This window comes from Sulfolobus acidocaldarius SUSAZ (assembly GCA_000508305.1).
Taxonomy (GTDB): domain Archaea; phylum Thermoproteota; class Thermoprotei_A; order Sulfolobales; family Sulfolobaceae; genus Sulfolobus; species Sulfolobus acidocaldarius_A.
Genome location: CP006977.1, coordinates 1840659 through 2061920, shown reverse-complemented (window position 1 = coordinate 2061920; position 221262 = coordinate 1840659). Strand labels below are relative to the sequence as shown.

Genomic DNA, 221262 nt, shown 5'->3' with positions numbered 1-221262 from the left:
GGTTTTGCAGTATATTTCTTTTGTTTCTAGCGATAAAGTTCCCTATTTTCTCATAAATGTAATAATTTCATATTATACCATATTTTTTGTATGTGAAAAATCGAGTATATAATACCAACTTATCGTATTGTATAATTATTAGAGACACACAGTGTAAATTTCACCCGTTTCCATTGAACTTCAAGTAAATTGGCAGATATAGGTTTTGTATATAGGTGAAGAGGGAAAAGCGGTTGTAGATTTCGTGTTTCATTGAAATCAATTGAAATATACTGTGTGTATTTTAAGGTTAGGGAAAAAAATAAGACGAAACAAAAGAAATATACTCTAATTAGAAGGAATCCATTATTTGCACAAGTGTGTCAGTATATTCCTTTGTTCCTAGAGGTGTGATACCTAGGTATCTCGCTATGTCCTGGGTGACTTTCTTTTGTTTAATGGATTCATTAATAGCTTTCTCTATTAGTCTAGCTGCTTCGCTCCATCCCATAAAGTATAACATTAGTTCACATGATTTTATTATTCCTGTAGGATTTGCTACATTTTTGCCTGCATATTTTGGTGCTGTACCATGTATAGCTTCAAACATTCCTCCAGTATCTCCAATGTTGGCACCTCCTAGCATTCCTATATTTCCAATTAATGCTCCAGCAGCATCTGATATATAATCACCATTTACGTTAGGGGCAAGTATTATATCGTATTCATCAGGTCTAATGATTATTTGTTGAAGCATGTTATCCGCTATCCTATCATTAAGTATAACCTTTCCTTCTGAATTAACTCCCCGGTTAATTTCCTCCTCAGTCGCTATCTTATCTCTATATTCATTTAGTGCTACTTCATATGCCCATTCCCTAAAGGATCCTTCAGTGTATTTCATTACATTTCCTTTATGCATTACAGTGACTTTCTTTCTAGAGTTCTGAAGAGCGTAGTTTAATGCCAGTCTGGTAATTCTCTGGGTTTTGAACTTACTCATAACCTTTAGTCCTATTCCTGTATCATCTTCAATATCTACCTTTAATTCCTCTCTAAGGAATTTTCTTATTTTCTTTGCCTCTTCACTATCATAGGGAAATTCTATGCCCCTGTATAGGTCGTCTGTGTTTTCTCTAAATATAATCATATCTACCTTTTCTGGATGTTTAAGTGGGCTTTCTAGCCCTTCAATGTACTTAACTGGTCTTATGTTTGCGTAGAGGTCAAGCATTAATCTTATTGCGACATTTATGGACTTCCATCCTTTTCCTATGGGAGTTTCCAAAGGTCCCTTTAATACAACCCTATACTTTAATAACATGTCCTGCGTCTCTTTCGGGAACCTATCTCCTGTGATCTTGTTTGCTTTCTCTCCTGCATACACTTCTAACCATTTGATCTCTCTAGAACTTTTATAAGCTTTCTCTACAGCCTTATTCACTACTCTGATAGCTGAATTAGTAATTTCAGGTCCTATTCCATCTCCCTCTATATATAGAATTATTGGTTTATTTGATACTACCCATTTTCCCTTTTCAAACTTTATTGGCTCCCCATCTTGAGGTTCTTTGTACAACATGACCAATAGTTCAACGCATATCCTTTTAATCTTTTAGATGTAGTTTATCATGACTAATCCCTTATTTTTCAGTTTCAAAGTATGTATTAAGAAAACTCGATAAAGTTTATATAACCACGTTTTTACAACACATCAATGATATCCTATTTCCTAGTTTTGTTGATTATCTTATCGTCAGGTTTGGGCTTATACTTAGGTTACCCTGCTACCTATAGTCAAACAACTAACGCTTTACCGAGTTATGTTAGTGTCAGTATAGTGGTCCCGCCTAAAAACCTTGGGTTATTACAAATTTATATACAGCAACATAAAATCCTGAACGAAGATGAGTTATATTCACTATTTATACCGTCTAACGAGATCTCGCAGTTAGTAAATCTACTTAAGGACAACGGGATACAGCCCAACGTAACTCTCAATGTCATATCTTTTCAAGCATCCCCATATCTAGTTGAGAAATTGTTTAAAGGTCAATATATTATTACAAGATTCCTAGGCAAAACTGTCTACTATTTTATCGCAGGAAGTAGTATAGCTTCCGGTTTAGTAATATCTAGTAATATAACAAATGCGCTTGTTGAAAAACCCATGAATATGATAAATCTGACCCAGGAGCAGTTACAGGGCTATTCTATTAGTACGCCCAATGATATCAGAACAGCATATAATATTTCATATCTATTGGATAATGGTATAACAGGAAAGGGAGTAAATATAGGAGTTCTTGTATTTGATGGTAATCCGTATATACAGCAAGAACTTAGTACTTTTGACCAGTTATACAATATAACCTCTCCCCCATTTTTGGATATCGTCCCTATAGGTCCCTTTAACCCTAATGATGGTATACAATCAGGCTGGGCACTGGAAGCCTCATTAGATGTTGAGTATGTCCATTCCATAGCTCCCGGTGCAGGGATTGTGCTATATGTTGCAAATTCTAACCTACCCCTTCCTGAGATTTTAGCCAATATAGTTCAAGATAATCAAGTGGCAGTTCTCTCTCAAAGTTTTGGGATACCTGAAATTTACTTTCTAATGGGTGAACTTCCTCTTTCATATCTGCAGTCAATAATGTATGAATATTGGTTGGGTGAGGCTTTAGGGATAACCTTTGTGGCTTCAAGTGGAGATGCTGGAGCTACAGGATATAATTTCTATCTTAGTCCTATGGGATCCCAGTTGGTTCCAGCGTCAATTCCCTATGTGTTAGCTGTTGGTGGAACTAGTCTGTTTGCCTCTTATAACCAAACCTATCAGATAGCATGGAGTGGACAAAGTATTTTAGGTAGTAGTACAGGCGGATACAGCTCACTATTTCCATCACCATATTATCAGTCATTATCAGGTTTTAGGAAAGTCCCTGATGTGGCAGCATTAGCTGATCCCTATACCGGAGTTAAGGTTGTTTATGTAAACAATGAAACTGTAATTGTGGGCGGTACGTCTGTGGCATCTCCGATAGTATCTGGTATTATAGCGTTAACAGTTCAAGTAAAAGGTCGGCTAGGGTTCATAAATCCACTAATATACAATATATCTAACACTCCAGCATTAGGAAAGATTAGTTTTGGTTATAATGGTGGATATACTGCAAACTCCTCTAACAATCTGGTAACAGGTTTAGGCTACATAAACGCAGGATATTTCATTAAATTAATTAGTATACCAAAGTCATCTTTAGCTTTAGGTTTACAGAATTTCACTGCAGTCCCAGGAGAAAAAGTGAAGGTTGTAGCTCAATTAACAGGAGTTAGTGGGCAACAGATGCCTTTAGATATATATGCCAACGTATTTAACGGAACTAATATTGTCTCATCCATTACGTTATCTTATAACGGTAGCTATTATGTTGGATATTTCAATTATACCAGATCTGGAATATACGAGATTGTAGCAAACTATAATGGTCTTTATGGGTTCTCGTATATAATATATGGATATCAAGCTATATTTCTGTTCCCATTAGTTGCAGTTTATCCCATACCTGGAAACATTCCCGTAATAGCCTTGATAACATATCCTAACGGAACACCGATTTCCTCTGCAAAGGGCTTTTCACTGCAAGTCTATAATGAGAATCAGCTTACCGGACATTTAGCAAAGGCTTTTACAATTAACCTAGTAAATCAAAAAATTGTTAACACTTCGCAATTAGGTATAAAGGTTAACACAACGGAAAATTTACTGGAAGGATACCTCAACTTCTCAAGTTTTAATAATTTTGGAGGAGTCTGGGTTCTTGCTGTAAATAATGCTATTGGGCTAGATGAGTTTGTGTTAGGATTTTACGTAATTCCAATCTTATTGCCAAACACATTAGCTGAGCCTATCAGCACATATGTTGGGGGAAGTTTAACATTATATATTTATGAATTAGGCTTAGGGTATCCTAACATAACTGTTAATTTCATTAAGAATGGATTAACCTATTACAGCACTAATGTTAATGCAGTTCCAATATCATCCTCTTCCTATTATATCAGTAAAATACAAGTTCCTCTAAACCTCTCATCTGGATATTATACTGTAGAGGCTATAGCCAAGTATAGTAACGGGAGTTATAGTTCATTTGGAGTTGGTTATACACAAATATATATTACCAGTAACAGACTGAGCGTCTTAAGTTATGTTAATAATGTGGCTTTTGAAAACGAGACAATACAAGTAAAAGCTTTAATACAGAATAGCATAAATGACTCGAAGGTAACTCTAGGATCATTTTCTGCTATACTTACACCATCATACTCTATTGGTAACCCCTCTTCCGGTATATACTACATTGTACCTCTTCATTTTAACGGGAGCTACTGGATAGGTGATTTCACAATTCCATCCCAGAGTTCAGGTCTTCCCTATAGCTTGATATCTGGTTTATGGTATGTATATATAGTGGGTATATCTGATGATGGAAGTGTAGTTCCTGTGAATACTTCGGTTAACTACTCCACATTGGAGGCTTTTCCGAGTTCCAGTGGACTGGAGTTGACAGTAATGCCCTACGTTTATGTGAAATTCTTTAACGGTACTAACGCTGTAGGTCTATATATAGAAAATGCGTTCTTTAAGAACGAGCACGTTGTTCTCATGAATTCAGTAGTCAAGAATCTCACGGCTATAAACTCCTCTATAGTTCTGATAAATACTGAAGTATACAACCTTTCTCTTCTAAATTCCAAAGTGTTTACATATACAAATGTTAGCACATATCAGGGACAGAACTTAGTGACCTTTACCTCTGCTCCATTGAATAATGGCTCGCAGACCGGTATTTCGGCTTTGACTATTGAGGCGATAGCATCAATTATTTCACTAATTCCTTTGATTGTGCTACTAGTCCTCGAGAGAAATAAGAAGATTTAGTACCCTAAGAAAGTTAAAAGCTATAAAGAGTCTAGTTTTTTCATTTCACAATTTTCCCTTAGAAGGGCTAAGGCTTTAGTTAGAAGGTAAATGATATAAGTCTATGAGAGCAAATCTAATTATTATGTGGTATACTGGGAGTGGTGATAGTGGTAAAACTAGACTACCTTCAGGAGGCGAAGTATGGAAGGACGAGGACTTAGTTGTAGCTTTGGGGGATTTGGACGAGTTGAACTCCTCTTTAGGAGTTGTTATAAGTTTATATCCAGATATTAAAGAAGTATTGGAGACTGTACAGTCTGATATCTTTGAGCTTTCATCTGAAATTGCTGGATTTGAGATGAACTTTGACGAGGAAAAAGTGAAACATGTGGAAAAATTAATTAAAGAGTACTCCAAAACCTTAGAGCCTATAAAGAACTTTGTTCTTCCAGGTGGTCATATTGCCTCATCATCTCTTCATCTCTCAAGGGCTATCTGTAGGAGGGCAGAACGAAGTATAGTAAGGTTATTGAAGACTAACAGAGCTAAACAGATTCATGAAAAATACCTAAATAGACTCTCAACGTTGCTGTTTATATTAGCTCTTTATGTCAATAAGAAAACTAATAATCCAAACATTTTATGGAGAAAGTCTATTCCACATTAATCCCTATGCCCTTTTTTAGGGCAACCTTATATGCCATATATGCTGTTAAATTGTCTTCAGAGGCTATTCCTATGGTCTTGAATAATGATGGTCTTTTGACCTTCAAACCTCTATTGATTACCTCACCGATTTCAATAACCTTTTCCTTCCTTAGAACACCATTATTTATAGGCTGAATATAATCTCCTGTTTCATTCGCTACCGCCTCAACAGAATCCACCATATATGTCTCAATCTTTCTTATAGTGTCATCATCTATTTCCCTTGACTCAGGTGTATGGGCACCTATACTGGAGATGTGGAAATCGTCTCTCAAATATTTACCTAAAATCACGGGGGAGGATGAGGAAGTTGTGGAAAATATAACATCAGCTTCCTTTAGCACTTTTTCTAGTTCTACAGCCTCAGCACCGAATTCTTTAGCTAATAAATAATGATTCCTCCTTGCTGAAATCAACACCCTATCAACTCTAAAATAACTTAAGCCTAATTTTAGGTGGTAACGGGCTTCGGTACCAGCTCCTATTATACCTAAAGTTCCTATTGTTCTCGTGTTCATGGCTAGCTCCGCTGATAAAATACTCGCGGACGAAGTCCTAATTGCTGTAAGGACTAAACCATCCAGTATGGCTAATGTCTCTCCTGTATCTGGGGACATCAATATAACTACTCCTTGCACACTCGGTATATTTCTTTCCTTATTTGATGGTATTACGTTGACTATCTTTACTGCAAGAGAGAGATCAGTGTAAGAAGGCATGATTCCCCACCAGTTTCCCTTAACGTTCAGTACTTGTCTTTGCGGTTGCACTACTCTCCTTGCTGAATATAGTGAAAAAGCTTCTTTGACTGCATTTACAGCTGTTTCGACGTCAAGAATTTCCTCTAACTGAGTTTTATTCAGTACGAGCATTGTTGATACTTGATTGTTCTACGAATATATTAAATATTACCTCAAGTTTATTGGAAATCGTTTAGCGTAAGATAGGTAGTTTTATTTTTTCATTCAGCCATATGAATATCTAATGGAAGATTATTGGATTAAGATATTTGAGTCTGATCTTTACATTAACGAGATGCTGAAGATATGGGAAGAAGGAGAAAAGTGGGCTAAGTGGATAGATGAAGTAATTAAGAAATATAAGATTGATGCGAGAAATATTCTTGATGTACCTTGTGGAATTGGTAGAGTTAGTTACTATCTCACTAGATTGAACTACAACGTAAGCGGAATTGATATATCAGAAAAGATGATTAACACGGCGAAGGAGAGAGTTAAAAAAGGTAACTTTATCAAGGGAGACATGAGACATCTCTCAACTTTAATAAGAGATAAATTCGACATTATTCTAAATATTTTTAACAGTCTGGGTTATTATGAGGAGGAAGACGATTTAAGGATATTGAACGAATTCAGAGCAGTTTTAAAACAGGGTGGTCTACTTATTGTTAACTTGGAGAATAGGGACTATGCTATTTATAACAAACCAGAGGTAGTACACTCTTACGTTCCGCCCTATGTGATTATTGATAAAAATGATTTTGATCCTTTCTCCTCAAGGTTGAAAGTCACCAGGTCTTATTTAAAGGATGGAAAAGAGATAGAGAGAATAACATTTTCGCAGAGATTTTATAGTTTACATGAAATAGTTAGATTGTTAACAAAGTCTGGATTTGAAATACTGGAGGTTTTAAGTGGATATTCATGGAAGAGATTTGAAGTTACTGATCCACAAATGGCAATAATCGCAAAGCCAATTTGATTTCTAATTATATTTTATTGTTAATGCATAATCTCTTATTTGTCTTAATAATTAAGTCTAATTTCTAGAGATCGAGATATATCCTGAACTATCCTAATTTTACTGAACATATAGCATAAACAAAACAATCTATATCGAGAATTAACATGAGATATCTCAACAGTTTTTAAACACCTCCACGTTATTTCTCTAAATATTTTATAAATTTTCTAATAAGTTAATCATTATTGTAATTTATCATTATAATACGTTTATTAATCACTCTATATGTCAGTATTGTTCAAAAAGTTTATATTATATTAAACAGTAGTATATAGTATGATAAGGGTTCTCAAAGCTGCAATACTTGGTTCGACAGGATTGGTAGGTATAGAATACGTAAGGATGTTGACAAATCATCCATATATAAAAGTGGCATATCTAGCAGGTAAAGGTTCAGTAGGTAAGCCATATGGTGAAGTAGTAAGATGGCAGACAATTGGTCAAATTCCGAAAGAAGTTGCAAATATGGAGATAAAGCCAACTGATCCTAAGCTAATGAACGATATAGACTTAGTTTTTTCTCCATTACCTGCTGGAGCTGCAGGACCTGTAGAGGAGGAGTTTGCTAAACATGGGTTCAAAGTGATAAGTGACTCGCCAGATCACAGATTTGAGCCTGATATTCCATTATTAATACCAGAAATTAATCCTCATACAATAACATTAATAGACGAACAGAAAAAGAAAAGGGATTGGAAGGGGTTTATAGTTACAACACCATTATGTGCTGCGCAAGGAGTGCTTTTGCCTTTGGCACCAATTTATCAAAACTTCAAGGTAGATAGTGTTTTCATAACGACTATGCAAGCGGTATCAGGTGAAGGATATCCTGGCGTAGCCTCATTAGACATTATTGATAATATAAAGGTTCTTGGAGACAATTATGATAATAAGTTAATCAAAGAGGTACATAGAGTTCTATCAGAAACTAAGAGGAACGTGAATGATAGTGGTAATGATGTTACTCTCTCTGCTACAACACATAGGGTAGCCACTATTCACGGTCATTATGAGATAATTTATGTTACGTTTAAGGAAGATGTTAACGTGGAGAAAGTAAGGGAGGCTATGGATAACTTTAAGGGAGAACCGCAGAACTTAAAACTACCTACAGCTCCATCCAAGCCTATAATCCTAACTGATGAGGATTCGAGACCTCAAGTTTACTTTGATAGATGGGCTGGAGAAATTCCGGGTATGAGTGTGGTGGTTGGAAGACTTTCTCAAGTTAATAGGCGGGCTATAAGGTTTGCTTCCCTAATTCATAATACTGTCAGAGGAGCTGCAGGTGGGGGTATAATAGCAACAGAATTCCTGGTCGAGAAGGGTTATATGGAATAGTTTCGTCTTATATACCTCAAATCAAAGTAGTAATAATTTTTTATTGGATATATGAATCCTTTTATATGTTGATGAGCACATTCTTTTCTGATTTAATGAAGAAAGTGGCCAGGTCTGAGGTAGATAAGTGTTGGATTTTATAACACTAGCTGTTAATTCAGGTATTGATAGAGATTTAGTTATACAAGCATATAAGAGGATTAACGGAGGATATTACGTAAGTATCTCATATGCAAAATCACCAATTTTATATGAATTAGACTCATGGCCTAGGAAGTACGTCAGAAAGCCATTTTTGGCTTGGTTACAGAGATCACAACCTGAAATGATAGACAAGGTTATTTCCCTTTTTGTTACATTAGATGTTCATATACTTCACGCCGTTTCCTCGTCACTTACAGGTTTACCTTTAAACTCTAGGGTAATTTCGCAGGATATTGATAATGTATTTTCAGAGATAAAGAAGGAGGCTACATCATTAGGTTTAACTATCTATCCGGAAAAAGAAGACTTGGGAGTTAATTATAGTCTACTCAAGGACATGATTATCGATTTAGTAGATAAGAGGAAGGCAGAGATTAGCGTAGACATTAAGGACATATTGGAGGATATAGCATATGATAGTGAGTTCATGGAGAAATTAAAGAGTAGTAAGAGTTGGATTAAAACTGTTTCAAGGGGCAAGGCATTAAAGGCTATGATATTGGAAAATAAGTTTGATGAATTTGTGGAGTCTGAAAAGATAAAACTACTTTATCTTTTAGCTTCAAGATCCCTCTATTTTGATAGGTCGTTACTCTTGAATGGAATAAGTAATACACTAAATTCCATTAGAAACCCTGATCCTGAATTAACATCGCAACTAAATGAATTGGTGGATCAGATGAAAAAGAAATTATCATATTTCTAACATAATCTAACACATAATAAGTAATGACAAAAACCGGCAATTTTATTTAGAAAATAATCAGATTCAATCTATTAGATAAAACTGATTAGAAACATTTTGCGATTACCTTTTTAAACGATTATTTTTGATGAATTAAGTGTGGAGAAGAATAAACAACAAAAAACAAGGAAAAAGAGGGTAAGTAGAGAGAGTATAACAGCCTTTAAGAAAGAATTAAAGTCGCTTTCTATGGAACCGATATACGGTGAGTCCCTAAAGGATATACTGGCTAGGCTGACTTCTAAACTGGAAGAAGTAGCACTATCTTATGGGTACGAGATTGAATTTCCGGAGAGAGCTAAAAAGGAAGTTGAAGGAGATGTTTATTACTTCATTTATCCTATCAAAGTAAAGACAAAGCACGGAGAGAAAAGACTAACATTAGAAGTTGAATATATGCTTTATGAAGAAGGTAGATGGATGGGAATAATAACAGACGTGTTATAATTTTTGATCTGCAATTGTTTAAATTTTAGTTCCAGGTCGTAATATGCTACCGTGATCAACCTCCTTATCAGGTGATACTAAAGCACCTAACTTTTCAACTCTCCCTCTTATCACATTCGCTGGGTAGCTTGACATTATAACATTGGATCCTATCTTAGAATTACTCCCTACTATACTGTATGTAAGGTAACTCTTTGAACCTATTTCAGCTCCAGGTTGTATTGAAGAATGGACTATCTCACAGTATGCTCCTACTTTTGCACCTCTCTCCACTGAGCTGTAATCTCTTACAAGTGAAAAATTCCCTATGTATGCATTTTCGCCAATGTAAGCTGGTCCCTTAACAACAGCGTAATCATCTATAACCGCGTTATTATCGATTATAACTTTCTTTCCTATAATAGCTGTCTTGGATATCTCACTAGAACTTGATATAACAGTTTCGTGCTTGCTTAATAAAGCTTCTAAAGCACCGATAATATCTTCAGGGTAACCTATGTCAAACCAATCCCTACTCCATATAAAGTACTTTATCTTACTTTTACGTTGATTAAGGTAATCTATGAAATCCTCAAATGTCTCATTCTTTATTATGTATGCTCCTGCAAGGGCTAAAGTTGATCCCTCTTTCACTACTTCTAATCCCTCAGTGTTTATCTTTGCTAGTCCATAAGTTTGGATTCCTTTACTCACAGGTACTAGTGGTATAACTATCTCGGAACCTGAAACGGAAAACGCATTAACTAGATTCACGTAAAACTCTTCTGGTGCAACAATATCTCCAAAAGCTATTACTATATTATCGTCATCTGATTTTTCTAATCCATCCTTTATAGCTCCACTGATACCTTCCCTATGTTGATTTATTACCTCAAAGCTTATGTTTAGTTTTTCTAGTTCATCTTCAATTAACTTTTTACCTCGATCAGTAGTCACCACAACGAAATCATTTATTCCCGCTTTTTTCAAGCCTGAAATGGAATAGGAAAGAATCATTTTACCAAGTATATTAATGGTCTCCTTTTGTACTCTCTCAGTATATGGTAACAACCCTTCACCTTTGCCACCGGCAAGAATTATAGCTTGCATATGAGTAAATCTCATTACGGTTAAATAATGATAGTTGAAGCATTAGTTCCTCTCAAATTGACCTTATTTGGAGAGCATGCTGTAGTGTATGGAAGACCTGCTATAGCGTATACTATATCAGAATACTTGAAGATAAGAATTATAGAAAGTGAAAGGTTTTATGTCACATCGAATACTTTAGAACTCACTGGTGTCAAAGTAGATCTGCATGAATACAAAGTGGAAAACGAGAACGTGAAGAGAGTTTTAGCTTACATAACTGAGACTATAAATTACTTTGGTGCAGAGAAAAAAGTTAGTATTGATATTGAGTCACCAGTGGATCCATCTGTTGGGTTAGGCACTAGCGCAGGTGTAGTAGTAGGTATGGTCTCTGCTTACTCTACGCTTTTAGGTCACAAACTATCTAGAGAGCAAATAGCTAAAATATCTCATGAGATCGAGTTAAGGGTTCAAGGATTGGCTAGCATTATGGACACACATACAGAGACTTTTGGAGGGTTTATTCTGGTTAAGAAAGGGGGTAAGGAAGTTGAGAAATTAGATGCAAACATGAGCTTTTCCTCAGGCTATTTCAGGAGAATGGCAACTACTGCTGATATGTTAAAGAGAGTTAAAAAACTCAAGGAATCCAAACCCCAGTTATTTGAATCTGTATTAAATGTGATAGAGCAAGTCACCACTGAGGCAAAAAATGCAATTGTTAAGAACGATGAAGAAGAACTGGGAGAATTAATGTACATCAACCATGGTCTTCTGTTTTCAATAGGCATTACTGTCCCTGTAATAGATCAAATTGTCTCAACTGCAAGGATAGCAGGTGTTAAAGGGTGTAAGGTTAGCGGTGGTGGTGGAGGAGGAGCTGTGGTCTGTACTAAGAGTGAGCAAGCGGAATTTCTGATAAAAGCCATGGGAGGAAAACTGATAAACGCTAACCCTTCGTTCAATGGAGTTATGATAAAGTTAATTTAGTAGTTAGCATAGAGAAATTTTTGTGTGCGGAATAATTGGAATAGTATGCTCAAAGGAAGATAAGAAGATCGCTGACAAAGTTATCTCTGCATTAAAGAGACTGGAGTATAGAGGATATGACAGTGTAGGCGTTGCATCACTTGATAATAATAAGTTGGAGGTAAGGAAGGCTAAGGGAACTGTAGAGGAGGTCATTAGTAAGAAGAAAGTCAGTGAGATGTCTGGTTACATATTTTTAGGTCACACAAGGTGGGCAACCCATGGTCCTCCTACAGACTATAACGCTCATCCCCATGTAGACTGTTCAGGTAAGATAGCTGTAATCCATAACGGTACTATAAAGAATTATAAGGAATTGAGAGAAGAACTTCAGACACTAGGACATGTATTCAAAAGTGATACGGATACAGAAATAATTCCACATTTAATTGAGGAATTTATGAAAAGAGGTATGGATCCCTATAGTGCGTTTAGGAATTCAATTAAGGCTTTAGAGGGAAGTTATGCAGTTTTAGCTGTTATTCATGGAGAAAAGAGAATATTCTTTGCTAAGAGGGACAATCCGTTAGTTATTGGTCTCGGGGAGAAGGAAAATTATATAGCTAGTGACATTCCTGCTTTTCTCTCATACACAAAGAGGATTTTAGTTATCAAGGATGGAGAACTTGGTTTTATCACAACATCGAATGTCTTTATAGAAGACAAGGACGGTAATCCGGTGGATCTATCAGATAGAGTAAGGGTAGTTGATTGGGATGTGGAAACTGCCTCTAAAGAAGGATATCCACATTTTATGATTAAGGAAATACACGAATCACCGAAATCAATCAGAGATACAGTAGACAGTCTAATTTCTGATCTTGACTTAATAGACAAAATTATAGCAGAAATGAAGAGTTCAGGAAGGATTGTAGTAGTAGGCGCTGGTACGAGTTACCACGCAGGATTGTATTTTTCCCTCTTATTGAGTAGGGAAGGAATGAATAGTTCTCCGTTGATAGCCTCAGAATATTATAATTTCAAGGCTAAGAAGGATGACTTAATATTTGCTATTAGTCAGAGCGGAGAAACTTTGGATCTACTACAGGCAGTTAGAAAGTTTAAAGAGGAAGGAGCTAGGATAGTATCTCTAACTAATGTTATAGAAAGTGCTTTACCAAGAGAAAGCAATTACAAAATCTATATGAGAGCAGGTCCCGAAATAAGTGTAGCTGCAACGAAGACATTTATAACACAGCTGATTTCTCTCCTTTTCATACACGCTAGATTAAGAAGGGACAATACTAATAAATTTAGGAGTGCTGACGCAGAAGTTGAAAGAGTTATAACTAGTGTAGAAGGTTATGCAAAACTTATTGGTGAGGAATTATCAAAGAAGACCAGTATATACTATTTAGGTAGAGGAATGTCTTTACCATTAGCTATGGAAGGGGCACTAAAAATAAAGGAAGTCGCGTATGTTCATGCTGAGGCATATCCTGCGGGTGAGAGTAAACATGGTCCCATATCACTAGTGGACAAAGGTTTTCCAATTGTGGCAATAAACGATGGTGAAATCACTGATCTGCTTAGAAATAACGTTATAGAGATGAAAGCTAGAGGCGCTAAAGCCTATGTGATTAGTGTAAATAAGAAAATAAGTGAAAGCGATGTTGAAATATATTTGGACTCTATTCAGTTTCCTGCTCTATCGATTTCCGTTGTACTTCAGTTAATTGCATATTATGCCTCTGTAAGTAAAGGACTAAATCCAGATAAACCTAGAAATTTAGCTAAAACTGTTACTGTAGAGTAATGTTTTTCTTACTTCTCTTCGAGAGTTGTAATGGTAGTGTAGATGGCAACATTAATGGATCTCCCCTCTTAATCTCCTCATTTAACTCATCTATGGTGTAACTTCTCTGTTCATTCTTTTCCCTTAGCTTTATTGTTAAGGAACCTGTCTTAACTTCCCTCTCCCCGAGTAGAACTATGAAGGGTATCCACTCCTTTCCAGCTCTGGCTATTTTTGAGCCAAGGTTGTCATTTATGTCGTCAATATCTACTCTCGCTTTAATGTAGCTAGCTATCTTGAATGCGTCTTGTAGGTAATCACTTTTAACAGGCAAGATTCTGACTTGGATTGGGTTCATCCATAAAGGCAACATAGGTGGAGCCTTAGTACTAGCGTTATAGAGGAAATAGTAGGTTAGTAAATTAACATCTATCTCCATATAATCCTTAGTCCTGTTTGCTACAACATATGAGTTCTTCGAGTCCTCAAATTTTTCTATTATACCGTCTATCCCGTTTTTTATCCTTACCTTAATCTTTGGCTCCTCATTTACACAAGGTAATCTTCGTCCTTGAGTGGAAGAGTAAATTATCCTGAACTCTCCTTCCTCAGGAATTCCATCTCCTTCAGTTATAAAATTAGGTTTAAACAGCTTCTTTAAGTATTCAATGGTAGCATTTCTCATAAATACACTATGTGGAGAGCTTGGAAAGCCAAATTTTTCACAAACTTTTATCTCCTCGCTTTTCTCATAATCCTCTTCGTGTCTTATTCTCTTACTTAATTCGCTTAATGGATGACCGTAACAGTTAATGTAAAATTGCTTGTACCAACCAAAAGGTGCCCTACTCACTTCTATGGTGACTTTCTTTGTCTCCTCTTCTAGCTGTCTCAGTATTTTAACAGCTATGTCTGGTTTCTCTAGGTTATCAGATAAATGGGCATATGGGTAAATGATTATACTAGAAGCCTTTACGTCACTAAAGACCTTACCTATTTCTTTTGCTGCCCTTTCTACTATTTTCTCGTCATCACCTTTTTCAACTGTCGTGAAAGCCACTAACACGTTCTCCTTTTCTAATGAAGAAGTTGTCGGCTCCTCAGGTTCTCTTATTGCCTTGTCTTTTATTGAAAAAGAGAATTTTGAGGCGTGAATTAGAAGAATTATCATAGGTTAATCTCCTTACCGTTTTCCGGCACTTCTACATTAACACCTATCTTCTCCTTTATTTCATTTGCAAGTGCTGAACTGCTAGAGGGGTCTCCATGAACTAAGATAACCTTCTCTAATTTTTTAGAACTTTTAATCATCTCTAACAATTGGGATTTACCTGCATGGCTTGAGAAATCAAAGATCTGGAACCTCGCCTTGAGCATGGGGGAATATTCATCAAACTTTCCTGTCTCCAATAACCTTCTTCCAGGAGTGTTCTCAGCCTGATAACTCACTAAGAATACCCCATTTCTGGTACTTTCAGCTATCTTCTTAAAGTAGTAAACTGCTGGACCGCCCTTCAACATGCCTGCACTACTCACTATTGCACCTTCACCCTTTATTGCCTTGTTCCTATCATTCCACCCATTTACATAACGATAGAACTTATGTGCTCTCTTTAAAGCATCATAATTATTGATAAACTCAGGGTTCTGTATCATCAATTCGGTTATCTCCTTAACCATGCCGTCATAATAAACGGGGTAATCAAATTTCTTATCTGCCAATAGAGCCAAAATTTCTTGACTCCTTGCTAAACTAAATGACGGTACAAGCACAACCCCCCCTCCTTCAACTATCTCCCTAACAGAATTGTAAAACTCCTCCTCCACTTCTTCCCTCTTTGGGTGGTTGTATTTTCCATAAGTGCTCTCGATTACAAGCACGTCTGCATCTGATAGGAAGTTGAGATCTGCTGGACCTACTAACTTCGTGTTAATGAGATTTGTGTCTCCTGTGTAAACAATGTTATGTTTATCTGTTTTCACTTTGATCATGGAACTTCCCGGAATATGACCAGCGTTGCCGAGTTCCACCTTAAAAGTGTCTATCTCAAATTCCTTGTAATAGTTCACTGTCCTGAAATTATCCATTGTTCTCTTTACTTCCATCCATTCAAAGGGTAGTCTAGCACCAGAAAGTTTGAGAAAGTCCTTTAACATTAACTCCGTGATCAATTTGGTCATCATGGTTCCAAACACTGGATAACTGCCCGATATTTGATATAGGGGCAAAGACCCGACGTGATCAAGATGTGAATGTGAGACTACGAAACCTTTTACTCTATTTGGTGTTTCCTGCAGAGGGAGGTTAGGGTTATCGTTCTGATCAAAGTTTACACCGTAATCTAAAATTATGGCTGAGTCTCCTTTACTTACTTCAATGGCTGCCCTCCCTACCTCTCTTCCTCCGCCCAGTATCTTCACTGAATCCATAGGCATTAATTCAACCGCCAAACTATTAAGTTTGAGTTAAGTAATATATTATGTGCCAAAATTCAATCCTAAGCAGATGAAGGACTTAGAGAGAATGCTTGGGTTGAAAACCGAGCAATTAAATGCAGTAAAGGTTACAATAGAACTCCAGGATAAGATACTAGTTATAGATAACCCTGTAGTAGTTAAGATGTTAGCTCAAGGACAGGAAGTATTTAGTGTAATGGGGAGTGCCAGAGAAGAGAGTAAACAACAGCAAAAGGTTGAGATTAAAGAGGAGGACGTAAAGTTCATAATGGAGCAGACCGGTAAGAGTGAGAAGGAAGCTAGGGAAGCATTGGAGAAATCTAATGGAGATATAGCAAAAGCCATTCTTGCGTTAACTGAGGGAGAAAATAAGTAGTCTGTACCTTATTTATGTATTTAATATTTAGTTAGCATCTCTTTAATTTTCATTTATTTGACGGGGTTATTCTGTATAGAATTTTAAAATCTTCTGAAATGCAATCTAACTAGTTATCAAAATCCTCAAATGTAATTTGGTGGTTTAAAAATTCACTTAAGACTTCCTTAAGTTGGGCCCGCCGGGATTTGAACCCGGGACCACGGCGACCCGAACGCCGCATCCTAATCCTAGCTAGACCACGGGCCCCACTAATTTATTTTTCACATAATTAATAGATTTTTCTGTGGACTACATCATTGAATCGTTGGCAAAGAGGATTGTAGGAGATATTGGATTTAGTGATAATCCAGGTGCCTCAATGAGAAAATGGAGAGATATTTTTCATGTTTCTCAGGGGGAGTTGGCTAGATATCTAGGTATATCCCAATCAGTAATAGCCGATTACGAGAAGGGTCGAAGAAAACCCGGAGTTGAATTTGTTAAAAGGTTCGTTTTAGCTCTTGTTAATATAGATATTGAAAGAGGTTACAATGTAATAAATGAGTTAATTAAAGGTTACACCTTAATGCTTCCTTTCATAGACGATTTAGGAGATTATAATTCTCCTGTGTCTATAGACGACATTGTAATGGCTGTCGATGGTATATTACCCAACTCCTCAATCCCTGAGACCAGTGTCTTCGGTTGGTTAATCACAGATAGTATAAAGGCAATAACAAGCCTAAAGGGACTTGAATTTTATCAACTACTTAATTTCATGATAGGTAGAGTGGTAATTTTCACCAGTGTAAGTACTGGAAGATCACCGATGATCGCACTTAAAATTGCCCCTATTAAGCCATCTATAGTTGTTTTTCATAGACCCGTGAGAATTGATCCACTATCGCTGATGTTAGCCGAGAGAGATAACATAACCATAATAATATCTACGCTAAAGAACGTAGAGGATCTAAAGGAAAGAATAAGGAGGTTAAATAAATGAGGAGAGAATTTAGAGTGAACAAAGCTACTATTTTGGATAGAAACAGACCTCACTTAAATTAACATGATAAGCATCTTTTTATCCAAAGTACCAATAAATGACTTAGTGTGTTTTCCATTCTATAATAAACATGTATAGGGAAAATTGGAAATCTGAGATATACTAGGTAATAAACTTAATGAATTCTAAATAAAATTAAGAAACTGTATTTATACATTTTTTAAATTAGTAACTCTATTTACACATTCTGCAATACTAAATTATACCCTTTTATCGTGGAAAAGGTACATGTAGGTTTCAATATACACATTTATTAAATGTGGACCGGCCGGGATTTGAACCCGGGACCTCTTGGGTGCGAGCCAAGCACTCTTCCAGGCTGAGCTACCGGCCCATGAAATCTAATATGACTCCTACCCAATTTAATTTTTTCGTATTAGACGTATCCGATAATGCTGACCTCCTCCCCGCCCTAAAGGGCGAGGCTTTCATTCTTTTGTCATCTCTTGATTTTACCAACTTTTGAAGTTCTGAATAAGAACTCTTCCTCCTATCCTAGTGCTCAGTTGTAGAGACTTACTAAGGTTTGATTTTTGGGTAAGAAGTTAGTTCTAATTAACTGTATAATTTGTGTATTCACATGAGTAAAGGCTAAAAAAGGTTTCTCCTTTTTAGAGCTTTCTTATAATGTTTTTAAATTTTCATTCGAATGTGATAACTTGATGTTAATAGAAACTGCTGCTGAAGTATATTTGAAGGAAGGAGATGAGTTTTTAGGTTTGGGTGATTTGGTTCAGGCTTCTGAGAAGTATTATAAGGCTTCTGAGAAGGCAATAAAACTTCTAGCAATAAAGCATCAAATTCCTGTTCTCAAAGACGTTAGAAAGGTTGATAGGTGGAGGGCGGATTTACTCTTCTTAGCTGTAAAGCAACTTTCGTTATACTATAAAGATTTGAGTGACATCTGGAAATCCGCCTGGATACTTCATGTGGAAGGGTTTCATGAAACCAGATTAAATAAGCACCACGAAGTATTATTCTATGCTAATCACGTTAAAAAACTAAGTAGAATAATAGCTACTGATTAAACCACTAAATGTCTACAAAATTGTTCATTACTCACAACATACAAATTAAACCTATATGAATAGCTAAACCTGTCAAGTCCAATGTAAGACGTGTCAACGTCGAGCTCATATCTGAAGTTTAGTACACAAGTTAATCTGAGAAGGAAAACTTCTGAACATAAAAATAGAATCCGTAAAAAATTTTTAATTAATATCTGTTCTTTCTTCACCTTCTCATTATCAAGAGCACGACTGCTACAATTACAATTACTATTATTACCACTATTATTACTGGAATCAACGGAAATCCTGAACTTGTTGAAGGCGTTGTAGAACCACTTTGTGAAGTAGTAATGGTTGAAGTGGAAGTTGTTGTCGTCGGACTACTAGTTGTTGTACTGCTAGTTGTACTAGTTGTACTAGTTGTTGTACTAGTTCCAGTGGTTACAGGCAACTGATATGTGTAAAATTCTATCGTTGTTCTGTTGCTCACTCCATTATAGTTTGCAACTAATGTTAAATTATATGTTCCAGTGTTGGTAGGTTTGAATACTACAGAGTAGTTACCATTACCTAACGACTTAACTGTTACCATGTTACCATTGATATACGCATTTACTGAGATGTTGTTCATAACCATTCCGCTAACTTTTACAGTAAAGTTAAACTCTATTGTTGAACCAACTGTAATGTTCTTTGTCAACTCATAACCTGTTTTGGTTGAGACCAGTGAGGTTTGTGTGCCATTAACTAAAACTACTGATGGAGTAATGCTCACGACTATGGGCTTTAAGTATACTGTCAGTTCTCCCTGCTGTGTAACAGTGAATACTGTTGAATTTGATAAATAGCCATTTGCTTTAACATATATTTCCACTTGGGTACCCTGCGGTAATTGAAGAGTGGTTAAACCTGTTGAATTTGTCTGCAAAGTAGTGATAAGGGACTTGGTAGTTACGTTATACACATCTATTGTAGCCCCTTGAATAGGAGAACCGTTCACTGAGAGCACTTTAAGAGTAGTAGTAACCAAGCTAATCTTACTAGATGTGCTCAAGTTAAGTACTGCATTACCATAAGGTCCAGTGACTTTAACTATTCCACTACTGAACTGAGGTAATTTTAGTATTATTGAGCTGTTGGAATAGCTCCACTGAGTATTTGTACCATAGACTGAGAGGCTGTATGGGGTTCCTAAAATTACATAATTACCTCCTGAAGTGTTAGTAAGTATGTATGTCTGTTCTTTTCCGTTAGTCAATACAGTTACGTTGTATACATTCTGGAAAGAGAACGGATAGTTTATTTGTAGATAAGTATTTCCTGATATGTTCTCTACAAATGCGCTTATTCCTCCTTGTCCAACGTATTTGACTGGAGACGGTAATGAAGAAGGTATGCCATAACTCACATTAATAAGTACTATACCGTAGACGTAAGAGTTAGGAATTTCTGTACCGTTTACAAACCCTGCGAAGACAGAGTAGTAATATGCGTAGTAAAGCCCCTGAGATATATTCTGTGGTACTATGATCAACAGCTTATTAGCTGGGCTTGGAAAAACGTAAGAGGTCTCCCAGTAGTTATTTGCCAAGTTTGTTATGAAACCTTGAGAGATTAAGTTGAGGTTTTGGACTTGTGGCGAGTAGGAATAGAAGAGACTGTAAACCTCGCCAGGATTAGCGTTGATAGTAATTAAAGTCGGTGTGCTATTTAGGTACATTACTCCATTAACTGCGTTCTGAACAGCTGTGACATTTATATTAACTGTCTCGCTATTAGCAGAAATTGTGTGCAAACCGGTGCTTAGTTGAAGTGAAATTGGTTTGTACGAGTATGGTGGTAGAGTAACGGTTGTGTATAGGGAGGAATCTAAATAAACAGGAATGGTAGCTTGTGTACTCCTGCTATTTATAACATAAAAAGTAAATGTTGCTTGGTTGGATGTGGTGAAAAGTGGAATAGTGGGTGGAGAGGAGCCAAATGGATTGACTAGATTATTTGGTGCAATGTAAACTCCCGCGTTGGAGCTCGTTGTCTGATTGCCTGCGGTAATCTGTGAGGTTAACAGTAGTGTATTCAGTGATAAGGAGAGGAGTATTAGACTTAGAATGCATATGGTTTTTGGCGTTTTCATGTTGACACTACTGTAACAAATTGAGTAAATAAAATTTCTCCGATGACTACAGCAGTATATGAAATCATATACTTCAATATGATAGTGCATGTATTTATTTAGTAAAGAAAGAGAATATTACAGTCATTTACAAAATGACGAAAGCCTCGCCCTTTAGGGCGGGGAGTGGGTCAGTTTAACCTAGTTAGTCTTTAAAGTATAAAGCCAACTCTGATATAACGCTTATTAATAGAATTAATAACTAATTCAGAGTAGATTTAAGTTCATTTATATCTAGAGTTTAATAGATAAGATAGTGTATACAGCTGTATAAAAGAGTTTTTAAACCATTTTCGCTTAGGTGTTTCCTTGAAAGTGAAAAGTATGAATAAACTCGTAGGTCTTCTTGTATCCTCTCTATTCCTAGCTTCAATATTAATTGGAATAGCTCCAGCAATAACAACGACAGCACTAACCCCACCAGTATCTGCAGGCGGAATACAGGCATACTTATTAACAGGTAACGGAGCTCCAGCTCCTGGTCTAGTCTTGTTTGTAGTTAATGTATCTAACGTTAATGTTCAAAGTTCTAACGTAACTAATGTAATATCCACAGTAGTATCTAACATTCAAATAAATGCTAAAACAGTGAATGCTCAGACACAACAAACTACAGGCTCAGTAACGGTAAGATTCCCAACCAGTGGTTATAGTGCATATTATGATTCTGTAGATAAAGTAGTATTTGTTGTAGTTAGCTTCCTATATCCATATGCAACGAGCTCAGCAAATATAACATTAACCTATCTGTCTAAGTACTTACCAGGTTTAGCAACTACTCAACCAATTAATGAGGCTGGTACCCCAGCATCTTCAGTTATGTCCACTCCCTTTAGTACTTTAATTGACACTTCTACTGGTCAGCAAATTTCCGGAACCAATCCAGTCCTCACAAGTTATGAGAGTTATACGACATCCGCTACTCAAAATATGCAGGAAGGAGTTGTTTCAGGAACATTGACTCCATTTACATTAGGTGGTCAAAGCTTTAGTGGTTCTACAGTACCTATAATATTATACGCACCATTCATATTCTCTAACAGTCCCTATCAAGCTGGATTATATAACCCAATGCAAGTAAACGGTAACCTAGGTTCATTATCAAATCAAGCTTATGATCATCCTGTAATATGGGGAAGAGCTCTAATCAACACAACATTAATTGATACATATGCAAGTGGTGCAGTTCCATTCACATTCCAGCTAAACTACTCAGTTCCAGGTCCACTAACAATAAATATGGCCCAAATGGCATGGATAGCGTCTATAAACAACTTACCTTCAAGCTTTACCTACTTATCGTATAGTTTCTCTAACGGTTACTCTAGTTTCTTAGGTATAATATCTAGCAGCTCAACCCTAGCTATGGGTACATCAAGTATAAGTCCATCAGGCAATTTCACTATAAATGGCAATAAATTCTACGTATACTTACTAGTAGTAGGTAGTACAAACTCCACATCGACAGCAGTAGAATATGTTAGTAAATTAGTAGTAGAATATCCAAATTCAACAACCTTCTTACCACAAAATGTAATAGTCACCACAAGTAAAAATAACGCAACTTTACCAGTCTATGAGATTGGTGGTCCAGCGGGTACAACAATTACATTGTCAGGTAATTGGTACAGCACTCCTTATAATGTTCAAATAACCGTCGGCTCTGCCCCAACTCTAGTTAATTATGTATCTCAGATACAATTGAGAGCTGTTGCTTATGAAGGAATCAGTGCATCAACCACTCTAGCTCCTTATTATTCTACTGCTATATTAAGTACTCCCCCATCTGAGATTAATATATTTGGTTCTTCTGAAATAAATGCTCAAGGAAGCTTAGCTGCAAATTCTGCCTCCGCCAAAGTAAGCTTGTTAACTAATGCAACCTTGAACTATCAGAATATACCTCTACAACAGTATAGTTTTAACGGAATTATTGTGACTCCAGGCTACCCCGCAATAAATGGTACGACAGCTATGGCTTATTTGATAGGAGCCCTCTACAACAAGACTACTTCTAATTATGTGCTATCCTTTGCCGGTTCTCAAGAGCCTATGCAGGCCATAAATAATAATTTAATACAAGTTACTACATTGTCTCCATTTTATCTAACTTTAGGAGCCCCATCAGTTCCAGCAACAGAAACGGGTACGTCTCCATTGCAGCTAGAATTCTTCACTGTTCCATCTACATCTTACATAGCCTTAGTTGATTTTGGATTATGGGGTAATCTGACTAGCGTAACAGTCTCCGCTTATGATACTGTAAATAATAAAGTAAGTGTAAATCTAGGTTACTTCTATGGTGTTGTTATACCTCCAAGCATTTCGACAGCACCTTATAACTATCAGAACTTCATCTGTCCAAATAACTATGTTACTGTGACAATATATGATCCAGATGCAGTATTAGACCCATATCCATCTGGAAGCTTTACTACATCTTCGTTGCTATTAAAGTATGGTAATATGAATGTAACAGGTGCTATTATATTCCCAGGGAGTAGTGTATACAGTCCAACAGGTGTATTTGGTTACAGTAACTATGTGCAGGGTAGTCCAGTAACTACGTTCACTTATACTGCTCAATCTGGTCCATTCTCTCCTGTGGCATTAACAGGCAACTTCACCTATCTGGCTCAATATGCTGATAATAACCCAACTGACAATTACTACTTCATACAGACAGTTAATACAAGGCCTGTATTCAATGGTGGTCTATCAATTGTTGCATCTCCAGTTACTGCTTCATTACCATCATCTACTACAAGCCCTGGATTTATGTATTTACTGCCAAATGCATCTCAAGTACCATCGCCTTTACCAGGTATGGCAACGCCTAACTATAATTTGAATATATATATTACTTACAAAGTGGATGGTGCTGTTGTAGGTACTAATCTCCTTAATGGATTGTACATTGCATCTCAGAATACTCTAATATATGTAGTTCCAAACGCTAGCTTCGTAGGTTCAAGTATCAAATTAACATACACTACGACAGACTATGCTGTTTTACACTACTTCTACTCATCAAAGCAGTATGAAGTGTTTACAACAGTTAGTGTACCTAATGTAGCTGCCAGCTTATACTTCCCATCTCCCACAACTCCACTGTACCAGATAAGTGTACCATTGTACTTAAGCGAACCTTATTATGGTAGCCCATTACCAACGTATATAGGTATAGGCACAAATGGCACTGCATTATGGAATTCACCAAACTACGTCTTATTTGGTGCGTCTGCAGTTCAGCAGTACCTAGGTTTCATAAAGACTATATCAATAACATTGGGTAATGGTACTACTGTAGTTATACCTTTAACAACTAACAACATACAAACCTTATTCACTCAGTTAATTGGACAAGAATTGCAGGCATGTAATGGTACATTCCAGTTTGGAATAAGTATAAGTGGATTAGAGAAATTACTAAATCTAAATGTACAGCAGTTGAATAATAGTATATTGAATGTCACTTATCATGACTTCGTGACAGGTGAGACTTTAACAGCAACAACAAAGTTAGTAGCTTTGTCCACATTGAGTTTGGTGTCAAAAGGCTCTGGTGTAGTGCAGTTCTTATTGACTGCCTATCCGTATACAGGCAATATAACTTTCGCCCCACCATGGTTCATAGCTGAGAATGTTGCAAAGCAGCCCTTCCTAACTTATAGTGATTTACAATTTGCCAAGACGAATCCAAGTAACATATTATCATTAAGTACAGTGAATATAACTCTGGTTGGATTAGGTGGTGAAGCATCTGTTTACTATAATTCGATTAGTGGACAAACTGTAGTAACTAACATATATGGACAGACTGTTGCAACATTATCCGGAAACGTATTACCAACATTAACTGAATTAGCCGCAGGCAACGGTACATTTACTGGAAGCTTACAGTTTACTATAATTCCAAACAATACTGTTGTTCAAGTACCAAGTTCGTTAACTAAGACTTCGTTTGCGGTTTACACTAACGGTAGTTTAGCTATTGTTTTGAATGGTCAAGCATACTCACTAGGACCAGCTGGCTTATTCCTGTTACCATTTGTAACCTATACTGGATCAGCTATAGGTGCTAACGCTACTGCAATTATAACTGTATCTGATGGTGTCACAACTTCGACTACTCAAGTTCCAATAACTGCTGAGAACTTCACTCCAATTAGGTTAGCTCCATTCCAGGTTCCTGCTCAAGTTCCACTATCAAATGCTCCAAAGCTCAAGTATGAATATAATAGCTCTATAGTAATTACTCCACAGCAGCAAGTCGTAAAGATATATGTAACTAGCATATTACCATATCCACAGGAATTCCAGATACAGGCTTTCGTATATCCAGCATCTCAGTTTAATGTACAGACTGGAAGTCCAACTGCAGCACCAGTGTACTTCTCATACTCTGCTGTAAGAGCCTATCCCGCGTTAGGTATAGGTACTAGTGTACCAAACTTACTAGTGTATGTGCAGTTACAAGGAATATCTAACTTACCTGCTGGCAAATACGTTATAGTATTAAGCGCAGTACCATTTGCAGGCGGTCCAGTGCTATCTGAATACCCAGCACAGTTAATATTTACTAACGTAACATTAGCTGAATGATGGGAAAAATGTTTTTAAGTAAATCCTTTTTTAAATTTTTCTCAATTTATAACAGATCGGGTGTATGTGTATGAACAAGAGTTTGGCAATACTAACTCCCATTGTGTTATTGAGCTTAGTTTTAGCTCCAATAGCAATTTCAGCTGTAACTATAAATGGGATAACTTTTTACAGTCCTGTGCCGAACCAGACTTACAAATATGGACAGCAATTGGTGCTTAGCATACAGTCGCAACCTAATGCCTTAGTTACCCTTTACGTATATGACCCTAAGGGCAATGTAGTATACAATAACGTTTATCAAACTAACTCGAGTGGAGGTTTAACGACTACTATAGCAACTTTTGGATCTACTCCTGGATTTACTACCGTAGGGACTTATACCGTCAGCTTGTCCGTCCAGGGGACAACATCTGAGAGCGCATCTGTGAATGTGCAATATATACCATTAACCTCAACAATAACAGCTACAGTAGTAAATCAGGAAGGCTCCCCATTGGCTGGGGCAACTGTACAGCTTTACAATACAACAGCAGGTTCAAACACTTTAGTAGCTACTCAAACTACTAACTCTCAAGGTGTTGCTTCTTTCACTGTATTATCGTTCCCAGGAGTTACTCAGACATTTAAGTTGGTAGCTTCACTTCAGGGATATGCTACTGGTACTGCCTCAGTAAGTATAACTGGTCAGCAAAACGCTAGTGTAACAATTACACTTGTTCCTGCTGTGGTAACTATAGCTCCAATGTATGTGATACAGAATGGTACTGTAATTGGTAGTGGTCCTTCCTTATCTAATATTGTGACATATCAGGGTCTCCCAGCGTATATATTAGCTCAGGTATCCTTTGCGGGTCAGCCAGTTACAACTGCTTCAGTCTCAGCGCAGGTGTATTATCCTACGGGGACGCAGACAGTTACAGCTTCAGTAATTAGCTCTGGCAAGTATGCTGGTATGTATAACATAACAATTATGCCTCCCACAGAGTCTGTCCAGAACTATGTATTCCAGCTCTTAATAGTCGCTAACTATACAACTTCTTCAGGTCAAACATTATCTACAAATTATTTAATGAGCGTACAAGCTAATCAGAATCTTCAGGCTTTAGTGAATAAAGACATAAGTAGTTTAGTACAGAATATAACTAACTTGGAGAACACGGTAAGCAACTTACAGACTCAGATATCTACTCTTAACAGCTCTCTAAGCTCATTATCGCAAAGGATCACCAGTTTGCAAAACACCTTAGCCTCATTAAATTCAACTATAAGCTCCTTGAGTGGTACTGCTAGTTCACTAAGTAGTCAGTTAAATGCATTACAAGGTAAAATTAGTAGCTTAAATAGTAGTATAGCCAATTTGAGTGGCCAGTTGAACAGCCTACAGAATAAAGTAAATAGTTTAACACCATTAGTATACGGCGGTATTATAGCTGGTATAATAGGCTTGATAGTTGCAATAGTTGCGATAGTTTTGGTTTATAGGAAGATAAGTTAAAAAGATATTAATTTTTTTACGTACTACTTTTTTATTCTTTGTGATTTTCTCAAGTCATATATTTTTAGTTGAAAAATATTTCTGTCAGGTAAAAATCCACTTTCTATCATACAAGTAAGACTCTTACTAATTTCCTTTCTAATTCAAAAACAATATAGGTTATGATAGTAAACTATACTTTATGGATGAAAGAGACGAGATTTTAGTTAAGTTGAAAGAGGCAGTAGACAAGTTTGTGTCTAATGAGAAGTCTCACCAATTAATACCAGAGGTTAAGACTAATTTGGGTTACTCACTTTCAAATGCTAAGGACATAAATGATGTGGCAGCCATTCCTGGAAGACTTACAGTGGCATTTAATAGGGTAATCTATTGTTTACCTCCATCCTTTGGCGCTTCTGACCACATAGCGAGAGTGATACTGACTTCAATGAAATACGATAGAGAAAAGAGGAGTGCAATAAATCTAAAGTACTACCAAGAGATTGTAGATAATTTACCTAGGGATCAGGTTTTCATTTTTAACAGGAGAGAGGAACCTGCAGAACAGAAGACAAAGGAGAGAAAAACAATGAACTATATGGTTGAACTGGCTTATAATGCACTGAGGAAGATACCTAATTATATTGTTGACCTTGGCGATTTCGGTAAGGAGCCTGGAATTTTCGTAATCGACATTGATCCTATGAAAGTAGTAGAGAAGAGTCTAAAACTATTGGACTTCTTGAATAACTAAATTTAGACCTGGGTTACTGTTTTCTCTCCTTTACTTTTTATAGCTTCTTCCACTAGAGTCATGCATTTCTCAAGATCTGTAATAAGTTGGTTTAAAACTTTATCATCAATCTTTTTCCTGTTAATATGTACTGTTAGTCCAATATTAAATAACAAGTCAATAACTCTCCTCTTCAAAGGATCTCTTGTAAAGAGTGACTCTATCTCTATCTTAATTTCCTCAACTTTCTTTACTCCTTTATCTGTAAGGCTATATATCTTTTTACCGTCTCTCTCTTGTATTATTATGTATCCATCCCTTGCCAGACTCCTGAGTACAGGATAAATTGAGCCAGTACTAGGTCTGTAAAATCCTTCCGCTTTAGTTTCTATACTCTTTATGATCTCGTATAGATACATAGGTTTTTCAGCTAATGAACTTAAAACTAAGAGCCTTAGTGTTCCTCTTCTTACTCTATCTGATACTATCTTTTTCATACTCATATTTGATAATTTACCACTTTAGATTTAAAAACTGTCTTTTCAATTAAACGATATAAGTATCCTAAATTGAAATTAAATATTAAAAACAATTTTAGTCTTATCCTTTTAAGGTTACTCAATCGGGTAAAGAGTAAACATGTTTTCAGCTGTGGTCCTGAACTCACCTAATCGTTAGTGCTCGGCGTCATCATCAGAATAGGAGAGGTCTTCATCTTAATCTGACTCTTCCCACATCATCATCAGTACTAACCGTTTCGCTCATCACTCGCTCGGGTGGAACATCTTCATTTAGTTTAATTTTAATTTCTCTCATCTAAATATTTACTGATGCTATTAGATGAAATAATCGACGAGTTAAGGCATTCATTAAAAGGTAAAAAGGTTGTAAATAATTGCATTGGTGTGGCTTATACTTCAGTTATGTTGAGTGATGGCTCCTTAGGGATTTCCCATACCGTCACTGAAGGTGAAAACTCACTCTGCGGTGAAGTTTTTGGTAATGACGCAGTAAGCTTAGTGGAAAGCTTGAAGAACTCACCTATAGAGAGGTCAGTGTCTGTTGCAATATTAAACAGTGTGGGAAATATTGAGGGCTACGAGAATGGGGATCCTATAGATGTATTGGAAGGGAATAAGCTCTGTGTATTTGGTTACTCACCAGGAACAGTTACAAATAGGTTCGTATCCGTAACTATATACGACTTCTGGAATCCTCCCCAAAGATCCTTTGATAATGTTACAGTGAAGCCTTTCTCGTCATTTACCTCAGAGACATGCGACAGTACGGTAATATTTGGTTCAGCTCTTGTAGTGGGGAATATTGAGAAGATTTTAGCCTCTATATCAACTGATCATCTCATCTTAAGTGGTATATCATCTGTCTACGCCCCTATTACCCTAAAGAAATACGGATTTGATTATATCGGAAAAGTGATTGCTGTGGACAAGATAAAGGCACTAAGAGTAGTGTGTGAAGGAGGATTAGCAAAGCATCTCTCTAGATTTACTAAGAAAGTTTATGTGAAGTTATAGGGCTTTAATTAGAGTTGTCTTGTATTCACTGAGAACTTGAAACTACTTATAGTTCACTCTGCACTTCATCAATTTTTACGCACTTTCCCTTATATACTACAGCATTCTTATCTTCACAGTTAATTTCTTTCACAACCTCAACTCTAATATCATCCTTGATTTCCTCTCTGCTCTTTATTAACTCATTAATCTTCAAGTAAGCTATAGCGACTCTTGGAATTACTCTAATGTCGTTTCCGCCTATTGTATAACTTGCCTCCATAGCCTTCTTTGCTTCTAAAAGGTAAGTTTCATCATTGTTCAGTGACCAAAGCTGAGAGAGAAATATTGCTGTTTCTGAATTGGATATTGGTTCATAAAATTCCTCTTTGGTTACCTCATCTAATGGCTTTACGTCTCTAAACCCTAAATCACCTCTTAAATTGTCTTTAATGTAAGTGTAAACTTTCATAGCCAAGTCAAGGTACTTTTGATCCCAAGTCTTCTTATATACTCTCAGTAGAGCCTGTCCTACTAATGCCTGATCTATGAGTAGCCCATTTACTTCTTTTCTTATACTTCTGTAAACACTCCCGTCACTGTTTATTCTCTCAAGTAGCTTTGATATCACATCGTCGTTGAATAGACCAAGTATTGTTGATATTGCTAAAGTTGATGTGTAGTAATGCTCTACGTCAGGTTTCTTTCCAGTTAAAACATACTCTGCAAATGGGTCTAATGGTAAGGCTCTTTCCAGTACTTTCTCATACTCTTTGTGGATTTTAGCGTAAAACCTTAGAAACTGTGCTCCCCTAAAGTCTAACTGACCGCCGTCTAATGCGTAGTTGACCACCTCATAGAAATCAGCAGTGTTAATTTCTCTTGTTGAGGAAATTTTATCGATTTTGAATCCCTTTATTTTGTTTCTGTTGTCATAGATCTCTCTTAACTTAGCTTGTATGTAGTCAATGTTTTCTGACTCTATAATTCCTATAAGTTCACCACTTGTATTTATTATACCTATTGAGGGTACAATTCCCCTACTGAATCTAACTGTGTAAAAGAGATATTCATTTGCATTTGCCCTTAAAAAATAATATTTCTGAGAGATCGTCGATTTCAAAATTTTATTATATAAATCCTCACAGTTTGCACAGTTTTCAGTATCAAAGAAGAATGCGATAAGTTTATCATAAAATTTGGCATCACTAATCATATTCTTTTGTATCATAAGTACCTTAATGTCCGTCTTACTTTAATGTCTTTTCGTTCTATCTTAATAGCTATGTGAAGGGGGTGACATTGTATAAAATAAAAAATTTATAATTCTATACGTAACACCACATTATATTATCTTATTAAATTCATGGCATATTCTAGTTTTCTAATCATACCCTTGAATCCATTGTAAAGTATACAACTCCTTAATTTTACTAACTGTAAATATCTTTGACACTCTCTAGTATCTTAAGTGTTTAATGCTTGGTAAGCTTTTCCAGTGGTAATATTTCCTACCCTCCTTTTTACGACAGGAATATCAGGATTTTTAGGTCAGGAAGTTCACAATTTATCTTTCATTAAGATCCGTTAATTTTAACCCTTCTACTCTAACTCTAAATCCAGTAACCTATGTTATAAACTAAGCCGTTACATTTGTCTTCAAACTTTTTATGACTTTCATATGTTTTCTTCGAGAGCCTGCTATCCCCAATAAGTTAGTTATTATAATTTATAGATGTTTATGCGTCAAATAGATTATTGGACTTAACTTTTTGGTAAAACTTTTATTACTCTGGGAGAAAGTTCCATTATGAGCAGACCTCAGACCAAATGGAGCTGTGGATTGTGTGGAAAGCCGATTTATTGGGACGAACTATTTACCTTTATGTCAAACAAGGCAGTTGTTCATTATACGTGCTTTAAGGAAAAAGCTTCTAGCACTAGTAAAGTAGATAAAGATGTAATGAAGGTGATTCTAGATTCTCTTGAAGACGAGCTTAATAAGATAGTTGTATATAAGCAAAGGCTATCTAAGGTTAATGATGAGGAGGTAAAGAAAGTTCTTGATCAGACAGAGAAAGATGCAGAGAAGAATGCCGCTTTATTTACGAGACTTGTAGAGAAGATGAGTAATGTTTTAGGCTGAAATTATAGAGTCATTTTTTAAATATTTACAAAATGATGAAAGCCTCGCCTTTTAAGGCGGGGAGGAAGTCAGCTATAATACTAATAAGTGAATCTCTTTGCATAATTCCACACTGAAAACATCAAGCCATTTTATTTTGTAAGTACAATTATATATTAAATGAAAATTAAGCTTGTGTCATATTCAAAAGATGGAGAGAGGGTTGTAGCAATAGCAGCTAAGATGAGTAGATCTCGTAAAGGATGGGACTACCACGAGAAGGAGATGACTGATGATGAGATCGAGACGTGGATTAGAGACTCCATTATACATGGCTATTGGTCGGTGTTAGAGCACTCTGTCTACACATTCTCTATTGAAGAGATATCGCGTGTTGCTTCTCATCAACTAGTTAGGCACAGGGTTGCCTCTTACACTCAGATGTCTCACCGTTTTGCTAAGCCTGTGGACAAGTACTATAAGCCCATCACTCCACCAAGCACAGAGAAGAGGGGGAAAGAAGTAATGGACAGGGCTTACCAAGATGCTTATAACTACTTTTACCAACTCCTGGAGAAAGGCGTACCAGAAGAAGACGCTAGGTATGTATTACCCAACGGAGTGAATACTAACATTGTGGTCACAATGAACGCTCGCGAGTTATATAATTTCTTTGGGTTAAGGCTTTGTAGTAGGGCACAGTGGGAGATAAGGGCTATAGCATGGAAAATGCTAGATGAGGCCAAGAGAGTGCATCCTCGCCTCTTTAAATATGCTGGACCAAATTGCATAATCCACGAAAACTTCATAAGAGAGAACCCCATCACTTTGGAGGATATAGATAACACTATTTTCATCTCTCAGAGGTGTATAGAGGGAGTAACAAGAGAGGGTATACCGAAATGTGTGAAGAATGCAAGAAGTATACTTGTTAGTGAAGATAGGGTAGTTATGGGCAAATAATACTAAACAGATTTATTATGCTTTTTTTATTAAACTATTTTTTGTAATAAACATTAATCGTGCGTAGTTTTAGTTTATTAGTCTTTTGGGATTGAAACTATATTAACATTTCCGTCTAATAATTTATATTCTGGTCAATAGAATCCGTAAATAAATTGTCATTTTCACCGCAGAATATTCCAATTTTTCCATTCTAATTATCATTAGGAAACTATTTTAGGATAGTGTTATGAATAGTACTTATGGCTCTCACTCAAGCAATTCTAGCATTTGGACTTCCATCAGTATTACTATTTGTAGTAGGGTATGGGACTTACAGAATACTGTATATTGCATTACAGGGACAATATAATCCTGTGAAGGTCAGCAGATTCGAGGCAGGAAATATACCATTTGGTGAGGGAAGATTATGGTTCCCTCTACAATACTATGGATATCTTCTCATTTACACATCCATTGAGCCAATAGTTGTTATATTATTTTCATTAGCTCAAGCGTATTACTATACCTCAACAACACTTTTCACTAATCTTTTAATTATAACATTAGTCTCTATAGCATTACTTTATCCTGTCTTGTATTATGCTGTAAAGCAGATTAATGTAATTCAGTACTGGATAGTGAGGAGGTGAATGGGATGAGTGCTCCTAATGATAATCTTATAAAAATCATACAAGATCTGAATTCTAAATTTAAGGTAAATGGAAAGGTGGAAGGGACGAATAGGGCTACAATTATAGTTGATAAGTCACAGATATTTGAAATGGCAAATTATCTTAAGCAGGTAGGATTTGACCATGTTAAGGCTGTAACAGGTATAGATTATCCTGAGACAGAGGAATTTGAAGTAGTATATCATATTTCGTCCTATTCAGATCTGGCGTTGGCAAAAGTTATTGTAGCTTTGAGGGAGAAGACAAGTTATAAGGATCCTGTATTTCCGTCTCTCTTCAAGGTATGGGAGAGTGTTTGGACTGGAGAGAGAGAAACGTATGAGATGTTAGGCATTGTGTTTGAGGGTCATCCTGAATTACGGAGAATGTTTTTAGATGAAGATTTTGATGGTGTATATCCCTTGAGGAAGAGTTATAAATTAAAACAGGAGGGTGTCTTTGTTGACAAGCCAGCTTGAACCATCTTTTGGAGTAGAAATCATCCCCATAGAAGGAGAGTTAAATGTTGGTCCTCAGCATCCTGGATCAGGGCATATGAGGATTTACGTGAAACTCAATGGTGATATAATTGAAGATGTTGACTTAGATGTGGGATATGTCCACAGGTCCGTGGAAAAGCTAAGTGAAGTCAGAAACTACATGCATCTTATACCTTTGATAGAAAGACCTGCCATACTGGATTCTATACACATGAATCTAGGATATATAATGGCTGTTGAGAAAATATTAAATGTAGACGTTCCAGAGAGGGCACAGTATTTAAGGACTTTGGTAGCGGAAGTGAATAGAATTGCTAGCCACCTCTACGGTATGGGTATATTAGCAGTATTCTTAGGTCATTCAACAGGTTTCATGTGGGGATTTGGAGATAGAGAGGTATGGGTTGAAATTCTCCAGGCTATTACAGGTGCCAGGGTAACAAACTCTTACATAATACCGGGTGGTGTGAGAAGAGATCTGACTCCTGCTATAAAAGAAATGATAGAAAAGGCAATAGTGTATCAGAGGAAGAAAATACAGGACTGGTACAGGATTCTCGTGAACAACCCTAATATTAAGGCTAGATTAGAGAATGTCGGTGTAATGAGCAAGGAGAATGCGATAAAATGGGGAGCAGTGGGACCAAACTTGAGAGCGTCTGGAGTGTATTATGATGTCAGGAAGATAGAGCCTTATGGCGCATATGACAAGGTGGATTTTGAAATACCAATGTATAAGGAGGGGGATGCTTATGCTAGGACATTGGTTAGGTTCGAAGAAATGGAGCAGAGTATGAGGATATTAGAGCAGGTTATTAAGCAGATACCTGATGGTAACATTTTAAGCGATAGATTCTTTAAGCAAATTCCACCTGTTAGACTTAAGAAATGGTGGGAGGGTCAGAGAAGAGTGGTATTTCCAGGTTATTACGCCTCTTTTAGACCTCCTAAGGGTGAGGCGATTAGTAGAGTTGAAGCTGGAAGAGGTGAATTAGCTTACTATATCATAAGTGATGGGTCTCCCAAGCCCTACAGGCTTAGGATGATTACACCTTCATACAGGCTTATCTACGTTTTCAAAGAGTTGTGCAAAGGAGCTAGATATGCTGATTTAGTTGCGATTTATGGTAGCTTAGATTACTTCCCTCCGGAGGCTGATAGGTAATGAGTCTGTTACAAGCTCTCCAATATTATTTCTTTTACCCTTCATTTTTTGGAGTTATAATATTCCCAGGATTGATATTTACGGTGATAATTTTACTACTCACCATTTGGTTTGAGAGGAAAATTGCTGCAATTGTGCAGATGAGAGTTGGTCCACTATATGTATCTAAGAGAGCTGGTGGTATCTTACAATTGGTTGCTGATGCAATAAGACTAGCGTTCTCGGAGATTATAGTGCCTAGAGATGTAAACGCGGTATTGTTTGGACTAGTCCCAATAGCCATTCTAGTATTCTCAATATTGCCCTTGGCTGTTATACCATTCTCTGCAATACCTGCATCAGGCTCAATACTATCCTCTTACTTCCATGCATTCTATGATCCTTCAATAGGAAAAGGAGTTTTCGTGGGATTCTTTGTAAACTATAACATGATTTTAGCTTTGGGTATACTGGCCATAGTCCCAGTATTCATACTTCTACAGGCTTGGGTTACAAATAATAGGTTTGCTATAGTTGGTGCAGTTAGAGAAGCTCTACTTTCTGTTTCCTATGATGTATTGATTGTTATATCTGTTGTGGCAATAGCTATTGAGTATCATACTTTGGATATGGCTAAAGTTGTGGAGACAGGAGTACCTGGCGCTATAGCTAACCCGCTAGCTGCATTTGTGTTCTTTATTGGCATGATCATAGGAACAGGTAGGTTTCCATTCGAGATTGTAGAGGCTGAGAGTGAGTTAGTTATAGGTCCTGCTACAGAATATAGTGGTTTTCTCTTCATATTGTCAATGGGAGGAAGTTATATAGAGACCTTTGCTCTCTCCTATATCTTCTCTAACTTATTCCTAAATGGATGGTTGCCATTTGGAGGTATGCTAGGTGCCATTATGGTTTCCATAAAATCAATAATAGTACTTTGGTTCTCGGTATTTTTGAGGAGTGTTTATGGAAGATACAGGATAGATCAGGCTCTTAAGATATCTTGGAAATACATTCTCCCAATCGCATTTGCATCCTTAATTTTAGGTATAGTAGGTGGTTATTTATGGATCAGGTGAAAGAATATAAAAAAGATAATCTGTTAAAGGCGTTTGTAAACCATTTACAAGCAGTGGGCACTGGATTAAAGTATGCCGTTAAACCACAAAGGATTACCCTAAAGTATCCTGAGGAGGCTATAAGCCTTCCAACTGGATATAGGGGAATGATAAGACTCTACAAGGATATATGTATTGGCTGTACTCTATGTGCTCTTATATGTCCTGCAGACGCAATGAAAATGACTACTGAAGCAGGAAAGAAGTTACCAGTAATTAACTATGGTAGGTGTGTCTTCTGCGGTTTCTGTGTAGACGTATGTCCTGTAGACGCTTTAAGGGAGACTAGGGTTCATGACACCATATTCACTAATAGGAGAGATCTAGTATTCAGACCAGACAAATTTGACCAGGCTTATGATGAACCACCAGCAGAAAAGGTAGTAAGAAGAGTTAAACCTATAATAGATGAGAATAAGGGTATAAAATATGTCCGTGACGAGTGATTTTCAGCTGGCATTTCTATTACTTTTTTCAGTCTTTGCAATAGCATCTTCATTACTAATTGTTAGACAGAAGAATGTGTTCTATTCAGCTGTATCTTTGGGACTACTAGGAGTATCGGTAGCAGTTATTATAGCATTACTTAATCCAATAGCCTATTCATTTTACTCAGTTCTCCACCTAATACTTTATGTAGGTTCAGCTATAGTTTTTCTTTCAGTGTCGTTAGTTGTATTTAGAGGTTTGGAAGTAAAGGAAAGAAGAGTGGCTTGGGCTAGCATATTAGGTTTCATAACTGCGTTGGTTGTCTTCTTTGCATTTATCCTAACCTTTGTAGAAAACACACCTACGCCTTTACAAGCTCAAGTGTTTACTCTGAGTACATTCGCTAACACACTTCTCTCAGACTATTGGTTCCCGATTCTAATTCTAGTTATAGCTCTTGCAACTACACTCATTGAAGCCTTGTCTTTAGCTAGAGGTGGTAAGTAATGGAGTTTGGTTATATTGGTTTAATGGTTTCAGTAGTTCTAATCGGTATTTCAGTTTATGGTTTTCTAAACAGTAAAAATATAGTGAGAATATTTCTCTCATCAGAAATACTTGTAAATGCCTCAATCTTAATTGTTTTTTCCGTATCCTCATTAACTAATCAAGTTTATTTACCAATTTATTTTTCCCTTTTTGCAATTGGAATGGCTTTAGTGGAAATAGTTGTTGCATTCGCTGCGATATTTCTATACTACAGGAATAAAGGTTCTCTCGAGGTGGAGTAAAGGTGATTATCCCTCTTATAATCTTCATTCTTTCTATTCTTATTGCGGTAATTTCTTTCTTTTTCAATAAGAAAGTGTTAGCGGGGATATTGTCTATAATATCTATAGGTGTAAACATATATTTTGGACTATCCTATGGTTTATACTACTCGGTATTCATTCAAAATAACATAGGAAGCTTCGGGTTCACAGTAAATGATCTCAATCTTGGCTTCATAATAACAATACTGATAGTGACTCTAGTAACTGCCTACTATTCCCAAAGATACATGCAGAAAAAGTTCCACGAAATGGGTAAGGAGAATTGGGGTCTCTATTACGGATTATATAGTCTTTTTGCTATTTCGATGCTTTACGTTGTAGTTTCAATTAACTTGCTGGAGTTATACATATTCCTTGAAATAGCATTGGTAACCTCATTCCTATTAATCTTGTTGTACGGTTATGGAGATAGGAGAAGGATAAGCCTTATGTATTTTATATGGACTCATGTAGGAACAATACTCACTTTGACTTCTATTGTTGTCCTAGGTTTGACTACAGGTACTATGGATATTTATTCATCATATGGTGTGCTAAACAACTACTCTGTAATCAATTACTCTCTGTTAATTTTCGTTATTGGAGTTATTGGTATGTTGGTTAAAGGGGCTATAGCCGGATTTAACATATGGTTGCCTTATGCCCACGGTGAAGCTCCTACTCCCATCTCAATTCTACTGAGTCCTAACATGGTAGGTTTAGGTATATTTACTGTGATGATTTACTTCTATCTATTCCCCTCACTCAGTTGGTTAGCACCAATCTTCATTGGATGGGCTGTAATTACTATGATATATGGTGGATTAAATGCCATGGCTCAGAAGGACTTCAAGAGATTTTTGGCTTACTCTAGTGTCTCTCAAATGGGATATATGTTACTTGGTGCATCTGTCGGTTTCTTTGTAGGTTTAAAAAGTAGCATTTTATCCCTACCACTAGGTATCATAGCTTCCATTTTGATTTATGTATCCCACGGTTTCGGAAAGGCAATACTTTTCGCCAGTGCAGGAGCAGCAATAACTGAGCTAGAAGAGAGAAATATAGACAAACTAGGAGGCTTATATCTTATCTCACCTGCACATACAGGTCTATCATTTATTGGTCTCTTAAACATTTTAGGCTTACCACCATCTGTGGGTCTAGTGAGTGAGATACTGCTACTATTGTCAGTTGGTCAACTGGCAGGTACAATTAGTTTAGGCTGGTTGGCACTATTAGTTGCATTATTGATGATAGCTATTGGCATATCCTCAGGATATGGTGGTTATCTTTTCAAGAAAGTTTACAGTGGTGTCAAGGAGTTTAAGGTCAACATGGATTCAGCTCTAGAGTACACTATTCCCATGGTGATATTGGCATTCTGTAGCGTGGTCTTCTTCTTCTTCCCTCAATTGCTTGTACACTCACTGAATAATTTCTATGGGATAGGGAGTGTACTAACATCTTCGTCATATTATTTCTTTGTTTTAGCATTCCTTCCTGCTATAGGCTCGTTAATAGCATTAATAACTCCTAAAAGCTTAAATCAGGATGTTAGAGGCGGTATAGTAGTAGGTTTAATAGGTATTTCTTTGATTTTAGCTGTCTTAAATCTAATAAGGTCAATACACTCACCCCTATTCTATCCAACAGAAACCTATACTACATTTAGTTACTTCTCGTTTAGCTCTTCATTACTTCAAGCTATTTTAGGTGTCTTTGTTTCAGGTCTATCATTCTTTATAGCTCTATATAGTATAGGATATATGAAGGAGGACCATGTACTAAGGAGATACTGGGGTTTCTTTGGATTCTTCGTCACATCTATGCTTTCGGTTGTTTACTCAAACAACTTGCTGTTATTCTTAGCAGGTTGGGAAGGAACGAGTCTAGCATCTTATGGATTAATTAGTTATTGGTTAGATGATAATGAGAGGAATGTTGTTGGTGACTTCGGAAGACGTATATTTGGTATAGAGTACTTGTCTAAGCCCACAAATAGTGGAATAAGGGCAATGATATTCACCAGACTTGCTGATGTAGGTTTAGCAATAGGTCTAGGCTACTTATTGTTCTTAACTTCACTAGCCAATCCTTACTTTGGAAATATGGCATTATTTGATGGAGTGTTTAAAGTTATCCCTCTAGTTTACACCCTACCTTATGCTTGGCTTATACTCTTCTTCATATTGATAGGAGGAATAGGAAAAAGTGCTCAATTCCCATTAACTCAATGGCTTCTAACAGCCATGACAGGTCCTACTCCAGTTAGTGCCCTTATACATGCAGCCACCATGGTAAACTTAGGAGCCATATTAACGTTCTTCCTGTATCCTTTCCTCGTATATCCAAGTCCCCAAACAACACTCCTATCGGCTATTATGATGGGCGTTTCACTATTTACTGCGATTTACACTAGCACCAATGCTCTGGCATCCAATGAACAAAAGGTGATTCTAGCCTATTCCACAGCAGACCAAATATCCCTAATGATACTATCCTCTTCAACAGGTGCATTTCTTGCCTCTGTCTTTAACAACTCAATTTACTTAACTGCTGGAATACTAGTTGGGCTAGTTCAAATGTTAGCCCATGGAACCTATAAGGCATTGTTATTTATGAATGCAGGTAGTGTAATACACTTCACGGAGAATAGATACACTGGAGTGTTTAGGTCTCTATATAAGAAATTGCCTTCCATTTTTGTCTTACAATTAATAGGGGCATTGAATCTAGCCAGTATTCCTCCATTAGTTGGTTTCTGGGCTCATAATGCCATCGGTGATCTAGTTAGTGATGCTGGTTTAATATACCTATATATGTTAGTCGAATTCCTAGGAGGATTCTATATAGTTAGGTACATAGTAAAGACGTTTTTGTGGGGTAAGGGTGAAGATGTTCATGAAGAAGGTCATATAGGTCTAACTATGGTTACTGCAGCTTCCATATTAGCCTTGGCATCTGTAGTTTTAGGTGTCGTATATTACTTCTTCCTACAGCCATTCTTCGGAAACTTAGGGTTGATCTACAGTGGATTCGATTTGTCCTCTTTGCTTTCTGCGGTTTTAGGCTTTGTTTTAGCATTTGTGATTTACATGAGAGGATTCGATTTCAGTAGAGTGGCAAAGCCTTTGGTAGATTTTCTGTACTATGGATGGTTCATTAATCCCGCTTTAGACGTGTTAGGTAACTCAGGCTACAGATTCGCTCAGGGTGTTTACAATAAGTTCGAATATGGTCTTGTTGATATGTCTCTGAATGTTAAGTTGCCGAGAAGTCTTGTTGGTGCTGGAGGTGTTCTTGTAAATAAAACAAATACAGGTGTATTGAGAGACTACGTGGGGCTTTACATAGCAGGTTTTGTAGTTTTAATAGTTATAGTTCTTCTTGTGGTTATGGTGATGTGAAATGTTGAGTGAGTATTTACCAATAATTATTCCTTCAATATTTCTCGTAATTCCCTCAATTGCAATACTATATATGGAGAAAAGGTTTAGTGTTGCTGTTTATACTGCAGTTATAGGTTTACTAATTTCATTTCTGTCTTTTACACTATTTTTCTCTCTAGGCTACTATAACTACGGAGTATTCAATAACGCGTTATATTTAACAAAATTTGGTTACTTTATTTCAATTTCGTCACTGATTGCTACTATTCTTGTAGTATTAGGAAGTAGTAATGATCTGAAAAACTGGGAGACAGGTACATCATTTCTGTCTTTATCTCTGTTGACTAACGTAGGGGTTATCTATTTAGCCTTTGCGTATAATGTTCTGGTGATTTTCGCTTCTTGGGCTATTGCTTCTGCTGCAACTTATGTTATAGCCATGTTAAAGAAAGATTACCAGTCTGTTGAGGCTGGAGTTAAATACTTGGTAATGGGTTTACTTTCAAGTTCTCTGATGATTATTGGTCTAGCATTTTTTGTGACAGCTGGAAATACATTATACCTTGATCCAGTCATATCATATCAACCATTAATTGTTTTATCAATAATATTCTTCTCTATAGCATTTCTCTTTAAGATAGGCGCATTTCCTTTCCAGGGATGGTTACCAGAAGTATATTCTTTAGCAGACAGGTTCTCAGTAGGTTTTGTATCAAGTGTAGGTAAGATAGTAGGAATAGAGCCATTACTAGTAATTCTATACTATTTAATACAGGATAACTCTTCTTCCCAGGTGATATATCTCACTGTTGTTATCCTCTTCTCCATAATTTCTGTGCTTAGCTTAATTTTCGGTAATATATCTGCATTTTCAAGAAAGGACTTTGCTCAAATTTTAGCCTATAGTAGTATAACGCAGGTAGGTTTCATGGTAATTGGAATAGCAATGTTGCCTGTGAACATGAATATAGCTATATCCGGTTTAATGGTCTATCTTCTATCCTATTCAATCGCTCAGGCAGGACTATTCGTTTCACTGAGCCATGTGGAGAAGATAACGGGAAGTAGCTATTTTGAGAGTTTTAGAGGAATGAGTAGTGGGGATAGAGTTTTAGCCTTTTCAATGACTATTTTGCTTCTAAGTTTACTGGGTATTCCACCCATATTAGGATTCTGGGCAAAATTATTTGTCCTTGAATCATCATTTTCTCAGCCTTGGCTGACAATTATAGGGTTCATAAACAGTGCAATATCCGCAGGATATTATATTCCGCCCATAAGGGAGATATTTAGAGAGGGACAATTCAAAAAGGTTGATTCCCCAGAGAGAGATAGTGTAATTGTAGCAGCAGTTTTAAGTATAGCATTAGGTATAATCTCTCCATTAATATTTGGAGTGTTGGTATGAGATGATAAGGACAGCAATTTTAGGAGTCGGCAATGTAGCTAGTGCTTTAGTTCAAGCCCTTGAGATGGTTAAACAAGGTGAAAAAATTCAAGGTTGCCTCACTAGTTTACCCTATAAACCTGAGGAAATTGAAGTTGTCGCCGCTTTTGATATAGACAAGAGAAAAGTTGGGTATAAACTTAGGGAAGCTATATTTCAAAAGCCAAATGTAGTTCCTAAATACGTAGACGTTAGAAATGATGTCGTCGTAAAGAAGGGGGTCGTTTTAGACAGTTTGGAAGGAATATTAGAGAGGATTATTGAATTATCGGATGAGAAAGAGAGTGACATATCACAAGTATTAAAGGATGAAAAAGTAGACGTTGTTATAAATTTACTACCGACTGGAGTTGTAAAGGCGAGTGAATATTATGCTGAGGAGGCATTAAAAGCCGGATCAGCCTTTATCAATGCAACTCCCACAAGTTTAGTAAACCAATTCTCTAGTGCATATAAGGAGAAGGGGATACCAATATTTGGAGACGACCTATTAAGCCAAATTGGAGGTACATCACTTCATACAGGTCTAATAGAGTTTTTAAAGAGCAAGGGAGTTCAAGTTCTTAGAACATATCAGGTTGATATTGCAGGAAATACTGAGGTTCTCGTTACTTTGGAAGATTGGAGAAAAGACTTAAAGAAAGGTATAAAGAGTCATTTCATATCTAAACATATTGATGGTGCTGAAGTTGTTGCTGGAACAACTGACTATGTTGAATTTTTAGGAGATAGAAGAGTGAGCTACATTGTAGTTGAGGGTTTGTATTCATTTGGAATTCCTGTGAGAATTGATGTCTCATTGAAATCACAGGACGCACCAAACGCAGTAGCTCCTTTAGTGGACTTAATTAGAATAGCTAAAGTGTTAAAAGAGAGTAGGGTTGGAGGTTCAATACCAGAGGTTTCCGGTTACTACTTCAAAAAACCTCCTGTTGTTTACTCATCGATGGAGGAGTCCCGGAAGGTCTTGTCGGAGTATATTTCTAAATTCACGAGTTAATAAATACACATAAAATGACTGTATTTTTTGTATTTCCTCTTCTTCTTAATCTTATTCAATTTAAAAATTGTACACCTTAAATCCTAACTAAATCTGCTCTCTTTATAAGTTCCTCATAATTTATCTCAATTTTTCTCTCTTCTTCTAGTACCTTATTTAACTGGGACTTTACGATAGATTTAGTTGAGATTATACAATACTCAGGTAATTTTGAGGAGTATTCGAAGGTGCCTATTTTACGGGACATATGGATTATTTCTTCTTTATCGAATCCTATTAAGGGTCTGAAGACAGGTAGATGTATATCGTACTCCGTTACATATAGGTTAATCATTGTCTGAGAGGAGACTTGTGACAGAGATTCACCTGTAGTTATGGAGTAAGCCCTTAACTTGTTAGCCAAAACTCTTGCCGTATTATACATTATTCTTTTCAGGAGTAATATCCTTAAACTAGGCTCTGCAGTTACCAGTTTTGACGTGATGTCTAGTCCGTTAATGAAGTATACATTTATGACGTTATTACTACTCCACTGCTTTAGAACGTCAACCTCCTTTAGAACTAAATCTCTTTGAACTTTTCCACCTAATTCAAAGTTAAGTAATATTGGTCTAACTCCTCTTTTCATAAGCATCCATGTGGCTACGGGGGAATCGAAGCCACCACTAAATAGGACAACTGTTTTTCCTGTTGAGCCTACTGGAAATCCCCTAGGTCCATCATTTTCAACCGTGTAGACGTAACCATAATCTTGTCTTAATATTAGGTTAATCTTAACATCGGGATTTTCTAGGTCTACTCCTAGACTATAAGGGTACAGAGCATTGCCAATTTCTCTGGTTACATCCATACTGTTAAAGCTGTGGTTGCCAACTCGCTTAACTTTCACAGCGAATTTTTTTCCTTTAATTGTCTGACTAAACCTGTCCTTTACGAAGTTCACTATGTCTTGAATCGAGGAAAAACTAAATTCATAAACTTCAAAATATTTAGATATTCCGAAGACTTTAGATAATTTAGAGTAGTCGTCATCTGTATTTAAAATTATTATGCCTTGATCCACTTTATATGATTTAACTCTGATAACTTTCCCAATGTTTTTTATTAATATTCTCTCGAATCTCCTTCTGGAGCGAGATGACTTTATAGCAATTTCTCCAGACGGAGTAAGCGCTATGAGTGGCATAAGCTAAAGTTTGAGATATGGTTTTTATAGCTTTGTTGTCTCACTACTTTATATCTGAAAACTCTATCGTATTTAATTAAAATATATTAAACACACTCTCGTCGAAAATTTTTTATGGCTGGTTTAATCAATATAGACATGCCGCGGTAGCTCAGTTGGCAGAGCGCCGGGCTGTTAAATCCTTACGGACACCCGGTGGTCGGTGGTCCGAGTCCACCCCGCGGCGCGTCTACAAAACTGATTATTTGAATTATATTAATATCATGACTTAGCTGAATTTCTTGCTAGTTTAAATTGGCAGGCTTTTACATCGCTGAGTATACCTTTAAGGTAAGTCAATTTACTTATTAAACTTGTATTGAGCTTCCCTGAGATCGCTTGCTTATAGTGAGACTGTGCTATTTTCTTCTCCTGTAAAGTTAGGGTCGTCTTTCTCATACCAGTTAGATATGGAGGAACTGAAGCAGCATTGCCTGTGGCATTGTCACTTTCTCATACCAGTTGGATATGGTATATACTACGAAAAATTCATATTTGTAAATATCATATTCTTGGATATGATATTTATAGATAGGGAGAGAATTAGAGGCAATCAGAGGAAGACTTAACTCAGATAAACTGGAGCTAATTTTAATTTATGGCAGGAGAAGGATAGGTAAGACGTCATTGGTTCTGGAAGCAATTAAAGGATACTCATCAGTATATTACAAAATGATGAAAGCCTCGCCTTTCAAGGCGGGGAGGAAGTCAGCTAAAGAAGTTAGAGAGAATAGGGATAGTTGAGAGAGAGGTTCCTGTCCTGGAGAGCAAAAAGTCCAAGAAGGGTAAATATATTATTAAGGATAAGTTCGTAAACTTCTGGTTTAGGTTCATATATCCCAATCTCAGTGAAATAGAAGAGGGAATATTTGAAATAAGTGAAAAGGAATATAATGAGTATCTAGGGAGGATATTTGAGGAAGTTGCTGTCTAGTACTTAAAAGAGAGATATAGGTTAAATAAAATAGGCAGACATTGGTATAAGGATGTGGAAATTGATATTTTGGATAAGGAGTTGAAGTTAGCTGGAGAATCTGACCTCCTCCCCGCCCTAAAGGGCGAGGCTTTCCTCGTTTTGTAAAATTGTTATGAAAAACATTGATCAGTTCTCACACGGCTCTATCATCTTTCAAGCCGGGGTTCTGTCATCACTTTTCCTATAAGTTTCTTTAGCCATAAAACATTGTCTAATGCTTAATATTTTTATTTCTTTATAAACTAGTGCTAAGTAGAACCATAAAAATGATGAAAATTTCTGTGAAGATCAGTGAATTATCCTAGTCCAGCTGATTAACTTTGTGGTTTGGATTTCAGAACAGACAGTGTTGAATAAAATTCTTGTCCTGCAGGTACTACTATTACTGTATTACCTCTCTGTGAGATATCTGTAAGCATTTCCAAGAACCTAATCTGTAACGCTACTGGATTGCTAACATAGTATTGTGATGCATCAGCTAATATGGAAGCAGCTTGTCTTTCTCCTTCGCTTGAAATAACTTTTGCTCTTCTTATCCTCTCAGCTTTTGCTTGTTCTGCTATCGCTGACAGGAGTTCTTGTGATAATCTTATATCCCTGACAGTCACCTGTGTAACTTTTATTCCCCACCCCTCTGTTATCTCATCTAAGATTGACTGTAATCTCTTGTTTATTTCTTCTCTTTTTACAAGGATTTCATCAAGCTCCATCTGACCTATAATATCTCTTAGTGATGTTTGAGCTAGGTTCAATACGGCGTAGTTATAGTTAGCTACTGACAGAATAGTTTTCATTGGATCAATTACCTTATAGTATAATACTGCGTCAATAGTTACAGTTACATTGTCCTTAGTAACTGTGGTCTGAGCAGGCACGTCTACTGTCACTATTCGTAAGTCCACAACTATTGGTCTATCCACAAATGGGATAAGAGTTATTATTCCTGGTCCTTTAACTCTTATTGCCCTTCCTAATCTCAATATTACTGCTCGCTGCCATTCGGCTATAACCCTAAGGGAAAGAGACAATAGAATTATGATAATTATCAAAAGGAAGACTATTCCTATTATATCTCCTATACTAATAGCCATATTATAATATTTTATTTAATGTTTAAATCTTATGAGGAGAGCAGAAATTACCACTCCTATAAGGAAACTTGATATATAGATCAAGATTAGGTATTGTGAAGGATAATTACTTTTATAATTCACAGAATTTTTAGCATTAGAAAAGAATGACGAAATACCATTTTTGAAATCATAATGTGATAAAAAGTTTGCTAGAGAATCGTATGCAGATTTAAGGGAGGATATTAAGGAGTTCAATGCGGGTGCTGAAACATAATAGGTAGAAGATAGGGTGAAATTACCCGGGTAATATACTACATAAAGGGATGGAGAGGTATTAAAGTATGCATAACCTGAACTATCTGTTGTTATATTGGAGAGGCTATATAACCCGTTCAAACTCACCCCATAAAGCTCTACTTTCTGCCATGTTACAGGTTTGTTGTTGTACGTCAATCTGACAGATATCGATGAGTTATTCGAGTTTACAATAATATCTGGTTTTACCGGCCAAAGTACAGAAGGAGTAGGATCACCTGGTCCTATTACAACCGATGGCTTAAACAAATTTGTTAGGTTGCCCACAGAGTTTATGCCTATTACAGTTTCTGCAGTATCGAGACCTGTGGATAATGCTGAGGGTACTAGTGTTAATGAATTTCCATCCTTAAAATAGAGATTAGCATTAGCAGTTGTAATCAATTGCACACTACTGCCCCCTCCAGGTCCGCCGAATACCAATTCCAAGTCATTTGGAAGTCCTATCGCTGAAAATCCGCCTATTCTAAAACTCCCTGTTAAAGGTAACTGATAAAATATTCCGCTATGACCATTTATATAATATCCGAAATATAATGAGGAGGAGTTTACTATCATAAATAATTTGATTTGAAGTGGTATTTTCACTATATATGAGGGTCCTGAATACAATATGACTCCCAAGTTTTGATATGTCGTCTCAATTCCCTTGGATAGGTTTAGATTAAACGGTCCTAGAAGGTTCCAGATATTTACAACTAAACTAGCGTTAAATGTTGTTTTATTTATCTGGCTGAATAATATTACATCCTGTGCCCAGTATATTCCATTTATCATCGAATTCAACTGGAGCGAGGCGTTACCTGTTGTTAGATATTGACCATTAGATAAGTAGGAGTTTCCTATATACAGGGAACTAATATTAATCTCTCCTAAAACTTCTTGTGTCTGATATATAGAAAATAAAGGGAAGAAAGATACACCTATAGGGTAAGAATTTATGGCTTGAGAGTTTGGCAATAGTGGAGTAACTGTTAAAGGCAATATAAGCATTACAATAATCAGGAAAACTCTTATGAGCATTGAAAAGTATTTTTAGATCGAGGAGTATTAAATATTATGGTAGTACATGATCCCGTGTCGATAATAATAATTGTTGTAGTCATATTGGCTTTAATACTTACTGGTCAATACACTAACCCTATTGTTGCAATTCCATCACTTGCTGTAGTTGGTTTTTTGCTCTACAGGGTTGTAAACGTAATATGGACAACAAGGAAGAGGAATTCGTATACCTATGAGGGCAAGATAGGAAGGGCAGTTGATGATATTTCTCCAGGTAAGGAAGGATATGTCTTGCTAGAGGGAGAATATTGGAAGGCGATTTCTAATGAACCAATATCTAAGGGTGATGAGGTAATAGTAATAGGAATGCAGAATTTAAAACTAATAGTTAAAAAATATATACGTGTTAGAAGTTAACCTTAAAATTTTGGACGTGCTAAGAGGTTATCCTAACTATATTGTTCAGATTGAAGGTAATAATGTAACTATAGATTATGTACCGCCGTCTATTTCTGAAGCAAGTGGCGTGGACATGGATGAAGATAGTAAGCCCATAATCAGAATATGGGGTGTTATAGAGGGAGAAAAATTAAAGATTCTGAAAGCAAGTGTAATTAAAGGGGAGGACAGTAGAGATTTAGACGAATCTGAAATCCAGTTTTGGTTAAGTTATGTGGATCAGGGGGGTGGTTGATATTCCGTATATTTTTGTCTATGGTTCATTAAGATTTGGTTTTGAGCTAAATCATTTTTTGAAGAACAGTAGATTTGTGGGTTTAGGTTTAGTGGAAGGTTATAAGATGTATGATCTTGGGAGCTATCCAGGAGTGGTAAGGGGAGACAGTGTGGTACATGGAGAGGTCTATGAGATAGATGATAAGTTGTTAAATGTTTTGGATCAGGTTGAAGACTATAGAGGATCTGCTGATGACCTATATATTAGGGAAAAAGTCAGAGTGTATTTTGATGACAAGAGGAAATATTATTTAGATAATGTTTATATTTATGTTTACAACCAAGATATCACAGGTAGAGACGTAATAATAGACGGTGACTACTCTAAATACGTAGGCACATCAACGTTATTTAACTACTTTGCATATGCGGAGAATACTAATGACGAGATATTAAAAGCTAGAGGAGTAAAGAAAATATTTAAGAAGATTCCAGTGAACTTACCAGGTTATAAGATAGTATTTAATGTTAAATGTAAATGGGGACATTGTGCTAATCTAACAAAGTATGAAAATGGAAGAGTGTGTGGTTATCTATTAATGATATTAGAGGATGAATTGAATGTACTTGACAGTGCAGAGGAGCATCTTGTGAGGTATATTAGAGAGGTGTTTAAAGTTTATGATAATGATGGTAAGGAATATTATGCATGTGCATATGTTGCCCCTAATATATCTGGGGAACATAACCCGACTGAGGAGTACAAAAGATATATACTAGACGGACTGAAAGGACACTGTATTAGTTCAGGACTTTGATGATGAAGCCCGCCATCAACAGATAAGTGAAGAGGGAACCCGAGGCTGAGAATAAAAGCTTCTCATTTTCTATTACCACGTTACTACACTATGATATCAATGATTATACCTAGACCCAATACTATTGAAGAGTAAATATTATAATAGAACGCTCTTCCAAAGTTTCCTCTCGTTGCAGAGTAATATGCATAGCCCATTATTAGACCGTGAAGAATTGTGGCAATATAAGCTATTATCCCTAAGTTAAATTGTATATCCCCGAATAGGGCTAACAATACTGATATTAGCTGATTTAGTCCAGCAAACATTAACGCTCTATCTCCCAGTAAGACCGCAAAACTGTGTAAACCCATTTTTTTGTCAAAGTCTGCATCTGGTATGTGGTTATAAAGATCGAAGCCAACAGCCCAGAAGATAGTGGATATTACAAAAAGCCATGGAATTCCTGTCACTAGTTCTGTAAAAGACTTAGCGTAAAGCCCTAGAGATGCCACAGCACCACTGAAAACAGCTAAACCTTGAATAGAAGCTAGATGGTAGTTGGCAAATGCTGTATACCTTTTCATATAAGGGTAACTCATCACTATTAGAGCAACTATGGGAGCCAAGATAAGTGCATATAAGTTAATTAAATAGGCTGTAATAAAGAAGCCTATCAACGAAATTATAATGAGAAGTTTAGCCTCTCTAACTGTTATCTTTCCTGTAACCAGAGGTCTACTCTTTGTTCTAGGGTTCATTGCGTCTATCTCCCTATCAGCTAGATTATCATTTGTCATTCCTGCTGTCCTGAGGAAGAAGAGTGAGAAAAACATGAGGATTAGTACTTGTATCGGGGGGATTTCCCTTATTGCTAGGAAAGCACCCATATATGCCATTGGCAGGCTAAAAAACACTTGTTCGATCCTTAAGAAACGCAAATAAATGTAAAGCTTACTTCTGTTTTCAGTAGCTCCTCCAGGATCCCACTGCATATTTAGTTATTTATCACTTCACTTTTTATTAGTTTCTCAGTCTGTAAGTAATAGTCTAGCCCATCAATTAACGCAATTACACTAGCCTCTATTACACTGGTTGAGACCCCCTCAGTCCTCCAGTTTTTCTCCCCATCTGTAAACTCTATAGTCACTCTCACCACACTTTCAGTATTTTTTATCTCTCCTGGAAGAATCACTCTATAATCTGTCAGCTTTACCCTATTTATTTGTGGATATACTTTTTGTAACGCCTTTCTTAATGCAATATCTACCGAATGTACAGGTCCTACGCCTTCGGCGACCTCAAGTTGACCATTTACCTTAACAATTGCAATTGCTAACTCTTTTTCATTCATTACTTTCCAATATTCTACTTTTATTAAGTCTCTATACATACCTAGATCCTTAAGGGCAACTAATACAGCAGATGCTGGTGCTAGGTCAAAACTATATCCTCTGTTCTCTAATTCTTTTATTCTCTGCACAGCACTCCTTACCCTGGGGTCTTTTTTATCAACCTTTATTCCCAATTTTTCCAAATAATAAATCACATTAGAGGAGCCTGCGACCTCTGAAATGATAAACCTTCTATTATTTCCAACTAATGTAGGATCTATGTGTTCATATGCTCTTGTGACTTTCATTACCGCATCTGCATGAACTCCTGCCTTGTGTGTAAATGCAAAGTCTCCCACATAAGGTTGATATGGATTTGGATGTACTCCGATTATTTCATATACTACTCTTGAGACTTCCCTTAACTTCTTTAAGCTCTCATTTCCTTTAAGTGAGTTTAATCCTAATTTTAGCATAATGTTGGGGATTACTTGTATAAGATCTGCATTTCCTGTTCTTTCTCCTATTCCATTTATCGTCCCTTGCACATGTCTAGCTCCTGCAACGACTCCCATTACAGTATTCGCCACAGCACCACCAGAGTCGTTATGCATATGAAGACCAATTTTGACCTTTAGATGGTTCACTACATCCTTAGTTATATTGTAGACCTCATGGGGTAATGTACCACCATTAGTGTCACAGAGTACTACAACATCTGCTCCAGCCTCTTCAGCAGTCTTCACGGCTTTAAGAGCATATTCCCTGTTTTCTTTATACCCTTGGTAGAAGTGCTCAGCGTCGTAAACAACCCGCAAACCATGAGATTTAAGATAATTTACACTGTCATATATTATATCAAGATTTTCCTCTAGTGATATCTTTAATACATCGGTAACGTGAAGAGACCAGCTTTTTCCAAATAAGACGCCCACATCCACGTCTGCCTTTATTATAGAATTTAAACTTTGATCCTCCTTTGCTGTACTCTCCTTCTTTCTTGTGCTACCGAAGGCTGCAATCTTAGCCTTTGTTAACTTGTACTTCTTTATCTCTTTGAAGAATTCTTCATCTTTAGGATTTGATGAAGGCCATCCTCCTTCTATATAATCTACCCCTAATTCATCTAAAAGTAGAGCTATCCTAATCTTGTCGTTTAACGTGAATGATATATTTGCTGTTTGTGCTCCATCCCTTAGAGTTGTATCTAATACCTCAACAGATTTCGTAAACACCGGACATAGGTAAAATACTATAGATAAGATTTTTAAGCTTTAACTTACTTTTGCAGTACGTGTGAATATATACTTATTAATTCTTGTGATAGGATTAATTATTATCTTTTCAACTCTAGCAATGTATCTGCTGATGCCATTTTATTTACCATATTATAGTGTAATTACAAAAAATTTAATTAGTAATCAGTATATATTAAATATACCACCCAATACCACGTTAGTTCTCAAGAACGTAACATTACGCCAAAACAACTACGATATTGAGGTGATTACAAACTCCTCTAACGTGAACGTTATTATTGTGAATCCTAATGGTGTAGCTTATAACAACACAGGGTATATAATTTACAATCCAGAGTATCTAGGGAACTACACGATAGAACTAGGGAATCCTTCAGATTCACAAATTAATGTCAGGGTTAATTATGCCATACTACCCTCCTCCTATATATCCTCATTTTATTCTTTTTCAGGTATCATCTCAACTTTTTTAGAGGTTTTATTTGTAATTGGAATTATTGTGTCTGGATATGGGTTAATTAGGGTTATATCCTCAAAGAGGACTAGATCTAACTGACTTCCTCCCCGCCCTAAAGGGCGAGGCTTTCATTCTTTTATAAGAGAAGAGAACCAGGAAACTAACAAGGGATAACACTATATAGAAATTTTATGCCATCAGTAATAAAGGTAGGACCTTGATGGGCTAAGAAATCTCCTACTGTAAATACTACTTTTTCCTTGAATTTTCCTAATCCTCTCCTCTCCATATAATTCAGAATCCTCTCCTTCTCATAATCGGTGAGCCTTTTAGGTTCATATATTATTAGCTCAGGATCCCTCTGCATTACCTCATAATCATTGGGGGTGAAGTACGCATCTGAAATATCGTCAAAGATGTTTTCACCACCTACCAGGTTAATTGCATCACTCACATGTGTTGGATATCCACATGATATTGGTCCTCCTAAGTCAAATTCAACATATACTCTTGGTCTTTTATTGGTTGATCTTCTATAGCTCATCAGGTCTAAAAGTAGTGATTGGTATAATTTTCTCCCGATATCATGTGCATTAACGACTAATGAGATCAGGATCACGTTATTTAAAATCCTAGACACAGACGTTGTTACACCTAAAGGATAAACGTTGAAATTTTTATCAATCAGTTTTCTGGTCAGTTCCTTTTGGGCTCCCATAGTTGTAAATACGATGTCTGGTTTTAGATCCTCAAGTAGGTCAACCCTAACATGGGTATAACTCCCTATCTTCAACTTCCTCTTAGCTTCAGCAGGTCTGTAACTAAATGCGTCTGTTGCAATTACCTTTTCACCAAAACCTAGCATAAAGAGTGTTTCTGTGGCTGCAGGGTCCAAACTTATTATTCTTTCAACTTTATCAGGTAAGGAGAGATATTCGTCGAGTACTTCATTGTATACCTTTCTCAATCTTTACGACCCCTAAACACGTTTCCAGTCCAAAAGCCCTCTTTACGCCTTTAAGGAGAATTTTACCCCCGTATTGAAGGAGCATACTTTCACATGTATCCCCATAAATCGTAAATAATTCAGCACCTAACAATGTGGATATACTTAAGATATTTTTATCCTTCACGGGAGAGACTATTACGTCTATTCTGTCATTAAGTATGTAAATTGATTTCAAGGTTAGTCTAATACTATACAAAATGACCTCAGGGGGAATAGTGGAATTATATTTTAAGCCCATAACCACCTTATATGGTTTGAGTACAAGTGAGTTACAGTCATAATCCCCCACGACAATATCAGCACTACATGGTTTTTCGACATTCGAATATCCTTCCGGAAGTATAATCTTCTTATCATAGTAGACGGTGAGTTTACTGCTTTTTAACATCTTTTTATTCAGCTCCTTAACTTTTTCAGAGTTCGTCCAATATAATCCATTTACCCAGGAGAACTCTTGTACACTGTAAACTCCCTTTTCTGCCATTTTAGAGGTCAGTATAAGGTTACCTCCTATCATATCAGATATCAGAGATGCTATTAGAGATACTCCAGACTCCTCCCTGTTTAAGGGAATAACATATTCACCATTCTCCGTAACTAAAATGACTGGTTTGTTCGCATACTTTATAGCTCTAGATAAGGGACCAACTACAACTCTTAGATTTTCACTTTCATTTACTATGAAATATCCAATCTCATTTAGCAATTTTATAATCCTATCTGCTAGAGAGCTATTCCCTATAACCCTGATTTTATTATAGTACAATTTGTATATAATATTGCGTTTATGAGATAAAAACTTAGTGTAGCTTAAATTACTATTTTTTACTTCTAGATTTTATAACGGTAAACTTCTCCTTTAGATACTCAGTGTAATCTCTCCCCATATCCTGCGAGAATTCTTTAATTACTCCAAATAGCTCTTTAAACTCCTCTTCGTTTAACTCCCTGTATTCGTACTCTGGTATACCAATCTTTTCCTCAAATAATCTCTTAGCATATTCCTTTGCTTTGTCCTTCAGCGAGTCCATTACTTCTATGTAATACTTATCCTTTAATGATGAGAATTCCTCTTCTCCAATATAACCTTCCACCAGTAGTGCCTTCAAGAAGTTAAGTACCTCTTGCCTAGTGGGTTGTATACCAATCCTTGAAGGAGACACTTTTCCTCTTATATATATTCTTCCTCCTACCATACCTGATCCTACATAATTCCCTACAGGTTCCCCCTTCACGTTAGTACCTAGTACAACTATAACACCGCCAGCCATGTACTCTCCTAGGTAATCATCTACGAATCCGCCAATTACTAGGTATGGTCTCCTGTCCTTGTATTCTCTCATTTGAATACCGACCCTGTTTCCCGCATTCCCTTTCACGAATATCCTGCCATTTTGAAAAGTTTGAGCTAACACGTCTCTGGCATCGCCATAAATTACAACCTTTCCTCCGTGCATCGTATCTCCACAGTCATCAGATACGTTTCCGTAAACGTAAAATTCGTTATCTTCATTAAGGTTTGCAAAAACATTACCTACTATACCGTAAAGGTTAATCCTTGTGTTATGAACACCTAGTCTCTTAAAGTTTATACCTATGTATCTGTGACCAGTTACATTTGCTACAGTAATTTCCTTTTTACCCTTCTTCGCTACCTCTGCTATTACATAGTTTAACTCTTTATAATTAAGATTCCTAGCGTCAATGTCATAGTGTTCAGGTATAAATACTGGAGGTGGGGAAAATGAGTGAACTCTCTCCTCGTCTCTGCCAAATGATATTATTCCCCTGTTTAAGGAAGCCATGAAATAGGAACCCGGTTCCAACGTCCAAACTCTGGCGTTGGGGCTTATCTCTCTTATTTCATTCTCCTCACTTGCTACATAATAGTAGTTTTCATCCTCACCCACAATCGCTGGTCTGAATTTAGCTCTATCGGCAATTGCAATTAAGTATAAGTCGTCTCCTGAATCATAGCCAATGACTGCCGTAAATGGTCCATCTAACCTAGCGTTCCTGTAGGTGTAGTCCAAAGACGGGTCTATTACATTTAGCCTTCTAGAAGGATTAACCATTATCTTTACTACTTCCTCAATAGAGAAACCTTCACTTAACAATTCCTCGAACAAGAAAGCTATTACTTCACTATCTGTACCCACGAATCCTTCCCATCCCCTCTCCTTTAAAAACTCTAGATTCGCACCAAAAGAACTTATGTCACCGTTATGGACTATTGCAATGTTAAATGTAGAGAATGGGTGAGACCAGTATGGAAAGTGACCTGGAGAATTTGTAGGCTGTCTTGTGTGAGCTAGCCATAAATCACCTGCTAACTTCTCCACATCATACATCTTAGAAATGTCCTTTGGGTAACCAACTCCTTTGAACACACTTAGTGAGGAACCGATGCTATATATTCTACCTCTTTTTCCTTCCTTACTACCCCAAATTATTTCATTAATATTTCTGAAAGCCTTTCTGGCTTTTGTCACATCATCAATAACAACTTCAAAATTGCAGTCACAGATCTCTTCATTAATATAGTTTAACCTAGAATCTTTTATTTTAAGACCCTGAGACTCCAGTAATGACTTTATTTCATTAGCATCCTCTTCACTAAAAGCCCTTATTGTGTAGACATTCTTCCTATGTAGATTAAAGACTGCGAAACCTGCTCCCCTATCACTTCCCCTATACCTTACTTTTTCTATTGCTCTTACGACCGAGCTTCCCTGTATTTGCTCAGCATGTCTTTTCCTTAAAATACCTAAAACTCCACAACCAGAAGGGTGAATCATAGGGAACCAGCCACTCTGATTCTGAGCCTTTTAAGGATGTACGAGTTTAGATTCACAGCTCTAAGTAACTCCCTATTTCCAAGTAAAGTGGATTGGACACTGTAAACTCCTGCTGCCCCTGCCAATAGAGCTATTTCCTTTTTGAAGCCCGCAACTAAATTAAATGCCTTATCCTTCAGGGAGCTACGACTTCCCTCTCCAATTGCCACATCTAAGATCTTATGGCTCATTATAACTGAATCTGCACCTAAACCCACTAGCTTAAACGCGTCTCCAGAATCTCTTAGTTTTGAGGATTTAGCTAAGATGTCAAATCTTCTTCTCACTCCTAGTTCCTTTAATTTAGTATCAACATCTGAGATAACTATTTCAAGGTCTTCTCCGCCTAAATCTTCATCAATTATAAACCCAGGTACACCCTTAAGCTCAACAACTTTCTCTACAGCTTCAGGACTGGAGGGTAGTCTAATGTAATATCCAAACTTATACCCGTCACTCCAGTTTAAAGCCCCTTTACCATCTAGACTTATGGAAACGTCCCTGTATTTAGTGTTTGTTTCGGTTGTAAATACTGCAGAGCTCAATGCAAATGACGCCCAACTTAATGCCTCTTTTGTATCTTCATCAGCCTCTGTAATGTCAAAGATTATTGGGAGTGATAAGTAGAGTCTACCATGGTTCAAGTAGAAACTTGTATCTATGTCTTCCCTGTACGGATCAATAGAAGGTCTAGTAACCTGTGCACCGTCAGACCTAATCCAGTCTAATATTCTAGCAGGTTTTTCCACGTCAGGTGGTGAGGTACTCCCCATACTTGTTATTACAGGATCTCCCTTGTTTATTAATTCGTGGAGATAAGCCTTTCTTCTCTTGGTCCATAACTCTCCTAGTTTAGGTGGAAGCTCCTCTTCCTCCCCATCAATACCTAACACTTCTAATGTTTCCCTGGATAGACCTTTACCGATCAGGAGATCCTTCCTACCCTTCAGATTTCTCACATCAGATATACCTAAGTTATCCAATATGTTAGCTAGTTCTAGAGAGAACCCCCTCACAAAATTAGTCAAAACCTTAACACCAAACTCCACTTCAAACATCCTAGTCCCATCTATCTTATTGGTGAGAGCAGTGGGACAAGAGCCAATATGGCACTTATGAACCATAACACAACCCATTGCTATCAAAGCTCCAGTACCAACACTCACAACATCTGCACCGAGTGCAATTAGTTTTGCAGCATCTGTAGCATTTGCAATCCTTCCTGCTGCTATAACAGTGAAGTTATCCCTCATTCCCTGTGCCTTAAGTACTTTATCAGAAATTGCAACTGCAAGCTCTATTGGTATTCCCAGATTATCTCTTATAACTGTAGGCGTTGCCCCTGTCCCTGCACCATGCCCATCAATAATTACACCATCTGCACCCATTCTAGCTATTCCTGAAACAATGTAAGGTATGTAGTTTGTTGCAGCTACTTTAACAAATACAGGTTTACCCGTTGCTTCCTTTAGCGCCTCTATTCTTTGCCCTAGATCTTCTATAGAATAAATGTCATGGTGTGGAGCTGGAGATATAGCGTCTATTCCAACAGGAATCCTTCTAGTTAAGGATATCGGGTCTGTCACTTTACTACCGGGTAGATGACCTCCTATACCTGGTTTAGCTCCTTGTCCTATTTTTATTACTATAGCTGCACCTTTCATTAACACATCCATGTCAACACCAAAACGTGCAGAAGCCCATTGAATGAAAATCCTCTTTGACTTGCCCACCTCAGGATGTAACCCTCCCTCACCTGTACCAGCTAAGGTTTCGGTTATATCTGCAACTTTCGCTATTGCTATATTAGGGTTTCCACTTAAAGCTCCGTAAGACATATCACCTAGGTAAAGGGGTGCTGAGACAGGTATCCCGGCAACACTTGTTGAAATTTTAGATGAAGGGGATTCAGAAACTGAGGTGTTCTCCCTTTTGAAGTTTATTCTATCTAATACTCTAAGTGTATCATAATGGGGAAATATTTTGTGTGGCTTTCCTGTTAGAGCCAATCTCCTAATATGATCTATTCTATCAGCTGTCCAGAACTCGCTATCGGTCTGCCTTGGTATTGGTATATAGTTCTTTACAACGAGCAATCGTGGTCGCTAGATACTAATACAAGTTAATTACTATATATATTTTTAGTAGGATTAAGTTCGAACTTCAAAGTAGCAAGAAGTGCGAATTAAGGATAAGTTTAACCGTTAAGAATCTTCCGATTATAGTATTGTTCCATTCGTTATTGTTTACCATTTACGTTTTAAGTGAGTATTACTTAATATAAAATAATTCATGACGTGGCTGAATAAACAATGTTAATAAAAAACCACAGATATTTATAAAATTTTGGCTAACGCTACTCTGCTATTTAAATCTCAACCTCCTTAGGAAATGATATTTCGTTTATTTTTTGTTGAAAAATACTTTTATAGAAAGTTTCATTAGTGTTATTTATCCAAGCTTTTAGTACAGTAAAACCGTTATGTATATTAGCATTATTTTAGTGAAAAATTAAAAATCCTTTCAACTCATATTTGTAATATTTCACGTTGGATTTTGCCAAGTAAGCTAGGGACTAAAATTAGAATTTCTCATTAGCGTAAGTATAATTGAATATTTAGAGGATTTGGGGAAAAAGAAAACTTGCGTTAAAAAATTTTTTATCTTACCTTTATGTTATCCTTGGTATATTAATGTAGCTGGTACTCCTTGTCCATTGGAGAAGTAAATTGTAGCTGTGTAAGAGGCACCTTGGGAGAAAGATGGTGTAGTGCTACCTGCAGGTGTTACTGTAATTGTTATGGTTACTGAACTTCCAGCTGGAATTGCTGTGGTTGTTATTGTGTTTGTTATTGTAGCACCGTTTGTATTTGTGGTTGTTGTAGTTCCAACTGGAACTGAAGTACTGCTTACAGTGAAAGGTTGTCCGTTAATGTTTATGCTTGTTACACTAACATCTGAAGTTCCAGTATTCTTAACTGTAATCGTAATAGTGTAAGGAGCTGCAGTACCACTAATAGTTCCACTTCCCAGAACTTGTATGCTTCCCTGGTTTGATATTCCTGGTATTAAACCAAAGGCGAATAATACTACTGCTATGGCTATTATTACACCTGCTATTACTAGAATTAGAGCTACTATTGCTCCGGATAATGCTCTCATGTTCTTTTTCTTGCTCTTCTTCACTTCTACATTCATATATTATCATATTAAAAGTAAGGATTTTAATATTAAATTTTTCCTCTTTCTTGTAAGCACTATATTTCGAGTCAAAATCGAATGAGTGATACCAAAAAAGTAAATAACTGGTAGAATTTAAATCATGTATTTAGTATACTCTGGATATCCTAGAATAATAAGATTCTCTGTTTAAAGCTATAAAGAAAAGGCAGTTTTCCATAGATTTAAGTTTTAGACTTAACTTAATTTATATACTTTTACTGTGTGAATATACATGAGTAAGATGAGTAAGGATAAAAAGTCCTCCAAGATTAACATTCCTTCAGTGTATTTATTATTTTACAATACACCATTTGTCAAAAGGTTAGCTGGTTATTTCGATAAAAGACTTTTAACTTCTAGAAACACAGAAGATCCGAAACTGTTTGCTAGCAGGCTGTTCCTCATCTTACTTGTATGTATCGTCTTGGCTGTTATGTTTATCTCTTTCGCTCTAATAATTTTCCTCAGGTTTTACAGAGCCACACTTTTGCCAGCATATCTAGCTCTCTCATTAGTTATGTTGTTCCTTGGAGTTATAATTCCCCCAATAGCTTATCTCATATCTATTCTCGATATATCGCAGAAAATTGACAAAATAAAGAATGGGGTAGACGCTGAGTCATTCTCATTTGCTACGTTATTTGTCATATTTCTTAAGTCTGGTTTATCTCCAGTGATCTTGTTTAGAAAATTAGAGGGAACTAAGGCATTTTCGTTTGTCCAAGATATTGTAGTATACGTTAATAGAAGAGTTCAATACTTAAGTGAAAGTATTGAGCAGGCTTTATTAAAGGCTATGGATATAAATCCAGGCAAGCTATTCAATGACTTTATGCTAGCTTATGTTACGGCAATAAGGACTGGTGCTCCTGTGATAGAGACTATGGAAGCTAAGTTAAAGGACCTATCTAAGCAGTTTTCATTAGCCGCAGCTTTAGCCTCAGATAAGCTTCAGGGTGTAGCAGAATCTTATGTAGTTTGGCTTTCTTCTGGCTATATAATGTTATACCTCGTTTTAATAATGGGTGCTATATTACCCTTCGTTGGTAACTCGAGTTCCTTGTTGACTGTTCTTGGTCCTGTGGTGGTATTAGTTGTGCCAATGGTTAACTTACTCTTTGTCTATATGGCAGACTCCTTACAGCTTAAATTCCCTGAAAGTCAATCTAGTGCATATAAAATATTTTACATCTCACTACCAATAGGTTTGATTATAGCTTTCCTGATCATGATATTTGAACATCAGATAATATATTTCATAACTCTTTCAGGAGGTCTGCAGAACGTCTTTCCTGTATCAATTGCTCTCTTAATAGGTTTATTAGTAGCTTTAGTACCTCCTGCATTTTTCTATCAGAAGGAGATGAGAGAGAAGAGTGGATTTGAGGAGTATGCTGTAAAGTTTCTGAGTGCAATATCTGAAGGTCTATTGGCAGGTCTTACTTTCGAGACTGTAGTTACTAGACTGAAAGACGCTCAGGAAATGGGTAAGTTCAGGGAAGTTTTAAGAAAGGTTGATGGATATTTGAAGTTAGGCTATCCTCTAACGATAGCTCTGAAAAGAGGGGCTGATTCGATTAATGAATTCGCAAGTAAAATAGCTCTTTACACTCTTTCAGATATGATTGAGATTGGCAGTATGACACCTGACAACGTTAGAGCTCTAGCTGATCAAATAAATAGTCAGCTAGTAGTTAGAAGAGAATATCAAGGGAAGGTAAAACCACTTATTGCTACTCCCTATGCAGGTGTCTTGATATCTCTGATTGCTACGTTCCTCTTAGCTAGTGGTATTTTAAGTATGTTGAATTCTGGAATAGCTGTTTATGGACCAATAGCTACTGGTTTAGTTTCAATTCCACAAATCATATTCATTACTGCAATATCAGGTATACTAAACGCATTTCTGGCAGGTTTATTAATTGGTAAGATCGGTTATGGTAAAGCCGCCGCAGGGTTTATACATGCTATAATACTCATGATAGTAGTTACGCTTGTAATTTTCGTGTTTGTAGAGCTGCGAATTTCAATAGTACCAAACTTCCACTCTAACATAAGTTTCTAAATCATTCAGAAAGTTAGGTTTTTTATTAGTTCTTATGAGAAAATAGAGGTTCAGGAAACCTTTTTAATTATTGTATTTTTTCTTCCTCAAAAAGCTTGTTATTTGATTTGAAGATAACTTATAGAAGGTGAAAAGCTTATATAATTTGGAGTTTTATATATATATACTATGGCACTTAGTAAATTTACTCGAAAGTCTAATAAGGATCTGGAAGAGATATCTCAATACAAGATACCAGTTACTCTCTACCCTTTCACTGGGATTCCAGAAGAAGTACTTAATATCTCGTCTGAATATGAGGTCGATGTACTATCTCAAATTTCCAAGTATCTAGTTGATCAGCTGAATAATTCAGGCATAGAAATGAAAATTCCTAATCCTCACGTCTTTATTTACTTTGATAATGATAGGGGAGTTCACAAGTACGTTCTCATTGAACCTCCACTAGACGAGAAGTCGTTTGTAATCTACAAATTACTTATAAAATATCTCGAGAGGCAGTTTGTAGGAAAGCATTTTGATATAGGAGCCAGTATTAGGGACTTTTCGAATATATATAGAGATTATGTAATAGAGGGCTCTCGTGGTGATTACACAGTCTTAAAACCTGAAGCTAGGGTAGCTCTGTATCACATTATACGAAACTTGTTAGGTTATAATGTGTTCACACCACTTTTAGCTGACTATAAAGTTGAGGATATATCTGTGAATGGACTAAATGCCCCCATATATGTCTACCATAGGGACTATGAATATATTCCAACTAATATAATATTTCAGAAAAGAATGAGTGTATTGAATGATGAGGTTGATGGAGAGGAGTTTCTTAACCAGATAACTATGAGATATATATCGTTATCAGGGAGATCAATATCTATTGCCAGTCCGATCTCAGATGGTATGTTACCTGCAGGAGATAGAATAGCAGCTACATACGGACGAGAGGTAAGCGCAAAAGGTACTTCTTTCGTAATAAGGAGATTCTCAGAGAGCCCAGTGACTGTATTACACTTAATAAATCAAGGCGTTATTTCAGCAGATTTAGTTGCTTACTTATGGTATGCCATAGATCTGAAGATGTCGTTTATGGTCATAGGTACCACTGGAGCAGGAAAGACCACTGTGCTAAACGCACTACTGAACTTGGTTAAGGATACCATGAAAATAGTTAGTATAGAAGATATACCAGAGCTGAAGTTGGCTAGGGATAATTGGGTTCAGCTTTACACTAGACCAGTATTCGGTGCCCTAGGAAAGGAGATTACCCTAATGGACTTACTTAAGTTATCTCTGAGATATAGACCTGATATAATAACTGTTGGTGAGATTAGAGGAGAAGAGTCATATGTATTGTTCCAAGCATTAAGTACTGGACACGGTGGAGCTACTACTTTTCACGCATATGATCCAGAGTCTGCAATAAAGAGGTTGATGAATGAGCCCCTGAATATACCTAGGGATTGGATTCCTATGATGAATGTTGTTTTAACTGTAAGGAGAATACCATTTGGTCTTTCATTCAAGCGAAGGGTTGTAGAAGTTGATGAAGTGGTTTCATATAACAGGTTAAAGAAAGTTGGTAACTGGGATCCAAATACTGATTCACATACATTCGATTTGAGTAAGAGTGAGGTATTGAAGAGCAGAATTGAGGAGATTGGACTGAACTTAGATATTGTAGGAGATGAGATAAAGAGAAGGGCGAATTACCTTAAAATGTTATCTGGTATAAAGCAGATATTAGATAGACCAGATGCTTATGTTTTCGTTAAGAAGTACATAGTATTATACTCCATAAAACCTGATGAAGCAATCAAGGAAGTTCAAAGAATAAGTGTTGCTAAAGTATAACCTTATCTTATTTTTAACATTAGTTAGGATGCAAATATTTTTATTTTTGCTTCTCATATATTCCAATTAAATTTAAGGGAGGATTATGTCAGCTCTCATCAGATTAAGGAACTATTACTACTACTTATTTATCATAATAGGTATTATCCTAATAGTATTTTTCGTAGCTTTCCGCTCAAGACCAGGATTTTTCCTAATTGCGCCAACAATGTTAGGGGCTGGTATAGGTTTATTAGTTGCTGGTATTATATTGACTCTAAATAGCCTCCTCAGATTCAAGAAAACAATCCAAATGGAAGGAGATAGTGACAATAGCATTATCGCATTCCTTGCCGATCCCAAGAACTTATTTGAGCAGGCTAAAAGCAGATTTGGTTCCTTCAGTTTATCTACAAGATACTTTGCTATGATAGGAGATGTTTTGTACAAGAACAGGACTCTTATATATTTAATGATAATAGATGGAAGAGAGTATGCGAAACTATACATTACAGTTAAAAATAGAAGGGTTACGTTCAACTTAGACTATAAGGGACCTAAGTTATCTGAATTGAAGGATTATCTTTCTGCTTCAATATATAAATTGAGAAGGAGGAGAGTTCCGTCCAACATTAGAATACCTGCTTATGTCACAGATTTTGAAGATATGCCCAAAATAACTCCTGTTTCTGACAAAGTTAAGGAATACGAGAAATTGTTAGAGGAGAAATACAACGCATATCCACTTTATTTGTTATTTGTCGGCTGTATGGCTAATTACGATGAGATAGGCATCTTAGGTTTTCTAGAATATCTGTATAAATATGGTGATAATCTTACTGACGTCTCCCCCAGAGTGAAAATTATTGACAATGTCTGTTGTGGATTCAATAAGTACATAGCCGGTGACCTGAGTGGTGCACGCAATGATGTAACATATATTGAAAAATTGCTTGAAAATAATAGTGCTGAGGGAATTTACTTCCTATGCCCAGAAGGTTTTTACGTTTACACAAGATTTGGAGGTAAAAGAGGTTTCTTCGGATATGATGTTATAAAGCCTTATGTTAGGGACAAGGTTTATGGATGTACTTGGGCTAAGAAAATAGGAGTTGATGTTGATTACCAAATAACCCACAGAACCACCCAGAAAGAAGGAGAGGCTAAATCAGTCTGTCCCTTTATAACATATAAATTAGGAGTTCTCTCTGTCTATACTAGAAAAGTCATTGAAGTAAACATAGGAAATCTTGATAAGATATTAGTGGATGAGGTTCTGAACTCAATAAATACTGCGTCTTTTAATTCAGCCAAAGAAATAGCTAGCAATCTTTCTGCATTAAAGACAGGGAATCCAGACTACTTTGTTAAACTAGTTAGCCCTATAATAAGGAAGAAGTTTATAGAGAATTTCAGGCAATCTTTGAAGGAATATGAAACATGGATAAAGTCATTAGATCCCATGTTCCTCAAGACTATTGTAAGTAAAGTTTATGAGATGAGCGAAAAGACATTGGATGAAGAAAAGATAGACAATCTAGTTAAACTGATTGGCAAGAACGCTTCATATGAGAACAGGGAGATAGCTGGAAGTGATGAATTCGTAAAATATTTAAAGATAGCTCTAAAGAGCGTGGTTGAGCCCAAACTAATTCAGAGTCTCTTCGACGAGTTATTAGTAAACGGATGAAAGAAGGTTTTATGGAAAAAGTTTTTTAAGCCTACAAGTCAATTAATTATCTCGCGGCCGTCGTCTAGTCTGGATTAGGACGCTGGCCTTCCATTAGTCAGAGAGGAAAGCCAGCAATCCCGGGTTCGAATCCCGGCGGCCGCATTGAAAACTACATTGAATTTTTATAAAGAGTTTTTTAATAAAGCATGCAAAAGAGAGGAAAATAGAACTAGAAATAAATTATGAAATATAATGTTTTTACAAAATGACGAAAGCCTCGCCTTTTAGGGCGGGGAGGAAGTCAGCCTTGATATATTAGAGTAGTTGGTGCACCTAGACCATTAGAAAAGTAGACAGTTGCAGTATATGTTTGACCAGATGAGAAGACTATTGATGATGTTGGAGTTGCTGTTATGGTCAATGTCTCTATTTTTCCTGGTCCTACTTGTTCCATAGGATTATTAGGATTATAAGTTATGTTATTGATCTTGTTTATTGTGAAGCTAATACCAGCGATGTTAATGCTACTTACTGTCACGTTAAAATTAGATGCTGTATTTCTCACTGTTATAATTATATTATATTGACCTGAACCTGCGTATTCAATAGCACCAGTTCCAACTACCTGTGCACTGCCTTGATTGGATATGGCTGGGATCAGACCAAACGCAAATAGGACTACTGCGGTAGCTATTATGACTCCTGCTATCACCAAAATTAAAGCTACTATTGCTCCGGAAAGTGCTCTGATCCTTCGTTTATCATATCTATAACGTCGTATCATGGTAATCTTATTATACAAACTATTACAAACTTATAAAATTAACTATTATCTTCCACTTATATCTACATATTACATTTTGTAAAGAGAGAAAATAGTATTAAGAGTTTTATTGTTTTACGGTTTTATAATGCAGTGAAAGCTAATTGTATAAATCTTACAAATGTATACAGGTAATCATAATTTTGATAATAATAGTATATAAAAATAACTAAATATAAAATTTTGATAGATTCAATTAATTCTAGATCTAGTAGTACACTATAAAATAGCCCATAAGTTGATATATATCTGACTTCCTCACTGCTATGAGGGTTCTCCTCATCGGTTCGGGCTTACATCTCTAAGCAACAGTCAGGAGGCTCAGAAAACCTCCCAAAGATTCATCACAGCAATAACATCCCTATCATTTTCATAACAACATTTGACGTATTTAAAACACCTATGAGAAACCTCTTTCATCTCATTACCACACTTGAGACAACGAGTGGAAGTATAGAAAGCCTTGACTTTAATTATCTTTAATCCACTTTTCTTTACTTATCATTCAACCCAAAATTGAACCCTACGATAATGTATAAAGTTAAAGTCTATTCTCTAAATTACTTCAACAATTGCTTAACATGTTTAACCAAGTTATTTAGGTCTTCTAAGAATATTGCTGCAACGTCATACATTTTAGCAATTTTAACTACACTCATTCACCAATCTTTTTAGCAGAATCCTCTAAAACGTTCCTAGTCCTTCTATGGAAATGCCTTATTCTATTCAATATTCTCTCATTCTCCTCCCATCTCTTATTATACTTCTTTTGTAAACCCTCAGCCATACCATCTCTTAACACCAATCTGCCTTCTCTAATTTCCCAAGTTTTATAAAGCGACAAGTTTCTAGGACAGTCCAAAATTAATAATTCACCAACATCCCTAATCCACACTTTCATGTTTTCAAGATCTAACTTATACAAGATAGTAGGAGTTAACCAAACTGCAACGCACCCAACTCTTGCATATCTACCACTCTTGGGATTGTAAAACCAACCCTTGTACTTCACAGTAGCGTCCCTATAATCATCTTTGAGTATAGGTGAAGATCAAACTTATCCTATAACAATTCATAAGTTACATTATTACGATTACAGTTAAGAATACTGGAACTTCAGCTGTTAGTGTAACAAGCGTAAACATTAACGGACAACCTTTCAATGTAGTCAGTACTTCAGTTCCAGTTGGAACTACAACAACCATAAATTCAACAACTAAAACCACAACAATAAGAGCCACAGCAATTCCAGCTGGAAGTTCAGTAACCATAACAATTACAGTAACACCTCCAAGTGGCACTACACCATCTTTCTCCCAAGGTGCCTCTTACACAGCTACAATTTACTTCTCCAATGGACAAGGAGTACCAGCTACATTAATATACCAAGGATAACATAAAGATAAGATAAAAAATTTTTTAACGCAAGTTTCTTTTTCCCCAAATCCTCTAAATATTCAATTATACTTACGCTAATGAGAAATTCTAATTTTAGTCCCTGGCTTACTTAGCAAAATCCAAACGTGAAATATTACAAATATGAGTTTGAACAGTAACACAAACCTTATTGTTGTAAAATAAGATAGATGTAAATATGAAGTCTGATGAAGTATGTCCAGTGATAAAGGCTATAAGACTTATTGGTAGTGAAAATAAGTTAATTGTGCTTTATTATCTTTTTGACGAGGGGAAAGGTTTCAATGAACTCATTAGGTTAACTAAATTAAATTCCAAGACTCTCTCAAAGACATTAAAGGATCTGGAGGAGAGTGGTATCGTCCAAAGGAAAGTCATAGGAGATAGACCTTTTAGGGTAAAATATGAGTTAACGGATAAAGGAGTGAAGTTGAAAGGAATATTTGAAGAGCTACGGAAATGGATTTCAGACTGATAATTTAGTTATGAAGAACCCTTCTGTATCATGAAGATAAGGAACAAATCTGATTCCGTGTTTGACATCGAGACCGAAGCTTAATGGTCTTTGTGTAGTATAATCATTTACTATAAGTTCACCCTCTTTCATAAACATTGAACATGTAGCATAAATGACTTCACCCCCAAGTTTAGCTGCATTATTCAATAGTCTCCTTTGCTGGTCTGCATAATATAGAACTTTTTCCATAGTTAGTCGCAGGAGGATTGTTGGTTCATTCCAGATTGCACCTGATGAAGAGCACGGAGCATCTAGTAGAACTTTGTTTACTTTCCTTGTAATGGCAAGATTCGCAGAGTCGACCAGCAAGAACTCTAATCTGTCGACATTTACACCGAACTTCTTAAGTAGTAGTCTTTCCTTCTCCAGCCTTTCTTTGTCTATATCAGCTACAAGCAATTTTGCCTTATTTTCAGTGAGTTGCATAATCTGTGAGACCTTTATACCTGGAGCTGAGGCTAGGTCCAATATTTGGTCATTGGGTTCTGGTTTTAGTGCCTCTACCACTGCCATACTGGCCTTGTCCTGTACAATAATCTTGTTTTCCTTAAATTCTGTCGTGTCAGTTATGTTATCTAAAGTTTTATATGCGTAGGGAATTTCACTATCTTTTTCCACATCAACTCCTTTGTCAGTGAGGTTCTTAATCACCTTCTCCTCGTCTGCTATTAATGTGTTTACTCTGAACCATGTGAATTTTTGTTTATTCAATAACCAGAATTTTAATGAATTTACATCATAGATCTTACTCAACTCTATTTCCATCCATTCTGGGAATTTAACCTCGTATTTACCTCTGAGGAATTCTTTCACTTTTTTTCTTCTGGTCTTAAAAGTTAACGAGTAATAGGATAATATTAATTTTTTACTTAATTCATAAGCTTCATTATAGTTTATTTTTCTATACCCTCCAAAGTTTTTTGCTCTTTTAAACGCTACAGGTAATGGGTAGCCTTTCTCTACATAGAATAATACTCTACTAAGGAGAAGTTCTAAACTCATACTATCTAATTTGACAAACTTATTTAAGTAACCGAGCCGACTATACTATGTGAGAATAGAAAAATTAGAGAATAAGTATATTGATGCTGTATATTCCATTCGTGAATCGAAAAGCTTTAGTGAACTATTGATTAGATCTAGTAAATCACTAGTTTTATTAATGAGACTGCTCTATAAGAGTGGTTTTAGAACGCCAAGAAAATTAGGTATAGAGATAACAAAATTCCTCTACACGGGTGATTCTGAGCATTTATTTAATGTCGTAGAGATGATGAGAAGGTATGCAGTGAGAGTTAAGTTCCCAAGAGTTGACTTTTACCTACAGACTTTTGTAACGGAGATTGATATAACTTTGAAGAAGGAGATACTAGCTCCTAGGATTGAAGCCCAGGCTCTTTAATAGCCATGTGTCAAGAGAGAAGTCAAAATACTTACCTTCAAATGGAACAACTTCCACATCCATGGATTCTCCTATATCCCTACATACTTCAACCATGCTCCTTCTCTTTCCCGCAACATTCACTACTCCTTTGATACCCTTCTTGATTAGACCAGCTGTGATTTCAGACGCTTCATTTAATGTTATAGGCGATACATAAAAATTTGTATTACATTTAATTCTTCTCTTCTTTAGTGAGGCTTTATATAAATAGTAGGCTATGCTGCGGTAGTTAAAAGATGTAACTAGTCCTAGCCTGATGATTAGGTAGTTACCTAGTGACATTATGCCAGATTCGCCAACAAGTTTTGTTAGCCCGTAATAGTTTAAGGGTGAGGGTGTAGATGTTTCACTATAGTATCCTTTTTTACCGTCGAATAGAAGAAACGTTGACAGATATACATTTGTGATTCCGATTTTATTGGCACTTTTGGCTATATTTATTGCATGCCACGTATTAATATTCCACGCTAAGGCTTTGCTGGAATTTGCTTCATCATAAGGTATTTCGTACGTGTGTATCACAACATCTGGTCTCTCCTTTATTACTCTATCACCTGCTGATAATACTACTATCTCGTCGAAGAATTTCCCAATACTCTTGACAAACTCTCCTTCATCTGTTACTCCAACTTTCACAATATATATTTGTTAACCAAGATAAATAACTAATATGGAGGTCATTAAGGAGTTTGTAAAGTTGTCAGGGGGAAAAGACGATGATGTGAGTATACTTTCAGCAAGTTGGGAGGATAAAATTACAGATATTAAACCTACAGATACAGGTTTAGTGGACAAAATGGAGGGGAGAGTTCTGTCCCTGTATGTATATAGAGGAGGAATGTGTATTCTTCTACATAAGCCCACGGGGTTATATTTGTTGTTATATGCGCTGACATCATTGGAGTTATCAACAATAATGTACGTGGTAGAGAGGGAGATTAGACCCGATCAAGATTTTGTATCCCTAGTTTACGAATACTTGGATCTAAAGGACAAAGGTAGACTTGGTAAATTGTAGTAACTACTACTTAAGTAATTATAAGATCTAGTAGGTATAACCATGTTGTTTATAGTGATTTAAACCGCTTTAATTGACTTAACAAAAGTTTATATTTGGGAATGTTAATTATAAATATGGAAGGTGTTGTATATATGAGTAGTGTTGGAGTAATAAAGGAGGACAAGAAGAGGAAAGAGATTGAAGAGAAACTAGAGGTAGTTTATGACGATGACGATCTAACTGTTGTTATAGCACCAGAGGAAGATGAGTTAAAGCAAGTGATATTAGACCTCCTTAAGGAGAAACCAATGGATGTAAAGGAAATTCACAGTATATTGACTAATTTAGCTAGCGACGAGAAGATAAGAAAGGCATTATATGAGTTAGCAGAAGAAGGGAAAGTTGTAGAGGATAAAAAAACTAGAAAGTTTATGATTGTAGGTATTTCTAATTAAATTCTTTTAGCTTTTATTAATTCATCAATTCTTGTAGTTGCAATTCCCTCTATTTCGATTGGTTGAGCCGCTGGGTGGAATTCCCTATAGTTAGGGATGTTACTTTCAAGTCTTTCTTCAAATGTTGGTACTAATTCATTCTCGTAAAAGACTCCTATAGGTATTTTTTCTCCAAATTCCATACTTTTTAACAGGGCTTTTTCGAACTTACTCTGTTTTTCTTCTTCTTTTCTTACCACAGGATCCCATGTTGGGTCTTTGTCTAGCTTATAAACTCTCTTATCATACCACTCCTTGGTGTTTATATCGTTATAGGTTGGGCAAGGTTGAAATACATCTATTATTGCACTGCCTTTATGCTTTATAGCTCTTTTTATAACTTCCTTTAGATGTATGACGTCATAAGCGTAAGCTCTGGCTATAAAAGTATAACCTGCAGAAAGAGCTACGGCTAGTGGGTTTACTGCGTCATTTATATTGGGCTTTGGTAGTGACTTAGTCTTAATTCCTCTCTCTAAAGTTGGTGCAGCTTGTCCTTTTGTTAGTCCGTAAACTCCGTTGTCATGTACTATTAACGTAATGTCGATATTTCTTCTGCCTAAGTGCACGAAGTGTCCCATACCTATTCCTAATCCGTCACCATCTCCAACATTTACTATGACTTCTAGGGAAGGATTTGCTAATTTAATTCCAGTAGCGAAAGCTAGTGCTCTACCGTGTAAAGTATGAACTCCACCTACAGGAAGATTCACGAAGTGTGGCATTTTACCTGAACAGCCTATTCCTGAAACTAATACTACTTTTTTGAAATCAACACCCAGTTCTTGGATTGCCATTTCCTCTGCTCTAAGTATTCCAAAGTTTCCACAGCCTGGGCACCAATCATTAAAAACTGGTTTACGCTCCACCTGTCAACACCACCTTCCTTTCATTCTTTTCTACTATGACTTTAATACTATTAATTATTTCTTCTCTCGTAATTGGTCTACCGGACCATTTTAGGATATAGTTTGTGGCAAATATTCCAGTCTTTTCAGCTAAAACTTCCGCACCTTGGGCTTGATAGTTGTTCTCCACTGCAATTATCTTACTCTTTCCTTCTAACAGCTTCTTCACCAACTTGGTTGGATATGGATTAAACATCTTCACCTGAACCATCATTGTTTTAACTCCATCTTTCTCAAGCTCGCTCATTGCATCTAATATTGCACCCTTTGGTGATCCCCATGTTATTAACACTATATCAGCATCCCCAACTACATTAGCCCTCAATTCTTCAGGAATTTCATTATCTGCAGTTTCAAGCTTTTTCATTCTCTTCTCATGCATTTTAGTCCTGTTTAGACTATTTTCGGTAATATGCCCTTCCTCATTATGCTCATCACCAGTGTAGAATATACTTGATTGTCCTAAGAATACCCTAGGAGATATCCCGTCATTACTGGGCTGAAATCTGTTAAACCTATCTCCAACTTGCTTTACAAGTTTACCTCTATCAATTTTTATTTGTCCTTTTATCGAGTCCTCGTCAATAAGTGAGTATGCATTGGCGAGGGCTTTTTCTATGATATGAATAACAGGAGTCTGATATCTTTCTGCTAAATTCAGAGCCCATATTGAGTCCCAGAATATCTCGTGATGATCACCAGATGCTATTACTATTCTAGGAAATTCACCATGTCCAGCGTTAAGTGCAAATTTCAGGTCAGCTTGACCAGATCTTGTTGGTAAGCCTGTTGAAGGGGCTCCTCTCATATAATAAGTGACTACTACTGGGACTTCATTCATTCCTGCCCAACTGAGTCCTTCGGCCATCAGAGAAAATCCTGGTCCTGACGTTGCAGTCGATGTTCTTGCTCCAGTAAGTGCTGCTCCAATTGCCATGTTGATTGCAGCTAACTCATCTTCTGCCTGTATTACCACTACTCCTCCTTTTCTAAGTTCATTACCTTCAATTATCATATCCACATTTTGATTTGCCTCAATGTAGACGCTTTCATCTGAGGCTGGTGTAATGGGGTAATAGGATTGGAATCTTAAACCACCCGCTATTTTGCCCATTGCTGCTATTGTATTCCCATCTATCTGAATTCTTGGCTTTACGTTATTGATCACTTCTAAATGATAAGTGTTATTAACGGTGTTATAACCAATCTTTGCTGCCATAACATTCATTTTAACAAATAAATCGTTTCTAAAGATCGAGGATATTGTGTTTTCAAGTATATCAAATGGAAGTCCAAGGAGTCCAATGGAAGCCCCTACTGCTGCCATGTTTTTAGCTCTTTCAACAACAGAAACTTGGACTTTAAGCTCAGCAGCTATCTTCTTAAGGATATCTAGGTAATCAAGCTCAATTACTTTAATTCCCTTATTCTTAAGGTAGGTTATAACGTCCTTAATTGTGTAACCCATTTTGTTCTCATTTAGTAATTGCTTAATTTGCTCAGTCATTTCTGGTTCTATAGATTTAACCATATCTATGTTAGTTGTAGCGTAGTCTGTTCCATATATGACGAAATCTGTAACCTCAGTGAAATGTTGAAATAAAGTTTCAGCGTCAAATGTAGCTAATATATTGGTATAGGAAGAGATGCTTCTAACTGGTTTCTCGTCAAAGACTACTTCAAAATAACTGTGCCTCCCTTTAATGTTCGAGTAATATTCTCTATTTCCAAACAAGTAATATCCAGCTCTTGCTATAGCATTACTGAAGATATTAGCTGAAGTGTCTACGCCTAGTCCTTGCGGTCCACCTATCATCCAAACTAATCGAGTCATGATTTAAACATCATTACAAAAGAATAAAAGCTTTAGATACTAATTTAAATTGACTCCTTTATAACATTATATTAATGATAGTTTCAGAGGGTATAACTAAAAAATACGGTAACAGAGTCGTGCTTAACAGTTTATCTTTGACTATTACAGGAGGCGAAATAGTGACATTACTGGGACCTAATGGTGCTGGTAAAACAACTTTTGTTAGGATAGTTTTAGCGTTAATCAGACCCAATGGAGGAAAGATCGAAATATTTGGTAAAGACCCATTTAAGGACAAGTCAGTTTTCTCCAGACTGGGTTATGTCCAAGAATTACCTAATTTGCCTCCATTTCTTACGGGTAGACAGGTTCTACTTCTATCGGCAAACATAAAAGGGGCTAAAAGAGACGAGGTCGATGAGCTTTTGGGAGTAATAGGAATGGTGGAAAATGCTGATAAGCAGATTTCCAAGTACAGTAAAGGAATGGTACAGAGAATTGCTATTGCAGAGGCACTATTAGGAAATCCTGAAATTCTAATTATGGATGAGCCAAACATCGGAATAGACCCCATATTTAACCTTAATGTAAGAAGCCTCCTGAATAAGCTTAAGAAAAATGGGACGTTAATACTAATGACTTCTCATGATCTGGAGGAAGTTAAGAAAATAGCAGATAGGTTAATCCTTATAAATAAAGGTAACAAACTGTTTGAAGGATCTACAGAAGAGCTTATAAAGAAATTTTTAGGAATTAGAGTTATAATCGAAGCAGATAATAACGCAAAGGAAATTTTAGATAGACTCTCTTATGTGGAGGAGTACTCTGCAGATGACGAGAAGTATTATGTTAAATTGAGAGAAGATAAAAGAGAGGACTTGTTAAAGGAATTAGTGCTTAATGGAGTAAGGGTTAAATCATTCTACTTGGACAATGATATAGAGAGGGCATATGAGAGGGCTGTGAGTAATGCTTGATGTCTTGTTTTACGAGTGGAGAAGAGCGATAGGAAGGAAGAAGGTAATAGTCCTTATCATGATCTCTTTTATATTTGAAATAGCAGTGTACTTAGCATTATATCTTGTGCCCTCTCAAACAGTCAGAACTTATTTAATCCCAGTTTATCCATATACCTGGGCTATAGGTACGCTTTTACCACAGGATTTACTTCTACATTTTCTGGCTATTTCTATTGCCTCAGGCTCCATGTCCGAGGAATATGAACAGGGTACTGTGGACTTCTTTTTGACAAAACCCATAACGAGGTTACAGTTCTATATCGAGAAGTGGTTAGGTTCTTTCTCGTTATTGGTCATGATCTACGTTTTAATGGTTATACTATCTCTCTTTCTCTCGTATACCTTATTTGGAGTTCAGGAATATTTAGAATATTTTTGGATAACTATTGTATCGGTTATTTTCTCCTCGTTAGTCTTCTTCTGTATTTCTTTTAGTGTAGGAGAAATTCTGAGAAGAAGCAGTCTATCTTTTATAATTTCTAGTTTTACGCTTATTGGCAGTATACTAGTGTCAGACGTGCTATTATTCATCAGCTTTCTAACTAATAATACCTCTTATGAGAGTATAGCAACGTATCTACCATCCTGGGGGTCTACTCAGCTTCCTTTCATTCTTTTATCATCATCACCTTTATCGAACATAACACAGTTTATAGATATGTTTCCAATTCAAGGAAATACTTTTATTGCTGTTATATCTATAGTTGTTTATACATTAATTCCATTCATTATTTCACTATACTCATTCTCTAGGAGAGACATTCCAAAAAGGATAAGTTGATCTAAAACTACCGATATTCCTCTGACTCTCGCAGTATATCCCTGTTTTAAAAAAGAATGAAAGCCTCGCCCTTTAGGGCGGGGGAGGAAGTCAGATTCAATACTAGGAGATGTCTTACACTTTATAAGTAATTTCATGTAATTCAGTAGTCATGGCAAGAAGAGAATGTCCAAAGTGTAAGAAGGTCGTTGAAATAAACGTGACTAGAGAGGGTAAAACTATAACTAAGAGTTGTCCTCTATGTGGTCACGTTTTTATAAAATATGAGGTAAAACACTTAAGCACTAACCCATCTGCTGAACCTTCTTGATAAGTAGTAAAATATCACAGTCTCCACGATTAATAACGCTATACTACCGTATAAGACATTTGAAGATAGGTGTATTAGTCCTGTTAAGTCTTGTAGGATCATTGCACCTAAAGTAGTTGGTATTGGAAATATGACATAAAATGCTGTTTTAGGTATAAGGAAATATGGGTAAAATACTGGCGGTAGAACTGTAAGTAATATGGACAATATTGAACCCAGTCCCCAGGAGTACCTTATATGTGGAATGAAACTTCCTATTAAGAAGCCTATAGAGGAGGTTGTTAGTAGTAACAATACGAGAACTAAAACTATTGGAAGTATATTTAGAATGTTCACTAACCTATACAAAACAGCTAAAATAATATACAGTGCTATTCCTGGTACTGAGAAAATTAAGTTAGAGAGCATTAGCCCAAAAATATACTCTGTAGGCGTGACTTCTGTAGCTACTAACAAATCTTGAATTTTAGTTTCTAGCCTCAGAAATGCGAAATCTGCAAGAAAAGATATTCCATTTCCTGCAACAATTGCCACTAATCCACCCATTATTGCATATCCAATTAATGCTCCTCTCGTTACAACGTAAATTAGGAAAAGTTCTGCCAAGGGAGTAATCATGTAGGTTATAACGTATATCGTTCCTCTTTTAACTGGTGCTACTCCATAAAACAGCGCAAAAGACAGGATAAATTTAATCTTCAAGTCCTTCACCTGCGTAGATTATGAAAAGATCCTCCAGCGTTATAGGTTTAACTATGTATTTCCCTATATATGTTTCAGCCTCTTTTCTATCTACGTAGCTTATCTTCATCTTACCAACTTTTATTTCACCAGTTCCCTCTACTCTTACCTTATCCTTGAATTTACTTAAGAGATCCTCCACTGTTCCTTTAGAAATAAGTTTTCCTTTATGTATTAGCACAATTTCATCAGAGAGTTCCTCAGCTTCCTCCATGTAATGTGTCGTTAAAACAAGCTTAGAGTCTGCCTCTTTCAGTATTGACCATACCTCAGTTCTTGAGTAAGGATCTAAACCTACAGTTGGCTCATCTAAGAAAATGAGTTCAGCATTTGAAGCTATAGCCATAGCAACGAATATTTTCCTTTTCATTCCTCCCGAAAGTTCATCAGTAGGCTTGTCTCTTACTTCCCATAAACCTATATCTTTAAGTGTCTTCCTAGATATCTCTCTTGCTTCACTGATGGACATTCCTCTGGCGGTGAGGTACATCAGCAAGTGTTCATAGGGAGACGACATACCAACAGGTCTAGCTTCTTGGGGTATGGACGAAATTAATTTTCTCACTTTTTTGGCTTCCTTAACTATGTCCAAACCATTTATCCTCGCTGTCCCACTGGTAGGTAAAAGTTGAGTGGAAAGTATTCTTACCAGTGTTGTTTTTCCTGCACCATTTCTTCCTAAAACGGAGAGGACTTTAACATTACTTTTGAAGTTCAGATTATCCAACGCCTTAGTGCCATCCCCGTAAATTTTTGTCAAATCAATAGTCTCCAGCATATACCATAATATCTGCTTTTTTCTCTTAAATATTTTGATTTATAGTAATTCTATCCAATTAAAAATTTAGAATAATGAGAAACTCTTGTATTAACTTACTACTGTGAAATCGGAAATAATAAGAGTGCATATACATACATTAACTTAATTTTATTGATATGAACTGAGTAATAATTGAACTTAAAGAAAAAAAATCCGAACTTACGTACACAACATCCACAAAAATGAGATTGTTGTTCAATTTCCCTTAGGTATCCATTTGTTTGAGCGCAATCTCTATTGCTTTATCTAATTGCCTGTCATTTCCTATCCTATAGTCCTGCGGGTAATTATCAACCTCTATATCTGGATCCACACCGTAATTTTCTATACCTAATCCTACTTCGTCAAAAATTGCAGCAAATTCAGGCTGTGTAACAACTGTTTTATCGACTAATAGATGACGTGGGCTTATTCCTATAACTCCACCCCATGTTCTTCTACCTATTAACATACCTATCTTATACCTTTTGAATAGGTAAGAGAATATATCCCCATCAGAGCCTGCGTTTTCATTCGTCACAGCTACTATTACTTTAGGAGAGGACAAATAGGGGAACGGAATACGTTCGCCATTTCTAGGCACATCGTATCCTTCTCTTCTTAGTAATAATCTTTGCAATATTAAACCTGAAATGAATCCACCTCTGTTAAACCTCACATCCACTATCAGACCCTGCCTATAAAACTCAGATATAAACAATCTGAAGAATTCGGCAAAACCTTGGTACATCATATCAGGTACATGGACATATCCTAATTTTCCGTCACTTACTTTGTGTACGTACTCCCTGTTTTTCTCCACCCAATGACGATACATTAGATACTTCTCATCTTTCATTAACCTTACACTTACGGTTCTACTTTTCCCATCATTGGTTAGAACCTCAAGGATAGCTTGATCTTTATTTATGAAATATGAGTTTATACTTCCCCTTCTTACCTTTTCCCCATCAATACTGTGGATACAGTCTCCTTCGTTTAGTTCTACACCTGGATCTTTTAATGGACTTCTTTCTCCTTCATTTGTTGGATCACCAGAGTATATCTTAAATATTTTGAAGCATTCTCTTTGTTCATCATAGTTAAATTCTGCACCTAAACCTCCTATCACTAATGGTTCTGCTGTTTCAAAATCATATGGAGTCTCATATGAGTGAGAGGTTTTAGTTTCTCCCTGCATTTCTTTTAATACATCAGAAAGCTCATATCTAGTGCTCACTCTATCTAGAAGTTTTTCGTACTTGCCTAGAACACTGTCCCATCCCTGCAACTTTTCTGCGCTCCAGTAGTTCTCCTTCATCAATTTCCATGTTTCAAATAACATTTGTCTCCATTCCTTCTCTGGGTCTACAAGTACCTTAATTCTAGTTGTGTCAACTACTCCCCCCTTTATTCCCTGTGTGCTTAAATCTGGCTTTATGGTAGCATTAACGAGTCTAATACTATCTTTGAAAACCAATAGAACCTTCGAACCATCCTTGGTTATAATGAAGTTTTTTACATTCTCTGCAAAGACCTCTTTTGATTTAGTTTCAATATCAAATATCTCAATTTTTCCTAAAGTATCCTCTTGTGGATTGAGTTGCCCTCTTATGGGTTGAGAGTACAGTAATACCTTGTTTGATTTAGCTCCGCTAATTTTTACATAGTTGTCCTCTTCTACAGGGAATGGTATTGCCCTATACTGAATACCTTCAGGGTCAACATTTTTATCATGCTTTACTTCGTCAAGTGGTTGATTAAATGGAGAGTAGGCTTTATTTAAAACTACTAAGTAAGGCTTTATTACACGCTGAAAGCTCATGTTAAATATAAATTTGTCTGAACTAGGGTCTAGAGTTCTAGCAGATAAGAAGTAAAGGAATTTTCCATCTGGGTCAAAAGAAGGTGAAAAGTCAAACGCATAAGGACTAGTCACTCTTATAGTATTTCCTGATACGTTAGCTATCTTTATGGACTGAGTTCTGGATCCTTCAGGGAATGCGTAGCTAAACCACTCACCTGAAGGGTGCCAATCAAACTCACGAATTATCCCATAAGAACTTTTATCTATAAGTTTTTCCTTTTTTGATTCTAGGTCATATAACCATAATTCTAGCCTGTTGTTCGATATTAGGAGCTTTTTACCATCTGGAGACGCTTTGATTTTTTCAATTCTACCAAAATCCTTTTCTACTTTTTGTTTAATATTTCCGTCCTTCGATAAAATCAACAGTTTATTTTCATTACTATCTACAACAGCAATATCTTCATTTGATAGAATCTGCAATTCCCTATATTTTACCCCCTGCTTTTCACCTAATTGTAGTACAGGACCTTCCCATGGTCTCATGATAAAAGGTTTACCTCTAACTACTAGCCCAATGTAATTCTGATTAACATCTACATCGGTTAAGTATTCCATAGTTGAAACAAATTTTGGTCTCTTTTTCTTCCTCTCCGTGAATACCTCGATCTCGAGCTTAACAGTGTTATTAGTCTGTGGGTCAAACAAGTAAATATCTCCCGCTCTCTGAAACACAATCCTTTTTCCATCTGAGCTGGCATTTCTACAGTAATAATCTGAGAAGTTAGTGTGTTTTAGTAAGTTCTCTCCCTGCATGTCCACTGAGTAAAGGTTACTTACACTCTCGTGGTCCGATAAGAAGTAGACTCTATCATTTAATATCATGGGATGGCTAATTATTCCATTTAAGCTGAGAAATTTCTTGAAAGTTTCTCCAGCATCAAAGGATATCCATAGTTCCCCTTTGGTTCCTCCTCGGTATCCTTTCCAGAAGGGTAAATCTTGATATCCTCTGGCTATTACAATAGTCTCTTTTTTTATTGAAATATTTGAAACTATTCCAAAGGGAAGTGGTTCATAACTCTCATCATTTACATTTACTTTGTAAGCCTCTGTCCACGCGTTAAATGGTGTATGGTAATCTGTTATTACCACTATCTCCTTATCTGATAGCCAGCCTGCAACCCATATGGTTGGTCTGTTGAAATATGTCACCCTTTTGGACCTACCGTCTTCTACAATAAATACATCAGCACCTTGCTTTCCGCTCCTTAACCATAATGTGGTAAAGGCTATCCTTTTACCGTCTGGGCTAATCTTAGGTTTTATGGAAACACCAGTGTCAGTTGTAACTCTAATCGGTCTCATGTCTTTCAGTGACGTAAGCCATACATCGTCATCAGTTGTAAAAGCCACAAAATCATTTCTTATATCTGGATACATGTAATACCCTTTCATTTTCCCAGCCTCTTCTCTCTATACGAAAATACTATTAGTTATCTTAACCCTTTGCCATAATAAAAAGTTTTATTTTTATTTTTAAATTACTACTTTTTTACCTATAATCAGTTGAGGGCTCAAGAAATTATACGTTGTATGTGAGATGGAATATTTTTCTATTGATCTTAATACGGGAAAGTGTAGAGTGAACTAAGCTTTGATTTTATGAATACTCCATACGCTGTCTTATAATATTAGAATTAAGTTAAAAGTTGGGGCTTATAATTTCATTATAGCTTCATAATATCAGTTTTTTAAAGAAGAGAATGTAAAAAATATCAGTTCCAGTTAAGAAGATTACTTTCTACTGTTATCATATTCTACAGCATACCAGAATGCTTTAGATATGGATTGACCTATGGACTGTTGACTATTTCTTACATCATGGATGTGGACTGTTGGCTTAGTTCTGTTATCCCATTCCCTTACTCCTATTTCTTTGTATTTCTCTTCCAATAAATAACCACGATTTCTATCTAGACCCTTAAACAAATTCCTTGTGATATAAACCTCGTTCTGCTTTACCCACTCAAATATGTAGTCTTGATAGGCGTATAAATTGGAGTCCACTAATATTACTTCTCCCTTATATTCTTGATATGTCGGTTGCCTTTGAGAGGGTACCGCAAATATTGTATGTTCATCGATGGATTTAATGTAAGAGTTGAGATAAACTTTTACCCCTAACCTCTTTAGTTCTTTCTCATAGTATTCTAATAGCTTTATGAAGGAGGCTTTCTTGTAAGGATCTTTATATTCATTGAGTTGCCCACCTAATTTGCTATCTTTTTCATAAAGTTTAACCTCAAAACCTCTTTTCGCTAAAACCCTAGCCATTTCAAGTCCTGTAACTCCTCCACCCACTATGTTAACTTCTCCTTCCCCTTTTCTTAATTCCACAAGCTCCCAGCCAAGTTCAGGGTTTACGTCGCATCTCACTTCTCTTGTAGCCATCAGTCTGCATAGTTGGTTACACCTTATACAAGGTCTTATGTTTCCACCATCCTTTACCTTTATTAGCCAATCTGGATCAGCAAGAATTTGTCTAGCTAATACTGCTGCATCTGCGAACTCTAGTACTTTTTCCGCATCATCAACTGTCAGGATTGAACCGGCAACCAATAATGTTTTTCCAAACTGATTTCTGATTACTTTAGCCTCTTCAAGATAGCTCGGCTCTTTATAGTAGAATGAAGATGAGCCCCCTAGTGGTCCGTCTCTTCCTGCGGACAAGTGGAGATAGTCTAAAAGATTCTCAACTCTCTTGACAATTTTTCCAACAGTCTCAGGATTTAATCCTTGAGCATCAAACTCAGTTGCTGAAATCCTTAATCCCACAGGTATTGAGACTACTCTTTTAACTTCCTTGATTATCTCCTCCAGAAATTTCACTCCGTCCCTGTATTCGTCTTCTCTTTTATTTGTAGCTGGAGAGAGGAATTGTGCAATTAGATATCCATGGGCTCCATGTAGCTCTATTCCATCGAAACCGCTCTTTTCAGCTCTCTCTGCGGCTTTTACGAAGTCATCTATAACTCTGTTTATGTCGTCTTTTGTCATCTCCCTTACGGGATCAATTAATGGTATGTTCGACGGTGCAATTGGACTATTACCCCATATTAAGGCTTTCCTAGTCTTTCTTCCCACATGGACTAATTGCACAAATATCTTAGTATCATGATTGTGAACTGCCTCTGTCAGTCTTGCAAATTTAGGAATAAATTCGTCTGTATATAGTCCTAACTCATTGGGTGACCCTCTAGCATCTGTTCTATTTACGTATGTGTACTCAGTTATCAGTAGTCCAAGTGAAGATCTCCTGACGAAGTATCTTATGTGAGTCTCTGTCGGATATCCCTCAGGTGTACCGAAATTTGTTATCATTGGTGACATTACTACCCTGTTCTTTAACTCAACATCTCCTATTTTGAAGGGTTCTAAAAGTCTCACAAAAAATTCTGATGGTTATCAAACAAAATAAGATTATCGCTTTTCAATGAATTTTATTTATTTTCTTAGCTAATTCAAAATCTTTTTCAGTAACTCCGCCCTCACTATGGGTTGAAAGCTCTAGCACAACCCTGTTATAATATACACATAAGTCAGGGTGATGATCCATTTCATCAGCAATAGGTTGTATCTTCCTTACGAATTCCACAGACTCATAAAAATTCTTAAACTTGAATGTCTTCTTGAGCTTATTATTTTCATAACTCCATCCTTCGATTTCTCCTAATCTCCTTTTTATTTCATTTTCATCTAGTTTCATACTTTAAATATTGGGTAGTGTAATATATTAGCCTTTAACTACTTTTCTGATTTCCTCAACTGCACTTGGGTTTTCTAATGACGATATATCTCCTAGTGGCTTATCGAGAATTATAGCCCTCAATAGCCTTCTCATAATCTTTGCATTTCTAGTCTTAGGCAGTTCCTTGACAAGAAATATTCGGTCTGGAGAAAAGGCTTTTCCTAGTTTATCCTGAGCGAAGTTAATCAACTCGTTCTCATTAATCTCTTCCTTAGTTACCGTAAAGCAGATTATTTTCTCCCCTTTCAATGGATCAGGGATCCCAACACAGGCTGATTCCAACACTTTTTGGTGAGTATTGATCACAGACTCTATTTCAGCAGGACCTACTCTTTTTCCCGAAACTTTTATTGTATCATCGCTCCTGCCTACGATGTAAAAATATCCATGGTTATCATAGTAAGCCAAGTCACCATGAACCCAAACATTGTCCCATTTGCTCCAATACGTTTCCAAATATCTCTTCTCATCTCTCCAAAATCCTCTCGTCATCCCTGGCCATACAGACAAAACCACTAACTCTCCCTCAGTATTCGGTGGTGCTCTCTCTCCAGATTCATCGAAAACATCAGCTTTTGTACCTGGGGAAGGACCATTAAACGACGACGCTTTGATTTCCTTTATCACGTAGTTTCCCAATATTCCACCTGAAATTTCTGTTCCTCCAGAGTAGTTGATTATTGGGTTATGGTCGATAAGCCTATACAGGTAATTCCAGCTCTCTGGATCTATAGGCTCTCCTGTATTTCCAGCAAGTCTAACTTGAAGCTTTCCTTCCCTTCCTTTAAATGATCTAACAAGGCTTGCTGAGAGTCCTAAAATACCGGGTTTAAAGTCTTCAGTGAAATGTGAAATTTGGTCAAATCCTGGATAGCCCTCATATAGACCTATTTGACCTCGTAAGAGTATTCCACCAAATATTAGCCACGGACCCATCATCCATCCTAGGTCAGTAATCCACGTAAGTAATTCACCATTCTTCATATCGAACTGGAAATAGATATCAGCAGCAGCCTTTATTGGAAATCCCATGTGTACGTGAACGCAGCCTTTAGGTTTTCCAGTCGTACCACTGGTGTAAATTATCATTAGAGGATCCTCAGATGCGGTCTTCTCTAACCCATCACCAGGTGTCTTTTTAACTTCATCGTATGAAATGTAGTTTACCTTTGGCTTACCTCCCCTTTCTACTACTATTTTATCTACTTGAAAGTCCTCCAGGTTTTCAGTCGGGTTTATTTCTTTATCTTTTCTCGTAGTTAGATCTGTAGTAAATATGGCTTTCATTTCACTATCTTCGAGTCTCACTTTTATTGGTTCCTTTCCAAAACCCGAGAAAAGTGGGACTACTATCATTCCTGCCCTGATAATTCCTAAGAAAATGGGAATTATTTCAGGTATCATTGGTAAATATATGCCAATTCTATCTCCCTTTTTATATCTTCTTTTGAGCCACGAGGAAACAGCCTTCGATTCATATAATACTTGATTGTACGTTAATGTCTTACTTTCACCTCTTTCGTTCATCCACCTTACTAAGGGTTTTGAAGTCTCCTCTAGTTGATTTGTGATATTAATTTTCCCGTCGACAAACCATTTAGCCCATTGTTTACCTTTACTTAAGTCCAGTGTTTGCGTGTATGGTTTTTCAAAGTTTAACTTCAATACGTTTTTTACGAAATCATCCCAAAAAGCCTCACTATATGTGAACTCATGGAATTTCTCTAAATCAGGAATATTCCTGGAAATCATGTATTGATAAACATTGCTTTTTTCAATCCATTCTTTGCCTGGAACCCAGCTCATCATATTATATTAGAGAGGGTTAGATTTAAAGTAATACATATATAAAATAAATTATATTTTATTTACAAAATGAGGAAAGCCTCACCATTTATGGGCGAGTAAGTCAGGAAAATCCTTCATGTCATACTTGAATTTGGATATAACTTCTGGATAGCTCCTTACTTTATGTGGTTGTTATAGTACTTTCTCTTTAACGGAACATGGCTCGATTTCTCTTCATTAAATAATCATAATTAAGTTGAATCTAATTTATATTCTACGAAGGTTAAAGTATCTATTATGAAAAGAGGAGTCTCAGGATTAATAAAAGGAAAGTCCACAATGGACGGTGCTGGGGTAAAGTTGTACAGAGTATTTGGGGGTATGCATACAGTTGAGTATACCGATCCATTTCTGTTGCTAGACTTCTTCGGTTCATCTAATCCTTCAGATTATCTTGCAGGATTTCCATGGCATCCTCATAGAGGTATAGAGACTGTAACTTTGCTTTACAAAGGAAAGGTGGAACATCAGGACAGTGAGGGGAATAAAGGTGTGATTTATCCTGGGCAGTCTCAGTGGATGACAGCGGGAAGCGGAATTTTCCATCAGGAAATGCCTAGACCATTGGAGGGTACGGAAATAGCTAGGTATAATCAAAAACCTGAGGACATGTATGGTCTACAATTATGGGTGAATTTGCCGTCTAATATGAAAATGTCAGATCCTGTATACAGAGATGTTAAACAATTACCGAAAGAGAGGTTTGACTTCGGAGAGGTTCAGATACTATCAGGTAAGTTTATGGGTATTGAGGGTCCTGTAAGAGTTAAGAGCCCAGTTGACCCAACATATCTAGACGTGTTATTGGATGGGGAAGTTAAAATACCTGTAAAGAACGGCTACACAGTGTTAGTTTATGTCGTTGAGGGGAAGATAAGGACTGTAAATACCCCATATATTGACTCTGGAAACTTAATCATTTTTGATAGGGAGGGAGACGAGGTTGATCTCTCAGGAAATGGTAGATTCATATTAATCTCAGGTAGACCTTTAAATGAGCCTGTGTATTGGTATGGACCCATTGTTATGAATAGTGAAGAACAAATCTTAGAAGCTTTAAATGATCTTAGGAATGGGACTTTTGTAAGGAAGAAAGAGCCTTTACATGAAGACTTTTGAGAGGACAAGAAATATTTCTAATTATACATATTTTTCTTTTTACTCATAAAAAAAGCTTTTTCCATTAAATACATTAAGTTTTTAATTAAGATCGAGAATATTTAGGTAATGAAGAAGCATTTAAACAGAGTTAAAGTTTTGATAGCTCATGATAAGTGTTGGACTTCATCTGTTGACCTCAGTGGTTACACTATTAATTATCATGTTTACCCTGAGAAAGGCTACTTGAGGGCTAGAGTTATTTTTCCTTCCTCAAGGAAAAACGAGTTAAGTAAGATGAAAAGAGCAAAGGACAAAGGTATATTAAGGATATTACAAGTTAACCAATTTGATTCCGATATATATGTAGATTTCCTTAACACTTATAGGAATTCTATAGCAGGTCTACTATACGATTATGAGACGTTGTTTCTGAGAAATGAGCTTAGGGAAGAGAAAGAGCTATGGGACTTCATAACTACAAGTACTGCAGTTAATGAGATAATTGATCAACTTAATAGCCATGGAGAGCTAATTGAGACAAAAGTGGATCAAGTAGACGATATGTTCTTTCCTTATCTATCCCCATCGCAGGTAAGGGTACTGAAAGCCGCCTTCGAATACGGATATTTAGACTACCCCAGGGATGCTAATGCCGATATGTTGGCAGAAAGGCTAAACATAAGTAAGGTGACGTTTTTATACCACCTGAGGTCAGCTGAAAAGAAATTAGTTGAGTTTTACTTGACTCATTTAACCTAAAGGGATGAATGTCTTTCATAGTTTTTAGCTTATTCCTCTAACTTGTTTTATTGTCCTATTTTATTTTATTTTTAACTAAATGTATATTATGAGCGAAGTACTCCGACTATCGCATGTTTGTGTCAGAGTAGTAGATATGGAGAAGTCTCTTTTCTTTTACAGGGATCTACTAGGTTTCCATGAAACCGAAAAGAACGGTGATTACATATATCTGAGGGGATACGAGGAAGGACAGCATCATAGTTTGGTACTCAAGAGGGCAGAATCACCTGGGTTATCCTATATAGCCTATAGGGTAAGAAACGTGGATAAGATTAAGGAAAAGCTTGAGGCTACTGGGCTTAAGACGAGAAAATTTGAGGAAAAAGGAGTGGATAACGCAATAATCTTTTCTGACATTGGTGGAATACCTACAGTATTCTATGAAAATATGGAGTACGTTGATGACATTAGAATGAAGTTTCACATACATAAGGGAGTTTCACCCATAAGATTAGCTCACGTAAATCTCATGGTGGATTCTAATGTTTTTGAGGACGAAATAAAATTCTACCAGAGTTTGGGATTTTATGAAACTGAGATTTTTCTAGATAAGGAAGGAAAGAAGATGATCTCGTGGCTGAGTAAGTCTGGTGACTCTCATGATCTAGCTATATCAAAATCGTCCAAAAAGACACCCGGATTTCATCATTTTACATATTACGTACACGATTTAAGGGACGTTATAAGAGCTGCAGATATAATGGCTTCAGCAGAGCTATGGGACTACATAGAGAGAGGTCCTGGAAGGCATGGTGTTACCCAAGGAGTATACATTTACCTGAGAGACCCGAATGGCGGAAGACTAGAGTTCTTCACGGGTGATTATGTAGTTTTAGACCCAGATAAGTGGAAACCAGTAGTTTGGACTTATGAACAATTTAGATATAGGAGTGACTACTGGTCGAGACCTATACCCGAGTCTTGGTTAAATGAATGGATTCCCGTAGAGGATCCCTTTACGGGTAATTTAAGGGGGTGGAATACATGATTAGAAGGGGAGAAGAATATATTAAAAGTCTGAAGGAAGGAAATCACGGAGAAGTTTACTATAATGGTGAAAAAGTTGAAGACATAGTAAACCATCACGCATTTAAAATACCTATTAAGACAGTAGCCAAATACTATGATCTACATTGGGAAGATGACGCCTTAAGAATCTACAACAGAGATGTCGGTGAAGACACAAGTATATCTTTCTTCCGACCCAGGTCAAAAGAAGACCTGAAGAAAATGAGGGTAGGTTTAAACAGGATTTATGACAACTACTATGGCTTTTTCGGAAGGAGCCCAGACTATCTCAATATATGGAGTATGGTATTTTATGCACATGCAGAGGATTACTTTGGGAAAGTATTTGGAAGTAAAATAATGGAGAATGTGATAAATATATATAAAGAAGCCACTAAGAAAGACCTATTCTATACTCACGCTATTGTAGCCCCAATGTATGACAGATCAAGACCACCATCTCAGTGGGAGGATCCATATATTCAGATCGGTGTTGTCAAAGAGACTAATGAGGGAGTGATAGTTAGAGGTGCAGCGATGATATGTACTGCAGGACCTTATGCTGAAATGCTATGGTATTTGCCTAACATAAGGAGAGATAGTGATCCTAGGTATGCTATATTTTTCTCCATACCTGCAAATTCAAAGGGTGTAAAATTCATAACAAGGAGAGGCTTCTATCCCAGGGAGAATCTAGGAGAATTTGAGTACCCAATATCTTCACGATTTGAGGAATCTGATGCAATACTGGTTTTAGATAATGTTCTAGTTCCATGGGATAGGATAATATTTTACAAGAAGCCAGAAGAAATTGAAGGGTTTATGTGGCACACTGTTCAACTAAGGACATGGTTTAATTGGCATTTCGCGATTCAACACTACTCTAGACTGAAGTTCTACGCTGGATTAGCCATGACTATTGCAGAGTCAGTTGGTATTAATAACTTCATTAATGTTCAAGAAAAGTTGGGAGAAATACTGATTTATCTCACTTTGAATGAGGCAGCACTGATAGCAGCTGAGGAAAACGGAGAATACTTACCAAACATATATAGACCCAATCCTTATATCTCCATCACAGCTAGTCATTTCAACATGAGGGCTTTACCTAGAGTTGACGAAATCCTTAGGCTTATTTCAGCTGGTTCATCTATACCCATACCCGCAGGTATAAGGGATTTTGAGAACCCTGAGGAAAGGGCAATGCTGGAGAAATACCTTGCGTCTAAGGGTCTACCAGCTCTTGAAAGGGTAAAGCTATTCAATTTATTGTGGGATGTTATCGGCTCTGAGAGTGGTATGAGATATGAACAATATGATAGGTTTAGTAGAGGAGATCCTACAATAAGATGGGCTCAGATGTACACTGAGGTGTTTAAGGATAGGAAGAGGGAATATGTGAAATTGGTAAGGGATATCATGGATCAGATGCCTAATCCTAAGGCGTAATGAAAATGAAATTAGCTTTCTTTGAGTATCAAGGAAAGGTAAGATTGGGAGAAGTCATAGGAAATAATATTATCGAAATGGAGAGTGTTAATAAGGAGCCTAAAGGTGGAAGTTATGATATCCGATCTGTAAAGATTCTTCCTGTCCAAACTACTTCAATTTTTTGTGTTTTGGTCAATTCCTATAAAATGCTGGGTGCCTCAAGTAAACAGGAAGGAAAAGAGATGCTGGGTACTCCTAAATTTTTCATTAAGCTCCCTTCTATCGCAGTTGGAAACGGAGATGTAGTTTATGCCCCTAAGAGTGGTATTAGACCTGAGGTGGAAATAGGTATAATTGTTAAGGAAAAATTAAGGAACATAAATTCTGAAAAAATAGATGATTACATCCTGGGTTACACTGTATTTAATGACGTTACGGCTCCGGGTGAGGCTAGTAAGGATTGGTATTATGCGAGGAGGAGGGATCCTAATGATGGAGTAGTGAAACGAATGATTATCAGGGGTGCCCACTTTAGGAATAAGAATAGGGATACATTTGCAGTTTTAGGTTCTATTATAACTACTCCTGATGAGGTTAAGTTGGATAGACTTAGGATGACGAGTGTTTATAATAATAAGGTAATTCAAGACAGTACAACTGAAGAGTTCATATTTTCTCCCGAGGAGATTATAAAGGAGCTCTCCACCATACTCACAATACCGCAATTAAGTGTTATAACAACTGGAACTGTAGGGTATTCTGGTGCTGAAGATACGTCTGAATACAAACTTGAGGCTAAAAATACTACTATGGAAGTGCACGTAGAGAGAATAGGTTCCCTAGTTAATCCTGTTAAAGTTATATAAATTGTCTGATGAATATTTTTAATTTAGCTACTTTTTATAATACCTATTTATTTAACTTGTTTGATTATGACTTTAAATATTATTATGGTGAATAAAAAATTGTGAGAATTTTATGAGTAAGGAGAATAAGTATGATTCAATAAATTTTGAAGAGTCACCCGCTTACCCTGAATATAATGTATATCCCCCAATATGGGATTTCGATAACGAGAGAGCATGGCAACTGTATAGGAGGGCTAAAAAAGAGCAGTGGGACGAAGATAATATTGATTGGAAGAGAGTAAAGGAGTGGATGTCTGGATTAGACAGGAAACAGAGACTGGCTATAGCCTATTGGTATGGTCTTTTATCAAACTTCGATCACGCGACCCCTGTATTCGCTTATGCAGTAGTAAAATCATTTGAGCACCATTTGGATACTGCAGTCAGAGGAATACTTACAACCATAACCTGGGACGAAAATAGGCACAACTTAGTTTGTGGACTAGCAATAAAGAATGCAATGGAAGGTTTCCCATTGAATTTCAAACCTCAAGATGATCTTGAGAAGAAGGCAATGTTAAATGTCCAATGGGTTTGGTGGAATGGATCAAGATATTGGAAAGCTTACTTAGACGCTTACAAGAAGTACGCTCTTGATGTATTATTCACGTCATTTATGATGGGAGAGGCAGCAGCCACAACAGTATTCACTAGCATGGGAAAGAATGCTAAGAATGAGGAGTTTTCAAAGATTTTTAAGAATACAGCTGTTGATGAAACACGTCACTATGCCTTTACCCATTTGATTATGACCCAGAATGCCCCTAATATGAATGAAGATAGGAAAAAACTGGTCACAAAGCAAATTAGGGCTGGCTTTGTGTTCCTATCACTAATTACTTACAAACCCCCTAAGGAATTTTGGAAATTACCTCCTTGGTTCCTGGAGGTCCATCAGAGAATGGAAGATCTAGCTAGAGATGCAGGCTTCTATATTCCCACAGAGAAAGAAAAGGAGGAGGCATGGAAGGAGGCTGTGCTTAGAGTAGGCGCTTCCTTGAAGAGATATGGGATAAAATTACCTGATATGCCTGAACTTGGTATAAGTGGAGAGGAAGTAAAGGATATAAGTGAGGACGACTTCATTCCAGTGTTCTAAGGGTGTAACGGTTTTGAAAGTAGACGGGCTACCGATAACATACAGCTATAAAATAACCTATCCAGACCAATTCCTAGAGAAATTAAAGGAGGGTAAGGTAGTAGCTACAAGGTGCGTCAGCTGTAACTCTGTATATTTCCCCCCTCAAAAGGACTGTTCAAATTGCGGTTCAGATAAAATGGAATGGGTTGAATTACAGAGCGAAGGGGAGCTAATGACCTATAGCATTGTGTCTCAGAAACCTCAAGGATTCGAGAAGTATCCAGATTACGTGATTGGAATAGTTAGACTCGGAGAAGTAAGTGTGATGGCTTGGGTTAAGGGAAGACCAAGAGTAGGGAGTAAAGTAAGGATATCTACAGACGGTCAGAGGATAATCGCTGAGGTGGTAGAATGAGTGGATATGATGAAACTAATCCTAGACTACTCTCTAAGAACGACATAATGAAGATCCAACAAAAGAGATTGAGAAGGCTTATAAACTACGTATATGAAAATTCCCCGTATTATAGGAAGCTTTTTCAGCAGAGAAGAATTTCTCCTGAAGATATAAAAACAGTGGAAGATTTAAGAAAACTCCCTTTTACTACAAAAGAGGAGCTTAGAGATAAGGCATACCCATATGGCGGAGAATTTCTAGCTGTACCGTTTGAAAAGGTTGCAAGGTTTCATATGACCTCTGGAACTACAGGTATACCGACTGTAAACGCTTATACAACTTATGATATTGAGGTTTGGTCTAACCTGGTAGCGAGGTGTCTCAAAACTGCTAACGTAAACAAGAATGATATAATGATGAATATTTACGGTTACGGTTTATTTACAGGAGGGATTGGTCTTCAGCAGGGGGCTGAGAAAATAGGAGTAAAGGTGATTCCGTGGAGTGCAGGGAGAACTGAAGGAATGGTCAAGGCTATAAAGGATTTTAAAGCTACTGTGATAACCGGAACACCATCATATGAACTGGTAGTAGCTGAGACGATCAAAAAACTGGGCATTGACCCAACTACGTTGAATTTGAGACTTGCCATTCCGGGGGCAGAGGCAATGACCTCGGAGATGCTAAAGAGGATAGAAAGTGAATTAGCCTTAAAGGAGGGTGCGAGAGAAATATATGGTTTTACAGAGGCTATGGGACCAGGTGTCTCTCAGGAGTGTCCTTATGACGATCATAAAGGGATGCACATATGGACAGATCATTTTATCGCTGAGATAGTCGATCCAGAAACTGGAGAAGTTTTAGATGAGGGAGAAGAAGGAGAGTTAGTTATAACAACTCTTTCTAAAGAAGCTATGCCCCTGATTAGGTATAGAACAAGGGACATTACTAAGATTACTGAAAGCGATGACGATATCCCTTACCCTAAAATAAGTATAATAAAGGGTAGGATTGACGATGTCATATTTTACAAAGGGGTGAAGATATACCCTTCTGCTATAAACCTAGTTTTAATGAAGTATTCAGAGATTGCCGAATATCAAGTGGTTTTTGACAGGAGATGTAATGAACATAAAATGATACTGAGATTAGAGGTCGAGAATCCTTCTAACGAGTTGAAGCATAAAATAGTGGAGGAAATAAGGACAGTTGCTTTCGTGACACCGGAAATAGAGTTCATAAAGGTAGGGTCTCTGCCCAGATTTGAGGGTAAGAGTAAGAGGGTAATTATTATGGAATAGGGATTTACTGTGAACCTCAGAGAAAGCAATTTTGCAAAATATCTCCATTTAAAATTAGAGGAAATAAGGGAAGGTTACGTCAAAGTATCTGCTGAAGTTAGGGAAGAAAACCTCAACATACATGGGAACGTTCATGGTTCTTTTATATTTGCTTTAGCTGATACTGCCTTTGAATACATAAGTAACTTCTCAAGGGATTCCGTAGCCCTTCATATGGACATAGATTTTAGAAGACAAGCAACTTTAGGTGAGAAAATAATTGCGGAAGGTTTTGAAGAGAGTAAGGGTAAAACTACTTCGCTATATAGAATAGTGGTTAAGAACGAGGATGGGAAAATAATTGCCCATGTCACGGCTCTAGCTTATCACTTGGATTCTGTAAAAAAAGAACAGAGTAATAAGGGAGAAAACAAGGTTTAGATTCCTCCTTATGAACACGTATTTTTCATCTTCTGAGAACCATAACATATGCATAGTGACCTGTCCCTCCCACATTATGAACCAGTCCAGTGTACCTTTTAAGTGGTTGTTGTAAATTCCCTGCTTCTTCTCTAAGCTGTTTGGTTATCTCATAAATCATTGACAAGCCAGTAGCACCCAAAGGATGACCTTTGGACTTTAAGCCTCCAAATAAATTCACACCAACTTTTCCTCCTTTTTCGCTTTGTCCTTCCTCTATAAACTTTCCTCCTTTACCTTTCTCTACAAATCCTAGGTCTTCGTACCCCATTATTTCTGCTATGGTAAACGCATCATGAACTGTAGCAACTTCTATACTATTAGGTGTAATATCAGCCATTTTATAAGCATCCTGAGCAGCTAATGTCGTAGCCTTAAATCCCAACCACTCTCCTCTTCTCGCAACATATGCGTAGTCATTAGCAAATCCTACTCCACTAATCCACACTGGTGAATCTATCTTTAGCTCTCTCACCTTCTCTTCCGAGGCAAATATTGCTGTTGCTGAACCATCACTAATTGGACATGCATCAAGAAGCTTTATGGGCCATGAAATAACCCTAGACTTTAACACTTCCTCAACTGTGACAGGTTTTTGGAAGTGAGCCTTAGGATTACTTGCTCCATATTTGTGTGCCTTAACCGATACTAGAGCCATTTGTTCTTCTGTGGTACTGAAGACTGCCATGTGTCTAGTAGCGTAAAGAGCATAGTAGGTAGGAAATGTAGTACCGTAAAAGTGATATTCCCACTGGTAGTTTCCTCCCCTTCCTCCTACTGCTAAAGAGGTTGAAGTATCGACCTCAGTCATTTTATCTACGCCCACAGCCATAGCTATTTCAGCTAGACCAGATGCTACTAGGGAATAGGCTGTTAGAGCAGCCGCGAGACCGGTCGCACACATAGCCTCTACTCTCATGGGTACTTTTCCTGTTAAACCTGTGTATTCAGCTACAATAGGTCCTGGATAAAGTTCAACACCTCTATATGCAGTGCTACCTAATATCACCGTATTAACATCTTTCTGGGTTACTCCAGCATCTTCAAAGGCTTCCTTAATCGACTCCCAAGCTAATTCCTGGATACTTACGTCATCTCTCTTTCCAAACTTAGAGTGTCCTACACCTATAACTGCGACCTTTCTCATATTTTTAAACTAGCGTTTGATAATTAATAAACTCTTATTTGAAATACGAGATTATATATTACGTTATTGATATATTAGATGTGTCATCAAAACTCACCTCTAAATATGTTATTATAGGAAGTGGAATAGCCGGTTATCACGCGTTAAAAGAGATGTTAAACATAGACCCTAAGGCAAATATTACACTAGTTACTAGTGATAATGCTTTACCTTACGATAGACCTCCGTTATCTAAGGAGTATATGAGAAGTGAAAGGGATAGGGACAGTTTATTCTTTGAAAAGCCTGAATTTTATCAACGGGATAACCTGAAAGTAATGCTTAACACTACGGTCGAAAGGTTAAATGTGAAGGAGAAGTTTTTAACGCTCTCCACAGGACAAACACTGAACTTTGATAAATTGCTCATAACAACAGGGGGAAAGCCTAGAAAACTGGGTATCCATGGCGAGAATCTCAATGGAGTTCATTATCTTAGAACTTTAAGTGATGCAGATTCAATTAAGGAGGATTTGAAATATAGCAAAAAGCCAGTAATTGTTGGGGCAGGGTTCATAGGTGTTGAGGTAGCCGCTAGTCTTAGGAGCCTAGGTTTTGAGCCTGTAGTAATAGAGGTAAAGCCTTTCATATGGAGTACGTTTGTGGATGAAAAAGTTTCTGAAATGGTAAGGAAGTACTTTGAGAATAAGGGCGTGACTTTCCTTCTTAATGAAAGTATTAAGGAATTCGAAGGAAGCCAGAGGGTTAATAGTGTCATAGTATCTAGTGGAAAGATAATTGAGAGTAGTATGGTTCTTGTGGCTGTAGGTATAAGCCCTAATGTCGAGATTGCTAGGGAGTTACAAGTTAACAACGGAATATTAGTGGATGAACATCTAAAAGCTAAGGAGGACATATATGTTGCGGGAGATGTGGCTAATATTCTGGATCCAGTTTCAGGGAAAAGAAGGAGGATAGAACACTGGAATAACGCGTATTATACTGGTCAACTTGCTGCGAGAAATATGATGGGTCATAATGAGAGTTATAACTTTTTGTCTACAGTTTGGTCCGATATATTTGACCTCCATATAGAGTCTGGTGGGGAGACAACTGGTTATGATGAATATGTTATGAGGGGTAATTTTGACAAAAAATCATTGAACGTAATTTATATCAAAGGAGGGTTAGTTATAGGTTATGTTGCGTTCAACAGAGATATGAGTGAATTAGAGGCTATAAATAAGCTAATTCAGGATAAGGTAGACATAAAGAGTAAGATAGATAAGCTGAAGGATGAATCCTTTGACATAAGGAAATTATGATCATAATTTTGTTATGAATTTTTATTTTTGTAGGTAGCTTAAATATTGATGTACGAGACAATAAAACTCGAGACGAAGGATAAAAAGATTGGTATCATAAAATTAAATAGACCTGACAGGCTCAATGCAATAAACTTTAAAATGGTGGATGATCTGGTTAATGCCCTTGATGAACTAGAGAAGTCCCCAGTAAAAGTGGTGATAATTACAGGAGAAGGTAAAGCTTTTTCAGCTGGTGCAGATGTAAAAGAAATGGTTGACACTCCTTTAAAAGAAATTGTACTTAAAGGTCATATGCCTTTATGGGAGAAGATGAGGTCTTTTAAGAAACCTGTAATAGCTGCTGTTAATGGTGTGGCAGCAGGTGGAGGACTGGAACTTGCTATGGCTTGTGATATAATCATTGCATCTGAATCAGCTAAATTTGGTCAGCCTGAGATTAACCTGGGTATAATCCCTGGCGCAGGTGGTACACAGAGATTGACCAGAACAGTAGGAAAGTACAACGCGATGAAAATAGTGCTGACCGGAGAACTCATTTCTGCTAAGGAGGCTAAAGACATGGGATTAGTGGTTAAGGTTGTTCCTGATGGTTCGCTAATAGATGAGGCTATTAGATTAGCTAATGAAATAGCCTCAAAGCCCTTATTCTCCTTAATTTTAGCAAAGGAAGCTGTAAATAGGGCTCTAGAGACTAATCTTCAACAAGGTTTAGATATAGAGAGGAGAAACTTCTATGTAGCTTTAGCTAGCGAAGAAGCTAAAGAGGGTATGAAGGCATTTCTGGAGAAGAGAAAACCCAGGTGGGAAGAATGATAGTTGAGAACAAAGATGGTTATGCAATAGTAAAGTTCGATAGACCTGAGAAATTGAATGCACTTAACCTAAAAACAAGGAATGATATGATATCGATACTAAGAAAATTAAACGCTGATCCTACTGTTAAGTCAGTAATTCTAACTGGAGAAGGTAGGGGATTTTGTGTAGGAGCTGATTTAAGTGAGATGGTTGAAGATATTTACTCTGATCTCAAGTATACCTTCCAGCCAATTATCAATGAAATAAGAAACCCAAATAAACTATATATTTCTGCTATTAACGGAGTGGTAGCAGGTGCATGTCTAGGAATAGTGCTCTCTACAGATTTCAGAATAAGTAAAAAAGATGTAAAGTTTGTGACAGCTTTTCAAAGAATTGGTCTTACCTCAGATACGGGAGTAGCTTACTTTTTAGCTAAACTATTGGGCGTGAAGTCGTATGACCTGTTAATTCTAGGAGGAGAATTCACGGCAGAAGATGCTGAAAAGTGGGGTTTAGTAAAAATATCTGAAGATCCTCTGTCAGAGGCTGTTAAGTTAGCTCAAAGAATTTCTGCAGGTCCATTCTTAACTTATGTGGCAGGAAAGAAGATGGTGAATAAGATATTATTTGAGGACATGGATGATTTTCTTGAGTACGAAGCATTGTTACAAAGTGAGTTAGGCAAGACTGAGGACTTTAAAGAAGGAGTTCAATCATTCATAGAAAAACGTGAGCCCAAGTATAAAGGCAGGTAATATTTTTTAAAAACTACTTCTAAATTTGACCTTCATGTTTGTTTTATCCGTGGCTAAAATAAAAAGTTGAATTTAAACTATCTAATCTATAGTACAGTTTTCAAATGATTATACTTTAGTTTTTAGGTTTATACATAGTCGATAAGTATTTAAACTCAAATTGTAATATATAAGTGAGAAAATGAGTGAACAAGTAACATTACGAATAGCCAGAAAAGAGGATTGGCAACAAATATATCAGCTTTACTCCTCTCTGACTGATGAAGACCTCTACTTACGCTACTTCCACCTATACAAACCTACTGAAGATGATGCAAAGAAGATTGCAGACTGTTTGGATCATAGGACTATAGTAGTCGAGTATAAGGGTAAAATAATTGCTGAGGGCTCGATCTATAAAGATGGAGAATTCGCTCTAGTGGTTCATCCAGAGTACAGACAATTAGGCCTTGGTACAAAATTAGTATTAGCATTGATAAGCGAAGCAAAGAAAATGGGAATATCAAAGGTGAGATTTTACACACTCGCTGAAAATACTCCAATGATTAAGATAGGAAGAAAACTGGGATTTAATGTAAAACTTAATAGCGATGAAGTTTACGCTGAAAAAGACATCGAGAAAGAGAATGTAGTATTAACCCTTGCATAAGGAAAACTGTTTAAATTTCTCCCTCTCATCTAATTTTATATGTTAAAAGAGTTAAGACAGGAGTTAAGTAATTTAAACGAGAAAATATTAAATCATCCCTTTATACTGAGGGCAGAAAGTGGAGATTTACCATTAAGCAAACTCGAGTTGTTTTATGACCAGCAATGGTATATTGTAAATTATGATTTACGATCACTGGCGATCATGGTAAGTAGGGCTAACCAGCAAGATGAGCTAGACTTCTTTCTTTCAATTCTTCAAGGTGATTATGAAGGCCTAAAAATACTCAGAGAAGTCGCAAAGAAAACTTACTCACCACTTCCTAGTGCTATATCCTACACGCATTATCTATCGTGGTTGGCAAATTATGGTAATCCCGGAGAGCAAGCTGTAGCATTAACAGTTAACTTGCCGGTCTGGGCAGACAATTGCAGAAGGCTTGCTAATGCTTTTAAAGGTAAAGCTGATGTAAGGTTTCTTGATCTCTTCGTAAAAGTCAAAATTGATGATGATCAAGTCGAGACTATAGTCTCAAGATATTTAGGAAGATATAAAGAAATATCTACAATAATACAATTTTATGAGTTACAATTTTGGAATAGCTTACTATAAACCAATTCCGGTATAAAAATTCATCAATTTTTAAAACCATATATATATTTTAGATAAAAAATTTAAACAATAGACTTCCTTTTTCTAACATTCAATTTATTAACTGGTTATATCTATCTATCATATGGAAAGCTGGACAAGAGAAGCAAAGCTTGCCCTAACTTCCCAATTTTTAGGATTCATGTTAGATGCCTACGATCTACTATTTGTATCAGCCCTGACACCATATATAGAGAAGAACCTAGTACCACCAGGCTTAACAGGTCTTGTAGGATATTTCGTGACGTTAGCATTAGGACTAGGACTCACTCTCTTAGGAAGACCCTTAGGAAGTGCTATATTCGGTAACTTCGGTGACGTATGGGGTAGAAGAAGGACATTAATGATAACTATAGTAGGTTTTTCAGTGTTTAGTGCATTAATTGGGCTTTTACCAACATATGCCGCAATAGGAGTAGCTGCCTCAATTTTATACGCACTGTTAAGATTCATAGAAGGAATATTTGTAGGAGGAGAATATGCCGTAGGACATCCATTCGCCATAGAATATGCACCGAGTAGATGGAGAGGACTAGCAAGCGGTATTGCCCAAGGTGCATTCTCATGGGGAACTGCTCTAGGTGCTGGAATAGTCTATCTATTTATTTCAATTTTAGGAGATAAAGCAATGAGTGACTATGGATGGAGATTAGTCTTTTTCACTGGTCTAATCCCTGCAGCAATTGCTTTCATAATAAGGTACCTAGTACCTGAAACTCCTGTTTTCAGAAAGGCTCTGAGTGAGAGGAAACTAGAGAGAATTCCATTCTTCTCGCTGTTCAGACCACCAACATTATACACGTTCTTAAATGTCTTCGTGTTAATGACTGGACTATTCTTCAGCTCTTATTCACTATTTGATTTCGCTACTGGAGTACTCACTAAGGCTGGTTTGTCAACACAAGAGGCTTCACTCTATTACTCTTTAGCAGGTGTATTTGCGGCTATAATTGCTACACTATGGGGTTTATCTTCAGATTTCATTGGAAGAAAGAAGGCTTTTCTGATAGCTGCAATTGTAACTATTATTTTAGCAACGCCCTCATTCTATCTGTGGTATAATGCTGCCAAAGCTAATGATGCTGGATTGTTATTCCTTGGTTCGTTCTTGATAGGTTGGTTAACTCAGTGGCCTTGGGGACTTGTACCAGTATATCTTTCAGAAAGATTTATAACAAAGAGAAGAGCTAGCGGTGTCGGTTTCGGTTATAGTTCTGGAGTATTTATATCAGCTTGGATGCCAATATATTCTATACCATTGTCAGCATATTTTGCTGGTATTGAGGGAGGAGACCCATGGTTTGTTGCTGCATTCTTCCTAATGTTAAGTGCTGTAATTTATGGAATAGCTGCTTTAGTAGGACCTGAGACTAGAACAGTGGATCTGTATTGGACAGAGGAAAGTCAAAAAATAAGGTAAAGAAGAAAGTCTCTTATTATTATTTTTTATTTTTGTCTAAGTCATCTAGTTTTTTCTACTATCACTTGTAAGATCGATAGTCCATGATTCAATATAGCCTCTTTCAGAGAGTATTCTAGTTCACTAACTTCTTCTATTATTTTGTAGAAACCTCCATATGCTTTAACCCCCTCTCCTATATTATATCTTTTGAAATCTGCTCCAGGATAGTTCTGCCTTTTTCTTGCCTCTCCCTCAGGATATACATGGACTGTGGCTTCTGCACTTGCAAGCCAACCTCCATTGTCATAGATTATCACTGTAACATCACCCCCATAACTCCTCACTGCATAATAGAATGCATCAGGAACTCCAAATATAAAGGATCCATCACCTACAGTAGCTATTACTTTTTTGTTTGTGGCTAGACTGAAACCGAAGGATGCACCTAAACTCCAACCCAAATGACCAAATGCGGGATCTGAGAAGTATTGTCCAAAATGCAGTTTAGCATATTTCGGATTGAACGGGTATTCATTAAATATGGCGTATTGGTCTCCCAGCAGTTCCTTAGAGAGCTTGGTGATCATATAAGAGAGTAATCTAGGATGTATTTTATCCCTCCCTTTGGACAATCTCTCTATCTCTTCGGTCTTCTTCTTATCTTGTTCTCTTCTAATTTCTAATACCTTCTCCTTCCACTCTTTCTTTTCGGTCACTCTTAATTTGGAAAATAAATCTGAGACAGTTGATTGTATACATAGGTCGCAGGGAAATCCATAGAAAGGTATATAAGAATAAGAGGGATCTACGTCTACCCTTATTACCTTAGCATCTATTTTTCCGACCTTCTTAGGTATCCATGGCACTTCATTTTCTACAACGATCACTAAATCCGAATTTTTTATGTCAAACTCATATAACCCAAAGTCACCTTCGTAGTTTACCACTTCCCCGATGTAATGTACTACAGGGATTCCTGTGTTATCAACAAATTTCTTCATCTCATCAAACCATTCCTTTCTTCTACCTGCCCTCCAGGTGAGTATTATAGGTCTTTCACTTTCCTCGATCATCCTTTGGGCTATCTTAATGTCCTCTAATCTAGCTCCAGGTTCAAAGGTTGATAACTTCCTTGATATTCGAGACTGTGTCTTTTCTACGCTTACTTCTCTAGGAATCGTTATGTAAACTGGTCCTCTTGGTTCACTGTAAGCTAGCTGAATCCCTCTTGCTATAGCCTCAGGAATTTGTTCAACTTTTCTTATTTCGAAGTCCCATTTTATCCATTGCCTTACCACTGTCCCTTGGTCTCTAGCTTCCTGGGTCCAGTGGATTCTGAGATTTCTACTTCCCTCATGTCCCTCCTCCGTATAAGGACTTCTACCTGCTATAACTATAAGTGGAATCCTTGACGTGTAAGCATCTACAATTATACCTAGTGCGTTCAATGTTCCCGGAATGGTATGCACTGCTGCTACTCCAGTTTTACCCGCAAGTGAGTAGCCCATAGCAGCTGCAGTAGCTGTTATTTCATGTGGTACAACAATAAACTCAGGCAAAGTTCCATCTTTTGCTTTCTCCTCAATAAACGCTGCATAATCCGTACCTGAAACTATAAATATTTTATCAACTCCGCCCAACTCTTTCAAATTTTCCAAAAATACTTTGGCACCAGATTCCATAATGTATAATATAAATTCAGGTATTTATACCCAATACTGAAGGAAATTCTTCTACATGTGGGCTGAATTAAAGAAAGGAAAGTGAGTATCTGACCCACTCCCCGCCCTAAAGGGCGAGGTTTGTAATTCTTTTATCATATAAATTAAGGTTGAATATTTCAGATGGAGAACAGTTCGTATCGTAATACTAATTCTAAAGCACTCTCCTTTTAGTGTAAAAAGACATTATTAACATAAATAACCCTATCATTTTTATTACATCTCCAGCTACAGAGACTATGCCTAAGTTTATTAGATACATGGGAAGCCCTATCGTGTATATTAGTGCACCATAGAAAAATAATGAGGAGAATAGTCTATTCACGTTATAAAGCGAGAGATATATAGAGATTCCTGCAATAGGCTCAAACATATAACCTAATATTAACGTTTCAATTCCAATAAACTGATTCAATTGGATTAGTATAAGTCCAGCAAAGGCTATGATTATTGCTAATGCTCCAAATACTCTCATAAAGAAACTTTTCTTGAGGTTCGATCTAGAATATGTGATATAAGAGGGTAGGGCTAAGATAAATATTATCCACATCAGTAATTTAGATGTGGTTGAAAATAGGTACTGAAGTCCATTTATGAGGACTAATATAAGTTCAACTAAAATAAATGCTGATGCTATGATACTAATCATATTCCCCCTGTATATCCTTTCACTCATAATTCATAGTCCAACTTTATATAATTTAAAAGATCATTTCAAAATTTATTACACATTTGATCTCACTCTAAATTCCTCGGAAGATATTTAGTAGACATGCCTAACTTTATCGTCCTTATAGTAAAATTATGTCTATTCAAAACGAGGAAGATTAACACAGCTGAAATGAAAAATATTGACGATAAAGGAAGATTTACAAATCGCATAAAGTAAGAGAGGGCTGACAATATTGGTATTGGGAAAAACTTCCCGTAATTATATCGGGATGTCGAATATGTAATACAGTTAAAGAAGAAGGGTATCATAACCCCGAAAGCGAAAGCATGTATTTGCTCTCCCAGAAAGAGTGAGGAAAAAGATACAACTACGGCTACAGACAGAGTTAAAATTGATGATAGGTTTCTCTCCTTCACTTGACTTTTATATAATAACCATAAAACATAACCTACAACTGTTACACTAATTGAAATTGGGTACAGCAGAACTAAGATAAAAATGGGAAATTGTTTGAACCCTAGTTTAGCTTTTGCTCCTAAGGTTGCACTAAATACCCCTATATTAACACCCAATAGATAGAGAAGAAGTGGAGGTACTAAAATAGAGTATCCAAATTTGATGTAAAATATCCAACCTATTAGGGAAGCGAATGGCGACGATAATACTAACAAGTTTAAAGGAAATCTACTGCCGTATCCTCTTATATCTGAGACGGACCACAGTTCTGTAATTATCAACACTAAGGATGCAAGAGCTTGGAAAGGGTAATAAGGTATAGCCAAGAGGAAGAGCGAGGTAAGATGAGTTGCGAGATAGTTTCTAGCAGGGAAAAATAGCCTGGAGATCATTCCAAAGTAGATAGAATAAGTTCCAATCATCATAAAGTAAAAATGTTGAGGTAGATTATTGAATACTGATATCCCTCCTATCCCCCAGTACACTAACCCTAGTATCAAATAAGGTATATTAACGCCCCACGGCTCTATCTCCTTAATTTCATTCTTTTTGTTTTTCACTAATTTCCGATCTTACTCCTGGTTTAAAATATAAGACCTTAATTTTAAGGTGGTTAATCTTAAATTTTATGAACAGTCATATATATTTATGAACGAAAAGAAAGTCTTGTTTGTTATAGGAGAGGAATTCGAGGATATAGAGTTCCTTTACCCCTATTACAGGGTAATAGAAGAAGGCTTTAAGCCAGTAGTTGCCTGGAAGGAAGCCAGAGCTAAGGTTACAGGTAAACACGGATACAGTGTTATTTCCGATGTTGCCTTCAAGGACGTTAGACCTGAGGATTATTTAGCATTGGTTATACCTGGTGGAAGGGGTCCTGAGAACATTAGAAACAGTGAAGAACTAAAGGTCTTAACAAGAAGGTTCTTTGACCTGAAGAAACCTGTTGCTGCCATTTGTCATGGTCCTCAAGTTTTAATATCTGCAAATGTTGTAAAGGGAAGGAAATTGACTTCTTTTGGCTCAATTAAAGATGATGTTATAGCCGCAGGAGGACAATATGTTGATGAGGCAGTTGTAATTGACGACAATCTAATATCTTCAAGACATCCTGGCGATTTACCTTACTTTGCAGCTTCACTTGTAAAGGCATTGAAGAGTATCGAGAAGAAATAATTTAAGTAAAATATTTTTAACTTTTTTTCTATATTTTACTACGTCCCATGTTTAGAATATTAAACATTCTGTTATTTTATCTTTGGAAAAAGTATAATAACTATAAAACTTTATGCACTAGTTTAAAAATAATTTGGATCCTTTAATACTTAAATAAAACTTATATATTTTTGAATACCACAAGGATTCATGAAGTATACTAAAAAGATAATATCTATCTTTTTGGTCTGTATTTTTATAATACCAACTACTTTAATTTTAAAGTCCCAAGCAGCTACACAATATATACAGCCAATTAACGTAAAGGGTTTCAGTGAAGCTGGTACCCTTCCGTCCAATTATCCTGTGGAATTTACAGTTTACATACCCCTAAAGAATATTGACCTACTCTATTATTACGTAAGTCAAATATCAAATCCTTCGTCTCCTCTTTATCAGCACTTCCTGACAGAAGCGCAGGTAGAGAAATTATTCTACCCGACTGATCAGTTCAATGAAATATTAAGTTACCTCAAAAGCTCAGGATTTAATATAGTTTACACTGCAGCTGATTCTGTTATTGTAGCAACAGGAACAGTACAACAAGTTGAGAATTACTTAGGAGTACAATATGTAATGATGAGTAATGGAAGCGTATCATATTACACTGTGTACGGAACACCAAAAGTGAATAATGTTTACATATACTCCTCAAACGTAACGAAATTAATATTTGGACATCCAAGTACACTTATCTCGGAAGGATCTTTAAGTTCTTTCAAGAGTCTACCCAATACTACTGCACCCATAGAGGCATACTGGCCAACTGCACTCCAGAAGGTTTACAACTTGACCTCACTATACAGTAAAGGATATGAAGGTCAGAACTTTACCATAGGTATTTTAGATTTTGCCGGTAACCCTTACGTAGAACAGCAGTTAGCTTACTATGACAGTATTGTTAAGTTACCTAATCCTCCTAGCTTCACTATTGTTCCAGTTGGTCCATATAATCCAGGCTTAGGTATTGCTACAGGATGGGATTTAGAAATTAGTCTTGATGTGGAGTCGGCTCATACAATGGCGCCTAAAGCAAATATGGTCTTGTATATTGCAGATTTTAATTTGCCATTATCGGCAATAATTGCATATATTGATCAGCAACATAAAGTTAATGTCATATCTCAAAGTTTCAGTATAAGTGAAAGTTCCTTATCTAGTTTTCCCGCTCCAATTTATTACACCAACATAGCTCTCACTGATGTATACTATGCACTGGGATCAGTAGAAGGCATAACGTTTATTGCAAGTAGTGGAGATGCAGGTGGTTCAGGTTATAGTAATGGTCCCTTAGGGACACCTGGATATCCATCTACTTCCCCTTATGTTCTTTCAGCCGGAGGAACTACAACATACATTCAATTCCCTAATGGCTCATTCTATCAGACTGCATGGTCCAATTATGGATTTGTACCAAATGGAGTAAACTATGGGGGAGGCACTGGTGGTGTAAGTATTGCGGAACCTAAACCTTGGTATCAATGGGGAATATCTTCTCCTAAAACATATCCGTATGGTAGGCTTGGTCCAGATCTTTCAGCAAATGCTAATGTTTACCCTGGAATATATATAATAGGCGGATTTAATCAGACATTCATTACTGGAGGAACAAGTGAAGCTTCTCCACTACTAGCAGGAATGCTCGTAGCTATTATGAGTTATGTTAACCATAGTCTAGGGCTCATAAATCCTCTATTATATCAGATAGGTGAGAATCCTCAGTTATACTCTAAAATATTCTACCCAATAACATTTGGGTATACCATTCCATGGACATCTAGTTATGGCTACAATTTAGCCACAGGTTGGGGAGCTCTGAATGCAGGAGAGTTTGCGCAATACTTAAAATCGTATAAATCGGTACTTAATAATACTCTATCCATCATAGTTGAATTATTAGGTTCACAAGGATCTCAGAGCACATTCATGCCGGGAGAAACGATGACTGTAATAGCAAATATAACCAACAATCGAACTGTAGTTTCATCAGGTAGCTTTAATGCAGTATTAGAGGATTTGTATGGAAATGTGACTAACATACCTCTAACTTATAATTCAAGCCTTCGCTTATGGACAGGACAGTTTACCCTTCCGTCAACTGCTAATGGAATCTTATCAGTTGTAGTATATGGAAGTTCTCAAGGAATAAGTGGCTATGGTTTCACTGAGACATTTTCAGGCTATTACGTCACTTTCTTATCTCCAGTAACTATGTCTCCATTCTATTCAGGCATAAATCCAGTTGAAGCAATCGTCACAGATATTAACGGTAATCCTGCGCCTGCTAACTTTACAGTTGAAGCCTCTGTTTACTCTTATAATATAACAGATAATTCATATACATTCCTCACTAACATTACTCTAGTATATATTAATAATGTAGCCGCATGGGTAGGTACTTTACCAGCTAACTTAACGGTAGGTGATGATCTAATTTACGTGAATAATGCTTATGGTATTGTAGCATTCTCTAATGGAATATATCTACAATCCTTATTCATTCTACCCCAAGTTATTGCTGAACCTGGTGGTGTTGCAAGTGGTCAGTCAATAATAATACAAGGAGTACCATTAACAAACATTCCTGATCCTTTTATAGCACAGGGAATCACAATAAAAGCTGAGTTACTCAACCAGCAGGGTGAAGTTGTGAGTCAAGGACTTGTCACTTTTAGTCCATTAGGTCTATACTATGGCTACATACCAATTCCTCAGAAAGTAAATGCTGGTCTATACACTATATTACTATTCGCAAGTTTTAATTCGTCAACACTGGGTCAAGTATTTACAGGTTTCTTTTACGGACAGATCTACGTTGTACCAAAGTACAGTGTACCACAAATAAATATTCAAAAGTATGTATATCAAGGTCAAACAGTATACGTCTATGCTAATATCACATATCCAAATGGGACACCTGTAAGATATGGAATGTATTCAGCTACAGTTTATCCAATGACATTCAGTTCCAACTATTCAAGTATAAGTGCGAATGTTAATATACCATTATTCTACAATCCTTCTACTCAACTATGGGAGGGCAATTTCACTTTACCATCATCTTCCTCATTAGGCAACTTCAGCTATTTCAAAGGTTTAACTTACTTCACAGGTCCATTCCAGATACTGATTTCAGGAGTTTCTGCAGATGGTGTGCCTACAACAAATGACTTAAGTTCTGCATATACCTTCTATGTAACTCCATATACACTAATTGAAAATCAGACCCTATCGAACGTGGAATTATACAATATGGTTTTAAGAAACGTAAATATAACGGGTTACTCCATTTTAGGAAGTAATGTTCTCCAGAACGTAGTTCTATCAAATGGTAACTTTATGCTAGTGGGCTCTAATGTGTCATCCATAACCATCGAGAATGCCAATATTACAATTGTAAATTCACAGGTTGCCTCAATAAATGCGGTAAACAGCAATATTAACCTAATATCCACAACCGTTAATAGTGCAGACTTAACTAACTCCAAGATCAGTTCAGAGATAAATTCTAATATTCTCAGTGTCTCGCCAGCCCTTCCCACGATTCAAATAAGTGTTCCCTCAGGTAATCTAACTGGTACAGTAAATATTGGTATAACAGTCTCAGGTAGTCAAGTATCGCAAGTGAGTCTATACCTAGATAATCAGTTGTTGACCACATTTAGTGGTAGTGGAACATTTAGCTATCAACTTAATACCACAAAATATCCCGACGGTACTTATACATTGGCTGTTGTTGCTCAGCAAACTACAGGGTTATTCAATAAGACATCAACATATGTAACATTTAGTAACCAATTAAATCAAGGTCTACAATCTGCTCACAGCGAGATTCAGTCGGTGTCTAACACCCTAAATAGCAATTTACAGTCAGTATCCAGTACACTTGACTCGAGATTGTCCTCTCAATCCTCAATTGCTACTGGAGCGTTAATAGCTGCTATTATAGCACTGGCATTAGGAATAGTTGCTATATTTATTAGTAGGAGAAGGTAAATGGAAAAAATGTTTTAAAAGTAACCAAGATTTTTTATTTTTTCTCTTTTCTTCTAGATAATATTTCACATTTCCTTAGATAGCTTGAAGAAGGCTCTCCAGAACGGATCCTCTTCAGGTGGATTTACTTTTCTCTTGGCCCCATCCTTACCTACCAATTCAACTCCCTCGCCATTATCAATCTTTCCAATAATTTCAGCCTCTATTCTATTTTGAATGAGCTCTCTCTTTATCTCCTCCCCCTTATCACTTATAATAATCATGGTACCTTCACTTATTGATGACCATGGATCAATCTCCACTATTCTGGTTATTTCCCTAACGCTGGGTCTAATGAATAATCTACTCTCATATATCTTTATCATCTTGTTCGTGACCTTTGCTATTTCATTTAATGCTCCATAAACTCCTCCTTCAGTAGCGTCATGCATTAAGTGGATACCAATCTTTGAAGCTATAAGTCCATCCTTCCAACAACTCATCTCCCAGTATAAGTTGTAGGCATCTTCGAAGAGTTCTTTGCTACTGATTCTCTGTTTAAAATACTCTGGATGTAGATTGGTCAACAACGCTACTGCCTCAATTGCCGGTCCCTTAGTCATTATTACATCATCGCCTACCCTAACCTTTGATGGCATTCCGACAGTTTCTTTACTTCCGATACCTAACATCGAAAAGCCTCCAATCATGGGATAATCTGTGCCCTCGTATACACCTGTGTGCCCACCAACTACCATTACCCCTATTTCTTTCATAGCCTCATGCATCCCTACCCACATATCTTGAAATTCATCGTCTTTTATACTGGGCGGAAGATTAAGATCAATTAACGCATACTGTGGCGGAATTCCTGATGTCATTACATCACTCGCTAAGATGTGGACTGCAAACCAGGCTGATTTTCTGAATCCAAGTTGAGGTACAATAAATACGGGATCCGTTTTAACTACTAAAACCCTTCCGTCATTCAGGTCTATTACGCCTGTATCTACACCATTCTGTGGTGGTACTATAACTTCCTCTCTTATCTTACCCAGATGCGGATAGATCACACTGGAGAATACTTTTGCGTCTATCTTTCCTAATCTCATGCCTTATAATTTATAATTATTATTTAAATCGTTATATCCTCTCAAATTTAACAGTAAGTTACCGTTTAAGTGTATTGATTATATTTTTTATAATATTCTTCTCTAATGTGATTCTATGGTATGTAATTTCGCAGTATCTGAACTACCCTCTGACTTCCCCAAGGACGATGTCGACGTCTATAGGTTAATCTGTGAAAATGGTTCCTATTATGTTAGAATTGACTTCAGTGAGAAGCCTCACTATCTAACTATAACCAATGAGAACATACTGTTTCACTCCGAGTTCTTAGTTAAGCTAGGGAATGAAGGTGAGGTTGAAGAGTGTAAAGTAAATTCTGTTATGAAGTCTCTGGTCTACGGTCTATTACACGAATTAGGTATTAGAAGGATAGAAGTTAATAAGAAACTAGAAAGTTTGCTTAAGAAGATAACGGATAGAAATGTTAAATCAACATCTGAGATAAATCAGGTTAGGTCAGAGATTATTACATTATACTCAGATTCTTCAGCCCTACTATCTTTTAAAGAAATTATCTAAGTTTCTAGATAAGGAAGTGGAAGATGACTGTCTATTTGCTTAAGATAAAGCCGAAATCTTGATCACAAGGGAATCTGAGTTATATAACAATACTTGACTGAAATACGGAATGATTTGAACATAGTGATAAAAAATTGACCTCTATCTCATTTATATTCTTACCCATAACCGCGGTAGCAAGTATATTGACGATAAGTTTTAACGACTAACCGTCTAACCTTAATTCACCATACTTCGGTCTGTCTTTAGTACTCCTGCTGACTTCCTCCCCGCCCTAAAGGGCGAGGCTTTCGTCATTTTGTAATTTAGGAATTGCATTAACAATTTACTTGAGGAAAATAGATTGGTTGTTACAAAAATAAAGAGCTGTTAACCTATAACTTGTTCACAAACTTCATAGGCGTCTTTAATCAAGTCCTCTGCCAGTTTCTTATCCAGTTTCACTGTGTATTTGTAGTTCTTGTGAAGTACTTGTAACTCCATATCTGTGCTCTTTTCTCCCTGAAGATCAAAAATTAGGTATTGAACTGTTGAGAACTCTCTACCTTGTTCCCTTCCTCCCTCAGGCTCCCCTTGTATTAATTTACTTCCCACTTTCAGGTAAACCTCATTATAAATTCCACCTAGATTGTCGAATACCCAGTCTAAGTCCTTGAAGTCATACGCATGTATATATAGTGTAGCTTTAAGTTTTCCGTTGCATGGTAGGAGTGTAGAGTAGACCTGTATTTCCCTGAGAATATCCTCTTTCTTATATAACTTATCTAGATATATCATCTCCTGTATTTGGTGCGCTACTGTGTCTCTGTTCTCAAATAGTAGTGATAGTCTCTCTCCTAAACTTACTCTTCTTATTTTCTTTATTTCAACTATTCTTTTAACTCTGTCTTTTCTTACCTTTTCATACTCTTTCCATGGGAGGAATTCTTCTACACTTAACTTAACCGTTTTTCATCGCCTCCTTTAATAACTGTATAGGATGTAATGGCCTCTTATTAGAGGCTTTTTCAATTTGAAGCCCAGCAAGTGGGCACTCAGTCATGAATACGTCAGCTTTACTTTGCTTAAATGATTCCATCATTTTACTTCCAACTCTCCTAGCTGTATTGTAATTCCTTAAACCCCATCCTCCGTCAATACCTGAACAGCCCTTATTTGATATCTCAACCTTGGCTCCTAGAGTTCTAAGTAATCGAGGTCCTGGCAAACCAACCTGCAAGTACTTTAAATGGCAAGGTGGATGATAGTATATGGTCTTGTCAAATTTGGCATTTAATTCAATTTTGCCTTCATTTTTCAGCTTTTGTAGATACTCAATAGAGTCATAAACTTTAGGTACTTTTTTATCAAGAACCCTATGGTATTCTTTGATCATCAAAGCACATGTAGGGATAGGTACAACAATGTCATAGCCCTTATTTATAAGCTCTTCAATTAATTTCATATTATGTTCTGCATTCTTCTTCAGTCTGTTAACATCTCCTGCATCAAGCATGGGAGCACCGCAACACAAAAAGTTTGGTATTATAACTTCTATACCTAAAGAGTTATAGACTTCTATTAGATCTTCACCTATATCTGTAAAGAAGTTATCTACAAGGCAAGTAGTGAACAGTGCAACTTTAGCCTTGGGATTTTCTATCTTCTTGGGTTTGACTTTTTCCTTCAAACCTTTTTCAGAAACGGGCAAAGTGGGGGCGTCTTTGTGTAGTCCAAGAACTTCTTTTCCTTTTTGCATTAAATGCTTTACCAAAGGTCTAGCTAAGTTGGTTGCATCTAACATTTCAAACATGTAATCTTTAATTCTAAGTCCAGTCTTGCTCTTATAATATAACCACGCCCATTCCATTAGACTAGGGAAATCCATGTTGAATTCATGGGGAGGGATATAGGGGCAATTCACATAGCAAAGTTTACAGTGAAAACACTTTGACGCAACATCAAATAAGTCATCTAGGGTAAGCTTGTTTAAGTCCTGTTCTTTACTGTCAATTTTTTTAAATAAAACAGGGAAGGAATCACAATAGTTTACACACATTCTACAGCCGTGACAAACTGTTACTTGCCTAACGAATTCAGAGTATAACTTCTCAGAATTAAAAAAAGAAGGATTACTTGGATTTAAAGTATACATTACTTGCCTCCCTTGAGTAACTCTAAAGCCTTAGTGAATTTCTCTGCGTGGCTCTTCTCTGCTCTTGCTAAAGTCTCGAACCATTCTGCAACGTCTTCAAATCCTTCCTCTCTAGCTTGCTTTGCATAACCAGGGTACATTTGTGTCCATTCGTAGGTTTCTCCAGCTATTGCAGATTGCAACATTTCTTCTAATGTCCTTATTGGTTTATCTGTAGCTGGATCACCAATTCCTCCTTGCTTTATGTAGTCTAAATGTCCAAATGCGTGGGCTGTTTCACCCTCAGCTATGCTTCTCATTAGCTGAGCTAGTTCAGGATATCCTTCTTCATCAGCAGTCTTAGCGAAGAATAGGTATCTCCTGTTTGCCATTGCTTCTCCCATAAATGCGTGTCTTAAGTTTTCTGCAGTTTTACTATTTTTTATGTCCGCCATAAGAATCAATAATATATGATGATGGAGACTATTTAAGTGTTTTCATTATCAATTAGGAGTAAATCAAAGAGAAGAATTATTTCAAATTATTGTTATATTGGTAAGAGAATAGAACTTTAACATAAAGCCTGATTTTAGACAAGGTTATGTTGAAAAGTAAATTTGGATTCTTTTTATGCAAATAAGTGGTTAGAAGTCTGAAAAGGAAATAAAGTCATATAACAGTGTTATAAGCGAAAATAAAGAAGGATGGGAAAAAAGCGCGAGAAAGAAATTTTCACTTTTTACTCATCATAGCCTTGTATATTTCCTCAGGAGGAGTTGGCGTTTTTGTAAACCTTGCACCTACAGCGTCTTCAATAGCCCTTATGATAGCTGCAGGTCCTACAATTAATGCAGCTTCTCCAACACCTTTGGTTCCTGTTGGGTAATTGGATGGGTGAGACTTATCTGCAAAGTAAGATATGAATCTTGGAGCCTCTACAGCTGTAGGAACATAATAGTCGGCATAGGTTACGCTTAGTTGACCGTTTTCATTAATTATAGCCTTCTCATATAATGCTTGTCCTACACCTTGAACTCCTCCACCATGTATCTGTGCCTCTGCCAATGCAGGGTTAATGACTTTACCTATATCGTCATAAGCCCTGTACTCCACAACTCTGGCTATTCCTAAGTCGTCAATCTCAACTACAGCTACGTGAACACCATATGGGAATGTAACGTCATTTTCATAATATATCTTCTCCACTATAGGTTCTTTTGTTGTAGCTAGGCTGGCTACTTCATCCCAACTTGCTTTCTTACTTGGGTCATTCTTCACCGAGAATTCTCCATTTTCATATCTTATCTCCTGTACATCAGCGTTGAAGTAGCTCGCAGCAGCTTTCTTCATTTTGTCTAGGACTCTTTCAGCAACCTTTAATGCAGCTGAGCCACCTATAGTTAATGATCTTGAACCATATGTTCCAAAACTACCCTCTACAATATCAGTATCTCCCCATACAACTCTTATTTTCTCTATGGGTATTTGTAATGCGTCTGCAACTATTTGGGCTATAGCAGTTTCAGTCCCTTGACCATGAGGAGTAGTTCCAGTTATCACTAATACATTTCCCTTATTGTCTACCTTAATCTCTCCATACTCCCAGGGACCGAAGCTACATATCTCCAGGTAGAATGCTAGTCCAACTCCCACTCTATGTCCTTTACTTCTCTCTTGTTGAGCCCATTTCCTTAGTTCGTTGTATTCTAGCTTAGCTACACCATCTTTGAACACTCTTATGTAGTCTCCTGTATCATATCTGAGTCCAAATGGATTGGTATATGGTAATTGGTCAATAAGATTCCTTTCCCTGATTGTCACATCATCTAGACCTAACTCGTCGGCAACAGTACTCATTATTCTCTCAATTATATATGTAGCCTCAGGTCTGCTAGCTCCTCTATACATGGTTATTGGGGGTGTTGTAGTGTAAACTGCTGTGCTCTCTATCTCCAGGTCACGAACCTTGTATGGTCCAGGTATCATTACGGGTATTATGGTAGGTTGGATTCCTGCGGTTAGCGTGAGGTAGGCGCCTAGATCAAGCAATAGTTTACCCTTGATGCCTAAGACAGTCCCGTCTTTCTTCACTGCGACTTCTCCAGTGAACACATTACTTCTAGCTTCACTTGCTAGCATCTCCTCACTTCTTGTTGCTGTCCACCTTACAGGTCTTCTTAATAATATTGAGGACGCAATTACTGCTAACTCCTCTGCCATAATGTGAACTTTACTACCAAATGCGCCTCCCACATCAGGCATGGCTACCCTTATCTTAGTTTCAGGTATTCCGAAAATTCTAGCAAACTCACTACGTGCATAGTGTGGTACTTGTGTAGAATACCATACTGAAAGTGAATTTCCATCATAAACTGAGAGAATACCTCTTGGCTCCATTGGGTTTGGAATTAGTCTCTCATTTATTGCCTCAACTTTCACTACTTTATCAGCTTGGCTAAACGCTTTCTCAATATCTCCTGCCTTAAACGGTATCTTATAAGACACGTTGGTTTTCAACTCATCATGGACTATTACTTCATCTTTCTCAGCGTCTTCCATTTTTAGTACTGGTTTTAATTGTTCGTATTCTACGTTTACTTTGTCTATAGCGTCTCTAACAGCATACTTATCTTGTCCAATCACTATTGCTACAGGTTCTCCAACATATTTTACTTTGTTATCTTCCGGAAACGCCTTCCTCTCCTTAAATCTGAATAGACTTGGATTTACATATGCTGAAAGTACTCCAACACCACCTTTCAACATCGGATTGATATCCTTACCAGTAAATACAGCCACGATCCCGTTAACTTTGAGAGCATCGGTAGCGTCTATTCTCTTTATATTAGCATGGGGATGTGGACTTCTCACAAAGCCTGCATAAAGGGACGGTATTTTTATATCGTCAATATAGTTACTTCTTCCTGTGGTGAATTTATCGTCGTTTAATCTTTTTATGGATTTACCCGAGTAGGTCATGATCTCAACCTCTTAGAAGCATCTAGAACAGCTTTAACTATATTCTGATAACCTGTACATCTACAAATATTACCGTGTATCCCATCCCTTACCTCCTCTTCTGTGGGATTTGGATGCTCCTTTAGGAAGAAGTGAGTTTGCATAATCATGCCAGCAGTACAGAATCCACATTGTAGTGCAAAGTTTTCTTTAAAAGCTTCTTGAATTGGGTGTAACTTGGAATCACTTGATAAACCTTCAATCGTTGTTATTTCTGCCCCATCAGCCTGTGCAGCCAAGACTGTACAGGATTTAACTGATTTACCATTCATTATTACTGTACACGCACCACAGGTCGTTGTATCACAGCCAACTTTAGTTCCCGTTAGACCTAACTCATCTCTTATGAAATCCACCAACAGTGTTCTTGGGCTCACATATTTTTCATACCATACTCCGTTTACTCTTACTCTTACTTTTACCCCTTCTCCTTTCTTAACAACTAACACCTTTAAGCCACCTCCTTAAATGCTTTCATGGTTAGAACTTTAACAACTTCCCTCCTATACCAGGAACTTCCCCTATGATCGGAGGGGGGATTGACTTGACTAGAAACTTTACTTGCAATATCTTTCACTAGGTCATCGTCCAATTTCTTTCCAATCACATTTTTTTCAACTTCCATGGCTCTGAATGGCTTATCATGAACTCCTCCATAGGCTAATTTAATATCCTCTATTTCATTTCCCTTTAATTTAATGGCTAGTGCAACTGAAGCCAGGGCATAATCTCCGGCTCTCCTTACAACTTTTTTGTACACAGTTTTATACCCGTCTAACACTGGAACCTCAATCTGAGTTACTAATTCTCCTTTGTTCGTGTCTGTTGTAAATGGTCCCTTGAAGAAATCAAGGGCTTTCACAGATCTGCTTCCTGAAACTGAGGAAAGAATAATTGTTGCATTTAGTGCAGTTAATACGACTGGCATATCGGACGCAGGGTCTGCATTGGAAATTGCCCCACCTATTGTTCCCATATTTCTAACTTGCATGTCTCCTATTGTTCTTGTCGCATGATGCATTAATGGTACTTTAGATTTTAGAATATCATTACTCAGTATGTCGTGATATCTCGTCAGAGCTCCAATACTTACGCCATTTAGGCTTGTCTTTACGTAATTCAGTTCATTGAGCCTGTTAATATCTAGTATATAATCAGGTGACAGAACTCTCAGCTTTAACATAGGAATTAGGCTCTGTCCACCAGCTAGTGGTCTAGTGTTGTCATTTCCTTCCAGGAATTTTAGAGCTTCTTGTAGGCTTTCTGCCCTTACATAACTAAACTCAGGCGGATACACATTTTATAATATATTCATAAGTATTTATTTAATCATTAAAATATTTTTAACTTCTAAAGCATAAATTTGTGAAAAATTTACATTGAAAAATGTGGACAGACTCAACTCTTTTTAGGAATATTACTGTTTCTCCTAATTATTTTTCAAGGTAAATTTTTTAACTCAAATTGTATAAAATATGTATAAGTAGAAATATTTATACTTTACTTTAACTTAAACTCCTTAAGTACATTAGCCCTATGAATGTATTTTGTAACTATTTGTGGAGCATATACAATACCATCTCCCTTACGTATAACCTTACCTATAACCCTTGGTTCTTGTCCTATTTTCTTTAGATCTTCATATAACTGATTTATCACATCACTATGGGCAAATATGACTATAGCACCATTAGTTCCAGCAGTAGAATTAGGTATTATAAAATTCTCTGTGGAGAATTCATGAATATCTGAATCGATTACTGGAATATCAGTTATTTCAACGTCAACATTTGCCTTTTTAGCAAACTCCTTAACTACAAATAAGCCAGGTCCTGTGACATCAGTAGTAATAGCTATATGGCTTCTCTCATCAAACTGCTTTCCAAAGGGAGGTAAATAATTGTACATGGTTTTCGCCACATCAATATTAGGTTTCTTCATGTAATCTAATGCCTTTCTCTTAGCATCCTCAACCCTTTTTATTGTGATTCCTCTCTTCTCAAGTTCTTCTACTAGTTCTGGAACAGCTAATATCCACATGGATAAGTTTATTGGAGTTAATTCACCTACTGGTCTTGTAACTAGAATTTCCATTTTCTCGTTCACGTTATTATAAAAAGTTGGCAACTCATGATCAGACTTACCTATAACAGTTGCCCCAATCATTAATGTACCTACTTTAGGCTGAATATCATTTTCCATCTGGAATGAATATTTTTCAGAGAATACTTTGTAGTTCTCTAGGAGTTTTGTCCTTAACTCCTCTAAAGGAGCATCCACCACAGGAACAATCTCGATATCCTGAAAGACCCCCTTAGTGAACAAATCATTTAAGGAGTTTGAGATAGCTACATCAACTTGAACCTGGGATCCTGGATCGTCCAAAGGATCCACGATCTGAATGGTATCATTATTTGTGACAGTGTATGAGTTTTCCTTATCTCCGTCTAATTTGAATAAATCCAGCACTGCCACCTCACCTTTTGGATTTGTGGTCACTATGGAATGTCCTTTGCCTATTGTCAATTTCCTATTAGTTTTAATTGAAGTGTAAACTCTCAGTAGAAACTCACCAAATTTATCTGGGCTACTTGCAGTGTTCTGATTAACCTGAATTAGAGCTACTGCTCTATCGGCATCAAATTCACCTGAGTTTATTATCCTCTTTCTCGTGGTCAACTTTCTTGAGATAAATATATCTGCATCCTCTCTTGGAGTTATCTCTATATTTAGTTTATCTAATACTGGTCTTATTTTAGTTATTGCTGGGTATACAGTGTCAATGAGGTCAACCTTCACTGCACAACCTGTTGCTAAAGACAAAGGGTTTAGTCCCATTCTCTTATATTTCTCTAAATTCTCTCTGAATCTGTCAACCATCTTATCAATGCTCATGGGTTTTCCTACTCAGGCTAGAAATAAAAGCTTATCTAATGTAATTTCTTATTCAAGTAATTATAATAATAATTAAATATATTTTGTAAAACTTGTATTATGCGATACATTTATATTCTTGTCTATTAGATTTAGTCCGATGGTTCAAATAACTGAGAGGAGAACTCCTTATTACAAAAACGTGAAGAACGTTCCTCCCTCAGTGGTGAGAGAACTCTATAAAAAAGGAGAAGTAACAATAGTTGATATAAGAAATCCATGGGAATATGAAGACCACCATATACCGGGAGCAATATTAATTCCAATGGATTATTGTGACATATTACTACCTAAGTTAGAGACAAAACAAATAGTACTAGTATGTGAACACGCAAATAGAACTACTTGGTTGATAAACTCTAAACCTGAACTCTTCGAAGGAAAGACAGTATATAATATGTTGGGTGGTATGGAGCTTTGGATGAACATGGGATATGAGACAACCTATGGTATGGATAGTAATGGAATGTTTTGGAAAGACTACATATTGAAGAAAGTTGCACCAAGCGAAACTCTTAAGAAATAAAATGGGGGATTATAGCATATGGAAAATCTTCCGCCCTCTGCTAAGCTAGTTCTAAAAATACTTATGGAGAGAAGGAGCCTTAGATTTAGAGAATTAAAGGAAGAAACTCAGCTTCCCACAAGGACACTTTACTATGCCCTAAAACTCCTAAAGGAGAAAAAAGTAATAAAAGCCATGCCTTGTCTGGACGATACAAGAGAAAGAGTATACTTAGTCGTGGAATCAGAAGAGTGTTATAAGCTTTTTAACGACTAAAAATTTACTCGATTATATTTTGGGCAATAACTATAATTCCCATTTTACTAGCTAATTCATAATACCTCTTGGGTATTGTAAACGCTACTAGAAATCTAAGTATGGGTTTATTGAATTTTCCCGATAACAATTTCTCCCTAACTAAGAGTTGTTCTATTGCGCCATAATCAGCAAAATTCTTTGAGACGAAGAGATATACCTTATCTCCTTCCTCATAATACATTATAGGCAAAACATAACCTATATGTAAAACTCCAGTATCGTCGACCACATACTCTCTCCTAATCTTGCCGAGTTTTATTCCCTTATTTTCTAACTGAGGTTTAAACAGATTTATTATAAGAAATTCTAATTCCTCTTCTTTAGCAGACATATCTTTTAGAAACTTTAATATCTCCTCTTCAAGCTTCATTGTTAATTATTAAATTAACTGGTATTTATATCAATTATCTTAGTCTTCCGCTTTTTTAGAGGAGACAATCTCGTAGAGTTAAAAGGATAAAAGTAAAGGCTCATGAGTTAGCTATCGTAATGTCATCTCTAACTTTTAGATTTACACATTATGTTTAAAGAAAGACTATACTAAATACCATTTCATTAGTTAAGCTCCTACCTATTTCACTTCAATAAGATTAATTGGAATCTCTACTGTTATATGAACATCTTTTCCTCTTTGAATATCTTAATTACATATTGAAGCAAAAGATAAACAACTAATGTATTCATCATGAGAAACATTATTACGCCAAGGTATTGTAGGCTTTGCGTACTATATAGTGTAGTGTATAAGGAAGGATAAGTCATAAGTAGAGCTGAAAGATAAGTGTCAGCTATCATCCAGAGTGCCAGAAGAAATAGGTTAAAGTTTCTACTCAGCCCCTTAATACTATGTCCCATAAAGTAACCTCCTATAAACAGTGACAATTCCTCAATTAATCTTATCCATAAATCATATACACCTAAATTGAAGAAGAAAGGAATGTGCCATGTTACAGCTAAAAATATTGCAATAACTAACGAGATGTACTTGTTAAGTGTTTTTAGTCTGTCATAAACAAAATAGGCAAGTAGTATACCTGAAGCGTATAAAGAATAGTGCGCTAACATATAAGGTATAGGATTTATAGACATGTAGGACTCAGTATATGGATTAATTGTAATTATTATTAAAAAAACCGATATAATTATAAAAAAACTGCTTTTTTTCACTTATTTATCCCCAATACTAGACGATAAGATGTAAATAGAATGTACTAAACACCACTACCCATACGGCATCTACGAAGTGCCAATAGTACGTTGCTGCTACTGAACCTGCATATGGTGTAAAGCCTTTACGAATTCTCAACATCATAAATGCCCATATTACTAATCCCATTATTACGTGGAAGCCGTGTAGGTTCACTGTCGCAAAGAAGAATGCTGAAGCCGCTGAGTCTTGTGGGATAAAGTGGATGTAGTGGGTGAATTCATATATTTGTCCACCTAAGAATGTGAGACCCATAGCCATAGTTAACAGTCCCAAGTTTCTGAACATCTTTACATTTCCTTTCTTGAAATACTCATATGCTATATGAGCAGGTATCGAGCTTGAAAGTAATATTGCGGTCATAATTGCGGGTAATGGGAAGATTTCTACAGCTGGCACAATATTATTTACGTAAGATAATGGATTAGTAACAGGACTCATTATAAAAGCGTATCCACCTATGAAAGACCCAAACAGTACCACTTCAGCCAGTATAAACCATAGTACAGCACTTCTTGCATCTCTCATTGAGGCAATTCCAAGTGATGGTGAAACTGAGTTATTAACTGAGTTGGTGACAGGTACACCTCCATCCGCATAGAAGTGTGGAGGAGGTTGCATAGGTTTAAACCACTGATCATATCCCCAGTACAGCCCAACACCTATGAATGCTAATAACAGTAGTATACCTATCGGTATTAAACCAATCAGTATGAACATAAAACCTAAGGGTATAAATGAGAGGAATAAGCCTAAGACACTGTAATATGGGAATTTAATACCATGATATTCCTCATCAAAAGCTCCGTCTAATGATTTACCAAAGCTTAATGGCAACTTTACAGGTTTTATAAAGAAGTCCTGTAATTTCACGGAAATATTATCCCAGGGATCTACTCCACTAACAGCTCTCCCTCTTAAAATACCATGAACTAATACTCCTGCTAATATAAATAATCCTATACCAGTTAATACTGCACCTACGCTAGCCATGAATTGGAATGGGTCATATATGGGACTGGGTATAACAGCATATCTTCTTGGCATACCCAGTATACCTGCGATTGACATTCCAGTAGCTGTCAAAAATGTTCCACCTACTAATAGTATTGCACCAGCTTTGCCTAAATCATCATTGTACCATTTCCCACTCCAGAATGGGAAGTAGTAGAATAAGGCACCAAGAAGAGCATAGAGTATTGCATAAACCATGTAATGGAAATGACCTACCACGAAATACGTTCCATTTAATGCGTAGTCAATTGGCACTAATGGGAAAAATACGCCAGTAATTCCGCCCAATAAAAACATCGCAATGAATGATATAAGCAGTATTGTAGGTGTCTTATACCTTATTTCCCCTCCATAAAGAGTAGCTGTCCAGTTCAGAACCTTCACTCCTGAGGGTATAGCAATTGCCATAGTTGTGGCTGATGATACTATCTGAACAAGAGTATTATCGATTGCTGTAAACATGTGATGCATCCATACTCCTAACGCACTTAGAAATGCTATTGCAATGGAAGATAAGGCTATAGCAGTATAACCAAATATCTCTCTTCTTGCCATCTTTGGCAATAATTCACTTACCAATCCCATAGCGGGTAATATTAAAATGTAAACCTCTGGGTGACCAAAGAACCAGAATAATTGTTGCCACAAAACAGCGCTTCCGCCTAGAGCAGAATTAAAGAATGGTGTTCCCCATAGTCTCTCTAGGTAAGCGAAAACTAAACCTGCAGTTAATGAAGGCATAGCTATAATTAACAATAAGGAAGTAGTGAAAAATCCCCATACGAACAGAGGCATTTTAAGATAGGGAACTTTCTTCATCTTGGTAATTGTCATTACAAAGTTCACACCAGTTAAAGTGGAAGATAGACCGGAAAGAATTAGTGCAATTTCTATCATATTTGTTCCTAGTCCGTAATTGACTGTCGTTTCAACAGATAGTGGGGCATACATATACCATCCTAAATCTACGGCACCCAGAAGTGGTGAAATAGATGCTAGTATTACCGCTGGTACTAACATCCAAAAGGATAAGGCGTTAATTTTTGGCCAATACAAATCATGTGCACCTATCATTCTTGGAACTAAATAATTAGCAAACCCAGTGCTTAATGGCATTACAACGAAAAATATCATGAATATACCGTGAAGTGTTACTGCATCATAATAGTCCACTGCGCTTAAATTATTGAACGATAATTGATCTCTTATTAGGGCAGCATTAACTGATCCTATAATAAGTGCAATTATACCTAATAATATATACATCTGTCCTACGTCACTTGCGTTAGTGGTATAAAGTGCAACTTTGAGAATTCTTTTTATGTTCATCTCACTTATTACATACTAGTTTTTATTTTTAAATTTTTATTAAGTAAATCTAATGTCTGTAACCCTTTGTATTTATACCAAATTAAATATTAATATAAATAATATTAATAAAATGAAAAATGGCTGTAATTATTTTAGGATTGTATCCTTAGCCTTATATCTTTTCAGCATCTATAGGTGAAGTAGCAAAGGATATTTATGTTAAATCATTTATCATTTTCTGACGTAGAGGCTTTAAATAACAGTCGAAATGGATAGTGTGTAATACTTATACAACATGTCACTTTGTAATTGCAATCTCCTGAAGAGGAACCTCGAATCTTAATTGAAATATGCCTTCCTTTTCTGAAAAGTATTTTCATAACTTTACTGACTTCTTCCTCATCCACACGATGGTTTCCCCATCGGTTCGTGCTTACATCTCTAAGGAACAGTCAAGAGGCAAAAACCCCCTCCCATATAAATTCACGATTGCAATAACATCCCTATCATTCTCACAACCACAACTCTCACAGGAAAAATATGAGATACTTCTCTTTCATTTCACTCTAAGATAACCTAGAATTGGTAAATAACCACCATCCCTAACACTTTCATCCTCTCAAGGTTTAGCTTATATGAGGTAGTAGGAGTTAACCAAACTGGCACTCTACATACCCTAGAATACTTACCGCGTTTAGGATTTTTAAGCCAATCCTTGTATACTGCTACAGTCTGCCTATAACAATCTTAAGCCAACCTTGGATGAAGGTTGAATTTCTCCTTTAACACTTTATAAGTTGCATTATGAACCTCTTTTACTATATCTTTCTTTGGCTTATTTCTCTCAACCATTCAAGACGTATTTTAAGCCCTCTCTCATACCTGGAGGAGAGAGCAGGGAAGGGGTAAGGGGATCATAAGAGTGATTGTAGTTATGATTCCTAACCCTTTCTTCTTATTAACTCCCCTTACTAACAATACGGAAGAGAGAGAAAAGGATTTTTTTAACTTTATCATCCCTGCCCTGCGAGGCTTTCCTCATATTGTAAAGTCATTGAACTTAATTTGCTTATCCTACATTATTCCTTTTATTCATTATTTTTGAAATAGGGATTAGATTGTAATATATTAAGTGTTATATGCGTTCAAGTTATAGTTTTACGTTTTGATTACCTTAAGCTTTAATTGATTAAAACGTTAAATAATTAGTATATTAATTTGTTTGAAATATTTAGTATAAATACTCTGTAGTTTACCTCACTACTATTTGATTAAGAGTAAGTGATGGTTAGTATGTAATATATGATCATGATATATCTAGGTTTCAGTAAAAAAAGCTATTATACATCTTATGGACTTTTTACTGAACTATTGCGTAAGGGGCTGTTACATTATCTGAGACTACTACAACTGCCCACATTCCTGAAGCGGCGTGACCAGTTATTCCACATACTAGCATATAATATCCTGCGCTTATTGGTCCCCATACTCCTTCAGCGGAAGCACCTCCAGATATACCATTTACATCGTAGTTACTAATTGATGCACCTACTAGATCTATTATCTTTCCATCACTGGTTATTTGAGGACTTTGAGGTGTAGGCGTGGAATTTTGTAGAAGTATAAGGTTATGAGGTAGTGATTCTTGATTGATAAATTTTACAACTATTGTAGATCCTGCTGGTATGTATATTACTAAGCTTCCTGATGAAGTGCCATTAAAATTGAACTGATTGACATTACTTGAAGATTCAGTTACAATTGTCAAAAAAACAGTCTTATTACTATTACTATATGGTAACGTAATCTTACTAGGTCCGGTGCTTGTGCTTACATTATTGCCGCCAGATGGCGAGGATAACATAGTATATTGGTTGTAGACGTAAACTCCTACGGCTACAGCTAATATTACAACTAAAATTCCAACTACGACAGGCAAGACAGAACTTTGAGCCTTCATAAAATTTAGATACATATACTTAAATTTAAATTTAATAGTTATCTAACTTTCCGATTATCCGTTAGCTATTTTTAAAATTAACAGAATTTTATATTAGAAAATTTTATCGTAAAACTTAAAAACATGATATAATATTAATAATCAATGGACAGAAGGACATTTTTGAGATTGTATCTATTAGTAGGGGCTGCTATAGCTGTTGCTCCAGTCATAAAACCTGCACTAGATTATGTGGGTTATTACTATAGTGAACTAAGTTCAATCTCGAAACAGTATTTAGTTGCAAACAACACGGACGGCTTAGCTGGATTTCCTAAATATAAGGTAGCTAATATACAACAAGTACAACAACAGATTAAGAGCTCTGGTTGTGCAGTTTATTTCTTCCCATATCCTCTGACTAATGAGCCCTGTTTTTTAGTTGACCTACAAGTGTTAACAGGTCAGCAGATTACAGAAATTTCTAATCCTTATTATGGCAAATACGCAGGTCCTTTAGGTCAAATGCAAACTATTAAGGGTGTTGGACCCAACGGTACAATATTTGCATTTTCTGATGTATGCGTACACTTAGGTTGCCAACTACCTGCTCAGGTTATAGTCTCCAGTGAGGATCAGGCTGGATTGTATGCCAAGGGCGCTGATTTACACTGTCCATGTCACGGTTCAATATACGCATTAAAAGATGGAGGAGTTGTAGTCGCAGGTCCAGCACCTAGACCACTTCCAATAGTTATATTGGACTACGACAGCTCTACAGGAGACATATACGCAGTGGGTACTAACGCACCGTACTTCAGTGCCGGAATACCAAGAACGACACCTCAAGATAACCTACTGTATGATCCGAGATATAGTTATGCAGTTCCGAATAATCCTTCGTGTAGTAATGGGTGAGGTGTATGGTAACCCAGAAAGGATCTACTCTAGATAGGATATTATATTGGTTAGACGAAAGGTTGGGTATTTATGGTCATACATTAAGGCAAGCTCCAAGATATGCTTATTCAATAGATTATTGGTTAGGAGGGTTTGTACTAGCTGCGCTAATTTTTGAGATAATAACAGGAGCTCTCACTGCCCTTTATTACACTCCAAGTGATCCATATACATCTACTACTTATCTTATAACTCAAGTTCCATACGGTGCACTATTGTTTAGTCTCCACAGTTGGGGAGCATATGTTATGATATTTGCTATGTTAGTTCACATTACTAGAAACTTCATAGTTGGGGCTTATAGACCTCCAAGAGAGTTCATGTGGATTGTTGGTAGTTTATTAGCTGGTTTAACTCTAACTGAGGCCTATCTTGGCTATTCCTTACCTTATAATTTAATTTCATGGGTTGCCACAACAACTGGACTAAACTTGTTCGGATATATGCCCTTTAACCTGGGTTATATAATTTCTCTGTTTACTATAGTGAATCCTAATCAGCCAGGGATAATGTCTGGTGTAGACCCTCTAGTTCAAAGATTTTTCGTTTTCCACTGGATAGTTGGCGGACTGTTAATAGCAGTAGTTGGTCTTCACCTATATATATTTGAGAAACACGGTATAACTCCACCACTCTCCGAAGTTAAGCCTGATGCACCTGAGTTAATAGATGAATATCAGGACAAGTTGAAGTCTGATTACAGATGGGAACTACAACCTCTTATAAGATCCATAGGTATGGTGGTAATGATCTTCCTGCTAACCTTCGGAATAATATTCTTCATAGCTTCCCTGATACCCTTTGATATTTCCGTTAGTGGCACTGCACTTAAATACGTTAAACCAGAGTACAATCCTGTAAACGCTGCCCAAGCACCTCCATTACCAGACTGGTATTTCTTATTTATCTACTTCTTCTACAAAACCATAGATCCCAGTAGTGCCTCAATAATATTCTTAGGCTGGGTAGCGGTCACTGTACTATTCCCGTTTATAGATGCTTACGTATTTAGACATAAGGCTCCTCATCCAGGACTCAGACCTGCTGCAATATCTTTAGGTACGGGATTCATAATAGCATTCATAGTAAATACCATTTGGGCAGAGGAAACTCCAGGTCAAGAGATTGGCACTATAGGTCTAATTGTGGACGCAATTATATTCATAGCCTGTTTTGCAGTGCTATGGCCCTTACTCAGATATGTAGTACAGCCGAGAGTGTTAGCAAAGATGAATAGTTCGCCATTTAGAGACGGTGGTATAATGACAATAAAGCCTGAGAAAAGAGTTCTTAGTGGAGCAGTGGTTTTATCGATGAATCTCTTCATCCTAGGTACTCTGATTTACTCTCTATATCAAGCATTAACAATACCCATGACTTCGTTAGGTGATCAATTTATAATAGGTCAATATATAGGATTATCCATGATAATGTTTTCATTATCCGTATTTCTAAACGTGGTGATTGGATATGGAAAGAGGTAGAATATTAGAATTAACAACTATAGTTCTTGCGGCAGTTGTCTTAATTGTGCTAGGTGTAATATCGGACGGGTATTTAGCCCTTATAAACAGTGGTAATTACTTGTCAACACAACAGAAACAAGATGCAATAGTCATTAAGGTTATAGCTTTTCAGTATGCATGGGAGTTTGTTTATCCCAACGGAACTACCACTATAGATAAGTTAGTGATTGAAGCTAATCAGACCTATTTACTGGAAATACAGTCAAAGGACGTCATTCATGCATTCTATATACCGCAGTTAGGGTTCAAGTTTGAGGCTATCCCTGGATATGTATACGATTTCTACATAATGGTGAAGACCCCAGGTACATATGATATATGGTGTGCTGAATTCTGCGGTCCTGGTCATTACACCATGAGAGGAACTCTCATAGTGGTGAGTTAATAATGGATGCTAACAACAGGAAGAAATTGACTTTAAAGGATTATATATGGTGGGTGGTTAGTATTGTAGCGTTCTTTGTTGCCTTTGAGTGGATAGGCGATTTTGGCAGGTTAGCTTATTTGACGTCAAGTCCAATTACCAGTTATGTAGAGAATCTTTATACAGCAACATATTTGACAGCAGGAATTGTTTTCGCCCTATTTATGGGGAGTATTGTATTTCTTGCAGTCAGATTCAGAGCTCCTTCACCTACTACAGAGGTAAGGAGAATAAGTACACTAACTTACTATTACATAGCTCTAGTCATGGATCTAATTGCAGGCGTAGTTATAACCTATTTGATGACAACAATTTCATATGAGTTTTTAATAGGTGCGTTAGCGTCAGCGGACGTTTTTATATTTGGGTCAATAATTTATTTAATATACAAAATGTATTTCACAGACTAAACTGAAAGTAATATTTTTTCTTTTTCATTAACATGAGGTGAATTCTCTTTAATAGAGTTTTTTATTCTAGATTAAGTAAGATTTATTAATTTGAAATAATGATTAAATAATGTGAAATCCCTCATAAGCATTATCCCGTATTTACCTATAATATTTGGAAGCCTTTTACTAACTTACCTATTTCCTCTAAGTCAATTAGTGCCCTTAACTATATTCTGGATATTCATGACCATTTTGGTTTTACGTACTGCGCTCAGTGATGAGGCAAAAATGGTTATTTTCGGTAAAGATAGACTCAGGTGGATGATATTTTTCATTTACTTGGCAATTCATTACGCCGTATATAGTCTTGCCATCGAGCTATTGTTAGGTCAGTTTAGCCAAGGGAATAACCTATTATATATAGGTCCACCTTTTGCAATTTACATCACACCCTTCAGTGTATCGCCGAGTTTGACTGGTTTAGCTCTATCTCTCATATTAAATCCCACTTTGTTAATTCATTTATCTGATCAACTGGTGATTGAGCTATCATTCTACTCAATTTCCATGGGTCTCCTAATTTCTTTTTTGGTAACGTCAAGCTTAATGATTGTGATTTCAACTAGAAAAAGACTGAAGTACCTAGCCCTTGTTCCCATGCTTGGAATTTTAGTAGGGGCAAGCTGTTGTGTTTCCATACCTGTATTACTGGCAACTTCGATTGAGGCAGTTGGAGTTGTTTTATTAACTACGTTTTCATGGGAGGTCGTATTTATTGCCTATGTTATTTTACCTCTAGTTACAGTAATAGTTTTAAAACATCTATCTAATTCATTACTTAGGCTGATGTCTTAGGATATTTAGGTGTAGCTGATATTCGAATATATACAACTAATGGAGATTTCTCTATCTTATCTATTTATTCTTAGATATAAGTGATATGATACAGTAAATACCATATAATCTCAAAAAGTAAACATCAGTAGAGCAATTTACAATTTAGCAATCTTGAAAATGGTTTTTGTATTCAAAACTGATTTAACTTTATAAAAGCTAAAAAGTTATCCAATAATACTTTTCATGAACTTTGATATAACGTAAATCAGAAACACATTCATTATCACAAACATCAGTATGCCCGCTAGCGGTAAACTTGCTGGAGGATAAGGGGAAAAGGAATAAGCTAAATTTGAGTAGAGCGTAGTGGAGGTGATAAAGAGTATTGCCAGTATGGAATCTCCTAACATCCACAAGGCTAATAGTGTTATTTTAATTTGTAGTCTCATTGAGTTTATACTGGACCCTAGTAAAATTCCTCCCAATAATAGTGTTATTTCAAGGAGTATTCTATAATCTAATATGCCTGCCCCTAAGGAGAAGAAATAGGGTGTGTGCCATAAGATGGCTGGAATCAATCCTAGAATGAGTGATATATACCCTCCTTTAAAGTACTTATAGCCTATATACAGACCTGAGAAATACACAGCGTAATGGGAAGCCATATATACTGCTGGTACTGAGAACTCCAGGCTTTCAGTATAAGGGTTAAAGGAGAGAATCAATAGTGCGATCGGTAGAACGAGAAATTTGTAGGTAAGCTTTTGGTCCCTGTTAAGTTTTATCATTATTTATTTTTATTCAACCAAATCTAATAAAACAGAGTAGATCTTATATTAGAAATGACTAGAATCATAGCCTTGCAAAAAGACTATATACTCGAAATAGTAGTTTTCGATTTCACAGAGGGTTAAAGTGATATCTTAAAGGATTACATTACCCATGACTAATTCGTATTTATCTTGGTATATAGTATCCGAAACTTAATTTAACAAGATAATTTAATACACTATTAATGGCAAAATCTACAGCCGAAATTTTGATAGATTCCATATCCTCCCAGATATCAGATGTTTTCGGGATAGCAGGAACTCATGGACTGAGCCTTTTTGAGGAAATAAGGAAGAAAACTGAGAAAGGGGAACTCAAATACTTTATGCCTAGGCTAGAGTACGGAGGAGCTATAATGGCAGATTACTATGCAAGGGTAAAGGAGAATGTTGGTGTGTTCATATCAGTAAACGGTCCAGGTTTCACCAATTCCCTAACAGGTCTAGCTGAAGCTTATTCTGAAGGTTCGCCCTTAGTCTTAATATCACTCAATAAGGAGTTCAAATATCGTAATGACAAGCAACTGCATGACATGGGCTATTATGATGCACAGTTAGAGTTAGCTAGACAAGTGACAAAGGCTTCCTTTAGAATTTATTCCGCATCTGAAGCCCAATCCACCATAGAAAAAGCATTCAGAATAGCATTAGAGGACAAAATGGGTCCAGTGTATGTTGAAGTTCCAGTGGATGTACTTGAGGATTCAACAGACACAGAATTGAAAAATCAATCAAAGATAGGTAGAAAATTAATTTATCCCACAAGGGATGAACTGAGGGAGGCTGTCGATTTCATTAACTCATGTTCTAAGCCCATTCTGTTACTTGGTTACGGCGCATCGAGATCTAATGTTCTGAAATATGTGGAGAAACTGGGTATCCCGGTACTAGTTACTGTCAGGGGCAAAGGCGCAATACCCGAGGACCATCCCCTATATGCGGGAAACATATTTGAAATGTCAGAGGTGCCTGGCGATTGTTTGATAGCCATAGGGACTTCCTTTAATTCTCTTGAAATGTGGAACTGGACAACTAAATTGCCTTCTAAAATATTGCATGTTGATGTAGACGTTTCAGTTTTTAACAACAGTGTTAAAACCGATCTTGAGATAAAGGCTAGTGCTGAAGCATTCTTGGAACAGATATCTGAAAAGGTTAAGACAAGGGCATGGACAGTCGAGAAGGTAGAACGTCAATTCCCAGCCCCTGAGAATCCTGATATTACCCATGACGATCTTATCAGAGTTTTAGATAGCCAATTAGGTGAAGATAGGATTGTGATAGCCGATGCGGGTACAAACCAAGTAATGGCAATGGATATGAAAGTATATAGGCATAACTCTTACTTTAATCCCTTAATCTTCAACGCAATGGGGTCAGCTATACCGGCTGGAATAGGTGCTAAAATAGCCTCACCAGAGAGGGAAGTGGTCAGTATAATCGGAGATGCCGGTTTTCAGGCTTGCTTCAATGAATTAATTACTGCTGTGGAATATAAGGTAAATTTCTTGATAGTGCTGGTTCAAGATAATGTACAACACTTCTTGAGGATGAATCAGATGATGAAGCACGGTAAGCCCTTTGCGACTGATGTATTTCCTATAGATTACACGAAGGTTGTTGAAGGTATTGGTGTAAAGGTTTTTGAAGTTAAGAAGAAAGACGACTTAAAGAGGATCACCGAAGAGGCAATAAATTCATCATATAAGTATCCTACTCTCCTAAGAGTTCACGTTACTCCCAATAGCGTACCAACAATATTATTCAGGAGGAGTTGAATGGCTGACCTAAAGAAATTTAAACATTTTACCGTTTCGTCCATGGCTTTTGGTACATGGAGGATAGGGGGAGGTTTTTGGAGGGCAAGCCATACAAGAGACGGAGAGTGGATTGCATCGATAAAAAGGGCAATAGAGTTAGGGATAACTACAGTTGATACAGCTGAAATGTACGGTAATGGGCATGCTGAGGAACTGGTAGGAGAGGCTATAAAGGGTTTTGAGAGGGACAAGCTGTTTATAGTATCCAAGGTATGGCCTAGTCATGCAAGTTATGAAAAAGTGTTGAAATCTGCTAAGGCAAGTTCACAAAGGCTGGGTACATATATAGATTTATATCTTCTTCATACACCATCAAGGACAGTTCCCTTATGTGAAACTATAGGTGCTTTCGAGAAACTAGTGGACGACGGTATAATAAGATTTTTTGGTTTAAGTAATTTTGATTCCTCGGGTATCCCGAAGGCTATGTCTTGCTGTAAAAAGTATGAAGTTGTAGCAGTTCAGAACCATTTTAGCTTACTGAGTAGAAAGGATTGGAACGAAGCGTTATTATTCGCAAGGAACAATGGGTTAATGTATATGGCTTATACTCCATTAGAAAATGGGATACTAACAAGAAATGAGTTCCTCAAAGAAATAGGTAAGAAATATAACAAGACTGCATCGCAAGTTGCTCTAAACTGGTACATAAGTGTGGATAATCTAGTGCCTATCGTTAAGGCTTCTACTCCTGTTCACGTGGAGGAAAATGCGCAGGCTATGGAGTGGAGGCTTTCAAGGGAGGATTGGGAGGCAATAAATAATCATTTCAGGACTAAGGGGTACTTAAAGGAGAAAGTGGTAAGTTTCTTTAAATCCATGAGGCCTTAAGGTAACTTTCCCTTCTATTTTTATTTACATTAGCTCCTTTATCTTTTCCCACATATCATCTATGTATTTCTCCAGTTTGGTTATATCCTCTTCCTTTACTCTCTTAAATCTACCCTGCACAGACAGAAAGTCCTTAATTGGTCTTCTCGTCCTCTTGTCCAAACAGTGAAGACACTCTTGGCTTACTGTTATTTTACCATTGTAGTATTCAAATAATGGCCAATAGCACGTCTGCACTGCCAACTTAGCTATTTCAGCAGTCCTTGATGGGTCAAATAGCCATCCATATGGATCGGGTGTAAGCACGTGTATGTACCTAAAGCCATCAATTTCCTTTGCTCTTTTTAACTTCTGAATATAATCGTGGGGATACCCTACACTTGCAGTAGCAACATAAGGCGCATTGTGAGATACCATAAGGAAGGGAAGATTCTTTTTATTTTCTTTCTTGCCTTCTGGAGTAGTAGAAGTTATTGCGCCTAATGGCGTAGAACCACTTCTCTGTCCTCCACTGTTCATATAGGCTTCATTGTCCACACAGACATAGATTATATCCTCATTTCTCTCTGCAGCACCGCTTAATGATGCAAATCCTATATCTGCAGTCCCTCCATCTCCAGCCCATACTACCACATTCACATCCTTACCCTTTTGTTTATATGCCCTAGCAAGTCCTGATGCAGCTGCAGAACCAGCTGCAAATGCTATGTTTACTACAGGTAAATTAAAGGAATTATAAGGTGCATTACCTTGTATTATGGATGAGCAGCCTGCTACAACTACAACCACTGTGTCCTTTCCAAGTCCCATGCCCAACATTCTCATTGCCATATTTTCTGGGCATCCAGGACAGGCTGCTGTACCTGATATAAGTGAATTATGTTTATTCAATATCTCTCGGAGTCCTAATGTCAAGTTTTCCCACCTCTTTTGGATAATACCAGGTTACGTCCTCTTTTATGCCCTCTACAAACTTTGAGAACAAGTATATCATGTCATTCTTACCAACTGTAACTCCACCCAATCCAGTTACTATATCTTTAACTTCTGTGTCCTGAATAGTAGACTTAACCTCTATGTACAATGGTCCTCCTCTGCCAAAGCTAGTACTCCTGTCAACTACCAGAACTCCTTTCTTACCTTCCAAATTCTCCTTAATCTCCTTTTCGCTCCACGGTCTCAAGTACCTCACTCTCAACATACCTATTTTTATTCCCTTCTCCCTGAGAACATCTATAGCCTCCATGGCATCTCCTGCCCAGGCTCCCATTAATACTACAGCATAGTCAGCATCTTCTAACCTATAGCTAGAATTAAGGGTAGAATAATCAATCATAGGGGAAACTTTCTTGTTATATTCTCTACCGTGCTGTCTGATTATATCTTCAGAATTCTTCAATGCAAGATGGATTGACTCCCTCAATTTCATATAACCCTCTGGAGGAAACATATTTCCTATTTCCACTGGATCCTCGGGATCAATTACATATGGCTGCCTCCTAGGTGGTAAGTAATCATCAATTTGCTCTTGGTCAGGTATTAGCACGTTAGTTTTAGTGTGTGATAGAATGAACCCGTCCATCCCCACCATTACAGGCAAGAATACCCTCTCGTCCTCAGAAATCCTGAAAGCCTGAATAGTCAAGTCTAAGGCTTCCTGTGGGTTACTTGCAAATGCCATAATCCAACCACTGTCCCTCTCACTTGTAAAGTCAGTATGTTCGTTCCAGATATTCCATGGTGCTCCAACTGCCCTAGTCCCAACAACCATTACAACTGGAACTCTACTTCCGGCTACCCACCATACCATTTCATGCATGTAAAGAAGTCCCTGTGACGCAGTCGCTGTAAAAGCCCTTATACCAGCTAGTGCAGCACCATATGTCGCAGCCATTGCAGAGTGTTCACTCTCAACTCTAACTATCTCGGTCTGTATTTCTCCTTGGGCTTTCATTTCAGCCAATTTCTCTATTATCGAAGTCTGTGGTGTTATTGGGTAAATTCCTGTTAAACCTACTCTAGCTAACTTTACTGCAGTGGCTACTGCTTCGTTTCCTGAAATAATTTTTCTGATCATGTTTCACTCACCATACTTATTGCTTTTACAGGGCAAACATTCGAACAAACTCCACATCCCTTACAATACTCATAATCAACTGTAACTTTTCCTCCTTTGGGAACTATGGTGGATTCTGGACAGAACATGAAACAAGCCTTGCAACCTATACACTTACTCAAATCTATAACAGGCTTAATTACTCTCCAGGAACCTGTCTTACCTCCAGCTCCCTTACCGGGCTTTGTTATTGGAAAGTATTGATAATCAAGTAGTAACGACATTATATCTCCTCTCTTCTACTAGTTCATACATCTTTCTTACTCCTATGATGTTGATCTCTGCCAACTTATCATCAAATTCGTCTCTAATTGCCTTTTCAAGTGATTCAATACTGGGGATTCTAGTGAGTTTGATCAAAGAACCTAACATTATCACATTTACCATAGGCCAACCTGATCTAATTAAACCTAGTTCCGAGGCAACCTTTGTAGCGTTTACAGTAATTATTTTCTTATCCCTCTCTATTTCAGAGGCGTAGTTAGCTAGAATTACAGAGCTTGGCTTTAGTCCCCTATAAACATTGTTTGAAAGATGTAGGAGGGAACCATCTAGAACTACAACGTAATCAGGTTCCTGTATTGGAGACGTAACCCTGATTTGACTATCAGAAATTCTACAATATGCCTCTATTTCGGCTCCTCTTCTCTCAGCCCCGTATATGGGGAATGACGAAGAGTATAAGTTATCATAACCCGCTGCTTCAGCCAGTAGGTGAGAAGCCGTAACGACACCTTGACCACCTCTACCGTGGAATCTTATTTCGAGCAATAATTGACCACCCTTGAGAAATATATAGTATTCGATGTTTAAAAAGTCTATTATGAAAAATGTTTAAACTTTGGGCAATCCATAGTATATAACTTTTTGATAGAACTGAATCCTGTGGCTTACCTCAGATACTAAGTTTACTATTTCATCTGTTAAAATAATGAAGGGGAGAGGTATAGAAAGTAACGACAATACTATTGAGACCGCGTTCAGTATTACCCTGGTCCTTGATTTCTTATAGCCTGTAAATATCTCAACTCCCAATACTACAATTAAAGCTGCTATTATAGAAATCTCATGAGTTAGGTAGAAGAGTAATGGGAGAGAGGTTGTGAAAATCGAGCCTATAAACGATACTGGTGTGTCTGGATTATACCAAGATGGTCTTGCCTTTAGTATATATATCATGATACTTGAAAGTACGCCTAAACCTAAGAATATCACAGCAGGATAGTAAAATAACTGATTGAAGAAGGAGATAAGGTAGAATAATACCGATATAGAGGAGAATAATACCTCTCTACTTAACCATGAAGTCTTCAAATTGTAAATCACTCTGTAAAACCTATCAAATCTCTTTGCGTGGTTGACTGAGAGCAATAATGAGACTAGGGGTAGTATAAGACCCACTAAATTCCAGTATGGTAACTTGAAAATGGAGTAACCTAAGGCTATCTCACTGGCTATGGTGAAAGCTAATAATCCTATGTAGTTCTCCTCTTTCTTCTGATGAAGAGTTTCAACCTTTATAGTTTCAGCCTTCTCAGGTCTCTTGATAACAAATCTGGGTTCAGTTATATTTTCAGGTGCTAAGTAATTTACATTGGCATCTCCTTTCTCTATCCAGCCAAATGTCAATGCTCCAGTGGGACATGCCTCAACGCAATAAGGAAGACCACTTCCTATCCTATTATAACAGAGATGACATTTGCTCATTATACCGCTCGGAGTCATCTTTAACGCCTCATAGGGACATGCCCATGTGCAGAAACCACAGCCTATACAGTTATCCTCTATTATTCGCACTATCCCCATCTCGTTCTTTGCCATGGCATTCGCAGGACAAACATTCATGCAAACTGGGTTATCACAATGGTTGCATGCTATGGAAAGGGCAGTTTTAGTATCTTCATAGGGCATTACAACCAAACTTCTCCAGTTCAAACCACCGTAAGCCTTATTGCAAGCATCAACGCAGGCATTACATATAATGCATTTACTGTGGTCGAATATGAATCCTAATTTTCTTTCCATGGGTTAATGTGGTATTCTAAATTAATAATAATAGCTTTATAATGATATAAATCTACCCAAATTTGTGGAGTCACAATTTTATAAATATGCGTTGATGAGGAACTTTATAAGAGAAGTTGTTGAGCAAGAGTCTATAGAGAAATACATTCAGGAGAGATTGAATGATGACCAGGAAATGAAGAATAGATTCTGTAATGAAGAGAGTGATAAGATCAGAGAGCTAATAGAAGAGGTAATAGAATATATTTCAATGGGTAAGGGTAAAGGTAAGGAAGACTTAATACTCAAATCTATACTGTCAGTGTGTGGGAATGAAAAGTAGAATCTCTGACTGTCGTAAATCACAGGAGGAGTGTAAAAATTTACTACGTGTACGCATGATAAATTAAATTCTATTTTAATCATTTAATGATTTCAATTAGACAATAATATTAATCCACATCACATATGTTTACTTAATGAGCACTCACTATATAGAGGGTTCCAGGGTCGTTAACGGTTCTTCAGAGTTTATTAATGATATACCCAATCCCTCTGGAACCCTATTTATGGTTATATATAGGAGTAATTTACCTCACGGCGTTATCAAAAAAGTAGATGTTAGTGAGGTCTTTAACCACGGCGGAATAGCTTACACGAACCAGGAATTACTGAAGGTTATCAAGAACCCATTCCCTTTAGGCGTTGACTTACCCATAAAATACTATGCAGTAGCTAAGGATAAGGTTAGGTTTGTGGGCGAACCTATAGCCATAGTTTTAGCCAGAGATTTGTACAAGGCAGTCGATCTTCTAGACTATGTTAATGTAGAAGTGGACCCTTTGCCGGCTGTAACAAGTGTGAGAGAAGCCTTAGATAAGAAAGCTTTAGTACATGAGGAGTTAGGAAGCAATATTGCTGTAAATCGTAAAATGAGCTATGGTGATATGGTAAGGGCTTTCTCAGAATCGCCTATTGTAATTAAGAACGAATTTAAGGTTACTAAACACTCGGCTTTACCCCTCGAGGGTTACGGTGTTCTAGCTTACAAAACTGATACATTAAATATCATGGCTAACTTTCAAGGTCCAATGCTCGAAGCCTACTTTATTAGCCGTGCATTGGGTATTTCCTTAAACTGGATCAAGCTTTCGACACCTAGGGACATTGGGGGTAGTTTTGGAGTAAAGTATTCACTTTATCCTTATATGACAATAGCTGCAGCAGCGTCTATTCTATCTAATCACGCTGTTAGATGGATTGAGAGTAGGACGGAGAGTTTTCTATATAGTTCGTCAAGTGGCGACAGAGAGGGGTATGTGGAAATAGCTAGTGATAAGGAAGGAAAAATAAAGGGGATAAGGTATGCATTCTTCGAGGATGTAGGAGCTTATCCTAGACCACCAGAGCCAGGGGCTCTGTTTAGAGTTCACGGTAATTTAAATGGCGCTTATGATGTACGTAACATTGAAGTAAACCACACGGTCGTTCTTACTAATAAATCTCCCACGGGCTTAAACAGAGCCTATGGAGCTCCACAATTTTACTTTGCGTTAGAAACCACGATAGACAAGTTAGCAGAAGAATTGGGAATAAGTCCAATTGAAATCAGAAAAAGAAATGTGATAACTGAATTCAACAAGAGGATTAACAGTGACTACTTTTATGAAACTCCTACGGGAGGACTATATCCAAAACAGGACTACAATAGGGTTCTTAAACTTTTGGAGGAAGAGTATAGTAAGATTAAAAGAGAGCCCCTTACAGGAATTGGAGTATCTCTTTTCCTGGAACCGAGCGGAACTAATTTAGGTTATGTGGATTTAGCACTTGAGGGATCCAAGAGGAGACATAAACATTCAGCATCTGGGGATTACATCATAATGTCCCTTAATTTCGATGGAAGTATCAGTGTCTTTATAAATGGTACTAATGAAGGGCTAGGTCATGAGACAGTGACAGCGGAAGTCGTAGCTAGAGAGTTTGGAATAGATGTCAGTAGAGTGAAGGTAGAGAATAGAGTTGATACTTCTCTTCCGTGGACAATAGCCAGTGGTAGTTATTCCAGCCGTTTCGCTCCAATAGTTATAACCGGTGTACTGAAGGCATGTAACGAATTAAAGGACAAGTTATCTGATGTAGCCAAAAGATTCCTTGAGACTGAAGAAGTTTACTACGGCAATGGTAAATTTTACGCTAAAAAAGATTCAAGTAAGTCAGTAGATTTAAAAACACTTGCATCGGCTTTTCACTGGGATCCCTACTCAAATCCAGGGAGTCTATCTGTAGTTTCTTTCTACAATTCTCCCTATCTAGCACCACCAGAGGGGGATAAGATAAATTCCTCCCTAGGGTATTCCATTCAAGCTCATCTAGCCGTAGTCAGGATAGATCCTATTACTTATGATGTTAAAGTAGAGAAATACATTATAATTCATGACGTGGGGAGAATATTAAAAAGAGAATTGTTAGAAAGCCAGATGTATGGAAGTTTACTGCATGGAATAGCTATGAGCTTATATGAGAGGTTGGCTTACGACGAAAATGGTAATCCACTGATAACTACCTTTGATGCATATGAAACCCCTACTTTTTCCGAAATGTTACACACTGAAGTAGACATCCATCACTTTGAGAGCGATATTAATTATATTCCCTCAAAGGCATTAGGGTCGGGAGAAGGTCCAATTATGGGAGTTCCTGCTACCATAGCCAATGCAGTTTCAGACGCTATAGGAAAAAGGATTACTCAGATACCTATAACTCCTGAAATTATAATGGGACTTATTGAAGACGGGGTGAAGTAAGTGATTCCAGCCCAGTTTAAGTATTACAGACCTTCAAACTTACAACAGGCTTTAGACCTATTAAAGAAAAATGAGAGTGCCAGACCATTAGCCGGAGGTCAAAGTTTAGTTCCTATGATGAAATTAAGGATAATAAATGTAGATACTCTAGTTGATCTCAATGACCTAGACGAGTTAAGATATGTAAAGTTAGAGGAAGATAAGCTCAGGATTGGCTCTCTTTTAACTCATAATGAAATTGCGACTAACCATATAATAAGGCAAAGGTACTCATCCCTAGCAAAAGCTTCTTGGGTTATAGCTGACCTCCAAGTGAGAAATAAGGGAACTATAGGGGGCTCTATCGCTCATGCAGATCCCTCAGGAAATTATTTTCCAGTGTTATTAACATTAGAGGGCAAGGTTATACTGAGTAGTAGTAGGTCAATTAATATTGAAGACTTTTACTTATTCCCTTATACCACAGCATTAAGTCATGGAGAGATAATAAAGGAGATCGAAATACCCGTAAAGAAGAACAGAGAGTATTGGCTAAACTTTAATGTGGTTAAAAGAGGAGGAGCTTCGTATCCAACATGTCTAGTAGCAGTTAATCTAGAGCTCTCTGAGGATAGAGTTGTTGTAGGTTCAAAGATCGCTATTGGAGGTGTGTTCGAGAAACCTGTTTTAATCAGGGATCTGTTTTTAGGAGAAAAGGTGGATGAGATAAGGAGGAGGGCAGACCTGGACTCGATTGCTGAAAAGATCATTATGGAGAGAGACGAGAAGGTTATAAATGATATTCATGCCAGTAAGAGCTATAGACTAAAGCTTACTAGGAATTTGTTAGTTAAAACACTTATGGGGTATTCTGAGATTAAACTCCCATCAAAAGAAATTGTGAATACACCAAATAATCACTCTAATACTAACGATAGCTTAGTTGTGAACGGAGAGGAAATTTCACTCAATGTGGAGCCGAGAATTCTGCTCATTGACTTTCTGAGACAGAACGGATTTACTGAAGTAAAAAGGGGTTGCGATGAGGGGAAGTGTGGAGCATGTACAGTTTTAGTGGATGGAAAGGCTATAAAATCCTGTAATGCATTCGCTATTCAGTTCTCTGGGAAGAATATAGTGACAATTAAAGGTTTAAAGACCAAGCAGTTGGTTCAAGACGCATTTCTTAGAAATTACGCTATGCAGTGTGGATACTGCACCCATGGTTTTATGATGACTATTTATGATTACTTAACAAATGTTGATCCTGATGCAGACGAGGATATGATGAAATATGCAATAAAGAATATTTGCAGATGTACAGGTTATGTGAATATAATAAGGGCTACTAAAGACCTTTCTAGGTCACTTCAGAATAGCTCAAAACTTGATAAGCCGTAAAATATTATCCCTCAATATTCTCTTGTCCTTAACAACTTCATAAATCTGGTGGGCATAGTCTGCTAAGTCCTGTCCCACATATGCAGGAAAGTCGCTACCATATATTACTTTCTCAGGTATGGTGAGCAAATTAGGTAAGGACTTCAGTATATTTCTAGGAGGAATAGAGGATATCTCTAAATACACGTTGTCAAAATATTTAGCCATATAAAAGGCAGTAGTGTACCATATTGGTCTCCCTGCATGGGCTATGATTACTTTAAGTTTTGGAAAGTCCTTCACTACATCGTCGATTAATATTGGGTCAGAATACTTATTTCTCGTAGCACCCTCTATGCTTGTTCCCGTATGTATCATCACGGGCAAGTCGTGATCTTGGGCAAACTCATAAACGTATAATAAAGATTTTAGCCCTCCCTCTTCTTCCCTATAGGCATTAGGTTTAAAACCGTGATGAGGCGGATGTAATTTTATTCCTATAATTCCTAGTGAGTATTGTTTTTCTAATTCCTCCCTAACATTACAGGTTAAGGGGTTTACCTCGCCCCACTGTAGATATAAGTCAGGATTTCTCTTTCTCTCCTCATAATCTATGTAAAAACCGTCGTAGCACTCTCTAGTGTAACAGGGGTGGGATGGTACTAGGAGTATTTTATCTAGTTCTACCCAATCATTACTTAATGTCATCTTAGTATCTTTTGTGTACCTTAGAAATCCTTTACATTCATCAGGGATCAAGCCTCTATAAATATGATAATGGACGTGGGCATCAATAACCTTGATCCTGTCCATAAAGAATAATTGGAACCTACGTCTTTTTAAATCTTTAATTTATATTTTTTACAAAATTCAAAACAATAATATACTAGAAGGAGAGGTCTGCATCAGGAAACTATTTCAGAGTCTTGTATAAAGATCTTGGGTTTTTATCAGCTATATTCTCCTTTCCTTCAATGTTTAATGACAAGAACTCTTTCAAATTTTCTGCAAGTCCCTTTGTACCTGGTCCACCATAGTCACTTCCGTAAATTGTTTTATTTGAAATTTCCTCAATTCTCGGTAAATAATCCAGAATCTTCTTTGGTGGTATAGATGAGATTTCCGCGTATATATTTCTTCTAATTCGGCATAACTGAAAAGCAGTTGGAACCCAGTTAGGTCTTCCCATATGAGCCATAACTATCTTGAGCCTGGGAAAATCTACAGAAACATCATCAACATATATGGGATCGCCGTACTTGTTTCTTGCCCTTAAGAACATACTGGTACCCGTGTGAATTATTACAGGTAAGTTATGATCCTCTGCAAACTGATACATTATTTCCAATTGTTTAAGTCCTCCCTCTTCTTCCCTATAAGCGTTAGGCTTTACCCAGCTATGTACAGGATGCAGTTTAAAGCCAGCTACTCCTTGTTCGTATTGTTTTTCTAGCCAATATTTAGTTTCCTCAATCGTGAGCTTGTTAGGTTCTATACCACCTACAACTGAGAACCTTTCGCCGTAAGGTTTAAGAAAGTTTATAGCCTGGATAGCAATACTTTCGTCAATATTCCATAATTCTCTAGCTGGATAAGCTATGATAACTATGTAATCAATATTTGTTGAGTCCATTTCCTTTAGGACTTGTTGAAGAGAAGGAGGCTTAAACTCATAACCTGCATTCTTTGAGGAAAAATTTTGAGGTAAAAATTCCCTAAACCACGCATGAGTATGTGCATCTATGTAGCCCATACTCTATTAATTTATGCGAGCTGTTTATATTTTTAGCTATAGAAATATGATATAATCGTTTAAAACAATAATTAGAAGCCATTACACACTCTATTTATAAACTACTGAAAATACAGTCTGATTAAAAATGAAAATTAGTTATATTAGGTCATCTCTAGGAGAGAAAATTAATTTCTACTTTCAATTTATAAATGTTTATTTTAATACTTAATTTTTATTTTACTATGTTAATAGTTTATGTATGCCTCTATGTCCCTCATGCGAGATGAAATTTGAGACATGGGGAGATCTAGCCGGTCATATGGAACTAATGGCAAACTCTAAGAGTGACCCGTCCCATGTTATGTGGCTCAATCGAAATTTAGGTTACGAAAGAATGAACAGGGAGGAGCTAAAGGTTTCTCTTGAGAATTTCTTCAGTCAACCCGCAGAGCTATCATCCTGGATAAGGAAAAGATTTATAGAGAGGTTTTACGGAGAAAATTCTCATCCTTTCATTTCAGCCATGCAAAATCCTACAAGAGGTGTTCTGCTAGGTTACGTTATAGAGCATCAACACTTTCTTAAAAACTGGGTGAAAGTATTATCTTCTATAGTGTTTAAGACTGATAAGGATGATGTAATGGAATATGAACTTGAAAATATTAAGGTGGAGTTTATAGGCTATGGGGTAAGACCATCACATTATGAGTTACTCCTTAGAATGGGAGAGTCTTTAGGGATGCCACGGGAGAAAATTCTCTCTATGTCTCCCTTACCAAGTACCAGAAACGCAATAAATTTCTGGAGAAGAGTTGCTGAGACGAGAACATGGTTAGAAACTATGCTCGCTATGCATAGCTTAGAATTAGTAGCTGACAGAAGTTTAAGGCAATATGGTGCTAAAGTCCATTACTTTAATCCTGAGATACTTTCCTCAGATAGATATCCTCAAGAGGTAAAAGATTTCTTGAGGGAAGGATATGAGGCTGACGTATCCCATGCCTCTGAAGCTTTAAAACTTGGCGAGAAGTATGCTGAGGAATTGGGATTAAAAGAGCAAGCTCAAATTATCGTACTGAGGTCTTTTGACGCATTTTCGAAATATTTATTAGCAAGATTAGAGAGAGGTTTTGAAATAGAACCTGAGTTAGTAAAGAAGGTGTATAACTTATGAAAATAACTGTAAATGGTAGGATAGCAGGAACTAAGGAAACTGGTTGTGCATTGTGTGGTGGAACTTGGGGAGACTATTATGAGGAGATAGATGGCGAAAAACTCTTCTTCTGTTGTGATATATGCGCTCTCGAGTTCGTGAATATGCTAAAGGAGGTTAAGAAGAGAACAGGTTGGGATAGAATTGATGAGATAGTGATAAATGGAAACTACAGTAGTGGCAGGACATGTGTCTCCAAGAGAGGTCAAAAAGAGTATAAGTTCTATATCCGCTTTAATGAGGACGCAGGAGTAGAGACTTTCAAGGAAGTAGCTTAAGCATTGATGTGTAAGTGACCCATCTTCCCTTCTTATTTTTTCGTTGTTTTATTCTTCAAATAATGCACTCAGCATACTCACTCCAGCCCAAGGTATATCATATCCTAGGACTTTAGCCTTTGTGGGTCTCACAAATCCTAGAAGAGTATGGAGCGTTTTCAGATCTCCTTCAGGAGTCGCTGAGGAATACTCTTTAGGATACTTACTATCCATATCAAGTATATCCTCGAACTTTCCCTCATTTATGAGCTTTATAAGTAAAACGTCAAACTTCGTTGCACGTGGCTTAAGGTTAAAGTAAAGTAGGTCTAGTCTATGTGTAGGTGAACCAGTAGCTATGAATAGAGTCCTCCTGCCTAATTTTTCTGAGACCTTTCTAATTACAGAACCTAATTCATAATGTTTTCTAGGACTAACAGAAGAGATGGAAATTGGAACAACTCTTGGCTTATCCTCTGGAAACATATAATAAAGGGGAATCCATGCACCATGATCCAGTCCCCAATTCTCCTCAACTTTAAGCATACCATTACTTTCCTTTATTAGTTCACTTGCAAGTTCAACATCATTTTCAGCCTGATAACAGAACTCGTAAAGTTCCTTTGGAAAACCAAAGTAATCTTGTATACATTTTAGGTCTTTAGAAATAACAGTATAGTTATTCTCGCCCCAAGAAAAGAAGTGAGGACTTGAAATAATCACTGTCTCTGGATCGTACTTGCTCTTTATTTCCTTCCCTAAATCAGCTAAGTGCCCTTTCCAAGGGTTTTCCTCCACAAGTATCATTGGAGAACCATGAGATATGAAATATCCTACTCCGTTCACCTTTATCGCATATATCTCTTCTCTTGTTTACTAAAAAATATAGCTATCAATAAAACCCGTTCCATAAATCACTTAATATATTCTTTTGAGAGGATTTTATCATATGAGTGAACTGCTAAGAAACATTATGAGGAACTTTCCATTAGGCGTAGCCATAGTCACTACAAACTGGAACGGTAAATACATAGGTATGACCATAAATACCTTTAACTCCCTCTCCTTAAACCCTCCACTGATCATGTTTTCAGCGGATAGAATAAAAGGGAATGATAAGCCCTTCAGGGAGAGTAACGGTTTCGTCATAAACTTTGTTGATGATGAAAAACTACTTGACATATTTGCTTTTAAAGACGTAAAGGAACGTTTTGACGGTATAGAAGTCCAAGAGGGGAAAACAGGTTCCCCCATATTTCCCCAAAGTTACGCTTACCTTGAGGCTGAAAAGTACCAGATTCATGACGTGGGTGATCACAGTATAATCATTGGAGCTGTTGTTGATGGAAAAATATTTAGAGAAGATTTCTCCCCTCTGGTATATTTTAGAAGAGCTTATTGGAAATTATCGAAATAGGCTAAAAACTCAAGTGTCTTTGTACTCCTAATATTTTTGTTCTTAACTCATGGATAACGTAACCAAGCTTTCTAGACCATACGCTATTGCTATTCCTAAGAAGAACCAAGTCCAGAATTTAACGTTAAAGCCACCTAGCATTGACGCTCCTATCATATTTATCCTTATCATTGGAAATACTAAAGCTGCAGTAGCTATTGTGTTGAGTGTTGCTAAGAATAACTGATTTTGTATACCGATATAATAAATTGATGCACCCAACATTGTTGGTAAACCTGCAATCAGTGAGAGTATCACCACATTCCTAAGGTTTAACCACTTTGACCTCACCAGCTTTCCAGGAGATGCTATTGCAACACCCTCTGTAGCATTGTGGACACCAAAGGCTATTGTGAAAGTTATAGCAGATACTACTGCTCCCCCCAATAAAGCTGCTGCTATAGCAAATCCCTCTCCTATGTTATGAAAGCCCAATGCTGCTGCTAATATAACGGGTGTATTATGTGTTGCCTCTGCGGGTCCTTTAGTCCTGTCAAAAGAGGCTAGAAGTAACCACGTACCAAGGAGGGCAATCGAAGTAACAACAATCCCAACACCGAACAGGAATAATTGCTTCTGATCCAAGTATCCCTCTATAACCTCAGATGCTGCCTGTCCAGTGTCTAAGGCTATATATGCTAGGATACCTGCTGCTAACACACTTAGGTAAGCTGTCTTAGTTTTACTTATATTAGTCTTAGTTATTCCTATACTTCCTATTGCCACTGTTCCTCCTGCCAAAAATCCTAATGCAATTGGAGCCAAATCAATCATTTCTTTACGCCATGTCGTAATTAAAAAAAACCTCCTAATAAAACTTTGTCCGAAAGAGTTCGGGATACTTTAACTGTGTTAAAATGAGTTTAACTACAGTTGAAGGTTATTGAATTCTAAAAGGTTATCAAAAATGGCTGAAAAATCAGAAGAAAACTATTAAATCATAGACTTAACTATCAAATGAAACTTCTTGAAGAACTAAGACTAAATCATTTTCAGTGTCTTCTGAGGGTGATACAAAGCTAAATGAAAGACCGATATCTTCTATGAGTTTCTTAGGAGATAGTTGCTGATTAGTTTCAGCATAAATATACAGTGTCACTTTTACGTCTTTACTATCTATTGTTATATTCTGGGTAGTATGATTGAGATTCAGAGATACTACTTTACCGTCCTCCAGGTATAATATAACGTAAAGGTGATAGAAATATATCTTGGGATTTATCTCTATCAAGTAGACGCCTGGATCTCTAATATGTAAAGTAAATTTAACTGTGAGTGAGTAATTATATATTTGTCCAGAGTTATTGTTGACAGTCGTGGACATACTGCTAGTCTGCATATTGTTAGACGACGTGGTGTTCTGACTACTTGATGATTGGCTAACAATCTGAAGATCTGACACGTTAAATGGAGTTTGGGCATTAGGATGAGATGATTGGTGAAGCAGATAGTACACTTGAATACCTAAGAATGCATTCACCAGTATTGTGACTATCAGTAATATTATCAATAGTGTTTGTTTCTCCACGATTCATAATTTCCCATGAATTCTATATAAGTGTTAGTTCCATCCGTGAAGTGAAACAGAATTTAATTGGAAATATATCACAGGATCGGTCATTTTTCAAAATTGATCTATGATAACGTAGTAAGTGCTTAAATTCTATTCTACACATTATTATCTTTTAGTTTTTAATCTGATAAATTCTATTTAAAACTTCAGTTTCATAGACAGTGGAACAGTGAAACAAGGGAGTATTAATAAGGACCAAACGACAATAACATAATTGATGAAACCAATACTATTAGTAGCATTGGCGGCAATAGGTCTAACATCTGGAATATTGATAGCAGGAGTATCAGGATATGGACCACTAGCATATATATCCTACCATGTAGTAGGCGTTAGTAACTCCAACTCTTCAATACAGTTGACACCAGTATTCTTTAGCCTTGGTAATATAACGCCCGGACAAAGCGGAGAGATCAAGCTGAATACCACATTAATAGTGAATGCTAATGGAACATATGTATTTCAATTATTACATGAGGAAAAACTAAATAATGTATTCTCATCTTTCAATGTTACACTGAACATAAGTGGAAAAGTAGTGACTCTATCATTAGATAATGACCATCAGGCATTAAACCTCACTACTGGAAAATACAATGTGGTAGTCACATTAAGCTATACTGTTAGTGAGCATCCTCACGGAGACTTGAATGTTAAAAGAGAGCCTCTCATAATAGTCCATCCTGCTCAACAAGAAAATGAATCTGAAGACTAAAAATATAAAGACATATATCTTTTTTTTAAATTAAATATATTTTAGTATTTGAGTTAAAATATTAGTAAATTTTTTCTGTGAAATTATAAAAGGGATTTCTATGCGTACATAAACGATCTATGGTCTTTTTTGTCGCGCTTTACGTAAATTATGGCTAACTCTTTAAATAGCCCTTTATGTAAAATAAGCTAAGATGAGATTTTCATTACAACTGGGGGTTCTGCTGACTCTACTAATACTCTTTACCTGCGTGGTGTCTAATTCGTCTTTGCAGTTGAACAATCAAATTATAATATATTATAACGGAACTGTTGTGGCAACATTAAATAATGTAAACCAGTTCAAGCTGATAGGTTCTAGTTATAATGACATTAGGGTGACAGGTGCAACTTACACAATAGTAAATGGTTACATGTATTTTCACAATATTACCGGGAGTATATACGTAGTCTACAATACAGTTCTTCCTAAAGGAGTTATTAATGTGGTAGAAAATAACAGTTTTAACGTCATCGTTCTCCTTCCCATAAATACTACATTAAATTACATTTCTCCTCAACCTAGTAGCTTCACAGTGGTTGACAATCTATATAATTTGACATTTAAGAATGTGTCTCAAATTACTTTGCTCTATGCCTCTTCACCCTCTCCCCAAGTTACAGTTTCACAACAAAACAATTTAGTATTCCTCATAATCATAGCTCTTGTGATAATAGACGCTGTCCTATTGTATTTTTTGGTTAGGCTGATAAGGAGGAGAAATGTCGAGATCACCACGCAGGGAGCTGAAGACGAAGAGGTAAATTTATCTAATGAAACACTAGATGAGAGAGATACGATGATTTTAGAAGCCATAAAGATGGGAGGGAATAACTTAACAGAAATAATGAGACTTACTGGCTTACCTAAATCCACTATATATAGGAGGATAAGGAAACTCGTGAGGCTAGGATATGTGGAAGAAATCAGGGAAAGGGGCAAGGTAAGGTATTCAGTTAAGAAGGATAGGAATTAATTTTTAGAAAAAGACTGAAGGGTAAAAATTGGCTAGTAAAAAGTATTCAAAGAAATTCCGACACAAAATAAAAAATATCAATTATTTCAGCATGTTTTATGTCTGGCTAAGGGACTGTTTTAACTCTTCAATAACCTTAATGTCATCTAGAGTTGAAACATCCCCTGGATCCTCATTAGCTAAAATTGACTTTAGTAGTCTTCTCATAATCTTTCCGCTCTTAGTCTTTGGTAACCTCTTAAGAAATATCACCTTATCTACAATATATCCAGAGTTTCTACAATAGTTCCTGATTTCGTTTCTTAAAACATCATCTGGATTAACTCCCTGCTTAGGGACAACAAAAGCCACAATAGAATTTGATGTTCCCACAACTGCAGTCTCTGCAACTTGAGGATAGGTTCCTATTATACTTTCCACCTCAAGAGTTCCTATTCTTTCTCCCTCACTTCTTATCACATCGTCAGCTCTTCCCAATACGAAAAGATATCCATCTTCATCCATGTATCCGTAATCCCCTGTATAGAAGTAACCTGGGAATCGTAACCAATATTTCTCTTTTATTTTCTCGTAAGTAGGGTCATTCCACATCTTAGCTGTGGCTGGATTTAGAGGTTTAACCACTATGTATCCCTTCTGTTTTGGTGGCAAAGGCTTTCCATCATCATCCACTACCGTGAAATATGTACCTGGGAATACTATACCAGCAGACCCAGGTTTGTAAGGAATCTCTCCTAACCCATAGGGTGTACAGGCTATAGGTATAAGGTGTTCAGTCATCCAATAAGCGTCACCGATCTTCACATGAGGCATATTTTCAGTTAACCAATTCCATGCACCTACATTTAGTGGTTCTCCAGTATTAAGAATGATTTTTAAGCTGGAAGTATCACCTGACTTTACAGATTCTTCACCTAAACTTTTTAGTGTGTAAAGTGTAGTGGTTGAGCTCCAAACGTAATTTACATTAAATCGCTCTATAACCCTAGAGAACAGATCCTTTTTGTATCCTATAAATCCTTCAAACAGGACTCCTGTAATTCCCATTACTGGAATTGTGTATAGGTTAGCCATGGGCCAAACAGGCCACCCTAACTCAGATACTGTCCACCACACTTCATTATCCTGAGGATTTAGAAGTGCCCTGAAAGCCCAGTTTAAACCTATAGTATAACCAGCATGAGAGTGAAATAACCCTTTAGGCTTACCAGTGGTACCAGAAGTATAATAAATAGTACCAGGTTCATTTGATTCCACTTCCTCTGGTCTCACATACACCTTTCCCTTCGGTTTTACATCCTCATATACAATATCCCTGTTTTGTTTGACCTCGAAATCCGAGTAGCCTCTTGACACTATCAGCACATTCTTTACCGGTGTACTATGGGAGTCGAGTAATTTGTCCACAAAGTCCTTGATTCTTATCTCATTACCGTTTTTAATCCCCTTCGAGGCAACAACCATTACCTTTGACCCGCAGTCATTTAACCTATAGGCTAATGTTTCATGACTCAATCCCACATAATGAATTACAAGGACCGCTCCCAATCTATGTACAGCAAGGCTAAAAAATACTGCCTCTGGAATACTGGGAAATAGAAGTGACACACTGTCACCTTTTCTCACTCCCAACTCTCGCAATACATATGCTGCCTTATTTACCTCGTTGTACAAATCCAGGTATGATATAGTCTTGGTCTCAAACCTTTCATTAGCCCAGTAAAAAGCTACTTTATCTTTCCTACTGGGAATATGCCTATCTGCTGCATTATAACTGATATTTGTAGTTCCTCTTACAAACCACTTGTCATATGGTGCACGACCCTCTACAATAGTTTCAGGTTTTTTGAACCAAGTGATGTACTCGGTTTTATCCCTCCAAAAGCCCGTGGTGTCATCCATGGCATACTTACTCATGGATTTAATTTGTTCTAAAGAATATATTCTCCAATTCATTTTATATAGTTAAGAAAAAGTTATATTTATCTTTTGCTTGTTTAAAACAAATATTTTAAAATACAAGAATTCTAATGTAAGAATATGAGCGAAACAACTATTTTAGTTAATTCTTTAAGAGAATTCCTTAAGCGAGAAGTAGAGAAAATTGCAGAGAAGGTAGATAGGGAGGATTATTATCCAAGACAGATTGTGGAAAAGCTGGGTGAACTTGGCTATCTTGTCCCCTTGCAGAGTAACCTATCTTATTATGATATGGTTATCTCGTTAGAGGAAATGGCTAAGGTTAGCGGTTCTATAGCACTAATTGCCGATGCTCAGGGAGAGTTAGTAGGCGAAATGCTGAGGCTCTTTGCTAATGAAAGTCAGAAGAAACAGTTTCTTGATCCTATAAGTAGAGGGAAAATGATAGGTAGTTTTGCGTTGACTGAACCCACAGGTGGTAGTGATGTTGGTTCCATGAAAACATTTGCAGAGAAGAGAAATGGAGAATGGGTAATATCGGGACGTAAAATGTGGATAACTCAGGGGATTTACGCTGATTTATTCATAACTGTGGCTAGGACTGGGTCAAAGAGAGGCGAGCTATCTGTATTTCTATTACCTAGGAGTAGTTGTATAGAGAGCAGGAAGATCGAGGTCATGGGTAATAGAGGCACTGGGACATCTGAGGTCGTATTTAGAGAGTGTAAGGCTGATGAGTCTCAAGTTGTTGGAGAAATTAATAAGGGCTGGGATATGGTAAATGCAGTATTAGATGTAGGAAGACTGGCAATAAGTGGTATAGCGATAGGTTTAGCTGAGTCTGCCCTGCAAGAAGCCTTAAACTGGGCATTAAATAGGGAAGCTTTTGGCAGTAAGTTATACTCTTTTCAGGGGATAAAGTGGTATATTGCTGATTCAGTTACAAAACTTAACTCGGTCAAGGTGTTCATGAAAGAGGTCAGTAAGAAGTTTGAGGAGAATTCAAATACCAAGGGAGTGTATGCTTCAATGCTTAAGTTACTCTCTGGAGAGGTGGCAAACCAAGTGGTGGATCTATCTTTACAAATATTTGGAGGTATGGGTTATGCAAAAGGTACAAAGATCGAGAGAATCTACAGAGACGTGAGGTTAATGAGGATTGGTGAAGGAACAGACGAGGTTCAAAGGCATATTATTTCCAAATATGTCGAAAAATACGGAATTCCCACGCTGAATGATATCTAGACAAAAATTTTTAATAATAATTATTATTTAATTTTAATTGGTGGTTTTTCTGAATAGAGTAGCCATTATTGGCGTGGGTTGGTATGGTTTTAAACCAACTACCCCAGAAGTGTCCTTTAGAGAAATGGTATTCGAGGCAGCATCAAGGGCATATAAGGATGCAGGAGACATTAATCCAAGAACAGATGTTGACTCCTTTATATCATGCCAAGAGGATTTTTGGGATGGAATATCTATAAGCGATGAGTTTGCCCCGGATCAAATAGGAGGGGCAATGCGACCTACTATGACCGTCAGTGGTGATACAATCCAGGGTTTAGCTCATGGTATAATGCATATTAACTCTGGTGTAGCAGATGTCGTTACTATTGAAGGTCATTCTAAGATAAGTGACATTCTAACATTCCCTGACTTAGTTAAATTTGCAATGGACCCGATTTACTTAAGGACATTGAACCCTCCTAACTTTCATTTTCTCGCAGGAATAGATGCAGTGAAATTCATGGAAAGGAAAGGAGTAACAAGGGAGGACTTAGCTTTAGTTGTAGAAAAGAACAAAAGGGCTGGACTTAAGTCTGTACGATCCTCTTATGCAAGTAATCTATCCGTAGATGAGATTCTTAAATATAACGAGTATGTGGTTTATCCGTTGACCAGACTAGATATTGCCTCATTCGTAGATGGAGCAATTACAATTGTGATAGCGTCTGAGGAGGTTGCAAAGAGAGTTAAGGGAGACGACTATCTAATAATAAGGGGAGTGGGATATGCCACAGATTCAGCAAATGCCGAGACCGCGGATATAGGAAAAGCTACATACATGAGACTAGCCTCAAATATGGCATATAGAATGGGCAAAATCGACTCACCGAGAAAATACTTCGATGCAGTATTTGTAGACGATAGATACAGTTATAAAGAGTTACAGCACCTCGAGGCGTTAGGTATCTCAGAGGAACCAGTAAAAGACCTGAGGGAGGGAAATCTACATCCACAAGGCGAGATTCCAGTTAATCCTTTAGGTGGTCATCTGGCTAAGGGGGTTCCATTAGAGGCTTCAGGGTTCTCCCTATTACTTGACGCAATAGACTACATAAATAGTGGAAAAGGAGATAGGGCTTTGGTTGGATCCTGGAGAGGGATCCCTACTTTTACAGGTTCAGTTGTGGTGGTGGAAAGACCATGAAGGTAAACATACATTTGAATAAGAGGGTAGCCGTAATTGGTGCAGGGATGACACAGTTCAGAAGGAGAATACTTGAGACACCTCAGGAGATAGCATGGGAAGCATCTAGTAAGGCTTTGGAAGAGGCAGGATTAGAGTTGAAGGATATAGAATGCGTTGTGATTGGTAGTGCTCCTGACGCCTTTGATGGAGTTAATTTAAAGGGAGAGTACTTATCCCATGGTTCAGGAGGCATTAGAAAGCCCTCGAGCAGAGTGTTTGTTGGCGGAGCAACTGGTGTTATGGCTGCCATAACTGGTTGGTATCATGTTGCTAGTGGAATGTGTAATACTGTGCTCGTCGTTGCTGAAGAGAAGATGAGTCCTGCAAGACCTCACCCACAATCAGTATTTAGATACATATGGGATCCTATTTTAGAAAAACCATTGAACCCAAACTTGATATGGATATTCGCTATGGAGATGCACAGGTATATGGCTACTTATGGAATAAAGAAGGAGGAAATAGCACTAGTGTCAGTAAAGAACAAGAGGAATGCGGCAAATAATCCCTATGCCCAATTGGGAGGAAATATAACAGTAGATGACGTTCTGAACAGTGAAGTTTTAGTGTGGCCTGTTCAGCTTTTAGACATAAGCCCCGTGAGTGATGGAGGAGCAGCAATGATAATGGCGTCTGAAGATGTGGCTAGGAGGTATTCTGATACGCCAATTTGGGTTGATGGAGTGGGTTGGACACTGGATAATACAGAATGGCCAGCAAGAGATCTTGCATATGCTAGGTATTTAGAGTTTGCCGCAAGGATGGCTTATAAAATGGCGGGAATAGAGAACCCCTATAAAGAACTTGACGTAATAGAGCCATATGACCCGTTCGATTATAAAGAGCTACATCATATTGAGGGGTTAAGAATTGCACAGAGAGGAGAAGCGCCCAAACTCCTAAAGGAGGGAGTCTTTGATATTGATGGAGATATTCCTAGTAGCCCAAGTGGAGGTCTCTTGGGAGTTGGTAATCCTATTGCAGCTGCGGGGCTCATGAAAGTTATCAGTATATATTGGCAACTAAAGGGCACTGCAGGTAAGATGCAGGTAAAGAAGCCAGTTCATACTGGTTTAGCTCAAGCATGGGGTGATTTAATGCAAGCATCCACAGTTATTATTATGCGTAATTGAGGTGAGGAGAAGTGGTTACTTCACTTAAAGAAGAGGAATTACATAAGCATGTATTAATTCCATATAAACCAAACGCAAAGTATGCCTATACTGCAGGTCAGGCTCAAAGCAGATATCTCTTAGGTCTAAAAGAGGGAAAGATTCTAGGAAGGAAATGTGTTAAATGTGGCAAGATTTACGTCCCGCCTAAGATGTATTGTGACGAGTGTTTTAGACCTACCGATACATGGGTAGAAGTAATGGATGAGGGCTATGTAATGACGGCTGTTGCCAGTTTTATAAGTTGGACCAGGGAGAAGATTTCTGAACCAGAACTGGTAGGAGTCATAAGATTGCTTCCATCCAGTCCAAGAGACTTCGTTTATCCTGGGATATTCCATAAGCTCTGTGTTTCCTACGAAGAGGTGAAAAATATGAGCGTAATAGGAAAGAGGGTTAAGGCAGTGTGGAGACCAAAAGAAGAAAGGAAAGCTAGTATAAACGACATTCAATGCTTTAAGGTGATCTAAATGTCGTGGGAAAAAGAGGGTAAGGAAGGAAGTTTACTGAAATGGTATGACATAATGGAAGCTGAAAAATATGAATATACTGTAGGACCAGCTGGAGAGAGATTCTTCCAAGGTCTTAAGGAGAATAAAATAATAGGAAGTAAGTGTAAGAAATGCGGTAAAGTCTATCTACCGCCAAGAATATACTGTGAAGACTGTTTCACAAAGATAGAAGAATATGTTGAACTCAAGTTGGATGATGCATATTTGGACTCATTCACCACAATCTATCAAGATGATGATGGACAAAAATTGGCTGAGCCTGTTCATATAGGGTTACTGAGGTTTAAAGGGGTAAATGGCGGTCTGTTCTGTTATCTTGAAGGGACTCCTAAAAAAGGTGGGAGGATAAGAGTTTCAAACTTTAACTACCCCTTGAGAATTTCTATAGAGTAGATATATCTTTTTATTTTTCCATGATTTTAAAATATTTTTTGATAAAAATTTTTCAGGAGACACCATTAATAAGTTGACTCTATTTGATTTAATTATTCTAAATTATCAAAAGTATATACATTAGATAGGAATATTTATTAGCATTTTTTGTCAACATTTATAATGATGATTACTTCTTCATTAACAAGGCAAATCTTGCTAGGAAACGAGGCAATAGCACTCGCCTCATTAGCATCGGGGGTATCAGTAGCCGCAGGATATCCAGGCACACCCTCCACAGAAATACTGGAGATGATACAAAAACATAGCAAGAACGTTTATGTTGAATGGAGTGCAAATGAAAAGGTAGCCTTTGAGACAGCTTACGGTGCAGCCATTAATGGGGCATATGCATTGACTACAATGAAGCATGTAGGTTTAAACGTTGCTGCAGATCCATTAATGAGTTCCTCCTATACAGGAGTTGAGGGTGCTTTTGTCATAGTGTCAGCTGATGATCCCTCAATGTGGTCTTCTCAAAACGAACAGGATAATCGTTATTACGGTCTACACGGCTTAATTCCAGTTATTGAACCTTACGACCCACAGTCAGCTTACAACCTAATGATAGAGGCTTTCAAGCTCAGTGCTAAGGTAAAACACCCCGTGATATTCAGAACTACAACAAGGATAAGCCATGTGAGAGCTCCCGTTTCAATAAAACCGCCTATAAATCCTATATACGGTAAGGTGACAAAGAACCCCAAGAAATATGTCCTCGTACCTGAAAATGCCAGAAGGAACAGAATAGAGCAGTTGAAAAGATGGGAAATGATAAAGGAGGAAGTGGAAAGCCTAAATGAATATGAAGATAACGGTTCTAAGGACTTAATTATAGCATCAGGTATATCATATTCTTTTATCAAAGACGCAATGAACGAATTGAACATAAGAGCCAATTTATTACGCATTTCAACTCCTGTACCAATACCCAGTAAATTGATTTTAAAAGCTGTAAGCGAGGCTGAAAGGGTATTAATTGTGGAAGAGGTGGAACCAATTGTGGAATATCAAGTTAAGGACTTGCTCTATGATCATGGTATAAGGGTAGAGCTTCATGGAAAGGACATGGTAAGTAAAGTAGGAGAGATGACATTGGACAAAGTCTACACTGCCTTTAGCAGGTTTTTTGACCTGAATTTAGATTTAAATTTCCTAGAGTCACCTTCAGATATTCCTCAGAGACCTCCAGCACTGTGTCCAGGCTGTCCTCACAGAAGCTCATTTGTAGATCTCAAGAAAGCTTTATCCATGACCTCAATGAGTAATGCGTTCATATCAGGAGACATTGGATGCTACACTTTAGGACTTTTGCCACCATTTGAAGAGCAAGATTCCTCGACAGATATGGGTTCAAGTGTAGGTATTGCCAATGGTGTCTATAGGGCTACTGGGAATATACCTGTCGCTATCATAGGTGATTCCACGTTCTTTCACAGTGGTATGAGTGGCTTGGCTAATGCCGTATATAACAAGACCCCGCTTGTTCTCTTAGTCCTCGATAACAGGTCCACCGCAATGACGGGACAACAGCCAAGTCCTTCAAAGGAGATAGATATAGGAGAGGCTGCTAAGGGACTCGGTGTAAGGTTTGTGAAGTACTTTGATCCTTTTGAGATTAACTCTTCCGTTAAGAGCTTAACTGAGGCTATAGAGTGGGTGAAGAAGAACAGAGAGCCTGCGGTGATAATAGCTAAGAGAGCTTGTGCCCTATTAGTTACAGATGTGATTGATGATAATAAATTACCTAAAGCCGTAGTTGATATGGCTAAGTGTACTGGTTGTACCATATGTTATGATTACTTCACATGCCCTGCTATTATTCCCAGGAAGGACAAGAAGGCTGAAATAGACGTTTATAACTGTATAGGCTGTGGAGCATGTGTACCAGTCTGTCCATTTAAGGCAATATCTATAAAGGGAGATAAGCCGGAGGGATGGGATAAGTTATGGCTAGAGTAAATATCCTTCTTGCAGGAGTAGGCGGTCAAGGTATTATAACAATGGGCAAAATGATCGCAGAGGCTGGGAACTACTGTAATGTCAAGGTATTAGTTGCAGAAACTCACGGTTTAGCTCAAAGGGGAGGGGCTGTAAATGTTCATGTAAGGATAGGGGATGTGAATTCTCCTCTCATTGCGTTAGGAGGAGCTGATTATTTAGTAGGGTTAGAGGCTACTGAAGTCCTAAGGAACTTGAACTACTGCTCAAAAAACACAGTCATAGTTCTGAACAACTACGTACTGAGACCCGTTTTACCTAAAGTGAGGTTATTGGAGATTAGGGAGGTTCTTGACAGACTTAAGGGTTTAAATGTCCATTTGATAAATGCGTATGAAATAGCTGAGAAGGCAGGGAATACTAAAGCTGTAAATGCAGCCCTGCTAGGATACCTTTACAGTTTAGGAGCATTCAAGGGACTACTTACTGAAGAGGCGTTTTACAAGTCTCTGAAGTATGAGAGTAATGTCAAAGCCTTTCAATCAGCTAAATCAGCTTTTGCTCATCTCCTCTGACTTAATCTGTTTAAGTGCTTTTAGGGCTTCGTTTACATGGTTACCTGGATTCATCTGTGAATTATAAATATGTCTAATTACTCCTTTTTTATCAATTACAAATGTTATTCTGGCTGGTAGGATAAAGCCCTTTGCGTTATACATTTCTCTAATCTTTTTGTCAGGGTCACTTACCAAGATAAACGGCAAGTTATACTTTTGTTTAAATTTCTTATGTGAGTTAGTATCGTCGGAACTAACACCTATAACCATTGCATCATATCCTTTTAACGAGTCCCAGTTATCTCTGAAAGCACAAGCCTCTGTTGTGCATCCAGGAGTATCGTCCTTTGGATAAAAGTAGAGTACAATATTATATTTTCCAATGAAGTCCGCCAATGAGATTCTCTCTCCACTATCAGTAACAGCTTCAAATATAGGTGCCTTTTCCCCTATTTTTACCATAAGATTACATACTGTTTTTGAATTTATAAACCTTTATTTGAATTAACTTCATGGTCAGATTTTGCCTTATTTTGAATTATGTTCATTTAGTTTTATACACTTATAGGTGAAAATTTTTTATATGAAACCAATTTCACTCTGATAATAATTCACAAATAGCAGGAACTAAGTTAAATGGTAAAGAAGCGGCTTATAGTTTAATAAAACAGCAAAAATAATAATGATTTGTTAAAAAATAAATAAATATTTTAACTATTAAGTTTGTTTTTAATACACTCTGTAGTCTGGTTCATCATGGTTTGAACTGTAGTATCGAGGAGGTTTCCTAGCATAGCTACCATAGAGCCTTCATTCTTATACTCAGCTTCCCACACAACTTCATCTCCATTTAATGTACTCTTGGTAGTTGTGGTTGTTGTGACACCAGGACCTCTTATTTGTATTGTAGCTACATATCCGTTCTCTGTTATCTTATAGTCTATCAATTCACCATCGACAGTGACCTTCATTGCACCTACAGTAGCATCTAGTTTGAATTTCTTATCCTGTATGTCCCTGACAGTAGGTAAACAGGATATGAAGTTTGAATAGTTCGATGCGAACTGAACTGCTTTTGCTTGATCTTTCACCTTAAATTTCCCACTTAATTTTTGAGGCATATATTCTCACCGTTTAATTCATTAATCTTAATATATATGTTTTTCCTAAATTAATACACCTACATTCTAACTCTAGTTTAGGAGAAAAATTGGACATAATTGATTCCCTCTATTTTTTTTGAAGTTCCTTACTTGCCATTTCCCTCAGTAACTTCTTGTCAGCCTTCATAGTCGAGGTCTTTGGTATGTCTTCCACGACGAAGAACTTGTCTGGTATCCACCACTTCTGTATCTTGCCTTCCTCTACCTTTTTCATCAGGAACTTCCTCATTTCTACCTCATCAAATTGACCGTTAGGCACTATAAACGCGACAGGTCTTTCGCCCCACTTTTCATGTCTAATACCCACAACTGCAACCTCAGCAACACTTGGGTGTAGGGATATGACTGTCTCCAATAGAAGTGATGGTATGAACTCACCACCGCTCTTTATTGCATCTTTCTCCCTATCCACTAAATGTAAGTAACCATATTCGTCAATATATCCTAAATCGCCCGTATGTAACCAACCACCTCTCCATAATTGGGCTGTTTTTTCAGGATCCTTATAGTATTCTCTTGTTGTCCATGGAGCTCTAACTACTATTTCTCCTATCTTTCCTCTTGGGACATCTTTACCCTCTTCATCCACTATCCTTAGCTTTACTCCTGGTATCGGAACTCCAGCGCTCAGTTGTATCTCGAACTTCTTCTCTTCATCAAAACTTTCCACAATGGAATTATGATATGCCACAGTTAAAACTGGACAAGTTTCAGTCAAACCGTAACCTGAATACAATTTAATACCGTACTCTCTAGCCTTCCTTGCTAAACCTTCAGGAAGCGCCTCCCCACCTATAGCAACTTTCCAGTTCTTCAGATATGGTTTATAATCGTCAATATCTGGTTGAGCTAGTATCATGAACAATATTGTTGGAACCATTGCTGAGAAAGTTACTCCCTCATTGGCTACCAACTTCAACTGAGTTGCTGGGTTGTAAACACCAGGTAGCACATACTTAAGACCACTTGCTAAGGCAACATATGGGAATCCCCATGAATGCACGTGGAACATTGGTACAAGGCTCATCATGACATCTCTGGTTGTCAACTCAACTGGAGGTGCCCTTGATATGGTACCCATAGCCATTGCGTGAAGCACTAGGTCTCTATGTGTAAACCATACTCCCTTAGGATTACCTGTGGTTCCTGAAGTGTACATTAATGTTGCCATCATATCCTCTTTTAGTCCTTCTTCATCGGGATCGTATTTAGGTTCTCCCTGTAATAAGTCCCAGAAATCTATGGTCTTGTCATCTACTTTTATTTTCTCCTTGTCGTCGTTATATATAATGAACCTTATGTTGGGATTGAAGTTCTTAATATCTTCAACTAGTCCTATTAGATCGTCCCTTATAATCACCCATTTGTCCTCAGCATGTAGCATTGTCTTTATAATTAGTTCTGGAGGGTATCGTAGATTCACTGTGTGCAGAACAGCTCCTATCATTGGTACAGCATAGTATAGGTGCATATACACATCTGTATCCCAGTCAATAACACCTACAATATCACCTTTTTTGACCCCGATTTTCTTTAGAGCATTTGCTAAGATTTTAGCTGACTCTGCAAATTTTTTAAACGTGTATCTTCTCTTATCTGTGTAAACTATTTCTCTTGTTGGAAAGACTGTCTCACCACTATCTAGAAATTTATCTATAGTTAACTGATATTTATAGTACCCTGAACTCATCGTTATTAAGATATTTTATGGAGTTAAAAAACTTTATGATCTAATAACACAAAAATAATTTCAAAGTTATCAATTATTTAACAACTTAATTAGTGTAGTCTCTCAATCTTATTCACTACAATCAAGCTAAACATTTAATAATTCCGTGTTGAAAAAAATATAAGTGAAAAGGTGTCATCTTTAAATTTTTCTATGATAGTTTAAATGTTAGATATTGTGCTTATACATGAACACAAGTTTTAGCATTAATAGTTAAGATCTTTCATAGTGTTAAAAATATCCGTGGATGTTTGTAATCTACGCAAGAATACTAGAGGGAGAAGAAAAGGGAGAAAAAGGTATTAAACCCTTTATCTTACAGCTTAGTCCAGTCAATTATTGCTCTTAAGTGTAGTCCCTTCTCAAGATTTTCATATGCAGTGTTTATCTCATCTGGTCTATAAACGTGAGTCACAAGTTTTTTAACGTCAAGCTTACCTGATGCTACCATCCTCACTAACTCTGGCAAGTCAATCCTGGGTCTATAACCTAAACTTCCCACAAGTCTAAGCCCCCTTCCCACAAAGAGGTTAGTCATTAAGTTAATTGTACTCGATGTGGCATTCCCTAGTCCAGTGACAACCATTGTACCTGACTTGTTCACAACGTTAAAGGCTATTTGTAAATCTGGATTGGGTTTAGTCTCATAAACTATATCCGCTCCTTCTGGTAATATCTCAGTTATCTTGCCCACAGGGTCTTCCTTGTTAGGATTAACTGTGTGAGTGGCTCCCAGTTCTTTCACTTTAGCCAATTTACTGTCTACTACATCCACTGCAATTATGGGATAAAGCCCCATTACACTTGCCAACTGAATCGCTGCTGAACCTACACCACCAGTACCTACCACAACTATACTTTGACCTGCAGACGCACCAGCAGTCTTAAGTGCTCCATAGGCTGTACCATATGCACACGAAACAGGTGAAGAGGCGATCATATCTTTTATTTCTCTTGCCGGTATTACAGCTATTTCAGGGACTGAAGTGTATTCGGCATGACCTCCGTTTATTCCAATTATACCCGGCATCTTCATCATTACGTTGTTACAATAGTTTTCCTTACCAGACGCACAATATCTACACTTTCCGCAGGGCACAATCCATGATACTATTACAGGGTCTCCTTTCTGCAGTCCATATGGGTTTGTGACATTCGGTCCAAAATCTTCCACCCATCCTGAAATTTCGTGTCCAAGAATAAATCCTTCAGGTGGCATAAATCCAAGTAGCTCACCCTTCATGTGGTGTATATCAGAATGGCAGACACCAGTAGATGCTACCCTAATTAGTATCTCTCCTTCACCTGGAGATGGTTTAGGGATATCCGCTAATTGAAGTGGTGCATTTGCTCCTTTAAATATTACGGCTTTCATTAACTTATATTTAAAAAACAAACATATATATATTTTTCTCAAAAGATAAACTTAAGAAGTAGTTCTCAGCTTAATACACTCTATCGTGTCTACCACTGTCTGTTCCGTCACACTCTCTAATAACGGTTTTAAAAGTATTTTAAGGGGTCCTGAGATATTATATTGAGTATCCCATATGAATTGACTGCCATCTTCTTTAACCTTACTCCTTGTAATTATATCTATAACTGCACCCGTAGTTTTGACCTTTAGTCCAACTGTAAGTATTAACGTCTCCGGGGAGATCTCGTACTTGTAAAGCTCTCCCTTTACAGTTAATGGTAAGCCCAGTGCTTTTACTTTCGCCTTAAATGTGTTCTCATTAGCACTTAATATATTTGGTATACAACCCACAAAGTTGTTCTGATCTCCAATGAACTGCAATGTTTTAACCAGATCTAGTACAGAGAACCTTCCGCATATCCTGTTCAACGACATCTTCTATCACCTAAGCGAGGAAGCAATCGGTTCTTTTTACCTTCTTGGCTGCTCTACTTGAAAAAATGTATGTTAATATCCCACCTAAAGGAGGAAAGAGGAAAAGGAAGATTCCGCCTATCCTCAAACCCCAACTCTCATACCTTTTCCCCAGTTTCCACATCTTTATTGCCGCTGCTATCATTCCTATGAAGAAGACAGCCATGGCAATTCCTATTATAGCCATTACAATATTTAGTTCTAACACTGGGACTGGGTTTAATCCTAATAAACCTAGTATCAAGAAGACTAAGAGACCTATCCCTGTCACTAGTGGAGTCAGTATTGAAAACTCAACAAGTCTACTATTATAATCCTTCCTTATCTTGCCTAATATATTTAGTCCAATGCTTAGGATGTTTATTGATACTGTACCTAACATAAATCCTACAGCCGTAATTATGACGAAAACTAGTGAGACTACAGGTATTATGAAAAATGATGGTGTAGGAAAGGCAGGAATTGATGTCAATGTTCCCAATAGTCCAGCTATGATTACGAAGAAGGAGATAGTGTAAAGTAGTGAGAACTTTTTAATACTCAGGAGCCCTATTCCGTCATAGTCATTGTATTTCTCCTCTGTAATTGGTGGAAGCAATTTTAGTGGATTTACTTCGCTTAAAGGAGAATCTTCAGTGCTCATTTTGAAGATTCTTTTTAGCATGAAATTAAGTATAATTTGTTATGGTAATAAATATTACTTAATGTTTAAGCTAAAAAATTCTATTATAAAAAATTAACTTTTCTATTCGGGATCATACTGTGGGGTTAGGTATTTCTCCACAGTATCGAAATTCTCTATAACTGGAGCAGCTTCGTTTAATGGCATATATCTTAACTTCTCTCTGTTAGCGTTTCTTAGCCTATTGACATAGAATAGTCTGTGCTGAACCATTTTTGCAGCGTAGTCCACCAGTGAACCTAGACCATTCTCCTTATATACCCATTCAAAATATCTTCCCCATTTCTCCTTATATGGTTCCCACTTGTTTACTTGTTGCTCCACTATTGTTCCAATCAGCCTCACAGCTAGACCACCCGCATAGTTGAAGTACTCTAAGAATTTATCGTATAGGGATTGGTCTTCACCTATTAGCATGGTTGTAAGGTAGGTTCCAAAGGCTAAATGCCTTGATTCATCAGCAGCTACTCTTTTTACGATCTCGTAAATGCCTTTAAGATGTCTACCTCTTTCCCACATGGTTCTCCAGAAGTAAAATCCTGTCTCTGCAGCTATGCCTTCTATGGAGAACATATACGTAGCAGTAAATCTCAATATGCTCTCTGGAGAGGGATTTGCCTTAACTCCATAAGCGGCTGAGGGTAATGCGACATAGAAAAGCTCGTAGTAGGATGGATTAACTTCCGTGGTCCATTTTTCTGTGTCCTTATCCATACCTATGGAGTCCATCCACCTTCTAAAAGCATCTGTATGTCTGGTTTCCTCTTGCTGAAATTGATTTAGGAATAATACTTCTTCAGTGTATCCTAACTCGTCTAAAGCTATAACTAACTCTGCCAAATATCTTGATACTGCCTCTTCTCCTGCAGAAAACGCTGTTGCAATGTACTCAGAAATCTCCCTTTCTGATTCACTCATTGTCTCCCAATCTTGCTTATCCTGTTGTATTAGTTCCTTGAATTGTAGGGGAGACCAGAATAGTTCATTAGATTTTGCCCATAATCTCATGGGATAAGAGTTCCAGTCTATTCCCTTTTTTACTGAAGAATAGCTTTTCCTAACTACTTTGCCGTCTGGAGTTATTTCTACCGGTTTATCCAATAAAAACGCACCTCCTCTAACGATATATCTTTAAAAACCTGATATAAAAATTTTTTTGAAAAATCGTTTAATATTTATTAGTCAATAAAAATTTAAGGAATATTTCCTTTATTTCAGTCTTTACTATAACCCACCTAATTTTCTTGTATTGATTAATTAATGTTAGGACAAATTTTTTATAAGAAAATGTATTTATATATCTTGAACATGTCTCAAACACAAGAGTATCTATTTCCAAGTAAGGAATGGGCAGATGAGTGGTGTAAGCTACTTAACGGAAGCAAAGAGTACTACGAAGCATCTAAGACTACTCCATGGGACTCTGTAGTTCTAGTATCAACAAATGTACCTGAAAAAGTAAGAACAACGCTAATAGAGATGTATAAGAAGGGAGAAGCTAAAGCTGATTCAGTAGATTTTAACTCAACTGCTGGTGCAATAAAACTAAACATTAAAGAAGGTAGATGTTTAGGTACAGAATTTCATACGGACATGTCAAAGGTTATGGGTTCATTAATATTAGAGGCTCCCTATGACACTTGGTTAAAGATCATCCAAGGTAAATTAGATGTTACTGTGGCTTTACTGGGCGGTTCAATAAAGATAAAGAAGGGTAGTTTAACAGAATTAGCTAGATACACTAATGCTGCAGTAATAATGTCAAACATGAGTAGGAAAATAAAGTCCAAGATATTAGCTTAAGGTTTTTATTTTCCTGTTTTTTATTTTTTAAAAAAGTTATAAAAAATCTTACTTACCTTTAAATTCTGGCTTTCTCCTTGAGAAGAAGGCTACAATTCCCTCCTTTAGATCCTCTGTTGTAAATAAAAGTCCACCGGCTATAGACTCCATCTCTAAACCTACGTCAATAGGTACTTCACTACCTCTATTAATTAACCTCTTAGCTAACATTGCAGATATGGGTGCTATTCTCTCCGATAAGTCCTTTGCAAACTCCAATGCTTCATTTTCGTCCTTGACTATCTTATTGACTATACCATACTCTAGTGCTTCCTTTGCAGTTATTCTCTGAGCAGTTAATATTAGGTACATGGCTCTAGAAATTCCAATCAATTTAGGTAGTCTTTGGGTGCCTCCCCACGCTGGAACTAAACCTAAACCAGTTTCAGGGAAACCGAACACAGCATTTTCAGTTGCTAGTCTTAAATCACAATAGGAAGACAGCTCAAAGCCCCCTCCTAGAGCATAACCCTTAACAAATGCAATAACGATCTTAGGAATCTCAGTTAACCTCTTGAAAGTCCTCTCTCCTTTCCTCACTAGCTCTAGGAATTGCACTTGATCTGTGATAGGAGCAGAAAGTTCAGCTCCACCTGAGAAGTTTTGTCCTTCTCCAGTAATCAAGATCACATTAATTGATTTATCATTCCACAGTTCTGTGAGCAATCTATCCAGCTCGTCCAATAGCGTGTAATTTATTAAATTCAGCTTAGGTCTGTTAAGCTTAACTATTGCAACCTTTCCTTCCTTGCTCACAACAAGTGTCTCAAACTCCTTTTTCTCCTCTTTTTTCTCGCCCTCAAGTAATTCCTTAAGTTTACCTGTCTTTATGGAGTCAGTTGGCTGGAAAATTGTAATCCCGTATTCACTTGATATCCTTTCAAGTCTAATTTTTATGTCGTTGAGATCTGCACTTTTCGCCACAGTTATTGGACCGAAGGGTCTGTTCATACCTAACTTTACTGCTGTTTCAATATCATTAGGTGTGGCAACGTTATCTTCAAGTAATTTTGAGGCTTCATTTATATCTATTGCGAGTAAGTCATTTACATCAATTATGGGATTTTGCTTAGCATTAATCTGAGGTCTTCCCTTAGTCCAGTCGTAAAATCCTCTTCCACTTTTCCTACCCAATAGACCATTATTGACCATCTCCTTGATCTTCGTACATTTTCCATATTCAGGGGATATTTCTTTTGCAAAGTATTCTAGGCTATGGGCTACTATGTCTAATCCAACATAATCCATTAGCTCATAAGGTCCCATGGGTAGACCTAGAGATCTAAAGTAAGCGTCTACTTCCTCATAATTAATACCCTTTTGTAAAACAAGGCAAATGAATAGACTTTCAGCGGCATTGATCCTGTTCACTATAAATCCAGGAGTATCCTTATTCACGATCACTGGTGTTTTACCGATCTGTTTAGTTATTTCATAGAGTTTCTGAACTACTTCTGGACTAGTATCTGGTCCTTTTATTATTTCCACCAACTGCATGAGGACTGGTGGGTTGAAGAAGTGCATTCCAACAACTCTATCCTTCTTACTAACATACTTAGATATTTCACTTATCCTTATGTTTGAGGTGTTAGTGGCAAGGATAGCATCTGGCTTTGTGGATTGATCTAGTCTCTTGAAAATGTTCTGTTTTAAGTCAACTATTTCAGGAACTGCCTCTATTACAAGATCAGCATCTTTAACTGTTTCCTCAAGGTTTATTGACTTTGCTATCCTCTTTAATACGTCCTCGGGCTCCTCTTCAATTGAGCCCCTCTTCTTTAATCTATCTAAGCTCTCCCTTATCTTAGAGATCGCCTTATCTAGTATCTCGTCTTTTATATCCACTAGGGTAACCTGGTTCTTGTATATCGCCATTACTTCAGCTATTCCATGTCCCATCTCGCCAGAACCTATTACCACTACCTTCACACTTATTCTACCTCTTTCCGAATTTAAGGATAGTAAAATAGCTAATAACTTTAACTCCTTCGAAAATAATAAATTTACTCTAAACGAATTAAAAAGAAAAAGATAGGAATAAAAAATCCAGGACTTAGAGTTTAAAGTACTCAGAGCACCTTAAGAAGTCTTCTAGCAGTTTCCTTTAATATAACCAGTTTTTGTATATCGTTTGCCCCTTCGTAGATTTTCATTATTTCAACATCTCTTAGCAACCTCTCGACACCGGTTGAAGTGGCTACACCATAACCGCCGTGAACAGTTATAGCCCTTATGGCAGCCCTCTCAGCAACCTCTGTGGCAAAATATTTAGCCATTGATGCTGCGACGATTCCTTCATCTACCTTACGTTGGTCTATGAGTGAGGCAGCCCAGTAGGTTAATAGCCTTGCTGCGTTTACTTCTGTTAGTGTTTCTGCTATTTTCTCCTGGACCATCTGGAATCCTAGAAGTGGTGAGCCGAAAGCACTCCTTTGCACTGAGTAGTTTGTCATCTTCTCTAATGCAGCTTGAGCAACACCTAGGGCTTGTCCAGCAACACCAACTCTAGAAGCATCAAATGTAGACATTGCGTATTTGAACCCCATACCCTCCTCTCCTACCAAGTTCTCCGCAGGAACTTCCACATCCTCAAATGCCAGCTCAGCAGTATTTGAGGCTTTTAGCCCCATTGTCTCTATTCTGTTTAATACTTTTACTCCTTTCCATTCCCTCTCCACTATGAACATTGATATTCCTTTCCACCTTGCATTTGGTTCTGGTGGTGAAGTCCTTGCAGTGACAATATAATAATCAGCAATACCACCATTAGTGATAAATATCTTCCTGGCGTTTAGAATGTACTTTCCGTTCACTTTCTTGGCAGTTGATTGTATTCCTGCAACGTCACTTCCTGCCTGTGGTTCAGTATTTGCAAACGCAGCAGCCTTATCTCCCTTGGCAACAGGTGTAACATACTTCTTCCTCTGCTCCTCACTACCAAATAGCAATATTGGAGTCATAAATAGGTTCCCTATTGTCACTCTCGCTGCAAAGGAAGTCCAGATTCTCGACATTTCCTCTACGGCTATTGTGCTCATTAAAATGTCTCCACTTTGACCTCCGTATTCTTGAGGAACGCTTATTCCAAATAGTCCTAATTCCTTAGCTTTCTCCAAAACATTTTCAGGAACTTTTCCTTCCTTTTCACCTTTGTCTACAATTGGTGCCACATCTCGTTCCATGAACTCTCTCACTGCTTTTCTGAAGAGTTCATGACTCTCTGAAACCTTTACGTTGTATATTTCCAGTGTGTTAAATGGTAAAACCATTTTTCTATCTTTTAATTCTTCATTACTGATCAAATATAAGCCTTTTGGTATCGTTATATCTACAAAGACAAATCAATCATAAGACATCATTTTAATGTTTTTAGAAAAGATTTTTATATATATTTATTTTATTGAAATCACACTGATATAAGATGGGAGAGGAGAATAAACTTTTGTTTCCCAGCAAGGAATGGGCTAAAGAGTTTTGTAAGTCATTAAATCAAAATAAGCAATTTTTAGAGGGGGCAAAGAACATTAAATGGAACTCAATTCTCTTTGTTGGAATAGACGCACCACAGAATGTAAGGGCTGCTGTGGTAAAGAGTGTAGCTATTTCTCTAGGCGTTCTAAATGAAGACTTAATTAAGCAAGCAACTGAGTTACTGTCACCTACAGTACCACCTGAAGAAAGGAAAATTGTTATGGAGGCATTGGAAAATATTACAGGAAGGAAATTACCAGAAGACATTAAGAGTGGATATATTAATAATTCGAGCTCTGGAGCTGTAAAATTAATTTTAGATAAGGGAAAATGTGTCGCAACCGAATTCTATGTAGATATACTAAATGTAAGTGCAGATGTCATACTTGAGGCTAGATATCAAGACTGGGTTAGAATAATTCAGGGAAAACTGGACGCATCATTGGCGCTTTTAGGTAATACAATAAAAATTAAGAAAGGTTCTCTGTCAGAACTAGGAAAATATACTAATACTGCTCTTATATTCGCAGACGTTGCAAGGAAAATAAATGCAAGAATTGAAGTTTAAAGGATACACAAGATAAGTTTAACAGTCTCTATAAGGTGTGCATAACCTTCTGAGAATTGAAAAAATTTATTCAGTTAGTCAATGTACAATGTATAATATATTTAAAATATTTAAGTAACGGCTTTTGTCCCTTCTTAATCAATAGAATAAAGTAAAAGTATGTTTCTAATAAAAAATAAAAGAATTAGGAACAGTAGTAAAATTTATAAGTTAAAAATAAGACCTGAAATCAGAAATGAACAAAATAAATAAATTAGGTTTAATTATAGGACTTATATTACTAATCACCCTAGTATCCTCAGGAGCAATGACTACTGCTCAAACTCCCAAAAACACACCAGTTACCATACTGTACATAAAGAACTCAGTCCAAAGGCTATACAACTCAACGTTAATGAATGCTATACTATATGTGTATAATTCAATACTTTACACATATAATAGTAGTTTTATAAATGTGAAAATTTTCATGTACAACTCTAGTATATTTGCGGATGGCTTTGAGATTAGTAACTCTACTGCAGTTCAAGTAGGTTCGTTAGTATCAATTACTAGGGGTTTTTTCAATAATACTAAAGTCATCGCAAACTATTCAGTTTTTGTTAATTCGCAGTTTAACGTGAACAATAGTAGTCTGTTCTTATACTATACTTCGATAAGTAATTCAATACAAAACGTTCAAAGCTCTAACTTAACACTGCATAATGCATCATTAATAGGAGATGCATTTACGGTTCATAATAGTCAGTTAAAACTATTTGGTACCTCAATAAACTCGTCAGATCAAATGGTTTACTCTTCAAAACTATACTTGACTTACACTATTAACTTCAATGACTCTATACACATCACATCTAGCGATCTTTACCTAGTTAACGTTAGAAATATTCAATCCAAGTTTAACTTGACAAATGATAGTTTCTATATGTCAAATTTCGTATTACAGAATACTGTGGACTACCTGAATAATGTGGACTTCTACAATGGCTCCATCAGTATTATATCTTCGTCAGCGTTAACCAACGGAGGGTTATTAGATGGAGTCTCACTCCACTTATCAAATACCACTTTAACTGCAGTAGGTACGATTATACAAAACGTAAAACAATATGCAAATGATTCTACCCTGAACCTGGAAAAGACTAACATCATAAATACATTTGTTGGTGTATCCAAGTCTTTCATAAAACTTGATAACTTAACGTTAACGAATGTAGTACAGAATGTAAGTTCGTCCACAGCACAGGTGATGTACTCTAACCTTCAGAACACTGTTGCTGACATATACGGTTCCACTTTTACTATAACTAATTCTGTAAGTGATCTAGTTAACTCGAAAATATACAATGCTCAGATAACTCTTGAGAACTCCAATCTAAGTGCTGTGAATAGTGTTATACAAAATTCCGTTCAAAATATATACAGTTCAGGAGTTTACCTGAAGAGTACTGTTATATCTGGTTCAACTATAACAGCCCAGAGTACTGTTATAAATGCCAATAACGTGTCTATTCTGAGTTCAACTCAGTCCCTTATAGGTTCAACAGCATATGTAAGTAATTCAAAATTCTCCCAAGTAGTTCTAAAGTCATCAAACTCAAATCTGTATACGTCAAACTCAAACATAGGCTTAATCAACTCAAATATAGTGAACTCAGTAATGCAAATTATAAACTCTCAGAGTAGTGTTGTGGACTCCACAATATCATCTACAAGTGTTTTCCTCTCCAACTCTGTCCTAAACGCTCAGGGATCTTCCATAATAAACTGTAACCAGAATATTCAATCATCAACAGTCTATTTAACCAATTCGCAATTATCTAGTAGTGGAAGTGGGGTAGCTAATATTACAGGGACTAATCTTTATGCGAGTGGTTCATCAATTACGGGAGTAACACAGAATATACGTAACTCAATGGTGTCATTAACCAATACACAAATAAGCTCTTCAAATGTAAATATGATAGGGTCTACCCTGTCTGCCTCAGGTTCAACAATAACCAATAGTAATCAGAACATTCAGGGCTCAACAATTTACCTAAGTAATTCTCAAATAAATGGCGGAAATGTTGTTTTTACTAGTACAAAACTATATGGTACAGGCTCAACCATTTCAGGTGTAACTCAGACCGTAAGTGGAGGCTCATTCATATCCTTATCTGGCTCAACAATAAGTTCTTCTACCGTTAGTATAAGCGATAGCACGTTAAACGTTACAGGTTCAACAATAACTAGCACTACACAGAACATTCAGGGCTCCACGTTATACATTTCAGGATCTACTACTGTATCAAACTCTAAGCAAACCTTAACAAACACTAACGCTTACATATCCAACTCCAAGCTGTTAAATGTGGTTACAATAATATCAGGCTCCAAGATATACCTCTCTGGCTCTACCTTACAGGCTTCCAATTCACAAATAATCAATTCACAACAATACATAACCAATTCCAACGTATATCTAACAAGCTCTTCCATTAGTGGATCTACAATTAACGCTCAAGGCTCCACAATAAATATCATTAGCTCAACTATATCTAACTCAAATCAGTTCGTATCTGGCTCTGTATTAAATGCCACAGGATCAACTATATCTAACTCTCAGCAGAATATAAGCAGTAGTACGATCTACTTGATTAACAGTAACATAAATGGTGATACCATAGGAGTAAGTAACTCACAGTTACATTCTCAAGGTACAACGATTTCGGGTTCTACTCAAACAATATCAGGGTCTGACGTATATCTATCTAGTACAACAGTATACAACTCGAGACTGACGTTAATCAACTCAACTCTTCATGCCTTTGGACTATCATTATATGTAGCATATCTGTCAATGTATGTGCCATACAGTTACTTCCCATAGCTAAAGGAAAGTGTTTTTACTTTTTTAAGTGAGAGTTTTTCTTCTTCCTGTTTTTCCATCTCGAGCTTTTTATGGAATGTGAAAAAACTTCGTTTTAGCGGGAATCTACATAAATAATAAGACTTCACAATATATTTTCACCAAAACATTTTTAAACTTATTTTTAGTTCGTACAAATGTGAAAAGAGGAAAATTATTAGTTTTAGTGTTAATAATTCCGGTATCATTATTCACAATCTCAATTTATCCGTATACAATATTCAATTCTGCAGTGGGATATTACCCTCAACTATTATATACATTTCAATTTCCCTTGAACTCTACCATTAGTTATGGTATAACTTATTTCAACAATGGTCTGGTTATTCCTGCAGTATCTGTCAAGGGAAATTCTCCATATGATATCAATATAAGTTATATTTACCTTTCATCAGAGGATACTGAGAAGCTAATTTTAAATTACACATTTTCATCTCCACTGATGCCTACAGTTAGCGTATCTTCATATACAGACGGGCATTATCTCGGAATGTATTACGGGATCAAGTACTATAACAATATGCAGTCTGGGACTTTCATAAACTCATCGTTATACAACAGACAGGGGCAATTCATAATGGTCAGCAACGCATATCCCCAAAATGTTATACTTAATTATCCCAGCGAAGGATTTAATCTTTCCATGGTCCTGGTCTCTTATGAGCCCAATCAGTGGTGGTTTTACTATCCTCCATATACCACTTTGACCCCTTTAACGGGAATGCCAACAGCTGTATATGGAATAACAATCAACTATAGCTACAAGGTAATTATTGTTGGCAACTCATATCAGGGTTCAAATCAACTTATCGCATATTTAGCTACTAACCCATCAGACCCAGTATCTCTCAGGGTCATCGCCAACTTCACGTTACCCCAAGAGATAGATTGGATCGCCAGTGTAAATAACTTAGTATACGTTGACCTGAAAAATACCGGAATAAATGTGTATGATCTTAATTTATCCTCACCAAAACCATTAATGGAAATAGGTTCGATCCAATTTCCATTATCCTCGACTCCCCTGGGAGTCATTAATTCATCCCTATATCTAATTGGTAAAGGTAATGGGACGCTGGATTTAGTCTCTGTTCACGACGAGAATATTAAAACGATATCTGAGTTCCCTCTTATTTCCAATGACGTTCAGGCATTTATGGTATCACAAAACATCTCAATAGCAAACGGAAATAAGTTATACCTGGTGAATACCAAGACGGGAAATATATTCAACATAACATTGAGCAATCCGCTTATTATCATAGGAAACCAGGCATATTCTGCACAGACAACAGGCTCTTCATTAATTATTAACGTATATGAAATTAAATACGGTGTGATACCTACTAGCACAACTTCAACTTCTCAAAGTAACTCCACAAATACTAGTAATACATCAACGTCTATGAGTACAACTTCAGTGTCCCAGGTAACGTCCTCAAATCAAGCTACCACTAGTAGTAGTCAAGTATCAACTTCGTTATCACAGGTAGGAGAGAGTTCTTCCACATCAATTAATAGTATTGAGTCTTTATCAAGTGGTCTCCCACAATCTCAAACAACGAGTAGTCCTTCACTTAATCTATTAATTATTATTGTGATAGTGGTCGTCATTATTATTGTGATAGTTATCTTACTTTTGATAAGGCGTAGATAATACCCTGAATTTTTGAGTCAAATGAAATTATTTTACTAAATTCTGAAACTTTATGACAAAACTTTAAAAACTAGTTTAGCTATATCTTTAAATAGCCATGAACAGGAGAGACGCTATTAAGATTTTAGGTGCTGGTGCAATAGCAGGCGCATTAGCTACGAGAATCCCGTTAAGTATATCACAAACACCGCCTCAAATAAACTACTCCAACTTGGTTCCCAAGGAGTTCGGCTGGGCTCCAGTAAACAACATACATATTTACTATGAGATATATGGTAGTGGGGAGCCACTTATAATGATCATGGGCTATCTGGGAAACTTAGAGAGTTGGGGACCTATAATTGTAAATGGTCTAGCATCGCAGTATGAGGTCATAATTTTCGATAATAGGGGGTGTGTGGACAACGATTTCATTCACCTCCATAATTTTATTCTGACTAATGCTTATTTCGAGTAAATAGAATTGTAAATTATGAAGAACACTTTTAACCATCTCATTATCGTGCTCCTTGTTGAGTTCCATGAGAAATGGAAGTCCATGCTTGCTAGTCTATGCTTTAAGCTTCTGAAAATCTACCAAGTTCCTCTTGCCAAACGTTTCAACCTCATGCTTTATACTAAACCAGTTGAACGCCTTGTATGCTGATGCCTTGTCGTGTACAAAGATAACCTTATCCCTCCAATTCTCCAGTAAACATGAAAACCACTCCTAAGACTAAACATGAAGAATACAACAAGACCCATAATGCCTAACAACCCATTTCACCCTTAAAAATCAACAAGAAAATGATCACCATAACGTCAAGCCTAAGCCCATTACCCAACTTGTGAAGAACAAGGTAATAAAGTCCTCCAAATTGACAAGTAAGAGGTCTAGTATAATTTCGTCCAAGGAACGAAACCTTAGCTTAACATTTTAGGGTAGATATTAATTTGGGTGAGGAAATTAAACATATTTCATAAAATAACACTTGCCCTCACCCTAAAAATACTTTTCAGATAAGAAAATTCAATTTATATCAAAATAACTAAATTGTTGTCCACACTCGAATACAGTATAGAAAAGTTAATAAAGAGGTTCAAAGAATATATTAGTGGGAATATGATAGGGGAAAAAATTGAGAAGAAGGTTGACGAGAAAGGAAGAATTTACATTTCTGAATATAAAGGTAAAAAGGTTTACCTAGTTGACCTTGGTAATGGATACTTTTTAACAGATAATGAAGAATTAGCTGAGGCTGTAAGTAAAAAAGCTTCAGATTTCTTCAAAGAAGAGTTCCTCAGATTAGTTGCTGAGTTGGACTTTAAAGAAATTCATAAAGAGGCAGAGAAAGCGCTTTCTAACTCAGCCATGAAATATTTAGGTTAACGTTATGGAAGAAAAATATCTCTTAGATACTGATGTCCTAGTGTCTAAGCAGTTTGTGAGCATTAAAGAACCGTTTGTAGTTAGTTTAATATCTGTTGTCGAATTAGCCTCAGTTATACGTGAGAAATACCTTGAGAAACTTAATAAAGGAGAGAAATTAAGAGCGGAAGGTTATGTAAAATTTCTAAATCTTATACTGTCCTACATAAGGAATGTAGTAGTTGAGGTTTCTTTTAAGGATATTGAGGAGGCTATTAACATAATGTTTGAGAGGGACGTAAATTTGGGTGACGCAGTAAATGCTATGGTAGCTAGGAGGTTAGGTTGCACTGTTATTAGCAACGATAAAGACTGGGATAGGTTAAAGGACATAGTTAGGATAAAAAGAGTTTAAATAAAGTCTTCAGAAGGTAGATGAAAAGCAAAACCGTATAGTATTCAACCTTTTTACAATGAGTGAAATTCAATTTATTTCGAAAAAATAAAATTATTATTCGTACATACTTAGAAAACTCACAATTGGTCTAATTATGGAAATATTACTAGTTTTGTTGTCAGTACTTTTTAAGGGCAGTTAAACTATTAATGAAGTTTTAGTTTCTTGTCGTGTATGTGGACAACTATTTTGTTATTTTGATATAAATTAAATTTTCGTTTAGACTAGGGAGCATAGACTCACACTTCCCATGGAACTCAACAAGAAACACAATAACAAGTTGAAAAATATTCTTCATAATTTACAATACAGTTTACTCGAAATCTATAAGTGTTAGTTTGAATAAAATTGAATTTTATGGAAGTGAATGAAATTGTTGTCCACACTCTTGCTTAGAAACATAAAAATTTTTAATTTTGAAAACTTATAGATTTTAATGGCTGAGATTACTGAGGAAAAGATACTGGAAATCATAATCGCCTCTGGCCAACAGGGAATTTCAATTTCGGACATTTATGAAAAATTGGGCATAAAACCCAGATCTTCGAAGGACAAAGACACGAGAGAGGAAGTAAAGAAGCTCTTGGACAACTTGCTTTCTTCGCATAAGATAAAGAAGAGGAATAAAAGGTACTATGCTAATGAAGTAAAACCTGCAACAGTCAAGTCCAACTCGCAAACTCAAACCTCTCAGCAAACCTTTGACCTGTCAAGCTTAGAAAAGGAAATAGAGGCAATTGTAAAAAGGGCAGTACTAGAGGCGTTCAAGAGTTACTTTGGAGATTCAAAGAGCGAAAAGGACTTCGACAGGGTTTACGACGAAGTTAAGGATTCCTTTGGGTACGCAAGGTTGGAGGAAATAAGGAAACAGCTAGGAATGACTGAGGAGCAGTTTTACGGAAAATTTAGGGATTACATACTGAAAAACTATCAGCTGATAGATGGAGGCTCTGAGGGAATACTCATTCACGGGAGCTTATACGGAATTGTGAAGAAGAGGTGATAATAACGGAATGCGACTTTCCAGAGTACACCGTGACTAGGTGGGACAGCAAGCCAAGGCTAGGAGGAAAGAGGTGGATAGATGCAGTAGACAAGCTATATGAGGCCGTGTCAAAGGAAAAAGAGTTCCGGGTTGGAGTAATTGTCGGAGAGCCTGGGATGGGGAAAACTGCAGTAATTCTCTCCCTCAAGGAAAAACTTTCTACTGATGGCGGATTCCACGTAATTTTTCTAGACTTGGCTGGAAAAGACGATTTAGTTGGAGAGTTTTGGGAAAACGCTAACGTTAAAAAGCTCAAGGAAGAAGCTTACAACGTTCTAAATAGGAATCAGAAAAACATCGGTTACACGGGTTTAGCGCGGCTCTCAAAAGAGTTCAAAACGTGGCTAAAACAAAAGTGCAAGAAAAAGGACTACGGGGATAACTTTGCTTACGCCTTTAGGATTTACTGCAACTCCTATTCCAAAACCCTAGACGACGTGTCTAATTTCATTGCCGACGTGAGCATGCTGGGAAAGGAAGTCGTTTTGCTTATAGACGAAATGAGAAACGCTGATGGAATAATTAAACCTTTACATAGGTTGCTTAACTCTAATGTAAAGTTCAAGCTTATCCTCACTTTAATTCCAGGTGTCCTCACGTCCATTGAAGACAGCGCCATTAGGAGAAGGCTTCTGGACGCCTTAAGGATAGAACTCTCCACTCCAATAACTGAAGAGGAGGAAAAGGGAATCATTGCAGCCTATTGCCAAGAGTTCGCTGATATGTTAGCTAAGGCTGTAAACGAGTCCTCTGATCCTGAGATCCTAAAGGTTAACGATATTCTGAAAAATGCTAGGGATCTTTACAATAGAGCTAAGGAGAACTGCGTGGGTTCTTCGTCAGATTGTATAGCGAGATTCTTGAGCAGTGCCTCACAGATAAAAAATCCTCAGGATTTGTCCAGAAAGTTAGAGTCCTTGATTAGAAATGGATTGATAAAATTACAAGGAGAATTTGGCATCGAATACGTACACCCTAGAGGAAAAAGGTTGGAAGGAAAAGGAGTTACTCCGGACATTTACTTTATGACCAAGGATAAAGTGTACATAGGGGACATTAAGATTACCAACATGAATAGCTTAAGCAGAAGGGAGTTAAGCAACGTTTTGAATTTCGTGAAAATAGATAAGGAAGAAGGCAAAGACGTGGTGAAATTCGTTATATCGAACGTTAGAAACCTTGACCTTCCACCTGAGGTGAAGGTGTTTAAAATAGACAACGAAAAAATTAACAATATAGTTAACGGTGACAACGACTTGTTGCTTCAAGAGTTGAGGAGAATTTTGAGTGAATTAATATTCGGGTAATCTCTTCTTTTTGGATAAGCTAAAGTGTTGACGCATTTTAGAGGAGAGATGAGCGCCCCCTTTCTAGAGGTTTTTGTCTACTCGTCAACCTCAAGCGCGTCGACGAAGTTGTTTTAGATCTCTTAAAACAAGTTAGTCCTGTGTCGTCTGTAAGATTTCCCTTTTCACCGACAACTTTTTATATTTTATTTTTCTGGTAATGTTACCACGAAAATATTCTGACCTACTCCCCGCCCTGCGAGGGTTCTTCCTAGGTCTAAGGCGTTACTCCCCTTTAAGGGAGATACTCCATTAGATGTGACGAGAAAAGAAATAGGAAATTCACCAGAAGGAAGCGTCATAGAAGGAAATTGTTTTTATTATTTAAAACCTTTTACCTTAAAAGGCGAGGTTTGTAGTTCTTTTATCATTAACTTAAAATAAAACTATTGTTCTAGCTTTACTAATGTACAGATCACATAAATAACTTATACATTGCCCCTTGTTGTAGATACTTAAAGCCTTATCCTTTATCTCATAATATCTCTTCCTAATCTTATCGTACTCATCCTCATCTATAATGCTAGTAACTAGGTGAGCTCCTATCTCCCTTGCAGCTAATGCTGCAGCTGCGCTTATCGCCTTTCTCCCACCTGAAAAGTCTAAGTAATCCCCAGCCCTCAAAACTTCCCTAACCTTCTCCCTAATTGTTATGAAATCATCAGGGGCTGTTATATCATCAAAAGGTAAAGTAACCTCTCTCACCTTAGTGAAGTTTGCACAACACAGAAATACTGACTTTAGAACATAAAATGTTTCCTCAGTTTCTTTAGTCGTAATCACTATTACCTCATTTATATCAACCTTATGAGAAGGAAAGGCAGAGATATAGTTTGCGTTAACCAAATTCTCAAAAGTCTCTATTGGACCACCCACAGTTTTACCCAGAGTAGCGATCAGCCTAACCATAATATATTGTTCAAACAATAAATTATATGTATATACTTTGCACGAATTGTCACAAAAGAACGAAAGCCTAGCCATTTATGGCGTGGCAAAAGTTTCCTAATTGTCCATTTATGCTCTTATGGGCAGTTCGGTTAAGGGGCGCTCATCTAATCCCTCACGAGGGGATAGAGATCCAATCAACGTTCATGTTCAGAATCTCTCAGCCGTACTACTCTCCCTCGTTTCTCGTCATGAAAAAGCGCTCAATTTCGTAATGGACTGATTAAATAAGAAGCCAGAGACGGAAATTGTAAAGCAAGCACATCATGCCCTTTATCGATAACTAAGGAAGTTTAATTTAACCTCAAGGCTTGCCATCGATTTATAGGAACGCTATTGCGGTCTATAATGGAGGAAAAACTCTAGGCAATTTTTCAAAGATACATCCCAGTGTGGCTAATGCCTAAGAACTCGTATAGGCTTGATCTTGAGAAAATGAAAGTTAATGTAGCTTCTGTTGGTGAGCTTTCTATTATTGGTTATCCTAGAAATTACGGTGTGTGGACAACCACTTCATTTGATTCCTTAAAATTCAATTTTATTCTGGCTTATACTTATGGATTTCGAGTAAATTGTAATATGGAAGATCATTTTCCAACCATCTCGTAATTGTGTTCCTTGTTTCATACTTTCTAGAGATTCTAAACACCAACATTTTCTAATGAGGAACTCTCCCTTAAAAATACTTTTATGATAAAGAGAATTCAATTTATATCAAATAACAAAATTGTTGTCCACACACAAGTTAGCTAACGTAAATCAAGTTGATGTAATACCTTTAAGTTAGATATAAATAAAATAGTATTTAAGCGTAAAAATCAATAATAAATATACTGTAAAAATTTTTCGTATAGGTTTAGCCTTTGTGTTGAAAATTTTTTATTTTTTGTTTGGTGTGTTTTTAGGTGGTTTCGTGTTTATTTAAATGTCTTTAAAAGGTTATTTGTTTCTTCTTGTGAATTTCTTTTCTTATATTCCATCATTTTTTAATGATTTTTTAACGTGATATTACTATGATAGTACTTTAGTTTAAATTAATTATAAGGAGGGAGTTCTATTTTCATGTTGGTAATAAAAACGTGAAATTTCGAGTCTCAATGCGGAAGGTTTGAAAATCTCTTCACAAATTAAACGTTTAAAAACACTCCATAACTTTCAATTCAATTAAAAGACCATCCAACCAAAAAAGGGAAAGAAAATTACTAGGAAATAGGGTAGGATGAGAAAAGTAGGAAAAAAAGTAAAACTTATTAGCAGAGAAGGAGAAAATAAGGAAAGAGATTAATAAACACATCAGATGCATCCCAAAAGGGATTGAAAGACACAAATACCGGGAGCTACACTGGGAGAACAAATAACGATGCATCCCAAAAGGGATTGAAAGGTTACTGAGAGCGTTTGCCCGTCAACTTGAATTGTAAGATGCATCCCAAAAGGGATTGAAAGTTTTTCACTCGAAACTTCCCCACTGGGCGCGGGGGACTGGATGCATCCCAAAAGGGATTGAAAGTATTAAGACCTCTCCAAGGTTTCTCCGTGTGTTGATCCTCACGATGCATCCCAAAAGGGATTGAAAGTGTTTATCCCGTCAGGATGTGAGGGCTTTGGTCTCGTGTTGATGCATCCCAAAAGGGATTGAAAGGAGGATTTTGCCCGCGGATACCTTATTTGCGAGTGAAGTTGATGCATCCCAAAAGGGATTGAAAGTACTTTTCTACGTTTTCATTACCGATAACATGGCATCAGTGATGCCGTATGATGCATCCCAAAAGGGATTGAAAGTACTTTTCTACCACGCTTAATAGTTGCGCTTTTACCGCGTGATGCATCCCAAAAGGGATTGAAAGAATCTTACAGTAGTCTCTCGTCTGTAAATGTTTGGGTGCTGGATGCATCCCAAAAGGGATTGAAAGAAGTTATTGTGAATGTACTCGTGGGTTTAGAGAGAAGACGATGCATCCCAAAAGGGATTGAAAGTTTGCCAGGACAATAGCGCTTCGGTCATGATTGTAGATATGATGCATCCCAAAAGGGATTGAAAGCTTTAAAAGAATAGAAGATGGGGTCATGATTCAGTATCATGATGCATCCCAAAAGGGATTGAAAGACGTGAACACTTTATTGGCAATGCATGGCGCAGAATCACTTGATGCATCCCAAAAGGGATTGAAAGTTACAAATGTACAGAGGAGAATGCGAGGAGGAAGGATTGATGCATCCCAAAAGGGATTGAAAGTCAACTGTAGTTTATCACACGCATCGGCACAAATTATTTTTGATGCATCCCAAAAGGGATTGAAAGATAAGTTTTGTCTTTTAATCCTTTTTTCAATTCATCAGGATGCATCCCAAAAGGGATTGAAAGTTCTGCAACTGCAAAGCGATTTCATGGAATAAGTCTGCCCCGATGCATCCCAAAAGGGATTGAAAGTAGATTAGCAACAAAAAACATAGAGATAACGATACAGTGATGCATCCCAAAAGGGATTGAAAGGGTAGTTATTTATACCCTGAAGCACCGCTAATACTAACTGAGATGCATCCCAAAAGGGATTGAAAGCTTAATGGTTTCATGATAACTTCGTCGCCTGGTCTCACTAGATGCATCCCAAAAGGGATTGAAAGCGTCCTTCAGTCTCTTGATCAGCTGAATCTCTTTATTGATGCATCCCAAAAGGGATTGAAAGCTTGCGTAGTTAATTTTCAATGTTAGCCTTTGTAACCCTGGGATGCATCCCAAAAGGGATTGAAAGTCATCACTAATGTAAGTCAGCGTATTACCCGCCAACGCTGATGCATCCCAAAAGGGATTGAAAGTCTGCTCGTAGTATAGCCTTATTGCTTTTCGCACAATTTCGATGCATCCCAAAAGGGATTGAAAGATTAAAGCCCTTTCCGGTTCGCCGTATTCATAGTCAGTTGATGCATCCCAAAAGGGATTGAAAGTACAAATGCTGCGCGAACTGTTGTGCAAAGATGGATATTAGATGCATCCCAAAAGGGATTGAAAGATAAATTTGTCCTCACCAATATTGATCATCAATTTTCCATGATGCATCCCAAAAGGGATTGAAAGGGATACTTATGGCTATAATTGCGCGAGAAACAAATACGCCGATGCATCCCAAAAGGGATTGAAAGTGGAAATATTCTACTACTGACACGCTTAACTGATTAAGATGCATCCCAAAAGGGATTGAAAGTTACTTGTGGTTATTTCAGTGTTATTTACGGCAAATTTTGATGCATCCCAAAAGGGATTGAAAGTTTCCAACAACTTCAATTTGCATTGATGTTTCAAAAAGATGCATCCCAAAAGGGATTGAAAGTCACAGCCCTCACAGTCCATAATGAACACGTCTGCAGGATGCATCCCAAAAGGGATTGAAAGTATTTATTATACATTTACTTTATATAATAATAATAAAAGATGCATCCCAAAAGGGATTGAAAGCCCACCACTAAGTTGATAAATTGTTTTATTTTCTCTCTTTGATGCATCCCAAAAGGGATTGAAAGTATCCATCAATGGATTATACGATTTTTCACTCACATCCCGATGCATCCCAAAAGGGATTGAAAGTAGAGGCGGTAAGCGGTCATACCGAAGATGGAAAAGTCTGGATGCATCCCAAAAGGGATTGAAAGGAAAATTCTATTGGCATAAATATTCAGATATCTTCCGCTTGATGCATCCCAAAAGGGATTGAAAGTATTATTTTTGCTATCCATACCATTGGGTCAACATCTGTGATGCATCCCAAAAGGGATTGAAAGTCAGATATAGAATTGCCCTGTCATGTGTGTCATAGTCTGATGCATCCCAAAAGGGATTGAAAGCCATACGCAATATCTAAGGCAGCAGCTATTTTCGCCGGTAGGATGCATCCCAAAAGGGATTGAAAGCCTCTAGTCAATAATACATCTTCACCTATTAATGTTACGATGCATCCCAAAAGGGATTGAAAGACATATCAACTTGCTCCAGCCGAAAATAATCGTAGCCAAGATGCATCCCAAAAGGGATTGAAAGCAAACATCAATTTTATCTAAACGGAAATAATCGTAACCAGATGCATCCCAAAAGGGATTGAAAGTATATCCCACATGGGCGATAACGGTGCAAAACTCACAGCCGGGATGCATCCCAAAAGGGATTGAAAGAATATAAGAATGATAGTACTGTGGGTCGGCGATATCCACTTGATGCATCCGATGCATCCCAAAAGGGATTGAAAGTCATCTGGTTCCTGGACAATTATGGGTCCGGACATGGTCTCGATGCATCCCAAAAGGGATTGAAAGCCATTAATGCGTTAACGTATAATGTATACATATTTTGTATGATGCATCCCAAAAGGGATTGAAAGATTTTTATGGCTAATTTTTCTCACGGCGCAATACGTTAGATGCATCCCAAAAGGGATTGAAAGTCTAAAAAAACAAAATACTTAAGATTTGGATTTACATATGATGCATCCCAAAAGGGATTGAAAGCAGTCTAGCATCACATGGCATATTAATCGACGACAAACAAGATGCATCCCAAAAGGGATTGAAAGTTACTTGTGGTTATTTCAGTGTTATTTACGGCAAATTTTGATGCATCCCAAAAGGGATTGAAAGTTTCCAACAACTTCAATTTGCATTGATGTTTCAAAAAGATGCATCCCAAAAGGGATTGAAAGATCAAAAACTATATCAGGTATATCTTTTAATGTTTGTAATGATGCATCCCAAAAGGGATTGAAAGATGTGATGATATTGAAACAAATAAATCAAAATAATTCGATGCATCCCAAAAGGGATTGAAAGAATGCATTCATTTTATAATTTTCCACTTGTTCTCTAATAGATGCATCCCAAAAGGGATTGAAAGAAGATACTCCTTCTCCATCCTGCCTGAACTAATATTTTGATGCATCCCAAAAGGGATTGAAAGTGATAAGCTGAATTTTTCTGTCAACCTCTGTAAAATCAAGATGCATCCCAAAAGGGATTGAAAGCATAGTTCACCAGAGGTAATAGTAGTGGCTTTTTGTCGATGCATCCCAAAAGGGATTGAAAGAATATTTCTTCTAATGTAATTAATTGAGTCATTCCTCTCGATGCATCCCAAAAGGGATTGAAAGATAGCTTTCAACTAACTCGTGTAGCACTATAGTAGCCTGATGCATCCCAAAAGGGATTGAAAGAAATAATAATCTGCTACATAGTATCTATAGCCCCATATAAATGATGCATCCCAAAAGGGATTGAAAGATATCTTCTTCGTATATCCTCTTCATCTCTTTCGTCTAGTGATGCATCCCAAAAGGGATTGAAAGAATGCGCATGCCCGGCGGGAAAGCATGGGCTGATGTGCAAGATGCATCCCAAAAGGGATTGAAAGGTAATCCCATGGAGTTAACCATGAGACACTAGCAATGATGCGTCCCAAAAGGGATTGAAAGAAAAAAATATCAGATGTTTTTTTACCTTTTGCTTCTGCCATGATGCATCCCAAAAGGGATTGAAAGCTCTCTTTCTGTAAACGAAATGCAATTTGATGAAATAGATGCATCCCAAAAGGGATTGAAAGAAGTATGAGGTGGATACAATAAGTAAGGGCGTTGCAAAGAAGTATCTTAAAAGGGATTGGAAGTTATTAAAGGATCTTCTTGTTAGGAGGGTTCTCGATGATAGGAATTACTTTTACTTCTCCGAATCCTATTGCTCTGCTTTTTCCTACTCCTAAGTAATTTGCATAGCCTAGGAGCTTTCTTATGTTTTCTCTTAATTTGCTGTTTTTTCTTGCTGACAACTGATATATTGTCCAACCGGTGAATCCTCTTACTGGTTTGTTTCCATAATATGTTGTTATTGGCCTTAGCCTATAATCCACTTCTCGAAAGTAGTATAATGCTTTAGAACCTAGCACGTTATATATCTTTTCGTCATTATTGAAATTCCAATGCCTTACGATGGAGGAAATTAGATAAGGGGGGTAGGGGAATAATATGAACCTATTCTTCTTCCTTTTAATAGAAGGTCTCAATGGTTGTAGTAATGTTGGTGTCAGGAAAATGATTTTATAAAGCTTAGCATCTTCTATTTCGACGTTTTCAGTTATCTTAACGTCGGTTAGCTCTACTTTGAAATTTGTTTGCCAAAAAGTTAATACTTTTTGTGAGTTTTGAAGTATTTCTTCAAGAAATGCGGCGTTCATGAAGGAAAAAGTGAAGTAATATTTCCCTTTACCTTTCAATACAATCTTTTTATTGCCAGTTGAAAAAAGTAATTTTCCAGTCTCATCCTTTATTACACTCACTCTTATTGGCTTGTATGGTCTGGAGTCTTCAACTATTTCTGAATAATTTTTACTCATCTGAACTAGGATTTGTCTTCCCAATTTTGAGGTGAATGGGGGGATTAAAACGTCATGCTCTGGTTCAACCTCGAATTTCATGGAATATATCATCATTTCAGCTCATCATTTAATGGTTTGAATATTGGTTTATCTAAGAGGGAGTACACTCTTGCCATACTACTCTCCTTATCATCCAATTGTATGAACCCTATTCCCCTAGACTTGCTGTTACCTATGAAAGTTCCCACTTCTCTCATGAACTTGAGAGTTCTCATCCAAGGTATATAGTTTGCCTCCCCCCTTATGATTACCTTAACCTCAATTGATCTCAAGTCCAGGATCTTCTCGGTAAATAAATACTTCTTTAAATTAGTCTTAGCCTTTCTATCAATAACTACATGAGGTCTTTCAATATTGTTGGTTTTAACTAATACGTCAGATATGGTTATACTACCGGCGAAGTAGTCTCCTCCATAAAGCCTCTCAATGGGGCAATTGTATTGATTGTAGAGCTTTACGAATTCTTTTTCATCTTTTATTCCCTTGGCTACAGCTATCTTAACAACTTCATCAACACAGTTTTTAGGATTATTTTCGCAATTCTGTATTAAAGCCTTATATTTACTGTAAACATTATTGACTTGAGAGTGTTGGTTAAAGTGATCAGCATTACCTAATACAATCTCTGTGACCCTTCTAAACATTCCTTTAAGACTGCTTGAGGGTATTAAGTATTCTTCACTGCCTATCCTCAGTGGTTCAGTAGTGTCATATACTCCTCCAACTCTTAGACCATTTGGCAAATTAAACTTTAACCTATATAGATAGACCTCTGTCATGATTTGTTCACCTCATCTAGTAAGTGTTTTAGATCACGTATTTTAAGGATGAAGTTCAAACCTGAAGCCATAATCCTTGAGTCATAATACTTATCTATATATATTAACGTACCCTCCTTTAAGGTTTTAAGGACTGGCTTAGTTCCGGAAATTAGATTAGTAGTAAACCAACCAGTGTAAAGTGATGTATCTCCTATGATCGCTTTAGAATCGAAGAACTTCTTGTCAAAAAGTGATGGTACGCATTGGGATAGGCAATAGGATAAGCCTTTGGGATCATCTAAGTCTAAATCCCTTACCTTTTTCACCTCAGCAATGTTGTTAGTTCTATTTTTACTTCTACCTATGCTTACTCTCTTAACTAAATCTATCACTTCACTTGGCTTAGCTAATGCCCACAATTCACCAAATCTCTTATACTCATACGCAAACAACATGCCTTGATATGATGTAATGCTCGTCTTATCTATTGCCACATGCATTTGGATTGTTGACTCAGCGGAGAATTGCTCGTAAAAGTTTTGATTTCCATTATCTTCTTTATAAGTTATTAGAGTCCCTATCTTAGGCTTTCCCTCTACCTTCATGGCTTCAGATATTTTACCCTCTCCTATTACTTTATCCTTCTCTTCTAACACGTTCTTAGTTTCAATAAAAGTCTTGTCCTTTCTATCTTTGGCTGGGCTAAAGTAATGGGATGGTAAGGTATTTATTGGATATCCTGGAGACACGAAGAAGTCCTCCTCTATTTTCCCTTTCTGATAATAATACTCAGCTAGGATAGCCCCTCTTAACGTAGTTGATGGAATGTAATCAACTGTTGAGAAGTAGTAGTTTCCTACTTTCCTCAGCTGAGCTGTAATATATCTATTTACCGTTATTTTCAATAACACGAAATGCATTAGCCCCTTACCCCCATAAGTAATCTGATAGAGAATCAAACAATTTTTCAGTTTCATCGTTACATTTTATCTTTTTACACACTTCATCTTTCTTAGTCAAAACCTTAACGTCTATCATAGCGTTTCTACCCAATCTCCAATACCTTAATGCAGATAGTGAGTAGAGTAAAAGGTTAAACAGTTTAGCGTCATTTTCACATTTGTAAATAATTGTTGCCTTAAATTCTACGCCAGGCTTTATGATTTGTTGGGTGAATAGTGAACCATCCTTAGCCTTTTGCGTTTTATCATCAATTGATACTCTTGTGATCAAATGTTTTTCCTCTTTAACTTGATCCACTAATATGGTGAAGCATGCTCCATCCTTCGAATTAGGATAGCCGAAAAGTTTGCATACATCACAGGGAGAGGAGCCATGTGCTTTTTCTAATCTTCCAGGTTCAATTTCACCACACGAGGCATTTGGCAATAGGTTACTTATTGCTGTTCTCATAACCCCTTTTATTGATGAGGAGGGAATTCCCAATTCGTTGAATGGAATATCTACTATCCCTATTGCACTTCCCCCTGCAATAGTCAAGGAGGTAAGGTTTTTGAAGAGAATTATGATTTCCACTTTCCTCACCCTATCCCTACTCTTATAGTCTTTAACATGAAGTAGTAATCGTAAAGTGGAATGGTATTTTTACTTATCTTACTTAATAATAGCATTAATAGTTTCTTAGCGTATTCATCATCACTCCTAGACCTCTTCCTAACCATGTAAGCTACGGTTTCGTAGAAATATCTGTCAGTGCCGTATAAGGCGTCAGCGTAACTTACTACGTCTTCAAGAGGTCTAATGAATTTCCTCACTTCCTCACTTGCATTCTTATCTTTATCATATATACTTGAAATGAAGCTAAATATTTCTTGGTTATTGGTTATTAGATCTAACAATTTCCTCACGTCATCTAAATCATTTGATACTAGGAGGAATGACTTTTCCTTCCTATATTTAGAGATTTCGGTCTTAATTACCCCCTCTGATGCTAGTGTTGACGAGAAGACTAAACAAGATGTTGAAGATTTGTTAGCTTCTTCTATCTTACTCTTCTCCATTAATTCATTTACCGCGTGATATGCGAATTGGACTGGATGGTGTGGCTTAACTGATATTACCCCGACCTTAAACGTGAATCCGGTGTTCTTCTCTGCTCTCTCAAACAGTTTAACTGCAAATGGTATGGAAATTATTGATGGAGCTAATATCATAACGTCGTCTCCACCTAGATATAGCACACCTGATAGGACCTTACTCGCCAAGTCTTTATTTACTTTAGCCAACTCAGATATGGTCTCATAAAATGACTTCTTTATCCCATAATCCAGCCTAAAGCTTCTATCGATATAATCTGAGAAAGTTACACTTGTCATGAAAATCACCCCAGCATTATTTCCATCAGCTTTTATAAGACCCACGTATTTAGTGTCTTCTTTTTGCTTATATCCCGCGATGAACTCCATGGCGTAGGATAAATAATCATCTCCTAAATATTTTTGAGCGTATTCTAATGGGTTGACTGAAGTTCCATCCAATGAATAATCAGCATTAACCTTGGCTACGAAACCTCTCTGGTTTGAGAGATCCCTGACGAATTTACATCTCTTACAAAGAGAATCGTTTTCACTCGTAGCAATGGCTGGTCTAATCCCACAACTCGTACAAACCTCATGGAGACCTAAGGAGTATACTTGTTCGTCGAAGTTAATCAGATACTTTTCATACTGTTGTGTTAGGATATCAGCCCATACTTCGTTGAAGTTCTTAACGTAGTTGTCATAGATGAAATCAACTATTTTCACATCTAACTTAACGTCGATAGGCTCAATGATTTTTTCAAATAACTTCTTAACTTGATCCTTGCCTAAATCACTTCTTACTACGATATATGAGTGACCTCCATAGCCACTTAGTAACGCCTCGGCTGGTATTCTAGATTTTCCAAGCTTACTGAGCTCCGTATCAATGAGTATGAAGGCGTAAACTGAGGTCAGAAAATCAACTAACATACTGGCAAATGACATGTCCCTTAACTTAGGGAAGCTAGTTATAAACTTTTGAATCCCAGGAAAGTCTACGTAAACTAGGTAAGCTTTAGGGCTTTCTAGCTTTCCTTGCTCAACCTTCTTAATCTCTGGAGTGTTTAGAAACTCGAAGAACTTAGTGTAATTCTTATATCTACTCAATTCAATGGTCTCAGCGATTATCCGCTTAAATAGGATCTTGCTGGCCTCTTCATAATTCTTTTTAGCTTGTTCATAATTCTTACCAGTATTTTCAATACATTGATTACATATACTAAAGTCAGCATTACGAGTGTAGCATGCTTGATAACAAGCCGCAATAGGGGTCTGGTTAACGTACTTCTCGACTATGGCACTTAATCTATCTGCTGATGCAGCTAATCTATCAGCCTTTTTTAGAATGTTTTCAAAATTAGGGTCGTGATGTTGTTTAATTAAATCTAATATTTTCTTCAATGTTTGGCCCATACATAAGCCGGTCTTTTTACCTCTCTCAATTACACCTTCTAGTATTTCAGATGAGGCGGTAACGTGATGCGTGGGATCAATCAATTTTCCAATATCATGAAGGAGTCCTGCTATTCTTAAGTAGTTTAGGTCTAACGACTGAGGCTGTAAAGCCCAAGCTAATAAGGAGGAAAGTTGTAGGTGCGATAGAAGGGAAGTGAAGTTATAACCTGGCCTAGTATCAGCAGGAGTGTAAAGTAATCCCTCATAGATTTCTCTGATATCATTTGAAGTTATAACATATCTAATCAACTCGTCGTATTCCTTTCTCTTACTCTCTAGCTGTTTAAAAATCTCTTCAAGCTCTAATGAGCTAATGTTCTCTAAATGCCTAAAAATAACGTAAATGAAGAAGTATTCAGAGGCATTAGATACGTATTTACTAGAGGAATGAGGCGAGTATGAGAATAACATTGGCATTTTATAGAGGAAGGATAATACGTCGGCATATATATCAATTGCCTTCTTCTCATCGTTATTAGCGATTTCGCATGAAAGAGTTGCCAACTGGAATAAGACGTCCACTATTTTATCTTTTAGTTTACTCACCTTATTCTCGTCGACGAACTCTACCTTAAAGTCTGGTAGTAATAATTTACCTCTTAGGACCATTTTACCACCTTCTTTATATACTTCCCTCTTTTCCATTCTATGAGGGAATAATCATTTTTTCTTTCTTCACTAACTTCCTCTACGAATAGATAGTCACTAAGGTTTTTACAATCTAAATCGACTGAGAGATCATAACGAATACAGATCTTCATCTTACCACTCCTCGTTGAAATCTAATGGTTTAAATTTGGATACGAACTCCTTTAAGTAATTAAGGTAATTAGGATTAGAGTTGACGAGGGAGAACTGAACTCTTCCAAACTGCCTATCTGAGAACTTAAACCTACCTAATAACATAGTCTTAGATGTAATTGTGTTATTACCTATTCTAAACCCAAAACCGTAGAGTAACATTCCTATTTCTACACTCTTCAATCCTTTAAATACAACTTTACCCCTAAAAGTAGAGTTCTTTGTAACACATTCATATTCGTCTCCCCTTACTTTAACGTTTTGAGAATTAACTTTCTCTCCTACGAAATCACTAAACGTTACTCTACTAGCTAAGCCACTGTTTCCTAAGAGATCACACACCGGGCAAACTTTAGGAAATTTTACTGGATCGAATCTGTCTCTTGGCTTTTTTCTAGGTTTAAATATATTCCTATAGGTCTGAGAGGTGTTGCTAGCATCCTTAGAGACTATATAACAACTTCCAGGTATTGATAATTCCAGTCTAGTCCTCACTAATCCCTTTATTGTTGACCCAGGAATTATGAATGTACCATTACTATACTTGGTCATTAAGTGGAGTTTTGGCGAAAAATAGGCTGAGAGGTCTGGTATATTACCCTCTATTGCGTCTTCTACCAACGCGTCAATATTATCTATTTTTTTGACTAGCCTATAGGTTGAGGATCCACTTCCCACGTGCAAATAGTCCGACTTCACTGATAATCTTAGCTCTATTACACCACTTATGCCGTTAGAGTTTCTTTTGGTGTATTCATTTCTCTGGATAGGGGATCTTCGCATTCTGGAATACCTCTATAAATGGTTTCATTAACTCGAAGAACTTATCTCCATCTCCTTCTGCTGAATTTAAGTCGACTTTAACGTCTTCTTCTTCTACCTTGTTTTCACCAATGTTGGTAAACTTTAGTTTGGAGAACCTAACGAAACCGAAACCTCTACTCTTATGTCCTCCAACTTGTGTTAAACCATCATTAATAGTTTTCATAATATTAACAATATAACCGATAGCATAGCTAGGTAAGTTATATCCAATTAGCTTAAATGTAAAAGTTGAGCCAGGCTCAACATATTCGACTTGCACCAATGCTCTCTTAGCAACTGCTCCTTTAGTCCTACTTATCGCTATCATGGTTCTCATACCTAAGGTGTAGTTTATTGCGACCGAGTCTAGGAATCTCAGATTGCCTACTACTCCCATCGTTCCAAAGAGTTTACAATTTAGGCAAGTTTTTCCCCAAAACATTTCTAACGCTTTATCAATGTTATTTCTTTTTAACAAGTTTTGGAAGTCATCATCTAATCCTTTCTTTTTTAAACAATTATCATTTCCTACGCCACTGCATACTTCAACGTTTTTCGATGATAATAACCTCTCTCCGGTAGATCTGAATATACCTTTCCATGATGAACCAGGGATAACTGGTTTTCCATTATGGTCCTTCAATATCGTATCCCTAGCGATACTGGTAGGATCCAAGCTACCTCCCCTACCAACCCCTATCCTCAGTGGAGCTAACGTAACTATTTCTCCATCAATTATTACTGTCCTCTTCACTAAATCCTTCCTTATGAAGGTGTAATCTACCAATTAGATCACCTTGGCTAAATCGTACTCTTTAGGAGTTAAGAGGTCTGGGGATTTGTATAATTTTAATTTGCCCTCAGTTAACTTTATCAAACCATATCCTACACTCTTCCGACCTCCTACGAAGATACCTTCTGTGAGGAGAGTCTTTAGTACATATTTTAATGCATCTACTGAAACCCTCTTCCAATCCTCTTTTTCTTGGTTCACTAAGTCTAGGTTATATATCATCATGGAGAAGTTGAACTTAGAGTTTGGCTCTACGAAATCAAGCGTATATAGATGCCCGGTCAATTGCCCACCGGATACTCGATTAATTGTGACCATAGTTCTCTGTCCAATTGAGAACTCCTCTGCTATAGAGTCCAGTATGTACACTCGTGAAGCTAAATCCTTGAAGCCAAAAAGTATACATGGTATGCAATAACTATGGTCATCGCAAGAGGTGCACTTATCGTCATTGATGTCACATACTCTGTATTTTTGATCATTCAATGACTTGACGTAAGCCTCTACCATACTTCTAAAGGCTCCCTTCAATGACGATCCTGGTATTACAGGTTTTCCCTTTATTTTCATAACTGGGTTATCTGTAGCCTCCGTGAATTCTTGTGACTTACCTTGACCTACTCTTAAAGGAGTTAAGTTTACTATTTTTCCCTCAACTTTTATAATGGTGTCAATTACGTCTAAGTCAGCACAGCTCATAATTTTATCACTCAGCTATAAGTTTTACAAGTTCTGAGAAACTCTTCACATCGTTTAACTTACTCCTATTTATTCCAATATCTCCGGAGGTAAGAGTTTCATGAATCCACTTCACGTAACCCAATAATTGAGTGGCTTTATCTAGACTTAACCCTTTTAAGTATCGTAACAATAACTTACAAGTGTCTGGATCTATTTCTTTCCTTCCAGTCTGCCTCATAATAAATGCCAATAATTCATTCACGTCTTTTCTGGATTGAATAAAAGTTAACAAGTTATTAATTGTGGTTGGGTCAACCACAGGCTTGTCACCCCCTTTAGCATGTTTCGATGCGGAAATAGCGATTTTTGTAGCTATGTTCAGAAGTTCTTCGTTAGAAGATTGTTGTAAGGACATAAATATTATTTAGTTATACATCTTTTAAGTTTTACTGTTTACTTAATTGTGAAATTTACAATAATTGTTTAACAAAAAGTATGACAAGATTCATTAATTATAGAACTGCCTTAACATTTACTTGAGGAAGTGATTTGAGAGAAGGTTAATTAGATTATTGCCTCAACCGAATAAAGACTAACAGTGAGAATAAATAACCACATAAGATACAAGAAAATTAAGGGTTTCTTCTTTCTTCGAGCTTTATTAAAGGAATTTATGGGAAAAAGAGAGTGTGTGGACAACAATTTCATTCACCTCCATAAAATTCAATTTTATTCAAACTAACACTTATAGATTTCGAGTAAACTGTATTGTAAATTATGAAGAATGTTTTTCTAACTTGTTATTGTGTTTCTTGTTGAGTTCCATGAGAAATGGAAGTCCATGCTTTAAGCTTCTGAAAATCTACCAAGTTCCTCTTGCCAAACGTTTCAACCTCATGCCTCGCCAGTTGAACTCCTTGTAAGCTAATGCTTTATCATGTACAAAGATTACCTTATCCCTCCAATTCTCCAGGTTAATACCATTTAATATAACATAAACGTGAAAACCACTCCTAAGACTAGTAAGCATAAAGAATAGTACAAGCCCAGACTCATAATGCCTAACAACCCACAAGTAATAATACCCACCATTAACCCTCAAAACCTTAATCAACAAGAAAATCATTCCTAACGTTAATCTTAAGCTCATAATTAAAGCAAGCTTGTGGAGATGGTAGAGTAAGGTGGCATGAGGTAATAAAGTCCTCCAAAAGTAAGAGGTTAAGGCTAATGCAATCCAAGGAGTGAAATCTTGGCTTAACATTTACCTTAAAAGGGAAGAGATAATTTGGGTGAGTAAATCAAACCTATTCACGTTCTCGTCCTAATAAAATAAACTCGTCCTCACCCTAAAAATACTTTTCAATAAAGAAAATTCAATTTATATCAAAACAATTAAATTGTTGTCCACACACGGTGTTAGTTTGAATAAAATTATAGAGGTGAATGAAATTGTTGACCACACTTCTCCTTATTATAATTTAACTTTCTCTATGAAGGGAAAGCTAATGAAGTGTGTATAGTGTGAAAGAAAATGGCTGGGATCGTTTATATCTAACACGAGATGAAGTGTTAATTGAAAATTACTTTACAACTTTTTCATCTGAAAAATAAGGTTAATGATGCATAGACTCTTCAAGAGGATTCATGAAATCCTATGAAACTCCTTCTCTTTTTCTCAATTTGAATCTCTTTAGCTTTCCCGTCTCAGTTCTAGGTAGTTCGTTAACAAATTCTATCTCTCTAGGATATGCATATGATGCCAAATTATTTTTAACAAACTGCTGAATTTGACTAGCTAATTCATCAGATTTTGAATAACCATCCTTTAACACGATAAAAGCCTTTATAATGTTTCCTCTAATTTTATCCGGTTTTCCTATTACTGCAACATCTTTGACTGCTGGATGTCGAAGTATTATCTTTTCTATTTCTTCAGGTCCTATCCTATATCCTGACACTTTTATTACATCATCCGCCCTACCTTTGAACCATATATATCCGTTTTCATCCATTACTCCTAAGTCTCCTATTAAGAACCATTCTCCTCTAAATTTTGTCTTAGTGTAGTCTGGATTATTTAAATATCCTAAAAGTACAACTGGATCATCTCTCCTTACGGCTATTTCTCCAATTTGTCCTATAATTGGTTTTCCGCTCTCGTCAATTACGGCTACTTCATGTCCCGGAGAAGGCTTACCTAATGATCCTATTTTCCTCCATAGAGAATTATTGGTTACTACTAGATTAGCTTCAGTACATCCATAGAACTCATTTACATTTTGACTTAGTTCCTTTAATGCCCAATTGATTATATCCTCTCCTACTGCTTCTCCTGCACTACTTAATGCTCTAAGTTTGAGATCATATTCCTTTGCAGGATGTTCAATCTCTCTTTTTATCATTCTTAACGCTGTCGGCGGAATAAAAGCGCAGGTTACATTATACTTTTGCATTATTGCTAGAGCGTTATTTGGATCAAATTTTCCTTCTCTTCTATATGCGACTATAGGTTTCTTAAAATATAATGAAGGCAAGATAACGTCACCTATGGCCCCTATCCATCCCCAATCTGCCGGTGTATAGAATACATCTTCATCTCTAGGAGCCATTTCAAAATATAGTTGATATGTAGGAATATGCCCTAAGAGAAATCTGTGTGCGTGCAATACTCCTTTTGGCAAACCAGCACTCCCTGAAGTGTAAAATAATTGAGCTGGCTGATCGCTCTTAGTCTTTACTGCGGTAAAATTTCCTGTTTGTCTTTTAATCTCATCAAAATCAGTCTCGTTTTCTCGTCTTTGTTCATCTCCAACTATTATTAAATTTATATTTCCTAATTTTTCTCTAACGTCTTTTCTAGAGCCTTCAATTACTGCTACCTTAGCGTTACTGTGTTTAATCCTATATTCTACAGCCTCACTTCCCATTAATGGAGAGATTGATAATGCAATGCAACCAAGCCTATATATTGAAAGTAGAGATACTATTGTTTCTACTCTTGGCTGTAAGTATACTCCTATAACGTCTCCTTGATTTATTTTAAATTTTTCCAAAAGTAATTTGATGAAAGAATTTGACATTAAGTTTAATTCTTTAAATGTATAATTTTTTCTATTCCCTTCTTCATCTTCGTAGTATACAGCTATGCTATCGTCGTTATTTCTATCCAATATTGCTTCTCCAATATTAAAATATTCCGGAATATTCCATATTGAACTTATTTATTAACTCGCTATAAGTGTTGAATGGAATTTTTCTTAAATCTATCTCATATTCCATGAAACTACATTAGTATTTATTCTTAATAAACATTTATTGCTTTCAAATCTTACACTCTAATTTTAATGGCTATATTTCCTTCATGGATCTCATCCTCTTCTAGACATCAGTGAAGGAAAAGATGAAAAGCTAAGATAAAATTTTTCCTTCTATATCTTTGTGTGGACAACAATTTAATTGTTTTGATATAAATTGAATTTTCTTTATTGAAAAGTATTTTTAGGGTGAGGACGAGTTTATTTTATTAGGACGAGAACGTGAATAGGTTTGATTTACTCACCCAAATTATCTCTTCCCTTTTAAGGTAAATGTTAAGCCAAGATTTCACTCCTTGGATTGCATTAGCCTTAACCTCTTACTTTTGGAGGACTTTATTACCTCATGCCACCTTACTCTACCATCTCCACAAGCTTGCTTTAATTATGAGCTTAAGATTAACGTTAGGAATGATTTTCTTGTTGATTAAGGTTTTGAGGGTGAAATGGGTTGTTAGGCATTATGGGTCTTGTCTTATTCTTCATGTTTAGGAGTGGTTTTCATGTTTACTGGAGAATTGGATGGATAAGGTCATGTACAAGATAAAGCATTAGCTTACAAGGAGTTCAACTGGCGAGGCATGAGGTTGAAACGTTTGGCAAGAGGAACTTGGTAGATTTTCAGAAGCTTAAAGCATGGACTTATCATGGAACTCAACAAGGAACACAATAACAAGTTGAAAATATTCTTCATAATTTACAATACAGTTTACTCGAAATCTATAAGTATTAGTTTGAATAAAATTGAATTTTATGGAGGTGAATAAAATTGTTGTCCAAACTTCTGATTTATTCATCAAAATTTATTAGTGAGTATTCTCCTATATTAATCCATGGTAGAAACACAGAAAACAAAGAAGAAGATCCTCCATCTTTCATTAATAAAGATGTTGAGGGTTTATGCTGTTTTGAGGAGGTTCGGCTACCTCGACCCACTAATCTATTCCTTAGATCCCAACGTAATAAAGGACACTTTAACTCAAGCCACTAGGGAGTATCTATCATACATGCAGTCAGCTGTGGAAAAGGAGGCTTTCATTTACAATAGGAAGACGAGAAATACCGAGAAAGCCAAGATACCTTGCTTAGCAATCCTCAAGCAATCAGACATCAAGGAATTGTTTGTGAGAGGTTATAAAGACGTAGTTCACGAGATAGTCAAGGGCGAGTCCTCACATGAGAAGGAGTACTGCATTTCCCCGGTCGTTTTCTTAAAGGATGGAAATATAAGGGTCTCTGTTCCATCAGAGTTCGAGCTGAAGTCTTTCATGAACGAATTGAATAAAAACATATACGTCGCGAGAGAATTAGTAGAACTCGCCATGGGTGGTAGTTGAAATGAGCTGGCTCTCATTCTCCATAAGGTACCTAGTGAACGTTGAAGACCTGAATAACGTAGAGTCAGCAGGGAATTACATAAGACACAGAAGGGCTCCAGTTATCTTCAGAGACAACAACTCTTACGTAATATCTTACGTTCCCGCAATTAGCGGCGAAATGATAGCTCACGGTTATCAGTGGGAATTAGCTGAAATTGCTACCAAGAGTGGTTTAAAAGTAGATGCCTTAGCGAGGCAAGGGGTATTCATTAAGAGAGGTGCCGGAGACAACGTTCATGTAGGGTCTAACTGCGAAGATAAAGATGGAGCTGACTACGAGCTATGCGTCATAGAGGAGGACGTCGTGGAGGACGTTGCAGGCTTCATGAATCCAAGTAAGTTAGCTAAGAGGGTATCTAACATAGCGTTCAGCTACATGATACCTTCACTTGACTCAGTGAAGAGCGTAGGAATAACGTCGGAGTTCCACGTTAGGTACGTCACCAAGGAGTTGATAGACCAACAATCTCTCTTCAACGTTGAAGTGGCTAGCGCATCTTACGTGCTAACTGGATACCTAAATGTCGACGGAATAGGTTGTACTCAAACGTTGAAATGCGCTGAAAAAGAAGGTTGTTACACTCTCTGTATAGATGATAATAAGCAAAAGGAGAAAAGCAATGATAATGAGAGGGAGAAAAGGATCCTTTCCTCTCTCGACGCGTTGAATTTGACCCTCACACAGTTCCTCTTCGGGGCGAAGCAGAGCAGGTTCAAACCGATAATCGATATAGAGGCCGTAGCGCTTTCCTTATCTGAGAAGCCTTTCAACCTCTTGCCAATTACGCTAGAGAACGGAAAGATTGATGACTACATTAACTTCACTAAGTCCACGATAGATTCCTTCGCTGGAAGTCTAGGTATTGAGAAACCTATCCTTACGTTTTACGCGCAGGACAAGTTGATGTCATCTATCAAGGGAGAGTCCAAGAAGGATCCCGTGGAGCCATTCAAGGAAATGAAGGAAGCTGTAAAAAAGAAATTAGAAGAAAAATCCATGGAGGGACATTAGAGAGCTGAAAGGACAATTAATGAGGTCAGGGAATTAAATGTACGGAATACTGATTGTAGGGAAGCATCACTGGGGTTATTCCGTAAGGTACCCTTCAGCTTCAGCCGGTGGCGAGTCATTTCCCATGCCACCAGTTTCCACACTGATTGGAGCGCTCTCTAGAGGTTACTGTAATCACGCTGTAAACGAGAGGAACGAGTCATGCACTAAGGAATTCGTGGATCAACTGGCAAAGAAGGACCTTTTCTGGATAACTTACGGCACTGAGGAACCACTGATGATCAGATACTCAGACTTAATGAGGGAAGAGAGGGTTCCTTACAGACAGGAGAAGAACAGGAAATTGGAAGAAATGCAGAACTGGTTTGGAGTTTCAGCCTTCGGTAAGATATATGCGCCTATGACGACTTTCAACGTTCTCTTACTTCTGAGGGGTAAGGAAGAGTTATGGAGGAAGTTAGCGTGGCAAGTGACGTCGTTAGGCTCGAAGGAGTCTCTAGTTAGCGTGCTAAAAGTCATTGAAGGAGAAGTTGAGGAGATGAGCGCTCCTGACGAGATAAACACTAACTTCTACTTCCCATCCAAATGCGTGAATTCAGATGAAGGTGTAGAAATGCCTATGACTGGAATCTATAAATTGTCATCGAAGGCACCCACTTCTGATGAAAAGCCAAATGTTGAGAAGTTCGTGATACCTAAACATGGACCACTGTTTGGTGGTTTCATGAAGGTGAGCAATTTATATCGTGAAGAGTGTACTGTATACAAGGTGAATAATTCGCTCGTTATAGTACCTAAAGGCGGTTTGAGATGGTAGTAGAAAAGAAGGAAGTGGAAATCACCACTACCCTACCCATGGAAGGTTTTTTATCTAGAGAATTGGCGATGAGCTCAGCGATTTACCTGAAACAGTTGGGATTAGACTACGAGGTTGAAAGAGACAAGTTGAAGTTACGAGCTCCCACCAAACAACTCATGGAGGAAGTGTTAAACAGTGCAGTAAATGACATGAAGAATGACGAAGAGCTGAAGAGTATGCTGAGGGGTTTCACGAGAAATTACAGTGACATAATAGAGCTCCTCATGAAGATAACGGCTGACGAGCTAATTAACAATGCCGACAGCGAGACTGACGGTTATCCCTTGATCCTACCAGAGACCATGGAGGCTGAGAGATGGTTTGGAGGATGGAATGGAAAGACTGCTAAGAAAGGTTACAAGTCCATTAAAATAACTCTTCTATCAGCTTTCTTAGCGACGTTGTCCTTTTCATGGTTTAGGATAATAATGTTTAAGAGCAAAATAGGTAACAGTTTTATGAGTTACATAGTGTTAGCTCCAATAGATTCATCCTTCAGTGCACAATTAGTGGACTTCAAGAAACTATATGTCAAGGATAAGTTGCGCATCTCTGGTAAACCTGATGCCTTGAAGAGGTTCTCGCACCTAAATAGGATATTCTCCTTTTCATTCAAGTTGTGGGACGCTCAGAAGATAATAATGTTGACCTCATCGCGTAGGACTGAGGTAATAGAGAACAACAGCTATGCCTCTATAAGATCATTCATCGAGCTCTCTAAGTTCCTGAGGCTCAAGTACAAGGATGAGATACCTTATTACGTTAAAAGGGCTCTCAGCAACGAGAAAGTAGCTGACTTCATGAATAGGATAGTTAACCTGGTATTTGAAGCCTTAGGAGGTTCAATTTCACCGGAAGAGATGGCCATCATGATCTGGAGAGAGAACCTTAGTGAGGATGATCCACCCTTGAGCATCTATGATGTGAGGAAGCTCAAGGAAGGCGTATCTTACGTTATTTCGCAGAGGTCCATTGGCGTAGAGAGCTATTAAGGGGTAATGTGATTGTCAAGCTATGTGCAGTCAACGAGTGAATTATTACTGAAAAACTCTGCGGCAGTGGAAGTAAAGATGAGGAGTAGAAGATCTTAGCCATTTTAACTTAGTCTTTATAGAAGTCACAAGAGGAAGAGGGAAAAGAGAGAAAAAACAAAACGAGAAATAAGCAATTATTTTTTATTCAACTTGAGTATACTCATTAATCACTGTAGAATTAATGTCGCCTTAGGACGTCATGAAGTTTGTTGATTATAAACGAGAAGATTTCGGCAAAATGGATTATAGCACAAAACAAAAAATAGTAATGATGATGGTAATAACAATAAAATCAAAGTTCTAGATAGAGATGAAGACCAAATTCAAGGACGTGAGGAAATCTATTTACGTCAGAAACACTATGTGTTGAAGAAATGTGTTGATGATTTGTCATGCGTTAACTTTAAAAACAGACTTTCATAGGATCTGGAGACGAGCTGATCTAATGAGATTAGGCGTTGATAAGTTCTGGGATATACTTAACTGTAGGGATAGCGACAAGAAAATAAATGATAGGAAGCTTTCAGAATGTAAAGATGTTAACTTCATCCTTAACTTCCCAACAGGTTATGGCAAGACAACTCTCTCCCTAACCTTAGCTAAGTATTTGAAAGAAAACGTTACTACCACTTTCTCTAGGATAATTCACGTGGTTCCTACTAAGACGCTAATCTGGGATATCGAGGAGAAAGCTAGGGAGGCGCAGTTAAGCTACGGAGTTCAGTACTCCTTCGCCCCCTCAGAGACTAAAACACCTAATTTCTTGGCTGACTTCGTCATTACCACTTATGACTCTTTCCTCATGAATTTATTCAAGGGAAGCGTTGGAGAGCCTTTCTCGGTCCATGGGCATTACGATATTCCAAGGTTCTCAATATTCACTTCGATTGTCCACTTCGACGAATATCACTTAATGAGAGAAGGTAATTCGTGGGCGTCGCTTCTCGCCAGCGTCAGCGTTTTAGCTAGGCATGGAGTCAACATGATACTGTCCTCAGCGTCTTCTAGTAAAGCAATAGACAGCGAGATAGTGAAGAATATAGCTAAGTGGGGGAAAGAGGTAGTGAAAATAGAGGTAGTGAGGAATTTCGGCGACGCTGAGAAGAAGTATAACTGTAGAGAGATAGGAGAAAGAGGAGAAGAAGAGAAGGACGAGATTAGGGAATACGAATGCGACCTAGATAACGATATAAATTTCACGTTGGTGGAAATAGCAGACAAGGAATTCAGGACGCCTTACGTGCCAATTGAGGTAATAAAGAAGGAGAAATTAGAGGAAATAGTTAACGCTCACAAGGATGAGAAGATCTTAATAGTCATGAACACTGTTGATGGCGCAATAGAAGTTTACGAGAAGTTGAAGCAAAAATACGAGGATGTTTCATTGATTCACTCCAGGTTTAAGGAAAAGGATAAGAGAGGGAAAGGTTTTAAGAGGATAGTTGTAGCGACGCAAGTTATAGAGGTCGGTGTAAACCTGGATTACGACGTCCTCATAACTGAACAGGCTCCAATATTTTCCTTAGTTCAGAGGGCTGGAAGGATCTTGAGGAATAGGGAAGGAGAAGGAAGAATATACATTATAGAGGACGACAAGTACTATCCTTACAGCAAGGAAGAGGTTGAGAGAACGATGAATGAGATCAAGGGGAAAAATGGAATAATATGCTTCAAACACCCTTACGGATGTGGCAATGCGGAAGGCTATAGTGAAATTATCGAACGCGTTTACAATACCGTTCCATTCGATTACAAACAAAGGGAACTGTATGACAAGTTGACCCATCTGGACTTCAACTTCTTTTCTACGAAACAGCAGTTAAAGGAGATCTTAAGCGACTACTGCTCTCTGACAGACTCCTTCGTGGTTAGTCTGGCGACTGAGATTCCTAAAAGCCACGACGATTTGATATCAGTAGATGGAGATTACTTCTTGCGCTCTATCGAGGACCAGGAATGCGTTAAGGCATTCTTCGAGAAGTTCAGCGTTGACGAGGGAAATGGTGTAGATACAGTAACCGTAGTTGAGGATTGCTTCCCTAGAAGGTACTTGAGAGACAGGAGATGCTTATGTAGTAACTACACGAACGTCTTCGTGAAGAAAGGGAACGGTGAACTCACACCCTATTACGGGAATGGAAAGGAGAAATACATGTTAGTAGCCTTCCACGTAGACCCTAGAAACTACAATGAAGAATTAGGTTTGAGATTATGAAAACTGAGTGTTGGGCTTTCAAAAATAAGGAGACCTTCCAGCAACACGCAATTGGCACTGTGAAGGTATTAGAGAGGAACTTCCTCCATCAAGTAGTACCTATCCTGTCCAAGAGGTTAAACGCGAGTGTAGAGGACGTAGAGAAAGCGGTGAGGATAGCTTCAGGTTTCCACGATATCGGTAAGACCTCTATTTACTATCAGCTAGAAGCTAGTAATTACTATGGCCATGAGATTTTTAGTGGATACATCGTGTGGAGGTTAATAAATGATTTAAAAATAGGGAATGATAAGTTAGCATCTATATCAGCAATTGCCGCGTTGAGTCACCATGAGGCTATGGGTGATAGGAAAAAGAATGAGCTTCTGATTCCGAGTAATGAACGGTATTATGAGTTCTATCACGGATGTGAAAAGGACATAGATGAGGTGGCGAAATACTTGAACATAAACCCTCAGAAGACCCTCGACCTGTTGAGGGAGTTGGAGAAGTTGAGCCTCTCTAAAGCTGTAAATGAGTTAAAAGGAGCCTTTAACGAGGACTACATCCATTACGTTATTCTGGTAGGACCATTAATGATAGCAGATACGATTACTGCGAACCAGAATAGGAAAGGTAACGCGATGAATAATTTAATTAGCGAGTACAAGAAGTTTCTAAAATTTTAGGATGGGATTTTTTTCTCCTCTCTTTTTCCCTTTTTTCCTCCCGCTTCTCGTCTCCTTCTCTTTCTTCTTATTATTGCGTCTTCTTCATTTTTCGAGCTTTCTCCACTTATTTTTCAGTGGGTATCACGTCTCGACTAGACAAAATTATTTTTTCTGAGTGAAAGTAAAAATATCACGGCTCACACAGGTGATGTGTTGACCCATGGTAATCAGCGTTGTCCTAATCACACTCGGTGAAGGCATCCGATGGAATGTGCGTACTGCGTGTAGCAGTGTCAACAAGAATTTTGTTATTTTGAGATAAATTGAATTTCATCTAGAAAAGTATTTTTAGGGTGAGGGTGAGTTATTTATGAGGGTGATAACGTGAATAGGTTTGATTTCCTCACCCAAATTATCTCTTTTAAGGTTAAGCTAACATTTTACACACTAGACGAGATTTCATCAGCTACTTGTTGAGCTGGTTGGAGGACCTCTTTGCCTCACACTACCTTGCTTTACTATCTTCACATATTGGCTAAAGTTATGAGTTTAAGCTTGACGTTGTAAATGGACACTTACTTGTTGATGAGACTAGGGTTTTGAGGATTAATGGCGAGTATTTGGGTTGTTAGGCAGAGTCTGGGCTTTCTTCATTAGGGTGGTCATCACGTTTACGTAATATTGATGACGTTAACCTGGAGAATTGGAGGGATAAGGTCATGTACGCGATAGAGCGTACAACTCGTTCAACTTATTCGCTAAGCACTAGGTCGAGAAATTTGGTAAGATTAGTGGTAGTGTTTAGAAGCTTGAAACATAGGCTGGCGGGTTTTTCACTTCCCTTGGAACTCGGTAAGGAGCATAATGAGGTGGTTGAAAGTGTTCTTCCTAACAATTCTATTTACTCGAAATAAGCATTAGTCAGAATAAAATTATGGAGGTGGATGAAATTCTTGTCCACACTCTAGCAGATAATGAGAAATCTTAATACAGAGATAAAACTTTAAAATAATGCTTTTAGGGAGTTATACAATTGATGTAATGATCGCTTTTTGACTAAAATTCCTACAATTTGTTGCAATACCTTAAATACGGACAAGTCTCATCACATTTCTTAGGCATTCCCGGATCAGTTTCCATCGCTTCAAACCCCCTATCTCTAACTTCTAAGAATTCGTCCCTTAGAGAGTCTGAAATGTGAATTAGCTTACAGTTTGTTGATACACTCTTGTCAACTAGAACGTAACATAAATTTCCAAAATCGATCGGGATCTCAAACTGGCTCTCTATAGCTAGAGCATAGCCCGCTAATGAAAGTTCGTGAGCTTTTCTCTGCCTTCCAGTCTTCATCTCAGCTATTAGCGGAATTAGTGGAACAAAAGCGTCGACCCTAATGTTATTTTGTAATCCTATAAATGAACCATCTATTGTATATTCAACGTAAAAAGGAATTACTAGAGATGCTAAAGACTCTCTGGTTAAGAACTGCTTAGCCCTATATTTATCTATTTCAGCTGAGTAAATGTTAGTTATATGATCCCACAAAACCTTAGCCTTTTCAACGTCATGAACGTTCCTCATGATCCTATAAAATTCGTCAGTCATTAAAGTTCTAAGCCTACTTCCACTCATGTTTTCTCCTTCTTCATATATTAACCTCTTTATTGTCTGTATTCCTTCAGCGTAAACGTAATGAATGTCGTTAGCTCCTTCAGGAATCTCAGGCTTAATTCCCTTATGTTTCAAGTACACGTAGCGTCCCGTTTCGCAGAAGCCATTAGTTAGGTCGGAGACGTTTAAGAAATTAGTGGAGGAGTAATATATTGGCGGTTCATTCCAGTGCCATCCTCTCAATTCCTCTGAAACTGTCTTAGGGCTAAGTCTAACTCTTTTAGCCATCAACAATACATCAGTTAGTGTAAAGAACATATATAAAATAGAGAAAAAGGAGAATAAATATTTATTAGACAAATTAAATGCTTTAACTCCTTTTGGGAATAGGTAGGAGTGTGGACAACAATTTTGTTATTTGATATAAATTGAATTTTCTTTTTGTGGAAAAGTATTTTTAGGGTGAGGACGAGTTTATTTTATGAGGATGAGAACGTGAATAGGTTTGATTTACTCACCCAAATTATCTCTTCCCTTTTAAGGTAAATGTTAAGCCAAGATTTCACTCATAGGTAGAATAGTAATGAATAAAATTTACTAATTTCATGAATTTTTGCCTTATAGATATAACTAAAAATGTTTAACTTCATGAACCCTTTTTTGTGTCGTTTAATGAAAGATAAGCAACTACTTTGACCTCTAAAGTTAAACCTTTGTTGTAAAAGCCTTTTGCCTAATCCCCCAGAAAGTTGAGAAAAGGTAGACTATTTACCGTAGACTCCTTATTGAATATAAAAGACTTAGACTATATTATATTATGATTAGCGGGATTACAATAAAACATTACGTCTTCTGTCCTGCAATTATTCAAATAGAGAGTCTCGGCTTTGAAGAGAGAACAACTGAAGCCATGATCGAAGGAGATGAAGTAGATAAAGAGAAAATTATGAGTTTCCTCTACCCAACACTTAAGGCTAAGGAAATAATCAAAAAACCAGTGCTCAGATATAAGGATCTAGTTGGAGTACCAGATTATATCCTAAAGTTTTCTTATTACAACTCTCCGTTAGACCTCAAGAATAGTAAAAGAGTTTCTTTAGACCATAAGTTTCAACTAATATTTTACTCCTACATCATGGAAAAGCTTAACATGATAGTTAAAGAGGCCTACCTTTACTACATACCTTTAAAAAGAATAGTTAGAATACCGTACACTACCCAAGATAAGGACTACATAGAGAAAATGATAAATAAAATAAGAAGTATACAAAAGAATAAAAACGAAAAGATTAAAGTAATTCAGCCTGCCAAAAAGTGCAAAAACTGTGGATTTTTCAATTATTGCAAACCAGTTAAAGTAGGAAAGTTTTATGAGAGAGAAATCTAGTTTTGTGTTGAAAATTTTTTATTTTTTGTTTGGTGTGTTTTTAGGTGGTTTCGTGTTTATTTAAATGTCTTTAAAAGGTTATTTGTTTCTTCTTGTGAATTTCTTTTCTTATATTCCATCATTTTTTAATGATTTTTTAACGTGATATTACTATGATAGTACTTTAGTTTAAATTAATTATAAGGAGGGAGTTCTATTTTCATGTTGGTAATAAAAACGTGAAATTTCGAGTCTCAATGCGGAAGGTTTGAAAATCTCTTCACAAATTAAACGTTTAAAAACACTCCATAACTTTCAATTCAATTAAAGGACCATCCAACCAAAAAAGGGAAAGAAAATTACTAGGAAATAGGGTAGGATGAGAAAAGTAGGAAAAAAAGTAAAACTTATTAGCAGAGAAGGAGAAAATAAGGAAAGAGATTAATAAACACATCAGATGCATCCCAAAAGGGATTGAAAGAACATTTTTAAATCTTCCCATTCTAACTGCGCCTTCGCCAAGATGCATCCCAAAAGGGATTGAAAGTTAAACCCTGTCTCTAGGCTGCTTAAAACAGTGTGACCTAGATGCATCCCAAAAGGGATTGAAAGACAGATACTGCAAACGTAGAAAATGTTGCAATCGGCTATGATGCATCCCAAAAGGGATTGAAAGATATTTCTGCAATTATTATCCAACTCGTAATAAATTCTGATGCATCCCAAAAGGGATTGAAAGGTGCATATGGCTATTTAAATTATATAACCGCTACAATGATGATGCATCCCAAAAGGGATTGAAAGAGTATTTAGTAACCTGAGTGCTGATGAATTGAAAAAAGGGATGCATCCCAAAAGGGATTGAAAGTTCGTTATCTTCACAACTTTGATACCCCACTTCATAACCTGATGCATCCCAAAAGGGATTGAAAGCATATAAATGTTCTCATCAACGGCACTACGCATTATATAAGATGCATCCCAAAAGGGATTGAAAGTCCCACACGGCTAGTGCCTGTTGGGCGATTGCCGAAACTCTGATGCATCCCAAAAGGGATTGAAAGTCGACAACATCTGGCGGGGCTCCCATATCCTCTAGGATGCATCCCAAAAGGGATTGAAAGCTAATATCCTTATAGAGCAATATTTCTGACTGAAAATCAGATGCATCCCAAAAGGGATTGAAAGTTTATTTGCTGTTCGTTGTAAAACCCCTGCCTTATTTGTGGATGCATCCCAAAAGGGATTGAAAGCACCAAAGTATGCGGTAACAACCCCAGAAATCTATTTCTGGATGCATCCCAAAAGGGATTGAAAGAAAAGGAGAAAATACTATTATGTTAATTGCTACTACTAAATGATGCATCCCAAAAGGGATTGAAAGGTTATTATTGTTGTGCCATTTAACTATGGAGATCCTGACTTCATCTGATGCATCCCAAAAGGGATTGAAAGCGAGTTTATAGTGACGTTGCAAGATAGAACGCTTACTTCTGATGCATCCCAAAAGGGATTGAAAGTTTAAGTAGTTATTTACATTTACATCATTAGTTCTGTCTTTGATGCATCCCAAAAGGGATTGAAAGTTCATTTTTTTATCCCCATGATATACTTAGTCCCGGGATGCATCCCAAAAGGGATTGAAAGATATCATGACCCAAATGTCTGCATCCACAGCAACTATAAAGATGCATCCCAAAAGGGATTGAAAGGTTAAGCCTTAAAATATATTAAGCCTTAAGCGCCACGGATGCATCCCAAAAGGGATTGAAAGTTGGAGCCGGCGCAGAATGTTGAAGTTGCGAAAGAACTTGATGCATCCCAAAAGGGATTGAAAGGGCTTAGGGACGTCTGAAAAACTCCCCGTGCCCGTTGGGGATGCATCCCAAAAGGGATTGAAAGTCATTAATCACCCCCGCATAAAACAATTTCTCTACCATCGTGATGCATCCCAAAAGGGATTGAAAGTCTAAAACCCTCAATATCAACCTCCTTTGTCATAACTTTCAATCCGATGCATCCCAAAAGGGATTGAAAGTATCATTTTTACATACCATTCCATTGGGTTATTATGATGCATCCCAAAAGGGATTGAAAGGGTTGTTCCGCCAAGTGCTACGCATTGCGCTACATATGACGGATGCATCCCAAAAGGGATTGAAAGGTGAATACTAAATACTAAATATGACATGTAAAAATTGCAGATGCATCCCAAAAGGGATTGAAAGTATTACTATTGCTACAGTGGCTAATATTGGAAGGTATTGGATGCATCCCAAAAGGGATTGAAAGTATTACTATTGCTACAGTGGCTAATATTGGAAGGTATTGGATGCATCCCAAAAGGGATTGAAAGATATAATTGAGTGGAATATATTATAGTATTCATTTTAAATGATGCATCCCAAAAGGGATTGAAAGTGATATACTGTTAACTCACGTCTTATTTGTGCCTCAGTTTGATGCATCCCAAAAGGGATTGAAAGTTTCATCCAACTGTTTTACCTTCATGGTGATTGTAATATGATGCATCCCAAAAGGGATTGAAAGTTAGCATAACGCGGCTCTTCATATTGACTTAATATTTTTGATGCATCCCAAAAGGGATTGAAAGCATCAAGTAATGATAATGATGGTTTGTTTCCGGTCAATGATGCATCCCAAAAGGGATTGAAAGTTATCTCCTAAATCAGGAGGTTCAATCTTATTCAATGATGCATCCCAAAAGGGATTGAAAGCTTGAATTGACGCAATTATCTCAAAAAGCGCAGCTGGCTGATGCATCCCAAAAGGGATTGAAAGAAACAACATGAACCTTTGAGACAGCTTCATCGACATCCATTGATGCATCCCAAAAGGGATTGAAAGCGTACTTAATATAATCTCCACTTACCATCATTGTAACGTTGATGCATCCCAAAAGGGATTGAAAGATAATAATAAAAAGTTAAACGCTTAAAAGTTGAAATAAAATATAGATGCATCCCAAAAGGGATTGAAAGTTGATATCCTTGTAGTATAATACCTCTGAATCAAACGCAAAATCAAGATGCATCCCAAAAGGGATTGAAAGACGAAGTTATGGAGTGGACGGTGCAAAAGGTAAGGATATTGATGCATCCCAAAAGGGATTGAAAGTCGACAATCTCATGCATAATTACACCATGTTCCATCATGATGCATCCCAAAAGGGATTGAAAGGGTACCTTTTCAAGATTTGCCAGCCTTAACAATTTTTTAGATGCATCCCAAAAGGGATTGAAAGCTTCCGCCAACATCTTCCATGCAATTTCACGAATCTCCCACGATGCATCCCAAAAGGGATTGAAAGTGTGTATTAATAATTTATGATTCTCACTTCAATATTCGAGATGCATCCCAAAAGGGATTGAAAGTTAAACGCTTGGGCGAAATCTGGGTCTGACGGTAACGCTGGATGCATCCCAAAAGGGATTGAAAGAACCCTCTCTACTTTTACTCCTTATTTGGAAATCGTATATGATGCATCCCAAAAGGGATTGAAAGTCAACACGTACTCATCATACGCTGGCTGAATAACAAGATTATATACATTTGATGCATCCCAAAAGGGATTGAAAGGAAAAACCCCCAACACCCGCGGGGTTTGAATTTGGTTTTGATGCATCCCAAAAGGGATTGAAAGTACTTACGTATTTCAAAACCTCAAGGTATCGACCAAGATGCATCCCAAAAGGGATTGAAAGTACTTACGTATTTCAAAACCTCAAGGTATCGACCAAGATGCATCCCAAAAGGGATTGAAAGTTCCTCTCACTTAACGCGTATATTTTCGCCTTCATTTGTGGGATGCATCCCAAAAGGGATTGAAAGAGTGAAATTGTAATATACAATATATATCTCCCCTTATATGATGCATCCCAAAAGGGATTGAAAGCCTTATCTTCAGCATTGAGCGATTAACTGCAACTTGCTCGATGCATCCCAAAAGGGATTGAAAGGGGATCCTTACAACAATAGTGTCGCTTTAGCAGGTGCTGATGCATCCCAAAAGGGATTGAAAGCCAGTCTCTTCATCTGCTTTTCTGTAATGCCTCATTACATCGTGATGCATCCCAAAAGGGATTGAAAGGAGGTTACGCGCGCTAACCTACTGTTCTTAGCCTCTTTCTGGATGCATCCCAAAAGGGATTGAAAGAAGATACCATCACTAAACTCATATACTCTTGTTTTCCCCTGATGCATCCCAAAAGGGATTGAAAGAGAGATGATTAAGCATTTAGCACAGAGGGTGTGAGACCATGGATGCATCCCAAAAGGGATTGAAAGAATGTCACAGTGCCACACGTTGCATTATTCGCAATACGTGCATGATGCATCCCAAAAGGGATTGAAAGTTCTTTACCGGTCTTCTTTCTAGAAGACCCTTCTCTAGATGCATCCCAAAAGGGATTGAAAGATGATTTCGTTTTTCGTTTTGTTTCTCGCTCTTATTTCTTGATGCATCCCAAAAGGGATTGAAAGAGAAGAAGATATAATAGTATCTCGATATTTAGGTGAAAGGATTAGATGCATCCCAAAAGGGATTGAAAGATAACAAACCTTCCTCCTCGCATTGCCCTCTATAATAGTGATGCATCCCAAAAGGGATTGAAAGATATAAGTTGGTATTACGCAATGTTGTCTTCACATTATATTTGGATGCATCCCAAAAGGGATTGAAAGCACTCAAGTCTTCCATCAGCAGCTATTGTGGGGGTAGTTAAGATGCATCCCAAAAGGGATTGAAAGTTTTTATATATTCTTATTATCTTCACTATCCATGTCATTGGATGCATCCCAAAAGGGATTGAAAGATAAGACTTTCAATTCCATAGGCATCCACTACCATATCTGTCGATGCATCCCAAAAGGGATTGAAAGTGTATATAAGTTTCCCTAGTACCTCGTATACGAATACATGATGCATCCCAAAAGGGATTGAAAGCTACGCTATGGGTTGAGGGTGACTCAGAATGACACAATTAAGATGCATCCCAAAAGGGATTGAAAGCTTTTGCTATCTATACCAGTTGAAACTAACAGAAGTATGTTGGATGCATCCCAAAAGGGATTGAAAGCATTAAATAATTCACTCAGTGATTTAAAACTATAACGTGTGTGTTGATGCATCCCAAAAGGGATTGAAAGTTCATCTCACCCCACTCAGAAAAATGAATCTCTCTTACGATGCATCCCAAAAGGGATTGAAAGATGGTAAAGCCAACGTCAAACGGTAACCCATACGAAAAAATGATGCATCCCAAAAGGGATTGAAAGGACATCATTACCAAATGCAACCAAACCATTCCATACTTGTGATGCATCCCAAAAGGGATTGAAAGGTAGATATAACAGTTGTATTGATTTTACGGTACTTTTTGGATGCATCCCAAAAGGGATTGAAAGTGGCGAGAGCGAGTGTACCGTTATTATATGTTAGCCAGGATGCATCCCAAAAGGGATTGAAAGTTACCATTTCATTTACAATCTTCAGTATTCCTTCTTTAGATGCATCCCAAAAGGGATTGAAAGTGGAGTGTAAGCTGAGTGTGGTTTGTGTCTTCTTTTTTGGATGCATCCCAAAAGGGATTGAAAGATGCGTGGGTCGAGAGCGCTAGTAGTCTTTCCTCAGTTAACGTGATGCATCCCAAAAGGGATTGAAAGCAAAAGTGTTAAATGTAAGTGTCCAGACTACTTACTACTAGATGCATCCCAAAAGGGATTGAAAGGTAGATAATCCCCAAAGTTTAAGCCTCAATCACGTACTTAGATGCATCCCAAAAGGGATTGAAAGCAAACGTCTGCAGCAGAAGACGAGCTAACGAGTGTTGCTCGAGATGCATCCCAAAAGGGATTGAAAGGGGAAAAATATATCTATCCCGCGAAAACGCCTTACTTAAGATGCATCCCAAAAGGGATTGAAAGCGTACTATTTCCCTCGGTGCTTCGCAGTCTCGTTGAATTAAGATGCATCCCAAAAGGGATTGAAAGTAATATCCGGCACTCGCAAATTGTTCAATATACTTTAATTGGATGCATCCCAAAAGGGATTGAAAGGTATTGGCAAACTCGATTTCCGCTAAATCTTCTACTTTTGATGCATCCCAAAAGGGATTGAAAGAGGTACGGCGCCAATACAGATCAGTAACGGCATTTATGATGCATCCCAAAAGGGATTGAAAGTCATAAATGTGCAAGTTAACCCTCTTAGCCTCGATTAACCTTGATGCATCCCAAAAGGGATTGAAAGTATTTGTATATGCATTCAATACCTAATACGAATACGATTAGATGCATCCCAAAAGGGATTGAAAGTTTGTTTTTCTGCCAGTAACGCGATCGTGCTTACAATTTCGATGCATCCCAAAAGGGATTGAAAGGGTAACTGGCATAGACCAATTTATTGTTAGTGTACTCGTGATGCATCCCAAAAGGGATTGAAAGGTACTATTCACAATTGGATAAGCAGACGCTGGATGAGAAGTTGATGCATCCCAAAAGGGATTGAAAGTTGACATCTGTTAATGTGTCTATTAATTCGCTAAGTAATGATGCATCCCAAAAGGGATTGAAAGTGATCTAATATACTTCTGATTTCATCAATATTGATCTCTCTGATGCATCCCAAAAGGGATTGAAAGATAAAATTAAAACAAGGATTCGGAATTTATCTGCCATTAGATGCATCCCAAAAGGGATTGAAAGCAACTTTAATATGCCACGTCATTACCTCGTCTTTTCTTTTGTGATGCATCCCAAAAGGGATTGAAAGATTCATTTTGACCAATAAAAAGAACTTGCTTATTTTCTCGATGCATCCCAAAAGGGATTGAAAGCAGAGCTCTTTATTTAGTATAATAGGTTGAGATGTATTATTGATGCATCCCAAAAGGGATTGAAAGAGAAGCTGAAGACCAGTCGGCACTACCTCATTTGTGATGATGCATCCCAAAAGGGATTGAAAGTATTAGGCAGATCTTACGTTCATTATTATCGAGAGCTTGATGCATCCCAAAAGGGATTGAAAGTGCTATAGTAATATCATCATCTAAGATAATTTGCATATAGGATGCATCCCAAAAGGGATTGAAAGCTGTCAAATACTGTATGGCTCTTTCCTGAAGTTCTTGTCGATGCATCCCAAAAGGGATTGAAAGTTTGAGTATACCCTTACCATACCACGTTATTTAGAAATTATTTGATGCATCCCAAAAGGGATTGAAAGTTGGGTGGATATGCCCGTGCGCGGAACCAATATAAATGATGCATCCGATGCATCCCAAAAGGGATTGAAAGACACCCAATAAAGCATTTACTTTCGCGCGATATTGATTAAGATGCATCCCAAAAGGGATTGAAAGCTTTATTAATCCATTCTTCTGCGATTTTGTCAGTGTCCGGATGCATCCCAAAAGGGATTGAAAGATCTCTAGTTTGACTGTAATCGTCTTCCTTTCAGTATCAAGATGCATCCCAAAAGGGATTGAAAGCTAATATACTCTGACTCCATTATAATGTCAACAACTTCAGATGCATCCCAAAAGGGATTGAAAGTCTTCCCGCATAAAATGATCATAAAAATGTGCAATCACATGATGCATCCCAAAAGGGATTGAAAGAGAACAGAACTGGAAATAGGGTTCTTGGGACGCACACCCCACGATGCATCCCAAAAGGGATTGAAAGTATTTTACGCATTAATCTCCTTACTTTTACGACGTTAACGATGCATCCCAAAAGGGATTGAAAGGTTGTACACCTTTAACACATGTTTGCACATCAGCCCATGGATGCATCCCAAAAGGGATTGAAAGTAAAAGGTCATGTTAGAATATTACAAGATGATAAGGTGATATTTGATGCATCCCAAAAGGGATTGAAAGAGATTATAACTTCAACAACATATATAAAAGGCCACATAAAGATGCATCCCAAAAGGGATTGAAAGTTCCCTAATATATATATAATAAAAGGAATAGGGATAATTAAGATGCATCCCAAAAGGGATTGAAAGAAAAACGTCGTTTGCACATACTGTACATCGTAATGTAACTTGATAGGATGCATCCCAAAAGGGATTGAAAGTTAATAATAAACCTTTCATTATCAGTAACACTAACAATAGATGCATCCCAAAAGGGATTGAAAGCATCAATAGCCTACCTATCTTCTCTCTCTATTTACTGATGCATCCCAAAAGGGATTGAAAGGTACTACTCCAGTTTTCTGTTAGCCAGTTATTATCCAAGTGATGCATCCCAAAAGGGATTGAAAGAAGATATGCGAAGAATCATGATATTAATGACGTTAGACAGATGCATCCCAAAAGGGATTGAAAGGATTACTTAAGTAAGTACACTATGTATACTAGACAAATTAGATGCATCCCAAAAGGGATTGAAAGTGTATTTACTAACACACTGTAAATATATCCCCACTCATCAGATGCATCCCAAAAGGGATTGAAAGTAATACCCGTAACTCTCACATTCAGCCTTACCATCAAGATGCATCCCAAAAGGGATTGAAAGGATGTAGTTGTGATATTAGCTCTGAATAGAAGTCTTCCAGATGCATCCCAAAAGGGATTGAAAGTTTTTCTTTCCACTTTCGTTTTCGTTTTCACTCATATATTGATGCATCCCAAAAGGGATTGAAAGTGCTTCTATCATTATTTTATCCCTTGGTAGCAGTATTGGGATGCATCCCAAAAGGGATTGAAAGGTGTGTACTTTCTGTACCAACTTTAGCACTTTTACCGGGATGCATCCCAAAAGGGATTGAAAGATATGGAACAAACTGGTATTTCCGTAAGCGGTTATCAGCGATGCATCCCAAAAGGGATTGAAAGTATCCCGATTGTAATGGTGCGGAAATTGTAAATTGTCCATTGATGCATCCCAAAAGGGATTGAAAGTATCATAGAGTGGTGATAAAAAAAATGAGTAAAGCCCGATGCATCCCAAAAGGGATTGAAAGGCGGCTACTGTGGGGATACCAATTACCCCCCAAACCGCATGATGCATCCCAAAAGGGATTGAAAGTTTACCGTTATTGTATTTCCCCATATGGAAGACCATAACCGATGCATCCCAAAAGGGATTGAAAGAATCAAATATTATTTAATATTATAGCATACCCGGCGCCTGATGCATCCCAAAAGGGATTGAAAGAACACTAACATATCATACTTATCGTTTGGGTGTCTGGGAGATGCATCCCAAAAGGGATTGAAAGTCGTACTTGTACCACCGGATACAGTGGCTGTTATCGTTGGGATGCATCCCAAAAGGGATTGAAAGTATAATGCATCGATTGCACTTTCGGGTAACTTTATCTTTGATGCATCCCAAAAGGGATTGAAAGTATGTATTAGTATATGCTGTGTTGGGTAACCACAGTTCGGATGCATCCCAAAAGGGATTGAAAGTTGTTTTAAGCTAAACAATATGTTTATTGTATACGTATTGATGCATCCCAAAAGGGATTGAAAGATGATAACATTTAAGCCGGAGCAGTGAAGGCTGTTTTCGGATGCATCCCAAAAGGGATTGAAAGAGTCCATACGCAATTTTCTAACCCTGTTGATAACGCTGAGGATGCATCCCAAAAGGGATTGAAAGAATAAAACCCCACAGAGTGGGTTAACACAGGCGCTAGAGATGCATCCCAAAAGGGATTGAAAGTTAATTTTCTCAAAGACATGATCTCCATATCTTCTTCTTGATGCATCCCAAAAGGGATTGAAAGCTAACATTGGCAGTCCCATAGATTCTCAAATATTTAATGATGCATCCCAAAAGGGATTGAAAGCTTATTATGTTATTGTTGTTAATATATTTTGCGTTAAAAGATGCATCCCAAAAGGGATTGAAAGTTAAATGAATTGAAAGTAATAATATCAGATTATGAAGATCGATGCATCCCAAAAGGGATTGAAAGATTAATTGATTCGCATTCACATTAGTAAATATTATATATCTTGATGCATCCCAAAAGGGATTGAAAGTTACTAATGATGTTATCAACCCCTCCCTTTAAAAGTTCTTGGATGCATCCCAAAAGGGATTGAAAGGGGAAGACTGGGATTATGAGCATAACGCTAGCCGTAAGAAAAGATGCATCCCAAAAGGGATTGAAAGTTAACATATGACTCAACATTTCTGAATAAATCTATTATAAGATGCATCCCAAAAGGGATTGAAAGAAACTCGTAGTGGGGCTGATTCTTCTGTTGCTGTCTAGGATGCATCCCAAAAGGGATTGAAAGCGGTAGTATTCGCCTAAAGGAACTATCAAATATCTAGATGCATCCCAAAAGGGATTGAAAGTTGAAATACCATACCCCTTTGCTGACCCACCTCCTATTTTGATGCATCCCAAAAGGGATTGAAAGTCTTGGACATTAACTGAAAACTTATCGTACCTCATTTCTGGATGCATCCCAAAAGGGATTGAAAGGTGGCTAGGTCTGTGAGCTTAGGTCTTGTCGTGTAAGATGCATCCCAAAAGGGATTGAAAGTTTATCCTCATCTAACCCCTCACCATTACATACCACAAGATGCATCCCAAAAGGGATTGAAAGATCCATGAGAAAATTGATCAAAAAAAGTTAAAATTTTTAGATGCATCCCAAAAGGGATTGAAAGTATCAATATGTAAATACCCGGCAATACCTTATATTCCAAGATGCATCCCAAAAGGGATTGAAAGCTAGATTTATGATATAGTCCTTTAGGAATATCAACCAGTCATCTAGATGCATCCCAAAAGGGATTGAAAGATAAAAAGTTAAACGCTTAACAATTAAGCTATAAAACCTGATGCATCCCAAAAGGGATTGAAAGTTACTTAAAACCGTCACGAATATCCTAGCCAATCCTAAAGGATGCATCCCAAAAGGGATTGAAAGACCATTTCAGGCTCCGTGAATTTGGCGTCGCTCGTTGATGCATCCCAAAAGGGATTGAAAGTAGACTCCGCTTTTTAGCCCTTTTTGTAAATCTTTTATGATGCATCCCAAAAGGGATTGAAAGCCCCTTACCACAGCATCTGATACTAGTTCACGTAATGCTCGATGCATCCCAAAAGGGATTGAAAGTTAATCCATAGAGCATCATTAAAGAACAACCAGAATCCGATGCATCCCAAAAGGGATTGAAAGAATTGTTGTAATGCGTTTAGCCATGCCTCAGGTATTATTTTGATGCATCCCAAAAGGGATTGAAAGTAGTATCCAGAACGCGCAAATTCTTCAACGTAGCGTAGATGCATCCCAAAAGGGATTGAAAGCTCTAGTTTGCCCAGAGCTAGCCCTTAACACTTTCAGAGATGCATCCCAAAAGGGATGGAAAGTGTCTTAGATGTATCTTAGAAAGATTAATAGTCGTGTTTTCCCTTCCTCACGGCTCGATATGCTTATTTTTTAAATCTTTTTTCCGTAATACCAGTATTACTTACACCTTAAAATTATCGAAAATTTTACGCATTACGCTTATTAGTAGTGTTTCTAATTTCTAAATATGGATGATGGTAAGAAGATAGCTTTTGTTAAAGATTACGGTGCTTTCTTAAGGGTAAAGAAGGGGATGATAGTATGTGAACTTAAGGATAAAGAATTGTGGCAAGTTTCTCCTGCAGAACTTTCCTCAATTGTGATTTTGTCCACCTCCGTGATTTCCTCAGAAGTAATTAAACTTGCATTTCATTACGGGATCGATCTAGTCTTCTTTGAGAAATACGAGCCGATAGCTAAACTTATCCCAGCAAGATATGGGGGTTCAATGAAGCTTTGGATTAAACAAATAATTGCTCATAAGAAAAAGAGGTACATTTACGCTAGGGAGTTTATCTATGCTAAGTTGCACAACCAATATATGACGCTGAGATATTACGAGAGGAAGTATGGTTACGATTTGTCTTCTAGAAATTTAGACGAGCTAGGTAGGCAAGTTTTAGTGCTAACTGACATAAAGGAAATAATGAATAAGGAGGCTGAGGGGGCAAAAGTCTACTGGAGGGGTGTTGGAAAGCTTCTACCCAGATCATTGGGCTTTAAGGGTAGGAAGAAGAGGGTTAAGAATGAAGATCCCTTTAATGTAGCGTTAAATATAGGATATTCAATGCTTAGGAAGAGCGTTTATTCTGCATTAGTTTCAGTTGGTTTGAATCCTTACATAGGTTTTCTTCACAGTGTGAGGAGTGGTAGGATTTCTCTAGTGTTCGATTTAATGGAGGAATTTAGGTCTCCCTTTGTGGATAGAAGAATGATAAGTTTGGCTAGAGATAGTGAGGAGAAGATTAAGGATTTGAAAGAGATTTATTCAATTAAGTTTAAGGAGGATCTGATATATACGCAAGCTAGGAGGTTAGCTAATTCTCTTTTGAAGGATGAGGAGTATAGACCATTTTTGAGTAAGTGATAAAGAACAAACCTTTTGGGGAGGGGGTTGGAGTATGCTATACTTAATATTTTACGATATAACTGACGATCAGTTGAGGAGTAAGGTTGCGGATTTTTTGAAAAAGAAGGGGCTAACCAGGGTTCAGTTTAGTGTTTTCTTTGGTGAGGTAAATTCATCAAGGCTTAAGGACGTGGTAGCTGGATTGAGGATGTACTCTAAGAAGAGAAAAAGTGGGGAGAGGTTTAATGTATTAATTGTCCCTATCACGGAAAATCAGTTTAATCAAAGGATTGCGATAGGAGAGATAGTGAGTGAGGGATCTAGTATTTTGTGGTAAGACTGTGGTTATAATGAAGAGTGTTAATGTGAGATCTCTTTTCTGTGAATTAGCTATATACCATATGTGCTCAATCAGTGTTGGTGCCGTCATGTATAAATTATGGTTGTAATCCTATTTCAAAAGTGTATAATGCCAATGTGCACTTAGTGTGATAACAATTTTATTATTTTGATATAAATTGAATATCCAGAAAAATGTTTGAGTAACTTTATTAGTGAGAGAAGCTTAAGCATGGACTTACCATGGAACTCGACAACTAGATGGTTGAGAATATTCTTCATAAAACACAATTTACTCGAAATCTATTGGCATGAGTTGGTGATAGACTTTTCTGACCCTCTTTTTCCTTACTTTCTCGAAATCTGTTAGCATGAGTTGGAGTAAAATTTTATATAGGCTTATGAAATTGTTATTCAAACGTGAATTAGTCAGAATAATTGAGGCTTATGAAATTGTTGTCCACACATAGTTTTTTACTTAGTATGCTTGTCGCAAGTAAAAGCTTATTTAATATGATTTTGTAAAATGTAAATTGTGAATAAAAACGAGTTATGGAATAGAAGAATATTACCAATTATAGAAATTTTTGCATCACCATACTCAGTTATTAGAAAAATATATTTACAATTATTAATGCTAAGTATCATAGTATATATTATAGCCTTAATATTTGTTTATTATCAACATTTAGATTGGATTTCTGCAATTTATGCAGCCGTTAACGTTATAACGACCGTTGGACTTTACGCACCAGATATTTACTCCATGCCATCTCAAGAAAAGCTATTCTTAACTTTAACCATTGTTTTCAGTGTAGGACTATTTGCGAGTATGGCACAAACTTTAATTTTAACAATTGTGAATAGAAATACTTGGATTGATGCTAGGGCTAGATGGAGAGGTAAACATATGAGAGGTCATGTTGTAGTATTAGGTAATTCTAGAAGTGTATTGTCAGCTGTGAAAAAACTCGAGGAATTGGACAAGGATTATATTGTAGTCACAAATAATCAAGAAATTTATAAATTGTTAAAGGGAGATAAGGTAATCTTGGGAGATCCTAAAAATGAGGATAATTTAATAAGTGCTGGAATTGGTAACGCTGAGTCAGCTATAATAGCAATGGATGATGATTCGGAAACCCTTTTACTAACTTTAAAGGTACAGAAGATAAATCCACCATTAACAATAGTTACCGTCGTTAAGGACCCGTCAATGATGGATATTATGAGGACAGCTGGAGCTGATATCATCATACCGTTTGAGGAAGTTTTAGGGAGAATGATGGCTTCAGCGTCAGTATCAAAACAGTTTGCTGGTATGATTTATCCTACAAATAGTAGGGAGTTCGCAATAGGAGTTTTTGAGGTTAGAAGAGCTATAAAACTTAAAGATTTACCTAATGGTGTTATACCAATAGCGATATTAAGAGATGGTAAACTAGATCCCTATTTTGAAAAAGATACTCAAGTTAAAGAAGGGGAAGTTCTGTTCGTTTTAGGTGATCCATCTAAATTTAAGGAAGTTAACAAGTTAGTTCAATGATACGTAAATAACAAAAATACTCAGAATCAATCGATAAATCGAAATAAACTCCTTATATAAAGATATGAAATATAGAGCTGATTTAATCCGTTAATTTACAACATTATTTTATATAACCCACAATTTCTACATTTTTAATTATATTGAACCTTTTAAACTAACATTCGGCAAATACGCGTAAAGAATGTTTCCAGACGATAACTGACCTACTAAGGTCTAAGGTGTTACTCCCACGGAGTCACTCCATTGGTTGTGACGAGAAAAGAAAGAGGTTTTTTACGCGTCGACAATCTTCTTCACGCCTAATCTCATAATGTTTAACGCTTCGTTAACGTCGCTATGAAGCTTATGACCTAAAGGACAATTAATGACTCCTCTAGGCCTTTCTATCATATCTTCGGAAGAAGAATATGGGTTCAAAAGAGAAACCGAAATACATGTGAAAGAGTTTGTATCAATGCCATATTTGAATAAATCTGAATTAACTAAAAATCCTCAGAAAATTGTACTAAACTTAACTCAATACAAAAAGGAAGAAATCGCCAAGCAAATAGGACAAATTATATACAAAATAGTGGAAGAAATTACTACTTTTCTAAACGTCTGTTATATGGGTCGTTATCCTATAGAAATCCTCTATAGTAACACTCCAGTTCCTCGTGTTATAGGCTATTTCGAATGTGACGAAGTACTAAGATTAGCATACAAGTTAGTAAAGAGCTGTTCCAGTAATAGGAAATGATACTGTTATTGTAATTTACGATGAGCCTTCTTCTAACATGAGGAAAAATTTTCCGCTTATTTTGGAGGTAGCCTATATAAATATCTTGAAGAAACATAAGGAAAAATTTGCGAGAAGCACACATATCGCTTTATAATAGTGGAAAGGTGAACGACAATGATATATTTCAATCTAAAACCTAAATTTATGATAGAACATTTCATGAAAGAGATCTGCTTTGGCGAATCAAAAAATTTAGGGGTTTACAATTAGATATAGTTGCTTATGCTATGAGAAGAAAATATGTAACTGAGAGTGAAATGAGCCTAGTGGACAAATATATAGTAACTGACGAGTTGTATAAACTCATTTATAACAACCATGTGAAAATTAAAGACAAGATTACAAATAAAGACACGAAAGTTAGCCAGATTTCTCTCTACATTCGTTTTGTGTTAACTAATGCGCATTTTTCTAGTTGTAGAAATTATCGTTATAGAAGGATGTTAAGATAGGGGAATTGCCAGTGTAAAGTGCTTGAAAGTGTTAACCTCATCTCACTTCGCTTAACTCTTTTTATTCAAAGGGTGTTTAGTTAATGTTTAGGTGAATTTCGCCTCGGAGTAATCAACTTAGAATTAGAGATATTAAAGAGGGGCTTAAGACTTTTACTTTACCCTGTCCCCTTAAATAAGTTTATTAGCTTGTTGTGAGAATTTTATGAGTGTGAGTGTTACTAGGCAGTTGTTAGATGAGATAAGCAAAGACGAGAAGCTTTATGATGAGTTAGTTAAGAAGATAGCTGTTGGTATTGCCAAGGATGACGAGGTTAGGGTTTTAGTGTTGAATAGTATAATAAAGGACGTTGCTACTAAGAACGACATTAGAGAGCTGGAGAATGCAATAAAGAGGGATAAAGAGGAGTTGAAAAATGAGATAGAAGGACTAAGAAATGCTATAAAAAACGATATGAATGAGCTGAGAAACTTAACGAAAAGTGATATGGAGAATTTGAGGAATGAGACTAGAAAAGAGATAGAAGGACTAAGAAATGATATGAGAAAGGAAATAGAAGATCTGAGAAGCGAGGTGAGGAAAGAGATAGAAGGACTAAGAAATGATATGAGAAAAGAGATTGAGAATCTCAGGAATGAGAATAAAAAGGAAAATGAGAATCTCAGGAATGAGAATAAAAAGGAAATTGAGAACCTAAAAGTGTATTTTGATGCTAGGTTCGATGCCGTTGATAAGAGGATAGACGATTTGAGGAATGATATGAGGATGTACTTCTTTGGCTTCTTAGGAGGGATAGTGGCAACGTTAATAGCGATAATTTTGACTAAAGTGTTTTGAGTCAAGGCTTGACCTCTTCCCCTAAAGATAGCTTTACCAGTTAATTTTTATCAGGGAACTGATGGTGGGACTGACGTGAATATAGCCATAGACTATTACTAGGGATGTTAACAAGACGTGGTACGATTTAATTAAGGCATTTAGGGACTTAAAGGGTGAGGATCTGATCGTGAATACCTCATTTAACTTCACTGGGAACTACTTGTTAAGACTCCACAAGACGCAATAAGAAGTTTTGCACTAGGCGGATTTGACGCAATGTACATGCAGGGATGGCTAATTTACAAAAGATAAACCAAAA

188 protein-coding genes, 4 tRNA genes, 3 pseudogenes and 2 CRISPR repeat arrays are annotated in these 221262 nt (G+C 37.1%); of the genes and pseudogenes, 108 read left to right on the top strand and 87 right to left on the bottom strand.

All coding sequences use genetic code 11. The features are described from left to right. Positions 1-331 precede the first annotated feature (331 nt). On the bottom strand, positions 332-1567 hold the full coding sequence (locus SUSAZ_11185) for an isocitrate dehydrogenase (GenBank protein ID AHC52380.1): 1236 nt from the start codon (positions 1565-1567) through the stop codon (positions 332-334). Positions 1568-1696: 129 nt separating this feature from the next. Between SUSAZ_11185 and SUSAZ_11180 the strand changes: the two genes are divergently transcribed. Together SUSAZ_11180 and SUSAZ_11175 are read left to right on the top strand one after the other, a co-directional pair. Next, entirely contained in the window at positions 1697-4924 is a 3228-nt protein-coding gene (locus tag SUSAZ_11180) for a hypothetical protein (GenBank protein ID AHC52379.1), read from the top strand. 118 nt (positions 4925-5042) lie between these two features. Next, entirely contained in the window at positions 5043-5573 is a 531-nt protein-coding gene (locus tag SUSAZ_11175) for an ATP--cobalamin adenosyltransferase (GenBank protein ID AHC52378.1), read from the top strand. On the opposite strand, the gene SUSAZ_11170 is transcribed toward SUSAZ_11175, so the two are convergent. Then, entirely contained in the window at positions 5560-6486 is a 927-nt protein-coding gene (locus SUSAZ_11170) for an ornithine cyclodeaminase (protein AHC52377.1), read from the bottom strand. The genes SUSAZ_11175 and SUSAZ_11170 overlap by 14 nt on opposite strands. 112 nt (positions 6487-6598) lie before the next feature. On the opposite strand from SUSAZ_11170, the gene SUSAZ_11165 reads away from it, so the two are divergent. The 4 genes from SUSAZ_11165 to SUSAZ_11150 all read left to right on the top strand — a co-directional run bounded on the left by SUSAZ_11165 (position 6599) and on the right by SUSAZ_11150 (position 10115). Beyond that, the gene (locus SUSAZ_11165; GenBank protein AHC52376.1) at positions 6599-7336 is read left to right on the top strand and encodes an SAM-dependent methyltransferase; all 738 of its coding nucleotides are present in this window, start codon (positions 6599-6601) and stop codon (positions 7334-7336) included. Between the two features lie 318 nt (positions 7337-7654). Beyond that, positions 7655-8719, top strand: coding sequence for an aspartate-semialdehyde dehydrogenase (locus SUSAZ_11160; GenBank protein ID AHC52375.1), 1065 nt, complete (start codon positions 7655-7657; stop codon positions 8717-8719). A gap of 127 nt (positions 8720-8846) precedes the next feature. Further along, positions 8847-9629 (top strand): hypothetical protein, encoded by a 783-nt coding sequence (locus SUSAZ_11155; protein AHC52679.1) that lies wholly within the window; start codon positions 8847-8849, stop codon positions 9627-9629. A gap of 138 nt (positions 9630-9767) precedes the next feature. Beyond that, entirely contained in the window at positions 9768-10115 is a 348-nt protein-coding gene (locus SUSAZ_11150) for a hypothetical protein (GenBank protein AHC52374.1), read from the top strand. An 18-nt stretch (positions 10116-10133) separates the two neighbouring features. On the opposite strand, the gene SUSAZ_11145 is transcribed toward SUSAZ_11150, so the two are convergent. Further along, complete coding sequence (locus SUSAZ_11145; protein AHC52373.1) at positions 10134-11204, bottom strand: nucleotidyltransferase; 1071 nt, start codon at positions 11202-11204, stop codon at positions 10134-10136. 27 nt (positions 11205-11231) lie between these two features. Here SUSAZ_11145 and SUSAZ_11140 point away from each other — a divergent pair, with 27 nt between their 5' ends. Together SUSAZ_11140 and SUSAZ_11135 are read left to right on the top strand one after the other, a co-directional pair. After that, positions 11232-12176 carry a mevalonate kinase gene (locus tag SUSAZ_11140; protein ID AHC52372.1) on the top strand — a complete coding sequence of 315 codons (945 nt, stop codon included), beginning with the start codon at positions 11232-11234 and terminating at the stop codon, positions 12174-12176. A gap of 22 nt (positions 12177-12198) precedes the next feature. Beyond that, complete coding sequence (locus SUSAZ_11135; protein ID AHC52371.1) at positions 12199-13971, top strand: glucosamine--fructose-6-phosphate aminotransferase; 1773 nt, start codon at positions 12199-12201, stop codon at positions 13969-13971. Here SUSAZ_11135 and SUSAZ_11130 read toward each other — a convergent pair. Both SUSAZ_11130 and SUSAZ_11125 read right to left on the bottom strand, forming a co-directional pair. Next, entirely contained in the window at positions 13958-15121 is a 1164-nt protein-coding gene (locus tag SUSAZ_11130; protein ID AHC52370.1) for a Ser-tRNA(Thr) hydrolase, read from the bottom strand. The genes SUSAZ_11135 and SUSAZ_11130 overlap by 14 nt on opposite strands. Beyond that, positions 15118-16380 (bottom strand): beta-lactamase, encoded by a 1263-nt coding sequence (locus SUSAZ_11125; protein AHC52369.1) that lies wholly within the window; start codon positions 16378-16380, stop codon positions 15118-15120. The genes SUSAZ_11130 and SUSAZ_11125 overlap by 4 nt, the downstream gene beginning before the upstream one ends. A gap of 52 nt (positions 16381-16432) precedes the next feature. Between SUSAZ_11125 and SUSAZ_11120 the strand changes: the two genes are divergently transcribed. Continuing rightward, entirely contained in the window at positions 16433-16783 is a 351-nt protein-coding gene (locus SUSAZ_11120; protein ID AHC52368.1) for a NagC family transcriptional regulator, read from the top strand. A gap of 173 nt (positions 16784-16956) precedes the next feature. On the opposite strand, the gene SUSAZ_11115 is transcribed toward SUSAZ_11120, so the two are convergent. Continuing rightward, positions 16957-17032: transfer RNA gene (locus tag SUSAZ_11115), tRNA-Pro, on the bottom strand. A gap of 37 nt (positions 17033-17069) precedes the next feature. On the opposite strand from SUSAZ_11115, the gene SUSAZ_11110 reads away from it, so the two are divergent. Then, on the top strand, positions 17070-17768 hold the full coding sequence (locus tag SUSAZ_11110) for an XRE family transcriptional regulator (GenBank protein AHC52367.1): 699 nt from the start codon (positions 17070-17072) through the stop codon (positions 17766-17768). Between the two features lie 320 nt (positions 17769-18088). Here SUSAZ_11110 and SUSAZ_11105 read toward each other — a convergent pair. Beyond that, positions 18089-18162 (bottom strand) — tRNA-Ala (locus SUSAZ_11105). Positions 18163-18490: 328 nt separating this feature from the next. On the opposite strand from SUSAZ_11105, the gene SUSAZ_11100 reads away from it, so the two are divergent. Beyond that, positions 18491-18856 (top strand): hypothetical protein, encoded by a 366-nt coding sequence (locus tag SUSAZ_11100; protein ID AHC52366.1) that lies wholly within the window; start codon positions 18491-18493, stop codon positions 18854-18856. A gap of 205 nt (positions 18857-19061) precedes the next feature. Here SUSAZ_11100 and SUSAZ_11095 read toward each other — a convergent pair whose 3' ends face one another. After that, complete coding sequence (locus SUSAZ_11095; GenBank protein AHC52678.1) at positions 19062-20972, bottom strand: hypothetical protein; 1911 nt, start codon at positions 20970-20972, stop codon at positions 19062-19064. A 348-nt stretch (positions 20973-21320) separates the two neighbouring features. Between SUSAZ_11095 and SUSAZ_11090 the strand changes: the two genes are divergently transcribed. The 3 genes from SUSAZ_11090 to SUSAZ_11080 all read left to right on the top strand — a co-directional run bounded on the left by SUSAZ_11090 (position 21321) and on the right by SUSAZ_11080 (position 27850). Next, positions 21321-25616 carry a hypothetical protein gene (locus SUSAZ_11090; protein AHC52677.1) on the top strand — a complete coding sequence of 1432 codons (4296 nt, stop codon included), beginning with the start codon at positions 21321-21323 and terminating at the stop codon, positions 25614-25616. Between the two features lie 70 nt (positions 25617-25686). After that, a complete protein-coding gene (locus SUSAZ_11085; GenBank protein AHC52676.1) occupies positions 25687-27114 on the top strand; it encodes a hypothetical protein in 1428 nt (475 codons plus the stop codon). Between the two features lie 181 nt (positions 27115-27295). Beyond that, the gene (locus tag SUSAZ_11080) at positions 27296-27850 is read left to right on the top strand and encodes a phosphomethylpyrimidine kinase (protein AHC52365.1); all 555 of its coding nucleotides are present in this window, start codon (positions 27296-27298) and stop codon (positions 27848-27850) included. A 2-nt stretch (positions 27851-27852) separates the two neighbouring features. On the opposite strand, the gene SUSAZ_11075 is transcribed toward SUSAZ_11080, so the two are convergent. Then, positions 27853-28332, bottom strand: coding sequence for a ParR family transcriptional regulator (locus SUSAZ_11075; GenBank protein ID AHC52364.1), 480 nt, complete (start codon positions 28330-28332; stop codon positions 27853-27855). Between the two features lie 327 nt (positions 28333-28659). On the opposite strand from SUSAZ_11075, the gene SUSAZ_11070 reads away from it, so the two are divergent. Next, on the top strand, positions 28660-29364 hold the full coding sequence (locus SUSAZ_11070; protein ID AHC52363.1) for a hypothetical protein: 705 nt from the start codon (positions 28660-28662) through the stop codon (positions 29362-29364). 46 nt (positions 29365-29410) lie between these two features. Here SUSAZ_11070 and SUSAZ_11065 read toward each other — a convergent pair whose 3' ends face one another. Next, positions 29411-30559 carry a hypothetical protein gene (locus tag SUSAZ_11065; GenBank protein ID AHC52362.1) on the bottom strand — a complete coding sequence of 383 codons (1149 nt, stop codon included), beginning with the start codon at positions 30557-30559 and terminating at the stop codon, positions 29411-29413. Between the two features lie 594 nt (positions 30560-31153). Here SUSAZ_11065 and SUSAZ_11060 point away from each other — a divergent pair. The 12 genes from SUSAZ_11060 to SUSAZ_11005 all read left to right on the top strand — a co-directional run bounded on the left by SUSAZ_11060 (position 31154) and on the right by SUSAZ_11005 (position 42923). After that, the gene (locus SUSAZ_11060) at positions 31154-31489 is read left to right on the top strand and encodes a hypothetical protein (protein ID AHC52361.1); all 336 of its coding nucleotides are present in this window, start codon (positions 31154-31156) and stop codon (positions 31487-31489) included. 159 nt (positions 31490-31648) lie between these two features. After that, positions 31649-32431: a thymidylate synthase gene (locus SUSAZ_11055; protein ID AHC52360.1), complete on the top strand. Its 783-nt coding sequence runs from the start codon at positions 31649-31651 to the stop codon at positions 32429-32431. A gap of 242 nt (positions 32432-32673) precedes the next feature. After that, on the top strand, positions 32674-33063 hold the full coding sequence (locus SUSAZ_11050; protein AHC52359.1) for an NADH dehydrogenase subunit A: 390 nt from the start codon (positions 32674-32676) through the stop codon (positions 33061-33063). Between the two features lie 5 nt (positions 33064-33068). Next, complete coding sequence (locus SUSAZ_11045; protein AHC52358.1) at positions 33069-33563, top strand: NADH dehydrogenase subunit C; 495 nt, start codon at positions 33069-33071, stop codon at positions 33561-33563. Then, positions 33547-34749 (top strand): NADH dehydrogenase subunit D, encoded by a 1203-nt coding sequence (locus SUSAZ_11040; GenBank protein ID AHC52357.1) that lies wholly within the window; start codon positions 33547-33549, stop codon positions 34747-34749. The genes SUSAZ_11045 and SUSAZ_11040 overlap by 17 nt, the downstream gene beginning before the upstream one ends. Continuing rightward, the gene (locus SUSAZ_11035) at positions 34749-35807 is read left to right on the top strand and encodes an NADH:ubiquinone oxidoreductase subunit H (GenBank protein ID AHC52356.1); all 1059 of its coding nucleotides are present in this window, start codon (positions 34749-34751) and stop codon (positions 35805-35807) included. The genes SUSAZ_11040 and SUSAZ_11035 overlap by 1 nt, the downstream gene beginning before the upstream one ends. After that, positions 35795-36292 (top strand): NADH dehydrogenase subunit I, encoded by a 498-nt coding sequence (locus SUSAZ_11030; GenBank protein AHC52355.1) that lies wholly within the window; start codon positions 35795-35797, stop codon positions 36290-36292. Before SUSAZ_11035 ends, SUSAZ_11030 begins: the two co-directional genes overlap by 13 nt. Further along, positions 36276-36782 (top strand): NADH dehydrogenase subunit J, encoded by a 507-nt coding sequence (locus tag SUSAZ_11025; GenBank protein ID AHC52354.1) that lies wholly within the window; start codon positions 36276-36278, stop codon positions 36780-36782. Before SUSAZ_11030 ends, SUSAZ_11025 begins: the two co-directional genes overlap by 17 nt. Beyond that, a complete protein-coding gene (locus tag SUSAZ_11020) occupies positions 36782-37066 on the top strand; it encodes an NADH-ubiquinone oxidoreductase subunit 4L (GenBank protein AHC52353.1) in 285 nt (94 codons plus the stop codon). The genes SUSAZ_11025 and SUSAZ_11020 overlap by 1 nt, the downstream gene beginning before the upstream one ends. A gap of 5 nt (positions 37067-37071) precedes the next feature. After that, entirely contained in the window at positions 37072-40494 is a 3423-nt protein-coding gene (locus SUSAZ_11015; protein ID AHC52352.1) for an oxidoreductase, read from the top strand. Between the two features lies 1 nt (position 40495). Then, positions 40496-41884 carry an NADH:ubiquinone oxidoreductase subunit N gene (locus SUSAZ_11010; protein AHC52351.1) on the top strand — a complete coding sequence of 463 codons (1389 nt, stop codon included), beginning with the start codon at positions 40496-40498 and terminating at the stop codon, positions 41882-41884. A 1-nt stretch (position 41885) separates the two neighbouring features. Next, positions 41886-42923: a myo-inositol-1-phosphate synthase gene (locus SUSAZ_11005; protein AHC52350.1), complete on the top strand. Its 1038-nt coding sequence runs from the start codon at positions 41886-41888 to the stop codon at positions 42921-42923. A 76-nt stretch (positions 42924-42999) separates the two neighbouring features. Here SUSAZ_11005 and SUSAZ_11000 read toward each other — a convergent pair whose 3' ends face one another. Then, entirely contained in the window at positions 43000-44109 is a 1110-nt protein-coding gene (locus SUSAZ_11000) for a tRNA sulfurtransferase (GenBank protein ID AHC52349.1), read from the bottom strand. Positions 44110-44249: 140 nt separating this feature from the next. On the opposite strand from SUSAZ_11000, the gene SUSAZ_10995 reads away from it, so the two are divergent. The 3 genes from SUSAZ_10995 to SUSAZ_10985 all read left to right on the top strand — a co-directional run bounded on the left by SUSAZ_10995 (position 44250) and on the right by SUSAZ_10985 (position 44892). Then, positions 44250-44335, top strand: a tRNA-Asn gene (locus tag SUSAZ_10995). A gap of 169 nt (positions 44336-44504) precedes the next feature. Next, positions 44505-44717 carry a hypothetical protein gene (locus tag SUSAZ_10990; protein ID AHC52675.1) on the top strand — a complete coding sequence of 71 codons (213 nt, stop codon included), beginning with the start codon at positions 44505-44507 and terminating at the stop codon, positions 44715-44717. Positions 44718-44775: 58 nt separating this feature from the next. Then, the gene (locus SUSAZ_10985) at positions 44776-44892 is read left to right on the top strand and encodes a hypothetical protein (GenBank protein AHC52674.1); all 117 of its coding nucleotides are present in this window, start codon (positions 44776-44778) and stop codon (positions 44890-44892) included. A gap of 546 nt (positions 44893-45438) precedes the next feature. On the opposite strand, the gene SUSAZ_10980 is transcribed toward SUSAZ_10985, so the two are convergent. Together SUSAZ_10980 and SUSAZ_10975 are read right to left on the bottom strand one after the other, a co-directional pair. Continuing rightward, a complete protein-coding gene (locus tag SUSAZ_10980) occupies positions 45439-46215 on the bottom strand; it encodes a hypothetical protein (protein AHC52348.1) in 777 nt (258 codons plus the stop codon). A 15-nt stretch (positions 46216-46230) separates the two neighbouring features. Then, positions 46231-47535, bottom strand: a complete 1305-nt coding sequence (locus SUSAZ_10975) for a thermopsin-like protein (protein ID AHC52347.1) — start codon at positions 47533-47535, stop codon at positions 46231-46233. 36 nt (positions 47536-47571) lie between these two features. On the opposite strand from SUSAZ_10975, the gene SUSAZ_10970 reads away from it, so the two are divergent. Genes SUSAZ_10970 through SUSAZ_10960 form a run of 3 tightly spaced genes read left to right on the top strand, consistent with a single transcriptional unit; the run spans position 47572 to position 49010 of the window. Continuing rightward, positions 47572-47934 carry a serine protease gene (locus SUSAZ_10970; GenBank protein AHC52346.1) on the top strand — a complete coding sequence of 121 codons (363 nt, stop codon included), beginning with the start codon at positions 47572-47574 and terminating at the stop codon, positions 47932-47934. After that, positions 47921-48211: a hypothetical protein gene (locus tag SUSAZ_10965; GenBank protein AHC52673.1), complete on the top strand. Its 291-nt coding sequence runs from the start codon at positions 47921-47923 to the stop codon at positions 48209-48211. Before SUSAZ_10970 ends, SUSAZ_10965 begins: the two co-directional genes overlap by 14 nt. 1 nt (position 48212) lies before the next feature. Continuing rightward, positions 48213-49010: a gamma-glutamyl cyclotransferase gene (locus tag SUSAZ_10960; protein ID AHC52345.1), complete on the top strand. Its 798-nt coding sequence runs from the start codon at positions 48213-48215 to the stop codon at positions 49008-49010. 83 nt (positions 49011-49093) lie between these two features. Here SUSAZ_10960 and ubiA read toward each other — a convergent pair whose 3' ends face one another. Next, positions 49094-49984, bottom strand: a complete 891-nt coding sequence (gene ubiA, locus SUSAZ_10955; GenBank protein ID AHC52344.1) for a prenyltransferase — start codon at positions 49982-49984, stop codon at positions 49094-49096. A 2-nt stretch (positions 49985-49986) separates the two neighbouring features. Next, complete coding sequence (locus SUSAZ_10950) at positions 49987-51558, bottom strand: alpha-isopropylmalate/homocitrate synthase family transferase (GenBank protein AHC52343.1); 1572 nt, start codon at positions 51556-51558, stop codon at positions 49987-49989. A 61-nt stretch (positions 51559-51619) separates the two neighbouring features. On the opposite strand from SUSAZ_10950, the gene SUSAZ_10945 reads away from it, so the two are divergent. Continuing rightward, positions 51620-52138 carry a hypothetical protein gene (locus SUSAZ_10945; protein ID AHC52672.1) on the top strand — a complete coding sequence of 173 codons (519 nt, stop codon included), beginning with the start codon at positions 51620-51622 and terminating at the stop codon, positions 52136-52138. Between the two features lie 61 nt (positions 52139-52199). Here the strand turns inward: SUSAZ_10945 and SUSAZ_10940 are convergent, their stop codons facing one another. The 5 genes from SUSAZ_10940 to SUSAZ_10920 all read right to left on the bottom strand — a co-directional run bounded on the left by SUSAZ_10940 (position 52200) and on the right by SUSAZ_10920 (position 59083). Further along, positions 52200-53006, bottom strand: a complete 807-nt coding sequence (locus SUSAZ_10940) for an iron ABC transporter substrate-binding protein (GenBank protein AHC52342.1) — start codon at positions 53004-53006, stop codon at positions 52200-52202. Further along, positions 52987-53814, bottom strand: a complete 828-nt coding sequence (locus SUSAZ_10935) for a hypothetical protein (GenBank protein ID AHC52341.1) — start codon at positions 53812-53814, stop codon at positions 52987-52989. Before SUSAZ_10935 ends, SUSAZ_10940 begins: the two co-directional genes overlap by 20 nt. A 52-nt stretch (positions 53815-53866) precedes the next feature. Further along, positions 53867-55846, bottom strand: coding sequence for a glutamate synthase (locus SUSAZ_10930; protein AHC52340.1), 1980 nt, complete (start codon positions 55844-55846; stop codon positions 53867-53869). After that, the gene (locus SUSAZ_10925; protein AHC52339.1) at positions 55843-57981 is read right to left on the bottom strand and encodes a glutamate synthase; all 2139 of its coding nucleotides are present in this window, start codon (positions 57979-57981) and stop codon (positions 55843-55845) included. Before SUSAZ_10925 ends, SUSAZ_10930 begins: the two co-directional genes overlap by 4 nt. Positions 57982-58561: 580 nt before the next feature. Beyond that, positions 58562-59083 (bottom strand): hypothetical protein, encoded by a 522-nt coding sequence (locus tag SUSAZ_10920; protein AHC52338.1) that lies wholly within the window; start codon positions 59081-59083, stop codon positions 58562-58564. 256 nt (positions 59084-59339) lie between these two features. Between SUSAZ_10920 and SUSAZ_10915 the strand changes: the two genes are divergently transcribed. From SUSAZ_10915 to SUSAZ_10900, 4 genes are all read left to right on the top strand, one after another. Then, entirely contained in the window at positions 59340-61172 is a 1833-nt protein-coding gene (locus SUSAZ_10915) for a type II secretion system protein (GenBank protein ID AHC52337.1), read from the top strand. Positions 61173-61340: 168 nt separating this feature from the next. Continuing rightward, on the top strand, positions 61341-63023 hold the full coding sequence (locus tag SUSAZ_10910) for a type II secretion system protein E (GenBank protein ID AHC52336.1): 1683 nt from the start codon (positions 61341-61343) through the stop codon (positions 63021-63023). Positions 63024-63108: 85 nt separating this feature from the next. Next, positions 63109-64692 carry a hypothetical protein gene (locus SUSAZ_10905; protein ID AHC52671.1) on the top strand — a complete coding sequence of 528 codons (1584 nt, stop codon included), beginning with the start codon at positions 63109-63111 and terminating at the stop codon, positions 64690-64692. Between the two features lie 53 nt (positions 64693-64745). Further along, a tRNA-Gly gene (locus SUSAZ_10900) sits at positions 64746-64836 on the top strand. Positions 64837-64975: 139 nt separating this feature from the next. Here the strand turns inward: SUSAZ_10900 and SUSAZ_10895 are convergent. The 4 genes from SUSAZ_10895 to SUSAZ_10880 form a co-directional block, all read right to left on the bottom strand. Continuing rightward, positions 64976-65464 carry a hypothetical protein gene (locus tag SUSAZ_10895; GenBank protein AHC52335.1) on the bottom strand — a complete coding sequence of 163 codons (489 nt, stop codon included), beginning with the start codon at positions 65462-65464 and terminating at the stop codon, positions 64976-64978. A 593-nt stretch (positions 65465-66057) separates the two neighbouring features. Continuing rightward, positions 66058-66156 (bottom strand): hypothetical protein, encoded by a 99-nt coding sequence (locus SUSAZ_10890; GenBank protein AHC52670.1) that lies wholly within the window; start codon positions 66154-66156, stop codon positions 66058-66060. Then, the gene (locus SUSAZ_10885) at positions 66153-66509 is read right to left on the bottom strand and encodes a hypothetical protein (GenBank protein AHC52669.1); all 357 of its coding nucleotides are present in this window, start codon (positions 66507-66509) and stop codon (positions 66153-66155) included. The genes SUSAZ_10890 and SUSAZ_10885 overlap by 4 nt, the downstream gene beginning before the upstream one ends. 67 nt (positions 66510-66576) lie before the next feature. Further along, complete coding sequence (locus SUSAZ_10880; GenBank protein AHC52668.1) at positions 66577-66798, bottom strand: hypothetical protein; 222 nt, start codon at positions 66796-66798, stop codon at positions 66577-66579. Between the two features lie 293 nt (positions 66799-67091). Between SUSAZ_10880 and SUSAZ_10875 the strand changes: the two genes are divergently transcribed. Further along, positions 67092-67388 carry an HxlR family transcriptional regulator gene (locus SUSAZ_10875; protein ID AHC52334.1) on the top strand — a complete coding sequence of 99 codons (297 nt, stop codon included), beginning with the start codon at positions 67092-67094 and terminating at the stop codon, positions 67386-67388. Here the strand turns inward: SUSAZ_10875 and SUSAZ_10870 are convergent. Beyond that, positions 67380-68432 (bottom strand): rRNA cytosine-C5-methyltransferase, encoded by a 1053-nt coding sequence (locus SUSAZ_10870; GenBank protein AHC52333.1) that lies wholly within the window; start codon positions 68430-68432, stop codon positions 67380-67382. The two genes, SUSAZ_10875 and SUSAZ_10870, sit on opposite strands and share 9 nt — an antisense overlap. Positions 68433-68481: 49 nt before the next feature. Here SUSAZ_10870 and SUSAZ_10865 point away from each other — a divergent pair, with 49 nt between their 5' ends. Further along, entirely contained in the window at positions 68482-68832 is a 351-nt protein-coding gene (locus tag SUSAZ_10865) for a hypothetical protein (GenBank protein ID AHC52667.1), read from the top strand. Here SUSAZ_10865 and SUSAZ_10860 read toward each other — a convergent pair. Continuing rightward, entirely contained in the window at positions 68800-69510 is a 711-nt protein-coding gene (locus tag SUSAZ_10860) for a dTDP-4-dehydrorhamnose reductase (protein AHC52332.1), read from the bottom strand. The two genes, SUSAZ_10865 and SUSAZ_10860, sit on opposite strands and share 33 nt — an antisense overlap. Positions 69511-69535: 25 nt before the next feature. Here SUSAZ_10860 and SUSAZ_10855 point away from each other — a divergent pair, with 25 nt between their 5' ends. Together SUSAZ_10855 and SUSAZ_10850 are read left to right on the top strand one after the other, a co-directional pair. Next, positions 69536-69892 (top strand): hypothetical protein, encoded by a 357-nt coding sequence (locus SUSAZ_10855; GenBank protein ID AHC52331.1) that lies wholly within the window; start codon positions 69536-69538, stop codon positions 69890-69892. 134 nt (positions 69893-70026) lie between these two features. Beyond that, entirely contained in the window at positions 70027-70329 is a 303-nt protein-coding gene (locus SUSAZ_10850; protein ID AHC52330.1) for a hypothetical protein, read from the top strand. Here SUSAZ_10850 and SUSAZ_10845 read toward each other — a convergent pair. Next, a complete protein-coding gene (locus SUSAZ_10845; protein AHC52329.1) occupies positions 70326-71237 on the bottom strand; it encodes a 2-oxoacid ferredoxin oxidoreductase subunit beta in 912 nt (303 codons plus the stop codon). The two genes, SUSAZ_10850 and SUSAZ_10845, sit on opposite strands and share 4 nt — an antisense overlap. After that, positions 71227-73092: a 2-oxoacid:ferredoxin oxidoreductase subunit alpha gene (locus SUSAZ_10840; GenBank protein AHC52328.1), complete on the bottom strand. Its 1866-nt coding sequence runs from the start codon at positions 73090-73092 to the stop codon at positions 71227-71229. Before SUSAZ_10840 ends, SUSAZ_10845 begins: the two co-directional genes overlap by 11 nt. 92 nt (positions 73093-73184) lie before the next feature. Between SUSAZ_10840 and SUSAZ_10835 the strand changes: the two genes are divergently transcribed. Together SUSAZ_10835 and SUSAZ_10830 are read left to right on the top strand one after the other, a co-directional pair. Further along, positions 73185-74069, top strand: coding sequence for an antibiotic ABC transporter ATP-binding protein (locus tag SUSAZ_10835; protein AHC52327.1), 885 nt, complete (start codon positions 73185-73187; stop codon positions 74067-74069). Next, positions 74062-74892: a bacitracin ABC transporter permease gene (locus SUSAZ_10830; GenBank protein AHC52326.1), complete on the top strand. Its 831-nt coding sequence runs from the start codon at positions 74062-74064 to the stop codon at positions 74890-74892. Before SUSAZ_10835 ends, SUSAZ_10830 begins: the two co-directional genes overlap by 8 nt. A 277-nt stretch (positions 74893-75169) precedes the next feature. Here SUSAZ_10830 and SUSAZ_10825 read toward each other — a convergent pair whose 3' ends face one another. From SUSAZ_10825 to SUSAZ_10800, 6 genes are all read right to left on the bottom strand, one after another. Then, on the bottom strand, positions 75170-75904 hold the full coding sequence (locus SUSAZ_10825; GenBank protein AHC52325.1) for a daunorubicin ABC transporter ATP-binding protein: 735 nt from the start codon (positions 75902-75904) through the stop codon (positions 75170-75172). Further along, positions 75894-76721, bottom strand: a complete 828-nt coding sequence (locus SUSAZ_10820) for a multidrug ABC transporter ATPase (GenBank protein AHC52324.1) — start codon at positions 76719-76721, stop codon at positions 75894-75896. Before SUSAZ_10820 ends, SUSAZ_10825 begins: the two co-directional genes overlap by 11 nt. A gap of 247 nt (positions 76722-76968) precedes the next feature. Continuing rightward, complete coding sequence (locus SUSAZ_10815) at positions 76969-80007, bottom strand: peptidase S41 (protein ID AHC52323.1); 3039 nt, start codon at positions 80005-80007, stop codon at positions 76969-76971. Positions 80008-80346: 339 nt separating this feature from the next. Further along, positions 80347-81999: an NADH oxidase gene (locus SUSAZ_10810; protein ID AHC52322.1), complete on the bottom strand. Its 1653-nt coding sequence runs from the start codon at positions 81997-81999 to the stop codon at positions 80347-80349. 43 nt (positions 82000-82042) lie between these two features. Then, complete coding sequence (locus SUSAZ_10805) at positions 82043-82318, bottom strand: pterin-4-alpha-carbinolamine dehydratase (protein AHC52321.1); 276 nt, start codon at positions 82316-82318, stop codon at positions 82043-82045. Between the two features lie 27 nt (positions 82319-82345). Beyond that, positions 82346-84166, bottom strand: coding sequence for an AMP-dependent synthetase (locus SUSAZ_10800; protein ID AHC52320.1), 1821 nt, complete (start codon positions 84164-84166; stop codon positions 82346-82348). Between the two features lie 279 nt (positions 84167-84445). Between SUSAZ_10800 and SUSAZ_10795 the strand changes: the two genes are divergently transcribed. From SUSAZ_10795 to SUSAZ_10755, 9 genes are all read left to right on the top strand, one after another. Continuing rightward, a complete protein-coding gene (locus SUSAZ_10795) occupies positions 84446-85327 on the top strand; it encodes a pirin (GenBank protein ID AHC52319.1) in 882 nt (293 codons plus the stop codon). A gap of 108 nt (positions 85328-85435) precedes the next feature. Continuing rightward, on the top strand, positions 85436-86068 hold the full coding sequence (locus SUSAZ_10790; GenBank protein ID AHC52318.1) for a bacterio-opsin activator: 633 nt from the start codon (positions 85436-85438) through the stop codon (positions 86066-86068). 88 nt (positions 86069-86156) lie between these two features. Further along, positions 86157-87098 carry a 3,4-dihydroxyphenylacetate 2,3-dioxygenase gene (locus tag SUSAZ_10785; GenBank protein ID AHC52317.1) on the top strand — a complete coding sequence of 314 codons (942 nt, stop codon included), beginning with the start codon at positions 86157-86159 and terminating at the stop codon, positions 87096-87098. Continuing rightward, on the top strand, positions 87095-88567 hold the full coding sequence (locus SUSAZ_10780; GenBank protein ID AHC52316.1) for a 4-hydroxyphenylacetate 3-hydroxylase: 1473 nt from the start codon (positions 87095-87097) through the stop codon (positions 88565-88567). The genes SUSAZ_10785 and SUSAZ_10780 overlap by 4 nt, the downstream gene beginning before the upstream one ends. A gap of 5 nt (positions 88568-88572) precedes the next feature. After that, positions 88573-89415 carry a 2-hydroxyhepta-2,4-diene-1,7-dioate isomerase gene (locus SUSAZ_10775; protein AHC52315.1) on the top strand — a complete coding sequence of 281 codons (843 nt, stop codon included), beginning with the start codon at positions 88573-88575 and terminating at the stop codon, positions 89413-89415. Between the two features lie 139 nt (positions 89416-89554). After that, positions 89555-90556, top strand: coding sequence for a P-aminobenzoate N-oxygenase AurF (locus SUSAZ_10770; protein ID AHC52314.1), 1002 nt, complete (start codon positions 89555-89557; stop codon positions 90554-90556). Positions 90557-90569: 13 nt separating this feature from the next. Continuing rightward, positions 90570-90953, top strand: coding sequence for a DNA-binding protein (locus tag SUSAZ_10765; protein ID AHC52313.1), 384 nt, complete (start codon positions 90570-90572; stop codon positions 90951-90953). Continuing rightward, positions 90950-92236 carry a phenylacetate--CoA ligase gene (locus tag SUSAZ_10760; GenBank protein AHC52312.1) on the top strand — a complete coding sequence of 429 codons (1287 nt, stop codon included), beginning with the start codon at positions 90950-90952 and terminating at the stop codon, positions 92234-92236. Before SUSAZ_10765 ends, SUSAZ_10760 begins: the two co-directional genes overlap by 4 nt. 9 nt (positions 92237-92245) lie before the next feature. Further along, positions 92246-92656: a phenylacetic acid degradation protein gene (locus tag SUSAZ_10755; protein ID AHC52311.1), complete on the top strand. Its 411-nt coding sequence runs from the start codon at positions 92246-92248 to the stop codon at positions 92654-92656. 25 nt (positions 92657-92681) lie between these two features. On the opposite strand, the gene SUSAZ_10750 is transcribed toward SUSAZ_10755, so the two are convergent. Further along, positions 92682-93842, bottom strand: a complete 1161-nt coding sequence (locus SUSAZ_10750; GenBank protein AHC52310.1) for an acetyl-CoA acetyltransferase — start codon at positions 93840-93842, stop codon at positions 92682-92684. Positions 93843-93880: 38 nt separating this feature from the next. On the opposite strand from SUSAZ_10750, the pseudogene SUSAZ_10745 reads away from it, so the two are divergent. The 6 genes and pseudogenes from SUSAZ_10745 to SUSAZ_10720 all read left to right on the top strand — a co-directional run bounded on the left by SUSAZ_10745 (position 93881) and on the right by SUSAZ_10720 (position 99422). Further along, a pseudogene (locus SUSAZ_10745) lies at positions 93881-95152 on the top strand (FAD-dependent pyridine nucleotide-disulfide oxidoreductase). Between the two features lie 39 nt (positions 95153-95191). Continuing rightward, on the top strand, positions 95192-95962 hold the full coding sequence (locus SUSAZ_10740) for an enoyl-CoA hydratase (GenBank protein ID AHC52309.1): 771 nt from the start codon (positions 95192-95194) through the stop codon (positions 95960-95962). Continuing rightward, positions 95959-96702, top strand: coding sequence for an enoyl-CoA hydratase (locus SUSAZ_10735; GenBank protein ID AHC52308.1), 744 nt, complete (start codon positions 95959-95961; stop codon positions 96700-96702). Before SUSAZ_10740 ends, SUSAZ_10735 begins: the two co-directional genes overlap by 4 nt. Positions 96703-96883: 181 nt before the next feature. After that, entirely contained in the window at positions 96884-97351 is a 468-nt protein-coding gene (locus SUSAZ_10730; GenBank protein AHC52307.1) for an N-acetyltransferase GCN5, read from the top strand. Between the two features lie 39 nt (positions 97352-97390). Beyond that, the gene (locus SUSAZ_10725; GenBank protein AHC52306.1) at positions 97391-97963 is read left to right on the top strand and encodes a TenA family transcriptional regulator; all 573 of its coding nucleotides are present in this window, start codon (positions 97391-97393) and stop codon (positions 97961-97963) included. Between the two features lie 124 nt (positions 97964-98087). Next, positions 98088-99422, top strand: coding sequence for a transporter (locus SUSAZ_10720; GenBank protein AHC52305.1), 1335 nt, complete (start codon positions 98088-98090; stop codon positions 99420-99422). A gap of 41 nt (positions 99423-99463) precedes the next feature. Here the strand turns inward: SUSAZ_10720 and SUSAZ_10715 are convergent, their stop codons facing one another. The 3 genes from SUSAZ_10715 to SUSAZ_10705 all read right to left on the bottom strand — a co-directional run bounded on the left by SUSAZ_10715 (position 99464) and on the right by SUSAZ_10705 (position 102784). Further along, entirely contained in the window at positions 99464-101086 is a 1623-nt protein-coding gene (locus SUSAZ_10715; protein ID AHC52304.1) for an acetolactate synthase, read from the bottom strand. 193 nt (positions 101087-101279) lie between these two features. Continuing rightward, positions 101280-101801 (bottom strand): hypothetical protein, encoded by a 522-nt coding sequence (locus SUSAZ_10710; GenBank protein ID AHC52303.1) that lies wholly within the window; start codon positions 101799-101801, stop codon positions 101280-101282. Positions 101802-101863: 62 nt separating this feature from the next. Further along, positions 101864-102784 carry a hypothetical protein gene (locus SUSAZ_10705; GenBank protein ID AHC52302.1) on the bottom strand — a complete coding sequence of 307 codons (921 nt, stop codon included), beginning with the start codon at positions 102782-102784 and terminating at the stop codon, positions 101864-101866. A 118-nt stretch (positions 102785-102902) separates the two neighbouring features. Between SUSAZ_10705 and SUSAZ_10700 the strand changes: the two genes are divergently transcribed. Further along, complete coding sequence (locus SUSAZ_10700) at positions 102903-103430, top strand: peptidase (GenBank protein ID AHC52301.1); 528 nt, start codon at positions 102903-102905, stop codon at positions 103428-103430. 189 nt (positions 103431-103619) lie between these two features. Then, positions 103620-107465 (top strand): peptidase S53, encoded by a 3846-nt coding sequence (locus tag SUSAZ_10695; protein ID AHC52300.1) that lies wholly within the window; start codon positions 103620-103622, stop codon positions 107463-107465. A gap of 65 nt (positions 107466-107530) precedes the next feature. Here the strand turns inward: SUSAZ_10695 and SUSAZ_10690 are convergent, their stop codons facing one another. Further along, positions 107531-108556, bottom strand: coding sequence for an AIR synthase (locus tag SUSAZ_10690; GenBank protein AHC52299.1), 1026 nt, complete (start codon positions 108554-108556; stop codon positions 107531-107533). Positions 108557-108671: 115 nt separating this feature from the next. Here SUSAZ_10690 and SUSAZ_10685 point away from each other — a divergent pair, with 115 nt between their 5' ends. After that, on the top strand, positions 108672-109094 hold the full coding sequence (locus SUSAZ_10685; protein ID AHC52666.1) for a hypothetical protein: 423 nt from the start codon (positions 108672-108674) through the stop codon (positions 109092-109094). Between the two features lie 369 nt (positions 109095-109463). On the opposite strand, the gene SUSAZ_10680 is transcribed toward SUSAZ_10685, so the two are convergent. The 7 genes from SUSAZ_10680 to SUSAZ_10650 form a co-directional block, all read right to left on the bottom strand. Beyond that, on the bottom strand, positions 109464-109871 hold the full coding sequence (locus SUSAZ_10680) for a fructose-bisphosphate aldolase (protein ID AHC52298.1): 408 nt from the start codon (positions 109869-109871) through the stop codon (positions 109464-109466). A gap of 163 nt (positions 109872-110034) precedes the next feature. Further along, positions 110035-111228 carry a glycerol-3-phosphate dehydrogenase gene (locus tag SUSAZ_10675; GenBank protein AHC52297.1) on the bottom strand — a complete coding sequence of 398 codons (1194 nt, stop codon included), beginning with the start codon at positions 111226-111228 and terminating at the stop codon, positions 110035-110037. Continuing rightward, the gene (locus SUSAZ_10670) at positions 111228-111662 is read right to left on the bottom strand and encodes a rubrerythrin (GenBank protein ID AHC52296.1); all 435 of its coding nucleotides are present in this window, start codon (positions 111660-111662) and stop codon (positions 111228-111230) included. Before SUSAZ_10670 ends, SUSAZ_10675 begins: the two co-directional genes overlap by 1 nt. A gap of 277 nt (positions 111663-111939) precedes the next feature. Then, positions 111940-114186 carry an aldehyde oxidase gene (locus tag SUSAZ_10665; protein AHC52295.1) on the bottom strand — a complete coding sequence of 749 codons (2247 nt, stop codon included), beginning with the start codon at positions 114184-114186 and terminating at the stop codon, positions 111940-111942. Next, a complete protein-coding gene (locus tag SUSAZ_10660) occupies positions 114183-114674 on the bottom strand; it encodes a (2Fe-2S)-binding protein (GenBank protein AHC52294.1) in 492 nt (163 codons plus the stop codon). The genes SUSAZ_10665 and SUSAZ_10660 overlap by 4 nt, the downstream gene beginning before the upstream one ends. A gap of 2 nt (positions 114675-114676) precedes the next feature. Next, positions 114677-115522 carry a carbon monoxide dehydrogenase gene (locus SUSAZ_10655; protein AHC52293.1) on the bottom strand — a complete coding sequence of 282 codons (846 nt, stop codon included), beginning with the start codon at positions 115520-115522 and terminating at the stop codon, positions 114677-114679. 203 nt (positions 115523-115725) lie between these two features. Further along, the gene (locus SUSAZ_10650) at positions 115726-117120 is read right to left on the bottom strand and encodes a selenophosphate synthetase (GenBank protein ID AHC52292.1); all 1395 of its coding nucleotides are present in this window, start codon (positions 117118-117120) and stop codon (positions 115726-115728) included. Between the two features lie 139 nt (positions 117121-117259). Here SUSAZ_10650 and SUSAZ_10645 point away from each other — a divergent pair, with 139 nt between their 5' ends. Together SUSAZ_10645 and SUSAZ_10640 are read left to right on the top strand one after the other, a co-directional pair. Further along, positions 117260-117685 (top strand): rhodanese, encoded by a 426-nt coding sequence (locus SUSAZ_10645; GenBank protein AHC52291.1) that lies wholly within the window; start codon positions 117260-117262, stop codon positions 117683-117685. An 18-nt stretch (positions 117686-117703) separates the two neighbouring features. Beyond that, positions 117704-117940 carry a transcriptional regulator gene (locus tag SUSAZ_10640; GenBank protein AHC52290.1) on the top strand — a complete coding sequence of 79 codons (237 nt, stop codon included), beginning with the start codon at positions 117704-117706 and terminating at the stop codon, positions 117938-117940. Positions 117941-117944: 4 nt separating this feature from the next. On the opposite strand, the gene SUSAZ_10635 is transcribed toward SUSAZ_10640, so the two are convergent. From SUSAZ_10635 to SUSAZ_10615, 5 genes and pseudogenes are all read right to left on the bottom strand, one after another. Then, on the bottom strand, positions 117945-118352 hold the full coding sequence (locus SUSAZ_10635; GenBank protein ID AHC52289.1) for a hypothetical protein: 408 nt from the start codon (positions 118350-118352) through the stop codon (positions 117945-117947). A gap of 233 nt (positions 118353-118585) precedes the next feature. Continuing rightward, a pseudogene (locus SUSAZ_10630) lies at positions 118586-119149 on the bottom strand (hypothetical protein). A 16-nt stretch (positions 119150-119165) separates the two neighbouring features. Beyond that, the gene (locus SUSAZ_10625) at positions 119166-121532 is read right to left on the bottom strand and encodes a quinol oxidase subunit 1/3 (GenBank protein AHC52288.1); all 2367 of its coding nucleotides are present in this window, start codon (positions 121530-121532) and stop codon (positions 119166-119168) included. Positions 121533-122261: 729 nt separating this feature from the next. Further along, the gene (locus tag SUSAZ_10620; protein ID AHC52665.1) at positions 122262-122366 is read right to left on the bottom strand and encodes a hypothetical protein; all 105 of its coding nucleotides are present in this window, start codon (positions 122364-122366) and stop codon (positions 122262-122264) included. A 508-nt stretch (positions 122367-122874) separates the two neighbouring features. Next, positions 122875-123474, bottom strand: a complete 600-nt coding sequence (locus SUSAZ_10615; GenBank protein AHC52287.1) for a sulfocyanin — start codon at positions 123472-123474, stop codon at positions 122875-122877. A 144-nt stretch (positions 123475-123618) separates the two neighbouring features. Between SUSAZ_10615 and SUSAZ_10610 the strand changes: the two genes are divergently transcribed. From SUSAZ_10610 to SUSAZ_10590, 5 genes are all read left to right on the top strand, one after another. After that, the gene (locus SUSAZ_10610; GenBank protein AHC52286.1) at positions 123619-124371 is read left to right on the top strand and encodes a Rieske (2Fe-2S) protein; all 753 of its coding nucleotides are present in this window, start codon (positions 123619-123621) and stop codon (positions 124369-124371) included. Positions 124372-124376: 5 nt separating this feature from the next. Continuing rightward, a complete protein-coding gene (locus SUSAZ_10605) occupies positions 124377-125897 on the top strand; it encodes a cytochrome B6 (protein AHC52285.1) in 1521 nt (506 codons plus the stop codon). Next, positions 125884-126324, top strand: coding sequence for a cytochrome B558 subunit B (locus SUSAZ_10600; GenBank protein ID AHC52284.1), 441 nt, complete (start codon positions 125884-125886; stop codon positions 126322-126324). Before SUSAZ_10605 ends, SUSAZ_10600 begins: the two co-directional genes overlap by 14 nt. A 2-nt stretch (positions 126325-126326) precedes the next feature. After that, entirely contained in the window at positions 126327-126773 is a 447-nt protein-coding gene (locus SUSAZ_10595) for a quinol oxidase subunit II SoxA (GenBank protein AHC52283.1), read from the top strand. Between the two features lie 111 nt (positions 126774-126884). Beyond that, positions 126885-127610, top strand: coding sequence for a hypothetical protein (locus tag SUSAZ_10590; protein AHC52282.1), 726 nt, complete (start codon positions 126885-126887; stop codon positions 127608-127610). Positions 127611-127816: 206 nt separating this feature from the next. Here SUSAZ_10590 and SUSAZ_10585 read toward each other — a convergent pair whose 3' ends face one another. After that, positions 127817-128380 (bottom strand): hypothetical protein, encoded by a 564-nt coding sequence (locus SUSAZ_10585; protein AHC52281.1) that lies wholly within the window; start codon positions 128378-128380, stop codon positions 127817-127819. A 227-nt stretch (positions 128381-128607) separates the two neighbouring features. Here SUSAZ_10585 and SUSAZ_10580 point away from each other — a divergent pair, with 227 nt between their 5' ends. Next, positions 128608-130200, top strand: coding sequence for an acetolactate synthase (locus SUSAZ_10580; protein ID AHC52280.1), 1593 nt, complete (start codon positions 128608-128610; stop codon positions 130198-130200). Continuing rightward, complete coding sequence (locus SUSAZ_10575) at positions 130201-131073, top strand: aldo/keto reductase (GenBank protein ID AHC52279.1); 873 nt, start codon at positions 130201-130203, stop codon at positions 131071-131073. Between the two features lie 24 nt (positions 131074-131097). Here the strand turns inward: SUSAZ_10575 and SUSAZ_10570 are convergent, their stop codons facing one another. The 5 genes from SUSAZ_10570 to SUSAZ_10550 all read right to left on the bottom strand — a co-directional run bounded on the left by SUSAZ_10570 (position 131098) and on the right by SUSAZ_10550 (position 135214). Next, complete coding sequence (locus SUSAZ_10570; protein ID AHC52278.1) at positions 131098-131988, bottom strand: 2-ketoisovalerate ferredoxin oxidoreductase subunit beta; 891 nt, start codon at positions 131986-131988, stop codon at positions 131098-131100. Beyond that, positions 131957-133150: a pyruvate ferredoxin oxidoreductase gene (locus SUSAZ_10565; GenBank protein ID AHC52277.1), complete on the bottom strand. Its 1194-nt coding sequence runs from the start codon at positions 133148-133150 to the stop codon at positions 131957-131959. The genes SUSAZ_10570 and SUSAZ_10565 overlap by 32 nt, the downstream gene beginning before the upstream one ends. Next, entirely contained in the window at positions 133147-133416 is a 270-nt protein-coding gene (locus tag SUSAZ_10560) for a ferredoxin (protein AHC52276.1), read from the bottom strand. Before SUSAZ_10560 ends, SUSAZ_10565 begins: the two co-directional genes overlap by 4 nt. Beyond that, positions 133397-133960: a pyruvate synthase gene (locus SUSAZ_10555; GenBank protein AHC52275.1), complete on the bottom strand. Its 564-nt coding sequence runs from the start codon at positions 133958-133960 to the stop codon at positions 133397-133399. Before SUSAZ_10555 ends, SUSAZ_10560 begins: the two co-directional genes overlap by 20 nt. Positions 133961-134023: 63 nt before the next feature. Continuing rightward, on the bottom strand, positions 134024-135214 hold the full coding sequence (locus tag SUSAZ_10550; protein ID AHC52274.1) for a 4Fe-4S ferredoxin: 1191 nt from the start codon (positions 135212-135214) through the stop codon (positions 134024-134026). 64 nt (positions 135215-135278) lie between these two features. On the opposite strand from SUSAZ_10550, the gene SUSAZ_10545 reads away from it, so the two are divergent. From SUSAZ_10545 to SUSAZ_10535, 3 genes are all read left to right on the top strand, one after another. Continuing rightward, a complete protein-coding gene (locus SUSAZ_10545; protein AHC52273.1) occupies positions 135279-135536 on the top strand; it encodes a hypothetical protein in 258 nt (85 codons plus the stop codon). 136 nt (positions 135537-135672) lie between these two features. Beyond that, positions 135673-138000: a xanthine dehydrogenase gene (locus SUSAZ_10540; GenBank protein ID AHC52272.1), complete on the top strand. Its 2328-nt coding sequence runs from the start codon at positions 135673-135675 to the stop codon at positions 137998-138000. 951 nt (positions 138001-138951) lie between these two features. After that, complete coding sequence (locus tag SUSAZ_10535; protein ID AHC52271.1) at positions 138952-139380, top strand: (2Fe-2S)-binding protein; 429 nt, start codon at positions 138952-138954, stop codon at positions 139378-139380. Here SUSAZ_10535 and SUSAZ_10530 read toward each other — a convergent pair. Both SUSAZ_10530 and SUSAZ_10525 read right to left on the bottom strand, forming a co-directional pair. Continuing rightward, positions 139360-140172 carry an amidohydrolase gene (locus tag SUSAZ_10530; protein AHC52270.1) on the bottom strand — a complete coding sequence of 271 codons (813 nt, stop codon included), beginning with the start codon at positions 140170-140172 and terminating at the stop codon, positions 139360-139362. The two genes, SUSAZ_10535 and SUSAZ_10530, sit on opposite strands and share 21 nt — an antisense overlap. Positions 140173-140272: 100 nt before the next feature. Continuing rightward, positions 140273-141112: an amidohydrolase gene (locus tag SUSAZ_10525; GenBank protein ID AHC52269.1), complete on the bottom strand. Its 840-nt coding sequence runs from the start codon at positions 141110-141112 to the stop codon at positions 140273-140275. Positions 141113-141353: 241 nt separating this feature from the next. On the opposite strand from SUSAZ_10525, the gene SUSAZ_10520 reads away from it, so the two are divergent. Both SUSAZ_10520 and SUSAZ_10515 read left to right on the top strand, forming a co-directional pair. Next, on the top strand, positions 141354-142268 hold the full coding sequence (locus tag SUSAZ_10520; protein AHC52268.1) for a TenA family transcriptional regulator: 915 nt from the start codon (positions 141354-141356) through the stop codon (positions 142266-142268). Then, a complete protein-coding gene (locus tag SUSAZ_10515) occupies positions 142265-142585 on the top strand; it encodes a hypothetical protein (GenBank protein ID AHC52267.1) in 321 nt (106 codons plus the stop codon). The genes SUSAZ_10520 and SUSAZ_10515 overlap by 4 nt, the downstream gene beginning before the upstream one ends. Before the next feature lie 48 nt (positions 142586-142633). Here SUSAZ_10515 and SUSAZ_10510 read toward each other — a convergent pair whose 3' ends face one another. After that, complete coding sequence (locus SUSAZ_10510; GenBank protein ID AHC52266.1) at positions 142634-143410, bottom strand: extradiol ring-cleavage dioxygenase; 777 nt, start codon at positions 143408-143410, stop codon at positions 142634-142636. Between the two features lie 103 nt (positions 143411-143513). Between SUSAZ_10510 and SUSAZ_10505 the strand changes: the two genes are divergently transcribed. After that, positions 143514-143981 (top strand): flavin reductase, encoded by a 468-nt coding sequence (locus tag SUSAZ_10505; protein ID AHC52265.1) that lies wholly within the window; start codon positions 143514-143516, stop codon positions 143979-143981. A gap of 42 nt (positions 143982-144023) precedes the next feature. Here SUSAZ_10505 and SUSAZ_10500 read toward each other — a convergent pair whose 3' ends face one another. Continuing rightward, on the bottom strand, positions 144024-144794 hold the full coding sequence (locus tag SUSAZ_10500) for a ZIP family zinc transporter (protein ID AHC52264.1): 771 nt from the start codon (positions 144792-144794) through the stop codon (positions 144024-144026). 172 nt (positions 144795-144966) lie between these two features. Continuing rightward, positions 144967-145548 (bottom strand): hypothetical protein, encoded by a 582-nt coding sequence (locus SUSAZ_10495; GenBank protein AHC52664.1) that lies wholly within the window; start codon positions 145546-145548, stop codon positions 144967-144969. Between the two features lie 262 nt (positions 145549-145810). Between SUSAZ_10495 and SUSAZ_10490 the strand changes: the two genes are divergently transcribed. Together SUSAZ_10490 and SUSAZ_10485 are read left to right on the top strand one after the other, a co-directional pair. Next, positions 145811-146308 carry a hypothetical protein gene (locus tag SUSAZ_10490; protein AHC52263.1) on the top strand — a complete coding sequence of 166 codons (498 nt, stop codon included), beginning with the start codon at positions 145811-145813 and terminating at the stop codon, positions 146306-146308. 193 nt (positions 146309-146501) lie between these two features. Next, positions 146502-147323 carry a transcriptional regulator TrmB gene (locus SUSAZ_10485; GenBank protein ID AHC52262.1) on the top strand — a complete coding sequence of 274 codons (822 nt, stop codon included), beginning with the start codon at positions 146502-146504 and terminating at the stop codon, positions 147321-147323. Between the two features lie 96 nt (positions 147324-147419). On the opposite strand, the gene SUSAZ_10480 is transcribed toward SUSAZ_10485, so the two are convergent. Continuing rightward, positions 147420-149279 carry an AMP-dependent synthetase gene (locus SUSAZ_10480; protein ID AHC52261.1) on the bottom strand — a complete coding sequence of 620 codons (1860 nt, stop codon included), beginning with the start codon at positions 149277-149279 and terminating at the stop codon, positions 147420-147422. A gap of 84 nt (positions 149280-149363) precedes the next feature. Between SUSAZ_10480 and SUSAZ_10475 the strand changes: the two genes are divergently transcribed. From SUSAZ_10475 to SUSAZ_10445, 7 genes are all read left to right on the top strand, one after another. Further along, entirely contained in the window at positions 149364-150488 is a 1125-nt protein-coding gene (locus tag SUSAZ_10475) for an acyl-CoA dehydrogenase (GenBank protein AHC52260.1), read from the top strand. 37 nt (positions 150489-150525) lie between these two features. After that, positions 150526-151674, top strand: a complete 1149-nt coding sequence (locus tag SUSAZ_10470) for an acetyl-CoA acetyltransferase (GenBank protein AHC52259.1) — start codon at positions 150526-150528, stop codon at positions 151672-151674. Further along, positions 151671-152849 carry an acetyl-CoA acetyltransferase gene (locus SUSAZ_10465; protein AHC52258.1) on the top strand — a complete coding sequence of 393 codons (1179 nt, stop codon included), beginning with the start codon at positions 151671-151673 and terminating at the stop codon, positions 152847-152849. Before SUSAZ_10470 ends, SUSAZ_10465 begins: the two co-directional genes overlap by 4 nt. An 11-nt stretch (positions 152850-152860) precedes the next feature. Next, on the top strand, positions 152861-153358 hold the full coding sequence (locus SUSAZ_10460) for a DNA-binding protein (protein ID AHC52257.1): 498 nt from the start codon (positions 152861-152863) through the stop codon (positions 153356-153358). Next, positions 153359-153793, top strand: coding sequence for a DNA-binding protein (locus tag SUSAZ_10455; GenBank protein AHC52256.1), 435 nt, complete (start codon positions 153359-153361; stop codon positions 153791-153793). 165 nt (positions 153794-153958) lie between these two features. Beyond that, a complete protein-coding gene (locus SUSAZ_10450) occupies positions 153959-155794 on the top strand; it encodes an indolepyruvate ferredoxin oxidoreductase (GenBank protein AHC52255.1) in 1836 nt (611 codons plus the stop codon). Then, a complete protein-coding gene (locus SUSAZ_10445; GenBank protein ID AHC52254.1) occupies positions 155782-156348 on the top strand; it encodes an indolepyruvate oxidoreductase in 567 nt (188 codons plus the stop codon). Before SUSAZ_10450 ends, SUSAZ_10445 begins: the two co-directional genes overlap by 13 nt. Here SUSAZ_10445 and SUSAZ_10440 read toward each other — a convergent pair. The 7 genes from SUSAZ_10440 to SUSAZ_10410 all read right to left on the bottom strand — a co-directional run bounded on the left by SUSAZ_10440 (position 156325) and on the right by SUSAZ_10410 (position 162896). Further along, the gene (locus SUSAZ_10440) at positions 156325-156792 is read right to left on the bottom strand and encodes an alkyl hydroperoxide reductase (GenBank protein ID AHC52253.1); all 468 of its coding nucleotides are present in this window, start codon (positions 156790-156792) and stop codon (positions 156325-156327) included. The two genes, SUSAZ_10445 and SUSAZ_10440, sit on opposite strands and share 24 nt — an antisense overlap. A gap of 248 nt (positions 156793-157040) precedes the next feature. Next, positions 157041-157451, bottom strand: coding sequence for a hypothetical protein (locus tag SUSAZ_10435; protein ID AHC52663.1), 411 nt, complete (start codon positions 157449-157451; stop codon positions 157041-157043). Between the two features lie 109 nt (positions 157452-157560). Then, positions 157561-159183, bottom strand: coding sequence for a long-chain fatty acid--CoA ligase (locus SUSAZ_10430; GenBank protein ID AHC52252.1), 1623 nt, complete (start codon positions 159181-159183; stop codon positions 157561-157563). Positions 159184-159538: 355 nt separating this feature from the next. Further along, the gene (locus tag SUSAZ_10425; GenBank protein AHC52251.1) at positions 159539-160597 is read right to left on the bottom strand and encodes an alcohol dehydrogenase; all 1059 of its coding nucleotides are present in this window, start codon (positions 160595-160597) and stop codon (positions 159539-159541) included. A gap of 51 nt (positions 160598-160648) precedes the next feature. After that, positions 160649-161020: a hypothetical protein gene (locus SUSAZ_10420; protein ID AHC52662.1), complete on the bottom strand. Its 372-nt coding sequence runs from the start codon at positions 161018-161020 to the stop codon at positions 160649-160651. 64 nt (positions 161021-161084) lie between these two features. Next, on the bottom strand, positions 161085-161777 hold the full coding sequence (locus SUSAZ_10415; GenBank protein AHC52661.1) for a hypothetical protein: 693 nt from the start codon (positions 161775-161777) through the stop codon (positions 161085-161087). Positions 161778-161858: 81 nt separating this feature from the next. Then, positions 161859-162896, bottom strand: coding sequence for a hypothetical protein (locus tag SUSAZ_10410; GenBank protein AHC52660.1), 1038 nt, complete (start codon positions 162894-162896; stop codon positions 161859-161861). Positions 162897-163103: 207 nt separating this feature from the next. Between SUSAZ_10410 and SUSAZ_10405 the strand changes: the two genes are divergently transcribed. After that, entirely contained in the window at positions 163104-163598 is a 495-nt protein-coding gene (locus SUSAZ_10405) for a Fis family transcriptional regulator (protein ID AHC52250.1), read from the top strand. A gap of 48 nt (positions 163599-163646) precedes the next feature. Here the strand turns inward: SUSAZ_10405 and SUSAZ_10400 are convergent, their stop codons facing one another. Together SUSAZ_10400 and SUSAZ_10395 are read right to left on the bottom strand one after the other, a co-directional pair. Continuing rightward, positions 163647-165572 (bottom strand): 3-hydroxyacyl-CoA dehydrogenase, encoded by a 1926-nt coding sequence (locus SUSAZ_10400; protein ID AHC52249.1) that lies wholly within the window; start codon positions 165570-165572, stop codon positions 163647-163649. 134 nt (positions 165573-165706) lie between these two features. After that, on the bottom strand, positions 165707-166906 hold the full coding sequence (locus tag SUSAZ_10395; GenBank protein AHC52248.1) for an acyl-CoA dehydrogenase: 1200 nt from the start codon (positions 166904-166906) through the stop codon (positions 165707-165709). 152 nt (positions 166907-167058) lie between these two features. On the opposite strand from SUSAZ_10395, the gene SUSAZ_10390 reads away from it, so the two are divergent. From SUSAZ_10390 to SUSAZ_10365, 6 genes are all read left to right on the top strand, one after another. Then, positions 167059-167676, top strand: a complete 618-nt coding sequence (locus SUSAZ_10390; GenBank protein AHC52659.1) for a hypothetical protein — start codon at positions 167059-167061, stop codon at positions 167674-167676. A gap of 235 nt (positions 167677-167911) precedes the next feature. After that, positions 167912-170548 carry a hypothetical protein gene (locus tag SUSAZ_10385; GenBank protein AHC52658.1) on the top strand — a complete coding sequence of 879 codons (2637 nt, stop codon included), beginning with the start codon at positions 167912-167914 and terminating at the stop codon, positions 170546-170548. A 178-nt stretch (positions 170549-170726) separates the two neighbouring features. Further along, on the top strand, positions 170727-172244 hold the full coding sequence (locus tag SUSAZ_10380; protein ID AHC52657.1) for a hypothetical protein: 1518 nt from the start codon (positions 170727-170729) through the stop codon (positions 172242-172244). A 97-nt stretch (positions 172245-172341) separates the two neighbouring features. Further along, a complete protein-coding gene (locus tag SUSAZ_10375; protein ID AHC52656.1) occupies positions 172342-172701 on the top strand; it encodes a hypothetical protein in 360 nt (119 codons plus the stop codon). Positions 172702-173280: 579 nt separating this feature from the next. Then, positions 173281-173613, top strand: a complete 333-nt coding sequence (locus tag SUSAZ_10370; protein AHC52655.1) for a hypothetical protein — start codon at positions 173281-173283, stop codon at positions 173611-173613. Positions 173614-173701: 88 nt separating this feature from the next. Continuing rightward, positions 173702-174007, top strand: a complete 306-nt coding sequence (locus tag SUSAZ_10365) for a hypothetical protein (protein ID AHC52247.1) — start codon at positions 173702-173704, stop codon at positions 174005-174007. 226 nt (positions 174008-174233) lie between these two features. Here the strand turns inward: SUSAZ_10365 and SUSAZ_10360 are convergent, their stop codons facing one another. Continuing rightward, positions 174234-174347, bottom strand: a complete 114-nt coding sequence (locus SUSAZ_10360; protein ID AHC52654.1) for a hypothetical protein — start codon at positions 174345-174347, stop codon at positions 174234-174236. 138 nt (positions 174348-174485) lie between these two features. On the opposite strand from SUSAZ_10360, the gene SUSAZ_10355 reads away from it, so the two are divergent. Beyond that, positions 174486-175052, top strand: coding sequence for a plasmid protein (locus SUSAZ_10355; GenBank protein ID AHC52246.1), 567 nt, complete (start codon positions 174486-174488; stop codon positions 175050-175052). Continuing rightward, complete coding sequence (locus SUSAZ_10350) at positions 175049-176401, top strand: hypothetical protein (protein ID AHC52653.1); 1353 nt, start codon at positions 175049-175051, stop codon at positions 176399-176401. Before SUSAZ_10355 ends, SUSAZ_10350 begins: the two co-directional genes overlap by 4 nt. A 185-nt stretch (positions 176402-176586) precedes the next feature. Here SUSAZ_10350 and SUSAZ_10345 read toward each other — a convergent pair whose 3' ends face one another. The 13 genes and pseudogenes from SUSAZ_10345 to SUSAZ_10285 form a co-directional block, all read right to left on the bottom strand. Further along, positions 176587-176742, bottom strand: a complete 156-nt coding sequence (locus SUSAZ_10345) for a hypothetical protein (GenBank protein AHC52652.1) — start codon at positions 176740-176742, stop codon at positions 176587-176589. 73 nt (positions 176743-176815) lie between these two features. Then, complete coding sequence (locus tag SUSAZ_10340; GenBank protein ID AHC52245.1) at positions 176816-177349, bottom strand: hypothetical protein; 534 nt, start codon at positions 177347-177349, stop codon at positions 176816-176818. A 1335-nt stretch (positions 177350-178684) separates the two neighbouring features. Then, positions 178685-183032: a CRISPR direct-repeat array (repeat unit 25 nt; unit sequence GATGCATCCCAAAAGGGATTGAAAG). A 3-nt stretch (positions 183033-183035) separates the two neighbouring features. Further along, positions 183036-183848 carry a CRISPR-associated protein Cas6 gene (locus SUSAZ_10335; GenBank protein ID AHC52244.1) on the bottom strand — a complete coding sequence of 271 codons (813 nt, stop codon included), beginning with the start codon at positions 183846-183848 and terminating at the stop codon, positions 183036-183038. After that, complete coding sequence (locus SUSAZ_10330) at positions 183848-184576, bottom strand: hypothetical protein (GenBank protein ID AHC52243.1); 729 nt, start codon at positions 184574-184576, stop codon at positions 183848-183850. Before SUSAZ_10330 ends, SUSAZ_10335 begins: the two co-directional genes overlap by 1 nt. Beyond that, positions 184573-185478: a hypothetical protein gene (locus SUSAZ_10325; protein ID AHC52242.1), complete on the bottom strand. Its 906-nt coding sequence runs from the start codon at positions 185476-185478 to the stop codon at positions 184573-184575. The genes SUSAZ_10330 and SUSAZ_10325 overlap by 4 nt, the downstream gene beginning before the upstream one ends. 7 nt (positions 185479-185485) lie before the next feature. Next, entirely contained in the window at positions 185486-186094 is a 609-nt protein-coding gene (locus SUSAZ_10320) for a hypothetical protein (protein ID AHC52241.1), read from the bottom strand. A 5-nt stretch (positions 186095-186099) separates the two neighbouring features. Next, on the bottom strand, positions 186100-188664 hold the full coding sequence (locus tag SUSAZ_10315) for a phosphohydrolase (protein AHC52240.1): 2565 nt from the start codon (positions 188662-188664) through the stop codon (positions 186100-186102). Between the two features lie 153 nt (positions 188665-188817). Continuing rightward, a complete protein-coding gene (locus tag SUSAZ_10310) occupies positions 188818-189639 on the bottom strand; it encodes a hypothetical protein (protein AHC52239.1) in 822 nt (273 codons plus the stop codon). Then, positions 189611-190447 carry a CRISPR-associated protein gene (locus tag SUSAZ_10305; protein ID AHC52238.1) on the bottom strand — a complete coding sequence of 279 codons (837 nt, stop codon included), beginning with the start codon at positions 190445-190447 and terminating at the stop codon, positions 189611-189613. Before SUSAZ_10305 ends, SUSAZ_10310 begins: the two co-directional genes overlap by 29 nt. Further along, positions 190448-191167 (bottom strand): CRISPR-associated protein, encoded by a 720-nt coding sequence (locus SUSAZ_10300; protein ID AHC52237.1) that lies wholly within the window; start codon positions 191165-191167, stop codon positions 190448-190450. It lies immediately after the preceding gene. Continuing rightward, positions 191160-191549, bottom strand: a complete 390-nt coding sequence (locus SUSAZ_10295) for a hypothetical protein (protein ID AHC52236.1) — start codon at positions 191547-191549, stop codon at positions 191160-191162. The genes SUSAZ_10300 and SUSAZ_10295 overlap by 8 nt, the downstream gene beginning before the upstream one ends. A gap of 447 nt (positions 191550-191996) precedes the next feature. After that, positions 191997-192398 carry a hypothetical protein gene (locus SUSAZ_10290; GenBank protein AHC52651.1) on the bottom strand — a complete coding sequence of 134 codons (402 nt, stop codon included), beginning with the start codon at positions 192396-192398 and terminating at the stop codon, positions 191997-191999. A gap of 391 nt (positions 192399-192789) precedes the next feature. Then, positions 192790-194389 (bottom strand): annotated as a pseudogene (locus SUSAZ_10285) (AMP-dependent synthetase). 895 nt (positions 194390-195284) lie between these two features. Between SUSAZ_10285 and SUSAZ_10280 the strand changes: the two are divergent. The 7 genes from SUSAZ_10280 (at position 195285) to SUSAZ_10250 (ending at position 201618) form a co-directional block, all read left to right on the top strand. Beyond that, positions 195285-195788, top strand: coding sequence for a hypothetical protein (locus SUSAZ_10280; protein ID AHC52235.1), 504 nt, complete (start codon positions 195285-195287; stop codon positions 195786-195788). Continuing rightward, complete coding sequence (locus SUSAZ_10275; protein ID AHC52234.1) at positions 195778-196842, top strand: CRISPR-associated protein; 1065 nt, start codon at positions 195778-195780, stop codon at positions 196840-196842. The genes SUSAZ_10280 and SUSAZ_10275 overlap by 11 nt, the downstream gene beginning before the upstream one ends. Before the next feature lie 37 nt (positions 196843-196879). Further along, positions 196880-197659 carry a CRISPR-associated protein Cas5 gene (locus SUSAZ_10270; protein ID AHC52233.1) on the top strand — a complete coding sequence of 260 codons (780 nt, stop codon included), beginning with the start codon at positions 196880-196882 and terminating at the stop codon, positions 197657-197659. Continuing rightward, positions 197653-198693 carry a hypothetical protein gene (locus SUSAZ_10265; GenBank protein ID AHC52650.1) on the top strand — a complete coding sequence of 347 codons (1041 nt, stop codon included), beginning with the start codon at positions 197653-197655 and terminating at the stop codon, positions 198691-198693. The genes SUSAZ_10270 and SUSAZ_10265 overlap by 7 nt, the downstream gene beginning before the upstream one ends. A gap of 241 nt (positions 198694-198934) precedes the next feature. Further along, positions 198935-199039, top strand: coding sequence for a hypothetical protein (locus tag SUSAZ_10260; protein AHC52649.1), 105 nt, complete (start codon positions 198935-198937; stop codon positions 199037-199039). Between the two features lie 141 nt (positions 199040-199180). Further along, positions 199181-200950, top strand: coding sequence for an RNA helicase (locus tag SUSAZ_10255; protein AHC52232.1), 1770 nt, complete (start codon positions 199181-199183; stop codon positions 200948-200950). Beyond that, positions 200947-201618: a hypothetical protein gene (locus SUSAZ_10250; GenBank protein AHC52648.1), complete on the top strand. Its 672-nt coding sequence runs from the start codon at positions 200947-200949 to the stop codon at positions 201616-201618. Before SUSAZ_10255 ends, SUSAZ_10250 begins: the two co-directional genes overlap by 4 nt. A 1047-nt stretch (positions 201619-202665) precedes the next feature. Here the strand turns inward: SUSAZ_10250 and SUSAZ_10245 are convergent. Beyond that, entirely contained in the window at positions 202666-203529 is an 864-nt protein-coding gene (locus SUSAZ_10245; protein ID AHC52231.1) for a CRISPR-associated protein Csa1, read from the bottom strand. Positions 203530-204025: 496 nt separating this feature from the next. Between SUSAZ_10245 and SUSAZ_10240 the strand changes: the two genes are divergently transcribed. The 6 genes from SUSAZ_10240 to SUSAZ_10215 all read left to right on the top strand — a co-directional run bounded on the left by SUSAZ_10240 (position 204026) and on the right by SUSAZ_10215 (position 220961). After that, on the top strand, positions 204026-204598 hold the full coding sequence (locus SUSAZ_10240) for a CRISPR-associated protein Cas4 (protein AHC52230.1): 573 nt from the start codon (positions 204026-204028) through the stop codon (positions 204596-204598). Between the two features lie 435 nt (positions 204599-205033). Continuing rightward, a CRISPR array of direct repeats spans positions 205034-215953; the repeat unit is 25 nt; unit sequence GATGCATCCCAAAAGGGATTGAAAG. A gap of 167 nt (positions 215954-216120) precedes the next feature. Further along, the gene (locus SUSAZ_10235; protein ID AHC52229.1) at positions 216121-217020 is read left to right on the top strand and encodes a CRISPR-associated protein Cas1; all 900 of its coding nucleotides are present in this window, start codon (positions 216121-216123) and stop codon (positions 217018-217020) included. A gap of 34 nt (positions 217021-217054) precedes the next feature. Continuing rightward, positions 217055-217339, top strand: coding sequence for a CRISPR-associated protein Cas2 (locus SUSAZ_10230; GenBank protein AHC52228.1), 285 nt, complete (start codon positions 217055-217057; stop codon positions 217337-217339). Positions 217340-217876: 537 nt separating this feature from the next. Next, on the top strand, positions 217877-218887 hold the full coding sequence (locus SUSAZ_10225; GenBank protein AHC52227.1) for a potassium transporter TrkA: 1011 nt from the start codon (positions 217877-217879) through the stop codon (positions 218885-218887). A gap of 367 nt (positions 218888-219254) precedes the next feature. Continuing rightward, entirely contained in the window at positions 219255-219629 is a 375-nt protein-coding gene (locus tag SUSAZ_10220; protein AHC52647.1) for a hypothetical protein, read from the top strand. A 699-nt stretch (positions 219630-220328) separates the two neighbouring features. Next, complete coding sequence (locus tag SUSAZ_10215) at positions 220329-220961, top strand: hypothetical protein (GenBank protein AHC52646.1); 633 nt, start codon at positions 220329-220331, stop codon at positions 220959-220961. The last annotated feature ends 301 nt before the right edge of the window (positions 220962-221262 follow it).

Bases quoted from the DNA above. Each gene is read 5' to 3' on its own strand.
- SUSAZ_11180 (AHC52379.1), top strand. From the start codon at position 1,697: ATGATATCCTATTTCCTAGTTTTGTTGATTATCTTATCGTCAGGTTTG.
- SUSAZ_11170 (AHC52377.1), bottom strand. From the start codon at position 6,486: ATGCTCGTACTGAATAAAACTCAGTTAGAGGAAATTCTTGACGTCGAA.
- SUSAZ_11165 (AHC52376.1), top strand. From the start codon at position 6,599: ATGGAAGATTATTGGATTAAGATATTTGAGTCTGATCTTTACATTAAC.
- SUSAZ_11160 (AHC52375.1), top strand. From the start codon at position 7,655: ATGATAAGGGTTCTCAAAGCTGCAATACTTGGTTCGACAGGATTGGTA.
- SUSAZ_11145 (AHC52373.1), bottom strand. From the start codon at position 11,204: ATGCAAGCTATAATTCTTGCCGGTGGCAAAGGTGAAGGGTTGTTACCA.
- SUSAZ_11140 (AHC52372.1), top strand. From the start codon at position 11,232: ATGATAGTTGAAGCATTAGTTCCTCTCAAATTGACCTTATTTGGAGAG.
- SUSAZ_11130 (AHC52370.1), bottom strand. From the start codon at position 15,121: ATGATAATTCTTCTAATTCACGCCTCAAAATTCTCTTTTTCAATAAAA.
- SUSAZ_11125 (AHC52369.1), bottom strand. From the start codon at position 16,380: ATGGATTCAGTGAAGATACTGGGCGGAGGAAGAGAGGTAGGGAGGGCA.
- SUSAZ_11100 (AHC52366.1), top strand. From the start codon at position 18,491: ATGTTAATAGAAACTGCTGCTGAAGTATATTTGAAGGAAGGAGATGAG.
- SUSAZ_11095 (AHC52678.1), bottom strand. From the start codon at position 20,972: ATGAAAACGCCAAAAACCATATGCATTCTAAGTCTAATACTCCTCTCC.
- SUSAZ_11085 (AHC52676.1), top strand. From the start codon at position 25,687: ATGAACAAGAGTTTGGCAATACTAACTCCCATTGTGTTATTGAGCTTA.
- SUSAZ_11080 (AHC52365.1), top strand. From the start codon at position 27,296: ATGGATGAAAGAGACGAGATTTTAGTTAAGTTGAAAGAGGCAGTAGAC.
- SUSAZ_11075 (AHC52364.1), bottom strand. From the start codon at position 28,332: ATGAGTATGAAAAAGATAGTATCAGATAGAGTAAGAAGAGGAACACTA.
- SUSAZ_11070 (AHC52363.1), top strand. From the start codon at position 28,660: ATGCTATTAGATGAAATAATCGACGAGTTAAGGCATTCATTAAAAGGT.
- SUSAZ_11065 (AHC52362.1), bottom strand. From the start codon at position 30,559: ATGATTAGTGATGCCAAATTTTATGATAAACTTATCGCATTCTTCTTT.
- SUSAZ_11060 (AHC52361.1), top strand. From the start codon at position 31,154: ATGAGCAGACCTCAGACCAAATGGAGCTGTGGATTGTGTGGAAAGCCG.
- SUSAZ_11055 (AHC52360.1), top strand. From the start codon at position 31,649: ATGAAAATTAAGCTTGTGTCATATTCAAAAGATGGAGAGAGGGTTGTA.
- SUSAZ_11050 (AHC52359.1), top strand. From the start codon at position 32,674: ATGGCTCTCACTCAAGCAATTCTAGCATTTGGACTTCCATCAGTATTA.
- SUSAZ_11045 (AHC52358.1), top strand. From the start codon at position 33,069: ATGAGTGCTCCTAATGATAATCTTATAAAAATCATACAAGATCTGAAT.
- SUSAZ_11035 (AHC52356.1), top strand. From the start codon at position 34,749: ATGAGTCTGTTACAAGCTCTCCAATATTATTTCTTTTACCCTTCATTT.
- SUSAZ_11030 (AHC52355.1), top strand. From the start codon at position 35,795: ATGGATCAGGTGAAAGAATATAAAAAAGATAATCTGTTAAAGGCGTTT.
- SUSAZ_11025 (AHC52354.1), top strand. From the start codon at position 36,276: ATGTCCGTGACGAGTGATTTTCAGCTGGCATTTCTATTACTTTTTTCA.
- SUSAZ_11020 (AHC52353.1), top strand. From the start codon at position 36,782: ATGGAGTTTGGTTATATTGGTTTAATGGTTTCAGTAGTTCTAATCGGT.
- SUSAZ_11010 (AHC52351.1), top strand. From the start codon at position 40,496: ATGTTGAGTGAGTATTTACCAATAATTATTCCTTCAATATTTCTCGTA.
- SUSAZ_11005 (AHC52350.1), top strand. From the start codon at position 41,886: ATGATAAGGACAGCAATTTTAGGAGTCGGCAATGTAGCTAGTGCTTTA.
- SUSAZ_11000 (AHC52349.1), bottom strand. From the start codon at position 44,109: ATGCCACTCATAGCGCTTACTCCGTCTGGAGAAATTGCTATAAAGTCA.
- SUSAZ_10980 (AHC52348.1), bottom strand. From the start codon at position 46,215: ATGGCTATTAGTATAGGAGATATAATAGGAATAGTCTTCCTTTTGATA.
- SUSAZ_10975 (AHC52347.1), bottom strand. From the start codon at position 47,535: ATGCTCATAAGAGTTTTCCTGATTATTGTAATGCTTATATTGCCTTTA.
- SUSAZ_10970 (AHC52346.1), top strand. From the start codon at position 47,572: ATGGTAGTACATGATCCCGTGTCGATAATAATAATTGTTGTAGTCATA.
- ubiA (AHC52344.1), bottom strand. From the start codon at position 49,984: ATGCAGTGGGATCCTGGAGGAGCTACTGAAAACAGAAGTAAGCTTTAC.
- SUSAZ_10930 (AHC52340.1), bottom strand. From the start codon at position 55,846: ATGATTCACCCTTCTGGTTGTGGAGTTTTAGGTATTTTAAGGAAAAGA.
- SUSAZ_10920 (AHC52338.1), bottom strand. From the start codon at position 59,083: ATGAATGTAGAAGTGAAGAAGAGCAAGAAAAAGAACATGAGAGCATTA.
- SUSAZ_10915 (AHC52337.1), top strand. From the start codon at position 59,340: ATGAGTAAGATGAGTAAGGATAAAAAGTCCTCCAAGATTAACATTCCT.
- SUSAZ_10910 (AHC52336.1), top strand. From the start codon at position 61,341: ATGGCACTTAGTAAATTTACTCGAAAGTCTAATAAGGATCTGGAAGAG.
- SUSAZ_10905 (AHC52671.1), top strand. From the start codon at position 63,109: ATGTCAGCTCTCATCAGATTAAGGAACTATTACTACTACTTATTTATC.
- SUSAZ_10890 (AHC52670.1), bottom strand. From the start codon at position 66,156: ATGAGTGTAGTTAAAATTGCTAAAATGTATGACGTTGCAGCAATATTC.
- SUSAZ_10875 (AHC52334.1), top strand. From the start codon at position 67,092: ATGAAGTCTGATGAAGTATGTCCAGTGATAAAGGCTATAAGACTTATT.
- SUSAZ_10870 (AHC52333.1), bottom strand. From the start codon at position 68,432: ATGAGTTTAGAACTTCTCCTTAGTAGAGTATTATTCTATGTAGAGAAA.
- SUSAZ_10850 (AHC52330.1), top strand. From the start codon at position 70,027: ATGAGTAGTGTTGGAGTAATAAAGGAGGACAAGAAGAGGAAAGAGATT.
- SUSAZ_10840 (AHC52328.1), bottom strand. From the start codon at position 73,092: ATGATAGGTGGACCGCAAGGACTAGGCGTAGACACTTCAGCTAATATC.
- SUSAZ_10835 (AHC52327.1), top strand. From the start codon at position 73,185: ATGATAGTTTCAGAGGGTATAACTAAAAAATACGGTAACAGAGTCGTG.
- SUSAZ_10830 (AHC52326.1), top strand. From the start codon at position 74,062: ATGCTTGATGTCTTGTTTTACGAGTGGAGAAGAGCGATAGGAAGGAAG.
- SUSAZ_10820 (AHC52324.1), bottom strand. From the start codon at position 76,721: ATGCTGGAGACTATTGATTTGACAAAAATTTACGGGGATGGCACTAAG.
- SUSAZ_10815 (AHC52323.1), bottom strand. From the start codon at position 80,007: ATGAAAGGGTATTACATGTATCCAGATATAAGAAATGATTTTGTGGCT.
- SUSAZ_10805 (AHC52321.1), bottom strand. From the start codon at position 82,318: ATGAAACTAGATGAAAATGAAATAAAAAGGAGATTAGGAGAAATCGAA.
- SUSAZ_10800 (AHC52320.1), bottom strand. From the start codon at position 84,166: ATGAGCTGGGTTCCAGGCAAAGAATGGATTGAAAAAAGCAATGTTTAT.
- SUSAZ_10795 (AHC52319.1), top strand. From the start codon at position 84,446: ATGAAAAGAGGAGTCTCAGGATTAATAAAAGGAAAGTCCACAATGGAC.
- SUSAZ_10790 (AHC52318.1), top strand. From the start codon at position 85,436: ATGAAGAAGCATTTAAACAGAGTTAAAGTTTTGATAGCTCATGATAAG.
- SUSAZ_10785 (AHC52317.1), top strand. From the start codon at position 86,157: ATGAGCGAAGTACTCCGACTATCGCATGTTTGTGTCAGAGTAGTAGAT.
- SUSAZ_10780 (AHC52316.1), top strand. From the start codon at position 87,095: ATGATTAGAAGGGGAGAAGAATATATTAAAAGTCTGAAGGAAGGAAAT.
- SUSAZ_10775 (AHC52315.1), top strand. From the start codon at position 88,573: ATGAAATTAGCTTTCTTTGAGTATCAAGGAAAGGTAAGATTGGGAGAA.
- SUSAZ_10760 (AHC52312.1), top strand. From the start codon at position 90,950: ATGAGTGGATATGATGAAACTAATCCTAGACTACTCTCTAAGAACGAC.
- SUSAZ_10750 (AHC52310.1), bottom strand. From the start codon at position 93,842: ATGAGAAAGGTCGCAGTTATAGGTGTAGGACACTCTAAGTTTGGAAAG.
- SUSAZ_10735 (AHC52308.1), top strand. From the start codon at position 95,959: ATGATAGTTGAGAACAAAGATGGTTATGCAATAGTAAAGTTCGATAGA.
- SUSAZ_10730 (AHC52307.1), top strand. From the start codon at position 96,884: ATGAGTGAACAAGTAACATTACGAATAGCCAGAAAAGAGGATTGGCAA.
- SUSAZ_10725 (AHC52306.1), top strand. From the start codon at position 97,391: ATGTTAAAAGAGTTAAGACAGGAGTTAAGTAATTTAAACGAGAAAATA.
- SUSAZ_10720 (AHC52305.1), top strand. From the start codon at position 98,088: ATGGAAAGCTGGACAAGAGAAGCAAAGCTTGCCCTAACTTCCCAATTT.
- SUSAZ_10715 (AHC52304.1), bottom strand. From the start codon at position 101,086: ATGGAATCTGGTGCCAAAGTATTTTTGGAAAATTTGAAAGAGTTGGGC.
- SUSAZ_10710 (AHC52303.1), bottom strand. From the start codon at position 101,801: ATGAGTGAAAGGATATACAGGGGGAATATGATTAGTATCATAGCATCA.
- SUSAZ_10700 (AHC52301.1), top strand. From the start codon at position 102,903: ATGAACGAAAAGAAAGTCTTGTTTGTTATAGGAGAGGAATTCGAGGAT.
- SUSAZ_10695 (AHC52300.1), top strand. From the start codon at position 103,620: ATGAAGTATACTAAAAAGATAATATCTATCTTTTTGGTCTGTATTTTT.
- SUSAZ_10690 (AHC52299.1), bottom strand. From the start codon at position 108,556: ATGAGATTAGGAAAGATAGACGCAAAAGTATTCTCCAGTGTGATCTAT.
- SUSAZ_10685 (AHC52666.1), top strand. From the start codon at position 108,672: ATGGTATGTAATTTCGCAGTATCTGAACTACCCTCTGACTTCCCCAAG.
- SUSAZ_10680 (AHC52298.1), bottom strand. From the start codon at position 109,871: ATGATATATCTAGATAAGTTATATAAGAAAGAGGATATTCTCAGGGAA.
- SUSAZ_10675 (AHC52297.1), bottom strand. From the start codon at position 111,228: ATGTATACTTTAAATCCAAGTAATCCTTCTTTTTTTAATTCTGAGAAG.
- SUSAZ_10670 (AHC52296.1), bottom strand. From the start codon at position 111,662: ATGGCGGACATAAAAAATAGTAAAACTGCAGAAAACTTAAGACACGCA.
- SUSAZ_10665 (AHC52295.1), bottom strand. From the start codon at position 114,186: ATGACCTACTCGGGTAAATCCATAAAAAGATTAAACGACGATAAATTC.
- SUSAZ_10650 (AHC52292.1), bottom strand. From the start codon at position 117,120: ATGAGCATTGATAAGATGGTTGACAGATTCAGAGAGAATTTAGAGAAA.
- SUSAZ_10645 (AHC52291.1), top strand. From the start codon at position 117,260: ATGGTTCAAATAACTGAGAGGAGAACTCCTTATTACAAAAACGTGAAG.
- SUSAZ_10640 (AHC52290.1), top strand. From the start codon at position 117,704: ATGGAAAATCTTCCGCCCTCTGCTAAGCTAGTTCTAAAAATACTTATG.
- SUSAZ_10635 (AHC52289.1), bottom strand. From the start codon at position 118,352: ATGAAGCTTGAAGAGGAGATATTAAAGTTTCTAAAAGATATGTCTGCT.
- SUSAZ_10625 (AHC52288.1), bottom strand. From the start codon at position 121,532: ATGAACATAAAAAGAATTCTCAAAGTTGCACTTTATACCACTAACGCA.
- SUSAZ_10620 (AHC52665.1), bottom strand. From the start codon at position 122,366: ATGGTTGAGAGAAATAAGCCAAAGAAAGATATAGTAAAAGAGGTTCAT.
- SUSAZ_10615 (AHC52287.1), bottom strand. From the start codon at position 123,474: ATGAAGGCTCAAAGTTCTGTCTTGCCTGTCGTAGTTGGAATTTTAGTT.
- SUSAZ_10610 (AHC52286.1), top strand. From the start codon at position 123,619: ATGGACAGAAGGACATTTTTGAGATTGTATCTATTAGTAGGGGCTGCT.
- SUSAZ_10605 (AHC52285.1), top strand. From the start codon at position 124,377: ATGGTAACCCAGAAAGGATCTACTCTAGATAGGATATTATATTGGTTA.
- SUSAZ_10600 (AHC52284.1), top strand. From the start codon at position 125,884: ATGGAAAGAGGTAGAATATTAGAATTAACAACTATAGTTCTTGCGGCA.
- SUSAZ_10595 (AHC52283.1), top strand. From the start codon at position 126,327: ATGGATGCTAACAACAGGAAGAAATTGACTTTAAAGGATTATATATGG.
- SUSAZ_10585 (AHC52281.1), bottom strand. From the start codon at position 128,380: ATGATAAAACTTAACAGGGACCAAAAGCTTACCTACAAATTTCTCGTT.
- SUSAZ_10580 (AHC52280.1), top strand. From the start codon at position 128,608: ATGGCAAAATCTACAGCCGAAATTTTGATAGATTCCATATCCTCCCAG.
- SUSAZ_10575 (AHC52279.1), top strand. From the start codon at position 130,201: ATGGCTGACCTAAAGAAATTTAAACATTTTACCGTTTCGTCCATGGCT.
- SUSAZ_10565 (AHC52277.1), bottom strand. From the start codon at position 133,150: ATGATCAGAAAAATTATTTCAGGAAACGAAGCAGTAGCCACTGCAGTA.
- SUSAZ_10550 (AHC52274.1), bottom strand. From the start codon at position 135,214: ATGGAAAGAAAATTAGGATTCATATTCGACCACAGTAAATGCATTATA.
- SUSAZ_10540 (AHC52272.1), top strand. From the start codon at position 135,673: ATGAGCACTCACTATATAGAGGGTTCCAGGGTCGTTAACGGTTCTTCA.
- SUSAZ_10530 (AHC52270.1), bottom strand. From the start codon at position 140,172: ATGGACAGGATCAAGGTTATTGATGCCCACGTCCATTATCATATTTAT.
- SUSAZ_10525 (AHC52269.1), bottom strand. From the start codon at position 141,112: ATGGGCTACATAGATGCACATACTCATGCGTGGTTTAGGGAATTTTTA.
- SUSAZ_10520 (AHC52268.1), top strand. From the start codon at position 141,354: ATGCCTCTATGTCCCTCATGCGAGATGAAATTTGAGACATGGGGAGAT.
- SUSAZ_10515 (AHC52267.1), top strand. From the start codon at position 142,265: ATGAAAATAACTGTAAATGGTAGGATAGCAGGAACTAAGGAAACTGGT.
- SUSAZ_10505 (AHC52265.1), top strand. From the start codon at position 143,514: ATGAGTGAACTGCTAAGAAACATTATGAGGAACTTTCCATTAGGCGTA.
- SUSAZ_10500 (AHC52264.1), bottom strand. From the start codon at position 144,794: ATGATTGATTTGGCTCCAATTGCATTAGGATTTTTGGCAGGAGGAACA.
- SUSAZ_10490 (AHC52263.1), top strand. From the start codon at position 145,811: ATGAAACCAATACTATTAGTAGCATTGGCGGCAATAGGTCTAACATCT.
- SUSAZ_10485 (AHC52262.1), top strand. From the start codon at position 146,502: ATGAGATTTTCATTACAACTGGGGGTTCTGCTGACTCTACTAATACTC.
- SUSAZ_10480 (AHC52261.1), bottom strand. From the start codon at position 149,279: ATGAATTGGAGAATATATTCTTTAGAACAAATTAAATCCATGAGTAAG.
- SUSAZ_10475 (AHC52260.1), top strand. From the start codon at position 149,364: ATGAGCGAAACAACTATTTTAGTTAATTCTTTAAGAGAATTCCTTAAG.
- SUSAZ_10465 (AHC52258.1), top strand. From the start codon at position 151,671: ATGAAGGTAAACATACATTTGAATAAGAGGGTAGCCGTAATTGGTGCA.
- SUSAZ_10455 (AHC52256.1), top strand. From the start codon at position 153,359: ATGTCGTGGGAAAAAGAGGGTAAGGAAGGAAGTTTACTGAAATGGTAT.
- SUSAZ_10450 (AHC52255.1), top strand. From the start codon at position 153,959: ATGATTACTTCTTCATTAACAAGGCAAATCTTGCTAGGAAACGAGGCA.
- SUSAZ_10445 (AHC52254.1), top strand. From the start codon at position 155,782: ATGGCTAGAGTAAATATCCTTCTTGCAGGAGTAGGCGGTCAAGGTATT.
- SUSAZ_10440 (AHC52253.1), bottom strand. From the start codon at position 156,792: ATGGTAAAAATAGGGGAAAAGGCACCTATATTTGAAGCTGTTACTGAT.
- SUSAZ_10435 (AHC52663.1), bottom strand. From the start codon at position 157,451: ATGCCTCAAAAATTAAGTGGGAAATTTAAGGTGAAAGATCAAGCAAAA.
- SUSAZ_10430 (AHC52252.1), bottom strand. From the start codon at position 159,183: ATGAGTTCAGGGTACTATAAATATCAGTTAACTATAGATAAATTTCTA.
- SUSAZ_10425 (AHC52251.1), bottom strand. From the start codon at position 160,597: ATGAAAGCCGTAATATTTAAAGGAGCAAATGCACCACTTCAATTAGCG.
- SUSAZ_10415 (AHC52661.1), bottom strand. From the start codon at position 161,777: ATGCTAAAAAGAATCTTCAAAATGAGCACTGAAGATTCTCCTTTAAGC.
- SUSAZ_10405 (AHC52250.1), top strand. From the start codon at position 163,104: ATGTCTCAAACACAAGAGTATCTATTTCCAAGTAAGGAATGGGCAGAT.
- SUSAZ_10395 (AHC52248.1), bottom strand. From the start codon at position 166,906: ATGGTTTTACCATTTAACACACTGGAAATATACAACGTAAAGGTTTCA.
- SUSAZ_10390 (AHC52659.1), top strand. From the start codon at position 167,059: ATGGGAGAGGAGAATAAACTTTTGTTTCCCAGCAAGGAATGGGCTAAA.
- SUSAZ_10385 (AHC52658.1), top strand. From the start codon at position 167,912: ATGAACAAAATAAATAAATTAGGTTTAATTATAGGACTTATATTACTA.
- SUSAZ_10375 (AHC52656.1), top strand. From the start codon at position 172,342: ATGAACAGGAGAGACGCTATTAAGATTTTAGGTGCTGGTGCAATAGCA.
- SUSAZ_10360 (AHC52654.1), bottom strand. From the start codon at position 174,347: ATGAAGAATATTTTTCAACTTGTTATTGTGTTTCTTGTTGAGTTCCAT.
- SUSAZ_10355 (AHC52246.1), top strand. From the start codon at position 174,486: ATGGCTGAGATTACTGAGGAAAAGATACTGGAAATCATAATCGCCTCT.
- SUSAZ_10345 (AHC52652.1), bottom strand. From the start codon at position 176,742: ATGACGCTTCCTTCTGGTGAATTTCCTATTTCTTTTCTCGTCACATCT.
- SUSAZ_10340 (AHC52245.1), bottom strand. From the start codon at position 177,349: ATGGTTAGGCTGATCGCTACTCTGGGTAAAACTGTGGGTGGTCCAATA.
- SUSAZ_10335 (AHC52244.1), bottom strand. From the start codon at position 183,848: ATGATATATTCCATGAAATTCGAGGTTGAACCAGAGCATGACGTTTTA.
- SUSAZ_10330 (AHC52243.1), bottom strand. From the start codon at position 184,576: ATGACAGAGGTCTATCTATATAGGTTAAAGTTTAATTTGCCAAATGGT.
- SUSAZ_10325 (AHC52242.1), bottom strand. From the start codon at position 185,478: ATGCATTTCGTGTTATTGAAAATAACGGTAAATAGATATATTACAGCT.
- SUSAZ_10315 (AHC52240.1), bottom strand. From the start codon at position 188,664: ATGGTCCTAAGAGGTAAATTATTACTACCAGACTTTAAGGTAGAGTTC.
- SUSAZ_10310 (AHC52239.1), bottom strand. From the start codon at position 189,639: ATGCGAAGATCCCCTATCCAGAGAAATGAATACACCAAAAGAAACTCT.
- SUSAZ_10295 (AHC52236.1), bottom strand. From the start codon at position 191,549: ATGTCCTTACAACAATCTTCTAACGAAGAACTTCTGAACATAGCTACA.
- SUSAZ_10290 (AHC52651.1), bottom strand. From the start codon at position 192,398: ATGTTAAGCCAAGATTTCACTCCTTGGATTGCATTAGCCTTAACCTCT.
- SUSAZ_10280 (AHC52235.1), top strand. From the start codon at position 195,285: ATGGTAGAAACACAGAAAACAAAGAAGAAGATCCTCCATCTTTCATTA.
- SUSAZ_10270 (AHC52233.1), top strand. From the start codon at position 196,880: ATGTACGGAATACTGATTGTAGGGAAGCATCACTGGGGTTATTCCGTA.
- SUSAZ_10265 (AHC52650.1), top strand. From the start codon at position 197,653: ATGGTAGTAGAAAAGAAGGAAGTGGAAATCACCACTACCCTACCCATG.
- SUSAZ_10260 (AHC52649.1), top strand. From the start codon at position 198,935: ATGAAGTTTGTTGATTATAAACGAGAAGATTTCGGCAAAATGGATTAT.
- SUSAZ_10255 (AHC52232.1), top strand. From the start codon at position 199,181: ATGAGATTAGGCGTTGATAAGTTCTGGGATATACTTAACTGTAGGGAT.
- SUSAZ_10250 (AHC52648.1), top strand. From the start codon at position 200,947: ATGAAAACTGAGTGTTGGGCTTTCAAAAATAAGGAGACCTTCCAGCAA.
- SUSAZ_10245 (AHC52231.1), bottom strand. From the start codon at position 203,529: ATGTTCTTTACACTAACTGATGTATTGTTGATGGCTAAAAGAGTTAGA.
- SUSAZ_10235 (AHC52229.1), top strand. From the start codon at position 216,121: ATGGATGATGGTAAGAAGATAGCTTTTGTTAAAGATTACGGTGCTTTC.
- SUSAZ_10230 (AHC52228.1), top strand. From the start codon at position 217,055: ATGCTATACTTAATATTTTACGATATAACTGACGATCAGTTGAGGAGT.
- SUSAZ_10220 (AHC52647.1), top strand. From the start codon at position 219,255: ATGACTCCTCTAGGCCTTTCTATCATATCTTCGGAAGAAGAATATGGG.
- SUSAZ_10215 (AHC52646.1), top strand. From the start codon at position 220,329: ATGAGTGTGAGTGTTACTAGGCAGTTGTTAGATGAGATAAGCAAAGAC.